Below are 230,686 nucleotides of genomic sequence, written 5' to 3' on the forward strand. Positions count from 1 at the left end.
GTCATCGCCGTCGAATCAGCAGCCGGCAGCATGCGGAAGGATGCCCACCGCTCGCGAAGACGATCCACCGGCAGCAAGCCGTGACTCTGTCGGAAGCAGACCTCCATCCACTCGTCAGAGTCCTTCAGGTTACCGCCACAGCCGGGGCCCGTGACCGGTCGGCCTCTGGAGTCAGCGGCGCGAAGCGACCGGATCAGGGTGACGAGATCGTGGGCGAATCGGCCCGAGTGTGCTGAACTGCCCGGCGTCGCAACGCGACGCACGCGCTCGTCACGCCACTCGGGAACTGATCAAGGATCAACCGGCGAGCAAGGTCTTCGTCGATATGCAATTCATCGTCGTGCATTGCCATACGGGCGACGTTATCCGACGCAACATTGCATCTCGGGAAAGGACTGCTTCCGAGTGTTCCCGAATTGCTGGAACATGGTCGCGCGGCTGATCTAATGAGTCGATGACGTCGAAGGCCTTTACCGACCTGCCGAAAGCTGTAGCCGGCGATCGGGTCGCGATCCTCTCCCCGGCGTTCGCGGCGCCGGCCATTTCGGAAGCCGTTCACGAGCAGGCAATGAGGCGTCTGACAGAGATCACGGGACTGGTCGCGGTCGAGTACCCCACCACCCGGCAGTTGGGAGCGAGCGCCCGGGCTCGGGCCGCCGACATCACATCCGCCTTCGCCGACCCGACCATCCGAGCAGTGCTTGCGACGATCGGCGGCACTGACCAGATCACAGTCATCCGGCACCTCGACGCCGACGTCATCGCCGGGGATCCCAAGCCGTTCCTGGGGTACAGCGACAACACGAATCTGCACAACTTCCTGTGGGGTCTCGGTGTGCCCAGCTACTACGGGGGCTCCACGCAGGTGCACCTCGGGGCAGGACCGCGCGTCGACGACGTGCACCTGATCTCGCTGCGCGCCGCCCTTCTCGAGGGCGGGACCCTCGACGTGACCGATCCGGGAGAGTCGGAGGACTACGGCATCTCCTGGACAGATCCGCGCGCCCTGACCGAGTTCGGCAGGCGCGAACCGACGGACCCTTGGACGTGGACGGGCCCGCAGAAAATGGTGGAAGGCCGCTCGTGGGGCGGTTCCCTGGAAGTGATCGACCAGATCGCGATGGCCGACAGGATGCCCGCCGTCGCCGACCTCGAGGGAGGGATCCTGCTGTTCGAGACGAGCGAAGACCAGCCGCGCGCGGACGAGGTGGGTGGCTGGGTGCGGGCCCTGGGCGAACGCGGACTCCTCGAAGCCGCCGCCGGGGTGCTCGTTGCTCGACCACCCGTCAGCCGGCTGGGAGAGCCCGCCCCCGAAGCGGATGCGCGCGCCCGGCTCCGCGCGGAGCAAGCCGAGGCGATCATCGGGCAGATCAGCGACTACAACCCGCACGCCGTCGTCTGCGTCGGAGTGCCCTTCGGCCATACCCGGCCACAATGGATCCTCCCGCACGGTGGAATCATCCGCCTCGACGGAACCACCAGAACCGTGAGCGCCGACTACAGCTAGCCGCCCGCGAAGGAGGACATCGTCGGACACCTGTTCTCAGGCGGTCAGGTCCTCCCAGACGAAGGTCGTCGTCTGCCCCGTCTCCCAATCGCGCCGAAGAATGGCGTAGGCGACCGAGGCGACCGGCTCGCCGCCGTGCACGGGCCACCCTTCGCGATAGTGGGCTTCTTTCAGCCAGCCGCAGCGCATGAAGGTCTTACGCATCGCGATGTTGTCCTCCCTCGTCTGCCCTTCGAATCGATGGATGTCCGGTCGTGCCGTGAAGAGGTGATGCGTGGCCGCCTGCAGGACTTCCACGCCCAGGCCTCGTCCCCGGAACCGTCCATCGAGGCGCAGGTCGAACATCGGCGTGGGATCGCGGAAATCCTCGAAGCGAAGGAACCCGATGCGACCGTGCTCGGTGTGGTGAATCCAGAAGGAGTCGTTGTCCTCGTCCCTGTACGCGCCCTTCGCGATAGCAGCTTCGACGGCTTTGCGCGCAGGGTGGGGGTTCGCGTGAAAGGGGAACTCGTTGCGCGTCATGAAATCGACCAGAGCGTCCTGATCGTCCTCGACCGGATCCAGGCGTACAAGAGTGATGGGCATGGTGGTTCACCTTACTGGGTCCCCTGACAGGGCTCGAGGATTTGGAAGGCAACAAGTTCTGCATTCTAGGAGACTGAGAAGCCGCTGCTGAGAGTCGAGCTGCCGGCGTCCGGAGTCCCCGCCGTCAGACCGGACGCGAGGCCTCACGGATCGGCGATGATGGCACTGATGGCGGAGGCCAACGCCGATTCCTCGACCGGAATGCCCATGAACACAGTGGCGCTGATCATCCCGTCCACGATCCCGACGATCAGGGCAGACTTTTCTTCCGGCCGGGTGACGCCGATGGATCGCAGAGCGTCCGTACCCCAGATGACCAGTCGTTTCCGCCCCTCCGCGAGGGCTGCTCCGGGTGACGGAGCGTCGGAGGCGTGGACCAGGAGTGCCTGCCTGGCTCGCGCATGCTCCCGGCCCGTGGTTCTCGCTGCCGACGCGAAGCGGGCCAGCGCCGTCGCCAGGTCTTCCGCGGTCGCGGGGCTCTCACCCTGGAGCCGCCCCAATCGCCGATGATCCGCTCGTACCAGGAAGTCGACGACAGCGCTCACGAGAGCCTCCTGTGTCCTGAACAGGTTCGACGTCGAGCCGAGCGGCACGCCCGCAGCGCGGTCCACGCCACGATGTGTGAGGGCGCGCGGCCCCCCTGCGGCGAGCAGGGACACGGCGGCCGTGCACAGCAGTTCCCGGCGTTCCACCCGATGAAGCTACACCCATGGCGGGGTAACTACAAATGTAGTACGTTCGCGGCATGACAACGGCGATAGTTGTAGGCGCAGGCATTGCAGGACTCACCGCCGCGGTCGGTCTGCGCCGTGCGGGGTGGTCGGTCCGGGTCCTGGAGCAGGAACCGGAGGTGCGCACCTCCGGAACGGCGGTCCTGTTGCAACGGGCTACCGTCAGCGGACTCGCATCTCTGGGGCTCGGCCCTGGTATCGATGCTCGGGCGATCCCCCTCACCGGTCTTCAGCTCCGCACGCGACGAGCCCTGCCGATCACGCCTCGTCGGGCCCCCTCCGGCGCCGTACTGATCGAACGGTCGGACCTCGTCGGTCTCCTTCGGGAGTCCCTGCCGGAGCCGGCGCTCGTCCTCGACCACCCTCTGGCGGGAGCGGACCTCGCCGGCGCGCGCGGGGAGGCTGCTCTGGTCGTCGGAGCCGACGGCGTACACAGCACCCTGCGCGACGCAATGTTCGGTCATGCGTACCGCGCGACAGCGACCGGCACCACCGTGTGGCGGGGAACGGCCGAGGTGGAGACCTCGGGCCTGACCGAATACTGGGGCCAGCGACGCCGCTTCGGCATCAGTAGCAGGCCGAGCGGGGGAACGAACTGGTATGCGACGGCATTACTGCCACCAGCCCGGCGCCCGTCAGCTCAGCTGGAGCGCGAGGAGCTTCGGAGGCTGTTCGGGCATTGGAACGCGGCGGTGGCCGCGACAGTCGCAAGCATCGGCGAGGAAGGTATCCTGCGCCACGACATCCATCACCTGACGCGTCGGTTGCCGCGGTACTACCTGGGGAACGTGGCCCTGATCGGTGATGCAGCGCATGCCATGACACCGGACCTCGGGCGCGGCGCGAATGAGGCGATCGTCGACGCATTGTCCCTGGTGAACACCCTCGAGGCGCACGACCGCGTGGACCGCGCCCTGGTCGCCTACGACAGGTCCCGGCGCCGGGTCACCCAGCTGACGGCGACCGCATCCGGCGCCCTGCACACCCTCATTCATCGCTCGCCGTGGCAGCCGATCTCGAATGCACACGGTGATGACGCCCGGTCAGGATCCGATGCACGGTGAGATCGTCCCCTTTCGACCAGCAACCGTATAGAGCGCCATTGCGACGTGTCGAGCAGCATGGAATAGACGCACCTGCGGCAGAAGTCGGCATTCTGCTCGGCAGCCTCGGTCAGGATCGACGGCCCGTAGGATGTGGGCCATGACATCCGATGACGATAAGGACCCTCCCGTTCCCGCGCACCTCGAGGGCATCTCGCTGAAGCGGGTCCACGACGGTCAGGTCCTGGGAGAGCCCGACCCCGACGACACCACGTCCCCGCAGACGCAGGGTCGGAACAGCTAGCCGTCCTCAGCCGGCAGGACGCCCGCGCCGGGACCGCTGCCGGCCCCGCTACGCCCGCCGCGAAGTGCTTTGACACCGTGCATCGCCCGGCGGATCGTGTGAGCATGCAGCCCACCGCCCCGCGCGCCACGCTTCGGGAATTCTTCCCCTACCTGCGGGGGCACGTGCGTGTCCTCGTCCTGGTCGCCGTCGTATCCCTGATCTCGACGGGCCTCTCGATCGCCCAGCCGCTCATGGTCCAGCAGCTCGTGAACGCCGTGTCCGCGAACCGCCCGGCCACCGTCTTCGTCTGGCTCCTCGTGGTCATCACCCTGGGTGGGGCCGTCTTCGGAGCGGCCCAGTCCTACCTCCTCCAGCGGACCGCGGAATCCGTGGTCCTCGGGGTACGCCGGTCCCTGGTGGGGCAACTGCTCGCGTTGCCCGTGCGCGAGTTCGACCGCCGACGCGTCGGCGACCTCATGTCGAGGGTCGGGTCCGACACCACCCTCATGCGCAGCGTGATCACCTCCGGCCTGTTCGAGATCGTCTCGTCCGTCCTCATGTTCTGCGCGGCCGTCGTCCTCATGGTCCTCATCGACCCCCTGCTGTTCGGCATCACGCTGACCGCCGTCCTGGCGGGCGCGGGCGGCGTCGTGTTCCTCGGGCGCCTCATCCGCAAGCGCAGCCGCGACGTCCAGGACGCCGTGGGCTCCATGACCGCCGCGGTCGAGCGGGGTCTGTCCGGCATCCGCACCATCAAGGCGTCCGTCGCCGAGGAGCGCGAGGCCGCGGTGATCGACGTCGAGGCGACCACGGCCTACAACGCCGGCGTCGCCATGGCGCGCCTGCAGGCAGCCGTCCAGCCCATCATGTCGATCTGCATCCAGGGCGCGTTCATCGTGGTCCTGACCGTCGGCGGGATCCGCGTGGCCGCGGGCGAACTGCTGCTCGGTGACCTGATCGCCTTCATCCTGTACCTGTTCCTGCTCGTGATGCCCATCGGGTCCGCCATGAGCGCGTTCGTGCAGATCCAGTCCGGCCTCGCGGCGCTGGACCGCATCCAGGAGATCGCCCGGCTGGAGCCGGAGCGGGCGGACGAGGAGCGCCCCGCACCGACCGCATCCGGAGCGACGACGCCGTCCCAGGGCGCGCCGCCCGTCCACGGCAGCAGCATCGAATTCCGCGATGTCAGCTTCCGCTACGGCGACGACGGCGGCGCGGACGGCGCGGACGCTACGGGCGTCGCGGACGAGCCACCGACGTCGGCCGGTGAACCGGCGGCCCCGGCGTCACCGGTGTCACCGGTAGCGGCGGGCTCCGCCGGACAGCCGGTCCTCGACGGGGTCAGCTTCACCGTCCCCGCGGGCAGCAGGACGGCCCTCGTGGGCCCCTCGGGTGCCGGCAAGTCCACGGTGCTGGCCCTGCTGGAACGGTTCTACGAACCGACTGCGGGCAGCATCCTGGTCGACGGCGTCGCCCTGCCCGGGATCCCGCGCTCCGATTTGCGCTCGCGCATCGGCCTTGTGGAGCAGGAGGCCCCCGTCCTCAGCGGGACCCTGGCGGACAATCTCCGGCTGGCCGCCCCGGACGCCACGGACGACCAGCTCCGCGGCGTCCTCGCGGCTGTCGGCCTCGACGCGTTGGGGGACCGCTCGGACGACGGCCTGGACCTCAACCTGGGGGAGGACGGGATCCGGCTCTCGGGTGGCCAGCGGCAGCGTCTGGCGTGGGCCCGCGTGATCCTCGCCGACCGTCCCGTCCTGCTGATGGACGAACCGACGTCGGCCGTCGATTCGCGGACCGAGCAACTGCTCCAGCAGACGCTGGGGGAGGCCTCGCGGGACCGCACCGTCGTCGTCGTCGCCCACCGCCTGTCCACCGTGGCGGACTTCGACCAGATCGTGGTACTCGACCACGGGCGGGTCGCCGCTGTCGGCACCCATGACGAGCTCCTCGAGAGCAGCGACCTCTATCGCGACATGGCGGCCCGGCAGCGGCTGGTCGCCCACGCCTGAGCGGTTCAGGCCACCGACGTGCGGCCGGCTTCCCGGTCGAGGAGCCGCTGCTTGACCTGCAGGCCCCAGCGGAAGCCGCCCAGTGAGCCGTCGGTCCTGATCACCCTGTGGCAGGGCACGAAGAGCGCCGCAGCGTTCTTCGCACATGCTCCCGCCGCCGCGCGTACCGCGGCCGGGTTGCCCGCCCGGGCGGCGTACTCGAGGTAGGTGACCGGAGCGCCCGGGGCGATCGTGCGCAGGACGTCCCAGGCGTGGGCGCGGAACGGTCCGGAGGCCTGGCGCACCCGCACCGCCGTGATGGCGTCGACGTCGCCGTCGTAGTAGCGGGCCACGGCGTCGAGAACGGGCCGCATGGCGGACGCCGCAGGGTCGAAGCGGGCGGTCATGAGGCTCGGGTGGATCTGTCCGGTCAGCTCCTCACGGAGGGAGGTCCAGCCGGACGAGAGCACCGCCCCCTCCGCCTCGATGACGGTGAAGGGGCCGTCGGGCGTGTCGATGGTCTCGGTGGTGGTGCCCCGGAGGACGGCGGGTGGGGCGAGGGTCGCGCTCATGGAAGGGGTATCCGTTCGGTCGGTCGGGCGAGGAGACGGCGAGAGGTGGTCAGGCGGCGTCATCGACGGATCCTCCGGCTACTCCCGGGGTGGGCGGCGCGGCGGTTCGCCACAGGTGCAGGGTGGCGTACGAGCGCCAAGGCCGGACGCCGGCCATCGCGGCATCGAGGGACACGGCGGGATCGATGGTCGGATCCCGCGACAGCCGGGCCCAGCCCGCCCGGACCGAGGCGTCGCCCGGGAGGTGGATGTCGGGGTGGCCGAGCACGCGCATGACGACGTAGTCCGCTGTCCAGAGTCCCACGCCGTCCAGCCGCAGCAGGTCCCCGCGCAGCTCGGCGGGGTCGGAGCCGATCCCGATCCCGAAGGACCCGGAGGCGAGCCTCCCGGCCGCCGCACGCAGCGCAGCGTCACGGCGGCGCGGTCCGCGCAGGAGGGTCCCGGGTGCCGCGGCGAGGTCCTCGGCGGAGGGGAAGAACCGGTCCAGCCGAGTGCCCGGCACATCGACCGCGGGCCCCGCTGCAGCGAGCCGGCCGAGGGCCGTCGTCGACGCGCCCACCGTGACCTGTTGGCCCGCGATCGCGCGGATCAGGGTCTCGTGGGGATCCAGCGATCCCGGAAGGCGCAGCCCCGGTGCATCCACGACCAGTGCCGCGAAGCGGGCGTCACGCGACAGTGCGGCGTCGACGGCCACGGGGTCGGCGTCGAGGTCGAAGAGCCGACGGATGCGGCTGAGCAGCGGCGGGAGGTCCGCCAGCCCCGCCACCGAAACCGTGACGGGCAGGGCGGCCCGCCCGTCCCCCTGCGGCTCGACGGCCTCCGCCCTGAACCAGGCGGGCCCGGCCGGCAGACGGAGCAGGCGCTCGTAGCTCGTCGTCGTGCCGATCTCCACACCGGCGACGGCGCGGGCGGCGAGGAAGCGGAAGATGGCGTTGTCGTACGGCGGCCGCGTGGGCAGGGACAGGGAGAGCCGGAGCGGCCCACCGGGCTCCGCGGTGGGCGAGCCGTCCGTTCCGGTCCGCTGCCGCGACGCCTCCCGCAGCCGGCCAGGGGTGAGGTCGAAGACCTGCTGGACGGTGTCGTTGAACTGGCGGATGCTCCCGAAGCCGGCGGCGAACGCGATGTCCGCGAAGCGCAGCGTCGTCGCGGTGAGGAGTGTCCGCGCGGTCTGGGCGCGGTGCGCGCGAGCCAGTGCGAGCGCCCCGGCGCCGAGTTCCTCCCTGAGGATGCGGTTGAGCTGTCGGGGGGAGTAGCCGAGCCGCGCCGCCAGGCCGGGAACGCCGGCGCGGTCCACTTCGCCGTCGGCGATGAGCCGCATGGCTCGGGCCGCCGCGTCGCTCCGCAGATGCCATTCGGGGTCCCCCGGGACGGCTTCCGGCAGGCACCGCTTGCACGCGCGGTACCCTGCCTCGTGCGCGGCCGCCGAGGTGCGGAAGAAGGTGACGTTGGCGGGCTTCGGAGTCCGGGCGGGGCAGGAGGGCCGACAGTAGATGCCCGTGCTGGAGACAGCGGTGATGAACTGCCCGTCGAAGCGGGCGTCCCGGGCGTCGATCGCCCTGTACTGCTGCCAGAAGTCCATGCCGTCATCCTGCCACCCGGCCGGGCACCCTACTAGCGGGATTCGGACATGACGGTCCGAGCAGCGGGGAGGGCTTTGCTACGGTCGATGCGTGATCGATGAAAGCAGGACGGCCCCCGACCTCCGCGTACGGCTGGGCGGCAGCGCCCTGGAGGTCGCGCCCTCGCTCCTCGGCGCGCATCTCACCCACAGCAGCGACGACGGTGACGTCACCGTCCGCATCACGGAGGTCGAGGCCTACCTCGGCCCGGACGATCCGGGCTCCCATGCGTTCCGTGGCAGGACCGCGCGGAACGCGACCATGTTCGGGCCCGCCGGGCACCTCTACGTCTACTTCACCTACGGCATGCACTACTGCGCCAACATCGTCTGCGGAGACGAGGGGTGGGCCACAGGCCTGCTGCTGCGGGCGGGGGAGATCGTCGACGGCACGGGCCTCGCCCGTGATCGGCGCTCGCAGCCGGCGACCGACCTCGACCTCGCCCGGGGGCCGGCACGCCTCGCACAGGCGCTCGGCCTCGACCGCCGGAACGACGGCGCCGACGTGCTCGCGCACCCGTTCCGGCTGGTCCTGCCGGAGGCGCCCGCGACGGCGGTCCTCACCGGACCGCGCGTGGGCGTCAGCGGTGTCGCCGGGACGGCGGAGTATCCGTGGCGCTTCTGGCTGCCGGAGGAGCCCACCGTCTCCCGCTACCGTCCGGGGAAGCCCCCGGCACCCCGTAAGGTTGATCCGTGATTATCAGCGACATGGATCTCGGCCCGGCGACGGTACCCAGCACGTCCGGACTGGCCGCGCAGGCGCGGGAGGCCGTCGACCGCCTGTGTGCCGTGGTTCCCGACTTCCCGTCGCCCGGCATCATGTTCAGGGACCTGACGCCGGTGTTCTCCGACGCGGAGGGCTTCCGTGCGGTCGTCGACGCGCTCGCCGAAGCCTTCGCGGGCCAGTTCGACGCCGTCGCCGGGGTGGAGGCCCGCGGCTTCCTCCTCGCCGCCGCCGTCGGCTACGCGACCGGCACCGGCGTCGTCACCATCCGCAAGGCGGGCAAACTGCCCCGCGCCGTGTACCGGGAGTCCTACGACCTCGAATACGGTCAGGCGTCCCTCGAGATCCACCGGTCGGACCTGCCCGCCGGGACGCGCGTGCTCCTGCTCGACGACGTCCTCGCCACGGGGGGAACGCTCGTCGCCGCGGGAGCGTTGCTCGAACAGGCCGGCGCCGTCGTCGTCGGGTGCGGCGTGGTCCTGGAACTCGCGGACCTCCCCGGACGCGATGCCCTGGCGGGCCGACGGGTGCACGCGATCGAAACCGTGTAGCGTCCACCACGCTAGAATTGACGGTCAGCCTTTGATGGAAGGAAATGTCCGATGCACGAGACGTCCCAGGCCAAGGCCGAGCTGGAGCACGAGCGCGGCTACGTCGATGGTCTGTACCACCGTCTCGATGAACTCCGTGCGGAGAAGGCCCTGCAGCTCGCCGAGGTCCGGCGCACGCAGGCGGCCGGATCCCACCAGAACAGGTCGGAGCGGGACGCCTTCGCGACGATGTACGAGGACCGCCTCGCGCAGCTCAACGCCGTCGACGACCGCCTCGTGTTCGGTCGCCTCGACCTGGACGACGGCGAAAAGCGCTATATCGGGCGCATCGGCCTGTCCGACGAGGACCTCCGGCAGCTCATGGTCGACTGGCGGGCCCCCGAAGCCGGCACGTTCTACCAGGCGACAGCCTTCGAGCGCATGGGCGTCCGCCGCCGCCGCCACCTGATCCTCGCGCGACGCGACGTCGTCGCCATCGAGGACGACGTCCTGGACGCGGACCTCCTCGGCGACGACGACTCGCTGCAGGGCGAGGGTGCCCTGCTCGCGGCACTCAACACGCGGCGCACCGGCCAGATGTCCGACATCGTGGGCACCATCCAGGCGGAGCAGGACCGCATCATCCGGGCGCCGCTGCCCGGGGTGACCGTGGTCCAGGGCGGCCCGGGCACCGGCAAGACGGCGGTCGCGCTCCACCGTGCCGCCTATCTCCTCTACACGCACCGCGACCGGCTGAAGTCCGCCGGCGTACTGCTCGTGGGTCCCACCGACGCCTTCATGAAGTACATCGAGCGCGTCCTGCCGTCCCTCGGCGAGACCGGCGTCGTCATGGCGGGTATCGGCACACTGATGCCCGGTGTCACCACCGTGCTGGAGACGGACGAGACCGCGGCGGCCCTCAAGGGCCGGCTGGAGATGGCCGAGGTCATCCGCACTGCCGTCGCGAACCGGGAGCGCGTGCCGTCGGAGAACAAGCGCCTCAATGTCGAGGGCACCATGCTGACCCTCACCCCCCGTCAGGTCTCCCGTGCGCGTGAGCGGGCCCGGGCCACCGGGAAGCCCCACAACGAAGCACGGGTCACCTTCGTCAAGATCCTCCTCCGCGAGCTCACCGAGCAGCTGCTGGACAAGCTGGAGGAGTCCTCGGGCGGCGGCAACAACGCCGACCGCTCGTACCTCGCCGAGGACGTCCGCAGCTCCCGCGACGTGCGGATCGCCCTCAACCTCGCGTGGATGCCGCTCACACCGCAGAAGCTGGTGTCCGAGCTGTTCGCACGCCCGGAGCTGCTGCGCGCAGCGGCCCCCCACCTGGACGAGGACGAACTCGCGGTCCTCGCCCGGCCCGCCGACGCCCCCTGGACCGAGGCGGATGTGCCCCTGCTGGACGAGGCCGCCGAGCTGCTCGGCGACCTCGACCCGTCGGCCGGACGCGACACCGCCGCCCGCGAGCAGGAGCAGAAGCGCGACCTCGCCAACGCGGAGCGGGCCCTGGAGAACGTCAACGCCTCGCTGGAGGACTCCGGGGTGGACGGGGTGCTGACCGCCGAGGATCTCGCGCAGCACAACGCGGTGACCGCCACCCGGCTCTCGGCCGCGGAGCGCGCCTCCGGCGACCGCACCTGGGCGTACGGGCACATCGTGGTCGACGAGGCCCAGGAACTCTCCCCGATGCAGTGGCGCCTGCTGATGCGGCGCTGCCCGCTGAAGTCCTTCACCATCGTCGGGGACATCGCGCAGACCAGCTCGGCCGCCGGCTCGAGGTCCTGGCAGCAGGCCCTCGAGCCCTTCGTGCGGGATCGCTGGCAGCTCGAGGAGCTGACGGTCAACTACCGCACCCCCGCACAGATCGCCGAGGCCGCGGTGCGCATGGCGAACGCCGCGGGTCTCGTCGTGTCCGCTCCGAAGGCGGTACGGGAGGGACGGTTCCCCCCGATCCTGGATACGGTGGACGACGCCGTGACCGCCCTGGTGCAGGCCATGCCCGAGGAACTGACGGCCATCGACGGCGGCCTGCTCGCCGTCATCGCGCCCGACCACCTGCTGCCCGCCGTCCGGCAGGCCCTGGCACCCGCCTACGGGGACCGCGTGGGCTCCGGCGCGGGCGGGCCGGGCCAGGACATCGTGGTGATCAGCCCGCGCGAGTCGAAGGGCCTGGAATTCGACGGCGTCGTGATCCTCGAGCCGCAGGAGATGCTCGACTCCGCGACGGCCAGGGTCGGTGACCTCTACGTGGCGATGACCCGCCCCACGCAGCGACTCCGCGTCATCTCGAGCGGCCGGATTCCTGCTGGTATCGCCGACTGATAATTTGGACTCGTGTCCCAGCAAACAGATATCCCGGTCAGTGGCCTCGCAGGCCAGCGCAACGATCCATCCTTCGACGGCGTCTACGACGAGCTCGTGTGGCGTGGTCTGATCCATGTCTCCACCGATGAGGGGGAGCTGAAGGAACTGCTGGGCGGCCCGTCGATCACCTTCTACTGCGGGTTCGACCCCACGGCTCCGAGCCTCCACCTCGGCAACCTGGTGCAGCTGCTGACGATGCGCCGCCTGCAGCTCGCCGGCCACCGTCCGCTCGGCCTGGTGGGCGGGTCCACAGGCCTCGTCGGCGACCCGCGGCCCACGGCGGAGCGCACCATGAACACGAAGGAGACCGTCGCCGAGTGGGTCGGCTCCCTCGAAGCCCAGGTGCGCCGCTTCCTCGACTTCGAGGGACCCAGCCCGGCGCGGATCGTGAACAACCTCGACTGGACCGGCCCGATGAGCGTCATCGACTTCCTGCGCGACGTCGGGAAGTACTTCCGGGTGGGCACCATGATCAAGAAGGAGACGGTCGCCAAGCGGCTCAACTCCGACGAGGGCATCAGCTACGCCGAGTTCAGCTACCAGATCCTGCAGGGGATGGACTTCCTGCAGCTGTTCCGCGACTACGACTGCGTGCTGCAGACCGGCGGGTCCGACCAGTGGGGCAACCTCACCAGCGGGACCGACCTGGTCCGCAAGGTCGAGGGCAGGAGTGTCCACGCCATCGGTACGCCCCTGATCACCAATGCGGACGGCACGAAGTTCGGCAAGAGCGAGGGCAACGCCATCTGGCTCGACGCCGCCATGACCAGCCCCTACGCGATGTTCCAGTTCTGGCTGAACACCTCCGACGCCGACGTGGCCCAGCGCCTGCGCATCTTCACCTTCCGCAACCGCGCGGACATCGAGGCACTCGAGCAGGCGACTGCCGAGCGACCTCATGAGCGGGCGGCGCAGCGTGCACTCGCCTACGACGTGACCGCCCTGGTGCACGGCGTCGACGCGACCGAGAAGGTCATCGCAGCGTCCGCAGCCCTCTTCGGCCAGGGTGACCTCGCCTCCCTCGACCGCGCCACCCTCGAGGCGGCGACGGCAGAACTCGATTCCGTCGCGGTCCCGCGGGACGGACTGGGGATCATCGAGCTGCTGGTGGCCTCCGGGCTGTCCGCCAGCAATTCCTCGGCCCGCCGAACCATCGGGGAGGGTGGTGCCTACGTGAACAACACGAAGATCACCGACGCCGACCACACCGTCGGCGCGGACGACCTGCTGCACGGCCGCTACCTCCTCGTGCGCCGCGGCAAGCGCAACCTGGCCATGGTCGATGTGACCTGACCCCACGCGCCTCCCGACCGACGAGCCGGCACACCCCGCGGGGGTGTGCCGGCTCTTCCCATGGCCGGGTGCTGCGACGTGCAGGTGGACACCAGGTGGATTTGGCACGGGGGCGGAGCGGCCGTATAGTTATGGAGTTGCCCCGGTGAGGGCGACCATCCCCTACAAATTCCTGTGGTTGGTTCGTGCGCTGTGAGGCGTGGTCGAATTCGACTTCTATCTGTGGTGGGTTTGTTCTTTGTCGTATTTCTTTTGCTGGTGGTTCAGGTCACGGTGAATGGATTTGACAGGGGAAAAGAAAGTGAAATAAGCTGTGAACATAACGGCGAGGGAAAGCGGGGCCGAGCGGCGTGTGAGCGTCGGGTTTCCGTGAGTAATCGGTTGTTCCTGTTGTTTGAGAACTCAATAGTGTGCCAAGTTTGTTGATACCGATTGTTTTTTGATTGGTTGAATTGGCTGGTTGTCGCGCATTTTTGTGTGTGGTGGCTGGTTTTTTTGGCTGGTTTCGAATTTTGTGCAGTGGTGTCGCCCGTTTTCCCGGGTGTCATTGTTGTGTCTGTAATGCATTTACGGAGAGTTTGATCCTGGCTCAGGATGAACGCTGGCGGCGTGCTTAACACATGCAAGTCGAACGATGAACCTCACTTGTGGGGGGATTAGTGGCGAACGGGTGAGTAACACGTGAGTAACCTGCCCTTGACTCTGGGATAAGCCTGGGAAACCGGGTCTAATACTGGATACGACCTTCTGGCGCATGCCATGTTGGTGGAAAGCTTTTGTGGTTTTGGATGGACTCGCGGCCTATCAGCTTGTTGGTGGGGTAATGGCCTACCAAGGCGACGACGGGTAGCCGGCCTGAGAGGGTGACCGGCCACACTGGGACTGAGACACGGCCCAGACTCCTACGGGAGGCAGCAGTGGGGAATATTGCACAATGGGCGCAAGCCTGATGCAGCGACGCCGCGTGAGGGATGAAGGCCTTCGGGTTGTAAACCTCTTTCAGTAGGGAAGAAGCCGGCCTTTTGGGTTGGTGACGGTACCTGCAGAAGAAGCGCCGGCTAACTACGTGCCAGCAGCCGCGGTAATACGTAGGGCGCAAGCGTTATCCGGAATTATTGGGCGTAAAGAGCTCGTAGGCGGTTTGTCGCGTCTGCCGTGAAAGTCCGGGGCTTAACTCCGGATCTGCGGTGGGTACGGGCAGACTAGAGTGCAGTAGGGGAGACTGGAATTCCTGGTGTAGCGGTGAAATGCGCAGATATCAGGAGGAACACCGATGGCGAAGGCAGGTCTCTGGGCTGTAACTGACGCTGAGGAGCGAAAGCATGGGGAGCGAACAGGATTAGATACCCTGGTAGTCCATGCCGTAAACGTTGGGCACTAGGTGTGGGGGACATTCCACGTTTTCCGCGCCGTAGCTAACGCATTAAGTGCCCCGCCTGGGGAGTACGGCCGCAAGGCTAAAACTCAAAGGAATTGACGGGGGCCCGCACAAGCGGCGGAGCATGCGGATTAATTCGATGCAACGCGAAGAACCTTACCAAGGCTTGACATGAACCGGAATGATGCAGAGATGTGTCAGCCACTTGTGGCCGGTTTACAGGTGGTGCATGGTTGTCGTCAGCTCGTGTCGTGAGATGTTGGGTTAAGTCCCGCAACGAGCGCAACCCTCGTTCCATGTTGCCAGCGGGTTATGCCGGGGACTCATGGGAGACTGCCGGGGTCAACTCGGAGGAAGGTGGGGACGACGTCAAATCATCATGCCCCTTATGTCTTGGGCTTCACGCATGCTACAATGGCCGGTACAAAGGGTTGCGATACTGTGAGGTGGAGCTAATCCCAAAAAGCCGGTCTCAGTTCGGATTGAGGTCTGCAACTCGACCTCATGAAGTTGGAGTCGCTAGTAATCGCAGATCAGCAACGCTGCGGTGAATACGTTCCCGGGCCTTGTACACACCGCCCGTCAAGTCACGAAAGTTGGTAACACCCGAAGCCGGTGGCCTAACCCCTTGTGGGAGGGAGCCGTCGAAGGTGGGACCGGCGATTGGGACTAAGTCGTAACAAGGTAGCCGTACCGGAAGGTGCGGCTGGATCACCTCCTTTCTAAGGAGCGCCTCGGATTCATGGGCCCATCCTGTGTGGTGGGTGTGTGGTTCGCAGGAGTTAGCCCATAGCGCGGGCGTTTGTTCCGCGGTGGGTGCTCATGGGTGGAATATCAATGGATAGGTGCCTGGTGGTGCCTGCTGGCTGGTGAGTACGTTCCCTTCGGGGTTCTGGAAAGCGTGGGTTGGTGGGGGTTACCGGGTTTTACTGTTTGGCACACTGTTGGGTCCTGAGATAACAGGGCCTCATGTTCTGTGTTGGTTGTGCTGTTGTCCTCGTGTCCGGGGGTGCCTGTTGTGGGTGCTGTTCGGGTGTGGGGGGGTGGTGTGGCCGGTGTGGGGGTGGGGTTCGTTGTTTCTGGTTTTCCTGCGCATGCTCTGCCTGGTCCCGGTTTCGGGGTGGGTGGGGGTGTGTTGGGGTTGTTGGTTGAGAACTGCATAGTGGACGCGAGCATCTTAAAAAGAAGCAATTTCTAAGAATAATCTGGTTCCGATCTTCGGGTCGGGCCTGGTTTTCTCGATATGTTTTTGATCTTAGTGGTCAAGTTTTTAAGGGCACACGGTGGATGCCTTGGCATCAGGAGCCGAAGAAGGACGTGGGAATCTGCGATAAGCCTGGGGGAGTTGATAACCGAACTTTGATCCCAGGATGTCCGAATGGGGAAACCCCGCCCGGCGCGCGAGTGACCGGGTGACCCGTATCTGAACACATAGGGTACGTGGAGGGAACGTGGGGAAGTGAAACATCTCAGTACCCACAGGAAGAGAAAACAATAGTGATTCCGTCAGTAGTGGCGAGCGAACGCGGATCAGGCTAAACCAGTGGTGTGTGATAGCCGGCGGGCGTTGCATCACTGGGGTTGTGGGACTTTCCGTTCCAGTTCTGCCGGACTGGTGAAATGAGTGCGTGCGTATAGGTGAACGGGTTTGAAAGCCCGGCCGGAGAGGGTGTAAGTCCCGTAACCGTAATGCGTGACGCCGTTTGGAGAGGATCCCAAGTAGCACGGGGCCCGAGAAATCCCGTGCGAATCTGCCAGGACCACCTGGTAAGCCTAAATACTCCCTGATGACCGATAGCGGACCAGTACCGTGAGGGAAAGGTGAAAAGTACCCCGGGAGGGGAGTGAAATAGTACCTGAAACCGTGTGCCTACAAACCGTCGGAGCAGACCTAGTTTCTGTGACGGCGTGCCTTTTGAAGAATGAGCCTGCGAGTTAGTGTTACGTCGCGAGGTTAACCCGTGTGGGGAAGCCGTAGCGAAAGCGAGTCTGAATAGGGCGTTGCAGTGGCGTGATCTAGACCCGAAGCGAAGTGATCTACCCATGGCCAGGTTGAAGCGACGGTAAGACGTCGTGGAGGACCGAACCCACTTCAGTTGAAAATGGAGGGGATGAGCTGTGGGTAGGGGTGAAAGGCCAATCAAACTTCGTGATAGCTGGTTCTCCCCGAAATGCATTTAGGTGCAGCGTTGCGTGTTTCTTACCGGAGGTAGAGCTACTGGATGGCTAATGGGCCCTACAAGGTTACTGACGTCAGCCAAACTCCGAATGCCGGTAAGTGAGAGCGCAGCAGTGAGACTGTGGGGGATAAGCTTCATAGTCGAGAGGGAAACAGCCCAGACCACCAACTAAGGCCCCTAAGCGTGTGCTAAGTGGGAAAGGATGTGGAGTTGCCCAGACAACCAGGAGGTTGGCTTAGAAGCAGCCACCCTTGAAAGAGTGCGTAATAGCTCACTGGTCAAGTGATTCCGCGCCGACAATGTAGCGGGGCTCAAGTACACCGCCGAAGTTGTGGCATTCACATAGATCCCAAGCCGGAGACTTGTTCTCCTGAGTTCAGGGGTGTGGATGGGTAGGGGAGCGTCGTGTGGGCAGTGAAGTCGCGGTGTAAACCAGCGGTGGAGCCCACACGAGTGAGAATGCAGGCATGAGTAGCGAAAGACGGGTGAGAAACCCGTCCGCCGAATGATCAAGGGTTCCAGGGTCAAGCTAATCTGCCCTGGGTAAGTCGGGACCTAAGGCGAGGCCGACAGGCGTAGTCGATGGACAACGGGTTGATATTCCCGTACCGGCGAAAAACCGCCAATACTGATCGAGGGATACTAACCGCCAGAAGCATGACCGCCCACCCTTGTGGTGACGTGGTTTTTTGTGGATCGCGGGACCTGATCTCGGGAGGTAAGCGTATTAACAGGTGTGACGCAGGAAGGTAGCCAAGCCGGGCGATGGTTGTCCCGGTCTAAGGATGTAGGGCAGGACGTAGGCAAATCCGCGTCCTTGTGTTCGATCACGAGTCTGAGATCTGATGGGACCCCCGTATGGGGGAATTTGGTGATCCTATGCTGCCGAGAAAAGCATCGGCGCGAGGTTTTAGCCGCCCGTACCCCAAACCGACACAGGTGATCAGGTAGAGAATACTAAGGCGATCGAGAGAATTATGGTTAAGGAACTCGGCAAAATGCCCCCGTAACTTCGGGAGAAGGGGGGCCCCAACCGTGATGGCGACTAGCTTGCCGGAGCGGATCAGGGCCGCAGAGACCAGGGGGAAGCGACTGTTTACTAAAAACACAGGTCCGTGCGAAGTCGCAAGACGATGTATACGGACTGACTCCTGCCCGGTGCTGGAAGGTTAAGAGGACCGGTTAGTTTCACGCTTGCGTGGGACGAAGCTGGGAATTTAAGCCCCAGTAAACGGCGGTGGTAACTATAACCATCCTAAGGTAGCGAAATTCCTTGTCGGGTAAGTTCCGACCTGCACGAATGGAGTAACGACTTCCCCGCTGTCTCAACCATAAACTCGGCGAAATTGCAGTACGAGTAAAGATGCTCGTTACGCGCAGCAGGACGGAAAGACCCCGAGACCTTCACTATAGTTTGGTATTGGTGTTCGGTGTGGCTTGTGTAGGATAGGTGGGAGACTGTGAAGCGTGGACGCCAGTTCACGTGGAGTCATCGTTGAAATACCACTCTGGTCACTCTGGATATCTAACTTCGGCCCGTAATCCGGGTCAGGGACAGTGCCTGATGGGTAGTTTAACTGGGGCGGTTGCCTCCTAAAAAGTAACGGAGGCGCCCAAAGGTTCCCTCAGCCTGGTTGGCAATCAGGTGGCGAGTGTAAGTGCACAAGGGAGCTTGACTGTGAGAGAGACATCTCAAGCAGGGACGAAAGTCGGGACTAGTGATCCGGCGGCACATTGTGGAATGGCCGTCGCTCAACGGATAAAAGGTACCTCGGGGATAACAGGCTGATCTTGCCCAAGAGTCCATATCGACGGCATGGTTTGGCACCTCGATGTCGGCTCGTCGCATCCTGGGGCTGGAGTAGGTCCCAAGGGTTGGGCTGTTCGCCCATTAAAGCGGTACGCGAGCTGGGTTTAGAACGTCGTGAGACAGTTCGGTCCCTATCCGCTGCGCGCGCAGGAAATTTGAGAAGGGCTGTCCTTAGTACGAGAGGACCGGGACGGACGAACCTCTGGTGTGTCAGTTGTACTGCCAAGTGCACCGCTGATTAGCTACGTTCGGATGGGATAACCGCTGAAAGCATCTAAGCGGGAAGCCTGCTTCAAGATGAGATTTCCATACACCTAGAGTGTGAGAGGCCCCCAGCCAGACCACTGGGTTGATAGGCCGGATGTGGAAGCAGGGACGAAAGACCTGCGAAGCTGACCGGTACTAATAAGCCGATAACTTACACCACACACCCACCCCCACCAGAAAACACGGGTGTTCCCGGGCAACCAGGAACCCCCCGACCCCCACGGTGACCCATGGGGAGGGTGAAGATCATATGCTACGCGTCCACTATGCGGTTCCCAACCAACAACAGGAACCACCCATAAACACCAGGAAACCCCCACCACGGGTCTCTTTCCCGGTCACACCGTTACATCCAGCACGACACGATGTAACCCACAAATTTACCGGCACCCACCACCCCCGCCCACAAGGCACCAGGGGAACACGGCACGGGTGCGCCAGGTAGCAAGGGTTACGGCGGTCATAGCGTGGGGGAAACGCCCGGTCCCATTCCGAACCCGGAAGCTAAGACCCACAGCGCCGATGGTACTGCACCCGAGAGAGTGTGGGAGAGTAGGACACCGCCGGACAACCATTACAGGAAGGCCCCACCACGGTGGGGCCTTCCCACGTTAACCACCCCCACCCCACCAAGCACCAGACACCAGGTAGCCCCGAGCACCCAACGGGGTGGAGCGTCCACTCGTTACGACTGCATCCTCCACCCAACCGCCCCGCCCCTCAGGCCCCCGCCGCCGGCACCCTCACCGACCGCGTCCCTGGCCCGCCCACCAGGCCTCCTGCACGGTGTTTCCGATCCTGTCATCGAGTCCCATGATGCTCCCCTAGGGTGTGCGTCAGTGGTAGTGCAGTCGAGGCGGTGGCCGATGGCCGAGGGCAGGCAGTCCCGCAGGGCCACGACACGTCGACGCGGCCGGTGCGACGGAGCTGCAGCTGCAGCCGGAACTGACCTGCGCTGTCGGTGTATGGCGAATCAGGTCGTGATCCCGTGAGAACGGGTCCGTCCAGATTGATCCCCACCGTCGGCACGGGCAGGTTCGTTGCCTCCGACTCCGCCCCGGTGGACCTGGACCGCCGTGGAGCTCTCGCCACCGTGTTCTCCTCGACAGCAGGCAGGCTGGTGCCGGCGAATGCGGCCCTGGTCCTTGCCCGCCAGGCCGAGAATGTCGGCACCGCGCCCGATGGAGAGGAGACCACCCGGGGTGCACGAGGACGGACACGACCGCGTCGTAGTCCTGCGCACCAAGAAGTCCCTCACCTTCGATGCGTTGCTGGCCCCGATGAACTCAGGGAACGCACCGGCATCGAGGTGCCGAAGGCAAGGGCTGTGACACCCTCGCCGGATAGATCACCGATGAACTCGACCGATCCCTGAACCCGGCGACAAGGTTGCCCTCAGCGACGGCGTCCTCCGCGTGCACGCGGAGAATTCTGGTGGCCGAAGGTTCACTCGGCCCTCCGCCCGCACGATCGCCTTCACATCCACTCGCGGCGCCGCAATGGGGAATGCTCTCCTCCCGGACGCTGCACCAGTACCTGATTCACGCCGTTCAGCCCCCGCTCGAACCCGAGCGCGCTCGACGCCATATACAGCCGCCATACCCGGGCCCGTCCCTCGCTCGTGAGACGCACCGCCTCGTCCCAGTTCTCCTCGAGGTTGCGTACCCAGGCCCGAAGCGTCAGCGCGTAGTGCCGGCGCAGCGCTTCGACGTCGAGCACTTCCAGTCCCGACGCTTCGAGCGCCCCGATCATGACGGTCAGGCTGAGCATCTCTCCGTCGGGAAAGACGTAGCGGGGGATGAAGGAGTCCGGATCCGGGGGCATCTCACCCGCGTTCCAGGAAATCGCGTGATTGAGGAGGCGCCCGCCGGGAGGCAGCAGGCTGTACAGCTTGGACGCGTAGTCGTTGATCTGGCTTTCGCCGACGTGTTCGGCCATGCCGATCGAGCTGATCGCGTCGAACGGGCCGTCGTGGACATCGCGGTAGTCCTGAACCCGGATCTCGATACGGTCGGCAAGACCGGCGTCGCACACTCGCTTACGGGCGAAGTCCGCCTGCTCTTTCGAGAGGGTGACACCGACGACGTCGACTCCGTAGTTCTGCGCTGCGTGCAGCGCAAAGCTGCCCCAGCCGCAGCCCACATCCAGCACCCGCAGACCGGGCCGAAGGCCGAGCTTGCGGCAGACCAGGTCGAGTTTCGTTTCCTGGGCCGCGTCCAAGCCGATGGTCTCGTCCTCCCAGACAGCGCAGGAGTACACCATCGACCGTCCGAGCACGAGCGCATAGAACTCGTTGCCCACGTCGTAATGGTGCGAGATCGCCGCAGCGTCCCGCTCCTTGGAATGCTTCCGCCCCCATCGGGTCACGTTCATCTCCTCGGGCGGCGGCGCGGGCGGAAGCCCCAGCGCTCCCACGAGAACGGCCGTCCGGACCAGCCTCATGCGTTCACCGAGGGTCGGTGGGCGGAAAGCCTTCAGCTCGGCGAACTTGCCCACCGAGCTGAGCGCCGAGAAGCCTTCGAAGAGGTTGCCGCCCCCGTCGATATCCCCTGCAACGTACGCACGGCTCAACCCGAGCTGATTCGGGGACCACAGCATTCGCCGTAATCCCCGCCGGGAGCGGAACTCGATCACAGGGGCATCGACCGGGCCTGCTTCCGACCCGTCCCACGCCCGGAGCCTCAGCGGGATCTCCTCGGTGCCCAGAACGATCCCCAAGGCTTCGGCCAACCGCGGCGCCACTCCTATGTTCCTGACCATGCACCCTGTCTACTACGACTCGGTCATGCGGACCAGAGCCCGTACGGCGTCGGATGATTCGCGGGCGGCCGCCGTCGTCCTGAGGTCGGCCCCTCCCCGGGTGGTCGCAGGCGGCCACTGTCCGTGGCGCGAGGGCCGGGCATCGGCGCCGGCGCTGCGGGTGCTTCAGGCGAGGGCAGGGGTGGGTTTGTGATGGGGGCGGGAGGGTTGTATAGTTATGGAGTTGCCCCGGTGAGGGCGACAAACCCCCCAACTGAATGAAGCGGTTCGGACACGTGTTCCATGTGCCAGATCCCGCTTCACTTGGTGTCCTCGGAAAACATTTCCATTCGAGGTCGCGGTGCTGGTCTAACAGCCAGCCGGGACCGAGCGGATTTGCGGTTACGGGGTGGGTGCGGGTAAGCTTTGAAAGTTGCTCCGGAGCGAGGACATGATGGTTTGGTCGTGTTTGGTGCCGGTTGTTCCTGTTGTTTGAGAACTCAATAGTGTGCCAAGTTTGTTGATACCGATTGTTTTTTGATTGGTTGAATTGGCTGGTCGTCGTGCACGGTTGTGTGTGGTGGCTGGTTTTTTTGGCTGGTTTCGAATTTTGTGCAGTGGTGTCGCCCGTTTTCCCGGGTGTCATTGTTGTGTCTGTAATGCATTTACGGAGAGTTTGATCCTGGCTCAGGATGAACGCTGGCGGCGTGCTTAACACATGCAAGTCGAACGATGAACCTCACTTGTGGGGGGATTAGTGGCGAACGGGTGAGTAACACGTGAGTAACCTGCCCTTGACTCTGGGATAAGCCTGGGAAACCGGGTCTAATACTGGATACGACCTTCTGGCGCATGCCATGTTGGTGGAAAGCTTTTGTGGTTTTGGATGGACTCGCGGCCTATCAGCTTGTTGGTGGGGTAATGGCCTACCAAGGCGACGACGGGTAGCCGGCCTGAGAGGGTGACCGGCCACACTGGGACTGAGACACGGCCCAGACTCCTACGGGAGGCAGCAGTGGGGAATATTGCACAATGGGCGCAAGCCTGATGCAGCGACGCCGCGTGAGGGATGAAGGCCTTCGGGTTGTAAACCTCTTTCAGTAGGGAAGAAGCCGGCCTTTTGGGTTGGTGACGGTACCTGCAGAAGAAGCGCCGGCTAACTACGTGCCAGCAGCCGCGGTAATACGTAGGGCGCAAGCGTTATCCGGAATTATTGGGCGTAAAGAGCTCGTAGGCGGTTTGTCGCGTCTGCCGTGAAAGTCCGGGGCTTAACTCCGGATCTGCGGTGGGTACGGGCAGACTAGAGTGCAGTAGGGGAGACTGGAATTCCTGGTGTAGCGGTGAAATGCGCAGATATCAGGAGGAACACCGATGGCGAAGGCAGGTCTCTGGGCTGTAACTGACGCTGAGGAGCGAAAGCATGGGGAGCGAACAGGATTAGATACCCTGGTAGTCCATGCCGTAAACGTTGGGCACTAGGTGTGGGGGACATTCCACGTTTTCCGCGCCGTAGCTAACGCATTAAGTGCCCCGCCTGGGGAGTACGGCCGCAAGGCTAAAACTCAAAGGAATTGACGGGGGCCCGCACAAGCGGCGGAGCATGCGGATTAATTCGATGCAACGCGAAGAACCTTACCAAGGCTTGACATGAACCGGAATGATGCAGAGATGTGTCAGCCACTTGTGGCCGGTTTACAGGTGGTGCATGGTTGTCGTCAGCTCGTGTCGTGAGATGTTGGGTTAAGTCCCGCAACGAGCGCAACCCTCGTTCCATGTTGCCAGCGGGTTATGCCGGGGACTCATGGGAGACTGCCGGGGTCAACTCGGAGGAAGGTGGGGACGACGTCAAATCATCATGCCCCTTATGTCTTGGGCTTCACGCATGCTACAATGGCCGGTACAAAGGGTTGCGATACTGTGAGGTGGAGCTAATCCCAAAAAGCCGGTCTCAGTTCGGATTGAGGTCTGCAACTCGACCTCATGAAGTTGGAGTCGCTAGTAATCGCAGATCAGCAACGCTGCGGTGAATACGTTCCCGGGCCTTGTACACACCGCCCGTCAAGTCACGAAAGTTGGTAACACCCGAAGCCGGTGGCCTAACCCCTTGTGGGAGGGAGCCGTCGAAGGTGGGACCGGCGATTGGGACTAAGTCGTAACAAGGTAGCCGTACCGGAAGGTGCGGCTGGATCACCTCCTTTCTAAGGAGCGCCTCGGATTCATGGGCCCATCCTGTGTGGTGGGTGTGTGGTTCGCAGGAGTTAGCCCATAGCGCGGGCGTTTGTTCCGCGGTGGGTGCTCATGGGTGGAATATCAATGGATAGGTGCCTGGTGGTGCCTGCTGGCTGGTGAGTACGTTCCCTTCGGGGTTCTGGAAAGCGTGGGTTGGTGGGGGTTACCGGGTTTTACTGTTTGGCACACTGTTGGGTCCTGAGATAACAGGGCCTCATGTTCTGTGTTGGTTGTGCTGTTGTCCTCGTGTCCGGGGGTGCCTGTTGTGGGTGCTGTTCGGGTGTGGGGGGGTGGTGTGGCCGGTGTGGGGGTGGGGTTCGTTGTTTCTGGTTTTCCTGCGCATGCTCTGCCTGGTCCCGGTTTCGGGGTGGGTGGGGGTGTGTTGGGGTTGTTGGTTGAGAACTGCATAGTGGACGCGAGCATCTTAAAAAGAAGCAATTTCTAAGAATAATCTGGTTCCGATCTTCGGGTCGGGCCTGGTTTTCTCGATATGTTTTTGATCTTAGTGGTCAAGTTTTTAAGGGCACACGGTGGATGCCTTGGCATCAGGAGCCGAAGAAGGACGTGGGAATCTGCGATAAGCCTGGGGGAGTTGATAACCGAACTTTGATCCCAGGATGTCCGAATGGGGAAACCCCGCCCGGCGCGCGAGTGACCGGGTGACCCGTATCTGAACACATAGGGTACGTGGAGGGAACGTGGGGAAGTGAAACATCTCAGTACCCACAGGAAGAGAAAACAATAGTGATTCCGTCAGTAGTGGCGAGCGAACGCGGATCAGGCTAAACCAGTGGTGTGTGATAGCCGGCGGGCGTTGCATCACTGGGGTTGTGGGACTTTCCGTTCCAGTTCTGCCGGACTGGTGAAATGAGTGCGTGCGTATAGGTGAACGGGTTTGAAAGCCCGGCCGGAGAGGGTGTAAGTCCCGTAACCGTAATGCGTGACGCCGTTTGGAGAGGATCCCAAGTAGCACGGGGCCCGAGAAATCCCGTGCGAATCTGCCAGGACCACCTGGTAAGCCTAAATACTCCCTGATGACCGATAGCGGACCAGTACCGTGAGGGAAAGGTGAAAAGTACCCCGGGAGGGGAGTGAAATAGTACCTGAAACCGTGTGCCTACAAACCGTCGGAGCAGACCTAGTTTCTGTGACGGCGTGCCTTTTGAAGAATGAGCCTGCGAGTTAGTGTTACGTCGCGAGGTTAACCCGTGTGGGGAAGCCGTAGCGAAAGCGAGTCTGAATAGGGCGTTGCAGTGGCGTGATCTAGACCCGAAGCGAAGTGATCTACCCATGGCCAGGTTGAAGCGACGGTAAGACGTCGTGGAGGACCGAACCCACTTCAGTTGAAAATGGAGGGGATGAGCTGTGGGTAGGGGTGAAAGGCCAATCAAACTTCGTGATAGCTGGTTCTCCCCGAAATGCATTTAGGTGCAGCGTTGCGTGTTTCTTACCGGAGGTAGAGCTACTGGATGGCTAATGGGCCCTACAAGGTTACTGACGTCAGCCAAACTCCGAATGCCGGTAAGTGAGAGCGCAGCAGTGAGACTGTGGGGGATAAGCTTCATAGTCGAGAGGGAAACAGCCCAGACCACCAACTAAGGCCCCTAAGCGTGTGCTAAGTGGGAAAGGATGTGGAGTTGCCCAGACAACCAGGAGGTTGGCTTAGAAGCAGCCACCCTTGAAAGAGTGCGTAATAGCTCACTGGTCAAGTGATTCCGCGCCGACAATGTAGCGGGGCTCAAGTACACCGCCGAAGTTGTGGCATTCACATAGATCCCAAGCCGGAGACTTGTTCTCCTGAGTTCAGGGGTGTGGATGGGTAGGGGAGCGTCGTGTGGGCAGTGAAGTCGCGGTGTAAACCAGCGGTGGAGCCCACACGAGTGAGAATGCAGGCATGAGTAGCGAAAGACGGGTGAGAAACCCGTCCGCCGAATGATCAAGGGTTCCAGGGTCAAGCTAATCTGCCCTGGGTAAGTCGGGACCTAAGGCGAGGCCGACAGGCGTAGTCGATGGACAACGGGTTGATATTCCCGTACCGGCGAAAAACCGCCAATACTGATCGAGGGATACTAACCGCCAGAAGCATGACCGCCCACCCTTGTGGTGACGTGGTTTTTTGTGGATCGCGGGACCTGATCTCGGGAGGTAAGCGTATTAACAGGTGTGACGCAGGAAGGTAGCCAAGCCGGGCGATGGTTGTCCCGGTCTAAGGATGTAGGGCAGGACGTAGGCAAATCCGCGTCCTTGTGTTCGATCACGAGTCTGAGATCTGATGGGACCCCCGTATGGGGGAATTTGGTGATCCTATGCTGCCGAGAAAAGCATCGGCGCGAGGTTTTAGCCGCCCGTACCCCAAACCGACACAGGTGATCAGGTAGAGAATACTAAGGCGATCGAGAGAATTATGGTTAAGGAACTCGGCAAAATGCCCCCGTAACTTCGGGAGAAGGGGGGCCCCAACCGTGATGGCGACTAGCTTGCCGGAGCGGATCAGGGCCGCAGAGACCAGGGGGAAGCGACTGTTTACTAAAAACACAGGTCCGTGCGAAGTCGCAAGACGATGTATACGGACTGACTCCTGCCCGGTGCTGGAAGGTTAAGAGGACCGGTTAGTTTCACGCTTGCGTGGGACGAAGCTGGGAATTTAAGCCCCAGTAAACGGCGGTGGTAACTATAACCATCCTAAGGTAGCGAAATTCCTTGTCGGGTAAGTTCCGACCTGCACGAATGGAGTAACGACTTCCCCGCTGTCTCAACCATAAACTCGGCGAAATTGCAGTACGAGTAAAGATGCTCGTTACGCGCAGCAGGACGGAAAGACCCCGAGACCTTCACTATAGTTTGGTATTGGTGTTCGGTGTGGCTTGTGTAGGATAGGTGGGAGACTGTGAAGCGTGGACGCCAGTTCACGTGGAGTCATCGTTGAAATACCACTCTGGTCACTCTGGATATCTAACTTCGGCCCGTAATCCGGGTCAGGGACAGTGCCTGATGGGTAGTTTAACTGGGGCGGTTGCCTCCTAAAAAGTAACGGAGGCGCCCAAAGGTTCCCTCAGCCTGGTTGGCAATCAGGTGGCGAGTGTAAGTGCACAAGGGAGCTTGACTGTGAGAGAGACATCTCAAGCAGGGACGAAAGTCGGGACTAGTGATCCGGCGGCACATTGTGGAATGGCCGTCGCTCAACGGATAAAAGGTACCTCGGGGATAACAGGCTGATCTTGCCCAAGAGTCCATATCGACGGCATGGTTTGGCACCTCGATGTCGGCTCGTCGCATCCTGGGGCTGGAGTAGGTCCCAAGGGTTGGGCTGTTCGCCCATTAAAGCGGTACGCGAGCTGGGTTTAGAACGTCGTGAGACAGTTCGGTCCCTATCCGCTGCGCGCGCAGGAAATTTGAGAAGGGCTGTCCTTAGTACGAGAGGACCGGGACGGACGAACCTCTGGTGTGTCAGTTGTACTGCCAAGTGCACCGCTGATTAGCTACGTTCGGATGGGATAACCGCTGAAAGCATCTAAGCGGGAAGCCTGCTTCAAGATGAGATTTCCATACACCTAGAGTGTGAGAGGCCCCCAGCCAGACCACTGGGTTGATAGGCCGGATGTGGAAGCAGGGACGAAAGACCTGCGAAGCTGACCGGTACTAATAAGCCGATAACTTACACCACACACCCACCCCCACCAGAAAACACGGGTGTTCCCGGGCAACCAGGAACCCCCCGACCCCCACGGTGACCCATGGGGAGGGTGAAGATCATATGCTACGCGTCCACTATGCGGTTCCCAACCAACAACAGGAACCACCCATAAACACCAGGAAACCCCCACCACGGGTCTCTTTCCCGGTCACACCGTTACATCCAGCACGACACGATGTAACCCACAAATTTACCGGCACCCACCACCCCCGCCCACAAGGCACCAGGGGAACACGGCACGGGTGCGCCAGGTAGCAAGGGTTACGGCGGTCATAGCGTGGGGGAAACGCCCGGTCCCATTCCGAACCCGGAAGCTAAGACCCACAGCGCCGATGGTACTGCACCCGAGAGAGTGTGGGAGAGTAGGACACCGCCGGACAACCATTACAGGAAGGCCCCACCACGGTGGGGCCTTCCCACGTTAACCACCCCCACCCCACCCCGACCAGCGTGCAATTGCCCGAGCGCCCGCACGAGCTGGGGCTCGAGGCTTCCCGGAGGACGGAAGTTCACACACTGACCATCCCGGCCCAAGGAAGCTCGACATGCTCGAGCTTCCTTGGGCGGCTTCTGATCCGACGACGTCCTGCCGGCTGTACGAGCTCGGTCTGGGAGCTGTTGGCACCACCCTGACTGGAAGGGCGCGGTGCTGGAATGCTGTGTCCCCAGCTGAGGGGTGGCCTTCAGGGTTCATCGGGTCCAGGACCGCCGTGTCCCAGGCGCTTCCGGGCGCGGCTCCGGTCGTGGACCGGTTCCCTGGTGTCGGGCTCGCCCGCGACGGGCTGGATAGGTGCCGGCAGCGCATCCGTCAGGGGCAGAATCGGCCGGGGCTCGAACAAGGCGCCGGCGTCGTCCTCGCATTCCTCGACCGCCCCGGCGTCGGCAACAGTCCCACGACAGCGATCGACGGGAGCCTCGAGCACCTCGGCGTTCTGCCCTCGGCTCGCAGGACCTCATCCACGACGTCGCCCCGATCGCTGCTGGAATCAGGCGGCTCCTGACCCCACCTGAGGTAGTGCTACCGCTGCTGACGCAAACTCGGGTTTTGATGAACATTGAGGGATGCGGGCTACATGGCCTTCCCTCTGACTGCATTCCCGGTGCACGAGGGGCGCGGTTCAAAGGTTGCCGGGGAACGGGTTTTCAACTGGACTTCGACGAGAAGGTGTCCGATCAGTTCATCGCCGCGTGCGATGAGGCGGCCGCAGTGCTGAGCGAGCAGCACGGATCGCGAGCGTCGGTTGCGGGGGAGGCGCGGGACGCGTTGCGTCTTCTGCCTGACAGCACCCCGATTGAGGACCACCCTCTGCTTGCGACCGACAGCCAGGACGATAGGAAGCTGCTTGAAGATGCACTTCGAGAGGCCATGAACTGATTCGAGCACGATGTGCTGTTGCAGTTCTGGTACTGCTGAGCCTCGCCGGGTGCGCACGCGATTCGTCGGCGGTGCCGACGCTCACGAGTTCAACGGAAGGGGACACGTCCGCGGCGAAAGAGTTGACCTGGCAGCAAGCCAAGGCACGAACACAGGCTATTGAACTGGAAATCACCACCTCGATCCCCACGGGCAAAGTGGCCGAGGTCGATCAGATGACGACCGGTATTCTGCTCGATTGTGTCGATCCCTTGGTCAATTGGAACGGGGCGACCACTGTCCCTTCGAGTGTGGGGACGGAGCCGGAGCCTCTCGTCAGGGCGCTTGAAGCGACGTACCAGGACAACCCGGTTCGACATCAGGACGCGTACCGCTGCGGCGGGACACTACGAAGTCCAGTCGCGTTCTCCGGACAGTGCAGAGATCCACCTCATCGGAGCGGGATGGGATCCCGATACGATTCGTATTGCTTCCGGTTCTGAATGCTTCACGTTGCCTGAGGGCGAGTTCATCGGTGGGGATCTCTAGGAATCCCGAAGGGGCCGGCCGGCCTGGCGGAGCTGGTGCAGCAGGACATTGACGGCCGGTCCGGGAAAGCCTGGGCCGCGGCTCCTGGCCGTTGGCATGCACGGCCGGCCTACACGTCGACCCCCACGCCGGTCCTGCCCACATCTTCAAGGAGGAAGGGCCCGTCAACCACCCACGAGCACCCACCCACTGCGGCCACGAACGGCATCCACAACGCCCGGCACCGCGCGGCGGCACAGGCGTTCCCCCGGCGCAGAGGTGTGCATCACAAGGGGCTGATCCAGGCATCACGATGACGTGGGGGCGGCCGCTTCGTGGTTCCATAGATGGGTAGTACCCACAGCAAAATAGAGACCCGCCGGTAGAGATGCCGGACCCTGATGAGAGGACCGCACTGCCATGACTGAGCAGGAGCACACCGCCGGACAAGACGGAAACCCCCGCCGGTCGGATGGGCCGGCGGACGGTAATCAGGGAGGGTCCGAGCGGCCTGAACGCCGTCACTCCTGGGGCTCGAAGTCGGCCGCCCAGGGAACTCGTCCATCGACGCCCCGCGCCGGAGATGACGCTCGCGCCGACGACAATTCCCGCCCCGGATCCGCCGATCGCAGCCCGAGCGGTGACAGCAACCGGACCGGCGAGGGCTCGCAGGCATCGGGCAGCGCAGGGCGTCCCCCGGGTGATCGGCCTGCCTGGAAAGGGCAGTCCGACGCACGCACCGGAGGAAGCCGGGGCGGGCGACCGGAGCGAGCCGGCCAGGACGACCGTCGGGACCGTCCGGACCGACCACGCGAGGGTCGGGCGGGTCAGGCCAGGGACGGTGGCGGTAGTCAGCAATGGAGCGACCGCAGAGGCCAGAACCCCGACCGCTCAGCATCCCGTTCGACGGAGCGACCGGCAAGAGGGCCCGAGGAGGGGCGGGGTGCCCAGTTGCGCGGGGCAGCCTCCCGCGGTGGGTCGTCGTCGGGCTCCGCTGCCGATCGGCAGCCGCGGTCCGCCAGTCGAGGCCAGGCGCCGACGCGCCGGTCCGACGAGGGACGCGATCGTCCCTGGCAGTCGCGTTCCGCGTCCGGAGAGGGACAGTCCGCCGGGCAGCGACGTTCGCCCGAACGGGGCAACTCCTACCGGCGACCATCGGATCGCCAGGAGAGGGGTTCCGGCTCCGAGCGCCGTGACAGTGATCGGCACCAGGGCTACGGGTCGGAAGAGTCCGCCGCCCCTCGTCCCCACAACGCACGGGATCTCCGGAGCGCCAACCGGCCGGACCGGGAGCGTTCCCCGGAGATCGACGAGGACGTCAAGGGCGACGAGCTCGACCGGGTGACGCGGGCCCAGATCCGCAACCTCGAGGAACGAAGCGCCCTGTGGGTCGCGAAGCACCTCGTGATGGCGGGTCGACTCCTGGACCTCGACCCGGAGCTGGCTTTCCAGCATGCCCTCGCCGCGAGCCGCCGCGGCGGACGCCTTGCTGCGGTCCGGGAAGCCGTCGGGTTGACCGCATACGGTGCAGGACACTACGGCGAGGCCCTGCGCGAGTTCCGGACGTTCCGCAGGATCAGCGGATCCAACGTCCATCTCCCGGTCATGGCTGACTGTGAGCGCGGCCTGGGGCGTCCCGACAGGGCGCTCGACCTCGCCCGCAGCGAGGAAGCCGAGTCCCTCGATGCCGCCGGCAAGGCCGAACTCGCCATGGTCGTGTCCGGTGCACGTTCGGATCTGGGCCAGCTCGATGCCGCCGTCGCTGCCCTGGAGATCCCTCAGCTGGACCTGCACCGCGCGTTCTCCTTCACTCCCCGCCTGTTCCGTGCGTATGCGGCAGCGCTCGATGCTGCCGGCCGGTCCGGCGAGTCGGAGAAGTGGCGGCGCCAGGCCCGGGTCGCGGAGAGGGCCCTCGGTCTGGACGAGGACCTCGAGCCCGACATCATCGACCTCGGCGAGGACGACGAACCCGCTCCCACCCCGGTGCCGAAGGTGGCGGACGTCCTCGGCGCACCAGCACAAGCACCCGCAGGTGCCAGTGCCGATGAGCCTGAGCGCGAGGCGTCAGCAGACACCGCCGGGCACGCAGACGAAGCCGCTTCGCTCTTCGACGTGACCGACGTGACCGACGTGACCGACGTGGCGATCGATGGGGACACGGAGGACGCTGCGGGCGCCGCGGGCGCTGCGGACGGCGCGGAGGCCGACGCCGGCGCGACGGCGGCAGCAGTCGGAGTGCCCACGGGGAGTGAGCAGCCCTCCGCCGGTGCGTCCGAGGACGCGGGGGCGGTCAAGGCCGAGCACGAGGCCGAGCACGAGGCCGAGGACGAGCACCAGGCTGAGCACGAGGTCGAGGCCGACCACGAGACCGCGGGGGAGGCTGATGCGGCTCCGACAGGGACGGACGAGCCGTCGGGTGCTGCGGTGCAGGACGCTCAAGCGACTCTCGTCGATCCGGTGGAGGACCAGTCAGCAGCGGAGGACGCTGTGGATGACTCGGGCAACGCAACGGAGGACGTGTCCGCCGTGGTTCCGGGGTCGGAGGATGCCTCGGTGGAGGAGGAACCGGCAGTGAATACCGACCCGGTGCCTGTCGAGGCCATCCCTGTCGGCGAGTCGGCTTCTTCGGTGCAGCCGCTGCAGACCGAGGTGCTGTTCAGCATGGATGACGGAGGGGGCGCGGACTCAGCGCCGTCGGACACGAAGGACAGCAAGGCGACGAAGGCAACGAAAGACGGCAAGGACGGCAAGGTCAGCAAGGACGGTAAGGCGACCAAGGCCGTCAAGGACAGCAAGGACGGCAAGGCGACGAAGGTCAGCAAGGACGGCAAGGTCAGCAAGGACGGTAAGGCGACCAAGGCCGTCAAGGACAGCAAGGCGAGCAAGGACACCAAGCCGGCCAAGGGTGCGAAGAATGCCGATCGCGCCGGTGCGGCAGGGACCCCGACGATGCCGGTCGAATTCTCTGCAGCGCCGGACGCGACGCGGCCGGAGGACGGCGTCGATGACTGATCGGTTGATCGACGGCTACGACGGGATCCTCGCGGACCTCGACGGCGTCGTGTACGCCGGACCGCACGCCATCCCGGGGGCCACCGCCGCCCTGGAGCGGCTCGCCGACGAGGGCAAGAGCCTCGCCTACGTGACGAACAATGCGTCGCGATCCTCCGAGCAGGTGGCCGCCCACCTGCGGGAGCTCGGAGCGCCGGCCCGTGCCGAGCAGGTCTTCGGATCCGCATTGGCGGGCGCCGAACTGCTGGCCGGCCTGGTGCCCGCCGGTGCCTCGGTGCTCGTGGTCGGCAGCGAGTCCCTCGCGGATTGCATCCGGCAGCAGGGGTTCGCCGTCGTCGGATCAGCGGCCGACGGGCCGGACGCCGTCATCCAGGGATTCTCGCCGGCCCTCGGGTGGAAGGACCTCGCGGAGGCGGCCTACGCCGTGGCTGCGGGCGCCGTATGGGTCGCGACCAACACGGACCTGTCCATCCCGCAGGAGCGCGGTATCGCTCCCGGCAACGGGACCTTGGTTGCCGCGGTCGCCGCCGCGACCGGGCAGTCACCCTCCGTGGCCGGCAAGCCGGAGGCGGCCCTCTTCCGGACGGCCGCACGCCATTCGGGCGCAGAGCGAGCCCTCGTGGTGGGCGACCGCCTCGACACGGACATCCTGGGCGGCAATCGGGCGGGCATGTCCACGGCCCTCGTCCTCACCGGCGTGGACTCGGTCAGGACCGCCCTGGCGGCACGCGTCGACGAGCGCCCGGACTACCTCCTCGGCTCCCTCGCGGAACTGTACGAGGAGTACCCCGCGGTCACCGGCGACGCCGGCGCCTCCACGTGCGGCGACGCGACGGCCCGCGTCGCGGGCTCGACGGTGACCGTCACCGGCCGCGAGGACGACGTCGACAGCTGGCGTGCGGCCTGCGCCGCCTGGTGGGCAGCCCACCCGACAGCGACGACGGCGACCGCTCCCGAGGTGAGCTTCGAAGCTGCTGGCTAGGCTGGACACGGTACGGACCGGGCACGCAGGCCCGTCCGCTCCGGGCAGGGCAGGGCAGAGAGGCAAGGCTCCAGTCAGTGTTCGAGGCAGTGTTCGAGGCAGTGCCCCAGGCAGCGCAACAGGAAGGGACAAGATGGACGAGGCACAGACCTCCGCCCCGGAAGGCGGCATGCCGTCGTCGAGGGGTGGGACGCCGGTCGATCGGATCCTCGACCTCCTCGACGGGCTGCAGGACGTCCCGGTCGCGGAGCACGCCGACGTGTACATGGACGTCCACGACCGGCTGGCCCGGGAGCTGGACCCGGAGCGGACACTCCGTCAGGCGGGAGCCCATGGCTCGCCTTGACCAGGAACTCGTGGCCCGGGGGCTTGCGCGTTCCCGCTCCCACGCGGCCCAGCTGATCGCCGCGGGCAGGGTACTCCGCGGGGGTGTCGTGGCCCGGAAGCCCTCGATCGCGGTCCCGCCCGAGGACGTCCTGTCCGTCGAGGGGCAGGGCGAGGACTACGTGAGCCGGGCGGGAACCAAGCTCGACGGCGCCCTGCGCGCCTTCCCGGGCATCGACCCGGCCGGCCGGCGATGCCTCGACGCCGGGGCCTCCACCGGCGGGTTCACGGACGTCCTGCTCCGGCGCGGTGCCCGCGAGGTCGCGGCGGTCGACGTGGGACACGGTCAACTCGTGCAGCAGCTGCGCGACGACCCGCGGGTGCAGGTGTTCGAAGGCATGAACGTCCGCCACCTCGAGGCCGGGGACATCGGCGGACCGGTGGAGCTGACCGTCGCCGATCTCTCGTTCATCTCCCTCCGGCTCGTGATGGCGGCACTAGCGGGCGCCACGCACCCCGGCGGGGACCTGCTCCTCATGGTGAAACCCCAGTTCGAGGTGGGGCGCAGCGGCCTCAACCGCCTCGGCGTCGTCACGTCGCCGCAGGCACGCCGCCGCGCGGTGGCCGGTGTGTTGCACAGCGCCCTCGGGTGCGGGCTCGACATCGGCGGCGTCGCGCAGAGCGATTTGCCCGGACAGGATGGCAACCTGGAGTACTTCGTGTGGATAAAGATGCCGAGCCGGGCGATGGTGCCTAGGATCGAGGGGGAGCTCGACCGGTTGACGGACCAGGCGCTCGCCCAGGCAGCACTCTTCCCCGCCGCCCCGACCGACCAATCAGACGGAGCTTGATGAGTAGACGAATTCTGGTGCTCGCGCACACCGGCCGCAGGAACGCGATGATCGCGGCGCAGGAAGCGTGCACGCGCCTCCACGACCTCGGGCTCAAGCCCGTCATGCGCAAGGAGGAACTCGCCGATCTGCAGGGCGAGTACGGCGCCCTCGCCGCACCCGCCGAGGAGCTGGGCGACGGCGTCGACTTCGGCGACGTCGAACTCGTCATGGTCCTCGGCGGCGACGGCACCATCCTGCGCGCCGCGGAGCTCGTGCGGGAGGCCGACATCCCCCTGCTCGGCGTCAACCTGGGGCATGTGGGCTTCCTTGCGGAGAGCGAGCGGGCCGATCTCGCCGAGACGGTGCGGTGGATCGCCGACCGCAGCTACACCGTCGAGGAGAGGACCACCATCGAGGTCCTCGTCTGGCAGGGCGACACCCTGCTCGGGCAGAGCTGGGCCTTGAACGAGGCCGCCATCGAGAAGGCGAGCCGCGAACGCATGATCGAGGTGGTCATGGAGGTCGACGGGCGCCCGGTGAGCTCCTTCGGCTGCGACGGCGTGGTCCTCGCCACCCCGACCGGATCGACCGCGTACGCGTTCTCCGCCGGTGGACCCATCGTGTGGCCGGAGGTCGAGGCACTGCTCATGGTGCCCATCAGCGCCCACGCCCTGTTCGCGAAGCCGCTCGTCGTCGCGCCCACCTCCGTGCTCGCCGTCGAACTGCTGACCCGCACCGACGCATCAGGCGTGCTGTGGTGCGACGGACGGCGGAGCATCGACCTGCCGCCCGGCGCGCGCGTCGAGGTGCGGCGCTCCGACAACCCGGTGCGCCTCGCCCGCACCCGGCAGACGCCGTTCTCCGAGCGCCTCGTCCGCAAGTTCGAACTGCCCACCCAGGGGTGGCGGGGCCCCGTGCAGCACCAGGACGGACCCACACGATGATCGAGGAAATGCGTATCCGCGACCTCGGCGTCATCACCGACGCCACCCTCCGCCTCGGGCCCGGCCTGACGGTCGTCACCGGCGAGACCGGCGCAGGCAAGACGATGGTCATCACGGCCCTCGGACTGCTGCGCGGTGCCCGGTCCGACGCCGGCGCCGTCCGGCTCGGCGCCGGATCCGCGTCCGCCGAGGCCGTGCTGAGGCTCGCACCGACGAGCCCCGCCGCGCTGCGGGCCGCGGAGGCGGGAGCAGCCCTGGAGGAGTACGACGGCGTCGCCGAACTGATCCTCGCCCGCACCGTGACCAGCGAGGGCCGCAGCCGCGCGTACGTGGGCGGCCGCGCCGCGCCCGTCGGGGTCCTCGCCGAGCTGGGCGACGAACTCGTCGTCGTGCACGGGCAGTCGGACCAGCTGCGGCTGAAGGGGGCCGCTGCGCAGCGGCAGGCGCTCGACAAGTTCGGCGGCAAGCCCGTCGACGAGGCGCTCCGCGCGTACGGCGAGGCGTTCCGCCAGTGGCGCGACGCCCTCACCGAACGCGACCGGCTGAGGAGCGAGGCCCGGGAACGCCTGCGGGAAGCCGAGGGCCTCGAAGCGGCGCTGACGGAGATCGGCGACCTCGACCCGCAGCCGGGCGAGGACGCCGCGCTGAAAGCCGAGTCGATGCGCCTCGGCAACCTCGAGGAGCTCCGCACCGCCGCGCTCGTGGCCCATCAGGCCCTCGTGTCCGAGGAGATCGGGGCCAGCGCGGACGCCGTTTCCCTGGTCGACGAGGCGAAACGCCAGCTCGAGGCCGTCGCCGAGCACGACGCCGACCTGGGCCGGCTCGCCGAACGGCTCGCGGAGGTCGGCTACCTCCTCGCGGACATCTCCGCGGAGCTGGCTGGCTACGGGACGGCGCTCGACAGCGAGGGCGCCGGCCGGCTCGAGGAGGTCGAGTCGCGGCGGGCCGCACTGTCCGTCCTCGTCCGGAAGTACGCCCCCACCATCGACGAGGTGCTCGCGTGGCAGGAGGACGCCGTCAAACGGCTGCTCGAACTCAGCGGCGACTCCTCCCGCGTGGAGGAGCTCGACGACGTCATCGCGGACCTGGACCGGCAGGTCCACGGGCTCGCCGACACGCTGTCCACCCTGCGCCGCACGGCCGCCGAGAGCCTCGCGCGGAAGGTGAGCGACGAGCTGACGGCGCTGGCCATGCCGGACGCCGAACTGCTCATCGAGGTCACGCCGGGCGAGTCGCTCTCCGTCCACGGCGCGGACGACATCGCCTTCAACCTGCAGCCGCATCCCGGCTCCGCGCCGCGCGCCCTGGGCAAGGGGGCATCGGGCGGAGAGCTCTCCCGCGTCATGCTCGCCATCGAGGTGGTCCTCGCCGCCGTCGACCCGGTGCCCACCTTCGTGTTCGACGAGGTGGACGCAGGCGTGGGAGGCAAGGCCGCCGTCGAGATCGGGCGACGGCTGGCCATGCTGGCCGAGCACGTGCAGGTCATCGTGGTGACCCACCTGCCACAGGTCGCCGCATTCGCCGCCCGGCACATCCGGGTCACGAAGAACGTCTCCCGGGACGGAGAGGGCGGGGGAGTGACGGCCAGCGACGTGGAGGTGCTGTCCGACGACGAACGCGTCCGCGAGCTCGCGAGGATGCTCGCCGGCCAGGAGGACTCGGCATCGGCTCGGGCCCACGCCGAGGAACTGCTCGCCGATGCTGCCCGGACCGCCGCTCGGTGATAGTCTCGAATTCCGTGGCGCAGCAACTAAACTCCCGGTTCCTTAAATCCGCAACGACCAAGCACATCTTCGTGACTGGCGGCGTGGCCTCCTCACTCGGCAAGGGACTGACGGCCTCCAGCCTGGGTCACCTCCTGAGGGCGCGCGGCCTCTCCGTGACGATGCAGAAGCTTGATCCCTACCTCAACGTCGACCCCGGCACGATGAACCCGTTCCAGCACGGTGAAGTCTTCGTGACGGACGACGGCGCAGAGACCGACCTCGACATCGGGCACTACGAGCGGTTCCTCGACGAGAACCTCGACGGGTCGGCGAACGTCACGACCGGCCAGGTGTACTCGACGGTCATCGCGAAGGAACGCCGCGGCGAGTACCTCGGCGACACCGTGCAGGTCATCCCGCACATCACGGACGAGATCAAGCGCCGCATGCGCCTGCCGGCGGAGCACACCCCGGGCAGGAAGGCGCCGGACGTCATCATCACCGAGATCGGCGGGACGGTCGGCGACATCGAGTCGCAGCCCTTCCTCGAATCGGCCCGCCAGGTCCGCCAGGACATCGGCCGCAACAACGTCTTCTTCCTGCACGTCTCCCTGGTCCCGTACATCGGACCCTCGCAGGAGCTCAAGACCAAGCCCACCCAGCACTCCGTGGCGATGCTGCGCTCCATCGGCATCCAGCCCGACGCCATCGTGATCCGCTCGGACCGCGAGGTGCCCATGGCGATGCGCGAGAAGATCGGCCGCATGTGCGACGTCGACATCGACGCCGTCGTCAACGCGGCCGACGCGCCGAGCATCTACGACATCCCGAAGACGCTCCACGCCCAGGGCCTCGACGCGTACATCGTCCAGGCGCTCGACCTGAAGTTCAAGGACGTCAACTGGACCCGGTGGAACAAGCTCCTCGACGTCGTCCACAACCCGAAGCACCACGTGGAGGTGGCGCTCGTCGGCAAGTACATCGACCTGCCCGACGCCTACCTCTCCGTCACCGAGGCCCTGCGGGCCGGCGGGTTCGCGAACAAGACGAAGGTCACCGTCAAATGGGTGCCCTCGGACGAGTGCCAGACCCCGGAAGGCGCCAAGCAGGCCCTCGACGGCGTCGACGCCATCTGCATCCCGGGCGGCTTCGGCATCCGCGGCCTGGAAGGCAAGCTCGGTGCGCTGACCTACGCCCGCGAGAACAGGATCCCCACCCTCGGCCTCTGCCTCGGACTGCAGTGCATGGTCATCGAGTACGCCCGGAACGTCGTGGGCCTCGAAGGCGCGTCGTCGAGCGAGTTCGAGCCGGACACGAAGTACCCCGTCATCGCGACCATGGCCGAGCAGCTGCACATCGTCAGCGGTGAGGGCGACATGGGCGGCACCATGCGCCTCGGACGCTGGGAGGCCAAGCTCCAGGAAGGCTCCGTGGTCGCCGGGACCTACGGCAAGACGACGGTCTTCGAACGCCACCGCCACCGCTACGAGGTGAACAACGAGTACCGCGAGCAGATCGCCGCCGCCGGCCTCGTGTTCTCCGGCACCACGACGGACGGCAAGCTGGTGGAATTCGCCGAACTGCCGAAGGACGTGCACCCGTACTACGTCTCGACGCAGGCCCACCCCGAACTGAGCTCGCGCCCCACGCGGCCGCACCCGCTGTTCGCCGGCCTGGTCAAGGCGGCCCTCGAACGCCGCGGCGCGAAGGTCTGACGATGCAGCGCTCGGGGGACAGCGACGCCGGCTTCGGCGACGAGCAGAGCCCGCGCCGGCTCCTCGGGACCACCACGGTCTACGAGGGGCGGGTGTGGGACGTCGTCAGCGAGCAGTTCACGCTGACCGGCGACGGTGAGACCATCACCCGGGACTTCATCCAGCACCCGGGTGCCGTCGCGGTGCTCGTGCTGAACGACGCCGGCCAGGTCCTCCTGCTGCGCCAGTACCGTCACCCGGTGCGCATGGCGCTGTGGGAGATCCCTGCCGGCCTGCTCGACGAGGACGGTGAGGACTTCGTCGACGCCGCCGCCCGTGAGCTCGCGGAGGAGGCCGACCTCACGGCCGGGCGTTGGCACGTCCTCGTGGACCTCTTCCTCTCGCCGGGGTCCTCCTCGGAGGCGCTGCGCGTCTACCTGGCGCGCGACATCGGGGACGTCCCCGAGGCCGACCGGCACACGCGCACCCACGAGGAAGCCGAGATCGAACTGAAGTGGGTGGACCTCGACGCCGCCGTGGACGCGGTCCTCGAGGGGCGCATCCACAGCCCGTCCGCGGCCGCCGCGATCCTCGCCGCCCGGGTGGCACGCGAGGACGGGTTCGCCGGCCTGCGCCCCGCGTCGACCCCCTGGCCCGAGCACCCCAGCCAGCACTCCGCCTGGCCGCGCGGTGCGGTGCTCGGGGACTGACGATCATGCCGGGAACGGCACCCGCGGGCGACGACGGACCGCTGACCGTGCTCGTCCGCGACTACCTGCAGCACATGTCCGTGGAACGGGGCCTGTCCGCCAACACGCTCGCGGCCTACCGGCGCGACCTGCGGCGGTACGAGGCGTTCCTCGGCTCCCGGGGGGTGGAGGACGCCGCCCGCATCACGCGCCACGACGTCTCCGCCTTCGCGCAGGCCGTCGTCTCGGGGGAGGACGGACAGTCGCCGCTGAGTCCGCGGTCCGCGGCACGGACGGTCGTCGCGGTGCGGGGCCTGCACCGGTTCTGGGCCCTGGAAGGCATCACCGAGGGGGACCCCGCCCGCGACGTGCACCCGCCCATGGCGGGGCGCCGCCTGCCGAAGGCCATCCCCGTCCCGGAGGTGGTGCGGATCCTCGAGGCCGTGGACACGGGCTCGCCGTCGGGCCAGCGGGACCGCGCCCTGCTCGAGTTCCTGTACTCGACCGGGGCCAGGATCAGCGAGGCGGTCGGCCTCGACGTCGACGACGTCTCCGTCCATGACACCGCCGACGGTCCCGCCGTCGTCCGGCTCACCGGCAAGGGATCGAAGGAGCGTCTCGTCCCCGTCGGGTCCTACGCCGCCCGGGCCGTCGACGCGTACCTCGTGCAGGGCCGCCCGGGCCTGGCCGCGAAGGGCACCGGCAGCCCCGCCCTGTTCCTCAACATGAGGGGAGGGCGCCTGAGCCGGCAGAGCGCGTGGACCATCCTGAAGAGCGCGGCCGAGCGCGCCGGGGTCACCCGTGAGGTCTCACCCCACACCCTGCGGCACTCCTTCGCCACCCACCTGCTCGAGGGCGGGGCGGACGTGCGCGTGGTGCAGGAGCTCCTCGGCCATGCGTCCGTCACCACCACGCAGGTCTACACCCTGGTCACCGCCGACACGCTGCGGGAGGTGTATGCGGCGGCCCACCCGCGGGCCCTTGCCTGAGGCCGGCGTGCCGGGACCGGACGCCGGTCTCACGCCCCCCGAGTGGGTGGGCATCGACGGCGTCGACTACCGGCGGGTCGTCCTGTGCTTCCTCTTCCGGGGCAGTGACAGTGACAGTGACAGTGACAGGGACGGGCACGGAGGCAGGCAGGTGCTGCTCGGCCTCAAGCGCACCGGGTTCGGCGCCGGCCGGGTCGTGGCCCTCGGCGGGAAGATCGACGGTCGGGAGACAGCCCGGGAGGCGGCCGTACGCGAGGTCGAGGAGGAGAGCGGCATCGCGCTCGTGCCGACGGAGGTGCATGCGGCCGGGACGATCACCTGGCGGTTCCCCGCGCAGCCCGCCTGGAACATGGCGGCGTCCCTGTTCACGGCCGAGGCCGGGCGCGCCGTAGCCGTATCGTGCGAGGAGATCGAACCGCGCTGGTACGGGGTCGGTGCCATCCCCTGGCAGGACATGTGGCAGGACGCTCCCCACTGGGTCCCGACGGTCCTCGCGGGGCGGCCGGTCCACGCCCGGTTCGTCATAGCCGCTGACAACGAGAGCGTTGCCGGCGCCGTCGTCGACTGAGCACGACGGCGCCGGCAACGCGTGGGTCAGCCTTCGACGTGCCGCTCGTCCGGCCCGTTGTAGAGGCTCAGGGGGCGGATGAGCGAGTTGGCGGCCGTCTGCTCCATGATGTGCGCGGTCCAGCCGGTGATGCGCGCGGCGATGAAGAGAGGCGTGAACATCTCGGTGTCGAACCCCATCAGGTGATAGGTGGGTCCGGCGGGGTAGTCCAGGTTCGGCTTGATGCCCTTGGCCTCGTCCATGGCCGTCTCGAGCCCCGAGTACAGCCCCAGGATCTCGCTGCGGCCGTAGTACCCGATCATGGCGTCGAGTGCGGACTTCATGGTGGGGACGCGGGAATCGCCGTTCTTGTAGACCCTGTGGCCGAAGCCCATGACCTTCTTCTTCGACGCCAGCGCTTCCTCCATCCACGCCTTCGCGCGGGCGGCGGCCTCCTCGGAGGATTCGTCCTCGCGGATGCCGATCTCCTCGAAGGTGTGCATGACGGCCTCGTTCGCCCCGCCGTGCAGGGCTCCCTTGAGGGCGCCGATGGCGCCGGTCACGGCGGAGTGCAGGTCCGAGAGGGTGGAGGTGATGACCCGCGCGGTGAAGGTCGACGCATTGAAGGAGTGCTCCGCGTACAGGACCATCGAGACGTCGAACGCGTGCACCACCTCGGCGGGCGCCTCCTCGCCGAAGGTCATCCATAGGAAGTTCGCGGAGTAGCCGAGGTCGTCGCGGGGCTCCACGCGGGCCTGCCCGCGCCGGCGGCGCTGGTCGTAGGCAACGACGGCGGGGAACACCGCGAACAGCGTGGCAGCCTTCTCCATGTTCGCCTCGACCGAGTTGTCGTTCGCCAGCGGGTGGCAGGCCCCCAGCACGGAGACGGCCGTCCGCGCCACGTCCATGGGGTGTGCCGTCAGCGGCAGCAGGTCGATCGCCGCGACCACCTGCTCCGGGAGGGCCCGGTGCGCGCGCTCGAAGGCATCGAACCGCGCCCGCTCCTCGGGGTCCGGCAGTTCGCCGTTCCACAGCAGATAGGCGACGTCCTCGACGTCGCGGTGACCTGCGAGCTCCTGCACGGGGTATCCCCGGTACAGGAGCGAGTTGGTCTCCGGATTGACCTTCGAGACCGCGGTGTAGTCCACCACGACTCCCGCGAGCCCCTTGTGGATCTGTGGTTCTGTCACGCCTGGTCCTCCTGTGCAGTCGGTCGTGCGGATCCGGCGCCGCCCGGCGGGCGGCCGTCGGGAATCTCGAAGTCGAACACGGAGGAGTCGAAGCGGTTGTAGCCCTCGTAGTCCACCAGCTCGTAGAGCCGGCTCCGTGGCTGCATGTCCGCCACGGCCGCCTCCTGCGTCCCCTGGGTCCTGATCGAGTCCAGCGTACGCTCGGCGGCGCCCATCGCACTGCGCAGCAGCGTGACGGGGTAGATCACCATGGTGACGCCCACCTCCTGCAGCTGCTCCACGGTGAAGAGCTCGCTCTTGCCGAACTCGGTCATGTTGGCCAGGATCGGCACGTCCACGGCGTCACGGATGGCGCGGAACTCCTCGAGGCTCCGCAGGGCCTCGGGGAAGATGGCGTCGGCGCCCGCCTCGACGAGTGCCCGCGACCGCTCGCAGGCGGCCTCCAGCGTGTCCGTGCCCCGGATGTCGGTGCGTGCCATGATCAGGAAGTTCGGGTCGCGGCGGGCGTCGGCGGCGGCCCGGATGCGCTTCACGGCCGTGTCGAGGTCCACGACGTTCTTGCCGTCGAGGTGGCCGCAGCGCTTCGGGTTGAACTGGTCCTCGATGTGGCAGCCCGCGAGCCCCGCGTTCTCGAGCTCCTGCACGCTGCGGGCCACGTTCATGGGCTCGCCGAAGCCCGTGTCGGCGTCGACGATGCACGGCAGGTCGGTCATGCGGGCGATCTGCCCGGCACGGTGCGCGACCTCCGTCAGCGTCGTCAGGCCGATGTCCGGCAGGCCGAGGTCGGCGGCGATGACCGCCCCGGAGATGTAGACGCCGTCGAAGCCCTTGTCGGCGATGAGGCGGGCCGAGAGCGGGTTGAAGGCGCCCGGGAACTGCTGGACGCGCCCGGAGGCGAGCCCGTCCCTGAGGGCCCGGCGCTTCTGGTCGGGGGTGACGCTCGAGTACAGCACGGCCGCCTCCTAGAGGAGTCCCTGCGGCGCGGCGGCCGCATCGATGACGCCGGGGCGCGCGACGAGGTTGAGCTGCCCCAGCGAGCCGGCCGGGAGGTCGGGCAACTGCTCGACGGCGGCGAGGAAGCGGTCCAGCTCGGCGTCGTCGACGACGCCCGCGGCGAGCATGCGCAGCTTGGCGATGTAGTCGGCGCGGGCGAAGGGCCGGGCACCGAGGGGGTGCGCGTCCGCCACGGCGATCTCGTCGGTGATGACGGTGCCGTCCGTGAGGGTGATCTCGACCCGCCCGCCGAAGGCCTTCTCCGCGATGTCGAGGGAGTGGTAGCGGCGCGTCCACTCGGGGTCCTCGACCGTGGTGACCTTGTGCCAGAGCGCGACCGTGTCCGGTCGTGCGGCCCGCTCGGGGGCGTAGGAGTCCTCGTGGTGCCAGCGGCCGTCCTGCAGCGCGACGGTGAAGATGTAGGGGATCGAGTGGTCGAGCGTCTCCCGGGAGGCGGTGGGATCGTACTTCTGCGGATCGTTGGCGCCGGAGCCGATCACGTAGTGGGTGTGGTGGGAGGTGTGGATGACCACGGAGGCGACGTTCGACGGGTCCGTGGCCTCGGGGTGCGAGCCGTGGAGGCGCCGGGCGAGGTCGATCCAGGCCTGGGCCTGGTACTCGGCGGAGTGCTCCTTGGTGTAGGTGTCGAGGATGGCGCGCTTCGGCTCGCCCTGCGCGGGCAGGGGCACCTCGTAGGCGGCCCCGGGCCCGTCGAGGAGCCAGGCGATCACGCCGTCCTCGCCCTCGTAGATGGGGGTGGGCGAGGTCTGCCCGCGCATGGCGCGGTCGACGGCCTCGACAGCCATCTTCCCGGCGAAGGCCGGCGCGTGCGCCTTCCACGTGGAGATCTCGCCCTTACGGGACTGCCGGGTCGCCGTCGTCGTGTGCAGGGCCTGTCCGACGGCGTGGAAGATGACGTCCGCGTCGAGGCCGAGCAGCGTGCCGATGCCCGCTGCGGCGGACGGGCCGAGATGCGCGACGTGGTCGATCTTGTGCTCGTGCAGGCAGATGGCCTTCACGAGGTCCACCTGGATCTCGTACCCCGTGGCGATCGCGCGGACCAGGTCACGGCCCGAGGCACCGGTGTGCTGCGCCGCGGCGAGGATGGGCGGGATGTTGTCGCCCGGGTGCGAGTAGTCCGCGGCGAGGAAGGTGTCGTGGTAGTCGAGCTCGCGCACGGCGACGCCGTTGGCCCATGCGGCCCATTCCGCGGAGACGGGGGAGTCGACGCCGAAGACGGCGGCCCCCGAGCCGTGGACGGAGACCGGGTGGCTCAGCGCCTGGGCGCGGGCCGCGACGACGGGCGCGCGGTTCAGCGATGCGAGGGCCACGGAGGCGTTGTCGATGATCCGGTTGATCACCATGTCGGTGACGTCCGCCGTGACCTCGACGGGATCCGTGGCGACCTCGGCGATCTTCCAGGCGAGCTGGCCCTCCCGGGGGAGGTTCTCCTCACTGCGGTGGACGCGGACGGGGTGGAGTTCGACCATGGTGTTCCTCTCGGTGCTGCGGGGCTGGTTCGGGGTTGTTCAGGGTGGGTTGCAGGGTGGGGTCAGGGTCGGGTGGGGTTCGGGGCGAGCAGGTGCTGCAGGCTGGTGTGCAGGTGCACGCGCATCGAGGCCTCGGCGAGATCGGCATTGCCGGCGCCCAGGGCGAGCGCGATCTGCTCGTGCTCGCGGGCCGAGGCCAGGAGGCGGGGCGGGTGGTCCCGGGCCAGCCGCCGGACCCGGGCCAGATGGGTGCGGATCGGCTTCTGGGCCTGCAGCAGGTAGGGGTTCCCGGCCGCCTCGTCGATCTGTGCGTCGAGCCGCGCCACGAGGGCGTAGTACGCGTCCTGGCCGCCGTCGTCGTCCCCGATGAGCTGCCCGGCGCGGGCGAACTCCCCGGCGAGCGCCGCGAAGACGGGGCCGTCGCCGCGCACGGCGGCGAGCCGGACGGCGGCGCATTCGAGGGGCAGGCGGACGTCGAAGAGATCGGCGACGGCAGCGAGGGAGATCGCGGAGACGACGACGCCGCGCCCCGCGTGCGGGCTGGCGAGGCCTTCGGCGACGAGCCGGGAGAGCGCTTCGCGCAGGGGGGTCCTCGAGACGCCGAGCCGCGCCGATTGCTCCACCTCGGCCAGCACGTCCCCCGGGGCCAGCCGCCATTCGACGATGTCCGCACGCAGGAGGGCGTAGGCGCGATCACTGGCCCGCATCCTCGCCTCCTCCGGCTTGTCCTGGTGGTGCCGATCAGCCCGCTGTCACGAGGCTGCACCGGCTCCAATGTATGCAAAGGAGTGCGCAAGTACAAGAATTCACGGATCCCAGCCGGAAGTTATGACCCCTATGTATACAGAAGGTGATGGTGGATACTGGTCCTCACCATCCACGCGCGACGAGGGGCGACCATGGCTGCCGAACACGATGCAGGACCCGGGGTTCTCCCCGGACAGGACTACCGACGACTGCACGCGGAGAGCCTCGCGGACCCGGAGCGGTTCTGGCTGCAGGCCGCGGATGCGATCGACTGGGTGCGCCCACCCTCGGCCGCCGTGGACACCGCGGACGCGCCGCTGTACCGCTGGTTCCCCGGGGCGTCCCTCAACACGAGCTACAACGCGCTCGACCGCCACGTCGAGGCGGGACGCGGCGACCAGGCGGCCCTGATCCACGACTCCGCGATGCTCGGCACGGTCCGCACCATCACGTACGCCGAGCTCCGCGACGAGGTGGCCGTCTTCGCGGGCGTGCTCGCGCGCCTCGGCGTCGGCAAGGGCGACAGGGTGCTGGTCTACCTGCCGATGATCCCCGAGGCCGCCGTCGCCATGCTCGCCTGCGCCCGGATCGGCGCCGTCCACTCCGTGGTCTTCGGAGGCTTCGCCGCCGCCGAGCTGGCGGCCCGTATCAGGGACGCCAGGCCGTCGGCGGTCGTGACGGCGGACGGCGGCATCGAACCCGCCCGGCGCGTCGAGTACCTCCCCGCGGTCCAGGAGGCGCTCGCGCTCGCCGACAGCGCCGGGACGCCCGTCGTCGTCAAGGCGCGCGCCGGGTTCGGCCACGGCGTCGCCGAGTACCGGGAGCCCGGGACGCGGTGGCTGGACTGGGACGAGGCCGCCGCCGCCGCGGAGGCGGTCCCGCCCGTGGAGGTCGCCGCGACGGACCCGCTCTACATCCTCTACACCTCCGGCACCACGGGTTCCCCGAAAGGTGTGGTGCGGGACAACGGCGGGCACGCCGTGGCGCTGACGTGGTCCATGCAGGCGATCTTCGGCGTGGGCCCGGGCGACACGATGCTGACGGCGTCCGACGTCGGCTGGGTGGTGGGCCACTCCTACATCGTCTACGGGCCGCTCCTGGCCGGTGCCACGACGGTCCTGTACGAGGGGAAGCCCGTGGGCACCCCCGACGCCGGGGCCTTCGGGCGGCTCATCGAACAGCACCGCGTGAAGGTGCTGTTCACCGCGCCCACCGCGCTCCGGTCCGTCCGGCGCGCCGACCCCGACGCCGCGGCCGTCCGCTCCCACGACCTCTCCTCGCTGGAGACGCTCTTCTCGGCCGGTGAGCGGCTCGACACGGGGACCTCCGAGTGGATCGGGGAGGTCCTCGGCGTGCCCGTCGTCGACAACTGGTGGCAGACGGAGACCGGGTGGCCCATCTGCGGGAACCCGCGCGGGCTGGGCGGAGTGCCGCTGAAGGCCGGATCGCCGTCCCTGCCCTCGCCCGGGTTCGACGTCGTGATCCTCGACCCCGGCGGGTCCCCGGTGGCGACCGGGACCGAGGGGAGCATCGCCCTGCGCCTCCCGCTCCCGCCCGGCACGCTGACCACCCTGTGGGGCAGCGACGACCGCTACCGGGACGCCTACCTCAGCGACTTCGCGGGCTTCTACACGAGCGGCGACTCCGGCTACCTGGACGAGGACGGCTACCTGTTCGTGATGGGCCGCACGGACGACGTCATCAACGTCGCCGGGCACCGGCTCTCGACCGGCGCGATCGAGCAGGTGATCGCCCAGCACCCCGCCGTCGCCGAGTGCGCCGTGCTCGGGCTGCAGGACCCGGTCAAGGGACAGCGAGCGAGCGGCTACGTGGTCCTCAAGGCGGGCGTCACCCTCGACCCGGCCGCGCTCGAGGCCGAGCTCGTGGCGATGGTCCGCCGCACGATCGGCCCCGTGGCGGACTTCCGGTCCGCCGTCGTCGTCGAGGCGCTGCCGAAGACACGGTCCGGCAAGATCCTGCGGAAGACGATGCGGCAGATGGCGGCGGGGGCCGCGTACGCCGTCCCGTCCACGATCGAGGACCCCTCGGTGCTCGACGCGCTGGAGCCCCTGCTCCGCCCGTCGCCGGCCGGGTGACCGGACGGGCGCGGTCTGGCGCTACCGCTCCGGCGGGGTCCGGGCCCAGGTGTACTCGAACTCGGGACGCCCCCGCGTGCCGTAGCGCGGCGTCCGGAGGACCGACCTCCGGTCGGCGAGGTACTCGAGGTACCGCCGTGCCGTGACGCGGGACATGGACAGGGCCTCCGACACCTCGACCGCCGAGGTGGGCTCGTGCAGCTCCTTCAGGACCCCCGAGACGGCACGCAGCGTCTCCGCCGAGAGGCCCTTGGGGAGTGCCGCCACGGTGGCGGGCCGGAGGGAGGCGAAGGCCTGGTCCACCTCCTCCTGCGTGGTGGCCGAGGCCTGCTCCACGAGGTTCCGGTGGAAGTCCCGGTAGGCGTCGAGCTTCTCCCGGAACGCCGAGAAGGTGAACGGTTTGATGAGGTACTGGACGATGCCGGAGGAGATCGCCGAGCGCACCACCTGCAGGTCCCGCACGGCGGTGATCGCGATGATGTCCACCGGGAGGCCGAGACCGCGGAGGCGGCGGATGATGTCCAGCCCGTGAGCGTCCGGCAGGTTCATGTCGAGCAGGATGAGGTCGACGGCGGCCCCGCCGCGCCCCGGCTTCTCGCCCGCCAGCCGGAGGAACGCCGCGAGCTCCGCGCCGCTCCGGGCGACTCCCGCGAGCTCGAACCCCTCGAGCCGCCGGACGTACTCGGCGTGCGCGTCCGCGGCGACCGGATCGTCCTCGACGACGAGGACGCGGATGGCACTCATGCGCCGACCCGGCCGGCGACGGGCGCGACGGGCAGCCGGACGGTGAACCGCGCCCCGCCGTCGTCCGTGTCCGTCACCGCGATCGAGCCCGCGAAGCGTCGTACCGCCTGGCGGACGAGGGCGAGGCCGATGCCGCGTCCGGCCGGCGTCCCGCCCTCCGCCTCGCACGCCGGCTTCGTGCTGTAGCCGAAGTCGAAGATCCTCGCCTTCTCGGAGTCGGGCAGGCCGTTGCCGCTGTCCTCGACGACGATCTCCAGGACCTGTGCGCCATCGCCGTCCATCGCGCGTCGTACCGTGAGCCGGACACGGGGTTCCTCGGATCGGGCGGCCTCGTCGAACGCGTTGTCGAGGAGGTTCCCGATGACCGTCACGAGGTCCACGGGATGGAGCGAACCGGCCTGGGCATCGGGGGCGATGTCCGAGGTGAGCTCGATGCCGCGTTCGTTCGCCTGGGCGGCCTTGCCGACCAGGAGCGCAGCGATGAACGGCTCGTCGACCGCCTGGACCACCTCGTCCGTGAGCCGCTGCGACTGCTGCAGGTCCCGGGTGGCGAAATCCACGGCCTCGGCGTCCCTGCCGAGTTCCACCAGCGAGACGATGGTGTGCAGGCGGTTGGCGTGCTCGTGCGTCTGCGAGCGCAGCGCGTCCGTCAGGGTCCGCATGGTCTCCACCTGCCCGGTCAGGGCCTCGATCTCGGTGTGGTCGCGCAGGGTCGTGACGGTCCCCAGGGCGCCCGGGGCCGGGGCGGTGCGGCCCGGCGGCGTGGGCGGGACGGCGGGCTCCTGGTTGACCACCAGGACCCGGGACTCGGTGACGTGCACCTCGTCCAGGGCCCGCCGGCCCGAGGAGAGCAGCTCGCGCAGCGACGGCGGCACCGCCAGGTGCGACGCCGGAACGGGCTCCTGCGACCCGTCGAGCCCGAGGAGCCGGGCCGCCTGGTCGTTGTAGAGCACCAGGCGCCCCGCCGCGTCGGTCAGGAGCAGCCCCTCCCTCACGGAGTGGAGCACCGAGTCGTAGAACACGAACGTGCGGGAGAGCTCGGCCGGTCCCATGCCCAGCGTCGCGTCCCGGAGGCGCCGGCTGAGCAGGAACGAGGCGAGGGCCCCGAGCGCCAGCGCGCCCAGGGCGATGACCGCGACGAGCGGGAGCTGCGCGTTCCGCGCGATGGCGGCACGGTCCACGGTGATGCCCGAGGCGACCATGGCCTGCACCGTCCCGGTGTCGTCCACGACGGGGACGATCGCGCGGATGGACGGACCGAGGGTCCCGGCGTAGGTCTCCGAGTGCGTGGTCCCGGTCAGCGCCTCGGCCACGGACCCGATGTAGGGCCTGCCGATCTCCTCCGGGTTGCGGTGCGTGAAGCGCGTACGGTCGGTCGCCATGATGGTGATGAAGTCCACGCCCAGGCGGTCCATCACCTCCACCGCGTAGGGCTGCAGGGACGCCGAGGGGTCGGGGCCTCGGACGGCGTCCAGGACGGCGGGTTCGAGGGCGATCGACGTGGAGACGGCGACCATCCGCTCGGCCGCGGCGTCGTTCACGCCCCGGGCGGCGTCGAGGTACAGGATCACCGACAGGGAGGCCGAGAGGACCACGATGAAGACGAGCTGGGCCAGGAAGAACTGGCGGGCGAGGCTCCATCGACTCACGCGGTTCCCCGCTCCTTCCGAATTGGCCCCCACGCCCGTACGACCACGAACAGTATGAACGCAATCGTGATCCGGGTCACTCGCGCAGGCACGATGGGGAGGAACGACTCAACACTACGCTTCCTGGCCAGACCCCCGCGGACGGAGAACGACCTCCCCGCCGGCGCCGCCGGGCGGCCGACACCAAGGGAGAACAGCATGGCCATGGCGCCAGCGCGGTCCGACAGCGGACCAGCACAACCCCGCAAGCGGGTCGACAAGACCCACTTCCTCTACATCGCCGTCATCGCGGCCGTGATCCTCGGAGCGGTCCTCGGCCTCGTCGCCCCCGAGTTCGCGAAGGCCCTCAAGCCCCTCGGCACCGGGTTCATCAACCTCATCAAGATGATGATCGCCCCGATCATCTTCTGCACCATCGTGCTCGGGGTCGGTTCGATCGCCAAGGCCGCGACCGTCGGCAAGGTGGGCGGACTGGCGCTCGGCTACTTCATGCTCATGTCCACCTTCGCGCTCGCGATCGGGCTCGTCGTCGGCAACCTCATCCAGCCCGGTGAGGGCCTGGACATCTCGTCCTCCACCTACACGGTGCCCGAGTCCGCCGAGGGCGGCGACGGCGGGACGATCGGGTTCCTGCTCGGGATCATCCCCACCACGCTGCTGTCCGCACTGACCGGTCCCAGCATCCTGCAGACGCTGTTCGTCGCACTGCTCGTCGGCTTCGCGCTGCAGAAGATGGGCTCGGCCGGGAAGCCGATCCTCCGGGGCATCGGCCACATCCAGGCCCTGGTCTTCCGCATCCTCGTCATGATCATGTGGCTCGCACCGATCGGTGCCTTCGGCGCCATCGCCGCCGTCGTCGGCGAGACCGGCGTGCAGGCGATCATCAGCATGGCCACGCTCATGGTCGCGTTCTACATCACCTGCATCCTGTTCATCGTGGTCATCCTGGGCGGACTGCTGCGGCTCGTCACCGGCGTCAGCATCTTCAAGCTGATGAAGTACCTCGGCCGCGAATACCTGCTGATCTTCAGCACCTCCTCGTCCGAGGCGGCCCTGCCGCGCCTGATCGCGAAGATGGAGCACCTCGGTGTCTCCAAGCCCGTGGTCGGCGTCACCGTGCCCACCGGGTACTCCTTCAACCTCGACGGCACCGCCATCTACCTCACGATGGCCTCCCTGTTCGTCGCCGAGGCCATGGGGACGCCGCTGGCCCTCGGCGAGCAGATCTCGCTGCTCGTCTTCATGATCATCGCCTCCAAGGGCGCGGCGGGCGTCACCGGCGCCGGCCTGGCCACCCTCGCCGGCGGCCTGCAGTCGCACCGCCCCGACCTGGTGGACGGCGTCGGCCTCATCGTCGGTATCGACCGCTTCATGTCGGAAGCCCGCGCACTGACCAACTTCACCGGCAACGCCGTCGCGACAGTCCTCATCGGCACGTGGACCAAGGAGATCGACCGCGCCCGCGTGGACGAGGTCCTCGAGGGCCGCGAGCCCTTCGACGAGGCGACCATGAGCACCGACCACCGCTTCGACACCGACGACACCGACGACGGCATCGAGGAGAGCGCGGCCGTCAGGACCGACGCCGCGGTCGTCACACCCGCCGCGCGCTGACAGGGCGCCGGCGGGAGCCGCCCGCCGCGCAGGAACCGCACGAGCAGAACCGACGGCGACGGACCGGGCACCCCCGGCCGTCGCCGTCGTCGTTCCCGGCCGGGGAAAGCCGTCCCGCGGGAAGCTTCGACCTCAGGTCGAGGATCAAGGCTCGCCACCTCCCGACGTCGATCTTCACGGCGGCCGCCCTCGGCGTTGTACCGTTGACCTAGAGAAAAGCGGCCGTGGGCGATCACGGGCCGGCCTGCACCGACACTGATGGAAGCGTGGAGACATACGTGAGTAGCGAACAGGGTTCAGCGACCCTGCCCAGCGCGGCGGACACGGAACTGGGCCCGACCGGCCGCCCCGTGACGGAATTCCCGGAGCCGAGGGTCCTGGAGTCGCACGGCCCGGCGAGGATCATCGCGATGGTGAACCAGAAGGGCGGTGTCGGCAAGACGACGTCCACCATCAACCTCGGCGCCGCGCTCGCCGAGGCAGGCCGCAGGGTCCTGCTGGTCGACTTCGACCCGCAGGGCGCGCTCTCCGCCGGCCTCGGTACCAACCCGCACGAACTCGACGTCACCGTCTACAACGTCCTCATGGACCGCAAGGTCTCCATCCAGGACGCCATCCAGCACACCGCGATCGAGAACATCGACCTGCTGCCGGCCAACATCGACCTCTCCGCCGCCGAGGTGCAGCTGGTCAACGAGGTGGCGCGCGAGCAGGTCCTCGACCGCGCGCTGCGCAAGGTCTCGGACGACTACGACGTCATCCTGATCGACTGCCAGCCGTCGCTGGGGCTGCTCACCGTGAACGCGCTCACCGCGGCGCACGGCGTCATCATCCCGCTGATCTGCGAGTTCTTCGCGCTGCGCGCCGTGGCCCTGCTGGTCGAGACCATCGAGAAGGTGCAGGACCGCCTGAACCCGCGGCTGCAGATCGACGGCGTGCTCGCCACCATGTACGACGCCCGGACGCTCCACAGCCGCGAGGTCATCGCGCGCCTCGTCGAAGCCTTCGGCGACAAGGTCTTCGAGACCGTCATCAAGCGCACCATCAAGTTCGCCGACGCGACCGTGGCGGCGGAGCCCATCACGTCCTATGCGGCCAACCACTCCGGCGCGGACGCCTACCGCCGCCTGGCCAAGGAACTGATCAGCAGGGGCGGAGCGCCCTAGTGCAGGTCTCCTCCGGGTCCTCCCGGTCCCGCTAGGTGCGCGTGGCGGACGCCCCGGCAGTCGGGAAGCCGGCGGGAGCCGGCGCGCGCCAGGTCTTCGAGGTGCAGCTGACCAACTTCAGCGGGCCCTTCGACCTGCTGCTGAACCTCATCTCCCGGCGCGAGCTCGATATCACCGAGATCGCCCTGGCACAGGTCACGGACGAGTTCATCGCCCACATCCGCCGCATCCAGGCCGCCGAGGGGGAGTGGAAGCTCGACGAGGCGAGTGAGTTCCTGGTGGTCGCGGCGACCCTCCTGGACCTGAAGGCGGCACGCCTGCTGCCGGCCGGCGCCGTCGAGGACGCGGAGGACGTCGCACTCCTGGAGGCCCGCGACCTGCTGTTCGCCAGGCTCCTGCAGTACCGGGCCTTCAAGGAGATGGCCCGGCACCTCGCCGCCCGCCTCGAGGAGGAGGACGCACGCCACCCGCGCGACGCGCCGCTCGAGCCGCACTTCACCCGGCTCCTCCCGGAACTCCTCTGGCGGCACTCTCCCGAGGAGTTCGCGGCCATCGCCGCCCGGGTGCTCGCGCCGCGGGAGGAACGGCCCGCCGAGGTGGGCATCGGACACCTGCACGCACCCGCGGTCAGCGTGCGCGAGCAGGCCCTGGCCCTGCGGGACCTCCTGCAGGGCAGGGGCGCGCTGTCCTTCCGCCACCTGACGGAGGACGCCGCGTCCCGGCTGGTGCTCGTGGTGCGATTCCTCGCCCTGCTGGAGCTGTTCCGGGACGGCGCCGTCTCCTTCGAGCAGGCGGCCCCCCTGTCCGAGCTCCTGGTGCGGTGGAGCACGGAGGACGGGCCATGGGCGGCCGACGCGATGACGAGCGATGACGAGGGCGCGGCGGACATGCGCGATGACGAGAGGGGTGCGGCATGAGCGAGGGGGCAGCCCCCGACGGGCAGGACGTCCCCGTCGAGGAACTGCCCGGCGGGCTGCGGGCGGCGGTGGAGGCGATCCTCATGGTCGCGGACCGGCCCGTCACCGACGAGCAGGTCGCCGCGGCGCTCGACCGGTCGGCCGCACAGGTGGGTGCCGTGCTCGTGGACCTGCAGCGGGAGTATGACGGCTATACTGGATCAGGCTCCCAGGGCGCCGAACATCCCATGCCGCGTGGTTTCGAACTCAGGAACATCGCCGGCGGGTGGCGCATCTTCTCGCGGCAGCACTTCGCATCCGTCGTCGCAGACTTCGTGCTCGACGGCCAATCAGCCCGGTTGTCACAGGCAGCGCTCGAGACCCTGGCGGTCATCGCGTACCGCCAGCCGGTGTCCCGTGCCCGGGTTTCCGCGATTCGGGGCGTCAATGTCGATTCCGTGGTCCGCACGCTGCTGCAGCGCGGGCTGGTTGTCGAGCTCGAGACCGATCCGGAGACCGGTGCCGTCCTTTATGGGACCACCACCCTCTTTCTGGAAAGATTGGGGCTGGGCAGCGTCGACGAACTGCCCCGGATCGCTCCCCACCTGCCGGGCCTCGAGAGCCTTGGGGAGTATGACGAAACGACGTACTGAGCATGACCGACGAGAAGGACATTTCTACATGACACAGCAGCCAGGATCCGGTTCCGGACGCAATACGCCGCGCCGCGGCGGGTCGGCCGGGCGCCCATCCGACGCTGCCCGCACCAGGAAGTCCGCTCCCCGTACCGGTTCGGGGCAGGGTGGCGGGCGTTCCGGTGAGGGTCGTCCCTTCCAGGAGCGCTCGGCGCAGGGTGGCCGTCAGGGTGAGTCCCGCCCCGCACGGGACGACACCCGTTCCTCGGGGGGCCGCCCCTCCCGGGACGACACCCGCTCCTCCGGGGGCCGCCCTTCGAGGGACGACACCCGCTCCTCGGGCGGCCGACCCTCCGGCGCAGGCGATCGTCGCGACGCAGGCGATCGTCGCGAATCCGCCGAGGGACGCGCGCGGTCCGCCGCGGGGAGACCCTCCGCAGGCACCCCCTCGAGCCGCTTCGGGACGAAGGCGGGAGGGCGTGCGACCGGCAAGCCCGGCCGTCCCGGCGGCGCGACCGGTGGACGCACGGGTGAGCAGAAGAGTGCGGCGCGCCAGAAGCCTGCCGGCGCCAAGCCCTTCGGGCGTGAACGCTTCGGGCAGAACCTCGGGCCGGTGCGCGTCGCCAGGCCCAAGCGTTCCAGCCGCCCCGCCGACGAGATCGACGTCCACAACCCGGAGGGCGTCCGCCTGCAGAAGGTCATGGCCCTCGCCGGCGTCGCCTCGCGCCGTGTGTGCGAGGAGATGATCCTCGACGGCCGCGTGGAGGTGGACGGCACCGTCGTCACCGAACTCGGCGTGCGCGTCGCCCCCGAGCAGGTCGCCATCCACGTGGACGGCATCCGTCTCCAGCTCGACGAGAACCTCAAGTACTACGTCTTCAACAAGCCACGCGGGGTCGTCTCCACCATGGAGGACCCCGAGGGCCGCCCGTGCATCAGCGACTTCCTGAAGAACAAGAACAAGAACGAGCGCCTGTTCCATGTGGGTCGCCTGGACGCCGAGACCGAGGGCCTGCTCCTGCTCACCAACGACGGCGAACTCACCAACCGCCTGACCCACCCCTCCTACGAGGTCCCGAAGACCTACCTCGTGCAGGTCCGCGGGCCGATGGGCCAGGGCATCGGGGCCCAGATGAAGGCCGGTATCGAACTGGAGGACGGCACCGCGAAGGTCGACTCCTTCAAGCTCGTCGACTCGACGCCCGGCCACATCCTCGTCGAGGTCGTGCTGCACTCGGGCCGCAACCGCGTGGTCCGCCGGCTCTTCGACGCCGTCGGGCATCCCGTGGAACGCCTCGTCCGCACCCAGCTCGGCCCCATCCGCGTGGGCGACCAGCGTCAGGGCAGTATCCGCGTGCTCGGACGCCAGGAGGTCGGGCACCTGCTGGCATCGGTGGGCCTCTAGACCATGACCACGCGCACGGAGCAGGGCACGCACCTCGCAGGACCGGTCCTCGTCATCGGGGCCGGGCTGCTGGGTGCCAGCATCGGGCTGGGGCTGCGCGCCCGCGGGCTCGACGTCGTCCTGTCCGACAGCTCGCCCTCCACCGAGGCCGTCGCCCGCGACATCGGAGCCGGCCGGCTCCTCGCGGAGGTGCTGGCCGCGGGGGAGCGGGCGGCGCCGGAACTCGTCGTCGTCGCGACCCCTCCCGACGTCACCGCGCAGGTCGTGGCGGCCGCGCTCCGGGACTACCCGGACGCCGTCGTCATGGACATCTGCAGCGTGAAGGAAGCGATCCTGCGCGACCTCGAAGCGACGCCGGGAGTTGCGGCGCACCTGTCGCGGTACGTCGGGACGCATCCGATGGCCGGCCGCGAGACGTCCGGGCCCGTCGCGGCCCGCGCGGAGCTGTTCACCGGTGCGCCCTGGGTGCTCTGCGGCGCCCACAGTTCCGCCGAGGCCGTCCTGTGCGCCGAACGGCTCGCCGTCGACCTCGGGGCCGTGCCCGCGCGCATGTCCGCCGAGGAGCACGACCAGGCCGTGGCGCTCATCTCCCACCTGCCGCAGGTGGTGTCCTCGCTCGTGGCGAGCAGGCTGCAGGACTCGCCCGTGCAGGCGCTCTCGCTCGCGGGCAACGGACTGCGGGACGTGACGCGCATCGCGGCGAGCGACCCCCGCCTCTGGGTGCAGATCCTCTCCGCCAACGCCGGCCGACTCGTCGAGATCCTGTACGGCGTCCGCGAGGACCTGAACCGGCTGATCAGCACCCTCGAGGACCCGACGGGCGGCGGATCCCGCCTCGACATGGCCCAGCTGATGTCCGAGGGGAACGCAGGCCAGGCGCGCGTGCCCGGCAAGCACGGGACGCCGCCGAACTCCTTTGCCCGCCTGACCGTGCTCGTCGACGACGTGCCCGGGCAGATCGCGAAACTCCTGACGGAGATCGGGCACACCGGGATCAACGTCGAGGATTTCCGCCTCGAACACTCTCCCGGGCGCCAGGTGGGCCTCGCCGAACTGTCGGTCATCCCGGGCAAACGACAAGAACTCACGGAGTCCCTGACGCAGCGGGGCTGGAAGGTAGTGCAGTGACGCAGGTTTCAGCAATGCAGACGCCCATCATCCCGGACGCCGCCGGCAAGTCCGCGCCATCCAGCCCGCACTCGGGCTTCCGTCTGGGCAAGTCCCTCGTCGTGGCGATCGACGGGCCCTCCGGTTCCGGGAAGTCGAGTGTCAGCCGGGAAGTGGCCCGGCGGCTCCGCGCCGCGTATCTCGACACCGGGGCGATGTACCGCGCCGTCACGCTCCACTGCGTCTCGCAGGGGATCGACCTCGAGGACAGCGCCGCCGTCGAGGCGGCGGCGCGGGAGGTCGAGCTGTTCATCAGCACCAGCCCGGACCACGAATCCGTGACCATCGGGGGCGACGACGTCACCGCCGCCATCCGCGAGCCCGCGGTGTCGTCCGCGGTGAGCGCCGTCGCGACCACCATGGGTGCCAGGGCCGAGCTGATCCGGCGCCAGCGCGCGCTGATCGCCGGCGCCGGACACCGCATCGTCGCCGAGGGACGCGACATCACCACCGTCGTCGCCCCCGACGCCGAGGTGCGCATCCTCCTCACCGCGAGCGAGGAGGCGCGCCTGCGCCGCCGCGGGGACCAGCTCGGCGGCACGCAGACCGACGCCCAGCTGAAGCGGCAGGTCACCGAACGGGACGCCCGGGACTCGACCGTCGTCGAGTTCCACCAGGCCGCGGACGGAGTGGTCGCACTCGACTCCTCGGACCTCGACTTCGAGCAGACCGTGGCTGCCGTCCTCGGCATCGTGCGCACGGTGGCGCACTAACCGTCCCGCGACGGTCCACCGCAAGACCCCGGGCGCGAGCCCACCCAGGATTGCCGTCGGGAGACGGTGAACATCAACCGAAGGAATACCAGATGAGCGAGAACCTTTCGCCGGACGCGACGGAGCAGAGCCCCGGAGCCGACGAGGACTACGAGCCGAGCGGCGAGGACCAGGTCGGTGCGCTGCTCGACAGCCTCGACGACGCCGAGGCGGAGCAGCGCGCCGCCTCCCTCCGCGCGGGCCTCGAGGACTACGAGCTCGACGACGAGGACGCCGCGCTCCTGGACCGCCGGCACGAGGACTTCGACGACGAGGCGGAAGGCCGGCTCAACCCCGTGCTCGCCATCGTCGGCCGCCCGAACGTCGGCAAGTCCACGCTCGTCAACCGCATCCTCGGCCGCCGCGAGGCCGTCGTCGAGGACACCCCCGGCGTGACCCGCGACCGCGTCTCCTACCCGGCCCAGTGGTCCGGGCGGAACTTCACCCTCGTCGACACGGGCGGATGGGAGCAGGACGCCAGGGGCATCGCCGCGCGCGTCGCCGACCAGGCGGAGATCGCCGTCGACATGGCGGACGCCGTCCTGTTCGTCGTCGACGCCACCGTCGGTGCCACCGCGACGGACGAGGCCGTGGTGCGCATGCTGCGCCGCAAGAACAGGCCCGTCATCCTCGTGGCCAACAAGGTGGACGACATCCAGAACGAGGCCGACGCCTCCGTGCTCTGGGGCCTCGGCTTCGGGCAGCCCTGGCCGGTGTCCGCGCTGCACGGCCGCGGTACCGCCGACATGCTCGACCACATCAACACGATCCTCCCCGAGTTCTCCGAGCACGGCGGTATCGAGCGCTCCGGCGGCCCCCGCCGCATCGCGCTGATCGGCCGACCCAACGTGGGCAAGTCCTCGCTGCTGAACAAGCTCGCGGGCTCCGACCGCGTCGTCGTCGACCCGCTGGCCGGGACCACGCGCGACCCCGTGGACGAGATGATCGAGCTCGGCGGGCGCACCTGGCGCTTCGTGGACACCGCAGGCATCCGCCGCCGCGTCCACATGCAGCAGGGCGCCGACTTCTACGCCTCCCTGCGTACCCAGTCCGCCCTGGAGAAGGCCGAGGTCGCCGTGGTGCTCCTCGCCGTCGACGAGGTGCTCAGCGAGCAGGACATCCGCATCCTGAACCTGGCCATCGAGTCCGGCCGCGCGATCGTGCTGGCCTTCAACAAGTGGGACCTGCTCGACGACGAACGCCGCCGCTACCTCGAGCGCGAGATCGACCAGGACCTGGCCCACGTGGACTGGGCCCCGCGCGTGAACATCTCGGCGCTCACCGGCTGGCACAAGGACCGTCTCGTCCCCGCGCTCGACGTCGCCCTCGAGTCCTGGGACCGCCGCATCCCGACGGGCCGGCTCAACGCGTTCCTCGGCGAACTCGTGGCCGCCCACCCGCACCCCGTGCGCGGCGGGAAGCAGCCCCGCATCCTGTTCGGGACCCAGGCCTCCAGCCGGCCGCCGAGGTTCGTGCTGTTCACCACGGGGTTCCTGGACCCCGGCTACCGCCGCTTCATCACGCGCCGCCTGCGGGAGACGTTCGGCTTCGAGGGCACGCCCATCGAGGTCAGCATGCGCGTCCGCGAGAAGCGCAGCCGCAAGCGCTGACCCCCTTCTCCGGTGTGCGGTTCCGCCGCTGGATGCTGTAGTGTTATCCGAGTGGTTTGGCCTGCTGGACAGGCCGTTCGGGATGTGGCGCAGCTTGGTAGCGCACTTGACTGGGGGTCAAGGGGTCGCAGGTTCAAATCCTGTCATCCCGACCATGCGATGTCCTCGGACATCGACCACGGAACGCCTTCCTTCGGGAGGGCGTTCCGTGTTTCCGGGCCTCTTCGAGAAGGACTCTCGGCCCTAGGCGGGTCCCGCGGCGCGGACGAGGATCGACGGATGAAGAGCGACCAGCCACCCGCCGTCGCCGGAGGAGCGCGCCCGGACGAGGTCCCGGTCCGCGCCGTCGCCACGCCGTCCGGTCGGCGGCCGGGCCAGGGACTCCTGCAGGCAAGCGCGACGACCACGGCCCTGATGCGTCCGGGCGCGGCATACGGCCTGTCCGCCGCCCTGGGGATGGTGACGCTGCTCGCCGCCTCCGCCTCCTTCTTCCTCCCCGACGTGCTGGGCGGGCCCGCCGTGACGCGGGGGAGCCTCCGCGGGACGGCGCTCGTGCTGATGGTCCTCGCCGTCCCGCTCCTGTTCGCCTCGATGTCCTTCGCGGGGAGGAACTCCGCCCGGGCCCTCGTGGTGTGGCTCGGAGCGGTGGCGTACATCATCTACCAGGCGGTGCTGTTCCTGTTCGGCACGCCGTTCAACAGTCTCTTCCTCGCCTATGTGGCGATGCTCTCGCTCGCGCTGTGGTCCGCGGCGGCGCTGCTGCGGCAGATCGATCTGGCGGAGTTCAGCGCCCGCTTCGACGACCGCCTCCCCGCACGGGGCATCGCGGCGTACGCGGTCGTCATCGCCGCCCTCAATGCGCTGGTCTGGTTGCGGACGATCCTGCCCGCGATGCTCAGCGACGACCCGCCCGCCTTCCTGGCGGGATCGGGCATGACGACCAATCCCGTCTTCGTCCAGGATCTCGCCGTCTGGCTTCCGCTGCTGGCGGTCGCCTCGTGGTGGCTGTGGACGTCCCGCCCGCTCGGCCGGCTCGTGGTCGGTGCACTGCTCGTCCTGCTGGTGGTCGAGGGTATCGGCGTGGCCACCGACCAGTGGTTCGGTGCTGTCGCGGACCAGGGGACGCCGTTCGCGTCTCTGGCGGCCGTTCCTCTCTTCGCGGCCCTCGCCGCGATCGGGATGGTGCCGCTCCTCGTGTTCCTCCGCCATCTGGGTGCGGGTCGGGTGGAGGCGTCCGGGCCCGTGCGATGACCCCGATCCCGGCCGGAGAGCGGCTGGCCCCGGTCGACGAGGCCAACCTCGTGCTGGACCACGCCGGGCAGGTGAACGTGTTCCTCGTCGCGGGCGTGCTCGCGGCGGGCGGGTTCGTGGGGCCCGACGGCGTCCCCGACCTGACCGTGGTGCGCGCCGTCGTGGGCGAGCGGATCGCCGCGCTGCCGCGGCTGCGCCTGCTGGCGGTCCGGGACGGCCGCCGGCACCGGTGGGCGGAGGTGTCGCCGGATCTCCGCCATCACATCCGCCTCGTGGCCGCCGTGCCGGGACCGGCCGGGCTCGAACGCCTGTGCGGCGAGCTGATGAGTGTGCCCCTGCCACGGTACCGCCCGCTGTGGGAACTGTTGCTGGTGCCGGGGGCGAACGCCGTCGGGGTGGGGATGGTGCTGCGCGTCCACCACGCGCTGGCCGACGGTCTGGGGGCGGTGTCGATCGTGCAGCAGCTCTTCGACCCGGGCGGAGCGTCCCCGCCGGACACGGCACCACCGCCGCCGGCCACCGCTGCCGGCGGTCGGCGGGATCTGCGCCGTGTCCTCCGCCGGGCCGTCGTCCGCGGGCGCCGCATCGGCCTGACCCTCACGGGGCGGGAGGTGGGGCCCACCCCGTTCCTGGGCGAGCGCAGCGCACACCGTGGTGTCGCCTTCCTCGACGCCGACCTCGCCGCCGTCGGAGCCCACGCGCGAGCCGTCGGTGCCACGGTGAACGACGCCCTGCTCTCCGCGGTGGCGTCGGGCTACCGGGCAGCCCTCCCGACGGCCGGCGAGGGCGTCCCGGCAGACCTGCCCGTGTCGGTCCCGGTGGCGCTGCAGCGTCGGGGGTCATCGGGCAACCACGTCGGGGTCATGCTCGTGCATCTGCCGCTCGGCGAGCCCGATCCGGCGCGGCGCCTGCGCCTCATCGCCGCCCGCACCCGCTCCGAGAAGGTGGAGGCGCGGCAGCAGGGCACGCTGGAGTTCATGCGCGGCCCCCTCGGTGCCCGGATCCTGGACCGGGTTGCGCACCGCCAGCACCTGGTGGCCGGGTTCGTGACCGATGTCCCCGGTCCGGGCCGGGCCCTCCAGCTCGCCGGCGCCCCCGTGACGGACATCTGGCCCGTCGCGGTACTCGCCGCGAACGTCCGGCTGGGCGTCGCCGCGGTCTCCTACGACGGCCGCCTGCGCTGCAGCGTCCACTTCGACGCGGCGAGCGTGCCCGGGGCGGTGTTCGCGCGGGGCATGGCGGAGGAGTTCGTCCGCCTGAGCGGACGCCCCGCGGCCGACCGGCCCGTCTGATCTTCCCGGCGGACCACCGCCGCCGGACCGCCACCGCGGAATTGCTGCAGGACCACCGCCGCGGGTTCACTCCCGGCGGGACGTCACCGGGACGAGCGTCAGGGCCCAGTCGCGGGCGCGTTGCTGCTCTCCCCGGAGGAGGTGGCTGTCGTGGTCCACGAGGAAGTCCTCGTGCGCGTCGAGGGCGAGGTCCCTCCGGTGGAGCCTGCGCCGGATCACGGCCGTGGCATCGCCGGCGAAGATGCGCGGGATGTCCGCCCGGGTGGAGAACGCCGCGAAGCGGGGCTCCGCTGCGGACAGGGTCATGAGGTCCAGCCACTCCCGGATGCCGGGCTCCATGGCATCCGCCTCGAGCGTGAGGTCCCGGTCCGGGTCGTCGGCCCAGGCGGCGGCCTCCTGCCGTGAGGACGGTTGCGGGAGGGTGTGCGCGTGCGTGGGCGCACCGACGACGACGAGGCCGTACCCGGACAGCTGCACCGGGGCCTCGGCCGCGGTCGCCACCGTGACGTCGCCGGTGGACCGGAGGGCGTCGGCGACGGCCTCGGCGATCATCCGGGTGTTGCCGAACATCGATTCGTATACGACCAGTGTGTCCATCTCCCGCACCTTTCGTCGGTCTGCGCAGAGAAGTCTCCACCGGTGGCCGGGACTCCAGAAGGGCCGAACGTCCCGTCGCAGCGCCGATCGGGCGACCGGCTGCACTGCCCGTGGGTTGCCGTCCACAGACGATGAGAGGCGCGTCACGGTGTTGCGCGTTATGCCTATACTCGACCAGTACTTGTACCGGGTGGCACCTCCCGCCGCCGCTGCCGCACCCCGCGTCCGAAAGGCAACCATGAGCAACATCCCAGACGGCCTCTACTACACCGCGGAGCACGAGTGGGTCAGTGAGCCGGCCGTCGACGGCACGGTCCGCGTCGGCATCACCGACTTCGCGCAGGACGCCCTCGGGGATGTGGTCTACGTCCAGATGCCCGAGGCCGGGACCGGTGTCACCGGCGCGGACGTCGTGGGCGAGGTCGAGTCGACCAAGAGCGTGAGCGACATCTACGCCCCGGTGACCGGTGAGATCGTGGCGCGCAACGAGGCGCTCGACGACGACCCCTCCCTGATCAACTCCGACCCGTACGGCGAGGGCTGGCTGCTGGAGATCAGGGTCGCGGACCCCGCGGTGGTCCAGGGTCTGCTGAGTTCAGCCGACTACTCGCAGCAGGTAGGCTAGATCCACCTCGCAAAGGCAGGGACGGTATGGCCGGCGTCACGCCGGTCCATCGTGCAGTAGGTGGAGGAAAGACCATGGTGCCCCACGTGAATCCAGCCGGAAACGGAGAAGAGCCGAACATGACGTCTCCCGAGACAACGACCATCGGTCTGCCCCCGCAGGTCGCGGTGACCGAGCTGGAACGGCATCTGACGGGGGAGGAGCAGTCGTCCGTCGCGGCCCTGCCCGCAGGCTCGGCGCTGCTGATCGCCCACTCCGGCCCCAACGCCGGTGCGCGGTTCCTTCTCGACGAGGACGTCACGAAGGCCGGTCGCCACCCGAACGCCGACATCTTCCTCGACGACGTGACGGTCTCACGCCAGCACGCCGAGTTCCGCCGTACCGAGAACGGGTTCATGGTCGTCGACACGCGCAGCCTCAACGGCACCTACGTCAACAACGACCGCGTGGACAGCGTGGCCCTCCGCAACGGCAACGAGGTGCAGATCGGCAAGTTCCGCCTCACCTTCTACGCGGCGCGCACCGTCCCGGGCCAGGGCGGCCGGCACACGACAGCGCAGGCGTAGTCCGCTTCATGCCTGTCTCCCAACCCGCCCGGCATCCGGCCGGCGTCGTCCCCGGTTCGTCCGGCACCGGTGTCCTCAACATCGGTGAGGTCCTGCGTGAGCTCGCCGAGGAGTTCCCCCGGGTCACGGCGTCGAAGATCCGGTTCCTCGAGGAGAAGGGCCTGATCTCGCCGCAGCGCACGCGGGCCGGGTACCGGAAGTACGCATCGCACGACGTCGAGCGCCTCCGGTTCGTGCTCGCCCTCCAGCGCGACCAGTACCTGCCCCTCAAGGTGATCAAGGATTACGTCGACGCGATCGATCGCGGTGAGCGTCCGGAGTCGCTGCCCGGCGGGCTGACCCTGTCGCCGCGCGTCGTCTCCGACCAGCTGTCCCGCGAACTGCAGGGGCATGCGCGGCGGCTCACCGCGGAGACGCTCGCCGCGGAGGCCGGGGCGCCGCGCAGGCTGGTCGACGACCTCGTGAGCTTCGGACTGATCACGGCCGTCGACAACCGTTTCGACGAGCACGCCCTGAAGATCACCAAGGCCTGCGTGCAGCTCGAGGGTCACGGCATCGAGCCCCGCCACCTGCGGCCGTTCCGCGCCGCCGCGGATCGCGAACTGGGGCTCGTGGAGAGCGTCGTCGCTCCCGTGGCCTCGCGCAGGGACGTGGCCTCGAAGGCCCGCGCCGCGGAGACCGCGCGCGAGATCAGCGAACTCTGCCTCGGCCTCCACAGCGCCCTGGTGCACAGCCACATAGCCCGGATGGACAGTTAGGCGGCGTTCCGTGATCGAAGTAGAAGTGGTGGGCGTGCGGATCGAACTGCCGTCCAACCAGCCCCTGGTCCTCCTGCGCGAGACCGCGGGGGAGCGGCACCTGCCCATCTGGATCGGCGCCCCCGAGGCCAGTGCCATCGCCTTCGTGCAGCAGGGGATCGTCCCGCCCCGGCCCATGACGCACGACCTCCTGGTCGACGTCGTCGCCGCCGCGGGGAAGCAGATCACCGAAGTGCGCATCACCTCGGTGGAGGACACGGTCTACCATGCGGAACTCGTCTTCGATGACGGCGTGACGGTCGGTTCGCGCGCCTCGGACGCGCTGGCCATCGCGCTCCGTGTGCCCTGCCCCATCTTCTGCGCGGACGAGGTGCTGGCCGTGGCCGGCGTCGAGATCGCGGAGGCGGACGCCGAGGAACCGGGGGACGGCGGGACGGAGGAGACCGCCGAGAAGGAGGTCCTCCAGTTCCGGGAGTTCCTCGCCGACGTGGAGCCCGAGGACTTCGAACGGTGAGGTTGCCCACCACGGGACCCCTGCTCCGGTGGCTTCCCGCGGTCCGCCGACGACACGGCACCGCTTGAGGGGCATCGTCTTTGACCTTGTCCCTCCCGCGATCTAACGTCGAAGAATACAGTTCCCATTGTGCGCGTGGTGGGCCCGGGGCACACTTGAGTGCACACCCTGGGGCCCCGCCTGATCAGCAGACGTCCCGGGGACCCGACGAGGAGGCAGCACGTGAGTCCGAAGGGTGACGCCGGCAAGGCAGCCAGCCCATCAGGCACCGGTGTCCCGGCGAGCGCCCAGGGCCTGCTCTTCACGGAAGACCTCCCCGTCCTCGACGAGGACGCCGGGTACCGCGGCCCCACCGCCTGCAAGGCGGCCGGCATCACCTACCGTCAGCTCGACTACTGGGCGCGCACCGGTCTCGTGGAACCCGCTGTCCGCGGTGCCTCCGGCTCAGGCACGCAGCGCCTCTACGGCTTCCGCGACATCCTCGTCCTCAAGGTGGTCAAGCGCCTGCTGGACACCGGGGTGTCCCTCCAGCAGATCCGTACCGCCGTCGAGCACCTCCGCGAACGCGGGGTCGAGGACCTCGCCCAGATCACCCTCATGAGCGACGGCGCGAGCGTCTACGAATGCACCTCCGCCGACGAGGTCATCGACCTCGTGCAGGGCGGACAGGGAGTCTTCGGCATCGCCGTCGGTCGTGTATGGCGCGAGGTCGAGGGAAGCCTCGCGGCCCTGCCGAGCGAACATGCCGCGGACCAGGATTTCCCCGGCGACGAACTCAGCAAGCGCCGCGCCACCCGCAGGATCAGCTGACGCCTCGCCGGTGTGCCGACGGCTCCGTGCCGGGCGCCTACCGCCGAGCGGTCCGGCTGCGCATCCTGGCCGGGTCCACCACGTTCAGGAGCAGCTCGTCGAAGCGGCTCGCCGCCAGCTGCGCGGAATCGCCGGGCCAGTGGTGCACGGAGTGGGCTGCGCCCTGGATCTGCTGCCAGTTGGCCTGCTCCGGCATGGTGGGGCTCAGTACCAGGTCGCCGAACATCCGCCGCATCTCGCCGAGGCGGAACGCATGCTCGTGGGAGGTCTCGCGCACCCGGTTCGCGAGGATGCCCGCGGTCTGCAGCTTCGGCGCGAATTCGCGGCGGAACAGCTCGAGGGCGCGCATCGTGCGTTCCGTGCCCGCCACGGAGAAGAGGGCGGGTTCCGCGACGAGGAGCACCCTGTCGCTCGCGGTCCACGCCATGCGGGTCAGGCCGTTCAGCGACGGTGGGCAGTCGATCAGGACGAGGCTGTATCCCTCGACCCGGGACAGGAGGGTGGACAGGCGCCGCTGGTCGCGGCGTCCGAGGTCCGGCCGGTCGTAGATGCCCGAATGGGCCGACCCCATCGCGACGTCGAGCGTGGACGCCCGGGCCCCCGGCTGCCGCGCGGCGGTCGCCACCCAGCCACTGGGGACGGTGTGGGCGCCGAGGTCGCCGCGCCGGGCGTTCTTCAGCAGGCGCCCGATGTCGGTCTGGCCGGAGGGCCTGACGCCGAGGCCGGTGGTCGCATCAGCGTGCGGGTCGAGATCGACGACGAGCGTCGGGATGCCGGCCGCCAGCGCGGCCGAGGCCAGCCCCAGGGTCATCGACGTCTTGCCCACGCCGCCTTTGAGGCTGCTGATACTCACTACCTGCACGTCACCCATACCTATCCCCGGCCGCGACGAGCGGCCCGATGTCCTTGTGATCCCGTCCATCATAGGGTGGCGCGGCCCGCCGCCCGGACGGCGCCCGAGGGCCGCCCGTCCACATGGCGGCACCGTCATGGACCGGCGCGGCGCCACGGGTAGGATCGAGCCTGCGTGAAGAACCCGACCCGCAAGGATGCAGGAGTGCCATGTTCTCGAAGATTCTGGTAGCCAACCGTGGCGAGATCGCCATCCGCGCTTTTCGGGCCGGGCACGAGGTGGGAGCGAAGACCGTCGCGGTCTTCCCCCAGGAGGACAGGAACTCGATCCACCGCCAGAAGGCCGACGAGGCGTACCTCATCGGCGAGGAGGGCCACCCGGTCCGGGCCTACCTGGACATCGACGAGATCATCCGCGTGGCCCGCGAGTCCGGCTGCGACGCCATCTACCCCGGGTACGGTTTCCTGTCCGAGAATCCCGGCCTCGCCCGGGCCGCGGCGGCGGCGGGCATCACGTTCGTGGGGCCGCCGGCCGACGTGCTGGAGCTCGCCGGGAACAAGGTCAAGGCCCTCGACGCCGCCCGCGCGGCCGGCATCCCGGTCCTCGCATCGTCCCGCCCGAGTGCCGACGTCGCCGAACTGATCGCCGCGGCGGAGGAGATCGGGTTCCCCGTCTTCGCGAAGGCCGTGGCCGGCGGCGGTGGCCGCGGGATGCGCCGGGTGGACACGCGCGAGGCACTGCCGGAGGCACTCGAGGCCGCGATGCGGGAAGCCGAATCCGCGTTCGGGGACCCCACCATGTTCCTGGAGCAGGCGGTCCTCCGCCCGCGCCACATCGAGGTGCAGATCCTCGCGGACGCAACAGGCAACGTGATGCACCTCTTCGAGCGTGACTGCTCCCTGCAGCGGCGCCACCAGAAGGTCATCGAGATCGCGCCCGCACCGAACCTCGACGAGTCCATCCGCCAGGCGCTGCACCGCGACGCCGTGAAGTTCGCGACCGCCCTGGGCTACGTGAACGCCGGGACGGTCGAGTTCCTCGTGGACACGGTCGGGGAGCGGGCGGGCCAGCACGTGTTCATCGAGATGAACCCGCGCATCCAGGTCGAACACACGGTCACGGAAGAGGTGACCGACGTCGACCTCGTCCAGTCCCAGCTGCGGATCGCCGCGGGGGAGACGCTCGCCGACCTCGGCCTGAGCCAGGACACGGTGACCCTGCGCGGCGCGGCCCTGCAGAGCCGCATCACCACGGAGGATCCCGCGAACGGGTTCCGCCCCGACGTCGGCAGGATCTCCGCCTACCGGTCCGCAGGCGGCGCCGGGGTGAGGCTCGACGGCGGCACCGTCTACGCGGGTGCCGAGATCAGCCCGCACTTCGACTCGATGCTCGTCAAGCTCACCTGCCGGGGCCGGGACTACCCCTCGGCCGTCACGCGGGCGCGGCGGGCGCTGGCGGAGTTCCGCGTGCGTGGCGTGTCGACGAACATCTCCTTCCTGCAGGCGGTCCTCGACGACCCGGACTTCATCGCGGGCAACGTGGCGACGTCCTTCATCGACGAACGCCCCGAACTGCTGACGGCGCGCGTGCCCGCCGACCGCGGCACCAAGCTCCTCACCTGGCTCGCCGACGTGACGGTCAACCAGCCCAACGGCGCCCGGCCGGCGCACCTCGACCCCCGGGAGAAGCTGCCGCGGCTCCCCGAGGACCGGCGGGCGACCGAGGCCGACGACCCGCCGGCCGGGAGCCGGCAGCGGCTGCTCGAGCTCGGTCCCGAGGGCTTCGCGAGGGCGCTGCGTGAGCAGACCGCCGTCGCGGTCACGGACACCACGTTCCGCGACGCCCACCAGTCCCTGCTCGCCACGCGTGTCCGGACCCGCGATCTCGTCGCCGCCGGCGCGAGCGTGTCCCGGCTGACCCCCGGGCTGCTGTCCGTGGAGGCCTGGGGCGGGGCCACCTACGACGTCGCGCTCCGCTTCCTGGGCGAGGACCCGTGGGAGCGCCTGGACGCGCTGCGCCGCGAGGTCCCGAACATCTGCCTGCAGATGCTGCTGCGCGGGCGCAACACCGTCGGCTACACGCCGTACCCCGAGGCGGTGACGACGGCCTTCGTGCAGGAGGCTGCCGCGTCCGGCATCGACATCTTCCGCATCTTCGACGCCCTGAACGACGTCACGCAGATGGAGCCCGCCATCCGGGCGGTCCGGGAGACCGGGACGGCGATCGCAGAAGTGGCCCTCTGCTACACCGCCGACATGCTCGACCCGGCGGAGACGCTATACACGCTCGAGTACTACCTCGACCTCGCGCAGAAGATGGTCGACGCCGGCGCGCACATCCTGGCCATCAAGGACATGGCGGGGCTGCTCCGCCCGGCCGCCGCGACCCGTCTCGTGACAGCCCTGCGGGACCGCTTCGACCTGCCCGTCCACCTGCACACCCACGACACCGCCGGTGGCCAGCTCGCCACGCTCCTCGCGGCCGTGGACGCGGGGGTCGACGCCGTCGACGTCGCCAGCGCCGCCCTGGCCGGCACCACCAGCCAGCCGTCCGCGTCCGCCCTCGTGGCGGCCCTGGCGCACACGCCCCGGGACACGGGCCTGGACCTCGACGCGGTCTGCTCCCTGGAACCGTACTGGGAGGCCGTGCGACGCATGTACGCGCCGTTCGAGTCCGGGCTGCCCGGGCCCACGGGGCGCGTCTACCGCCACGAGATCCCCGGCGGGCAGCTGTCCAACCTGAAGCAGCAGGCCATCGCGCTCGGCCTGGGCGAGAGGTTCGAGGCGATCGAGGACATGTACACCGCGGCGGACCGCATCCTCGGCCGGCTCGTGAAGGTGACGCCGTCCTCCAAGGTGGTGGGGGACCTCGCCCTGGCCCTGGTGGGCCGGGACGCCGACCCCGCCGAGTTCGAGGAGAACCCGCAGGCCTTCGACATCCCGGACTCCGTCATCGGGTTCCTCAACGGGGAGCTCGGCAACCCGCCCGGCGGCTGGCCGGAACCCTTCCGCACCAAGGCCCTGCAGGGCCGCGAGTTCAAGCCACGGGACGTCGAGCTCACCGCCGACGACGAGGCGAAGCTCGCCGGCTCGTCGTCGGAGCGCCGGTCCGCGCTCAACACGCTCCTGTTCGCCGGGCCTGCGAAGGACTTCCGGGCCACGCGCGACACCTACGGCGACGTGTCGCTGCTCGGCACGGCCGACTACCTCTACGGACTCCAGCCCGGCACCGAGCACATCATCGAGCTCGAGAAGGGCGTCCGGCTCATCGCCACCCTCGAGGCGGTCTCGGAGCCCGACGAGAAGGGCATGCGGACGGTTATGTGCACGCTCAACGGCCAGATGAGGCCGGTCAGCGTGCGCGACAGGAGCGTCCACAGCGACGTCGTGACGGCCGAGAAGGCGGACCCGGGAACCCCGGGCCAGATCGCCGCTCCGTTCGCCGGGTCCGTGACTGTCACCCGTGCCGAGGGCGACACCGTCGAGGCCGGGGACACCGTCGCCACCATCGAGGCCATGAAGATGGAGGCCAGCATCACGACCCCCGTGGCCGGTACGGTCCAGCGCGTCGCGTTCACCGGGGCCGCGCCCGCGCAGGGCGGCGACCTCCTGCTCGTGGTCTCGACCTCCTGAGCGGGGGTCGCGGGCCGTGGGGAGGACCCGCGGCCCGCGACCGGCCGGCGCGCCGACCGCCGCTAGACTGCGGGTGTGACCCACTACGACCTCGCGATCATCGGCTCCGGCTCGGGCAACACGCTCATCTCCCCGGAATGGGACGACCGCAAGGTGGTGCTCGTCGAGGGCGGGACCTTCGGCGGCACCTGCCTCAACGTGGGCTGCATCCCCACGAAGATGTTCGTGTACCCTGCCGGGCTGGCCACCGCCCCGGCCGAGTCCGCGCGACTCGGCGTGGACCTCTCCCTGGACGGGGTGCGCTGGCGGGACATCCGGGACCGCATCTTCACCCGCATCGACGCGATCTCGCGGGGCGGGAGGACATACCGCGCGGAGGAACTCGCGAACGTCACCCTCATCGAGGAGTACGTCCGGCTGACGGGGGAGAAGTCCTTCGAGACGCCGGCCGGGGACGTCGTCACGGCCGACCAGCTGGTCCTGGCCACCGGCTCGCGCGCCACGCTCCCGGACATCCCGGGCATCACCCTGCCCCAGGTGCACACCTCGGACTCCATCATGCGGATGGAGGAGCAGCCGCAGCGCCTCCTCATCATCGGCGGAGGCTATATCGCGGCGGAGTTCGCGCACGTGTTCGGCTCGTTCGGCACGCGCGTGACGCTCGCCGTCCGCTCCGCCGGCATGCTGCGCCACCTGGACGAGACCGTGTCCGAGTCCTTCACCGAGCAGGCCGCCCAGCAGTGGGACCTCCGGGTGGACACGGACGTCACGGGCCTCCGCGCCAATGACGACGGCAGCGTCACCGCCCGGCTCAGCGGCCCGGCCGGGGTCGCCGAACTCGAGGTCGACGCCGTGCTCGTGGCCATCGGCCGCACGCCGAACACTGACCGCCTGGGGGCCTCCGAGGTGGGGCTCGACCTACACGACGACGGCCGACTCGCCGTGGACGAGTTCCAGCGGGTCCTGCGCAACGGGACGCCCGTGGACGGACTGTGGTCCCTCGGGGACGTGAGCAGCCCCTACCAGCTCAAGCACGTCGCGAACCACGAGGCGAAGGTGGTGGCCCATAACCTGCTCCATCCCGACGCGCTGCGGACGAGCGACCACCGCTTCGTGCCCGCCGCGGTGTTCTCCCACCCGCAGGCGGCCTCCGTCGGCATGACGGAGGAACAGGCCCTCGCGTACGCCGAGGCCGAAGGCACGGCCGTCGTGACGGCCGTGCAGCACTACGGCTCCACCGCGTACGGGTGGGCGATGGAGGATTCACTCGGCTTCGCGAAGATCATCGCCGAGCAGCACACCGGCCGGATCCTGGGCGCCCACATCCTCGGCCACGAGGCGTCGATGATCATCCAGCCCCTCGTCCAGGCCATGTCCTTTGGACTGGACGCGCACACGATGGCGCGGGGTCAGTACTGGATCCATCCGGCCCTCACCGAAGTGGTCGAGAACGCCCTGCTGAATCTCGCGATCGACTGACCCGGGGTCCCGGCCACGAAGGGCCGGGACCCCGTCAGCTCAGACGGCGGCCTTGCTGTAGATGGACTCCACGACGTCCGAGTAGTCCTTGAGGACCTGGGCCCGCTTGATCTTCAGGGACGGCGTCAGGTGGCCCGTGCTCTCGGTGAAGTCGGTCGTGACGATCCGGAACTCCTTGATCGCCTCCGCCCGCGAGACCGTCGAGTTCGCGTGGTCCACCAGGACCTGGATCTCCGCCAGGACCGCCGGGTGCTCGGCGGCCTCGGCGATCGTGGTGCCGGCCGGCAGCTGGTGCCGGTCGAGCCAGCCCGGGAGGGCCTCCTCGTCGATCGTGACGAGGGCGGAGATGAAGGGCCTGCCGTCGCCGACGACGACGCACTGGGAGACCAGGGCGTTGGCGCGGATCGCGTCCTCGAGCATCGCCGGGATCACGTTCTTCCCGCTGGCCGTCACGATGATCTCCTTCTTCCGGCCGGTGATGCGCAGGAAGCCGTCGTCGTCGAGCTCGCCGATGTCACCGGTGCGGAACCACCCGTCGAGGAAGGCCTCGGCGGTCAGGTCCGGGCGGTTGTAGTAGCCCTTCATGACGCAGACGCCCCTGGCGAGGATCTCGCCGTCGTCGGCGATCTTCACCGCGTTGCCGGGGAGGGGCGCGCCCACGGTCCCGATCTTGATGCGCTTCGGCGTGTTCACCGTGATGGGCGCGGTGGTCTCCGTCAGGCCGTAGCCCTCGAGCACCATGAGTCCGATGCCGTGGAAGAAGTGCCCGAGCCGGTCCCCGAGGGGGGCCCCGCCGGACACCGCGTGCTCCACGCGGCCGCCCATGGCCGTGCGAATCTTGCCGTACAGCAGCCGGTCGAAGACCGCGTGCTTGACCTTCAGGGTCAGGGGGATCTTCCCGGCCTGCTCGGCCTTCGACCACGCGATCGCCACATCGGCGCCCGCGTGGAAGATCTTGCCCTTGCCGCCGTCCTCGGCCTTGAGCATCGAGTTGTTGTACACCTTCTCGAAGACGCGCGGTACGGCCAGGATGAACGTGGGCCGGTAGCTCTGCAGGTCGGGGAGCAGGTTCTTGACGTCGGGTGTGTGCGCCACGGTGGCCCCGGCTGCGACGCACAGCACCGAGATGAAGCGGGCGAAGACGTGGGCGAGGGGGAGGAACATGATGGTCTGGCCGCCCTCGCGGGCCACCTCCGGGAGGGCGGCGGCGGCGTTCTCCGACAGTTCGACGAAATTGCCGTGCGTCAGTTCGCACCCCTTGGGCCGGCCCGTGGTGCCCGAGGTGTAGATGATCGTGGCGACGTCGTCGAGCCCGGCATGCGCCCGGCGGTCCGCCAGCATCTGCTCGTCCGTCCCCACCCCGGCCGTCCGCAGCGTGTCCAGCCCGTCACCGTCGAACTGCCAGACGTGCTGCAGGGATGCGATGTCCTCCAGTGCGACGGCGTCACGGACCACGCCCTCGTGGCGTGCCGACTCGACGAAGGCTCCGACCGCACCCGAGTCGCTGAGGATCCAGGCGACCTGGGCGGGGGAGGAGGTCTCGTAGACGGGGACGGAGACCGCGCCGGCGAACCAGATCGCGAAGTCGGCCAGCGACCACTCGTACCGCGTGCGGGCCATGATGGCCACGCGGTCCCCGGGCTGGACGCCCGAGGCGATCAGGCCCTTCGCGACGTCCTCGACCTGGCGGCGGAACTCGGTGGCCGAGATGTTCTCCCATTCGCCCGAGGTCCCCTTGACGGCGAAGAGGGCCGGGTTCGAGGGCTTGGAGGCCTGCCTGATCACGAGGTCCGTGGTGTTCGTCCGGCGGGGGACGTCGACGAGGACGGGGACGCTGATGTCGCGCACGATAGCTCCTTTGATATCTCCTCACAGCGAGGTGGTTCAACCCTATAGTGTGCCTGCCCGAAACGCTCTCCAGTAAGGTACGAATCGGTGACGGGTCCGCGCGCGTCCCGCCAGGAGGAGGACCGCATGTCGATCATGTCCGAGCCGGGCATCCCCCGGACCCGGCGGCAGCGCCGCGACACGGGCCTGGCGTGGCGGGGCCACGGGCCGATGGCCGCGCGTCCGGCCCGCACCGCACTCCCCAATCCGGCGCGCCGTGGCCTGTCGGTCGGCGTGGACATCGGCGGCACCAAGATCGCCGCCGGCGTGGTGGACGTCCACGGGCGGATCCTCGCCGAGGCCCGCCGGCCGACGCCGGGCCAGGACGCGCGCGCCGTCGAGGCCGCCGTCACCGATCTCGTCCGGGAACTGTCGCGGGAATACCGTGTCCGGTCGGTCGGCATCGGGGCAGCGGGCTGGATGGACCTGTCGAACAGCACCGTGCTGTTCAGCCCGCATCTGGCCTGGCGCAACGAGCCGGTGCGGCGCAACCTCGAGAAGCTGCTCCGCCGCCGCGTGACGGTGGTGAACGACGCCGACGCAGCCGCCTGGGCCGAGTGGCGGTTCGGCGCGGGCCGCGGGGAGTCCCGCCTGGTCTGCGTGACCCTGGGGACCGGGATCGGTGGGGCCATGATCATGGGAGGACGCGTGGAGCGTGGCCGGTACGGCGTCGCGGGCGAGTTCGGCCACCAGATCATCGTCCCGCAGGGTCAGCGCTGCGAATGCGGGAACCGGGGGTGCTGGGAACAGTACGCCTCGGGCAACGCCCTGGGACGCGAGGCACGCGAGCTGGCGGCTGCGCAGTCGCCCGTGGCGCAGGCCGTCATCGACGCCGCGGCGGCCGACGGCGGCGCGATCACCGGGGCCCTCGTCACCCGGCTCGCCATGGAGGGGGACCCGACGTCGCGGGAACTCGTCGACGACGTCGGCCAGTGGCTGGGACTGGGGCTGGCCAACCTGGCGGCGGCCCTCGACCCTGGCACGTTCGTCATCGGCGGCGGGCTGAGCGCGGCGGGCGATCTCCTGCTCGAGCCGGCCCGGCGCGCCTTCGGAAGGAACCTGACCGGTCGGGGCTTCCGCCCCGTGGCGCGGATCGAGCGGGCGGCCCTGGGGCCCGCCGCGGGGCTCATCGGAGCTGCGGACCTGTCCCGACTGCTCTCACGCAGCGGCACCTGAGCGCTGCTGCCCGCGTCAGACCTCGGCGCCGTCGTCGCCCATGTCCCGATGCTTGGGCAACTTGGTGACCAGGTAGCCGGCGCCGGCCAGGAAGACCGCGAGCAGGCCCAGCGTCGCGGCCATGGGCGCCGTCCGCCAGAACATGGCGATGAGGAACAGCAGGATCGGTCCGCCGGCCGCGCCGATCCAGGCGAGGACTGTGAGCGGGTCACCCGATCCGAGCGGCGGCGGGTCCTCCGGGGTGAACCCCTCGTCCTCGTCCGGGTCATCCGGCGCAGCGTAGTCGCGCGGCCCGGAAGGAAGGAGGGGCTGGTTGCGGAAGACGGCCTCCGCCCGCTCGCGGCTGGTGGCCCCCGAGGCGTCGCCCGGGGCGTCGTCCGCGCCGCGGACGGCATCGTGGGCGCCGTCGCCGGGACCGCGGGTGGAGGGTGGCCCCTGGCCGTCGGGACCGCCCGGTCGGGGGGCAGGCACTCCGTCGATCCGCGCGCGGAACGGCGCGGCGGGGGACTCGGGATCGGCGGACGTCCCTTCCAGCCGCGCCACGAGGTCCTGCCATACGGCGTCGTCCGTGGATTCGTTCGGTTCCTGACCTCGGGGGCCCATACTTTGCTACCTGCCGTCGCGTGCTGCGGCCAGGGTTCGGAGGATCTCCACCCGGCAATTTCGGACATCAGTGGGCGTGCTCGTTCAATCGTGGACACAGCACGGCGCTACGTCAACCGATATCCAGCGTGTCGGTCTTTCCCCGCCCAGGTGGCAGTGGTGCCCCCGTCCGTCACGCCGACACCCTTAGAGTAGGCTTCCAGAGGAAAAAGCGGGCGGCATTGCCGAGTGCCGCACCGTCCATCAGGGAGGCTGGCAGCGTGTTCTATTGGGTGATGAAGCGGATCATCGTCGGTCCGATCCTCAACCTCCTCTTCCGGCCGTGGGTGAAGGGACTCGACAACGTCCCGGCGTCGGGTCCCGCCGTGATCGTCAGCAACCACCTGTCCTTCTCCGACTCGATCTTCCTGCCGATCGTGGTTCCCCGGAAGGTCGTGTTCCTCGCGAAGTCCGAGTACTTCACGGGCAAGAGCCTCAAGGGCCGACTGACGGCGCTCTTCTTCCGGCTGTCCAACCAGTTGCCCATGGACCGCTCGGGCGGGGCGGCGTCGTCCTCCTCGCTGAGCGCCGGGATGGACATCCTGAACGACGGCGGCGTCCTCGGCATCTACCCCGAGGGGACCCGCAGCCCGGACGGGCGCCTCTACCGCGGCAAGACCGGCGTCGCGAAGCTGGTCCTCGCCACCGGCGTACCGGTGATCCCCGTGGCGATGATCGGCACGGACAAGGTGCAGCCCATCGGCCGCCGCATCCCCAACATCCGCCGCGTCGGCATCATCATCGGCGAGCCCCTCGACTTCACCCGGTACGAGGGGCTCGAGGACGACCGCTTCGTCCAGCGCTCCGTCACCGACGAGATCATGTACGAACTGATGCGCCTCTCCGGGCAGGAGTACGTCGACGCGTACGCCAGTACGGTCAAGGAGCGCCTCGCCGCGGAGAAGGCCGCGGGCCGGAAGGCGCCGAGGCCCGGGGCCGACACGCGGAGGGCCGCCGTCAGGATCTCCACCGACGCCGCCACCCCGGCACCGGGGGCCGTCACCGAGATCGGCCGCACACCCTCGGACGAGCCGCCGACGTCCGACGAGGGGCGCGACGCCCCGCGCGACGGGACGACCGGCCCCGCCTGATCCTCCTGCCCCGGGAGGGCAGGCCGCACAGCGGGCCCCGGCGCACCGGTGGCTCCGCGTGACCGGCGCGAGGTGTCGCTGTATGACACCGCCCCGGGCGGCCATGACGGGCCGAATCGGGACGTCTCCGCCCAGCCAGTAGAATTCGGGTGTGACTGACTCACTAGCTCCCGTCCTCCCGCGCGCCGCGGATTCCGCTTCGTCCACCCTCGCCGGCCTCGATGCCTGGCGTTCGATGACCGCAGCGCAGCAGCCCTCGTGGCAGGATCCCGGAGTCTATTCGGCGTCGGTCAAGGAACTCTCGACCCTTCCGCCCCTCGTCTTCGCCGGGGAGGTGGATGTGCTGCGCGAGCGGCTCGCCGCGGCAGCCCAGGGCAAGGCGTTCCTGCTCCAGGGCGGCGACTGCGCGGAGACGTTCGACGGTGCGACGGCCGACAAGATCAGTGCCCGTGTCCGCACGATCCTCCAGATGGCCGTCGTCCTGACCTACGGCGCCTCCCTGCCGGTCATCAAGATGGGGCGCATGGCCGGCCAGTTCGCCAAGCCGCGGTCCTCCAACGACGAGACGCGCGACGGCATCACGCTGCCGGCCTACCGCGGGGACATGGTCAACGGGTACGACTTCACCCCGGAGAGCCGTGGGCACGACGCCTCCCGGATGGTGAAGGCCTACCACACGTCGGCCTCGACCCTGAACCTGATCCGGGCCTTCACGCAGGGCGGATTCGCGGACCTCCGGCTGGTCCACCACTGGAACAAGGGCTTCATGGCCAACCCGGCGCACTCCCGCTACGAGTCGCTCGCCCGGGAGATCGACCGCGCCGTGCGTTTCATGGACGCCTGCGGCACGGACTTCGAAGCCCTCAAGCGCGTGGAGTTCTTCGCCAGCCACGAAGCCCTGCTCCTGGACTACGAGCGTGCGCTGACGCGGATCGACTCCCGCACCTCCCTCCCGTACGACACCTCCGCGCACTTCCTGTGGATCGGGGAGCGCACCCGCGAGATCGACGGCGCCCACGTGGACTTCCTGTCCCGGGTGCGGAACCCGATCGGCGTCAAGCTCGGTCCGTCGACGTCGGGGGACGACGCCCTCGCGCTCATCGACAAGCTCGACCCGAACCGCGAGCCGGGCAGGCTCACGTTCATCACGCGCATGGGCGCGAAGAACATCCGCGAGAAGCTGCCGCAGCTCGTGGAACGCGTCACGGCTTCGGGGGCGCAGGTCCTCTGGGTGACGGATCCCATGCACGGCAACACGGTGACCTCACCCAACGGCTACAAGACGCGCAACTTCGACGACGTCATCGACGAGGTGCGCGGGTTCTTCGAGGTGCACAACTCCCTCGGCACGTTCCCGGGCGGGCTGCACGTCGAGATGACCGGCGACGATGTGGCAGAGTGCCTGGGCGGCGCCGACCCGATCGACCAGGACGCCTTCCTGGAGCGGTACGAGTCCGTGTGCGACCCGCGCCTCAACCACATGCAGTCCCTCGAGATGGCGTTCCTCGTCGCCGGAGCGCTCTCGAAGAGCTGAACCTCCGAGGACACCCCTCGATCAGGAGCATCCCGAAGGCGGCCACCGCGGTGGCCGCCTTCGGCGTTCCGGGGGACCGCGCCTCAGGTGACCGTGATGCGGATGACGCTTCCTTCGGGCTGTTCGCCCGACGGGCTCTGCCCGGCGACGAGTCCCAGGACCGCGCTGCCGAAGGTGTAGTCGACCTGCACCTCGAAACCGGCGGCTTCCAGGACGTCCACGGCACGCTCCTCCGACAGCGAGAAGACGCTCGGCACCTGCACCAGGCGCGGGCCGCGGGAGAGCGTCAGCGTGACGCCGGTCCCGCGCTGGACCTCGGTGCCGGAAGGGCTCTGGCCCGCGACGGCGCCGGCCGGCACCGTCCGGCTGTACTCGCGGGCCTCGCCCACGACCGGCACGAGCCCCGCCTCCTCGAGCGCGTCCACGGCGTCCTGCTCGGCGAGCCCGACGACGTCGGGGACGGCGATCGGCGCGGGGCCGAGGGACACCACGAGATCCACCACGGAACCGCGCCGGAGCTCGGCGCCCTGCGCCGGGTCCTGCCGCAGGATCCCGCCGGCCGGCACGCTCTCGCTGTACTCCTCGTCCAGCGCGCCGACGGCCAGGCCCGCGGCCTCGAGCTCCGCGGTGGCCTCGGCCTGCGACCGGCCGCCGAGCTCCGGGACGGCGAACAGCTCGGGCCCTCTCGAGACGAGCAGGTCCACGCGCTGGAAGCGCCGGACCTCGGTGTTCGCGGCCGGGTCAGTGCCGATCACGAGGCCGGCGAGGACCTCCTCGTCGAAGGCCTCCTCCGTGGACACGGAGACGAGCCCCTGGTCCTCGAGGACGGCGCGCGCCTCCCCGAGCGGGACGTTCGCGACGTCGGGAAGGGTGACCACCCCGGCCGGTCCTGCCCCGAAGATCCAGCCGAGCCCGGCGACCAGGCCGGCGAGGAGGATCAGCAGGGCCACGAGCAGCCGGACGGACCGACGCCCGGTCCGCCCGCGCAGCGTCTTCTGCGGGCGCTGCGCCTGGCGTGCCTGCTGCCGTTTCGACAGCTGACGGGCCGTGCTTCCTCCTGGACCGCCGGCCGCGGTCGCCGTGCTGCCCGGCCGTCCCTGGTCCCCGGACGGTGCCGACGGGCCCGACGCCGGCGGGACGGCTGGCATCGCCCCGATGACGCGGGTCGCGTTGCGGTCCCTGCTGATGACGCTGGTGCGGTGGTCCTCGTATGCCGTGCGCGGCAGGACCTCCGTCCTGCCGGGGATCCCGTCGGTGTCTTCGGGACCCGCCGCCACGGTCCGGGTGTCGTCGTCCGTGAGTTGCGGCACGACGGCGACGGTGAGCTGATCCTGTTCCGGGACGACGTCGGGCGCGTCCTCGGGTGCGAAGTCGAGCTCCTCGTCGGTGAGCGTCCGGCGGATGTGCCGGAGTTCGCCGAGCAGCGCGGCGCCGTCCACCGGGCGGGCCTCGGGATCCCTGGAGGTGCACCACTGCACCAGTTCGTCGATGTCCGGCGCGAGGCCGGGAAGGAGCACGGAGGGCGCGGGCACATCCGCATGCGCATGCTGGATGGCCACCTGGATGGGCGTCTCGCCCGTGAAGGGCTGCTGCCCGGTGAGGAGTTCGAAGAGCATGACGCCCGTCGAGTAGATGTCGCTCTGCGCTTCGGCGGGCCGGCCGAGGACGAGCTCGGGGGAAAGATAGGCGACGGTCCCCACGAGGGTCGCGGTGCCCGTGGTCGCCGACACGGCGCGGGCCAGCCCGAAGTCGGCGATCTTCACCCGGCCCGTGTCGGAGAGGAGGACGTTCTCCGGCTTCACGTCGCGGTGGATCAGGCCTGCATCATGGGCGGCCGCCAGCCCCTCCACCACCGCGTCGAGCAGGTCGAGGGCACGGCGGGGCGTGAGCCTGCCGTGCTCGCGCAGGACATCGCGCAGGGTCCGGCCCTCGACGAACTCCATGACGAGGTAGGCGATGTTCTGCCCCCCGACGTCGTCCACGCCCTGGTCGAGGACGCCGACGACGTGCGGGTGGGACAGCCGGGCGGCGGACTTCGCCTCCTGCTCGAAGCGGTCGATGAAGCCGGGCTCCTCGGCCAGGTGGGGATACAGGACCTTGAGCGCCACGCGCCGGTCCAGCCGGCGGTCGGTGGCGAGGTAGACGGTGGACATGCCCCCGCGGGCCAACCGCGAGTGGACGACATAGCGCCCGTCGACAGTTGCCCCCTCGAGGGGGTCCTTCCGTTGCTGGTGCACCCTTCGATACTAAACGGGAGCAGCGAAAAGGGGGTGGGGCCACACGCGGCCCCACCCCCCCTCACCGGTACAGGACCGGAGCGGACCTACCGGAAATTCTTCTGGTGGGCCTTGATCGACGCGACGTACTGCTTGGTGTCCGAGAACATGCCGCGGGTCTGCACCGAGTACTGGCCCTGGTAGTAGGACGCGATCGCGATGTCCAGCGACGGGCTGGTGCGAGTGAGTGCGCGGATGATCGCGACGCCGGCCGTGGCGTTGTCGTACGGGTCCAGGAGGTTGAGCTTGCGACCCACGAGGTCGCTGGCCCACCGACCGGACGAGGGGATGACCTGCATGGTGCCGATGGCGTTCGCCGGCGAGACCGCACGCTGGTTGAAGCCTGATTCCTGGTGGGCGAACGCCATCGCGAGGCTCGGATCGACACCCATGGAGCGTGCGGTGTCGGCGACGATCTTCTTCATGTCGGCCTGCGACGGCGCGGGAAGCGAGTTGAGCAGCGCCTTGTTGGCGTTCGCGTCCGCCACCACCTTGTCCGGGTACGTGAAGCCGAGGAAGGTCGAGGGCACGAGGCCGGTCGGCGCGGGGGCGGGTGCGGGCGTGGTGCCCGGGCCCGGGATGGTGAGCTTCTGGCCCGGGTAGATGACGGTCGTCATGCTCATGCGGTTGGCGGTGAGCAGGCTGGAGAGGCCCACTCCGTTGCGGGAGGCGATGGCGCCCAGCGTGTCGCCGGCCTTCACGACGTACGAGCCGGCTGCGGGCGCGGGCGCGGGGGCAGGGGCCGGTGCCTTCGGGGGAGTCGCCTGCGGCGTGACGGAACCGGTGAGCTTGAGCTTCTGGCCGGGGTAGATGATCGACGACCTCGAGAGGCCGTTGGCGGTCAGCAGCGCATCGAGGCCGATGCCGTTGCGGGAGGCGATGGCGCCCAGCGTGTCGCCGGATTTCACGACATACGTGCCGCCGGCCGGTGCCGGTGCGGGCGTCGACTTGGTGGGCGCCGGCGCCGGGGCGGGAGCAGGTGCCTTGCCGCCGAGGCTGAGCTTCTGGCCCGGGTAGATGATCGAGGTCATCGACAGCTTGTTGGCCGTGAGGACGCTCTGGAGGCTCACGCCGTGGCGGGAAGCGATGGCGCCCAGGGTGTCGCCGGGCTTGACCACGTAGGTGGATCCGGCCGTCGGTACCGCCGGTGCCGCGGGGGCGGGCTTCGCCACGGGGGAGGACTTCCCGGTCAGCAGGATCTTCTGTCCGGGGTAGATGATGGTGCGCGCGGTCATGCCGTTGCGCGTCAGGACGGCGTCGGTGGACAGCCCGTACCGCTTGGCGATCGCGCCGATGGTGTCACCGGACTTGACGACGTAGGTGCTGGGCACCGTCTGCGTGACGACGGCGATCTTCTGCGCGGGGACCTGGGCGGCGACGAGGGCGGCCGGGACGACGGCCCGCGGGGGAAGGGCGGTTGCTGTTGCTCCGAGGTGCCGGGTGACCGGAGCCTGAACGGCAGGTGCTGCCGTGGCCGGCTGGGCGAGAGCCACGGAGGAGAGAAGCACCGCGGGCAGGGCGGCGGTGGTCACGGCGACATTCAGGCGGCGTCGGCTCGCGCCGTCGACCTTCCTGCGGGTGCCGTTCAGCGGTGCGTTCGATCGCTGGGCAGTCATGTTTGGTTCCTCGTCTGTTGGCGGCTGAGTCCGCGCGGACGCATGCCCCGGGGTGACTCTTCCTGTCCGGGATCATGCTGTGCTGATGATGCTGGTGTTACACGTGTTGATAGTGTGACTTGTGCGACTCAAGTGAATCTACACGATGGGTTCGTTAGCACAAGGGCATGAAAATGCAGCGAATCGTCAAGATCGGCGTGTCCTACCCCCCGGTTCTTGAGGAGTCCTTGCCGGAGGGCGGCCGAGTGGAGTTGGGTGCGGGAGCATGGCACCCTTGGACGGTGACTGAACTCGAACAACTCGTCCCGGCCTGGCTCAATCTCCCCGAGGTGGCCGAGGCGCTCGATCTGCCCATCACCCGCGTGCACTCGCTCGTCAGCGAGCGATCCCTCGTGAGCGTGCGGATCGGAGAGCGCAACATCCGCAGCGTCCCGGCGGATTTCCTCGTCGACGGAGGCGTCCTCGACAGCCTCAAGGGCACCGTGGTGGTGCTGGCGGACAGCGGCTACGGCGACGAGGACATCATCCGGTGGCTGTACACCGAGGACGAGTCGCTGCCGGGCCGGCCCATCGACGCGCTGCGGGAGGGCCGCAAGACCGAGATCCGCCGCCGCGCCCAGGCCGCCGCCTGGTAGAGGCCCCCGTCCCGCCCGGGACGAGCCGGGCGGGACCCCGGGACGAGCCGGGCGGGTGACTTCCGGTGACCGCCTCGTCAGGCGGTCCTGGTCACCGCCGCCTCCGCGAGCAGTCGCAGCGCGCGCAGCGAGACGGGGTCCACGGTGAGGTCCTCGAGTGCCGCGAACGCCTCTTCCGATTTCTGCCCGATGAGCTGCTCCGTGTGCGCCAGCGCTCCGCTGTCCACGATGAGCGCCCGCAGGTCATCCACGGCGTCCGAGTCGAGGGAGGTGTCGCCGAGCATCGCGTTGATCCGGGCACGCCCGGTCTCACTGCTGGATCCGAGGGCACGCGCGATCAGGAAGGTCCGCTTGCCCTCGCGCAGATCGTCTCCGGCGGGCTTGCCCGTGACCGACGGGTCACCGAAGACGCCCAGGACGTCGTCGCGCAACTGGAACGCCTCACCCAGCGGTAGGGAGAACGCCGAGTAGGCGGCGAGCAGCGCGTCGTCGGCGCCGGCGAGCGCCCCGCCGAGCATGAGGGGCCGTTCCATCGAGTACTTGGCCGACTTGAAGCGGAGGATGTTGAGGGCCCGGTCCTCGGCCACCGCGGGGGTCTGGTCCGGGCCGACGGCTTCTTCCAGCAGGTCCAGGTACTGGCCGGCCATCACCTCCGTGCGCATGCGGTTGAAGATCGCGCGCGCCGCGGACCCGGCGTCGCCCGTGACGCCGGAGCAGCAACCCGTGAAGAGCTCCTCGCTGAAGGCGAGGCACAGATCGCCTGCCAGGATGGCGGAGGAGACCCCGAACCGCTCCGCGTCGAGATGCCACCCCGCGTCCGCATGCCGGGCCGTGAACTGCCGGTGGACGCTCGGGCGCCCGCGCCGGGTGTCGGACCGGTCGATGATGTCGTCGTGGATCAGGGCCGCGGCCTGGAAGAACTCGAGGGCCGTGCCTGCCGTCACCGGAGCGGACGCCAGGGCTGATCCGCCCGCCGCCCGCCAGCCCCAGTAGCACAGCAGCGCCCGCATCCTCTTCCCCCCGCTCGTCAGGGTGGCGATGCTCGAGATGAGGGGGAGTGCCTCGTCGGAGATGGAGGCCAGCACGGAGCGCTGCTCGCCGAGGAAGTCCTCGATGGTCCGGGTGAGGGAGGACCTGAACCGTTCCTGCTCCACGGTGATGGCATCGGGAGCGGGGCCGCCCTGGTCGGGGATGGCGGGTGCGGACAGCATGAATCTCCCGTGCAGTTCGTCTTTCGGTGGTGTCCCCACTCTAACCGGCGCCCCGGCCGGTTCTCCCGGGGTGCGCCTGCGGCAGGCGCTCGAGGGCTGCGCCGGGAGCCCGAGGGGCTGCCGATGCCGTGTAGGTCCGGTGTGGGTCCGGTGTAGGTCGGGTGTGGGTCCGGTGTGGGTGCGGGTGCGTACGATGAAGGCGTGCCAAAGGATGCGGGGCAGGAACCTGTCGAGTACGCGGAGTGCCACATCCTGCACATCGACATGGATGCCTTCTACGTCTCCGTGGAACTGCTCGACCACCCGCACCTACGTGGCGTGCCGGTGGTCGTGGGGTCCCCGTCCGGACGGTCGGTGGTGCTGTCGGCCTCCTACGAAGCCCGCCGCTTCGGCGTGCGGTCCGCGATGCCGATGGCGGTCGCGATGCGGCAATGCCCCACCGCCGTCATCCTCCCCCCGCACCACGACCGGTACGCGGAGGTCTCCGGGCAGGTGATGGGGATCTTCCGATCGGTCACGCCGGAGGTCGAGCAGTTGAGCGTGGACGAGGCCTTCCTCGACGTCGCCGGTTCCCTCCGGCGGCTGGGCAGCCCGCGGGAGATCGGCGAGCAGGTCCGTGCGGAGATCCACTCGACGCTGGGTATCACGGCGAGCGTCGGGGCCGCGACGACGAAGTTCGTGGCGAAGATCGCCTCGACGAGGGCCAAACCGGACGGCCTCCTGCTCATCCCGGGCGACCGGACGGTCGCCTACCTCCACACGCTCCCCGTCTCCGCCCTCTGGGGCGTGGGCGCGAAGACGCAGGAGGTCCTGGCGCGTATCGGCATCCGCACCGTGGAGGACGTCGCGCTCACCCCGGTACCCACCCTCCGCAGGCTGCTGGGTGCTGCCGGCGAGCACGTGCATCATCTGGCCTGGGGCCGTGACCCGAGGCGGGTCGTGGTCTCGCGCCCGGAGAAGAGCATCGGCGCGGAGGAGACGTTCTCCCGCGACGTCGAGGACTCCGACGTCCTCCGCCGGGAGCTGCTGAGGCTCGCCCACCGGACGGCGGCGAGGCTGCGGGCGTCCGGTCACCGTGCCGGGACGGTGGCGCTCAAGCTCCGCTACGAGGACTTCTCGACCCTCACCCGATCGAAGAAGCTCGACGAACCCGTGGACAACGCGAATGCCCTCTACCGGGCGGCAACGGCGCTGCTCGCCGGCCTGGGCGACAGGCCCATGGCGGTGCGGCTGATCGGCCTCCGCGCCGAGTCGCTCGAGACCGGCGGCGACGGCTCCACGCAGCTGACGATCGACCGGCAGGACGACAACTGGAGGCTGGCCGAACGGGTCCTCGACGACGTCAACCGGAAGTTCGGGGACGCCGGCGTCATGCCGGCGGGCCTGCTCGCCCGAGCGCGTCCGCAGGCGTCTCCGAGCGGGCCCGGCGGCGGGCAGCCGGCGGCCGACGACGACGAGCGGACGCGCACTCCGCACGGGGCCCGCGCCGGTGATCGGCCACAACGGTCCGGACCTCCCGGAGCATCGCCGCGAGGCCCGGTGCAGGGCGATCACGATCCTCGCCGTTGAGCGCCGGGACGGGTCTATATCATCCAGAAGAGGTGGCTCCCAACACCGCATTGTGACTTTGCTCCCACGCGGTAGCACACTAGTCTTTAACCCGGTAGTCCAACTGCCGGTCGTGACGCAAATCCACCACCCGGAACCCGGGGTCCCGGAGCCTCCCATCGGGAACCGGGGCAGCGTCAGGAGCGTTGGTTGGGTGAAGGAACGTTGGTACCCATATCAAGGAGGCGGTCATGGCACTCTCGGAACACGAGCAGAGGTTGCTTGATCAGCTTGAACAGCAGTTACACGCCGACGATCCCAAGTTCGCGCACTCCATGGCCTCGGACAGTCGCAAGTCGATGTCGACCAGGCGTCTTGTCATCGGTTCACTCATCACGATCGCCGGCATCCTCGTCCTCCTGGCGGGTATCGTCTGGCAGAACATCTTCATCGGCGTCGCCGGCTTCCTGATCATGGGAGCCGGCGTGTACTTCGCCACGACGAAGTCGAAGCAGGTCGACACCGGCCAGCCGATCGGCAAACCGTCCAAGGCGGCCACCGGAGGCAAGAGCGGTTTCATGTCCAGCCTCGAGGACAAATGGGACGAACGGAAGCGCGACCAGTCATAGGAGCCTGAGCACTCCACCGCACTGCAGAAGGATCCGCCTCGGCGGGTCCTTCTTCGTTTAAGTCCTCCACTTCGCTCCCCACGGGATCGGGGGGCGCCAGTACGCCGTCACCAGCCGCCCGACCGCGACACGCGCCGACGAAAAGCGGCGCGGCGCGCCCCCATGAACGTTGACCGGGGAGAGTTGTGGAGTAAAGTGGGGAATATAAGAGCGAAGCGGCACCACGCCGGGCTTGGTGGACTCAGAACAGGCGGTCATGGATGTTCCTCGGAACTCATAACCCCCGCCTGGATGAAAAAGGCAGGCTCATTCTCCCTGCGAAGTTCCGTGAGGAACTGAGCGAGGGGCTGGTCCTCACGAGGGGCCAGGAGCGGTGCATCTACGTCTTCAGCATGAGTGAGTTCGAGAGGGTTCACGAACAGATGCGCACGGCTCCCATCTCGTCACGCCAGGCGAGGGACTACAACCGCATCTTCCTCTCGGGAGCCTCGGACGAGGTACCCGACAAGCAGGGCAGGATCACCATCCCGCCCGCACTGAGGACCTACGCGGGACTCGACCGGGACCTGGCGGTGATCGGGGCGGGAAGCCGCGCGGAGATCTGGGCGGCGGACGCCTGGGACTCCTACCTGACGGAGAAGGAGACGGCGTTCTCCGAGACGGACGAGGACGCCTTCCCGGGCATCATCTGAACGACAGCACGACAGCACGACGGCGCAGGTGGGAACGTCCCTTGGATGAGATCTCCAGCCGCCGGATCCGGTACGCCTCCTGGCTTCACTTCCCCGAAGCCAGGCGACGACCTTCCGGCCGGATGGGGGTCTGATCCAAGAAGGCCGACCTCCCTTCCTGCCTGCAGTGAAACCCGAGACGAGTACCGACTGCAGGAAGAAGAGGACGCATGAGCGGTGACCGGCCGACGGGGGAGCGTCACGTCCCCGTCCTCCGCGACCGCTGCGTCTCCCTCCTCGCGCCTGCCGTCGCTGCAGCGGAAGCCGCCGGTCGGCGCGCGGTCGTCGTCGATGCCACGCTCGGCATGGGGGGCCACTCCGAGAGCATGCTCCAGCGTTTCCCCGATGCACACCTCGTCGGCATCGACCGCGACACCGAGGCGCTCGTGCTCGCCGGCGAACGGCTCGCCCCGTACGCGGCACGCACCGACCTGGTCCACGCCGTGTACGACGAACTGCCAGAGGTGCTCGAGGACCTCGGGATCGACGGCGTGGACGGCGTCCTCTTCGATCTCGGCGTCTCCTCCCTGCAGCTCGACGAACGCGAGCGGGGGTTCGCCTACTCCTACGACGCGCCGCTCGACATGCGCATGGACACGAGCCGGGGCATCACGGCGGCCGAGGTGGTCAACACCTACCGCGAGGACGAACTCCTCCGCATCATCCGCACCTGGGGCGAGGAGAAGTTCGCCGGGAGGATCGCATCGGCGATCGTGCGGGCGAGGGAGACCGAGCCGTTCCGGACCACGTCCCAGCTCGTGGACGTCATCCGCGGCGTCGTGCCTGCTGCCGCGGCCCGCACCGGTGGCCACCCCGCCAAGCGCACGTTCCAGGCGTTGCGGATCGAGGTCAACGAGGAACTCACCGTCCTCGAACGGGCCATCCCCGCAGCCATCGGCTCCATCCTGACCGGCGGCCGCGTCGTCGCGATGTCCTACCACTCCCTGGAGGACCGCATCGTGAAGAGCGCGTTCACCGCCGGAACGAAGTCCTCTGCGCCCGTCGGATTCCCGGTGGAACTCGAGGAGCACAAGCCCTACCTCCGATCCCTGACCCGCGGCACAGAAGCGCCCACCGCGGCGGAGATCGAGGAGAACCCGCGTGCGGCATCGGCCAAGCTGCGGGCAGTTGAACGAATCAAAGCCGGACCCGTCGACAGGAAGACCACATGAGCCAGGCACTGACCGTGGAGAAGCGACACAGCGCCGCGGCCTTCTCCGGGAACGGCGCTCTCGCGCTGGCTCCGGGACGGCTGACCGGGCCGGCCACCGAGGCCCCCGCCACCACGAGGACCCGCACGCCACTGTCCGTGGTCCCGGCACGCCCTGCGCGGCGCAAGGTGCCCTTCGCCGTCTTCAGTCTGCTCGTGCTCGCCGCGGCACTCGCCACGGTGCTCATGCTCAACATCTCCGTCTCCGGCACGCAGTACGAACTCGTGCAGCTCCGGAACCAGCAGACGGCCCTGAGCCAGGAGAACGAGGCGCTCGTGCTCGCCATCGAGGCGAAGGAGGCACCCCAGAACCTGGCCGCGGCTGCGACGAAACTCGGCATGGTGTCCTCCCCGACCTTCGGGACCATTGAGCTAGATTCGAAGAAGGTGACCGGTACGCCGGAACCCGCGACGGAGGGCCCCAAGCCCGAGGTCCTCATCGCTGCGCCGGACCTCGGCGCGAACCCGACCTCTCCCGTAGCCGGAGAACCCGCGGCGGACGCGGCGTCGAGCGCCGAGTCGGGGACGATCCCGGGTCCCGAGCAGCTCGGCTCCGGCCAGTAGCAGGAACGGCTCCAGAGCACCGCACCGGATGTACTGATCGACAAGGATTCTTCGTGACCCCTGCACGCCTCGGCAGCCCCGACAGCCTCCGTCTGACCCTGGGCTCCACCCGGCTCCGCGTGGGGCTCGCGTTCGTCCTCGTCCTCCTGATGGTCCTCGGCGTGCGCCTCTTCCAGCTGCAGGCCCTCGATCTCAACGGCATGGCGCAGGCAGGTCTGTCCAAGCGGCTCACGACCACCGCCGTGCAGCCCGTCCGGGGTTCGATCGTCGACATGAACGGCAAGTACTTCGCACGGAGCGTCGAACGCTACGACCTCGTGGTCGACCAGCGCCTGAGCGACGTCGAGGAGTTCCGCCGGTACAACGAGGACCTCGAGGAGTGGGAGGTCATCCCGATGGACCAGGCACTCGGGGAGCTCTCCGCCGTCATCGGCATCGACGGGGAGACGCTGAGGGGTGCCGTCCTCGGTGACAGGAGCTTCAACTACATCCTCAAATCGGTGACGCCCGAGGTCAAGAACCGGGCTCTCGCCGTCAAGATCCCCGGCGTCTACGCCGACGAGACCAGTGTGCGGACCTACCCCGCGGGCGCGGTCGGGGGGTCGATCATCGGCTTCGTATCCGAGAACGGCAAGCCGCAGGAGGGCCTCGAGTACTCGCTCAACGACGCGCTCGAGGGCACCGCCGGCAGCAGGACCTTCGAAATCGGCGGGGACGGCATCCGCATCCCGTACGCCACGAACGAGGACGTACCGGCGGTCGACGGCCAGAACGTACGGCTCACGATCGACCAGGACCTGCAGTGGTTCGCGCAGCAGACGATCGCGTCGCAGGTCGAGGAGTACGACGCCGAATGGGGGAACATCGTCGTCGTCGAGGCGGACACCGGCGCCATCCGCGCGATGGCCGAGTCCACGACGCCGGATCCCAACGACCCGACGGCGACGCCGGCCGAGCAGCGCCGCCCCAACTCCGTCAGCGCGTCCTTCGAGCCGGGCTCCACGACCAAGGTCATCACGATGGCCGCCGCACTGGAGCAGGGACTCATCGAGCCGACCTCCAGGTTCACCCTCGACAACCGCTACACCATCGACGGACAGACGTTCAAGGACGCCTTCGAGCACAAGACGGAGAAGCGCACGGCCGCGGGCATCCTGGCGAAGTCGATGAACACCGGGACCGTGCAGGTGGGCCAGCAGCTGACCAAGCAGGAGCGGTACGACTGGCTGAAGAAGTTCGGCATCGGCGAGCCGCTCGGAACCGGGCTCAACGAGGAGAACCAGGGTCTGCTGACGACGCCGGACAACTGGGACGAGCGCCAGCAGTACACCGTCCTGTTCGGTCAGGGCCTCGCGCAGACCGCGCTGCACACCGCCATGGTGTACCAGACGATCGCCAACGACGGGGTGCGGCTGCAGCCGCGGCTGATCGACGCCTACATCGACCCGGACGGCACCGAACACCCGGTCCCCCAGGCGGAGGGCACGAAGGTGGTGTCGCCGGAGACCGCCGCCAAGACGCTGAAGATGCTCGAGACGGTGACCCAGGAAGGCTCGGGCAAGACGGGGCAGCTCGAGCAGTACCGCGTGGGATCGAAGACCGGCACCGCCGAGGCTCCCAGCCCCGCCGGCGGCTACGATGGCTACACCCTCTCCTATGCCGGGATCGCGCCGATCGAGGACCCCGAATACGTGGTCGTGGTCACCCTCCAGCGCCCGCAGGGCGACCTGTACTACCTCATCCCGGGCCTGTCGTTCCAGAAGGTCATGAAGCAGGTCCTCAATTCCAACAACGTCCCGGCCTCGACGACGAAGCCGGACATCTATCCGGTCGAGTTCTGATCCCGGAGGCCGGAGCATCGTGCAATCCAACAACTCGCAGGGGGGCGGCGCCTCCCTGATGCGACCGCGCACTCCGCATCCGGTCGCCCTCTCCGAGGCCCTCGCGGCGATCGGGCCCCTGGCCGGACCGGCCGGGCCGGCGGAACTCCCCGTGGTCACGGGCCTCACCCTCGATTCGCGGTCGGTGCTCCCCGGCGACGTGTACGCGGCCGTACCCGGAGCCGCCCGCCACGGCGCGGACTTCGCCGAACAGGCCGTACGGGCGGGGGCCGTGGCCGTCCTGACGGACGAGGCAGGCGCGGCGATCCTGGCCCGCGCCGCGGCGGCGGGCGGCTTCGAGGCGCCACCCGTCGTCGTCGTCCCCGACCCCCGCCGGGCGGCCGGCCCGCTCGCGGGCGTGATCTTCGACAGCCAGTCGGACGCCGCCCCGACCCTCTACGGGATCACGGGGACCAACGGGAAGACGACGTCGACCTACTTCCTCACTGCGCTCCTCGGCGCACTGGGCCGGACCACGGGGCTCATCGGCACGATCGAGATCCGCGCCGGCGCGGACGCCATCCCCAGTGCGCTCACCACGCCCGAGTCCCCGCAGGTCCACTCCCTGCTCGCCCTCATGCGGGAACGGGGACTCGACGCGGCGTCCATGGAGGTCTCCTCGCACGCCCTCGAGTTCGGGCGGGTCGACGGCGTCCGGTTCGACGTCGCGGGTTTCACCAACCTGACCCAGGACCACCTCGACCTGCACGGGACCATGGAGGACTACTTCGCCGTGAAGGCCGCGCTCTTCACGCCGGCCCGCTGCCATCGCGCCGTCGTCCTCGTCGACGACGCCTGGGGGCGCCGCCTCGCAGCGACGGCCGACGTGCCCGTCCTCTCACTGCGCACCGGGCGGGCCGCCGGCACCGACCCGGTGGCCGACTGGACCGTGGTCGACGTCGAGCCCAGCGGCCTGGGGCATGCCTTCACCCTCGAGGGACGCGCGGGGGAGCGGCTGCGGGTCCGCACCGGCCTCCCCGGGACCTTCAACGTCTCCAACGCCGCCCTGGCCACGGTCATGGTCCTCGCGTCCGGCGTGCCCGTCGAGGACGTCCAGCGCGCCCTGGACGCTCACGACCCGTTCACCACCGAGGTCCCGGGACGCATGCAGCTCATCGGCGAGGAGCCCGCGGCGATCGTCGACTTCGCGCACAACCCCGACGCGCTCGAACGGACCCTGGCCTCGGTCCGGCGTCCCGGCGGCCGGGTCATCTCCGTGTTCGGTGCCACCGGGCAGCGCGACGAGTCCAAGCGGCCCGTCATGGGCGCCGTCGGAGCCCGGCTGTCCGACATCCTCATCGTCACCGACGACGATCCGCACGACGAGGACGAAGCGGCCATCCGGCAGGCGGTCCGATCGGGTGCCGACGCGGCGGTCCGCAGGGAGGGGCTCGCGTGCGAGGTGCTGGAGGTCTTCCCCCGGGCGGAGGCGATCGAGCGCGCCGTGGCCCTGGCCCGCGCGTCCGACACCATCATCGTCGCGGGCCGCGGCCACGAGGTCTGGCAGGAGGTCAAGGGCGTCAACCTGTCACTCGACGATCGGGAGGAACTGCGTTCCGCGTTGACAAGGCACGGATTCTCTGGGCTTTCCCGCCCCGGGATAGAGTCCTGAACCGTCATGATTGAATTCAGCGCAGCCGAGATCGCGGCACTCACGGGCGGACGACTGGTCGGGGTCGATCCTGCCGGCCCCGCCATCACCGTCACCTCCGCCGCCACCGATTCGCGCGAGTGCGTCCCGGGGTCGCTCTTCGTCGCCAAGCCCGGCGAGGCCTCCGACGGGCACCTCCACATCGGATCGGCCTTCGGGTGCGGCGCCGTCCTCGCACTGGCCGAGCGGGAGGTCGCGGGACCGGACGGCGTCCCCCACCCCTCCGTCGTCGTCCCCGACGCGGTCCTCGCCATGGGCGAACTCGCCGCGGAGACGGTCCGCCGGCTGCGGGCCGCGGGCGACCTCACCGTCATCGGCATCACGGGCTCGGCAGGGAAGACCACCACCAAGGACCTCCTCGCAGGCATCCTCGCCGCGGCGGGTCCCACGGTCGCGCCGCGCGGCTCCTACAACGGCGAGGTCGGCGTGCCGCTGACCGTCTTCCAGGCCACCTGGGACACGCGCTACCTCGTGATCGAGATGGGCGCCACCAAGCCCGGGCACATCGCCTACCTCGCCTCGCTGGTCCAGCCCGACGTCGGCGTGGTCCTCGGGGTCGGCTCGGCCCACGCCGGTGAGTTCGGCGGCGTCGAGAACATCGCCCGGGCGAAGGGGGAGCTCTTCGAGGCCCTCGCCCCGACGGGCACGGCCGTCATCAACGCCGACGACGAGCGTGTCCTCGCGATGCGGTCCCGGACCGGTGCCCGCACCGCGTTCTTCACCTCCTCGGACGACTTCGCGGCGGAGGGCGGCGTGGTGCGGGCGAGGAACAGCACGACGACACCCGAGGGGCATCCCTCGTTCACCCTCACCTTCCCGGACGGCGGCGAGCACGAGGTCGTGTCCCCGCTCCTCGGGCTGCACCACACCACGAACCTGCTGGCCGCGGCGACCGCCGCCTACGAGGTCGGGTGCCCGCCCGCGCGGATCGCGGAGGGCCTGCGCAGCCTGACGGCCGCGAGCCGCTGGCGCATGGAGCGCTCCGAGCGTGCCGACGGCGTGACCGTCATCAACGACGCCTACAACGCCAACCCCGAGTCGATGCGTGCGGCCCTGCGGACCCTCGCCGAACTCGGCCGCGGGCGCCGGCGGACCTGGGCGGTGCTGGGGGAGATGCTCGAGCTGGGCGGGAGCACCATCGAGGAGCACGACCTCCTGGGACGCGTGGTCGTGCGGCTCAACATCTCGAAGCTCGTCTGCGTGGGGCCCAACACCCGAGCGCTCTTCAACGGCGCCGTGCTCGAGGGGTCGTGGGGCAGCGAAGCCGTGCACGTCGACGACGTCGGGGCGGCGGAGCAGCTGCTCGCGGCGGAGCTCGAACCCGGGGACATCGTCCTGTTCAAGTCCTCGAACGGGGCCGGCCTCCGGTTCCTCGGGGACCGGATCGCGCAGCAGGCCGGCCCGGACGGCAGCCCGGAGCACCGCACCGACCACAGTTCGAACCACCCAGCAGCAGACTCTGAAGCGGTCAGTGGACCTGACGCTTCCGGAAAGGCCACCCAGCCGTGATCGCAATCCTCATCGGCTCGGCCGCCGCCCTGATCTTCGCCTTCGTCGGGACGCCCCTGTTCATCAGGCTCCTCGTGAAGAAGAGCTACGGCCAGTTCATCCGCGACGACGGGCCGACCGCGCACCACACCAAGCGCGGGACGCCGACCATGGGTGGCGCCGTGATCGTCGGGTCCGTGCTGCTGGCCTACTTCCTCACGCACCTGCTGATGATGGCGATCGGGGCCCCGGCCTCCGGACCCAGCGCCTCGGGGCTGCTGCTGCTCTTCCTCGCCGGCGGCATGGGCCTCGTGGGCTTCGCCGACGACTACATCAAGATCTCCAAGCAACGCAGCCTCGGGCTGTCCGCCCCGGCGAAGATCGCCGGCCAGACCGCCGTCGGCGTCGCCTTCGCCGTCATGGCCCTGATGTTCCCCAACGAGGAAGGGCGCACCCCGGCCTCGACCGCGATCTCGTTCATCCGCGACACCCCGATCGACCTCGCGTTCGCCGGGACGGTCCTCGGCGCCATCCTCTTCGTCATCTGGTCCAACCTCATCATCACCGGCGCCAGCAACGGCGTGAACCTCGCGGACGGCCTGGACGGACTCGCGGCGGGTGCCTCGATCCTCGTCTTCGGCGCCTACATGCTGATCGGTATCTGGCAGAGCAACCAGAGCTGCGGCTCGCCGGGCGCGGGCAGCGTCTGCTACGAGGTGCGCGACCCCCTGGACCTGGCCCTGATCGCCGGGTCGATGTGCGGCGCGCTCGTCGGCTTCCTGTGGTGGAACACCTCGCCCGCCAGGATCTTCATGGGCGACACCGGGTCCCTCGCGATCGGCGGCGCGATCGCCGGCTTCGCGATCCTCTCCCGCACCGAGCTGCTCCTAGTGATCCTGGCCGGCCTGTTCGTCATGATCACGCTGTCCGTCATCATCCAGGTGGGCTACTTCAAACTCTCGGGCGGCAAGCGCGTCTTCAAGATGGCACCGCTCCAGCACCACTTCGAGCTCAAGGGCTGGCAGGAGGTCACCGTGGTGGTCCGGTTCTGGATCCTGGCGGGCCTCTTCGTGGCCGCGGCGCTCGGCATCTTCTACGCGGAATGGGTCGTCGGATGAGCGGATCGCACGGGGAGACCGTCCCCAACACCTGGGAGACCCCGCGCCTCGCGAACCTCACGTCGTGGGACGCCGACTGGGCCGGACTGCGGGTCGTCGTCGCCGGCCTCGGGGCCTCCGGCTTCTCCGCCGCGGACACGCTCATCGAGCTCGGCGCCGTGGTCGTGGTCGTCGACGCCGGCGTGACGCCCGCGAACGAGGCGAAGGCCGACACCCTGCGGATCGTCGGTGCCCGCGACGTCCTGCTCGGCGCCGGCCACGCGGCCGCCCTGCCCCTGGTCGACGGCGGGCAGCCCGACCTCGTGGTCACCTCGCCCGGGTGGCCGCCCACCCAGCCGCTGCTCGCCGAGGCAGCTGCGGCCGGGATCCCCATCTGGGGCGACGTCGAGCTGGCGTGGCGCGTCCGGATCCGCGAGGGCCGCCGCACCGCGGAGTGGCTCACGATCACCGGGACCAACGGGAAGACGACGACGGTGGGACTGGCCGAGTCCATGCTGATCGCGGCCGGCAAGCGCGCGGTCGCCGCAGGCAACGTCGGCACCCCGATCCTCGACGTCATCCGCGACCCGCAGGGCTACGACGTGCTCGCCGTCGAACTGTCCAGCTTCCAGCTGCACTGGGCCCATTCGATCGAGCCCCTGGCAAGCGTGTGCCTCAACATCGCCGAGGACCACGTCGACTGGCACGGCAGCTACGAGGCCTACCTCGCGGCCAAGGCCTCGGTCTACGAGCGGACGAAGATCGCCTGCATCTACAACGTGGAGCAGCGCGAGACGGAGACCATGGTCGAGGACGCCGAGGTCATGGACGGCTGCCGCGCCGTGGGGTTCACCACCGGCATGCCGTCGATCAGCATGATGGGCGTCGTGGAGGACCTGCTGGTGGACCGCGCCTTCATCGAGCAGCGCAAGGACTCCGCCGCGGAACTGGCGTCGATCCGTGAGCTCGGCGACGTGGTGCCCCGCCACCTCGTCGCCAACGCACTGGCCGCCGCCGCGCTCGTCCGGGCCGCCGGCGTCCCCGCCGCAGCGGTGCGCGACGGGATCCGCGCCTTCCAGCCGGGCGACCACCGCATCCAGGTGGTCGCCAACGAGGACGGCGTGCTCTGGATCAACGATTCGAAGGCCACCAACCCGCACGCCGCCTCCGCGTCCCTCGCCTCCTTCCAGTCCGTCGTCTGGATCGCCGGCGGCCTGTCCAAGGGGGTCTCCTACGAGGACCTCGTGCGGGACCACGCCGGGCGGCTCCGCGCCGTCGTCCTGCTCGGCGAGGATCCTGCCCCCCTCCAGGGGGCGCTCTCCCGACACGCACCCGATGTTCCTGTCTCGCTCCCGCCGAGCCATCACACTGGACGGGGGCACGACGCCGGCGGGTCACCCGACCCGGCCGCCGCGGACGCCCTGATGCAATGGGCCGTGGCGGAAGCCGCGCGGCTCGCCCAGGACGGCGACACGGTGCTCATGGCGCCTGCCGCCGCGTCGATGGACCAGTTCTCCTCCTACGCGCACCGGGGGGCGGCCTTCACGGCCGCCGTCCACGCCCGCGGCGGACAGGGGACAACCGCTAAGGAGTCGTAATGGCCACGCCAACCCGTCCGGGAGGACGCAAGCCCTCCGTCCGGTCCGCCCGGACCACGGGGGCGGGGCGGTCGGCCCTGTCCGGGGGCACACCCGTCTCGCCGTCGACGCCCCGCCCGCCGGTCGCGGGGAGGACCGTCCGCGGCGGCGCCACCACGGCGGCGCCGGGCGGGAGCGCAGGTGCACCCGCGCGCAGGCCGGCGAAGGGCCTGCGCGCCCGGGTCCGGCGCGGCTGGGAGATCCTCGAGGGCTCGGACCACTCGCCCACCGGATCCAGCTACTACCTGATCCTGGGCGCCGCCCTGGCACTCACGGCCATCGGCCTCATGATGGTGCTCTCGGCATCCTCCGTCGAGGCGATCTCCGAAGGCAAGGACACGTTCGACCTCTTCCTCAAGCAGGCCGTCTGGGCCGGTGCCGGCTTGATCCTGATGCTGGTGCTGTCGCGGCTCGGCCCCCGTGCCTACAAGGCCCTGGCCTGGCCGAGCCTCGGGATCGCCATCGTGCTGCTCGTCCTCGTGCTGGTCATCGGCGTCGAGATCAACGGCAACAAGAACTGGATCCGGATCGGCTCGCAGACGCTCCAGCCCTCCGAACCGGCGAAGCTCGCGCTGGCCCTCTGGTTCGCGTCGGTGCTCGAGCGCAAGAAGGCCCTGATCCGCGACTGGAAGCACGCACTGATCCCCGCCGTGCCGTTGGGCGGCCTGCCCATCGGCCTCGTCCTGATCGGCGGGGACCTCGGGACCGGGCTCGTCCTCATGATGATCGCCGCCGCGGCCCTGTTCTTCGCGGGCGCGCCGCTGAAGATGTTCTCCCTGGTGGGGATCGTCGCCGCCGTCGGCGCCCTCCTGATGGTCGCGACCAGCTCGAACCGTGGCGGGCGCATCGCCGCCTGGCTCCGGCTCAACTGCGACGACGGGACGGACCTGTGCATGCAGTCCGACAACGGGCTGTTCGCCATGGCCTCCGGCAGCTGGTTCGGGGTGGGGATCGGCCAGAGCCGGCAGAAGTGGAACTGGATCCCCGAGGCCCACAACGACTTCATCTTCGCCATCATCGGCGAGGAGTTCGGGCTGCTCGGCACCTTCGTGGTGGTGCTGCTCTTCGGCATCCTCGCCGTGGCGACCATCCGGGTGGCGATGCGCTACACCGACCCCTTCGTACGGATCCTCATGGGATCCATCCTCGTCTGGCTCATCGGCCAGGCGTTCGTCAACATCGGCATGGTGACGGGCCTGCTGCCCGTCATCGGCGTGCCGCTGCCCTTCATCTCCTACGGCGGGTCAGCGCTGACCTTCACCCTCGCCGCCGTCGGCGTCCTGCTCTCCTTCGCGCGGAAGACCCCGCACTCCGCCGTCACGGCGCCGGACCGGTCCGCGTCCTAACCTCCGGAAGAGGCCCCGCACTCCCATGACACACCCCACCACCGACGACCGCGCGGTGTCCGTCGTCCTCGCCGGCGGCGGGACGGCCGGCCACATCAGCCCGCTGCTCGCCATCGCGGGGGCCATCCTCGACGAGGTGCCCGGCACGCGCATCACGGCGGTCGGCACGGAAGCGGGCATGGAGACCCGCCTCGTCCCGGCGGCCGGGTTCGAGCTGCGGACCATCGACCGGGTGCCGATGCCACGACGACCGTCGACGGACCTCCTCAAGCTCCCGGTGCGCCTCCTCCGGGCCGTCCGCCAGGCGCGGGCCATCGTGGTGGACGCCGGTGCCGACGTCGTCGTCGGGGTGGGCGGCTACGTGTCGACGCCCGTGTACCTCGCCGCGTGGACGCGCCGCATCCCCGTGGTGATCCACGAAGCGAACGCCCGCCCCGGGATCGCCAACCGGGTGGGCGCGCGGATCGCGGCGCGCGTCGCCGTCGCGTTCGACGGTACGGGCCTCGCCGACGCCGTGCTGGTGGGCATGCCGATGCGCCGCAGCATCGCCGACCTCGACCGCTCCGGCGGGCGCGCCGACGCCCGTGCCTCCCTCGGGCTCCACCCGGACCGGCCCACGCTCATCGTCACGGGAGGCTCCTCCGGCGCGGCGAGCCTGAACCGCGCCGTGGCCGCCGCGGTGCCCGCACTCATCGCCGCCGGCATCCAGATCCTGCACATCACCGGCCGGGGCAAGCAGATCCCCGACGACGACGGCACGCCGCTGTCGGTGCCCGGGTACCATCAGGTCGAGTTCGTGGACGGGATGGAGCGCGTGTACGCGGCGGCCGATCTGCTGGTCGCCCGCGCCGGTGCCGCCACCGTGAGCGAGGTCGGCGCCGTGGGGCTGCCCGCCGTCCTGGTCCCGCTGCCCCACGGCAACGGCGAGCAGCGGCTCAACGCGGCAGGACTCGTGGACCGCGGCGGGGCGATCCTCGTCGACGACGCCGCGTTCACCGCCGACTGGATCCGCCAGAACGTCCTGCCGCTGGTCACCGACGCACCACGGCTCGCCGCGATGTCGACGGCATCCTACGCGCAGGGCGTCCGGGACGCGGACCGGCGCATGGCGGAACTCGTCCTGGCCGTCGCGGAGGCCCGCCGATGAGCGCCGGACACCACAGGGGCGCCGGCGACGCGACCATGACGCCCGCAGGCGGCACGACGGAAGGCACGAGCATCACCACCACGAGCAGCACCGCAGCACCCGACGCGGTCCTGACCGAACCCGTCCACTTCATCGGGCTGGGGGGCGCCGGCATGTCCGCCGTCGCCCGCGTGCTCCTCGGCCGGGGCCTGCGCGTCTCGGGGTCCGACGCCGCGGAATCCAGGGGGCTGCGGGCCCTCGCCGCCCTCGGCGCCGAGGTGCACGTGGGCCACTCCGTGGCCGCGGTCCCCGAAAGCGGAACCGTCGTCGTCTCCTCCGCGATCCGCGAGAGCAACCCGGAACTCGCCGAGGCGCGGCGCCGGGGCCTGCCCGTGCTCCACCGGTCGGAAGCACTCGCCGCGGCGATGAGCGGCCGGCTCGCCGTCGCCGTCGCGGGCACCCACGGCAAGACGACGACGACGGCCATGATCACGGTCCTGCTGCGGCAGGCGGGGCTCGACCCGTCGTTCGCGATCGGGGGAGACGTGGCCGCCCTCGGCGTCAACGCGGAGTGGACCGGCGGGGAGGTCTTCGTCGCCGAGGCCGACGAGTCCGACGGCTCCTTCCTGAACTACTCGCCGCGCATCAGCGTCGTGACCAACGCCGAAGCGGACCACCTGGACCACTACGGCACCGCCGAGGCCGTGCATGCCGCGTTCCGGCGGTTCGCGGACCGGCTGCCCGAGGACGGCCTCCTGGTCGCGTGCGCCGACGATCCGGGGGCTGCCGCGCTGGCCGCGGCCATCCCCGGGACGCGCCGTGTGCGGACCTACGGCTACGCCGAGACGGCCGACATCCGGATCGGCGCCACGCGGGCGGTCGGCAGCACCACGAGCAGCGTCCTGTCCTTCGCCGTCGACGGCCTGGACGCCGAACAGGACCTGCAGCTGAGCGTCCCGGGGCGGCACAACATCCTGAACGCCGCGGCGGCCTTCGCGGTCGCACTGGAACTCGGCGTCGACCCGGCTGTCGCAGCGACAGGGCTGTCCCTGTTCTCGGGCGCCGCACGCCGGTTCGAGGCGCGCGGCGAGGGCGACGGCGTACGGGTCTTCGACGACTACGCGCACCACCCGACCGAGGTGCAGGCGGCGCTCACCGCGGCGCGCACCGTGGCGGGGGAGCACCGCGTCCACGTCCTGTTCCAGCCGCACCTCTTCTCCCGGACGCGCGAGTTCGCCGCCGGGTTCGCCGAGGCGCTCTCCCTCGCCGACACGGCCGTCGTCCTGCCGGTCTACGCGGCGCGGGAGGACCCGGTGGACGACGTGGGGGGCTGGACGATCACCGACCTCATGCGCGGCGCCGCGTACGTCGCGGACCCGGACGAGGCCCTGCAGGCCGTGATCGACAGCGCCCGGTCCGGCGACATCGTCCTCACGATCGGCGCGGGGGACGTCACGCAGTACGGGACACGGCTCGTCGGCCTGCTGGCGGAGCGGGCTGCGGGCGCGGGCCCGGGGGCCGCCGGATGACGCCGAGGAAGCCTCCCGCGACGCGGGCGACCGGGGCACCGGGTACGAGAGGCACGCGGGCTCCGGGCACCGGCGGCGCGACCGGCACCCGCGGCAGCACCGCCACGCTCACAGGATCTCCGGGGCGGGGCGCCTCCGGGACGGTCCTCGACTTCCCGGCCCCTCGGCGCTCCCGCCGCCTCAGGAACACCGTCATCGCCGTCGCGGCCGTGGTGCTCGTCCTCGGAGGCCTCGTGGCGTACGTGGTCTTCTCGCCGGCCCTCGCCCTGCGCACGGTCTCCGTGCAGGGCAACGCACTGGTCCCCACGTCGGAAGTCGAAGCGGCCCTCGCGCCCCTGACCGGGACCCCGCTCACCAGGATCTCGCGCGAGCAGGTCGCGGACCTGCTCGCCGACAAGGCACCCATCGAGGACGTCAGGATCGCTGCGGAACCGCCCTCGACGCTCGTCGTCACCGTGGAGGAGCGCGTGCCCGTCGCCGTCCTGCAGACCGGCCGGGAGTTCATGCTCATCGACGCGGAGGGTCGGCAGCTCATGCAGGTCGCCCAGCGGGGCGATGCCAAGCTGCCCCTGATCGACGGCGGCGCCAACGCGGTCAACTCCGAGGTGTTCTCCTCGATCACCGCGGTCCTGGCAGAACTGCCGGTCAGCATCCTGTCGCGCCTCAACAGCGCATCGGCGTCGAGCGTCGATTCCATCCAGCTGTCCCTGTCGGGAGAGCAGAGGATCTTCTGGGGCAGCGCCGAGCGCAGCGCGGAGAAGGCGGGGGTCCTCGAGGCCATGCTGTCACTGCCGACGGCGGACCCGCCCGTCGAGGTGTTCGACGTCAGCACACCGGATCGGCCGGTGACACGATGACGCCGCAGAGCCCCGCGACACGGAGGATCGGGGGCCGACACGCCGACACACGGCGCGCGGTCTTTGCAACGGGATGCGTATGCACCTAGCGTCGAACATAGAAGTTACTTGACATAACGTTAACCCTCAACCTGAACGTTAACGTTATCTCGGGTGAAGGTCGACGCCGGAGCACCGGCGGGCCCCCGTACAGCACACAGATTCGAACAAGGGACACAGGACGTGGCAGCACCTCAGAATTACTTGGCCGTCATCAAGGTCGTCGGCATCGGCGGCGGCGGCGTCAATGCCGTCAACCGGATGATCGAGGTCGGACTCCGTGGCGTGGAGTTCATTGCCATCAACACCGACGCCCAGGCCCTGCTCATGAGCGACGCCGACGTCAAGCTCGACGTCGGCCGCGAGCTCACGCGCGGCCTCGGTGCCGGGGCGGATCCCGAGGTCGGCCGCCGGGCCGCCGAGGACCACTCCGAGGAGATCGAGGAGGTCCTGCGCGGGGCCGACATGGTCTTCGTCACCGCGGGTGAGGGTGGCGGAACCGGCACCGGTGGCGCCCCCGTCGTCGCCCGGATCGCCCGGTCCCTCGGCGCCCTCACGATCGGCGTGGTCACGCGTCCGTTCACCTTCGAGGGACGCCGCCGGTCCAACCAGGCGGAGAGCGGGATCGACACGCTCCGCGAAGAGGTCGACACGCTCATCGTGATCCCGAACGACCGCCTGCTGTCCATCAGCGACCGCAACGTCTCGATGCTCGACGCGTTCCGGTCCGCGGACCAGGTCCTGCTCTCCGGTGTCCAGGGCATCACCGACCTCATCACCACGCCGGGCCTGATCAACCTCGACTTCGCCGACGTGAAGTCCGTGATGCAGGGCGCGGGCTCCGCGCTCATGGGCATCGGCTCCGCCCGCGGCGAGGACCGTGCCGTCAAGGCGGCGGAACTCGCCATCGCGTCGCCGCTGCTCGAGGCCTCCATCGACGGCGCCCACGGTGTCCTGCTGTCCATCCAGGGCGGTTCGGACCTCGGCCTCTTCGAGATCAACGAGGCCGCGCGCCTCGTCCAGGAGGTCGCGCACCCCGAGGCGAACATCATCTTCGGCGCCGTCATCGACGACGCCCTCGGCGACGAGGCCCGGGTCACGGTGATCGCGGCCGGCTTCGACCAGGTGGACGCAACGTCCCAGCCCGCCGCTGCAGCGGCACCGGCGGCCCGGCCGGCCGTCGCACCCCGCGTGGGCGGCGACCAGCAGCGCATGGCCGGTGCGGCGACCGCGGGCCTCGGTGCCTGGTCGCAGCAGCGTGCACAGAACGTGCAGGCCGTCCCCGCCGACTCGGGCTTCGACGTCGACCTGCCGGCGATCGTCGAGCCCGACCTGTCGGCCGGTCGCTCGGACGACCTCGACGTGCCCGACTTCCTCAAGTAGTCGGTGGACACAGGCGGCGTGCCCGGGCGGACCTCCGCGTTCCACTGGAACGCGGAGGTCCGCCCGGGGCTCAGGGTCGCGTTCACGGCGGTGGGTGCGGGCAACCTCGCCCTCCACGTGGGTGCCGAGCCCGACGCCGTCCGCGGCAACCGCCGTCGGCTGGAGTCGGCGATGGGCGTGCCCGGCGGAACCCTGCGGTTCATGAGCCAGACCCATTCGGACCGCGTGGCCGTCGTCGACCGGACCGCGCAGGACGCGCCCGACGCCGACGGCATGGTGTCGCCGGACGGCAGCGAGCCGCTCGCCGTCCTCGTCGCCGACTGCGTCCCGATCGTCCTGGCGGACGCCCCGGTCGCTGACGGCGGGACCGGGGCCACGGCCGTCGTGCACGCCGGGCGTGCGGGCGTGGGCAACGGGATCGTCGAGCACGCGGTCAGGACGCTCCGCGGCCACGGCGCGCGTGACGTCGCGGCGTGGATCGGCCCGTCCGTCTGCGGGTCCTGCTACGAGGTGCCCGGGGACATGATGGAGACGATGGCCCGCGTCCTCCCCGAAGCCGCCTCCCGGACGCGTCGGGGGACGCCGGCGCTCGACCTGCCGGCGGCCGTGCAGGTGCAGCTCGTGCGGGCCGGCGCCAGGGTGGAGCCCCTGGTGGGCAGCGGCATCTGCTGCACCGTCGAGAGCCCGGACCTGTACTCCCACCGGCGGGAGCCCGGCGCGGGGCGGATCGCGGGCCTCGTGTGGCGGACGTGAGCCCGGATCCGGCCCGTGCGCGCGAGCTCGAGGAACGCCTGCGGGCCGTCCGGACGCGTATCTCGTCCGCCGCGCTGTCGGCCGGACGCGACGAACCGGCGCTGGTCGTCGTCACCAAGTACTTCCCGGCCTCCGATGTGCGGATCCTCGCCGCGCTGGGCGTCACCGACGTCGGCGAGAACCGCGACCAGGAGGCGGCGGCGAAGGCGGCCGAGCTCCAGGACCTGGACCTGGCCTGGCACTTCATCGGGCAGCTGCAGACCAACAAGGCCAGATCGGTGGTCCGCTACGCCCACAGCGTGCATTCCGTGGACCGCCTGCCGCTCATCACGGCCCTCGGCAAAGCGGTCACGGCGGAGCAGGAGCGGCGGGCTGCGGCGGGGATGGGGGCCCGCGGGGACCTCCACTGCTTCCTCCAGTTCACGCTCGACGCCGGAGCCGACCCTGCGTCGGCGGGCAGGGGAGGGGCCCTTCCCGGAGATGCGGCACACCTGGCCGAGGCCTGCGCCGCGACGGAGGGTCTGCGGCTCGCGGGTGTGATGGCCGTGGCGCCCCTGGGTGCCGACCCGGCCGGGGCCTTCGAACGGCTCCTGAGCATCTCCGCCGAGGTCCGCGCCGTCGACCCGGCCGCCTCGGCCGTCTCGGCGGGGATGAGCGCGGACCTCGAGGAAGCCGTCGCCGCCGGGGCGACACACCTCAGGATCGGATCTGATGTCCTCGGTCCGCGTCCGGCCGTGAGGTAGCGTCGTGCTAGAACGGCGGTACGACGGGCACCGTGTTGGTGGCCTGTGGCACGACCCCGAACCCACCGATCCACTTTCAGGACAGGAGTCACCATGGCTGGCGCACTGCGCAAGACGATGATCTACCTTGGGCTCGCCGATGGTGATGAGCACTACGAGCCCGAAACGAAAAGCGCGCAGAGCAGGAACGAGGACTACACGGTGGATTACGATCGCGACGAGCGTCACCTCGAGCCGGCCCCGGCCGCGGTCCGCGTGGCCCCCGCCGAGGAATACCGGGCCCCGGTCACGCCGATCAAGCGTGCGCCGTCGTCCCGCGAGGATTCCGGTGCCCTGCGCCAGATCACCACGATCCACCCGCGTTCGTACAACGACGCGAAGCTCATCGGCGAGAGCTTCCGCGACGGCATCCCCGTGATCATGAACGTCACCGACATGGGCGAGGCCGACGCCAAGCGCCTCGTCGACTTCTCGGCGGGCCTCGTCTTCGGCCTCCACGGCAGCATCGAGAGGGTCACCAATAAGGTGTTCCTGCTCTCGCCGTCGTATATTGAAGTACTCGGCGAGGACCTGAAGGCAAGCGAAGGACAAACCAGCTTCTTCAACCAGAGCTGAGCTGCGGCCCTCCGGTCGCGCAAGACCCTCCAAGGCCCGAAGGACTGAAACTGCTCTGTGAGTCTGGTATTCGCCCTGATCTACCTGGTACTGATGCTGTTCCAGCTCGCCCTGATCCTGCGCATCATCTATGACGCCGTCCAGGGATTCGCCCGGGACTGGCGTCCGCAGAAATCGGCGCTGGTGCTGGCGTCGGGCATCTACTCCGTGACGGATCCGCCCATCAAGGCCCTGCGCCGCCTCATCCCGCCCCTCCGCCTCGGTGGGGTCCAGCTGGATCTCGCGTTCCTCGCCCTGTTCGTCCTGGTGCTGATCCTGATGTCCGTGTCCGCAGGCCTCGCGCGCTAGCGTCCGGGTCCGTTTCGGCAATGACGCCGGGGACGATATACGCTGAAGCACAGATCGACGTGAGTCCAGCGGTTCATGTCCACAATCCGGTACCGCAGCCACGACCGCCAGCCGGCGGGCCGGCTTCTATCAGTATGAGGTGACCACATGGCCTTGACGCCAGAAGACGTTCTTAACAAGAGGTTCCAGCCGACGAAGTTCCGTGAGGGCTACGACCAGGACGAGGTGGACGACTTCCTCGACGAGGTCGTCGTCGAACTCCGCCGCCTGGCCTCCGAGAACGACGAACTGCGCCGCAGGCTCGGGGAGGATTCCCCGGAGGCCTCGAAGACCACCGCGATCCCGGCGCCGGTCGCGGCGAGCCCGCAGGCCGCGACGGCGACCGACGGGAAGGCCGAGTCCCAGCTCACGCAGGCCGACGACGAGACCGGTCCCGCCGGGATCCCGGCCGAAGCGGCTCCCGCGGCTTCCGTCACCTCGACCGACGCCGCCGCCGGTGTCCTCGCCATGGCCCAGCGCCTGCACGACGAGTACGTCACCGCGGGCGTCGAGCAGCGCGACAGGATCATCGCCGAAGCGCAGCTCGAGGCCACCGGGCTCGTCGACGACGCCGAGGAGAAGAGCCGCAAGACCCTTGGCGACCTCGAGGAGCAGAAGACGGTGCTCGAGAGCACGGTCGAGCAGCTCCGCGGCTTCGAGCGCGACTACCGCGCACGCCTGAAGGCCTACATCGAGGGACAGCTCCGCGACCTCGATGCCCGCGACTCCCTCGCGACCGAGTCCACCTCCTAGCAGGACGTCCTGGCCCGACCCGCGTCGGGCAGCAGCGGAAGGGCCGGTTGCCGGGGCACGACCCCGGGGACCGGCCCTTCCCGCGTCAGGGCCGCCGGGACCCGACCCGCGGCCCCGCCGACGGCTCCGGGCGCACGACGACAGACCATGCAGCGCCGACCCCTTGGATGGACCGTGAACGAGCACCAGCCCGCCGACACCACCCCCGATCCCGACGGCGACCCGTCGGCAGCAGCGGACAGCACCTCGGCGGACGGGCCGGGACGCGCGCGTCGCAGCCCGGCGCGCTACGGGCTCCTGATGCTCGCGTGCTCCCTGGTCGTCTATGTGGCGGACCAGCTCACCAAGTGGTGGGTCGTGTCCACGATGACCGAGGGGCAGATCACGCCGGTCCTCCCGCCCCTGCTCAGCTGGCGCTTCTTCCGCAACCCGGGCGCCGCGTTCTCGATCGGCACGGACTACACGTGGGTCTTCACGATCATCATGGTCGTCGTCTCCACCGCCCTCATCCTGCAGGTGACGAAGGTCGCCTCCCGCGGGTGGTCCGTGGCGCTCGGGCTCGTCCTCGGGGGTGCCCTCGGCAACCTGACGGACCGCCTCCTGCGGGAACCCTCGTTCGGCCAGGGCCATGTGGTGGACTTCATCGCCCTGCCGAACTTCGCCATCTTCAACATCGCCGATTCGGCGGTCGTCAGCGGCGTGGTGCTCATCTGCATCCTGACCCTGCGGGGCATCGGCCTGGACGGTCGCCGCGACAACGAGCCGACCGGCCCGACGCCGGACCGTGACGATCATGGCCGGTGACCGCCGGGAGCTCACCGTTCCCGAGGCCGAGGCCGGGAACCGGGCCGATGCCGCCCTCGCCCGCCTGCTGGACGCCTCCCGTTCCGCCGTCGCGCAGTGGTGCGCGGACGGGCGCGTCCTCCGCGGGGGTGCTCCGGTGGCGAAGTCGGACCGCGTCCACGCCGGCGAGCGCATCGACGTCGACCTGCCGGATCCCGAGGACCGGTACCGCGTCGTCCCCGAGGCGGTGGACGGCATGGGCATCCTGCTCGACGACGAGGACTTCGTGGTCGTGGACAAGCCCGTCGGCGTCGCCGCCCACCCGTCGCCGGGCTGGGTGGGCCCCACCGTCGTCGGGGCACTCGCCGCGGCCGGCTACCGCATCTCCACGTCTGGCGCCCCGGAGCGCGTCGGGATCGTCCACCGGCTCGACGTCGGGACCTCGGGTGCGATGGTCGTCGCCAAGACCGAACCCGCCTACACGGCACTGAAGCGCGCCTTCAAGGAGCGCACGGTGGACAAGGTGTACCACGCCGTCGTGCAGGGGCTGCCGGAGCCGCTCAAGGGCACCATCGACGCGCCGATCGGGCGCCACCCGCACCACGAGTGGCGTTTCGCGGTCATGGAGGGCGGCCGCGACTCCGTGACGCACTACGAGGTGCTCGAGGCCTTCGGCCGGGCGAGCCTCGTCGAGGTGCACCTCGAGACCGGCCGGACCCACCAGATCCGCGTCCACTTCTCCGCCCTCCGCCATCCCTGCGCGGGAGACCTCACGTACGGCGCTGACCCCCGGCTCGCGGCCGAACTCGGCCTCACCCGGCAGTGGCTCCACGCCCACCGCCTGGGCTTCGCGCATCCGCGCACGGGCGAGCCGGTCACGGCGACCAGCCCGTACCCGGTGGATCTGGCGTACGCCCTGATGGCACTGTCCGACGGCCTGGTCTGACACGCCCGGGCGGTCCCGGGCGACACGCCCCGGGGCCCGTCACGGGGCCGGGGAGCACTAGACTCGGGGGGTGGCTACTCCTGCATCAACAGATTCGTTCGTCCACCTCCACAACCACACCGAGTACTCGATGCTCGACGGCGCGGCCCGGCTGACGGACCTCTTCGCCCATACCGAGGAACTCGGGATGAAGGCCCTCGCGACCACCGACCACGGGTTCGTGTTCGGTGCCTTCGACTTCTGGAGCAAGGCCACCAGCGCGGGCATCAAGCCCATCATCGGCGTGGAGGCCTACCTCACCCCGGGGACCGCCCGGAACGACCGCACCCGCGTGCAGTGGGGCGGCGGCGGGCGCGACGACGTCTCCGGTGCCGGCGCGTACACCCACATGACCCTGTGGTCCGAGACCACCCAGGGCATGCACAACCTCTTCCGGATGTCCTCGCTCGCCTCCCTCGAGGGCTATCTCTACAAGCCCCGCATGGACCGCGACCTGCTGCAGACGTACGGGGAGGGCCTGATCGCGACGACGGGCTGCCCGTCCGGCGAGGTCCAGACCAAGCTCCGGCTCGGCCTGTACGACGAGGCGCGGCAGGCGGCGTCGGACTTCCGGGACATCTTCGGGGCGGAGAACTACTTCTGCGAGCTGATGGACCACGGGCTCGACATCGAGCGGAACGTCAAGGCGGACCTGATCCGGCTCGCGAAGGACCTGGGGCTGCCGCTCGTGGCCACCAACGACCTGCACTACACGCACGCGGAGGACTCCAAGGCCCACGCGGCCCTGCTGTGCGTCCAGTCGGGGTCCACCCTCGCGGACCCCAAGCGCTTCAAGTTCGACGCCGACGAGTTCTACCTGAAGTCGCCCGCAGAGATGCGCGCGATCTTCCGCGACTACCCGGAGGCCTGCGACAACACCCTGCTCATCGCCGAGCGGTGCGACGTCGAGTTCAACACCAAGGCCAACTACATGCCCCGGTTCCCCGTACCGGAGGGCGAGAACGAGCAGTCCTGGTTCGTCAAGGAGGTCGAGACCGGCCTGCAGTACCGCTACCCGGCGGGCGTGCCCGACGACGTCCGCAAGCAGGCGGAGTTCGAGGTCGGCGTCATCACGCAGATGGGCTTCCCCGGCTACTTCCTCGTGGTCGCGGACTTCATCAACTGGGCGAAGAACAACGGGATCCGGGTGGGGCCCGGCCGCGGCTCGGGTGCAGGGTCCATGGTGGCGTACGCGATGCGCATCACCGACCTCGACCCCCTGAAGCACGGCCTGATCTTCGAGCGCTTCCTCAACCCCGAGCGCGTCTCCATGCCCGACTTCGACGTCGACTTCGATGACCGGCGCCGTGCCGAGGTCATCCGGTACGTGACCGAGAAGTACGGCGACGAGCGCGTGGCCATGATCGTCACCTACGGCACCATCAAGGCCAAGCAGGCGCTCAAGGACTCCTCCCGCGTGATGGGATACCCGTTCTCCACGGGGGAGCGGCTCACCAAGGCCATGCCGCCGGACGTCATGGGCAAGGGCCTCGCCCTGGCCGACGTGCACAACAAGCAGGCCAAGCGCTACTCCGAGGCGGAGGAGCTGCGCGAGCTCCTGAAGACCGACGCCGACTCCGAGAAGGTGTTCGAGACGGCCCTCGGCCTCGAGGGGCTGAAGCGCCAGTGGGGCGTGCACGCCGCCGGCGTCATCATGTCCTCCGACCCGCTGATCGACATCATCCCGATCATGCGCCGTGAGCAGGACGGCCAGATCATCACGCAGTTCGACTACCCCACGTGCGAGGGCCTCGGGCTGATCAAGATGGACTTCCTCGGCCTGAGGAACCTGACGATCATCACGGACGCCGTCGAGAACATCAAGGCCAACAAGGGCGCGGACCTCGTCCTCGAGGACCTCGAGCTCGACGACAAGGAGTCCTACGAACTCCTGGCCCGCGGCGACACGCTGGGCGTCTTCCAGCTCGACGGCGGTCCCATGCGGTCGCTGCTGAAGCTCATGCGTCCCGACAACTTCGAGGACATCTCCGCCGTCCTGGCGCTGTACCGGCCGGGTCCGATGGGCGTGAACTCGCACACGAACTACGCCCTGCGCAAGAACGGCCTGCAGGACATCGAGCCGATCCACCCCGAGCTCGAGGGTCCGCTCGAGGAGATCCTCGGCGGCACGTACGGCCTCATCGTGTACCAGGAGCAGGTGATGAGCGCCGCCCAGAAGCTGGCGAACTTCACGCTCGGCCAGGCGGACATGCTCCGCCGCGCGATGGGCAAGAAGAAGAAGTCGGAGCTGGACAAGCAGCAGGCCGACTTCTTCGCCGGCATGAAGGCCAACGGCTACTCGCAGGCCGCGATGGACAAGCTGTGGATCGTCCTCGAATCCTTCTCCGACTACGCGTTCAACAAGGCGCACACCGCGGCGTACGGCCTCGTGTCCTACTGGACGGCGTACCTGAAGGCGCACTTCCCCGCCGAGTACATGGCGGCCCTGCTCACGAGCGTCGGCGACGACAAGGACAAGCTGGCGATCTACCTCAACGAGTGCCGCCGCATGGGCATCACCGTCCTGCCGCCGGACGTCAACGAGTCCAGCGTGAATTTCACCCCGGTCGGGAAGGACATCCGCTTCGGCATGGGCGCCATCCGCAACGTCGGCGCGAACGTCGTCGGCGCGATGGTGGGGGCGCGGGAGGAGAAGGGGGCGTTCACCTCGTTCAGCGACTTCCTGCAGAAGGTGCCCGCCGTCGTGTGCAACAAGCGCACCATCGAATCGCTCATCAAGGCCGGCGCCTTCGACTCGCTCCGGCATCCGCGGCGGGCCCTGGCGATGATCCACGAGGAGGCCGTGGACTCGGTGATCGTCCTCAAGCGCAACGAGGCGGCCAACCAGTTCGATCTCTTCAGCGCGTTCGACGACGCCGGGGGCGCCGTGGGGGGCCTGTCCGTCGAGGTGCCGGACCTGCCCGAGTGGGACAAGAAGGACAAGCTGTCCTTCGAACGCGACATGCTCGGCCTGTACGTCTCGGACCACCCCCTCCAGGGACTGGAGGGAATCCTCAGCCAGCACGCCGACTCCTCCATCCCGTCCATCATCAGCGAGGAGGGCCCGGCGGACGGTGCGATCGTCACCATCGCCGGCATGATCACCTCGCTCCAGCGCCGGATCGCCAAGAACAGCGGCAACGCCTACGCGCGGGCCGAGGTGGAGGACCTGGCCGGGTCCATGGAGGTCATGTTCTTCGGACAGGTCTACGGGCCCATCTCGGCGGTCCTCGCGGAGGACCTGATCGTCGTCGTGCGGGGGCGCCTGCAGCGTCGCGACGACGGCGCGGTGATGCTCAACGCGCAGGAGCTCACGGTGCCGGACCTCAGCGAGGGGCATTCCGGGCCCGTGGTGATCTCCATGCTGCAGCACAAGGCGACGGAGACCGCGGTCACGGCGCTCGGCGACGTGCTCAGGACGCACCCGGGGACCAGCGAGGTGCTGATCCGGCTCAACGGCTCACGCAAGGTCGAGGTCATGAAGCTGGGCGTGGACCTGCGCGTCAACCCGACGCCGGGCCTCTTCGGGGACCTCAAGATCCTGTTCGGGCCGGCCTGCCTCGACGCCTGACCGGCAGGTCCGGGGCGGGCCCGACCGGCAGGCCCGGCCCGCGGACGTGCGTCAGATGACGTAGTCGGTGGCCGTCGGCGTGCCGTAGCTGCCGCCGTGGTACAGCAGGGGAGCGCCGTCGGAGCCGATGGTCCCGGCGACCACCTCCGCGACGACCACGGCGTTGTTCTCGAAGGACAGGCGCATGCTGATGCGTCCCACGAGCCAGCCGGCGACGTCCCGGAGGATCGGGACGCCCTCCGGTCCCGGCTCCCAGTGGTCGCCCGTGAACCGGTCCTTCGTGCGCGCGAAGCGGTTCGCCAGGCCCTCGTTCTCGGTGCTGAGCATGTGGACGCCCACGAAGTTCGTGTTCGCGACCGCCGGCCACGAGGAGGAGGACCGTGCCATGTTGAACGTGAAGCGTGGCGGTTCGGCGGACAGCGACGCCACGGACGTCGCCGTGAAGCCGTAGGGGACACCGTCGTAGGTGGCGGTGATGATGGCCACGCCGGCGGCGTGGCGCCGGAAGACCTCGCGGAAGGACTCCGCGTGCGCGCCGGGCATCGAGGTCACGACCGGCGCTGTGGTACCTGGGTTGCTCATTGGTTCCTCCGAAGGCTCTGGACGTGGGACACCCCAACCCTAGGCGCGCACCCCGGACGCGGAGCGGTTTGTTAATGTAGAAGTCATGCGCGCCAGCCAGGAGTCGGACACCGGACCCAGCAACTACCCGCCTCCCGTGTACTCCGTGGCCGAGGACCGGCGAACAGTGCCGCCGGCGGGTGTGTACTGGTGGCTCGGGTCCACGATCCTCCTGGGTGCCGTCCTGGGGGTCGCCTGGTGGCTGCTCGCTCCCACCGGACGCCTGTTCGGCGACCCGTCCTCCGCCGACCAGTGGCTGCTCCGGGACCTCACCCTCGCGGGCCTCGGACTCGCCGCCGGGATCGCCGTCGGTACCGTGGTGGCCGTGCGGCTCACGCTGCCCGCCCCGGTGTCGCGCATCCTGGCCGCCGTCGGCGGGTCGGTCCTCGGCTCCCTCCTCGCCCTCGGCGTCGGGGAGGGCCTCGCCTACCTGTTCGGCCCCCACGGGCAGGACGGGCGGCCCGGCTCCGACTTCCTGCTGCATTCCTACGGCGCCCTGGCCATCTGGCCTGCCGTCGCCGCCGTCATCATCTTCGTCACGGCCCTCGTCGGCCTCGCACGCCGCCGGACCTGACGGCGGGCCCGCCGTCGGCGCACCGGCAGCCGTCCTCGGGTGAACCCGCGGGCGGCGCTCCCGATAGACTCTCAGGGTGAATCCACCGTCCAGCACCTCCCCGACCGTCGGCTTCCGCACCATCGACCTGCGGGGCCGTACCCTGTCGCCCGGCGACCTGAAGCGCGCCATGCCCCGTGCCGCCGCGGACGCCCGGTCCTCGGAAGCCGCCGTGCAGGCCATCATCGACGACGTCCGCGCCCGCGGCGTCGAGACCCTCCGCGACCTCGCCCTGCGCTTCGACGGCGTCGAGCAGGACCACCCCCGGGTGCCGGCCGACATCATCGACGCCGCCCTCGCGGGCCTGGACGACGGCGTCCGGGCCGCGCTCGAGGAGGCCATCCGGCGGGCGCGCCTCTTCGCCCGGGCCCAGGTGCCGGACGACGTGGAGGTGCAGGTCGCTCCCGGGGCCCACCTGACGCACCGGTGGATCCCGGTGGACCGCGTGGGCCTCTACGTGCCCGGCGGGCTCGCCGTCTACCCGTCCTCCGTGGTCATGAACGTGGTGCCCGCCCAGGCGGCCGGCGTCGGGTCCATCGCCCTCGCCTCGCCCCCGCAGAAGGAGTTCGGCGGCTGGCCGCACCCCGTGATCCTCGCCGCCGCCGCCATGCTCGGCGTCACCGAGGTGTACGCGATGGGCGGCGCCCAGGCCGTCGCCGCCCTCGCCTACGGGATCCGCGACGACGCCGGGACCGGCCGGGACATCGATCCCGTGGATGTCATCACGGGGCCCGGCAACGTGTTCGTGGCCACGGCCAAACGGCTGGTCCGCGGGCAGGTGGGCATCGACTCGGAAGCCGGCACCACCGAGATCGCCGTCCTCGCCGACGCGACGGCCGACCCCGGCCTCGTCGCCGCGGACCTGGTGAGCCAGGCGGAACACGACCCGCAGGCCGCGTCCGTCCTGGTGACGGACTCGGAGGAGCTCGCGGCCGCCGTCGTCGGTGCGCTCGAGGTGCGTGCCGCCCGGACGCGGCACGCCGACCGGGTCCGCACCGCCCTGTCCGGGCCGCAGTCCGGGGTGATCCTGGTCGACGACGTCGAGCACGGCATCGCCGTGTGTGACGCCTACGCGGCCGAGCACCTCGAGATCCAGACCGCGGACGCGGCAGCCGTGGCCGGACGCATCCGCAACGCCGGGGCCGTCTTCATCGGCGCCTACAGCCCGGTCAGCCTCGGGGACTACTGTGCGGGGTCCAACCACGTGCTGCCCACCGGCGGGACGGCCGCGTTCGCCTCCGGACTCAACGTGACGACGTTCCTGCGGGCCGTCCAGCTCGTCCACTACGACCGCGAGGCGCTGCGCGGGGTCGCCTCCTCGATCCTCGCCCTGTCCGAGGCGGAGAACCTCCCCGCGCACGGGGAGGCCGTCGCGGCCCGTTTCGAGGCCGACGCGACCTGACCCGCCGACACACCGGTTCCGGCGGATGGCCACTACATCTGGTAATTACAGTGTTGTTGTTTCACTACATGTAGTCCTAAACTGGTCACGGCACGTTGTTCGGACGGGCCACGGAGCGGGAGGGGAGCCATGTACTGTCCGTACTGCCGCAATGCCGACTCCCGCGTCGTCGACAGCCGTCTCGCGGATGACGGATCGGCGATCCGACGCCGGCGCCAGTGCCCCCAGTGCGGCCGCCGCTTCAGCACCGTGGAGACCACGACCCTCAGCGTCATCAAGCGCTCCGGGGCGGGCGAGGCGTTCAGCCGGTCCAAGATCATCAACGGTGTCCGCAAGGCCTGCCAGGGCCGCCCGGTGACGGAGGACGACCTCGCCCTCCTGGCGCAGGAGGTCGAGGAGAACGTCCGGGCCAGCGGCGTCGCGGAGATCGACGCGCACGAGGTGGGGCTCGCCATCCTCGAGCCGCTGCGCAAGCTCGACCAGATCGCCTACCTGCGGTTCGCCAGCGTGTACCAGGGCTTCGAGTCCCTCGAGGATTTCGAGGAGGCCATCGGGACCCTGCGACGACAGAACGAGGACAACGGGCAGCGCGTCCCCACCGGGATGCAGCGGCCGTTGACGGCGCACTAGCGCCCTACAAGACCCCGGTGGTGGCTGCGGAGGGGAAGCCGACGCCACCACCGGTTCCACCTCCCGTCGCCGAGGCGTACGAGCAGCGGTCTCCGAAGGACAGAAGCCCGGTGCGGATGCGATCCGTACCGGGCTTCTGCGTACCGTGGTTCCCGCGGTGGTCAGGCCTTCGTGCCGGAGAGCAGGGCGGCCTGCAGCGCTCCGCCGACGATCCCGGCCTGGTTCTTCAGCTGCGCCGGGATGATCGGGGTGCGCAGGTCCAGCGACGGCAGGTACTCGCTGCTCCGCTTCGAGATCCCACCCCCCACGATGAACAGCTCGGGGGAGAAGAGGAACTCCACGTGCGAGAAGTAGCGCTGGAGGCGGACGGCGTACTCGTCCCAGCCGATGCCCTCCCGCTCGCGGGCGACGGCGGACGCCTTCGTCTCCGCGTCGTGCCCGTCGATCTCGAGGTGGCCGAGCTCGGCGTTCGGCACCAGCTTGCCGTCGAAGATGAACGCCGAGCCGATGCCCGTGCCCAGGGTGATCACGAGGACCGTGCCCATCCTGCCCTTGCCGGCTCCGTAGCGGACCTCGGCGAGTCCGGCGGCATCGGCGTCGTTGATCACGTGGACGTCCCGCCCGAGGACCTTGCTGAACAGGCCGTCGACGTCGGTGTCGACCCAGCTCTTGTCCACGTTCGCCGCGGACCGGGCGATGCCGTGCTGGATGATGGCCGGGAAGGTGACCCCGACCGGGACGTCGGCCGCCGGGCCTTCGGGCCGTGAGGAGAGCTCCGCGACGATCTGGGCGACCACCTCGGCGACGGCCTCCGGCGTCGAGGGCTTCGGCGTCGGGATCCGGTAGCGTTCGCCGACGATCACTCCCTTCTCGAGGTCGACGATGCCGCCCTTGATGCCCGTGCCGCCGATGTCCACGCCGATGACCGTGGCGGGGAGCTTCTTCGATTTCTTCTTGTCGGTGTCCTTGGCCATGGCTCTCTCTCGGCGGGTGGGGTGGGGCGTCGTCCGGCGGGCCGGACATGGTCGTGGTGCGGCGTCCGGGGTGGACTGCCGGGTGTGGTGCTACGGGAGGGTCAGGATCTCCGCGCCGCGGTCCGTGACCAGGAGAGTGTGCTCGAACTGCGCGGTCCTCTTCCGGTCCTTCGTGACGACGGTCCAGTCGTCCGCCCACATGGTCCACTCGACGGTCCCGAGCGTGAGCATCGGCTCGATCGTGAAGACCATCCCCGGCTCGATCACGCGGTTGTACGCCGGGGCGGCGTCGTAGTGCGGGATGATCAGGCCGGTGTGGAACGCCTCGCCGACGCCGTGCCCGGTGAAGTCACGGACAACACCATAACCGAAGCGCTTCGCGTAGGACTCGATGGTGCGGCCGATGACGTTGATCTCGCGGCCCGGGGCCACCGCGCGGATGGCGCGGTTGAGGGATTCCTGCGTGCGCTCGACGAGCAGGCGGGACTCGACGTCGACGTCGCCGATGCAGAAGGTGTAGTTCGTGTCGCCGTGCACGCCGTCCTTGTAGGCCGTGATGTCGATGTTCAGGATGTCCCCGTCCTCGATCACCGTGGAGTCCGGGATGCCGTGGCAGATGACCTCGTTGAGCGACGAGCACAGCGACTTCGGGAACCCCCGGTACCCGAGCGTCGAGGGGTAGGCGCCGTGGTCGAGCAGGAACTCGTGCCCGATCCGGTCGAGGTGGTCGGTGGTGACGCCGGGTTTCGCATGGTTGCCGACCTCGACGATGGCCTGGGCGGCGATCCTGGCGGCCACGCGGATCTTCTCGATCGTCTCCGGCGTCTTCACCTCGGACCCGGTGAAGGGTGCGGGCGCCGTGCGGCCCACGTACTCCGGGCGTGCGATGCCCCGGGGAACGGGGCGCTGGGGCGAGAGGGTGCCTGGTGTCAGGGTCCCAAGGGGCGCGGCGGCGGAAGTCTGGGGCATACCCTGATTCTATAGTGGGCGCTGGTCGGTGGCCGAAAGGCGCCACCGGACCGCCCGGCGGATGACACGGTCCGCGCCCGGATCGAGGAGGTCGGCATGACGGAGTACTGGTTCAACGTGCGCACGCACGAGATCGAGGAGGACCGGCTGTCGGACTGGTCGCAGCTCATTGGCCCGTACGCGACGAGGGCCGAGGCCGAGAAGGCCCTCGAAAAGGTCCAGCAGCGCAACGATGCCTGGGACCGGGACGACGACGCCTAGGCACCGTCCCGTCCATCGGCTAGAACGTGTGCTCGGGCCCGGGGAACGTGCCCGCCCGCACCTCGTCCGCGTAGGCGCGGGCGGCGTCCGTGAGGACCGTCCGGACGTCCGCGTACTGCTTGACGAACCTCGCCTGCCTGCCGCCGCGCAGCCCCGCCATGTCCTGCCACACCAGCACCTGCCCCGTGGTGCCCGGGCCGGCGCCGATGCCGATCGTCGGCACACGCACCGCGGCCTCGACGGCGTCCGCCGTCGCGGTGGGCACCATCTCCATGAGGACGCAGAACGCGCCGGCGTCGGCGAGGGCGACGGCGTCGTCGATGATGCGCTGCGACGCGTCCCCGCGCCCCTGGACCCGGTACCCGCCGAGGGCGTGTTCGCTCTGCGGCGTGAAGCCGATGTGCGCCATGACCGGGATGCCGGCGCGTACGAGCGCCCGCACCGTCCCGGCGTACTCGGCGCCGCCCTCCATCTTCACGGCGTGCACCAGGCCCTCCTTCAGGAGGCGGACCGAGGACTCGACGGCCTGCTGGGGTGAGACCTCGTAGCTGCCGAAGGGCAGGTCGGCGACGACGAGGGCCCGCCGTGCCGCCGTGCTCACCGCCCGGCTGAAGAGGATCATCTCGTCCAGCGTGATGGGCAGCGTCGTGGCATGGCCGAGGACGTTGTTGGCCGCCGAATCGCCGACCAGGAGCACCTCGATGCCGGCCTCGTCGAACACCTGCGCCGCGTACTGGTCGTACGCCGTCAGCATCGCGAAGCGCGTGCCGTTGTCCTTCGCCTGCTGCAGGTGGTGGATGCGGATGCGACCGGTCGGGGCGCCGGTCGGCGGGGTCGGCGTCGTGCCTGCGCCCGCTCCGTAGGGGGCGGGCAATTCGGCGGAAGTCATGACACGAGACTATCGGACGGTGCTGCGCCGTCCCGCGGCCCGCTGCCCCGCCGCAACCCACCGCAAGCCGTAACCACCCGTAGGCCGTAACCGCCCGTTAACACGGACGCGCGAGAATGGCGAGGCGCGGCCGCGCCTGTTCTGCGCCTGCGGATCAGTAGAGTGATGACGGCGCCGCACGCGTGCTCGAGGCGGCCCGTGGGCCCTGCGGGTCCCCGCGGCGCCGGAGCAGGACGTATAGGACGCCGGACAGGGATTGCCGGCCGCCCCGACCGAGCGGTCCGGGCGTCGATTCGAGGAATGAGGTTGTCATGGACCGCCAGCAGGAGTTCGTACTGCGCACCATCGAGGAGCGGGACGTGCGCTACGTACGGCTGTGGTTCACCGACGTCGTCGGCTCCCTGAAGTCGGTGGCGCTCGCACCGGCCGAGGTCGAGGGGGCGTTCGAGGAGGGCCTCGGGTTCGACGGGTCCTCCATCGAGGGGCTCGCCCGGGTGTACGAGTCGGACATGCTGGCCCAGCCGGACCCCTCGACGTTCCAGATCCTGCCCTGGCGCGGGGAGAAGGAGCAGACGTCCCGGATGTTCTGCGACATCCTCACCCCGGACGGCCAGCCGTCCACCGCCGACCCGCGCGGGGTCCTCAAGAAGACCCTCGCGAAGGCCGCCGACATGGGCTTCACCTGCTACACGCACCCGGAGATCGAGTTCTACCTGCTGAAGTCCGCGGAACCGGGCGCGGACGGCCAGCCCGTGCCGGTGGACCAGGCGGGCTACTTCGACCACGTGCCGGGCGGCGTGGCCCAGGACTTCCGGCGCACGGCGGTGGCGATGCTGGAGTCCGTGGGCATCTCCGTCGAGTTCAGCCACCACGAGGCGGGCCCGGGGCAGAACGAGATCGACCTGCGGTACGCCGACGCGCTGCAGACCGCCGACAACATCATGACGTTCCGCACCATCATCAAGGAGGTCGCGCTGACCTCCGGCAGCTACGCGACCTTCATGCCCAAGCCCTTCTCGGATCACCCCGGGTCGGGGATGCACACCCACTTCTCGCTGTTCGAGGGTGACACGAACGCGTTCTACGAGGCCGGGGCCGAGTTCCAGCTGTCGAAGACCGCGCGCCAGTTCATCGCGGGCATCCTCCGGCACGCCCCCGAGTTCACCGCCGTGACCAACCAGTTCGTGAACTCCTTCAAGCGGCTCTGGGGCGGCGGGGAGGCGCCGAGCTACCTGTCCTGGGGCCACAACAACCGCTCCGCCCTGGTCCGCGTGCCCCTGTACAAGCCCAACAAGGGCCAGTCCGCGCGCATCGAGTACCGTGGCATCGACTCCGCGAGCAACCCCTACCTCGCGTACTCGGTGCTCCTCGGGGCGGGGCTGAAGGGCATCGAGGAGGGCTACGACCTGCCGCCGGCCGCCGAGGACGACGTCTGGAGCCTGACCGCCGCCGAGCGCCGCGCCATGGGACACGACCCGCTGCCCGCCAGCCTGCACGACGCCATCCGCGTCATGGAGGAGTCCGAGCTCGTCGCGGACATCCTGGGGGAGCAGGTCTTCGAGAACTTCCTGCGGAACAAGCGGGCGGAGTGGCACGACTACCGCATCCAGGTGACCCCCTACGAGCTGCGCCGGAACCTCAACATCCTGTAAGGCCCTTCCGGGGACATGGCTAGGGTTGGACCATGAGCCTTAACCGCAAGCTGATCAGTTACGGCTTCACGGACCTCGAGAAGAGCCGGCGTTTCCTCGACGCCCCGGAGCTGCGGGGTCTCAACGACGACGACCTCTTCGCCGGCCTCGCCCTGGCCGCCAACCCGGACATGGCGCTGCAGTCCTTCGTGCGCCTCCTCGCGGTGGAGCGCACGGCGGTCGCGGCGGCCTTCGCCGACGTCGGCCGGCGCGGTCTCCTGTTCCGGCTGCTGGGCGCCACCGAGGCGCTCGGGGAGTTCCTCATGCGGCGCCCCGAGCACTTGGACGTCGTGAGGACCCGGCCGGCGACCCCTCCGGTCGTCGCTCCGGAGGACCTGCGCGCGGAGCTGCTCCGCTCCGTCGACGCAGACCCGGCCGCGGCCAACCCCGTCGCGGGCGTCGTCGGCGTCGACGCGTACTGCCGGCTCCGGGTGGCCTACCGGAGGCTCCTCACGGACCTCGCCGTCCGCGACCTCGGCCACTGCATCCCCGTCGACTACCTGCCCGTCGTCGGGCGTGAACTCGCGGACCTCGCCGCCGCCGCCCTGGAGGCCTCCCTCGCCGTCGCACGCGCGGAACTGGGCGAGGTGTACGGACCGGACGTCGTCGCCCGGGTGAGGCTCGCCGTGATCGCGATGGGCAAGTGCGGAGCCCGCGAACTGAACTACATCTCCGACGTCGACGTCGTCTACGTGGTGGAGGGCGAGGACCTCGACGACACGACGCTCACCCGGATCGGGACGGGGCTCGCGTCGGGGATGACCCGCGGCGTCTACTCGCCCGGACCGGAGCCCGCCCTGTGGGAGGTGGACGCGAACCTCCGGCCCGAGGGCAAGGACGGCCAGCTCGTCCGGACGCTGCAGTCCCACGTGTCCTACTACGAGCGGTGGGCGAAGACCTGGGAGTTCCAGGCCCTCCTCAAGGCCCGGGCCGCGGCAGGGGACCCCGACCTCGGCCTGCGGTACGAGGAAGCCGTCGCCCCGCTCATCTGGGCGTCGTCGCAGCGGGAGGGCTTCGTGGAGGGCGTCCGTGCCATGCGCCGCCGGGTCACGGACAACATCGCCCGCGACGAGGAGGCCCGCCAGCTGAAGCTCGGGCCGGGCGGCCTCCGCGACGTCGAGTTCACCGTGCAGCTGCTGCAGCTCGTGCACGGACGGCTGGACGACTCGCTGCGGGTGCGTGACACCGTCTCCGCCATCGCCGCCCTGAGCGCCGCCGGGTACGTGGGACGCTCCGACGCGCTGGACCTCGACGACGCCTACCGGTACCTGCGGGTCCTCGAGCACAGGATCCAGCTCATGCAGATGCGCCGCACCCACCTGATGCCCGAGGACGAGGCGTCGCTGCGCGCCCTTGCGCGGTCCTCGGAGGGGTGCATGGTGAGGGTGCGACCGAGCGCCCAGAGCCTCCACGACAAGTGGCAGTCCACGCGGCGGCTCGTCAAGCGCCTCCACGAGTCGATCTTCTACCGGCCGCTGCTCAACAACGCGGCGACGCTCCGGCCCGAGGACGTGCAGCTCACGGCGGAGGCGGCGCAGGCGCGCCTCGCGGCCCTGGGCTACCAGGATCCGCGCGGGGCGATGCGCCACATCGAGGCGCTCACGGGCGGGCTGCGGCGCCGGGCGCTGCTGCAGCGGCAGCTCCTGCCCATCCTGCTGGGCTGGTTCGCCGACGGCGTGGATCCCGACGCCGGACTCCTCGGGTTCCGCCGCCTCAGCGAGTCGCTCGGCGAGAGCCACTGGTACCTGGGCATGCTGCGCGATTCGAACGCCGCGGCGGAGCGGCTCTGCGCCGTCCTGTCCAGCAGCCGGTTCATCACCGACCTGCTGGAGGTGTCGCCGGAGTCGACGCAGTGGCTCGGCTCCGACGCCGAGCTCGTCCCCGAGACCTTCGAGGCCCAGTGGCACGAGATCCGGTCCAAGATGTCGCGGCACCCCGAACCGGAGGAGGCCATGCGCCTGATCCGGCTCATCCGGCGTCGGGAGCTGCTGCGGATCGCCATCGCGGACAGCTCGGGCCTGCTCTCCCAGGCGGAGGTGGGGGAGGCGCTGTCCGACACCGACCGGGCGGCGGTCCTCGGTGCCCTGCACGTGGCGGAGAACCAGGTGTTGGCCGGTGAGGAGCAGCTCACCGACGTCGTCGTGATGGCGATGGGACGCCAGGGCGGCCGCGAGATCACGTACGGGTCCGACGCCGACGTCATCTACGTGCACCGGCCGCGACCCGGGGTGGACGAGTCCGCGGCGCAGAAGCAGGCGGAGGCGATCGTCGCCCGGCTGGTCGCGCTGCTCACGCAGCCCTGCAAGCCGGCCGTGCTCGCCGAACGCGTGCTGGAGATCGACGCAGCCCTCCGCCCGGAGGGCAAGCAGGGGCCCATGGTGCGCTCCATCGCCTCCTTCCGCGAGTACTACCGCCGCTGGTCGCTCGTGTGGGAGGCGCAGGCGCTCCTGAGGGCCCGGCCCCTGGCGGGTGACGACAGCCTGGCCGCCGAGTTCCTCGAGCTCATCGACCCGGTGCGGTATCCCCGGGAGCTGGCCGAGACCGACGTCCGTGAGATCCGGCGCATCAAGGCGCGCGTGGAAGCGGAACGGCTGCCGCGCGGGGCGGACCCGTCACGGCACCTGAAGCTGGGCCGCGGCGCGCTCAGCGACGTCGAGTGGCTGGTGCAGCTCCTCCAACTGCAGCACGCGCACGCGATCCCGGCCCTGCGGGTGCAGTCCACGCTCGCGGCGCTGCAGGTGATCGAGGCCGAGGGGCTGGTCCCGGCGGAGGATGTGGCCATGCTGCGCGGCAGCTGGACCCTGGCCACCCGGATCCGCGGGGCGAACGTCATCTGGAGCGGCCGGGGGTCCGATCTGCTGCCCTCCTCGCGCCGCGACCTCGAGGCGGTGGCGCGGTGGTGCGGCTACGGTCCGGACAGCGGCTCCCACCTGGAGGAGGACTACCTCCGGATGACCAGGCGCAGCCGGAGCATCTTCGAGCGGCATTTCTACGGGTACTAGCGGTCCCGTTCCCCGTGCGGGAACGGCGACGGCGGCCGCCCCCGCCAGGGGAGCGGCCGCCGTCGTCGGTGCCTGTGGTGCCGGGTGCTGCTAGACGCCGTAGTAGAGCTCGAACTCGTAGGGGTTCGGGCGCAGGGAGAGCGGCTTGATCTCCATCTCGCGCTTGTACTCGATCCACGTGTCGATCAGGTCCTGCGTGAAGACGTCGCCCGCCTGCAGGAACTCGTTGTCCGCCTCGAGGGCCAGCAGGGCCTCCTCGAGCGAGCCGGGGGCCTTCTGGATGTCCTTGGCCTCCTCGGCGGGGAGCTCGTAGAGGTCCTTGTCGATGGGATCCGCGGGCTCGATGCGGTTCTTGATCCCGTCGAGGCCGGCCATGAGCTGCGCGGCGAAGGCCAGGTACGGGTTCGACGACGGGTCCGGCGCGCGGAACTCGATGCGCTTGGCCTTCGGGTTGGACCCGGTGATCGGGATGCGGATGCCGGCGGAGCGGTTGCCCTGCGAGTAGACCATGTTGACCGGGGCTTCGAAGCCCTTGACCAGGCGGCGGTAGGAGTTGACCGTCGGGTTGGTGAAGGCCAGGACGGCGGACGCGTGCTTGAGCAGGCCGCCGATGTACCAGCGGGCCATGTCGGAGAGACCGGCGTAGCCGCGCTCGTCGTAGAACAGCGGCACGCCGTTGCTCCACAGGGACTGGTGGCAGTGCATGCCGGAGCCGTTGTCGCCGAAGACGGGCTTCGGCATGAAGGTGGCGGACTTGCCCCAGGCGTTCGAGACGTTCTTGACGATGTACTTGAACTTCTGCAGGTCATCCGCAGCGTGCGTCATGGTCGTGAACTTGTAGTTGATCTCGGCCTGGCCGGCGCCGCCGACCTCGTGGTGGGACCGCTCGACCTCGAGGCCCGCCTTGTCCAGCTCGACGCAGATCGCGTCGCGCAGGTCCGCCTGCTTGTCGACGGGGGACACCGGGAAGTAGCCGCCCTTGAACGGCGTCTTGTTGCCGAGGTTGCCGCCGACTTCCTCGCGGCCGCTGTTCCAGGGCGCCTCGATGGAGTCCACCTTGTAGAAGCTGCCCTGCGGGGAGGATTCGTACTGCACGTTGTCGAAGATGAAGAACTCGGCCTCGGGGGCGAAGAACGCCGTGTCCGCGATGCCGGTCGAGGAGAGGTACGCCTCCGCACGCTCGGCGACGCTGCGGGGATCGCGGTGGTAGGGGTCGCCGGTGCGCGGGTTGACGATGGAGAAGTTCAGCGCGAGGGTCTTCTCGGCGCGGAACGTGTCGATGAACGCCGTCGTCACGTCCGGGATCAGCTGCATGTCCGACTCGGCGATGCCCTGGAAGCCGCGGATGGAGGAGCCGTCGAAGAGCTGCCCGTGGATGAAGAAGTCCGCGTCGACCGTCTTGGCGGGGACGTTGAAGTGCTGCTGCACGCCGGGCAGGTCGGTGAATCGGACATCGACAAACCTGATGTCTTCGTCGGCGATGAACTTGAGGACCTCGTCCGCATTCTTAAACATCGATTCGTGCTCCTATCGCATGGCTGGGGGGAAACTGGACGCCAGCGCGTGCCCCTGCATCGCGCGGGAAGTCACGAGCTCTGGCGGAGTGGGACACTGCCGCCGTCTCGCTCCCACTGTAGGAGCGGGCAGTTTCTCGCTGGTGTCGCCGTTGTTTCCGGGACGTTACATGAGGGGAAGTGCGCTTCCTACCCTAGCGCGTTCGCGAGGTCGGGGGCATAATGCGGCCGCTTGCCGCCGGGTAGGCTGGAGGCGTGGTAAGTAGACATGACATCGGCTCGTGGATGGAAGGCCCCTCGCCGTCGGGCAACCAGCAGTGGCCCGGCCAGCGGCTCGGACGGCCCGCATCGGGTCCCGGGTCGATCGCCCGGTTCCCGCCGAGGGCCGCGGCGCTCCTGATCGACTGGGTCCTCTGTTCGCTGCTGTCCGCAGCGTTCTTCGACTACGACTCCTTCGCCACGCTGTACATCTTCCTCATCGAACAGATCCTGTTCGTCGGCTTCTTCGGCTACAGCATCGGGCATCGCCTGCTGCGCATGCAGGTGCAGACTCTGGACGGCCGGCCTGCGGGCTACCTCACCGCGATCATCCGGAGCGTGCTCCTGTGCCTCGTGATCCCGGCACTGATCATCGACGCGGACCAGCGCGGGATCCACGACCGGGCGCGAGGCACCGGACTCTTCCGCATCTAGGCGGAAGCGGCGGGCCGGACGCAGAAGAGCCCCTCCCATCGGGAGGGGCTCTTCGTCCGTCGAGGGTCAGCGTCCGCGCATCGCCTTGCGGTCAGGACGGGCCTTGAACGGATCCACGCCCTTGGGGATCGGCAGCTTCGTCCCGAGGGCACTCAGTCGCTTGTCGACGGCCGACACCTCCTGCTTGGTGAGGGTCTTCTTGAGTTTCTGCACGGTCTTCGGGAGCTTGGACAGGGGGACCTGGCGCTCGTCGCGACCGGTCTCGATGACGTGGATGGGCACGTTCGGGATGATGCGGGCCATCTTGCGCTTCTCGCCGTCCACGAGCTGCTTGACCCGGGTGGACGGGCCCTCCGAGACGAGGATGACTCCCGGGCGGCCGATGACGCGGAACACGGCGTCCTGGGTGCGCGGGTTGACTGCGACGGGCTGCTCCTGGAGGATCCAGCCGCGCCGCAGGACGCTCAGGGCAGCACCGGCCGCGCCCGGCTTCCCCTCGATCTGGGAGAACGCCGCGCGTTCGGCCCGACGGGACAGGATGAAGATCGCCGCGAGGAACGCGAGCGGGATGGCGATGATCATCAGGGTGATGACGTTGTCGATCAGCAGCCCGATCAGCAGCCCCAGCGCGATGATGCCCACGAACGCCAGCAGCATGAACCAGACGACGCTCGGATCGTTGCGCCGCGTCATCTTGAAGACCTCGGAGACCTGCTTCATGCGGCCGGTCTTCTTGGGGCCCTTCGCGGCCTTCGGCTTGCGCGAGAAGAGACGGCGTTTGGGCGTGGGGGAACCGGAAGGATCGATCGTGTGCGACATAGTTCTTCGATTCTACGGGATGGCGGAGGAGCGGCGGCCGGACTGCCCGCCGTCGTGGACGGCGGGCGACGTCAGCCGGCGAGGAGCGAGGACGCTTCCTGCAGGGCGGATCCGGACTCGTCCAGGTGCGCGAGTTCCGGGGGGAGCTCGAGGCCCTTCTTGCGCATGGCGCGTGCCCAGAGGCGGCCCGCGCGGTACGACGAGCGCACGAGGGGGCCGCTCATCACGCCGAGGAAACCGATCGCCTCGGCCTCCTCGCTCAGTTCGACGAACTCGGCGGGCTTCACCCAGCGGTCCACGGGGAGGTGGCGCTCGCTCGGGCGCAGGTACTGCGTGATCGTGATGAGGTCGCAGCCGGCGTCGTGGAGGTCGCGGAGGGCCTCGGAGATCTCCTCCCTGGTCTCGCCCATCCCCAGGATGAGGTTCGACTTCGTGACCATGCCGCGGTCGCGCCCCTGGGTGATGACGTCGAGGGAACGCTCGTACCGGAACGCCGGGCGGATCCGCTTGAAGATGCGGGGGACGGTCTCGACGTTGTGCGCGAAGACCTCCGGGGCGGCATCGCAGATCGCCGCGATGTGCTCGGGGCGACCGGAGAAATCGGGGATCAGGATCTCGACGCCGGTGCCCGGGTTCATGCTGTGGATCTGCCGGATGGTCTCGGCGTAGAGCCAGACACCCTCGTCGGGCAGGTCGTCCCGCGCGACGCCCGTGACCGTCGCGTAGCGCAGGTTCATCGACTGCACCGACTGGGCGACCTTGAAGGGCTCACTGCGGTCCAGGGGCTGCGGCTTGCCGGTGTCGATCTGGCAGAAGTCGCACCGCCGGGTGCACTCGGAGCCGCCGATGAGGAACGTGGCCTCCCGGTCCTCCCAGCACTCGAAGATGTTGGGGCAGCCTGCCTCCTCGCAGACGGTGTGCAGGCCCTCCTTCTTCACCAGGTTCTTCATGGCCACGAATTCCGGGCCGATGTTGACCTTGGCCTTGATCCAGTCGGGCTTTCGCTCCACCGGTGTCTCGGCGTTGCGCGCCTCGACGCGCAGCAGCCGGCGGCCCTCGGGTGCAAGACTCACAGGGAAGCTCCTTCTGGCTGGTTCTGGACGGGGCCGGGCGTACCGCCGGCTCCGGCAGGGTCGTGGTCGGGTGCTTCGGCGTCATCCTTGCCCACCAGCACCGCCTCATTCTTGCGCAGTTCGGCCTCGATCGACGAAACGAGATCGGCCGGTGTGACCGTGCGGCCGCATTCGGCGGAGATGGTGGTGACTCCGGCGTCCGCGATGCCGCAGGGGACGATCTGCTGGAAGGGCGCCAGATCGTTGCTGCAGTTGATGGCGAAGCCGTGCATGGTGACGCGGTTCCTCACGCGGATCCCGATGGCCGCGATCTTGCGGGCGGGCTGCGTGTCGGTCTCCGCGAGCCAGACCCCGGACCGCCCGTCGATCCTGATGCCGTCGATCCCGAGGGGGCGCAGGGAGGCGATGATGACCTCCTCCAGGGTGTGGACGTAGTCGGCGACACGCGCCGGATCCCGCAGCGCGAGGATGGGGTAGCCGACCAGTTGTCCCGGGCCGTGCCAGGTGAGTTTCCCGCCGCGGTCGACGGCCACGACGGGAGTGCCGTCGAAGGGCCTCTCGTGATCCTCGGTGCGTTTGCCCGCCGTGTACACGGCGGCGTGCTCGAGGAGGAGGACGGTGCTCGGTGCGGCGCCCCCCACCACCCGGGCGTGGAGTGCCTGCTGCATCTCCCACCCCTGCGTGTACTCGATGTAGTCCGGAGCGAGGCCGACGCGCGACAGCACAAGAGTCATGGGACAAGCCTAGTCCTGCGCGGTGACACCTTCCTGCCGCAGGCCTCCTGGTCCCGGCCGCTCGGCCTGCAGGGTCAGCACAGGGTGCCGTGCGGGTGGCCTTACGGGTGGCCGTGCTGGTGTTCGGGCCGGCCGGGGAGGTCGAAGGTCGCGCCGAGGCGGACCAGCCGCCAGTCCGTCCCGGCACGGCGCACCTCGAAGTGGAGGATCGGGGACACGGGGCCGGTCTGGGCCTCGAATCTCCAGAAATCGGCCCGCCACGGGTGGATGGGCCGCACGTCCTCCGATCCTGCCGGCGTCGAGGGCAGTGCCCGCCACGTGGACCAGTGGCGGCGCGGGCCCACCACCTGCCACAGGGAGCCGCGCCAGCGCAGCCGGCAGGGCTGCGGGACGCCGTCGACGTCCTCGAAGGCGAGCCCGACGGTCTCGTCCACCGGACGCCAGGCCTCGGTCGTGTCATCGGGAGTGCGTTCCATGATCACCTGTCTCCTCCGGAACCGTTCGTTAAAAATAGAACAAATGTTCTAGTGATGCAATCGATTCCGGGGGTCAGTCGTCCCGGGCTGTGGATAACGCCGAGGGCAGCGTCACGGTGGCCTAGAACTGAACCATGGACGAAGACACCCGATCCACGCCGACGGGATCATCAGCGGACGTCACGGCGGGCACCCCGGCGGGCGCTGCGGTGAGGGCCGCCGCATCGTCGTCGGGCATGCCGGACGACGCCTGGAACACCGATCCCGACGGCGCGGAGCGGCCCGCTGTCCCGGGGCTGCGGGTCGGACGCCTCCTGGGCCGGGGCGGTTCCTCCGCGGTGTGGCTGGTGACGGACGACGGCGGACGGCGCTTCGCGCTCAAGGTGATCACGCCGGTTCCGCCGGGTCCCGCGGAGGGACGTGGCGGGCAGCGCGCTGCGGCGCCGACACGTCGCGGGAGACGCGCTGCCACCGGGGCCGCGCCGTTCGTCGCGGCAGCGCCCGCGCCCTCGTCGGGCACCGGCCGCCGCGCGGGCACGGGCGCGCGGACAGGCGGCGACGGGGCGGACGTGCTCGCGCGCGAACTGACGCTCCTCCAGCGCTTCACCCATGACCACCTCGTCAGGGTGCACCGCCTCGTCGGGACGGACCAGGGCCCCGGGCTGCTGATGGACCTCGCCCCGGGCGGTTCGTTGCTCGGCCTCGTGACGAGTCGCGGCCCCCTGCCGGTCCCCGAGGTCGTGACGGCCCTGGTCCCGGTGGCGCAGGTGCTCGGCTACCTGCACGGCGCCGGAGCCCTGCACGGCGACGTGACACCGGGGAACATCCTGTTCACGGCCGAGGGCAAGCCGCTCCTCGGCGATCTCGGGACGGGGCGCCTCCTGGGGGCCGAGCGTGATGGCCACGCGGGGACACCCGGCTTCCTCGATCCGCTCCACGACGGGTCGTTCGACGCCGGCGCCGACGTCTTCGCCCTGGCGGCCGTGGCCTGGTTCGCGCTGACCGGCCGGGTCCCCGGACCCGCCGAGCAGCGGCCGCCCCTCGCACTGATCGTCCCGGAGATACCGCGGGAGCTCATGCAGCTCATCGAGGATGCGCTGAGCTCCAGCCGGGACCGGCGCCCCACCGCGGACGACTTCGCCCGCGGCCTGCTGGCCGGCGCCACGCCGGTCCCCGTCGACCTCGTTCCGGCCGTGCATACGAGCGTCCTGCCGGAACTGCTGACCCGGCGCGCGGACCCTCCGCCCAGCGCTCCGCCGTCCCGATGGACGCGGCTGGCCGGCATCCGCCCGCGCTCCGACGGGGGAGTACCCGGAGCGCCCGGAGCCGGGCGGGGACGACGCCCCGCAGGGGGGCGCCCGCGGGAAGCACTCCTGTGGGCACCCGGGCCGGGAGCACGCCCGTTTGAAGGACGCTCGCGAGAACCGCTCCGGGGCGCAGGGCAGGCCTCCGCCCCCCGACGGGCGGCGCGCCAGCAGGAGTCGGGCCGTACAGGGCGGGAGCGACGCACCCGGGGCGTGCTGGCGATCCTGGCGGGAGTGGCGGCGGTCGTGCTGCTCATCGCGGGGATGGCCCTGACCGTCGACGTCGTCCGTTCCGCGGAGCCCGCGGCCGACAGTGCACCCGGTGCCGTGCCCGGTGCCGTTCCCGACGCTGCTCCCGGCGCCGCCACCGATGCGTCGCCGTCCGGTGCCGGGTCCGACCGTGCGGATCCCGTCCCGACGGACCGGACCGAGGCAGGCGGCGGGGACGACCCGCCGGGAGCGGACCCGGGCCGGGCCGCGCCGGCCGCCGATCCCGCCGCAGCGCTGGACGGCCTGGCCGCCGTGCGCGCGCGGGCCTTCGCCGAGGCCGATCCGGACCTGCTCGCGATGGTCGACGTCGAGGGGTCCCCTGCGATGGCGGTGGACCGTGAAGCGGTCGGGGCGCTCGCGGAGACGGGCAGGACCCTCCGTGACCTGTCGATCGACATCCGGGACGCGGCCGCCCTGACGGACGCGGAGCTGGCGGGCCTCCCGGCGCTCGCGAGCCTGGCGGCGGTCACCGACCCGCCCCCGACCATCGAGGTGTCCGTGGTCCGGGCGACGGCGGCGCTCTCCTCCTACACCGAGACGGCGGCGGGGACGGGGCCGCCGCGGTCCGGGCCGAGCCCGCTCACGGCGGCCGGTCGGCAGGAGCTGATCTTCGTCCTCTGGAGTTCCGCCGACGGCTGGCGGATCCACTCCGTCGTCGCGCCGCCCGCCTGAGGCGTGGTGCCCGCAGGGTTCAGGACGTCACGGTGCGGTGCACCCAGGCGGCGAGGGCCTCCGGTGTGGGCTCGCCGAAGGTGAAGCCGGCCCGGGTCAGCGCGCGAGGCTCCATCCGGGAGCTGACCAGCAGGAGTTCGTAGGCGAGCTGCCCGATGACGGTGGTCAGGATCGGGCCGGGGACGCGGAACCACACCGGCCGGTGAAGTGCCTCGCCGAGGTGCAGGGTGATCGCATCCAGGGTCGCGGGCGCAGGAGCGCTCAGGTTGACCGGCCCCGACAGCGGTGCCGTGAGGAGGAACTCGAGCGCCCTGACCTCGTCGTCGAGGCTGATCCATGGCCACCACTGGCGGCCGGAACCGAGCGAGGTCCCGGCGAAGAATCGGATTGGGGTCAGCAGTTTGGGCAGCGCGCCGCCCTTTTCCGACATGACGATCCCGGTGCGGGCGAGCACGACACGGACGGTGTCGGGAGCGCGGAGCGCTTCGGCCTCCCACCGGCGGCAGATGTCGGCGAGCAGCGTCCCGCCGGAGGACGAACCCTCGGTCAGCACCTCGTCACCGCGGTCCCCGTAGTAGCCCGACGCGGACTGGCTGATGAAGACAGCGGGCGGGTTCGCGGCCTTCCGCATCGCGTCGACGAGCGTGCGGGTGGGCAGGATACGCGAGGAGTAGAGCGTCTCCCTGTAGCTCCTCGTCCAGAGTCCGCCCGCGATGCCCGCCCCGGAGAGGTTGATGACGGCGTCCGCCCAGTCGACGGCGTCGACGTCGAGCTCCCCGGCGGAGGGGTGCCACCGGACCTCCTGCGGACCCTTTGGAGCCCTGCGCACCAGGCGTCGGACCTCATGGTTCGTCTCGAGCTGGCGGATGAGGGCAGTACCGATGGTCCCGGACGCGCCGGCGAGGAGGATGCGCATGGTCCCATCGAACCACTTGTCACGGGGGATCGGTACCGGAGCCGACTGCGGGGGTGGCCGCGAGGCGGGGCCGAGGGAAGGCCGGTCGCGACGAAGGACCCCGGACGGCGTCCGGGGTCCTTCGCATCACGGGGCGGGAGGGCTCAGCCCTGCAGCGTGGCGGTCAGGGAGATGTCCTTGACCGCGGCCAGCGCCTGCGACACCGGGCAGCCCACCTTGGCGGCCTGGGCCACGCGCTGGAAGTCCTCCTCGGACAGTCCGGGCACGGTGGCGTCCAGCGTGAGGCGGATGGCGGTGATCCCGGTCCCCGGCTGGAAGTCCACCTCCGCCTTCGTCTCGACGCGCTCCGGGGTCTTCCCCTCCTCGCCGAGGGCGTTGCTGAAGGCCATCGAGAAGCAGGCGGAGTGCGCGGCGGCAATGAGCTCCTCGGGGCTCGTCTTGCCTCCGGACTGCTCGGCGCGTGCCTTCCAGGTGACGTCGTAGGTGCCGAGGCCTGAGGAGTCGAGCGAGACCTGCCCCGAGCCCGAGGCGAGGTCCCCGCTCCAGACGGTATGGGCTGTGCGAACGGTAGCCATGGTTCTCCTTGCTGTCGAACGGGCGCGGGGGTCGCGTCCGGTGCTTCGGTCCCATCCTAGGGAGCGGGAGGGAACGGGAGAAGCCGCCCCCTCACGGGAAGCGGCTTCTCCTGCGTTCAGGGTGGGCGTTACAGTCCGAGCTCGGCCTCGAACGCGCCGCCTTCCAGGCGTGCCTTGAGCGTCTGCAGGAAGCGGCCCGCGTCCGCGCCGTCCACCAGACGGTGGTCGTACGTCAGGCTCAGGTACATCATGGAGCGGATCGCGATCGTGTCGTCGCCGTCCGGGCCGGTGATGACCACGGGACGCTTGACGATGATGCCCGTCCCGAGGATGCCTACCTGCGGCTGGTTGATGATCGGCGTGTCGAACAGGGCTCCGGCGGACCCGATGTTCGTGATCGTGAACGTGCCGCCCGAGAGCTCGTCCGGGCCGATCTGACCGTTGCGGGTGCGTGCGCCGACGTCGGCGATCTTCTTGGCCAGGCCGCCGAGGTTGAGGTTGCCGGCGTCCCTGATGACCGGGACGAGCAGGCCCTTCTCGGTGTCGACCGCGATCGCCAGGTGCTCGGCGTCGTGGTACGTCACTTCCTTCTTCTCCTCGTCGAAGGAGGCGTTCAGCTTGGGGTGCTGCTTGAGCGCCTCGGTGACGGCCTTGGAGAGGAACGGCAGGAAGGTGAGCTTCGCGCCGTTCTGCGCCTGGAAGGAGTCCTTCGACGCGGTGCGCAGCTTCGCGATGCGGGTCATGTCGACCTCGATCACCTGGGTGAGCTGGGCGGACACCTCGAGCGACTCGCGCATGCGCTTGGCGATGGTCTGGCGGATGCGCGGGGCCTTCTCGACGGTGCCGCGCAGCTTCGAGGGCTCGACGGCGGGTGCCGCGGGCTTCGACGGTGCGGCGGCGGCGGGTGCCGGCGCGGCGTCGGCGGCTGCGGGCTCGGCCTGCGGGGCCTTCTTCGCCTCCGCTGCCTCGAGGACGTCCTGCTTGCGGATGCGCCCTCCCACGCCGGTGCCCTTGACGGTCGAGAGGTCGACGTCGTTCTGGTTGGCCAGGCGGCGGACGAGGGGCGTCACGTAGGCTGCGGCGTCCGAGCCTCCGGACACCTCCGCCGGTGCGGCTTCGGCAGCCGGCTCCGGGGCAGTCTTCCCGGCGGGCTTGTCCTCGGCCGCGGCGGGCTTCGGGGCGGGGGCGTCGTCGGGCGTGGAGGCCTGCGGGGCCTCCTTCGCGGGGGCGTCGTCGCGTTCCTCGGCGGGTGCTGCGGCCAGCGGTTCGCCCGCTGCGGCCTCGGTCTTCCTGGGCGCGGCAGCCCCCGACCCGATCACGGCGAGGACGGCGCCGACCTCGGCGGTCTCGTCCTCGTTCACGCGGATCTCCTGGAGCTTGCCGGCGACGGGGGAGGGGATCTCGGTGTCGACCTTGTCGGTCGAGACCTCGAGGAGGGGCTCGTCGACCTCGACGTCGTCGCCGACGGCCTTGAGCCAGCGGGTGACGGTGCCCTCGGTGACGCTCTCGCCGAGCGCGGGGAGGGTGACCTCGGTGCCTTCGGACGAGTCCGCGGAGGGCTCGTCATCGGAGGACTCCGCTGCCGCAGGAGCGGCTTCGGGCTCTGCGTCGGGCTCTGCGTCGGGCTCGGCGGGAGCCTCCTCGGCGGCCGGAGCGGCGCTCGCATCGGCACTGCCCGTATCGGTGCTGCCCCCATCGGCGCTGCCGGAGCCGTCGCCGATCCGCACGAGCGGGGCGCCGACCTCGGCGGTCTCGTCCTCGGCGACGAGGATCTCCTCGATCACGCCCGCGATCGGTGACGGGATCTCGGTGTCGACCTTGTCGGTGGAGACCTCGAGGAGGGGCTCGTCGACCTCGACACGGTCACCGACCTGCTTCAGCCAGCGGGTCACGGTGCCTTCGGTGACGCTTTCACCGAGAGCGGGCAAGTTCACGGATTCAGACATAATGCGCCCGTTTCTCCTTCGTAGATCGTTCCTTGGCAGCTGGTCGACGCGCGTGGCGTGCTCAGCTGGACGTGCTCGGGTTTCCTGGTTCCGAGCTTAGTCCACGCCCTCGGGGCGTGGACCAAGCCGGGGTGGTGCCTGAGGTGTTGCGCGTCAGCCGTGCAGCGGCTTGCCGGCGAGGGCGAGGTGGGCCTCGCCGAGGGCCTCGTTCTGCGTGGGGTGCGCGTGGATGAGCGGGGCCACGTCCTCGGGGTACGCCTCCCAGTTGACGATGAGCTGCGCCTCGCCGATCTGCTCGCCCATGCGGCTGCCGAGCATGTGGACGCCCACGATCGGGCCGTCCTTCTCGCGGACGAGCTTCACGAGGCCGCCGGTGCCGATGATCGAGCTCTTGCCGTTGCCGGCGAGGTTGTACTCGTGCGTCTCGACGCGGTCGTCGCCGAACTTCTCGCGTGCGGCCTTCTCGGTGTAGCCCACGGATGCGATCTCGGGATCGCTGTAGGTGACCTTGGGGATGTTCAGGTCGGCAACGACGACGGGCTTCAGGCCGCCGATCTCCTCCGCCACGAAGATGCCCTGCTGGAAGCCGCGGTGGGCCAGCTGCAGGCCGGGGACGATGTCGCCGATCGCGTAGATGTTCCCGACGCCGGTGTGGAGGCGCTCGTCGGTGATGACGAAGCCGCGGTCCAGGGTGAGGCCGGCCTCCTCGTAGCCGAGGTCCCGGGTGACGGGTCCGCGCCCGACGGCGACGAGCATGAGGTCCGCCTCGAAGGTCTTGCCGTCCTCGAGGGACACCACGACGCCGTCGTCGTTCTGCTCGACGGACTTGAACCGGGTGCCGGTGTTGAACTTGATGCCGCGCTTCTTGAACGCCCGTTCGAAGTTCTTGACGATCGAGGCGTCCTCGTTCGGGACGAGGGAGGGGAGGGCCTCGATGATGGTGACGTCCACGCCGAAGGACTTCCAGACGGACGCGAACTCGCAGCCGATGACGCCGCCGCCGAGGATGATCGCCGTCTTCGGCACGAAGTCCATGGTGAGGGCCTGGTCCGAGGTGATGACCTTGCCGCCGATCTCGAGGCCGGGGAGGCTGCGCGAGAAGGAGCCGGTGGCCAGGACGATGTGCTTGCCGGTGTAGACCGTGCCGTCGACGTCGATGGTGTTCTCCGACGCGAGCTTGCCCGAGCCCTCGATGACCGTGATGCCCTTGGACTTGATGAGTCCCTGCAGGCCGCGGTACTTGCCGGCGATGATGCCGTCCTTGTATGCGTTGACGGCGTTCATGTCGATCGACTCGAACGTGGCCTTGACGCCGTACTTCTCGGCGTCGCGGGCGCCGTCGGCGATCTCTGCCGAGTGCAGGAGCGCCTTCGTGGGGATGCAGCCGTTGTGGAGGCAGGTGCCGCCCAGCTTGCCCTTCTCGATGAGCCCCACGGTGAAGCCCAGCTGCACCGCGCGGAGAGCCGCAGCGTAGCCGCCGCTGCCTCCACCCAGTACCAGGATGTCGAATTCTTGCGCAGTTGCCGATGCGGCCACTTGGACGCTCCCTCGCGTGGTCTGTTGACGCGCAGGGCGCGTCGGTTGATAGATCGGTTGATGAATCGAGAACTGGTGCGGTCGCGGTGCGGTCGCAGGTGCTTCGTACCCTCGTTTTTCACCCTATCCCCAGATGTCATCGGCATCCACTTGAAGCGCGGGCGCTACGCACCGCAGTTCGCGGATGTGCCCATTCTCACCCGGGCCGTGGAGGGCCGGTGGAGAGGACGGAGAAGGGGTCGAGGGGCGCCGGGCCTGCGGCTCGGCGCCCCTCGCAGGCTACGCGGTGCGGGCGAGCACGTCCTCGACGTACGCCAGCAGGGTGCGGACCCCGACGCCGGTGCCCGCCTTCGGGGTGTAGCCGTACGGCGCACCCTCGTTGAAGGCCGGCCCGGCGATGTCCAGGTGCGCCCAGGGGATCTTCTCGCCGTCGACCTGGCCGACGAATTCGCGGAGGAACACCGCGGCGGTCATCATGCCGCCGTTCCGCTCGCCGATATTGGCGATGTCCGCGACCTGCGAGTCGAGGCTGGGCCGCAGCTCCTCGGGCAGGGGCATGGGCCAGAACTGCTCGCCCGCGCGGTCCGCCGCGGCCTTCACAGCGTCGCGGACGCCGTCGTCGCCCATGACACCGGAGACACGCGTCCCGAGGGCGATCATCTGCGCGCCCGTCAGCGTCGCGATGTCGATGATGGCATCGGGTGCCTCCTCGCTCGCGGCCGCGAGGCCGTCGGCGAGGACCAGGCGGCCCTCGGCGTCGGTGTTGAGGACCTCGACGGTCCGCCCGCCGTAGATCGACAGGACGTCCTCGGGGCGCTGCGCGGTCCCGGAGGGCATGTTCTCGGCCAGGCACAGCCAGGCCGTGACCTTGGCGGGCAGGCCCAGTTCGGCGACGGCGATAAGCGTGGTCAGGACGACGGCGGCGCCCGCCATGTCCAGCTTCATGGTCTGCATGCCCGCGGCGGGCTTGAGCGAGAGTCCGCCGGAATCGAAGGTGATGCCCTTGCCCACGAGGGCGAGGTGCACGGCGGACCGGGCGGGGGAGTACTCCACCTTGACCATGCGCGGGGGCCGCGAGGATCCCTTGCCGACGCCGAGGATGCCGCCGTAGCCGTCACGCTCGAGGCGCTTCTCGTCCATGACGGTGACCTTCACGGGGAGGCCGCGGGTGAGCTCCTTCGCGGCCTGCGCGAACGTCTCCGGGTAGAGGTGGCTCGGCGGCTGGTTCACGAGCGTGCGTGTGGCGTTGACGTTCTTGCCGAGGATCACGGCGCGCCGCAGCGCGGGGGCCAGGTCGGCGTCGTCCGCGACCGGCGTGTACACGACGACGCTGCGGACGGCCTCCCTGTCCTTCGGCGGGGCGACCGTGCCGTCGGGCTTGATCCCGGACTTGTGCCCCTCGTAGCTGTAGGCGCCGAACGCGGCGCCCTCCGCGACGGCGGTCGCGGCCGCCACGGTCTCGGCCGGCAGGGCGAGGACGACGGTCTCCAGCCCGGTCAGCTGGCGGATCGCGGCGCCCGCGGCGCGGCGCAGGGTCTCGGGTGCGAGGACCTCGCCGGCGGCCACGGGTCCCACGCCGGAGAGCACGAGCGAATCGGCGCCGGTCTCGGGGAGGCCGGGGAAGCGGCGCACCTCGTCCGCGGCACCCGTGATGCCGAGGACCTGGAGGGAGTCACCGAGGGCGCGCGCGGCTTTGGCGGGCAGGGGACTGTCGAGCAGGACGGGCCCGTCGGTCCCCTTGGCGACCGCGATCACGAGCGCGTCGCTCGGGATCTTCCTGAGGTCCTTCGCGGAGGCGGTCAGGTGTAGTTCGGTGGTTCTGATCACGGAATCTGTCTCCTCGTGTCCGGCTGGGTGGTCCGGATCGGCGTTGCGGGTGCTCCCGGTATCCGGTGGTCCGGGAACCGTCCTGACGATCGTAGTCTCTACCCCGCGACGGCCCGGAATGAAGCCGGCGCGGGTGGTGTTGAGGAGAGCAGGACCTGACCGGAGGAGAGAGCCATGCTGGATCCACGAACCCTGTACACCACCGACACCGACGTCTTCGACGACCCCGGGAGCAGGGGGCTGCCCCTGCTGGTGAGCCTGACCGGCTTCATGGACGCCGGGCAGGTCGTCTCGCAGGTCAGCGAGGAACTCCTCGAGGTGCTCGAGCACGAGCCCGTCGCCGAGTTCGACGCCGACCAGCTCATGGACTACCGCGGCCGCCGCCCGAAGATCACCTTCGCCGAGGACCACCTGACGGACTACCGGCCGCACCGGCTCGAACTGCACCGCCTGTACGACGGCCTCGGCGAGCCCTTCCTGCTGCTCACCGGCGCCGAGCCGGACCTGCAGTGGGAGCGTTTCGCGAGCGCCGTCGTCGGACTCGTCGAGGAACTGGACGTGCCGATGACCTCGTGGATCCACGCGATCCCGATGCCCGTCCCCCACACGCGGCCCATCGGCGTGACGCTGCACGGCAACCGGTCCGACCTCATCGACGGCATGAACGCCTGGCGGCCCACGGCCGAGCTGCAGGCCTCCATCGGACATGTGCTGGAGCTGCGCCTGATCGAGGCCGGGCACGACGTCGTGGGGCACGTCATCCACGTACCGCACTACCTCGCCGAGGCCGAGTACCCTCCCGCCGCCGTGGCGGGCCTCGAATACCTGGGCGCGACCGCCCGGCTCGTCCTTCCCACCGACCGCCTGCGGGAGACCGGGCGCGACGTCGAACGGCAGATCGCCCGGCAGGTCGGGAACTCCACCGAGGTGCAGTCCGTGGTCGCCTCCCTCGAGAAGCGCTACGACGAGTACGCCGACGGCGTCGCCCGGAAGTCGCTGCTGGTCAAGGACAACAGCGAGCTCGCCAGCGCGGAGGAGCTCGGCGCCGCGGTCGAGGCCTACCTGGCGAGCCCGCAGGCGGAGGAGGAGTCCACGCTGCTCTGGGACACGGAGTTCCTGGGGACCACGCCCATCGACTACGACCGCTCCAGCACCGACGACGACGGCTCCGGCAGCGCGGATGCCTCCCCCGGGACCGGGGCGGCGTCGAAGCCCGGCGCCTCCGACGGACACGACGACGGACCGGGCGGCGCGTCCGCCACGGGATAATGGGCGGGTGAATTCTTCGCGGGCACTCCTGGTCTGGGCGGCGGGGGTCGTGGCCTACCTGGTCGCCGTCACGCAGCGCACCACCTTCGGCGTCGCCGGCCTCGAGGCCACGGACCGCTTCAGTGCCTCGGCCTCGCAGCTGTCGATCTTCACCGTCGTCCAGCTGCTCGTCTACGCCGGACTGCAGGTGCCGGTCGGTGTCCTCGTCGACCGCTGGGGTCCCCGGACGCTGATCGTCGCCGGCGGCGTGCTCATGGCGCTGGGGCAGGCGCAGCTGGCCTTCGCGGATTCCGTGGGAGCCGGCATCGTGGGCCGCCTGCTCGTGGGGGCGGGGGACGCCATGACGTTCATCAGCGTGCTCCGGCTGCTCCCCGCGTGGTTCGAGCCGCTCCGCATCCCCGTCCTGACGCAGTGGACGGGGATCATCGGCCAGCTCGGGCAGGTGGTCTCGGTCATCCCGTTCGTGGCCGTGCTGTCCGTCTTCGGCTGGCAGTCCGCCTTCCTCTCGGCCGCCGCCCTCTCGGTCCTCGCCGTCGTGCTCTCGGTGAGCCTGATCCGGGACTCGCCCGTCGCCGGCACGCGGAGCGCCCAGACCATCCGGGAGACCGGCACGTCCCTCGCCGCCGCCTGGAAGCAGCCCGGCACGCGGCTCGGCCTGTGGACGCACTTCACCATCCAGTTCCCCGGCACCGTCTTCGTCCTCATGTGGGGCTACCCCTACCTGGTGCGGGCCGAGAAGGTGGGTGAAGGCGCGGCGTCAGCCCTGATGACCCTGTTCGTCGCGGTCGGGATCGTCTGCGGTCCGCTCCTCGGCCGCTACGTGGGCCGGCATCCCCTCCGGCGGTCCACCATGGTGCTCGCGATCGCCGCCCTGATGGCCGTGGCCTGGCTCGCGGTCCTCGTCTACCCGGGACCCGCACCCCTGCCGCTCCTGACCCTGCTGGTGGTGGCGCTCGCCGTGGGAGGGCCGGGGTCCATGATCGCGTTCGATTTCGCCCGCACGTTCAACCCCGCAGCACGCATGGGGACCGCCACCGGGATCGTCAACATCGGCGGCTTCATGGCGTCCCTGCTCACGATGTTCGCCATCGGGACCGTCCTCGACCTCCTGCTCGGCAACGGCTTCTCGCAGGGGGACCTGTACGCGCTGCCGTCCTTCCGCCTCGCGATGTCCGTGCAGCTCCTCGTCCTCGCGGTCGGCGCCACCGCCGTCGTCGTCGCACGGCGGAGGGTCCGCCGGAGGATGGCGGAGCAGGGGGTCGTCGTCCCACCGCTCCGTGACGCCCTCGCCCGGGAACGCCGGCGCCGCCGGGAGCGGAGAGCAGCCCGGAACCGCTAGGGCGGCCTCCGCGCCCTCGCCGCGGCCGCGGTTGTCCACATAGGCCGGAATCCCGGTGCGTTCCACCGGCGACGCGAGGACGCTGGCGGCATGTCATCTCCCGCGAGCCCCGCACCGGGCACCCCAGCGTCACCGTCCTTCGTCGTCACCTCACCGGCCGACATCCTCTCCTACATCCCCCATGCCCTCGGATTCATGCCCCGCGAGAGCCTGGTGGTCCTGACCACCACCGGCAGGAGGCTCGGAGCCACGCTGCGGGTGGACCTCCCCGAGGCCGGGGCGGATCCGTTCGGGTTCGCCGACGGCGTGCTCTCGTTCCTGCAGGGTGACGCCGACGCGGATGGCACGCTCGTCGTGGTGTACACCGAGGAACGCTGGGAGAGACGCACCCTGGCCCCGCGCAGCGGGCTGGTGCGGACCGTCGAGACGGTCCTCGATGCCGCGGGCCTCCCCGTCCGCGGGGGCTGGCTCGTCTCGCGGTCCGGGTGGCGCGACGTGTTCTGCACGGAGGAGGAGTGCTGCCCCTGGCCCGGGCAGCCCCTCGACACCGTGACGCTCAGCGCACTGAACGCCGAGCTGATCTTCGGCGGAAGCGCCTTCGACGCATCCGCGCCCGACGCCGTCCTCCGGGCCGCACCCTCCGTCGCCGCGCAGGACGGAGGATCGGGGGCGTCGGCCGCGACGATACGGGCCGTCGAAGGCGCGCAGGCGCACTATGCCGCGTGCTGCGCGGGCCGGTGGACGGCGCCCGACCAGTTCCGCGCGACGTCCGCGCTGTGGGACGCCGTCCTGCCCTGCGCAGGGGAGTTCGGCGTGGAGGCCGAGCCCGACGTCGCGGGCTTCCTCCTCGCGAGCGTCGAGTCCCGTGCGGTCCGCGACTTCCTCCTCGCCAGTGCGTGCCTCGGCTCCGCGGCAGCCCTCGATGGGGCGACCGGCTGCGGGTTGCTCGAGCCCGGCCCGCCAGCCGGCACCCCGTCGACGGCGGAGGGGTCCCCGATCGCCGCCGCGCGGGTCCTGCCGGACGTGCGGAGCGGCGGCCCGCTCCAGGATGCCGTCGCCGCACTCCGGGCCGCCGGGGTCGTCATCGGTCCCGAAACCTGTCCCGGAACCGGTCCCGACGCCGAGCCGGCCGGGTCGCCGTCGGCAGGGCCTGCATCCTGCGGGGCCGAGGCCCTGCTCTATGCGGATGTGCTGGCCGGCAGGCACTCCGGCGCGATCGCCTGGGACCGCGTCGATGCGATGAGCATCCTCCTCGCGCGGCTCGCGGCGGTATCGGACGGCGAGTCGCGTGCCGCAGCCCTGACCATGAGCGCCTGGTTCGAATACGCGAGGGGCCGGGGGTCACGCGCGGCCGTCTTCCTCGACGCGGCGGAGCGGGCGGTGCCCGGCTACCGCCTCGCGCGCCTGCTGCACGAGCTCCTGCGCCGCGGAGGGCTGCCGGCCTGGGCCCGGAGCCGCGCGACCGCCTGGACCACGGGGGCAGCGGCCGCCCTCCATGACGCGGCCTGAGTCCGGAGGGCCGGCAGGACCGGCGGAGCCACGGGCCGGCAGCCGACCGCCGGGTGATTTCCGGCGCGGTGGCGACCCGTGAGACAATCGGAGTTGAGACCCGGTTGGGTCCGTGCACCAGAACTTCACCGAGCGTTTCCACGCGGGTCCTTGCCGAGAGGCGAGTCCGAGGGAATAGCGAGGGCTGCAGGACCGTTCCCTTGGGAACTGACCCGGCAGTGTTCATCTGGTATCGAGCGCGGACTTGACAGGGTCATAGTGGTGTTGTCCCTCTGACGATGCCACACACCGCCGTACGAAAGGTTCTCTGTGTCGGTCAAGAAGACAGCAGCACCGGCGTCGTCAGACGCTGGTACCACCACTACCAAGCGACGGGTCGCGGCCAAGAAGCCCGCCACCAAGGCCGCTTCGGCCGCTGCAGCGAAGGCCTCCGCAGCGGACGCCCAGGGTTCCGTGGACACCGTCGACACAACGGATCCCGCCGTCGAGGTCGACGTCGATGCCGAGGACGCGAAGCCCGAGACCCCCGAGGTCGGGACGAGCACCGGCTTCGTCTACTCCGACGCCGACGACGACGACGCACCCGCGCAGCAGGTCGTGTCCGCCGGTGCCACCGCGGACCCCGTCAAGGACTACCTGAAGCAGATCGGCAAGGTCGCCCTGCTGAACGCGGAGCAGGAAGTGGACCTGGCCCTGCGCATCGAGGCGGGCCTCTTCGCCGAGGAGAAGATCGCCGCGGATCCGGACATGGATCCGAAGCTGAAGCGCGAACTCGAGTTCGTGATCCACGACGGCAAGCGGGCGAAGAACCACCTCCTCGAGGCCAACCTCCGCCTCGTCGTGTCGCTGGCCAAGCGGTACACCGGGCGCGGCATGCTCTTCCTGGACCTGATCCAGGAAGGCAACCTCGGCCTGATCCGTGCGGTCGAGAAGTTCGACTACACCAAGGGCTTCAAGTTCTCCACCTACGCGACCTGGTGGATCCGCCAGGCCATCACCCGCGCCATGGCGGACCAGGCCCGCACCATCCGCATCCCGGTGCACATGGTGGAGGTCATCAACAAGCTGGCCCGTGTCCAGCGGCAGATGCTGCAGGACCTCGGGCGCGAACCGACCCCGGAGGAACTCGCTCTCGAACTCGACATGACGCCGGAGAAGGTCGTCGAGGTCCAGAAGTACGGCCGCGAGCCCATCTCCCTGCACACGCCGCTCGGCGAGGACGGCGACTCGGAGTTCGGTGACCTGATCGAGGACTCCGAGGCCGTGGTACCGGCGGACGCCGTGAGCTTCACCCTCCTGCAGGAGCAGCTCCACTCGGTGCTGGACACCCTCTCGGAGCGGGAGGCGGGCGTCGTGGCCATGCGCTTCGGCCTGACCGACGGACAGCCGAAGACGCTGGACGAGATCGGCAAGGTCTACGGCGTCACGCGCGAGCGCATCCGCCAGATCGAGTCGAAGACGATGTCGAAGCTGCGCCACCCCTCCCGGTCCCAGGTCCTCCGGGACTACCTCGACTGACCGTCCGGGCATTTTCGACGAAGGGTTCCTCCCGCCGGGAGGGGCCCTTCGTCATGGGAGCAGGAGTCCGGACAAGCCCCGGCACGAGGAAAGGCCCGCTCCATCGGAGCGGGCCTTTCCTTGTCCGTCAGCGCCTGTACACGGGGCGCCTCATGGTGTTCGTGGTCGGTGGTCCCTGGGGCGATCAGTCGCCTGCGAGGGCCGGCTTCGCGTGAAGCCGCTGGGTCTCGTCCTGCCACTCAGAGGTGAGCGGCTTGAGGTTAGCTTCGACGGCGCGCGCATGGTGGCCGCAGAACAGAAGCTCTCCACCGGAGGACTGAAGGACTGCCCGAACATAGGCCTGGGCGCCGCAGCGGTCGCAGCGGTCCAGGGCAGTGAGCTCGCGAGTGGCTACTGCAGTGGTCATGAATGCCTCCTCATGTGGATCGTGTATTCATATAACCACTATTCGTGGCCGCACCTTCGCAGGCTTGGCCCCCTTTCGCTGGCGGCGTATCAGGGGTATGGGTCACATCGTCGGCGATGGAGGCGCGGGGGCGGGTGCTCTCGGTGCGGCCCCTGCCGGTCACTGTCGGCGGGAGGTAATAAACTGGAGCGACCCATCCCGGCAACCACCCTCCTGACGCCTGTCCTGGATCGTGCCCGTTCCGCCAAGGAGACTGACTCACCGTGACCCCCACCTCGGACTACACCGCCCGGCACCTCTCGGTCCTCGAGGGACTCGAGGCGGTGCGCAAGCGCCCCGGGATGTACATCGGGTCCACGGACTCCCGCGGCATCATGCACTGCCTGTGGGAGATCATCGACAACTCGGTCGACGAGGCGCTGGCCGGCCACGGCCAAAGCATCACGGTCATCCTGCACGCCGACGGCTCGGTGGAGATCCACGACGACGGCCGTGGCATCCCCGTGGACATCGAACCCAAGACCGGCCTGACCGGCGTCGAGGTGGTGTTCACCAAGCTGCACGCCGGCGGCAAGTTCGGCGGCGGCTCCTACACGGCCTCCGGTGGCCTCCACGGTGTCGGCGCCAGCGTGGTCAATGCGCTGTCCTCCCGTCTGGACGTCTTCGTCGATCGCGGCAGCAAGACCTACGCCATGTCCTTCCGCCGCGGCGAGCCCGGCCTCTTCAAGGACGGCAGGACGCCCTCGCCCACCGCACCGTTCGAACCCTTCCTCGACGGTTCGCGCCTCGAGGTCGTCGGGACGGCCAAGCGCGGTGTGACGGGAACCCGCATCAGGTACTGGGCCGACCGCCAGATCTTCACGCCGGACGCGACGTTCTCCTACGAAGAACTGCAGACCCGAGCCCGCCAGACGTCCTTCCTGGTGCCGGGCCTCCGCATCACCCTCCGGGACGAGCGGAAGCTCCCGGGCACGCCGGCGGAGGCCGGCCCCGTTGAGGAGGTCTTCCAGCACGACGGCGGCATCTCCGAATACGCCGAGTTCCTCGCCCTCGACACCGCGGTCACCGATGTGTGGCGCTTCCACGGGTCGGGCCGCTTCAAGGAGTCCGTGCCCGTCCTCGACGACCGCGGGCACAGCCAGATGGCGGAGGTGGAGCGCGACTGCGAGGTGGACATCGCGCTGCGCTGGGGTATCGGCTACGAGACGACGGTCCGCAGCTACGTCAACATCATCGCGACCCCCAAGGGCGGCACGCACCAGAGCGGCTTCGAGCAGGCGCTCCTGAAGACCTTCCGCAAGGTCATCGAGGCCAACGCGCGCAAGCTCAAGGCCGGCACCGACAAGATCGAGAAGGACGACGTCTTCGCCGGGCTGACGGCCGTGCTCACCGTGCGCCTCGCCGAGCCCCAGTTCGAGGGCCAGACCAAGGAGATCCTCGGGACCTCCGCCGTCCGGGCGATCGTCGCGAAGGTGGTGGAGAAGGAGCTGCAGGCGCGGCTGTCCTCCTCGGCGCGGAACGACAAGGCTCAGTCGGCGCTGCTGCTCGAGAAGGTCGTCGCGGAGATGAAGTCCCGTATCTCGGCGCGGGTCCACAAGGAGACGCAGCGGCGCAAGAACGCCCTCGAGACCTCCTCCATGCCCGCCAAGCTCGCGGACTGCCGGATCGACGACGCCGAGCGGTCGGAACTCTTCATCGTCGAGGGCGACAGCGCGCTCGGTACCGCGAAGAACGCCCGCTCCTCCGACTACCAGGCGCTGCTGCCCATCCGGGGCAAGATCCTCAACGTGCAGAAGGCGTCGGTGGGGGACATGCTCTCCAACGCCGAGTGCGCCGCCCTCATCCAGGTCATCGGGGCGGGCTCGGGGCGGAGCTTCCAGCTGGACGCGCGGCGCTACGGCAAGGTCATCCTGATGACCGATGCCGACGTGGACGGCGCCCATATCCGGACGCTGCTCCTGACCCTCTTCTTCCGGTACATGCGCCCGCTGGTGGAGGCCGGCCGGGTGTACGCCGCCGTCCCACCGCTGCACCGGGTCGAGGTCATCAACGGAGGCTCGAAGGCCAACGAGATGATCTACACCTACTCGGAGGCGGAACTCACGCGGCTCCTCGCGGCCATGGAGAAGCAGGGGAAGCGCTACAAGTCGCCGATCCAGCGCTACAAGGGGCTCGGGGAGATGGACGCGGACCAGCTCGCGGAGACCACCATGGATCCGCGGCATCGGACCCTGCGGCGCGTGCGCATCCAGGAGGCAGAATCCGCGGAGCGCGTCTTCAACCTGCTGATGGGCAGCGACGTCGCCCCCCGCAAGGACTTCATCGTCGCGGGCGCGGCATCCCTCGACCGGGACCGCATCGACGCCTGACGGGTGCTCAGCCGAGCAGTTCGGGGGCCACCAGGAGCAGCGGAGGCACCACCAGCAGCAGTCCGGCGGATGACAGGGCCAACCCCTGCTGCATCCGGCTGAGGGGCGGTAGGGGAGTGAGCAGCCGGCGCAGGCGCGGTACCGTCGACGCCCCGTCGGCGGTCCCGCCGGACACCGCCCTCGCGGTGGTCAGGGGGATCCCGCTCTCGTCGCCCAGTGAGTCATCGAGTGCATCCGGAGCCGACGGCGCCGCCCCCGCGCCCACGATGGCGATCGCGCGCACGAGCGTCGGCTCGTCCACGTGGCGCAGGGCCTCGTCATCGGCGAGCATCTCGATCAGTTCGCTCACGGCCTGCTGGGCGAGCCGGGACGTGGGCAGCCACGGCAGTGCAGACCGCCAGGCGGCGAAGGCCCACAGCAGCAGATGGTGCCGCTGGTGCAGGTGCGCATGCTCGTGCGTGAGGACGGCGTCGAGCTCCGCCTGGCTGAGCAGGTCCATCAGCCCGTCCGACATCACCGTGACGGAGCGTGCCCCGCCCGGCAGGCAGTAGGCCACCGGCGTGGGGTGCCTGATGACGAGCGTCGCGGGCTGGCCGACCGCGGGGGAGCTGAGGAGGGTGAGCATGTCCCGGTGTCGCCGCCGCTGCCGGTGGATGCGCACGAAGGTCAGGGCCAGCGTGAAGACGAGGTGCCCGAAGAGGAGGATCGCGGCGCTGATCGCGAAGACGTGGATGACGCCGAGGGATTCGGCCGACCTGTCATCGAGCAGGATGTCCAGGAAGGCCGCCGACGCCTGGACGAGGTTGTCGCCGAGCGGCTCCAGGCCCCAGACCAGCATGGCGCCAATCATCGACAGACCGCCGGCCAGGGCTATCGACTGCCACAGCAGCATGGCCGTGAACGGCGCCCTCGCCGGCCAGTCGGCCCGGGAGAGTGCGATGGGTGCAGGCCACGCGAGGATGATCGCGAGTGCCGCGAGCAGGTAGGAGGCCCAGAACACGGGGCGGGTCAGCTGCCGCCGAGCAGCTTGCGCAGGGTCTGGGCTTCGGCTTCCGACACGCTGCCGATGAAGCGGGCGAGGACGGCTTCACGGTCCGGCGCGGTCACGAGTACCTCATGCATGAGTTCCGCCGTGTGGTCCTCGCGGCTGGTGACGGACATGTACCGGTGCGGGCGGCTGTCCCGTTCCCGCGTGACGAGGCCCTTCTTCTCGAGCCGCGACAGGACGGTGAGGACCGTCGTGACGGCCAGTTCCCGTCCCGCTTCGCCGAACGGCGCCTCCGCGATGGCGTCCCGCAGCTCGTTGGCGGTCATCGCCTCCGGTGTCGTCCACAGCAGGTCCATCACCGTGCGTTCCAGGTCTCCGAGCGTTGCCATGGTCTTTCCTTCAATCGATCGCGATCCGCGCCCCTCGGGGGGCGGGGATGCACTCCCGGGAGGGAATGCTCACGCGTGGTACCTCTAACGTACAACGTCCCGGCCCACAATTCTACTCTGTGTAGAAGAGTCTCCGACTTGTTCTACGATATGTAGAACAACGAGTTCTACATCCCGTAGAAGTCCCGTCGACATCGACGCGATGCACTGCTGAAAGGGCCCGATGGAAGCCTTGGAGATTGCCCGCTGGCAATTCGGAATCACGACCGTCTACCACTTCATCATGGTCCCCCTGACCATCGGACTGGGGCTGCTCGTGGCGGTCATGCAGACCCTCTGGTACCGCACCGGCCGGGAGCACTACCTCCGGATGACGAAGTTCTGGGGGAAGCTCTTCCTCATCAACTTCATCGTCGGCGTCGCGACGGGCCTGGTGCAGGAGTTCCAGTTCGGCATGGCGTGGAGCGAGTACAGCCGCTTCGTCGGCGACGTGTTCGGAGCGCCGCTCGCCATGGAGGCGCTCCTGGCCTTCTTCGTCGAGTCCACCTTCCTCGGCCTCTGGATCTTCGGCTGGGGGCGGCTTCCGCGCCTGATCCACCTGCTCTCGCTCTGGACGGCGGTGCTCGCGTCCGTCTTCTCCGCGTACTTCATCCTCGTCGCGAACTCGTGGATGCAGCATCCCGTGGGCGTGGAGATGGTCGATGGCAGGCCCGTCATGGTCGATGCCTGGGCGGTCTTCACCAACAACACGGCCCTGGTCGCCTTCCCGCACACCCTCTTCGGCTGCCTCGCCGTCGCCGGGGCCTTCCTCCTCGGCATCAGCTGGTACCACCTGTGGAAGAGGCGCCACGACGGGCTGGACGCGCTCGGCCCCGACGGGAAGGTCGTCGTCGGTGACGGCGGCGGTGCGCGGGATGCGGCGGATCACACCGTGTGGCTCCGCTCGGCACGGGCCGGCGCCGTCGTGGCCATGATCGCGTTCGCCGGCACGGGCATCACCGGCGACCTGCAGGGCAAGCTCATGTTCGAGCAGCAGCCCATGAAGATGGCGGCCGCCGAGGCGGCGTGCCACGACGGCACGGGGTTCTCCCTCCTGTCCGTCGGCAACCTCGGATCGCAGAGCTGCGACGACATCGTCGCGGTCGTCGAGGTCCCCGGAGTGCTGTCCTTCCTCGCCAACGGTGATTTCACCACCGAGGTCAAGGGCGTCAACACCCTCCTGCCCGAGTACCAGGAGCAGTACGGCACCCACCTGCCGGACGATCCGATGTACGGGGACCTGGCGGGCTCGGAGATCGACTACCTGCCGGTCATGGAGGTCACCTACTGGGGCTTCCGCATCATGATCGGGTTCGGGGCGATCGCCGCGGCGGCGGCCGCGGCCGCCCTGTGGGTCCTGCGGAGGGGCACCGTCCCGGAATCGCGGTGGCTCATGCGCCTGGCGGTCTTCGGGATCCTCGCGCCGTTCGGGGCGAACATCGCGGGCTGGGTCTTCACGGAGATGGGCCGGCAACCGTTCGTCGTCGCGCCCAATCCTGACGCGTCCGGCATCGACGGCGTCTTCATGTTCACCGCGGCAGCGGTCTCGCCCGGCGTGTCCCTCCCCGAGCTGGTCACCTCGCTCGTCCTGCTGACCCTCGTGTACGCCGTCCTCCTCGTGGTCGAGGTGAAGCTGCTCTTCACCTACGTCCGCGGCGGCACCGCCTCCGCGATGCCCGAGCTGACCCACTCCGATGACACCGAGGGGTCCGACGGCGGCAGGAAGGACGACGGCGATGTCCTCGCATTCGCGTACTGACCGGTCCCGCACCGGTTCCCCCTCCACGTCCCGCTCGATGTCCCGCTCCATGTCCCCCTCGTTTGCCCGGAAGGATCCCCGATGACCGAGGCCCTGCCCACCATCTGGTTCGTACTGATCGCCGTGCTGTGGTCCGGGTACCTCTTCCTCGAGGGCTTCGACCTCGGGGTGGGGATGCTGATGAAGCTCATGGCCCGCAACGACACCCAGCGGCGCGTGCTGCTGAACACCGTGGGGCCGGTGTGGGACGGGAACGAGGTCTGGCTCGTGACGGCGGTGGGCGCCACGTTCGCGGCCTTCCCCTACTGGTACGCCTCCCTGCTGTCCGCGCTCTACCTCCCGTTCCTGCTGGTCCTGCTCGGCCTGATCTTCCGCGCCGTGGGGTTCGAGTGGCGGGGCAAGCGGCACAGCGACACCTGGCGCAACGGCTGGGACTGGGCCATCGCGCTCGGTTCGTTCGCTGCGGCAGCCGGGATCGGCGCGGCGCTCGCGCTGACCACCACGGGCCTGCCGCTCGACGCGAACGGCGACCGCGTGGGCGGTGCCTTCGCCTGGGCCACCCTGCCGGCGCTCCTGGGTGCCGCCGCCGTCGTACTGTTCTGCCTCGTCCACGCCGCCGCGTTCATCGCCCTCAAGACCGACGGCGGGGTGCGCACGCTGGCCGACCGCCTGTTCCGCCGCCTCCTGCCGGTCGCGATGCTCCCGTTCCTCGCCTGGGCGCTCCTGGTCCAGCTGGACACCGGGTCGGTGCTCACCTGGCTCGCCGTCGTCGGCGCCGTCGGCGCGCTGACCGCCTCCTACCGCTTCTCCTCGGTGGGCCGTGACGGCCGCGCCTTCGCGGCGCTGGGCCTCGGGATGCTGGCGCTCGTCGGGTCGATCTTCGGCGCCGTGTTCCCCGTGGTCCTGCCGTCCACCCTCGATCCCGCCTTCGATCTGACCGTGCAGAACGCGTCGTCCTCGCCCTACACGCTCGGCCTGATGAGCATCGTCGCCTGCTTCGGGGTGCCGCTCGTCCTCGCCTACCAGGCCTGGACCTACTGGGTCTTCCGGCAGCGGGTCTCGGAGTCCAGCATCCCGGCGGCCCACGCCGTCACCGCACTGTGAGCGGCGCCGTCGGGACCGCCGTCCCGAAACGGGACGCCGGACACGCCACCACGCCACAGGAGTCCGACGCCGCGCCGGCCGGTCGGCGCGTCTCGCCGCTGGCGACGCTGAGCGCAGGAGGGCCCGCGGGCGCCGCGGGGTCGACGACGGCGCTGTACCTCCTCGGCGTGCTCGCCGCCGTCCGGGCGGCAGGGCTGGTACTCCTGGCGCAGGCCCTCGCCCTCGGCATCGGATCCCTCGCCGCCGGTTCGCTCGACGTCCGCGGCGTGCTGCTGCAGGGCATCCTCGGTGCCGGGCTCCGCACCATCGCGGCGTGGGGGCAGGACGCGACCGCCGCGCGCCTCGCCCTCGGGACCAGGGAGCGGATGCGCGAGGCGGCGCTCCTGCGCCTGCTCGACGACGGCGGCACCACGCGTGCCGCCGCCGGCAGCGGCACGGGCTCGCTCGCCGTACTGCTCACGCGCGGACTCGACGGGCTCGACAAGTACTACACGCAGTACCTGCCCGCGCTCATCACGTGCGCCGTGGTCCCGCTGCTCATCGGCGCGCGGATCCTTGCCTCGGACTGGGTCAGCGCGCTCATCATCCTCCTCACGGTGCCGCTCGTGCCCGTGTTCATGGTGCTGATCGGCCTCCACACGCAGGAGCACACGCAGCAGGCCACCACCGCTCTGGGCCGCCTGTCGGACCACCTGCTCGAACTCGCGCGGGGCCTCCCCGTCCTCGTGGGGCTCGGCCGCGCCGCCGAACAGACCCGCGCCCTCCGGGAGATCGCCGACACCTACACCTCACGCACCATGACGACCCTCCGCACGGTCTTCCTGTCCTCCCTCGCCCTCGAGCTCATCAGCACCATCTCGGTCGCCGTCGTCGCCGTCTTCGCGGGTGTGCGCCTGATCCACGGGGACCTGGGGCTCGAGACCGCGCTGATCGCCCTCATCCTCGCGCCCGAATGCTACGGACCCCTGCGCGACGTCGGGGCGGCCCACCACGCCAGCGAGGACGGCGAGGAGGCCGGGGCCCGCGTCCGTGCGGTCCTCGACGCCCCCGCGGCCCCGCCGGAGGACCTGCCGGTACGCGTCCCGACGGCCGACGGAAGGGCCGGCCGGCCGGCCGGGATCCGCGTGGAGGGCCTCACCGCCCGGTACGACGGCGTCCTCGAGCCGGTCTTCGCCGGCGTCCGCTTCGTGCTCGAGCCCGGCACCGTCACCGCGCTCCGGGGTCCGAGCGGATCCGGGAAGTCCACCCTGATGCGCGCACTGGCCGGGGGAGCGGCCGTCCCACCCGGTCTCCGCCTCGAAGGCCGGGTGGCGGGGCTCCGGATCGGTGCGGTCGCCTGGGTCCCGCAGCACCCCGAGCTCCTGATGGAGACCGTCCGCGCCGAACTCGCCCTCTACGCCGGGCTTCCCGCGGAGTCACCCATCCTCGACGCCCAGCTCGCCGCCGTCGGCGCCGCCGGACTCGCGGACCGCCGCAGCACGGAGCTGAGCCCGGGAGAACTGCGGCGCGTCGCCGTCGCACGCGCCCTGCTGCGCGCACAGGACCCGTCGGTCGCCCTCCTGCTCCTCGACGAGCCGACCGCCCACGTGGACGACGACGCGTCCCGCGCCATCCGGGCCGCCGTGACGGCACGCCGCACCGGACTGACCGTCCTCCTGATCGCGCACGACGACGAGACGGCGCGCCTCGCGTCGGCCGAGGTGCGCCTGGGCGGGCTGTCCGCAGCCGGGCGCGCGCCGGCGCCGACCGTCGCCTTCCGGCCGACGGCCTTCCCGACGGACCTCCCGACGGCGGGGAGGCCCGCCGGCCGAGTGCAGCACGCGCTCGCGGACCCCGACGCGGCAGGCCGTCCCGCGGGATCCGGGCCCACCGAGCGCAGGGGCACGGAACGCAGGCCCATGGCACCGACCGGCACCCTTCCCGACCCGGTGGACCGCGTTCCCGGGCCCGCCGGCGCGGACCGTGCGGGAGGGCGCCGGCCGCACGCCCCGAGCACGTCGTGGTTCCGCTCCGCCCGCGACGTGCTCGGACTGGTGCGGCCCTGGGACCGGCGCTTCCTCGCCGCCGCCGCCCTCGGGCTCGGCGCGTCGGTCTTCGCCGTCGCCCTGACCGCGCTCAGCGGCTGGCTGATCGTCCGCGCCGCCGAGCAGCCGCCCATCCTCTACCTGCTCACCGCGATCGTCGGCGTCCGCTTCTTCGGCATCGGCCGCTCCGTCCTGCGCTACGCGGAACGCCTCCGGCTGCACGCCGCCGTGTTCCACCGGGCGGACGACACACGGCTGCGGCTGTGGACCGGGCTGCTCGGCACCGGCCGTTCGTGGCGCACGATCGCCCGGGGGTCCGGGGGCATCGAACGGCTGGTCGGGGACATCGACGAGCTCCGGGACCTGTCCTCACGCGCCCTGCTGCCCTTCGTGGTCTCGGTGCTGACGGGCGTCGCCGCGCTCGCCACCACGGCCGCGCTGCACCCCGCCTCCCTCGGGTGGCAGGTCCTGGCCGTCGTCGCGGCCCTCGTCGTCGCACCCGCCGTCGCCGTCCTCCGTGAGCAGGCCGCGGGCGCAGCGGCCGTGCGGCTCCGTGCGCAGGGTCTCGAGCGCGTCACGGGCCTGCTGCGGGCCGCCCCCGATCTCCGGGTGAACGGCGTCCACCGGCCCGCGCTCGCCGGGACCCGTGCACTGGGGGCAGCGGTCGCGGCGACGGCGCGGCGTTCGGCGTCGGCGGCGGGTGCGTCGACGGCCGTGATCGTGGCCGCCTGCTGCACCGCCTCGCTCGGCATCCTCGTCGGCGCGGGCGATCTGCCGGCGGACCTCACGGCCGTCCTCGTCCTCATGCAGCTCGCGCTGATCGAGCCGTTCGTCGCCGGCACGTCCGCCGTGCAGCACTGGGGTCCGCTGGCGGCCGTGACACGCCGGATCGTCCCGCACCTCGGCCCCGCCGCCGGCTGGGAGGAGGACCTGCGGCGCGCGGGCGCCGGGCAGGGCGGCCGGCCCGCGCAGTCCGCCGCGCTCCGCCGCGCGAGCATCGGCTACGAGCCCGGCCACCCCGTGGTCGACGGCCTGGACCTCGAGCTGGTACCGGCACGCTGGACCGGGCTGACCGGTCCCTCCGGCAGCGGCAAGTCCACGGTGATCGGCGCCCTCCTCGGTTTCCTGCCCCTCGAGCGGGGGACGCTCGTCGTGAACGGGGAGCCCGCGGACGACGCCGTCACGCCGCGCATCGCCTGGTGCCCCCAGGAGAGCCACCTCTTCGACTCCAGCCTGCGCTCCAACCTGCAGCTCGCCCGGCCGCCCGGCGACCCGGCCACCGACGCCGAGCTGGACGCCGTCCTCGGCGCCGTGGGACTGACCGGGCTGGTCGAAGGGGTCGACGACGGGCTGGATGCACCCGCCGGGGCGGGAGGGTCCCGGCTCTCCGGCGGGCAGCGGCAGCGGCTCGCCGTGGCGCGCGCCCTGCTCACGCGGTCCGGCGTCGTCCTCCTCGACGAGCCCACCGCCCATCTCGACGCCGACGGTGCCCGGTCCCTGCTCGGGGACCTGCGGCGGGGCCTGCCGGACACCGCCGTCCTCCTCGTCACACACGATCCCGCGGAGGCCGCACTGTGCGACGACGTCGTGGCGCTGGGCCCTCCCCTCCACGACGCACCGCCTCGAGGGGCTGTGGGGGCCTGACCGACGGGTACCCGGACTGCTCCGTCCTGCGGTGATGCGCCCCGTCCTGGAATACGCTGGGGCCATGACCACGCCCCACACGCCCGGACCCGACGCCGGACCGGCCACCCCGGCGCCGGGCGCTCCGCCGCTGCCCGACGCACTGCTGTGGCGGGCGCTGACCTACGCCGACATCCCCCGCTGGCATGCGCTCGTCCAGCGCATCGCGGAGGAGGACCAGCCCGACTGGGTGGAACAGCGCGCCGACCTCGAGCAGGCGCTGCGAGCCTCGAAGAACGATCCCCGCAAGGACACCGTCGCCGGGTTCGACGCGGACGGCGAGCCGCGGGCCTTCGGACGTCTGTCCCGTAATCCCGGCTCGACGCTGATCCACGGCGCCGGCGGAGTCGATCACGCGTGGCGCGGTCGCGGCATCGGCCGGGCCGTCCTCGCCTGGCAGGCCTGGCGTGCGGAGATGCGCCTCCGGGAGACGGGGCACACGGAGGGGATCTTCCGGAACTACGTCGAGGAACGCAACCCCTCGCACCTGGCGCTGCTCACCGCGAGCGGCAGCAGGATCGTCCGCTACTTCACCGAGATGACGCGGCCGCTGGACCAGCCGATCCCCGACCTCGCCTTCCCCGAGGGGCTGGAGCTCCTCACCTTCGCGGAGGGCACGGACCGGGACATCTCCGAGCTGGTCCGCCTCGCTCACAACGACGCCTTCCAGGACCACTGGGGGAGCGAGCCCCGCGATCAGGAATCGTGGCAGTTCACGGTCAGCCACCCGGAGTTCCGGGCCGACTGGAGCCTCGCACTCGTCGACCCGTCGACGGGGGAGGTGGCCGCCTACCAGCTGGCCAGCTACGACCCCGATTCCCAGCAACTCCTGGGCCGCACGGAGGGCTACACCGACCTGCTCGGTGTCCGACGGACCTGGCGGGGTCGCGGCCTCGCCCCGGCCCTGCTCGCCGAGGCGATGCGGCGGTACCGGGCGGCGGGCATGCAGAACGCCGGGCTCGGCGTGGACACCGAGAACCCCTCCGGGGCGCTCGGTCTCTACGAGCGCATGGGCTACGTCCCGACCCAGCGGTCCATCGTGTTCGACCTGCCGCTGCGCGTGAACCCCGCCTGACCCTTCCCTCCCTCTTTCCCCCGGCGGGTGGACTGTGGTTCACTCGTAGGCACGGAGGGGAGTATCCCCACATCCGGTTCGTCGTCACTACGAGGGTCCCGGCATCCTCCGGCGGACAGGGCCGATTTTTCTCGGCCGGGAGAGACCTCCAGTTGGTATTCACTGACTGGAAGTAGGTACCCCTTGAACATCCCTCTCTGGGTCTGGTCCGCCGTCATCGGCTTCATCCTCCTCATGCTCGTCGTCGACCTCGTCGCGCACCGGCACGCCCAGGTCATCAGCGTCCGTGAGGCCGCCGCCTGGTCGGGCGTCTGGGTCTTCTGCGGCGTCGGCTTCGGGGTCATCGTGTGGCGCGTCTGGGGGGCGGAGTTCGGGCAGCAGTACTTCGCCGGTTACCTCATCGAGAAATCCCTCGCCGTGGACAACGTCTTCGTCTGGGCCATCATCTTCACGTTCTTCGCGGTCCCCCGCGAGTACCAGCACCGCGTCCTGTTCTTCGGGGTCCTCGGCGCCCTGGTCTTCCGGGGGATCTTCATCGCCTCCGGGTCGGTCCTGATCCAGAACTTCTCCTGGGTCCTCTACGTCTTCGCGGCATTCCTGCTCTTCACCGGGTACCGGATGCTCGTCCAGCGCAACGAGCACATCGACCCGTCGAGGTCGCGGGCCCTGAAGCTCTTCCGCCGGTACGTGCCCATGACGGACGCCTTCCACGGCCAGCGGTTCCTCGTCCGGAAGAACGGGGTCCTGCTCGCCACACCCCTGCTCGCGGTCCTCGTCCTGGTGGAAGTGACGGACATCGTCTTCGCCGTGGATTCCATCCCCGCGATCTTCGCCGTGACCGACGAGGTGTTCCTCGTTTTCACCGCCAACGCGTTCGCGATCCTGGGCCTGCGCGCCATGTACTTCCTCCTGGCCGACCTCATCCACCGCTTCGTGTACCTGAAGGTCGGACTCGCCCTGGTCCTGGTGTGGGTGGGCATCAAGATGGCCCTGAAGATCGACGTCTACTACATCCCCACGCCGATCTCCCTCGCGGTGATCACCACCATCCTCACCGTCGCCGTCGTCGCGAGTCTCATCAGGACGCGCGGCCAGGAACGCCACGAGCCGCCGGGACCCGCCGTCGCTCCCTTCCGCACCGCCGGCGAGGAGGAGATCGCCGCCCTCCAGCCCCTCCGGCCCGGGCGCCGCGGGACGAGCGGCGTGGACCGCCGGTCATGACGCCGGAACGGAGGTCCGTCGAGCGGGTGCGGATCAGCCCGCCGCGCGGCCGCGTCACGGCCGGCACCAGCAGGGAGCTCATGGCCTAGCTGTTCATGCGGTCGGTAGGCGCCGCGGCGTCGTCCCTGCCCTCGTTCTGCGCGACGGGCACCGGGACGGCGCACTCACCCTGACCTCCCGTCCTGTGGGACGCCAGACGGCTATTCGTGGACGGGCTCGCCGGTCACGCGGTGGTCGGCGTGGTTCATGCCCTCGAGGATCAGCCGGGACAGGTGTCCGTCCACGATGCTGTAGATGACGTTGCGCGCATCCCTCCGCGTGGACACCAGGCCTGAGAGCCTGAGTTTGGCCAGATGCTGGCTCACGGCGGTCCGGCTCGCCCCGGTGGCCGCGACGAGGCTTCCGACGTCAGCGGGCCCGCGGGTAAGGATCCACAGGAGGTGCAGGCGGGTGGGATCGGAGAGCATGCGGAAGGTCGCAGCGCCGGCCTCGAGACGCTCGGCGTCCGGCTCCACCGGGTGGACGAGGCTCGGTCGGCCGGGTGGGCGCCTGCCCGGGATGGCAGGCTCCAGGGGGTCGGGGGAGTGTCCGTTCATGCCGACCACGTCCCTTTCGTCCCCTGCCCGTACGGCGATGCACCTAACCTACCGTCCGTTGCCCGCGCGCCGGGCCGCTCGTGGACCCGCCCGGCGTCGTGGCGTTGCTGTCTCCCGCCCCGGCCGACGGCCACACCAGGACGCCGACGACGGTGCCGGCGAGCGCGAGTCCCGCGAGGGCGAGGGCGGCCGCCGTCTGGCCCGCGGCCGCGCCCACCCAGCCGGCGACGGGGTAGGTGAGCATGAAGCAGGCGTGGGACAGGGAGAACTGGGCGGTGAAGAGGGAGCTCCGGGTGCTGTCGGTGGCCACGCGGCGCAGCAGCCGTGAGGACGGGGTGCTGATCATGGAGGTGCCGATGCCGAGGGCGGCCCACAGGCCGAGCATGACCGCCCATGGACTGCCCGTGAGGGGCACAGTGCCCTGCTGGGTGAGGGCGAGGAAGGCTGCGGCCGGCAGTCCCACCGTCAGGACCGCCGCGCCGATGAGCATGAACGTCCGGTCGGGCGTGCGCTCCAGGGCCCGGGGTGCGATGAACGCGACGAGCATGGAGCCCGCACCGTAGGACGCGAGGGCGATCGCGACGTCGGTATTGGAGCCGCCGAACAGCTCCCGCACGTAGACGACGGTGTTGACCAGCACGAGGGCCGTGGCGGCCGCGACGACGAGGTCCAGGGCCAGAAGCCCGCGCAGGGTGGGCTCCCGCAGGAAGATCCGGGTGCCCAGGGTGGTGCGGTGCAGCAGCGACCCCTCCTGCTCCGCCGGCGGGATCACCGACAGCCGGGTCGCGAGGACCATGCCCGCGGACACCAGGAAGCCGAGCATCGTTCCCACGAACAGGGTGTGGAAGCTCATCACCGTCAGGAGGGCGGCAGCGAGCAGCGGGCTGACCAGGGACTCGAGGTCGTAGGCGAGTCGGGAGAGGGACAGCGCCTTCGTGTAGTCCCTCTCCCCGGGCAGCACCACGGGGATGAGCGCCTGGAAGGCCGGGGTGAAGGTCGCCGAGGCGGACTGCAGGACGAACACCAGGACGTAGATCTGCCACACCTGGTCGATGAACGGCAGGCTCAACGCGATCGCGGCGCGCACCAGATCCGCGCCCACCAGGACGCCCTTGCGGGGCAGGCGCTCGACCAGCGCCGCCATGACGGGTGCCACGAACACGTAGGCCACCATCTTGATCGTCAGGGCCGTGCCCAGGACGGCGCCCGCCCGACCGCCCGCGAGATCGAAGGCCAGCAGGCCCAGCGCCACGGTGAGCAGTCCCGTCCCCAGCAGGGCGACGACCTGGGCGGTGAACAGCTTCCGGTACGCGGGACGGCGTAGGACAGACAGCATGGGGAGGACCCGTCTCGAGCAGGAACACGTCCGCCCAGTGTAAGTGCACCAGTACGCACTCATTCACATGTATTGCAGCACCGTCGATCCGCTCAACCCGCCGGGGCCAGGTCCCGGCGGCGCATGAGACCCAGCGCCAGCGCGCCACCCGCCGCCACGGCCGCGATCAGCCACCACAGGCCCTTCACGTCGATGCCGTCGCTCGTGACCGTCGGAGTGACGCCCATCGGCGACAACTCGACGACCCAGTCCGGGAAGCCGAACAGCGGCCCGAACAGGCCGAGCATCATGCTGACCAGCACGAGCGCCCAGCCGAGCGGGATGGTCAGCCGCGGTGCGACGACGAAGATCACCGCCGTGACGACGATGAACACGGAGGCCGCCGCGATCTGCCCTGCGCCGGTGATGACCACATCACCCAGGAGCGCCCAGTCGCCCTCCCGTGACGCGAGGCCCGCGGCGGCGCCCACCAGTGCCGCCGCGATCACCACGAGGACGCCGACGAAGGCGACGACGACGAAACCCGCGAGCCACCGGACGCGGTCCACCGGGGTGCTCAGCACCAGCTCCGCCGTACCGTGTGTCTCCTCCTGGCGTGCCCTGCACACGGTCTGCACCGCGCAGCACGCGGCGAGGATGCCCAGCATCGTGAAGAAGGCGACGACCGTGCCCTGCTCCATGTCCGTGCCGCCGGAGATCGCGCGGATGATCTGCTCGAGGGCAGGGTTGTCCACCCCGATGTCACGGATCACCCCCGACAGGGTGGTCGCCAGGATCCCCGTGACCAGGCCTCCGAAACCCCACCCGATGATCGACGGGCGGGCCAGACGAGCGACGAGACCGAGCGGGGTCGACAGCGACGCGGGAGCACCGGGTCTGCCACGCCGTTCGGGGACGAAGCTCCCGCCGAGGTCGCGCACCGCCTGCAGCGCGACCGCGACACCCGCCAGGACCATCCCGAGTGCTGTGCACAGCACGATCGGCCCGACGGCGTCGTCGGCGAACGGCCGTGTCTGCTCGCCCCAGCCGAACGGAGACAGCCAGGTGAGCCACGAGCTCTCCATGCGCTGCAGGTCGTTGCTGGGTGTGCCGATGGCATTGCCGATGCCGGCTGCCAGGAAGGAGAGCATCAGGGCCCAGACGGCAAGGGAGTTGGCGCCCGACGAGGTCCTCATGAGCTGGGCGGAGACGAGGCCCACCCCGAGGAAGGTCAGCCCCACGGCGCCGGCGCCGAGACCGGACACGACCGACCCCCGGATGTCGAGTCCGGTGGCCGTCAGCGCGACGGCGCAGAGGGTCGCGAGCACCGCATTGGCGAGGATGCCGTGCGTCAGCGTGGCCAGGAGGGGCGCCTGGCGGCCGGCCCGGGTGGATGCCACCAGTTCGGCGCGGCCGATCTCCTCGTCGCCGCGCGTGTGCCGCACGGCGAGGAACGAACTCATGAGGGCCGCGAGGAGCGCCAGGAACGGGAAGATCAGGAAGAGCATGAAGGCGCCCTCGCCGGCGCCTGACGGCAAGCCGCGGAAGAGCAGGATCACGGGATTGGCCATGACCACCGCCAGGATCGAGGCGCGGGCCTCCTCGGTGCCGTACGCCTGCGCGACGCTCACCTTCGTCAGGTAGGCCAGCAGCGCGGTGCCGGTCGTCCACAGCAGCAGCTGCACCCCGTCGCGCCGCAACCGTTGGCCGAGGAGCGCCAGCAAGATCGTCATCGGACCGCTGTCCGGTGCCGCTCGTGAACGGTCCCGTCCTGACCGGTCCCGGCGAGGTCGTCACCGTAGTGCCGGAGGAACATCTCCTCCAGCGACGGGGGGTCGATGCGGAGCCCCTCGACGTGCAGCGCGGCCAGCGCCGGCAGCACCGAGGAGACGCGGTCGCTGTCGACGGTGAACCGGGCCCGTCCGTGCTCCAGCCGCACATCGTGGGCGTCAGGGATGGACCCGAGCGGTGCCGCGTCCGCCGCCGCGAACGAGACCTCGGTCCGGGTGAGGTGGCGCAGATCCGCGAGCGTGCCGGACTCCACGACCTTCCCGGCACGCACGATGCTCACGACGTCGCAGAGCTGCTCGACCTCGGAGAGGATATGGCTCGAGAGCAGCACGGTGGCGCCACCGTCCCGCACCCGGGTGATCTCGTGCTGGAACACCATCGCCATCAGGGGGTCGAGGCCGCTGGTCGGCTCGTCGAGGATGTAGAGCTCGGCGGGCACGGCGAAGGCCGCGATCAGCGCCAGCTTCTGGCGGTTGCCCTTGGAATAGGCCCGGCCCTTCTTGCGCGGGTCGAAGAGGAAGGCGTCCATCAGCCGCTCCCGCTCGAGCCGGTAGCCGCGCTCGTGGCGCCGGCCGCCCCGCAGGCGGGAGATGAAGTCGATGGTCTCCCCGCCGGAGAGGTTCGGCCAGACATCGACGTCGCCGGGGACGGACGCGATTCGCCGGTGGAGGGCGGCGGCCTCACGCCAGGGGTCGGCTCCGAACACCTCCACGGTGCCCGAGGTCGCGCGGGCCAGACCGAGCAGGACGCGGATCGTCGTGGACTTCCCGGCACCGTTGGGACCGAGGAATCCGTGGATCTGGCCCTCTCCGACGTCAAGGTCGAGCCCGTCGAGCGCATGCACCCGACCGTAGTGCTTGGCGAGGTCGCGGGCCGCGATGACGCTGGCCATGCAGGGGAGCATACGCCCGCTCCTGGCCCTTGTGAACGGTCCTCGGGCCCCCCTCGCCTGTCCTAGAGCAGCGTGCCCTGGGCGTCGTCGTCCGGCTGTGCGTCGCGGGCGGGACCGCCCGACGGCGACCCCTCCGGGGCGCCCACCTCCGGCACCGCCGGTCGCGTCGCCTCGACGAGTCCCACGAGGTTGGGTCCGATGGCGTCGATCTGCTGGGTGAGGGGGACCCCCGAGCCGTCGCGCCGGCCGTGTTCGGTGGGCAGTGCGCGGGCCACGCCGTTGGCGGACGCGGCACGCGCGGGGCCGTGACCGGCCCAGGCCAGGGAGAGCGTTTCCTCGCCGCGGAGGAAGCGGTGCGCGCGCACGCCGGCGGTGGCACGGCCCTTCACCGGATACTCGGAGAACTCGGTGACCTTCGCCGATCCCGCGGCCGTCCCGGGCAGCGCGTCGCCCGCCGCGGCGACCGTCACCACCACACCCTGGCCGTCCCCGTGGGACACCGTCCCGAAGTGCAGGACGGCGTCGCCGGGCGAGAGCTTGATGCCGGCCATCCCGCCGGCCGTCCGGCCTTGGGGCCGCACCACCGAGGCGGGGAACCGCAGGAGCTGGGCCAGGCGGGTGATGAACACGAGGTCGTCGGCGTCGGACGCAGCAGCGATCCCCACGACCCTGTCCTTCGGCTTGAGCGAGATGACCTCCCAGTCGTCACGGTTCAGCGGGTAGTCGGGCTGCACCCGCTTCACCACGCCCTGCGCCGTGCCGAGGGCGACCACCGCTCCCAGCGGGGCGAGCCCCACGAGGCTCTCGCCGCGCTCGAGCGTGATGAACTCCGACGACGGCACCCCGCCCGCCAGGTTCGGGACGCCCGCCGTGGGCGGCAGCGCGGGCATGTCCATGACCTGGAGGCGGATCATCCGTCCCGCCGAGGTCACGGCACCCACCTCGCCGCGCGCCGTGGAGGCGAGGACGGACCGGAAGGCGTCGTGCTTGATCCGCTGCCCGTCCCCGAAGGGCTGCCGGTCGGAGGTGCGGGCGAGCTGGCCGGACGCCGAGAGCAGCACCCAGCAGGGATCGTCCGAGATCTCGAGCGGGAGCATCGCCTTCGCACCCTTGGCGGCGGGCGCCGGCAGGGTGGAGCCCTTCAGCGGGGCGGCCGACTCGGACTCCAGCAGCACGGTGCGCCGGGGGGTGGCGAACTGCTCCGACAGCGCGGCGAGCTCGTCGGACACCAGCGTGCGGAGCCGTTCCTCCGACCCGAGGATGGCCTCCAGCTCCGCGATCTCGAGGCGGAGCTGGTCCTGCTCCTTCTCGAGCTCGATGCGCGAGTACTTGGTGAGCTGGCGCAGCCGCAGCTCGAGGATGTAGTTCGCCTGGATCTCGGTCAGGTCGTAGATGGCCATCAGGCGCGTCCGGGCCGCGGAGGACTCGTCCGAGGCACGGATGATCTGGATGACCTCGTCGATGTCCACGATCGCGACGAGCAGGCCCTCCACGAGGTGCAGGCGGTCGCGCTTGCGCTGGAGGCGGTAGGAGGTGCGACGGCGGACCACGAGGACCCGGTGGGTGATGTAGACCTGCAGGAGCTCCAGCAGTCCGAGGGTGCGCGGCTGCCCGTCGACGAGGGCCACGTTGTTGATGCCGAAGGAGTCCTCCATCGGCGTGAAGCGGTACAGCTGCGCGAGGACGGCGTTCGGGTTGAAGCCGTTCTTCAGTTCGATCACGAGGCGCAGGCCGTGCTTGCGGTCCGTGAGGTCCACGATGTCCGAGATGCCCTGCAGCTTCTTGGCGGTGACGGCGTCCTTGATCTTCTCGATCACCTTCTCCGGGCCCACGGTGTAGGGGAGCTCGGTGACCACGAGGCCGGTCCGGCGGGCGGAGAGCTGCTCCACCTTGACCGTGGCGCGGGTCTTGAACGAGCCGCGCCCCGTGGCGTAGGCGTCCCGCACGCCGTCGAGCCCCACGATCTTCCCGCCGCTCGGGAGATCCGGTCCGGGCACGAAGCGCATCAGGTCCTCGAGGGAGGCCTCGGGGTGCGCGATGAGGTGGCGTGCCGCCGCGACGACCTCGCCGAGGTTGTGCGGCGGCATGTTCGTCGCCATGCCGACGGCGATGCCGCTGGCGCCGTTGACCAGAAGGTTCGGGAAGGCGGCGGGGAGCACCTCCGGCTGGGTGAGCTGGTTGTCGTAGTTCGGGACGAAGTCGACGACGTCCTCGTCGAGGTGGTCCGTCATCGTCAGGGCGGGGGCCGCCAGGCGCGCCTCCGTGTACCGGGCGGCCGCCGGACCGTCGTCGAGCGAGCCGAAGTTGCCGTGCCCGTCGATCAGCGGCAGGCGGAGGGAGAAGTCCTGGGCCATGCGCACCATGGCGTCGTAGATGGCGCTGTCACCGTGGGGGTGGAGCTTGCCCATCACCTCGCCCACCACGCGGGCGGACTTCACGTGGCCGCGGTCCGGGCGCAGGCCCATGTCGGTCATCATGTAGAGGATGCGCCGCTGGACGGGCTTCAGGCCGTCGCGGGCGTCGGGGAGTGCTCGCGAGTAGATCACGGAGTACGCGTACTCCAGGAAGGACTCCTCCATCTCGGTTTCGACGTCGATGTCGATGATCTTCTCGGTGAAATCCTCCGGCGGTGCGGAGTTCTGGCGCCTGGCCATGTGCGTGGCGGTTCCTCAACAACTCAGGGGTACGGTTCGGGGTTCTCTGGCGGCATCCGCGACCCGGGGACGGTTCCGACCGCGGTCCCGGCCCGGCCGGGGGGATGCCGACTACCCTGAGTCTATGGTGGCAGACGGACAATACCCCGAATACTGGGAAGCTGATGTCGTCCTGCGCGACGGCGGGACGGCCCACCTGCGGCCCATCTCACCCTCCGACGCCGACGCCGTCCAGGCGTTCCACGTCCGCCAGTCGCAGAACTCGATCTACCTGCGGTTCTTCACCTACAAGGCCAGGCTCAGCACCAAGGAGCTCCGGCGCTTCACCGAGGTGGACCACCGCGACCGCGTCGCGTTCGTGATCACGCGGGGCGGCGACATCATCGGGATCGGCCGCTACGACCGCCTCGACGACCCGCTCGAGGCCGAGGTGGCCTTCAACGTCTCCGACTACCACCAGGGGCGCGGCGTCGGCTCCATCCTGCTCGAGCACCTCGCCGCCGCCGCCCGCGAGAACGGTATCCGCCGGTTCTCCGCGGAGGTCCTCCCCGAGAACCGGAAGATGATCACGGTCTTCGCCGAGGCCGGCTACGAGGTGGAGCGGCATTTCGACGACGGCGTGGTGATGCTCAGCTTCGACATCGACCCCACCCGGCGGTCCCAGGCGGTGATGGAGTCGCGGGAGCACCGCGCGGAGGCGAGGAGCATGGCGGAACTCCTGACGCCGTCGTCCGTGGCCGTGATCGGTGCCAGCCGCGAATGGGGGACCGTGGGCTACGCGCTGCTCGACCACCTGGTGGACGGCGGGTTCACCGGGCGCGTGTACGCCGTCAACCCCGAGGCCTTCGAGCTGCACGGCATGATCTCCCACGCCTCGCTCGCCGAGATCCCGGAACCCGTGGACCTCGCGGTCATCGCCGTGCCCCAGGACCAGGTGGAGGCCGTCGTCGACGAGTGCGGCCGTGCCGGGGTCAAGGGCCTGCTCGTCGCCACCGCCGGCTACGGGGACGACGACGGCGACGGCCTCGCACGGCAGCGCGCCCTCGTGCACAAGGCCAGGGCGCAGGGCATGCGCGTGGTCGGGCCGGCGTCGCTCGGCCTCGTGAACACCGACCCCGCGATCCGGCTCAACGCCTCGATGGCGCCCGGACTGCCGATGCGCGGGGCGCTGTCCCTCTTCAGCCAGTCCGCGGGCCTCGGCGTGCTCCTCTACGCCAGCGCGCACCGGCGCGGACTCGGCGTCTCCTCGGTGATCTCCGCCGGGAACCGGGCCGACGTCTCGGGCAACGACGCCATGCAGTTCTGGGAGGACGACCCGACCACGCGCGCCGTCGGCCTGTACTTCGAATCGATCGGCAACCCGAGGAAGTTCTCGCGGATCGCCCGCCGCCTGGCCCGGACCAAACCCGTGATCGTCGCGAAGTCCGACGTCACCGGCCTGCAGCTCCCGCCGGGCCACGCCGTCCGCACCAGCCAGGCACCCCCCGGCGCACTCGACTCCATGCTCCGGCAGTCCGGGGTGATGCGCGTCGAGACCACGGAGCAGCTGATGGACATCGCGCAGATCGTGGCGAGCCAGCCCCTGCCCCAGGGCCCGGGCGTGGCGGTGTTCAGCAACTCGTCCGCCCTCGGCAAGGTGGTGGCCGACGGCGTCGTGTCGCAGGGCATGACGGTCGCGCGGCTGGAGACCGGGCTGCTGCTCGACACGGGGCAGTCCGTCGCCCTGCCCGCCCTCGCCTCGGCCGTGGCGGACGCACTGCGCGACGACGCCGTGCACACCGCGATCGTCACCACGCTGCCGGCCCGCGGGCTCACCGCGGAGGCCATGGCCGCATGCCTGCAGCGGTGCGCCGAGACGGCAGGCAAGCCCGTCATCGCGTCCTTCACCGGCATCCTCGACGCCCGGGTCCAGCTCGACGGGCTCGTGGCCGCGCCGTCGTCCGGCGACGAGCCCGCAACCCCCACCACTCCCGCTGCGCCCGCCGCACCTCCCGAGGCCGATCCCGTCCGGGTGCCCGTCGCCGCCACCCCCGCCGGCGTCCCGGGCCGGTCCGATGGCGCCGCGGAGTCCGCGGCGGACACCGAGCGCGTGCTGCCCCTGCAGCGCGGGCTGCCCTGCTTCCCCAGCCCCGGGGCAGCCCTCGCCGCGCTCGGCGCCGTCGTCCGGTACGCGCACTGGCGCTCCCGCGACCACGGGGAGTTCGTGGACCCCGACGGCGTCGACGTCGACGCCGCGACGCGGATCCTGGCGGGCGTACGGGCCAGGGTGGCCGACGTCGAACTGACACGGCTCACCGCGGAGGAGAGCGCCGCGCTGATGGGCTGCTACGGCCTGCACCTCCAGCCGTCCGCCCGCTTCTCCTCCGCAGACGAGGCGGTCGAGGAGGCAGGCCGCCTCGGCTGGCCGGTGGCGCTGAAGACCATGGACGAGAACCTGCGCCACCGCCTCGACCTCGGCGGCGTCAGGCTGAACATCGGCGAGGCCGAGTCGCTGCGGCGGAACATCACCCTGATGGAGAAGGTGCTCGCCCCGTTCGGCAGCTTCGGCATGGAGGTGCAGTCCATGGCTCCCTCGGGCCAGGCATGCAGCCTCCGCGCCATCGAGGATCCGCTCATGGGCCCGGTCATCTCCTTCGGCCTGGCGGGCGACGCCGTCAACCTGCTCGACGACTGGGCCCACGCCGTCCCGCCCCTCAGCACGGGCGACATCGCGGACCTCGTCCGCGCGCCGCGCGCGTCCCGCAAGCTCTTCGGCTACCAGGGCCTGCCTCCCGCCGACGTCGCGGCCATCGAGGACCTCGTGGCGCGCGTGGCCCTGCTGAAGGACAACCACCCGGAGATCGCCCGGCTCGAGTTCAATCCCGTGCTCGTCGCCGCGTCCGGGCTCTCGGTGCTCAGCGCCGCGATCGACGTCGGCAATCCGCAGCGCCGCACCGACAGCGCACGGCGGGCGATGCGCGACTGACGGCACCCGCGTCCGCGGGTTGGTTAGGCGGGAGGCGGGCCGGTGGGGGAAACTGGGCATATGACCCCATCGCTTTCGGCACAGTGGCGCGACCTCGATGCATCGCTCGAGCGGGCAGGCTTCTACCCCCGGCTCGTGGCCGACGTGGTCCATGACGCCCTCGACGGCCGGGAGCCGCTCTCCCACGTCGCACACCTCGAGACGCACTTCGAGCGCACCGAGGTGCACCGCCACATCACGGTCCTGGTCCTCACCGAGGACATGCTGGTCATCACGCACGTGGACGACCAGCAGCTCGACGACGCCGGCGAGCAGGTCATGGCGCAAATCTCCACAGAGTCCGTCCCCGTGAGCCAGATCCGCTCCGTGGTCCTGAGCTACCTCTACGCGCAGCCGCAGGACTACAAGCCCACGGACCAGGTCCGCGAGATGACGCTCGCCATCGCCTGGTCCGGCGGGCAGCGCCTGGACATCGGCCCCGCCAGCTGCGGGGACCCGCAGTGCGACGCCGACCACGGCCTCACCGGGACGATGGCCCAGGAGGACATCGTGCTGCGGGTCAGCGCGGAGGCGGACGGCGCGCAGGCGGTGCAGAACGCCAAGGGATTCGCCAGGGCCCTGCGCAAGGTCAACACGGCGAGCCCCGTCGCCGGCGGGTACGTCGCGGCGCCGGACGTGACGCCGCGCCGGCAGCCCGGCTTCGGCGCGCGGTTCAACAGGCCGCACCACCAGCGGTAGCGGCGGTGCCTTTCCTCCACAAGGAGCCCCTGCCCGCTCCGCCCGCCTATGGCGTGTCCACCGTGGCCGAGGTGATGACCAGCTCGGCCGCAGTGCTCGGCGTGGACGGCTTCACCAACGCGCTCGGCCTGCCCGCCGCACGGCGCATCGCCGTCGTCATGGTGGACGGCCTCGGCATGGCGCTGCTGCGGAAGTACGCGGCGCACGCCCCGTACCTGCGGGAGAGCCTCCCGTCCGCGCGGATCCTCTCCTCCGCCTTCCCCTCGACGACGGCGGCGTCACTGGCCAGCCTGGGCACGGGCCTCGCCCCCGGGCAGCACGGCCTGGTGGGCTACGACGTCCTCGACCCCGCGCAGGATGCCGTGGTGAACATGCTCGGCCGGTGGGACGCCGCGGTGGATCCGCTCGCCTGGCAGCCGCACCCGACGGTCTTCGAGAGGGTGTCCGGGCACCTGCCCGTCGTCACCGTGAGCCACCCCCGCTTCGAGGACTCATCCATGACCCGCGCGGCGCTGCGCGGCGGGGCCTTCGCCGGGGCGGGCATCATCCACGCGCAGATCGACGCGGCCGCCGAGCAGCTGGCCGCGGCGCCGTCCATGCTCATGTACTTCTACGTCAACGACCTCGACAAGGCCGGCCACCGGTGGGGCGTCGACTCCCCGCAGTGGCTGCGCGCACTCGAGGACCTGGACGCCGCCCTGAAGCTCCTGGCCCGCCGGGTCCCCTCGGACACGCTCCTGCTCCTGACGGCAGACCACGGCATGGTGGACATCGCGGCACCGCAGCGGATCGACTATTCCGAGCACCCCGACCTCCTCGAGGGCGTCGCCCACACGGGCGGCGAGCCGCGCATGCTCCACCTCTACCTCGCGCCGGACCTCTCCGCCGGGGAGAGGGACGCCCTGGCGCTGCGCTGGCATGAGGCCTTCGGGTCCCGGGCGTGGGTCCTGACGCGGGACGAGGCCGTCGCGGGAGGCTACTTCGGGTCCGTGCGCGACGACGTCCTGCCGCGCATCGGTGACCTGCTCGTGCTGGCACGGGAGGGCATAGCCCTCATCGACGGGCGGCGCGTGCAGCCGACAGCGTTCGAGATGGTGGGGCAGCACGGCTCCCTGACGCGGGCCGAGCGCGACGTCCCCCTCATCACCCTGGCGAGACCCGCCGCGACCGGCCGCCCCGCGACCGGCCGCCCCGCGGGCAGCCGCAGCAGGAGCAGCAGGGGGGCGCGCCGTGGCTGAGCTCCTGTTCTTCTCGGGCACCATGGACTGCGGGAAGTCCACCCTCGCACTGCAGATGGACCACAACCACAAGGCCCGCGGCCGCCGGGGCGTGCTCTTCAGCTCCCACGACCGGGCGGGGGAGTCCATGATCTCCAGCCGCCTCGGGCTCCAGGTGCCGGCCGTCGAGGTCTTCCCGGACACCGACTTCTGGACCGAGCTCACGCTGCGGCAGACCATGGGCGCGCGGATCGACTACGTGATCTGCGACGAGGCACAGTTCTACACGGTCGACCAGATCGACCAGCTGGCGCGCGTCGTGGACGAGATGGACATCGACGTCTTCGGCTTCGGGATCACCTCGGACTTCCGTACCCGGCTCTTCCCCGGGTCGCAGCGCCTGATCGAACTCGCCGACCGCGTGCAGGTGCTGCAGGTCGAGGCGCTGTGCTGGTGCGGCAAGAGGGCCACCCACAACGCCCGCACCGTGGACGGCGTGATGGTCGTCGAGGGGGACCAGATGGTGGTCGGCGATGTGGACCAGCCCATCGACGACGACGCCCCGGCGACCGTGAGGCGTCCCGCGCACGATCCGCTGTCCGGAGGACGCGACCGTGAGCCCGTGGTCGGGTACGAGACGCTGTGCCGACGGCACCACATGCGCCGCCAGACGTCCCGGACGTCGCCGTCGCTCTACGCCAACGAGGCGCCGCTGCCCTTCGAGGAGCGGCTCCATGAGGCCGACCTGACCTGACCCGCGGTTTACGCGCCGGACGACGCGGTCGGTGCGCTGGTCGGTGCGGTGGGGCGATGCCGCCGGTCAGGGCGGCGGGCGGTCAGTCGCCCTTCCGCCCGAAGACGATGTCGTCCCAGCTCGGAACGCTCGAGCGCTTGGGCTTGACCCGGCGCTCGGCCGCGACGTCCGCTCCGTCCTTGCCGGGTTCCCTTGAAGCGTCCTTGCCGGTGTCCTTGCCGGTTTCCCTGCCGGTGTCCCTGCCGGACCCCTTGCCGGTGCCCCTCGGCGCATCCCGGCCGGTGGTGCGGGCAGCCTGGCCGCCGCCGTCGCGTCCCGTCCCCGCTGCCGGCGGCTGGAGCCGGCGTGAGGGCTGGGCGAAGATGCTGATCTCGCGGGTGTCCGTGCTGACCCCGTCGTGGAGCCTCGGTGACCCGTCCTCGTGCCGGGCCGCTTCGTCCCCGGTCCCGGCATCGCCGGCGGGTACGTCGTCGTCCCCGATCCGCGGCGCGAGCGAGAGACCCTGGACCGCGGTCTCCCGTCCGGTCGGCGCGTCCTCGTCGGCGTCGCCCGGATCCCCGTCCGTCCCGGACCCGCCGTCCCGGGTCTCGCCGTGCTCGGTTCCGGTGTCCCGATTCCCGCTGTCCGCGGTGCCGTCGTCGGCCCTCGGATGGGCGGCCGGGATGCCGCCGCGCGTGAGGAGTTCCGCGAGGGCGTCGTCGCCGTCCTCGTCGGCGCCGAGGCGCTGGCCGCGGCGTGAGCGCAGGACGTCCAGCAGGCCGTCCTGGTCGGCCGGGGGTGCCTCGTCGGCCTTCTCCGCCTCGAAGTCGAAGACACGATCCGCCACGGCGCTGAGCCTGCGGGCGGGGAGCGGGCCGTCGAGGGGTTCGAGCTCGCTGAGCACCTGCGCCCACCGGTTGCCGTTCACGACCGTCTTGCGGGTGGGGTTGTACGTCCACTGCGCGGGCGGCTGCTCGCCCAGGTCCACCGTGGAGCCCTCGGGGAGTTCGAACGAGGCCTCCACGTGCCAGGACCCGTCCTGGCGCCGCCACGAGTCCCATTCGAGGGACGCCGGGTCAACCCCGTAGCTCTGCACGCGGTAGGCGACCATGTCGCCGAGGAGGGCGGGGTCGTCGCCGAAGGCGGACCGGTAGCCGTCATGGCTCGGAAGCGGTGTGGCGACCTCGACGCGCTGCGCGAGGTAGGCCAGGTAGTCGCGCTCGGCGCGCACCGGACCCTCGTAGCGCTCCACGTGGGCGAGGTCGAGGCCCGATTCGGCGGCGACCTGCTCCGCCGTCGCGCCCGTCCGGATGCGGGCCTGGATGTCGCGGGGGGTCAGGTGGACCGGGGGCTTCGCCGGCTTCGCCCGGGGCTCCTGCGGCGGCACGGCCCGGGGCGCGGTCGGAACGTCGGCGGGCGTGCTCGCACGGCGCAGCGCGTCGTCGATGGGCAGCCGGTAGGACACCCCATCCTCGCCGCTCAACAGCAGATGTCCGCCATCCTCATGGACACCCACCAGGCGTAGCTCGTGCATCGATTCCTCCAGCCGACAATGATTCCTAGATGAAACTGTGCCACTGAATGGCGGCCATTCCTACTACGTGATCAGGCGTGGCGGGCTGCGGCGCTGCACCGGGCACAAATCGGGAGGCCGTAGCGTTATGGCAGCCGTGGGTAGACGACCCGCGGATGGTCGGACAGAATCCGGACGGTATGGAGCGTGGGAAGGCAGATATGGCGACAGACTACGATGCGCCGCGAACGACGGTCGACGACGACGGTGACACCCGCAGCGACGAACTCAAGGCATTCGGTGCCGGGGCCGCGCTGCAGACGGCGGTGATCGACGACGACGAGCTCGAGGCCGCGGACTCCTTCGACCTGCCCGGCGCGGACCTCTCCAGTGAGGAGATCTCGGTGCAGATCCTCGCGGCGCAGGCCGACGAGTTCACCTGCGCCTCCTGCTTCCTCGTCCGGCACCGGTCGCAGATCGCGCGCGACCGCGACGGGCAGCTGTACTGCGTGGACTGCGAGGGCTGAGGCTCAGCCGGCCAGCGCGGCGACGAGGCGTTCCGGGGTGCGGGAGGACGCGAGCCAGTAGGGCGTGCGGTCCTCGGGATCCGTGACCTCGATCCTCACGACCGGCGAGATCCAGCCCCTGATGCACAGGTAGGCGAGGCCGTGCAGGCCCGGGCCGCGCTGGTAGGTCGCATCCTCGCCGCCGAACCAGTCCACCGCCCCGAGGTACTCGCGCTCGATGGTCGCGCGGCCCACGGTCAGGGTGGTCGGGGTGACCGTGATCCGTGGCGTGGACAGGATGAGCATGGTGAACACGATGACCGCGACGACGACGGCCACCGCGTAGCCGACGAACATCGAGATGGGCGCGAACATGATGATCGTCGCCGCGGAGAACCCCGCCGCGATCAGCCAGATCCAGGGCGAGGGCCACAGTCGCTCGTCGTAGAGGACGGTCTGGTCGGGTGTGTTCTGGGGGGCTTCCCCGGGCGCGCTGGACATGACACCAGCATTCCACCCTTTCGCCCCGGCCTCATCCCCGCCTCCCGGCCGCCTGACAGCCGCGCCCGCCAAAGGGTCCCGCGACTGTCAGGTGGGGCTCCGGCAAAGGCGCTAAAGTGGGGTGCTGGTCACCGGATAGCTCGCCTTGGAGATGCAGTTCATGGGTACACAGCAGGACCTCCCGGTCCAGATCTTGATGCTCGACGACGGCCTCGAGCCCCCCGCGTACGCCACCGACGGCGACGCGGGCGCGGACCTGCGCACCGCCGTCGATCTCGTCCTCGAACCGGGCGAACGCGCGCTCGTGCCCACGGGGGTGGCGATGGCGCTCCCGCCGGGCTACGTGGGCCTCGTGCACCCGAGGTCCGGGCTCGCCGCCCGGCACGGCCTGACGATCGTCAATGCTCCGGGAACCGTCGACGCCGGCTACCGCGGGGAGATCAAGGTCTGCCTCCTCAACACCGACCGGCATCAACCGGTCCGCCTCTCGCGCGGCGACAGGATCGCCCAGCTGGTCATCCAGCGCGTGGAGCGTGCCGCGTTCACCGTCGTCGACCGGTTGCCCGACAGCGCCCGCGGCACCGGTGGCTTCGGGTCGACCGGCGGCTTCGGGAGCCCCGCCCCGGCGTCCGCCGGCGCAGCCCCCGCGGGCGGCTGACGCCCCACCCCGTGTCGCAGCAGCGACCATCGAAGATCCCACCACTCGACCACGCCACAGGAAAGGACCCCGGACATGGCTTTTGGGCGCCCCAGGAAGAAGAAGCAGGACGACGTCTCCGACGCGTCGGAGCAGCAGGACCACGACGCCACGGCGGCGCCGGGCGGAATGGTGGACGAGGCTGCGACGGCCGGGACCGCCGATGCGCCCGCCGATGCCGCCGCGCCCGCTGATGCCGCCGTGCCTGCCACTGCCGATGCCGGTGCCACCGCATCCGGCGTCCCGCAGGCCGCCGCCCTCGTGTCCAGCGCGGACTACGATCGCGCCACCCACGGTCCGTTCGACCTCTCCGAGCAGGACACCGCGAGCGGCTACATCGACCTCGGTGCCGTGCGGATCAACGCGGCCGACGGGCTGCAGCTGCGCCTCGAGGTCGAGGAGCGCAGCAAGCGCGTCATCGCCGTGACGCTGGATCTCGGCGGGTCGACCCTCCAGCTGCAGGCCTTCGCCGCGCCGAAGACGGAGGGTCTGTGGGACGAGATCCGGGAGCAGATCGGCACCTCGGTGGGCGCTCAGGGCGGCACGGTCGAGGAGCGGCCGGGCAGGCTCGGTACCGAACTCTTCGCCAAGCTGCCCGCTCAGACGCCCGACGGCCAGGCCGGGTACCGCGTGGCGCGCTTCGTGGGCATCAACGGCCCGCGCTGGTTCCTGCGGGGAGTCTTCGGAGGCCCCGCGGCCCTGGAGCCGACCGCAGCAGCACCCATGGAGCGGCTGTTCCGCAGCGTCGTCGTGGTCCGTGGCGACCACCCCCTCCCGCCGCGCGAGCTGCTGCAGCTCAAGCTGCCCAAGGAGGCCGCGGCAGGAGCCCCGGCCGCTCCCGCTCCCGCGCCCGCGCGCCCGGACCTGAACCCGCTCGAGCGCGGTCCCGAGATCACCGAGACCCGCTGACCGCCGTGCCCGCCCTGCCGTCCGGCGCGGTTCCCGGCGGCCCGGGGCCCGGTCCCGTCCCCGCACCGGCCGCGCTGCCGCAGCGTGGCAGGATCAAGGCCCAGGGGGTCGTGACCAGCCTCACCATCGCGCCCGTCCTGGCCCCGCCGTCCTTCAGCGTCCTCGTCCGGATCGACCGGAACGGCGCGCGGACGACCGTCCGGATCATCTGGATGGGCCAGCGGCGCGTGCCCGGGATCGAGGCAGGAGTCGCGCTGCGGTTCGAGGGAATGCTCACCACGGTGGACGGCACGCCCACCGTGTACAACCCGCGCTACGAGATCATCGGCCGCCCGGACGAGAACGGATGAGGTACCAGACATGAGCCACCCGATCGAGGATCCCGACGCCCACCGGCGGCACGCCGATGACGGCGGCCGCCCGGCGGAGGACCGGCCGACCGACCCGCAGGCTGGGCCGCAGACCGATCCGCAGGCCGGGCCGACGGCCGCGGACCTCGCCATGCAGTACGCCGCGAAGTCCGGGGTGAAGCGCAGCGACTCCGGCCAGATCGACGTCCTGTCCTCGGTGGGAGGTGTCCAGGGTCTCGCCGAGAGCATCGCCCCCGGGCTGGTCTTCACCGTCCTCTTCACGGTCACGAGGGACCTCACGGTCTCGCTCGTCGCGGCGCTGGCGGTCTCCGCCGTCTTCACCGTCCTCCGGCTCGTCTCGAGGACACCGGTCACGCAGGCCCTCGCGGGGCTCGTCGGCGTGGCGTTCTGCGCCATCGTGGCCCAGCGCACCGGCAACGCGGAGGACTTCTTCCTCCCGGGCTTCTTCATCAACGGCGGGTACATCATCGCGATGGCCGCCTCGGTGGTGTTCCGGTGGCCCTTCGCCGGGCTGCTCTTCGGCTTCATCCGCAACGAGGGCATCGAATGGCGGAAGGACCCCGCGCGCGTCCGCGCCTACGCGACCGCCACCTGGATCATCGTGGCGGTGCTGGCACTGCGCCTGGCCGTCCAGGTGCCGCTCTACCTCGCCGGGAACGTCGCGGCGCTGGGATCCACGCGCGTGGCCATGGGACTGCCGCTGTACGCGCTCGGCCTCTGGCTCGCGTGGATCATCTCGCGCCCCCGCCCGGTCACGGCCGGCGGACCGCCCGCGGACAGCTAGTCGTCGTCGTCGTTCCGGGCGGAGAGCGCCACCCGGAGCTCGTCCTCGGCAGCGATGGCCGCGAGGAAGAACAGCTCGTCGCCGCCCTCCACGAGGTCGTCCGGGCTGGGGGTGATGGGGGAGTCGTCGCGCAGGATGGCGACGGCGGCGCAGTCCTCCGGAAGGCTGAGGGAGCCGATCGTCTGGCCGATGAGGGGGGAGTCCTGGGGGACGGTGAACTCCACGATCGAGGACACCCCGGTCTGCAGCGTCAGCAGGCGCACGAGGTCGCCGATCTCCACGGCCTCCTCCACGAGGGCCGTCATGAGCCGGGGCGTGTTGACCGCCACGTCCACACCCCAGGAGTCGTCGAACATCCAGTCGTTCTTCGGGTTGTTCACCCGACCGACCGTGCGCCCCACACCGAATTCGCTCTTCGCGAGGAGCGACACCACGAGGTTCACCTTGTCGTCGCCGGTCGCGGACACCACCACGTCGGCCTCGTCGAGCCGGGCGTCCTTGAGCGTCGTGAGCTCGCAGGCGTCCCCGATCAGCCACTTGGCCCCCTTGAGCCCGCTGCGGCCGATCACCTCGGGCTTCTCGTCGATGAGCAGGATCTCGTGCTTGTTGCCCAGCAGCTCCCGTGCGATCGACGAGCCGACGCTCCCGGCTCCGGCGATGACGACCCTCATTGGTTCTCCTCCTTCGGCGCCGCGGCGAGGATGCGACCGATCTCGCTCGTCGCGGTCGTCTTCATCATGGCGTGCAGGATGTCACCCTGCTGGTAGCTCGTGTCATGGGCGGGCAGGATGCCCTCGCCGAAGCGCGTGAGGTACGCGATGCGCACGCCGCTCGCGGCCTCGATGCTCTTCAGCGACCGTCCCAGCCATGCGTCGCTCGGCGCGAGTTCGGCGAGGATCAGCCGTCCGGAGGTCTCACGGAAGTCCCCGTTGATGGTCTGTTCGGGCAGGATCCGGCGGAGCACCTGGTCGGCGCTCCAGCGCACGGCGGCGACGGTGGGAATGCCGAGGCGCTGGTAGATCTCCGCGCGTCCCGGGTCGTAGATGCGCGCCACCACGTGCGGCACGTGGAACGTCTCGCGCGCCACGCGGGTGGCGAGGATGTTCGAGTTGTCGCCGCTGGACACGGCCGCGAAGGCGTAGGCGTCCTGGATCTCGGCGTGCTTCAGGGTCTCCCGGTCGAAGCCGACGCCCGTGACCTTGCGGCCGCCGAAGGAGGACCGGAGGCGGCGGAACGCGCGGTCGTCCTGGTCGATGATCGCTACCGAGTGGCCCGATTCGTCGAGTGTGTGGGCGAGGCTGACGCCCACCCTGCCACAACCCATGATCACAAAATGAGCCACCGAGGGCACCCCTGATTCTTGGTGTAGATCCTGCCGTTCCCTGCCGTACCAGCTCCAAGCCTAGTGGCTGGCCGGACGGCCGGACGCGCTAGTGTTTGGGCTGTGCTGACTTTTCTCGAGGCCGTCAAGCGGGTGCTGGTGGGCAAGCCCTTCGCCAGCGACCGGCTGAGGAACAGGAGCCTGCCGAAGCGCCTCGCGCTGCCCGCCTTCTCGGCCAGCGCGCTGTCGTCGGTGGCCTACGCGCCGGACGAGATCCTCCTGACGCTCGCCCTCGCCGGGGTGGCCTCCGTGGCCATCTCGCCCTGGGTGGGCCTCGCCGTGATCGCCGTCCTGCTCGTCGTCGTCGCCTCCTACCGCCAGGCGGTCCACGCCTACCCCTCCGGCGGCGGCGACTACGAGATCGCGAAGCGGAACCTCGGACCCCGGGCGGGCACCACCGTGGCCTCGGCGCTGATGATCGACTACCTGCTCACCGTCGCCGTGTCCGTCTCGGCGGCGGCCCAGTACGTCGTCTCGCTCGCTCCCGCGCTGGAGGACGTCCGTGTGACCCTCGCCGTCGTGGGCGTGGCGGTGCTCGTACTGCTGAACCTGCGCGGCGTGACGCAGGGCGTCCGCGCCCGCGCCGTCGTCACGTACGGCTTCCTGGCGGGAATCCTCGCCCTGTGCGTCACGGGCACGGTCCAGGCCCTCACCGGGACCCTGGCCGACGCCCCGAGCGCTCGCTTCGAGATCGTCCCCGACACCGCGCTCGACGCCGGCCTGGTGGGGCTCGCGGGTGGCCTCCTGATCCTCCGGGCGTTCTCCGCGGGTGCAGCCGCCCTCACCGGGCTCGAGGGCCCGGGCTCCAACGTGCCGCGCTTCGAGAAGCCGCGCTCACGCAACGCCGCGACGACACTCCTGATCCTCGGCCTGGTGTCCTCCGCAATGCTCGCGGGCGTCATCTACCTCGCCAATGCCGCACGCGTCCACGTGGTGCAGGACCCCGGGGCGCAGCTGCTGCTCGACGGCGCGCCGGTCCCCGAGGACTACATCCAGGCGCCCGTGGTCAGCCAGCTCGCCCGCACCGTCTTCGACGCCGGCTCCCCGGTCTTCTACCTGGTGGTCGCCGCGACGGCGCTCATGCTGATGCTCGCGGGCCACGCGGCCTTCAACGCCTTCCCCGTCCTGGCCTCCATCCTCGCCACGGACGGCTACCTCCCGCGGCAGCTGCGGACCAGGGGGGACCGCCTGACCTTCAGCAACGGCATCATCGCGCTCGGGCTCGGCGCCGTCGTCCTCATCCTCGTGTTCCGGGCGGATGTCACCGCGCTGGTGCAGCTGTACATCGTCGGCGTGTTCGTCTCCTTCACGGCCGGCCAGCTGGGGCTCATCATGCACTGGAACAGGGTGCTCCGCAGCACCGTCGGCAAGCAGAACCGGTGGACCATCCACAAGTCGCGCGCCATCAACACCCTCGGCTTCGGCCTCACGGCGGCGGTCCTCGTGGTCGTCCTCGTCACGAAGTTCGAATACGGCGCCTGGATCGCGGTGCTCGCCATGGCGGTCCTGTTCGTCCTCATGCGCGCCATCAAGAAGCACTACGACACCGTGGCGGCGGAACTCGCGATCGACGACGCCGTCCGCCTGCGCGCCCTGCCCTCGCGGGTCCACGCCGTGATCCTCGTCTCCCACGTGCGGAAGCCGGTCCTGCGTGCCCTGGCCTTCGCCCGTGCCTCGCGGCCCTCCCGGCTCGACGCCATCACGGTCGACGTCGACGCCGACCAGACGCGCCGTACCCTCGCCGACTGGGACAAGTACGAGATCCCGGTGCCGATCACCGTGCTCGCCTCGCCCTATCGCGACACCATCACGCCGATCCTCGAGTACATCCGGTCGATCCGCAGGGACTCGCCCCGCGACCTGATCGTGGTCTACATCCCCGAGTACGTGGTGGGAAAGTGGTGGGAGCAGCTGGTGCACAACCAGACCGCCCTGCGCATCAAGGCGCGGCTGCACTTCGTGCCCGGGGTGATGGTCGCCAGCGTGCCGTGGCAGCTCGCGTCCTCCGACGCGGCCCAGATCTATCAGGACATGAAGTAGGAAGAAGCCCCATGAGCGACGCCGTCCGAGCCTCCGATCCCTCGACCCCGGGAGAGCGGCCCGATCCCGCAGCGGCGCCCGCCCGGTCCGGCACGCCCGAACCCACCGCCGGAGCTACTGCCGAACCGACCGCCGAACTGACCGTCGGGAAGGCCGCGCACGGCGGCCACTTCGTGGCCCGGCACGAGGGCCGCGTGGTCTTCGTCCGGCACGCCCTGCCGGGGGAGCGCGTGCGCGTCCGGTTCACCGGGACGGACGACGCCGCCAGTTTCTGGCGCGCCGACGTCGTCGAGGTGCTCGAGGCCTCGCCTGCCCGGGTTCCCCACCCGTGGCCCCTCGCCGACGCCCTGAAGGCCGCCGCCCGGGGACGCGCGGCCGTGGGCGGGGCCGAGTTCGGGCACATCGCCCTCGCCGAGCAGCGCCTGCTCAAGGCCGCCGTCTTCGAGGAGCAGCTCTCGCGCCTGGCGTCGGTCGACCGACCGGTGACCGTGGAGGCCGCTCCGGGGGAGGCCGCCGACGGGCTCGGCTGGCGCACCCGCGCGGCGTTCGCCGTGGACCACGCCGGGCGGCTCGCCATGCACCTGCACCGCTCGCACGCCGTCGTCCCGGTCCGCGAGATGCCGCTCGCGGTCGCGGCCGTCAACGACCTCCGCCTGTGGACGCTGGACCTCACCGGCATCGAGCGGGTCGACGTCGCCGTGCCGTCCGGCGGGGGCGAGCCGCTCGTGCTGCTCGTGCCGGCCGCCGCGACCTCCCCGCGGCGCGTCGCTGCCGTCGCGTCCTCCATCCACGGCGCCTCCGTGGGCGTCCTCGACCCCGAGTCCGGGCAGGTGCAGCGGATGACGGGCCGCACGTGGCTCCAGGAGAGCGTGCTCGGCCTCGACTACCGCGTCACGGGGGCGGGCTTCTGGCAGATCCACCGGGGCGCGCCCGAGGCCCTGGTCACCGCGGTCCTCGACGGGCTCCAGCCGGCCGCGGGCGAACGCCTCGCCGACCTCTACGCCGGCGCCGGGCTGTTCACCGTGCCGCTCGCCCGCGCCGTCGGACCGGACGGCTCGGTGCTGTCCGTCGAGGGATCGCCCGGCACGAGCCGCGACGCGAAACGCAACCTCCACGGCCAGGACCACGTCTCGATCGTCCAGGGCCGGGTGGACGCCGTGCTCGGGCGCCGGAACGAACCACTCGACGGCGTCCTGCTCGACCCGCCGCGCGCCGGCGCGGGCAGGAAGGTGGTCCGGCAGATCGTCCAGGCCCGCCCGAGGGTGGTCGGGTACGTCTCCTGCGACCCGGCGTCCTTCGCCCGCGACCTCGGCTACTTCCTCGCCGCCGGCTGGTCGCTCGACGCCCTGCGGGTCTTCGACCTGTACCCGCACACGCACCACATGGAGTCCTTCGCGCGCCTCCTGCCTCCCGCCTGACGCGGCGTGCGCCCCCGACGGAGGGGGGTCCCACCTTCGCCTGAGGCGGGAGGGGAGGCACCCCGCCGCTGCGCGGACGCCTGTCAATGGCACCCCGCCCGGACCCCGAACGTTAGAGTTAAGGATCATCCGGGGCGGCCACGCCGCCCCTCCGAACGAATCAAGGAGGCGCGGATGGGACTCTTGGAGACGATCCACGGCCCACAGGACCTGAGCAAGCTCAGCGAAGCGCAACTGAAGGCACTCGCGCAGGAGATCCGCACCTTTTTGGTGAGCAACGTCTCGCGCACCGGCGGCCATCTGGGCCCCAACCTCGGGGTCGTCGAACTCACCCTCGGCATCCACCGCATCTTCGACTCGCCGCGCGACAGCATCATCTTCGACACCGGCCACCAGTCCTACGTGCACAAGCTCGTGACCGGTCGCCAGGACTTCAGCACGCTCCGGCAGGAGGGCGGGATGTCCGGGTACCCCTCGCGGGCGGAGTCGGTGCACGACATCGTGGAGAGCTCGCACGCCTCGTCCTCGCTCTCCTGGGCGGACGGCATCTCCCGGGCCCGGGTCCTCGGCGGTGAGGGCGACCGCTACACCGTGGTCCTCGTGGGCGACGGCGCCCTCACCGGGGGCATGGCATGGGAGGCGATCAACAACATCGCCGCGGACAAGCGGCGCCGCGTCGTGATCGTGGTCAACGACAACGGACGCTCCTACGCCCCGACCATCGGCGGCGTCGCCGACTACCTGGCGTCCCTGCGGCCCACCCTCGACTCGGTGCGGACGCACCGCGTCTACGAACGCACGCTGGACCGGGTGAAGAACCGCATGCAGAACGGCGGGCCGGTCGGCGAATTCAGCTACAAGAGCCTCCACGCCCTGAAGAAGGGCGTCAAGGACTGGTGGGCGCCCCAGGGCCTCTTCGAGGACCTCGGCATGAAGTACGTGGGGCCCGTGGACGGCCACGACCAGTCAGCCGTCGAGCAGGCCCTGCAGCTCGCCAGGAACTACGAGGGCCCGGTGATCGTGCATGCGATCACGGAGAAGGGCCACGGCTACGCGCCGGCCCGCGCCCACGAGGCCGACCAGTTCCACGCCGTCGGCATCATCGACCCCGAGACCGGCGAACCCGTGGACGGCGCAGGGTCGCAGTCCTGGACCTCCGTCTTCGCGAACGAGATCGCCGACATCGCCGACGAGCGCCCCGACATCGTGGGCATCACCGGGGCCATGCTGATCCCCGTGGGACTGCACCGCTTCGCGGCCCGGCACCCCGACCGCGTGTTCGACGTCGGCATCGCCGAGCAGCACGCCGTCACCAGTGCGGCCGGCATGGCCTACGGCGGGCTCCACCCGGTCATCGCCCTCTACGCCACCTTCCTCAACCGGGCCTTCGACCAGCTCCTCATGGACGTGGCCCTGCACAAGGCGGGCGTGACGGTGGTCCTCGACCGGTCCGGCGTCACCGGGCCCGACGGCGCGAGCCACCACGGCATGTGGGACATGGCCCTCCTGCAGGCCATCCCCGGCCTTCATCTCGCCGCACCCCGGGACGCGTCCCGGCTGCGCGAGGAACTGCGCGAGGCGGTCTCCGTCTCCGACGCCCCCACCGTGGTGCGGTACTCCAAGGGATCCGTGGGCGCCGAGGTGGAGGCTGTCGAGCGCCTCGACGACGGCGTCGACGTCCTGTCCCGCCGGCCGTCGGGGTCGCGCACCAACGACGTCCTGATCGTCAGCGTGGGCGCCATGAGCGAACTGGCGCTCGACGTGTCGAACAGGCTCGGGGCGCAGGGCATCAGCTCCACCGTCATCGACCCCCGCTGGCTCCTCCCGGTCCGCCGCTCGGTCATCGACCTGGCAGCGGAGCACCGGATCGTGATCGTCATCGAGGACGGCGTCCGCGCCGGCGGCGTGGGGTCCAGGATCCGCCAGGAGATGCGCTCGGCGGGCGTGGACACCGCGCTCAACGAGGTGGGCCTGCCGGTCGAGTTCCTCGACCATGGATCGCGCAGCCAGGTCCTCGAGCGCGTGGGGCTGACCGCGCAGCAGATCACACACGACGTCGTCGCGCAGGTCCTCGGCACGAAGGTGCCCGTGGCCCGTCCGCTCGCCGGCGACCACGCGCCCGCCACGGATCAGTTCCCGCGGAGCTGACAGGCCGGACGGCCCCACCGAACGGGGCGTCCCGCGCGCGTGGGACGCCCCATTCGAAGGGTGGTGTGAGACAATGACGAAGGCTGGCGAGGGAACCACATTCCCCCGCCGGTCCAGTGACAGGCTTCCGTTCCGCAAGCGATGCTCCCGTCCTACCGAGTCCGCCCCGTCGGCGGAAGTAGGCGGAATCCGCCGGCGGGACCCACCGTCCACCACGGCGGCTGAGTTGGAAAAGCGCCACTGGTCGTCGAGTGATTCAGCACCCCCATGACGGTGCGACCTCGGACGACATGACATCGACTTCCGGTCAGCCGCCGGGCGAAAGGCCCGCGGCCGGCCGACATACCGCCCCCGAGGGCGCTGGAATGTGGCCGGTGCCGCAGGGGCTTGGAGCGAGCACCTCATGGATCAGTCAGAACAGCAGGAGAACGGCCAGACCGCAGCGGAAGCACTCGTGGAGGCCCAGGCAGCACCGGCGAGGACGCCGAGGAAGCGCCGCACGGCCAGTGCGCCGGCCGGGGCGCCCCCCTCGGTGCTGAAGGCGGCACCCGATGCAGGGACCGCCGGCGAGGCCACAGGGACTGTCGCCGACGCCCCCACCGGAACCGCCACCGACACACCCGCCGAGACCGCTGCGCCGGTCCGCAAGCGGGCCCCGCGCGTCCGGAAGCCGGTCGTGGTGACGGATCAGACCCCCACCCCGGAGAGCGCGGCGGACGCCGCGGACGGAACGCCGGCAGCAGCCGACGACGCCCCGGCTGCCCCCGTGCGGGCACCCCGCGCCCGCCGTCGTGCCGCCAGCGCCGAGGCCGGGCCCGCCACCGCTGCACCCGCCGCCGTCGAGCCGGCAGCGCCCGCCGCAGCACGGACCGCAGAGCCGGTCGCCGTCGACGCGGCCGCTTCGGCAGGCACCCACCCCGCGAGCACCGTGACCGCTGCGTCGCCCGTCGCCGACGGTTCCGCCGAGGCTCCCGCCCCCGCGCGGGCACCCCGCACGCGTCGTCGTGCGGCCGGCGCCGACGCCGGACCCGCCAAGGCGATCGATGGCGCCGGCGAGAGCGCCGTCGACCAGGCAGCCCCCGTGGACGCCGACGTACCGGCCGCCGAGACGGACGCCGCCGAAGCCGTTTCGGAGGAGAAACCGAGCCGTGCACGCCGGACCTCCTCCCGGACCCGCAGCCGCCGGGCGTCGGAGCCCCTGCAGCAGGACGGGCCGGAGGAGAACGCGCCCGCCGCAGCCGAGCCCTCCACCCCGGACGCCGCAGCCGCCGGGAACACCACCGAAGAGGGCGCCGACGCCACCGAGCCCGGCGAGACCGCGGACGGCGGCCGCCTCGATCCGTTCGCCATCCCCGAATCGCCGCTGTCCCTCCTGTTCCACGCGCCGGACCTCACCACGGTCTCCGTGCCGTCCGTGAAGGTCGCGCCCCCGCTCGAGGAGGAGGCGGGGGAGGACGAGTCCGAGGAGTCCGGCCGCCGCTCGCGCCGCAGCCGCCGCAGCAGGGGCCGCAGCCGGTCCGACGCGGGCCAGGCCGAGGCCGGCACCGAGGACGCCGGAGGCGAGGACCAGGAGGACCGCCCGAACGGCAACGGACCCGAGGAGGGCACCAGTGTGACCTCACGCCGCCGCCGCCGTCGCCGTCGTGGCGACCAGGACCTCGAACTGACCGGCGGCGAGGACGACGATCCGCCCAACACGGTCACCCGCGTCCGCGCGCCGCGGCAGTCCAGCGAGCCGGTCTCCGACCGCGTGACCAGCGTGCGCGGATCCACGCGCCTCGAGGCGAAGAAGCAGCGCCGCCGCGAATCGCGCGACACCGGTCGCCGCCGCACCGTCATCACCGAGGCCGAGTTCCTGGCCCGCCGCGAGTCCGTCGACCGCCAGATGATCGTGCGCCAGTCGGACGACAGGATCCAGATCGGCGTGCTCGAGGACGGCATGCTCGCGGAGCACTTCGTCTCCAGGACCCAGCAGGATTCGCTGATCGGCAACGTGTACGTCGGCAAGGTCCAGAACGTGCTGCCGAGCATGGAGGCGGCCTTCGTCGACATCGGACGCGGACGCAACGCCGTGCTCTACGCCGGTGAGGTCAACTGGGACGCGGCGGGCCTCGACGGCCAGCCGCGCCGCATCGAGCTCGCCCTGAAGTCCGGGGACCCCGTCCTCGTGCAGGTCACCAAGGACCCGGTGGGGCACAAGGGTGCCCGGCTGACGAGCCAGATCTCCCTGCCCGGCCGCTACCTCGTGTACGTCCCGGGCGGGTCCATGACGGGCATCTCCCGCAAGCTGCCCGACGTCGAGCGGAACCGGCTCAAGCGCATCCTCAAGGACCGCCTCCCCGAGAGCGCCGGCGTGATCGTCCGCACCGCGGCCGAGGGCGCCAGCGAGGAGGAGCTGACCCACGACATCAACCGCCTCCGCGCCCAGTGGGAGGAGATCGAGCGCAAGGCCGGCTCGACCAAGACCCTTGCCCCCGAACTGCTGTACGGCGAGCCGGACCTGACCATCAAGGTGGTCCGTGACGTCTTCAACGAGGACTTCTCCAAGCTCGTCGTCTCGGGCGAGGACGCGTGGGACACCATCGAGGCCTACGTCATGTACGTGGCGCCGGATCTCGTGGGCAGGCTGGAGAAGTGGACCAGCGAGGAGGACATCTTCGCGGCGTCCCGCATCGACGAGCAGATCACGAAGGCCCTCGAGCGCAAGGTCTACCTGCCCTCCGGCGGGTCCCTCGTGATCGACCGCACCGAGGCCATGACCGTCGTCGACGTCAACACCGGGAAGTTCACGGGCAGCGGCGGCAACCTCGAGGAGACCGTCACCAAGAACAACCTCGAGGCCGCTGAAGAGGTGGTGCGCCAGCTGCGCCTGCGGGACATCGGCGGCATCATCGTCATCGACTTCATCGACATGGTGCTCGAGGCGAACCGCGACCTCGTCCTCCGTCGTCTCGTGGAATGCCTCGGACGGGACCGGACCAAGCACCAGGTCGCCGAGGTCACCTCGCTGGGCCTCGTCCAGATGACGCGCAAGCGCATGGGCACGGGCCTGCTCGAGGTCTTCGGCGAGGATTGCGAGCACTGTGCGGGACGCGGCGTCGTCACCTACATGGAGCCCGTGGAGCACCGCCGGTCCACGACCGGAGAGAGCCAGCAGCAGCAGCAGCCGCGCCAGGACAAGCCGTCCAGGAGCGAGCGCAAGCGCAACCGCGGCCGCGGGGGCCAGCAGGACGAGGTCACGGCACAGGCACCGGTGGCCGTCGTCGAGAGCCCCGACCGCGCCGCGAAAGCCGAGGCCGCCCGCGCAGCCCTGGCCAGCATCGCCGCTGCGACCCACCACGCCCATGAGGAGGCGGCCGAGCAGGAGGCCCCCGCAGCGGACGTCCAGGTCACGGAGGCCGTCCTGACGATCAACGGCGAGACGGTCACCCTGCCCCGGGCGGACGGCCGCCGGCCGGCCGTCCAGGAGACGGTCGAGGCTCCGGCCACACGCCTGACCCTCGACAGCCTGAGCGAGGCCTTCAATCGGAAGCCCGCCGCGGCAGGAGCCGTCGACGGCGTGGAGCCGTCCGGGCAGGTGCCGGCGGAGGAACCCCGCACCGGACCGGTGACGATCTCCGGACCGACGGCTTCCGGGCCGACGTCGGGCGGTACCGCCCGAGCGTCGCGTCCGCGCCGTCGTGTGGCCCGCAGCGCGCAGGGAGCGGCCGACACGGCCATCGAGACGCAGGGCGGGGAGGCCGTCGTCGAGCCGGCCGGGACCCGGCACGTGGCGAAGGCCGCGGCGCCCGTGACGAAGCCCGAGGCATCCGCCGTCGAGCCCCTGATCTTCGGCGTCGGGGTGCCCGCTTCCGAGCTGTAGGGACCACGGGAACGGCGCGACCGTTTCCCTCCAGGAGGGCCGGAGTCCGCAAGGGCTCCGGCCCTCCTGCGTTCCCGCCCGGGTGGCGGGGGCCGGGGTGGGGGCTGCTACACGCCGGGTCGTGACACGGGGGTGCCCTGCCGGATGCCGGGCTGAGATCAAACCCGTCGAACCTGATCCAGCGGGCGGCCGGCGCCCGGGACCTGGCGGAGGGATGTCACCCTGATCAGCGAGCGTCCGGCGACCACGCCCCGGCCCCTCCCGAACATCCTGAGCATCGCGGGCCCGGACCCCGGCGGCGGGCCGGCGTCCAGGCGGACATCACGAGCATCAGTGCCAACGGTGGCTATGCGATGGCCGTGCTGGCGGCGCTGACGGCGCAGAACACGCGCGGTGTCAGCGCCATGCACACCCCTCCCGCCCCTTTCCTCCGCCGGCAGCTCGACTCGGCGTCCTGGTGGGTGCCGACCCGGCACCGACCTGGGCTGTCGCCCTCGAGCAGGGCGCCACCCTTGCCGCGCGGCTCGGCACGTCCGTCCTGGTCGAGGGCGGGCACATCCCGGGGGAGTGCTGCCCGGACGCCCTCGTTCCACCCTCCGGTGCCCCCGAGGACCGCCTGGTCGTCGACGGCAGGCGCGTGGAGACAGCAAACACGCACGGCACGGGATGCTCCCTCTCGTCGGCCCTGGCCACCCGGTTCGCCATCACCGGGGACTGGCCCACGGCGCTCCGCGAGGCGAAGTCCCGGCTCGAGGGTGCGCTCCTTCCCGCCCACCTGCTGGACGTCGGGACGGGCAACGGCCCCGTGCACCACTTCCATGCGCTGGGCGACCTGTCCGGTCCCGGGCGGTTCACGGACCTCGCCTGGCGGGACACGGCGGGCATCCGCGGGGATATCCTCGCGCTGCCCTTCGTCGTCGGACTGGCCGACGGAAGCCTGCCCGCCGACCACTTCTCCTATTGCCTGCAGCAGGACGCCCTCTCCCTCAGGGAGTATGCGGGCGTCCTCGCGCGCACGGCCGCACGGGCGCCGTCCGAGGCGGAGCAGCGCTTCTGGCTCGCGGCGGCGGCCTCCTGCCTCGGGAACGAGGCCGACCTGCACCGCGACTGGCTCCTCCGGGAGACCGGGAGACCGGGTGCGGGAGGGGACGTACGACGGCGGGCCGGCCCGCGCCCACCCCTACGGCGCGTGCGCGCCATGCTCGCCGCCTTCCGGTAGTCCGCGGTCCGCGAGCTGCACTTCTTCGACGCCGCCCGCGTCCACGGCCCGGGAAGTGCGCCGCGGGGTGCCGCTGATTTGCGGGAAGAGGCGGTACTGCCGTAGCCTTGACCCTCGGTGCATCCGCCTGTTAACCGGCATGTCCGTGGGTATCCGTCAGGGCTTCTGACCCGTGCAGAAGAACCTGACGACACCAGCAGCCCCAGGGTTCGGTGTCATGGACACACGGAGCGGGGCAGGCGCGAAGAGCAACCTCAGGATTGCTGCCGAGGCGCACCCTAGTTTTTTCATCAGAAGTCAAGATTGTCGAGAGAAGTGAGTTCCCAAGTGGTGTACGCGATTGTCCGCGCAGGCGGCCGCCAAGAAAAGGTTTCTGTAGGAGACCTCGTTACCCTTGACCGCGTCACCGGTCAGGCTGGAAGCACGTTCAAGCTTCCTGCCCTCCTTCTGGTAGACGGCGCCAAGATCACCTCCGCAGCGGAGGACCTCGCGAAGGTCTCCGTCACTGCCGAGATCGTCGAGAATCTTCGTGGACCGAAGATTGTCATCCAGAAGTTCAAGAACAAGACCGGCTACAAGAAGCGCCAGGGTCACCGTTCGGAACTGACCCGCGTCAAGATCACAGGTATCGCGTAGTCCCTTCGGGCTACCGATCTCCTCACGTAGAACATTCCAGCGAAGGCAGGCATAACCCATGGCACATAAAAAGGGCGCAAGCTCCACGCGCAACGGCCGCGACTCGAACGCGCAGTACCTCGGCGTCAAGCGCTTCGGTGGCCAGGTCGTCAAGGCCGGCGAGATCATCGTCCGCCAGCGCGGCACCCACTTCCACCCGGGCGCCAACGTCGGCCGCGGCGGGGACGACACCCTCTTCGCACTCGAGGCAGGTGCCGTGGAGTTCGGCACACGCCGCGGACGCAAGGTCGTCAACATCGTGGGCGCTGCAGCAGAGTAATTCTGCGCACGGTACACCAGGCATTTCGGGTGGGGTGAGCCTCTACGGCTCGCCCCACCTTTCTTTTAAGCCGATCAGACTCGGCACAGTGAAGCATTTGTAGAAGGAGATCAACGTGGCGAGCTTCGTTGACCGCGTAGTCCTGCACGTATCCGGCGGCACCGGCGGCCACGGCTGCGTTTCCGTCCACCGCGAGAAGTTCAAGCCCCTCGGCGGGCCCGACGGCGGCAACGGCGGCGACGGCGGCGATGTCATCCTCCGCGTGGACCACCAGACCACGACCCTCCTGGACTTCCACCACGCACCCCACCGGCACGCCACGAACGGCGGCAACGGCATGGGCGACTGGCGCGGCGGCAAGAGCGGCGAGACCCTGATCCTGTCCGTCCCGGACGGCACCGTCGTCAAGACGAAGGACGGCGAAGTGCTCGCCGACCTCGTGGGCGAGGGCACGGAGTTCATCGCCGCGGCCGGCGGACAGGGTGGGCTCGGCAACGCCGCCCTGTCCTCCCAGAAGCGCAAGGCACCCGGCTTCGCGCTGCTCGGCATCCCCGGCGACGAGCGCGACGTCGTCCTGGAACTGAAGTCCATCGCGGACATCGCCCTCGTCGGCTTCCCCTCCGCCGGGAAGTCCAGCCTCATCGCCGCCATGTCGGCCGCCCGCCCGAAGATCGCCGATTACCCGTTCACCACCCTCGTGCCGAACCTCGGCGTCGTCGAAGCGGGTTCCACGCGCTTCACCATCGCGGACGTCCCCGGCCTCATCGAGGGTGCGAGCGAGGGCAAGGGCCTCGGCCACCACTTCCTCCGCCACGTGGAGCGCTGTGCCGCCCTCGTGCACGTGCTCGACTGCGCCGCGCTCGAGACGGACCGCGACCCCCTGAACGACCTCGCGATCATCGAAGCGGAACTGGACAAGTACGCCGTCGACATGAGCTTCGCCGGACCCGACGGCGACGTCGTGCCGCTGAACGAGCGCCCGCGCCTGGTCGCGCTCAACAAGGTGGACGTCCCCGACGGCAAGGACATGGCCGGCTTCGTGCGCCCCGAGCTCGAGGCGCGCGGCTACCGCGTCTTCGAGGTGTCCGCGTCCAGCCACGAGGGCCTGCGCCAGCTCGGCTTCGCCATGGCGGAGATCGTCGAGAACGCACGCAAGGCCGTGGCGACCGCCCCGCCGAGGATCGAGCCCCCGGTGCTCCGGCCCCGCGGCGTCAATGCCGCCTCGTTCAGGATCCGCCACGAGGAGAAGGACGCCCTGCCGCTGTTCCGCGTTCTCGGCGAGAAGCCCGAGCGCTGGGTCAAGCAGACGGACTTCACGAACGACGAAGCGGTCGGCTACCTCGCGGACCGCCTCGCCAAGCTCGGCGTGGAGGAGCAGCTCTTCAAGACCGGCGCGAAGCCCGGCGACACCGTGGTGATCGGCGAGGGCGACGGCGTCGTCTTCGACTGGGAGCCCACCATGATGGGTGGCGCCGAACTGCTCGCCGGCCCCCGCGGCTCCGACCTGCGCCTCGCCGAGTACGTGCGGCCCACGCGCGAGCAGAAGCGCGAGGAGTACCAGGAGCGTAAGGACGCCAAGGCCGCTGCCCGCGCCGAGCTCGAGGCCGACCGCAAGGCGGGCGTCTGGACCGAGTCCGTGCAGAACCGCAAGCAGGCCTCCTCCGCCCAGAAGGGCGCAGACACCGAGTCCGAGGACTAGGCCCCCGTGGCTGCGGACCACTCCCGGCACCCCCTCGCGTCCCGCGCGGGGCTTGCCGCGGCGGGCCGGATCGTCGTCAAGGTCGGCTCGTCGTCACTGACCTCGGTCTCCGGCGGCATCTCGGGTGAGGCCCTCGTCCGGCTCGCCGACGTCCTCGCGGAGCGGCGCACGGCCGGGACCGAGGTCATCCTCGTGTCCTCCGGCGCGATCGCCGCGGGCCTCGCGCCCCTGGGACTGGCACGCCGTCCGTCCCAGCTGTCCGCGCAGCAGGCGGCGGCGAGCGTGGGGCAGGGCCTCCTGATGGCCCAGTACTCCCAGGCGTTCGCGGCGCACGGCGTCACCGTCAGCCAGATCCTGCTCACGGCGGACGACCTCATCCGGCGGTCCCACTACGCCAACGCGCACCGCGCGATGGAGCGGCTGCTGAACTTCGGCGTGGTGCCCATCGTGAACGAGAACGACACCGTCGCGAGCCACGAGATCCGGTTCGGCGACAACGACCGCCTCGCGGCGCTCGTCGCGCACCTCGTGAAGGCGGAGGCGCTCATCCTGCTCTCCGACGTCGACGCCCTCTACGACGGGCCGCCCGGGGCCGGTGCCAGCCGCATCCCGCACGTCGGTTCGCCCGCCGACCTCGAGGGCGTCACCATCGGGCGCGCCGGCAGGGCCGGCGTGGGCACCGGCGGCATGGTCACCAAGGTGGAAGCCGCGACGATCGCCGCGTCCTCGGGCATCCCCGCGCTGGTCACGTCCACCGCGAACGCCGCTGCCGCGCTGCGCGGCGACGACGTCGGGACCTGGTTCACGGCCACCGGCAAGCGCCAGCCCATCAGGCTGCTCTGGTTGGCCCACCTCGCCCGGGTGCTGGGCACGCTCGTGCTCGACGACGGCGCGGTGCGCGCGGTAGGGGAGCGACGGCGGTCCCTCCTGCCCGCCGGTGTCGTGGACGTGGACGGCGTGTTCGAGGCGGGGGACCCCGTCCAGCTCGTGAGCGGTGACGGGACCGTGGTGGCCCGGGGCCTCGTGAACTACAGCTCGGCCGAGCTCCCCCGCATGCTGGGCCGGTCCACGCACGATCTCGCGGAGGAACTCGGCGCCGAGTACGAGCGCTCCGTGGTGCACGTGAATGACCTCGTGGTGCTCCAGGCGGCGCCCGCGTCATGAAGGACCGGTCCCCGGAGACCGGGGCGGCTCCTCGCTAGACTGGAGGGATGACCGACCTGCAGGCAGAGCCCACCGATCGGAACGACACCGCTGAGGAGCTGTCCCCGGACCAGCTCACCGACGCCGTCCACGCCATCGCCGACCGCTCCCGTGAGGCGTCGCGCATCCTGGCCCGCGCCACCCGGGCCCGCAAGGACCGCGTGCTCCTGGCGATCGCCGACGCCCTCGTCAGCAGGCGCGACAGCGTGCTCGCCGCGAACCGGACCGACGTCGACCGCGGCCGCGCCGCCGGGACCTCCGCGTACCTCCTGGACCGCCTGAGCCTCGACGCCGAGCGCGTGGGGAAACTCGCCGACGCGCTGGCGCAGCTCGCCGCCCTGCCGGACCCCGTGGGCACCGCCGTCCGTGCGGAGACCCTGCCCAACGGGCTCCGGATGAGCCAGGTCCGCGTTCCCCTCGGCGTGGTCGCCGCGATCTACGAGGCACGCCCCAACGTGACAGTGGACATCGCCGGGCTGGCGCTGAAGAGCGGCAACGCCGTGATCCTGCGCGGCGGCAGTGCCGCCGCGGCCACCAACGCGGCGCTCGTCGGGATCATCCGCGACACCCTCGAGGACCACGGGCTGCCCGACGACGCCGTCCTCACCATCGACGAGTTCGGCCGGGACGGCGCCCAGGTCCTCATGAAGGCCCGCGGCCGGGTGGACGTCCTGATCCCGCGCGGCGGGCGGGAGCTCATCCAGTCCGTCGTGACGACGGCGCGCGTCCCCGTGATCGAGACGGGGGAGGGCAACGTGCACATCCTGCTCGACGAGAGCGCCGACGAGACGATGGCAGTGGACATCCTGCTCAACGCCAAGACGCAGCGCCCCAGCGTCTGCAACACGGTCGAGACGCTCCTCGTCCACGCGCGGTCGACGGCCGCCCCGGCGGTCCTCGCGGCGCTCGTCCGCGCCGGCGTCACCCTGCACGTGGACGAGCGGTCGCGGGGTCTCCTGCCGGCCGGCACGGACGCACCGACGGCGACGGACGACGACTGGGGGCGCGAGTACATGCAGCTCGACCTCGCGGTGAAGACCGTGGACAGCGTCGACGACGCCCTGCGGCACATCCGCCGGTGGAGCACGGGCCACAGCGAGGCGATCATCACGAACAACCTGGCCTCCTCCGAGGAGTTCGTGGCCGGCGTCGATTCCGCCGCCGTCCTCGTCAACGCGTCCACGCGCTTCGTGGACGGCGGGGAGCTGGGCCTCGGCGCCGAGGTGGGCATCTCCACCCAGAAGATGCACGCCCGCGGACCGATGGGCCTGGCCGAGCTCACGACCACCAAGTGGATCGTCCAGGGCGCAGGGCACGTCCGTCGCTGACGCCCCGGCGCGTAGGGGGCAGGCCTTCCTTTACGCGTACCATGGGACCTGATGACCGCGCCGGTCCGTAGCGGACCGGCGGACCCTGAACCGACAGAGGAATGACGATGCTCTACTCCCTCGGCAGCATGCTGCTGGCCACCGAAGCCATGGAACACCACACCGAACTGCCGATGCCCGCCGTCGCGTACGGGCTGATCGTCATGGGCATCCTGCTTACCCTGATGCTCGTCACCGTGTCCTTCTCGAACGTCCGGAACCGCCACCAGGCCGTCGAGGAGCACATCGACCCCCACAAGCAGCACACCAACAAGCACGACCACGGCGAAGCGAACCGGCACTAGCGGTCCAGGTGGCAGCAGACACTACCGAGCGGGACGTCATGGGCGGCCTCAGGCAGCGGCACCATGACGGATCGCCCTGGCGCCTCGGGGTCATGGGCGGCACGTTCGACCCCATCCACCACGGGCACCTGGTCGCCGCGAGCGAGGTCGCCTCGGTGTTCGACCTCGACGAGGTGGTCTTCGTCCCGACCGGTCAGCCCTGGCAGAAGGTGGACAAGGACGTGACGGCGGCCGAGCACCGCTATCTGATGACGGTCATCGCGACGGCGTCGAACCCGAGCTTCACCGTGAGCCGCGTGGACATCGAACGTCCCGGTCTCACCTTCACGATCGACACCCTGCGCGACCTGAAGGCGGAGCGGCCGGACGCGCAGCTGTTCTTCATCACCGGCGCCGATGCCATGGCCCAGATCCTCACCTGGAAGGACGCGGAGGAGCTCTGGTCCCTCGCCCACTTCATCGGGGTGACGCGTCCCGGGCACGAACTCGACGGGCGGGGCCGCGACGTCAGCCTGCTGGAGGTGCCCGCCATGGCGATCTCCAGCACCGACTGCAGGCACCGCGTCGGCGAGGGGAAGCCGGTCTGGTACCTGGTGCCCGACGGCGTGGTGCAGTACATCGCCAAGCACCGCCTCTATCGGCGCGTGGACCCGTCGGGGACGGGACCGGCGTCGCAGCAGGGGGATGAACACGCCCCGCCGACAGAACGGCAGCACCGGGACAGTCCGAGCTCCGTACAACAACCCACTGGATGAATCACCGATGAGCAAGGCGAACGACACACGGGCCACCGGGTCTCCCGTGGCGGACCATGCCGGGTCAGGGGAGCCGGACATGGCAGCGAGGAACAGCTCCACGGACGTCAGCCTGCAGGACGCCCCCGCGGACGACGGCGGCGCTGTGCGGGTGGAGCTCCCCACACGACGTCAGCTGCGGCTGCAGCAGGTCGACGGGCGGGCGGTGGCGCCCGATCCGGCGACCGACCAGCGGGTGGACGTCGTCAGGGCTCCATTACCCGGCGGGCGTCGGGACCGTCGTCGGCGGTCCGACGCCCGGGTGGCGTCCGATCCCACGGCACCCGGGATCGCCGGATCCGGCGTGCCTGCGCCCGGGGTGACCGCGGATGGGACGGCTGTGCCGCCGTCGAGCCCCCGGCGTGCGGAGGACATGAGCGTCGAGGAGGCCCTCGCCGCCCGGCAGTCGATCGGCGAGGACGCGAGCGAGCACCTTGCCGGCCTGCGGGCGGCCGGGGCGGAGGACCCCTTCGTCGTCGACCCCGGGGTGCTGGCGCAGCAGAAGGCTCTGGCCGACCGCGCCGCGGCCCTGAATTCGCGTGCGCGCCGACCGCAGGAGCCGTCGGTGCAGAACCAGCAGCGCACGCCCCCGCCGATCGACCCGACCGCGGCCCACAACCTCTCGATCATCGCCCCACCCGCGCTCGTGCGGGTGCCCGGCAGTGCGCAGTCCGTCCTGCGGGCGCCTGCGACCACGCACATCCCGATCGTCCTACCGCGCCCCGAGCCCTCCGCCGCCCTGCCGGTCCGGACCGGGGAAAGTGACAGCGGAGGTGTGGAGGGGCCGGATCCGAGAGCGAGCACCCAGCCCATCGGGGCGCGGGACGCCTTCGGCCTGGACCCCCTCGATGCGATGACTGCGGGCCTCGGACGGCTGCGGCGCGTGCGGTATCTGCAGTACTCGTTGCTCGTCGTGGGCGCGACCGCCCTCGCGACCGGGATAATAATGACAGTCAGCTCCCTCAATGGGTGAAATTGCTGGCCACACACAAGGAGATCAGTGAGCGCTACCGAACAGTCCATTGGCATAGCCCGCACCGCGGCGCATGCCGCAGCGGACAAGATCGCCCAGGATATCGTCGCCATCGACGTCAGTGACAGGCTCGCGATCACGGACATCTTCGTGATCGCCTCCGCACCGAGCGAGCGGCAGGTCAACGCCATCGTGGACGGCATCGAGGAGGAGCTGTCCAAGCAGGGCCTGAAGCCCGTGCGCCGTGAAGGTCGCAGCGAGGGCCGCTGGGTGCTCCTCGACTACGCGCAGGTCATCGTCCACGTGCAGCACGAGGAGGACCGCGTGTTCTACGCCCTCGACCGGCTGTGGAAGGACTGCCCGTCCGTGGACCTCCAGCTCGAGGAGGCACTGCAGAGCTCGCCGCAGGTCGCAGCGTCCGACGTCGTCCCGGAGTGACGCGGTACCCCCACGCCCATCCTGCGGCCCGGCGCATCGTCTTCTGGCGCCATGGCCGCACGGAATGGAACCACTCGGGCCGTTTCCAGGGCCAGGAGGACATCGACCTGGACGAGACCGGGCGTGAGCAGGCCGTGCGGGCGGCCGAGGTGCTGATGCTGCGGGAACCGTCGCTGATCGTGTCCTCGGACCTGCGCCGTGCGGCCGACACGGCCCGGACGCTGGGGGAGCTCACGGGGCTGCCGGTCCTCTACGATCCGCGCCTCCGCGAGACGCATGCCGGCTCGTGGCAGGGCTTGTCCTTCGCCGAGATCGACGAACAGTTCCCGGATGACAACGCCGCATGGCGGGGTGGAGACCCCGAGGTGCGCGCCGGGGGTGCCGAGAACCGCATCGAGGTCGGCGATCGCATGCTCGGCGCGGTCACGGAGGCCGTGGAGCGGATCGGCCCGGCCGAGACGCTCGTGGTCGTCAGCCACGGTGGATCCATCAGGGCGGCCCTCGCGGCCCTGATGGGATTGCCGCCGGAGCGCTGGGGTGCCCTCGCGGGGCTGTCCAACTGCCACTGGTCCGAGGTGCACGAGGTGGTGAACAGGGCCGAGGCTCTGTTCTCGTGGCAACTGACCGAGCACAACGTGGGGCTCGGGTCCCTGCCCGAGGAGCCACTGGAGGGATGAGTGGGCGCGGGAAGCCGATTTGTCGAAGCCGCCAGAATTTACTAGACTGATCGAGTTGCTTCGGCCGGTTCGCCCGGACGATGCAGCGCAGATTCGGGGCTATGGCGCAGCTGGTAGCGCACCTGCATGGCATGCAGGGGGTCAGGGGTTCGAATCCCCTTAGCTCCACAACGAACCGCCGGAATCCAAGGTAAGAGCTTGGGTCCGGCGGTTTTTTGTTGCCCTGGGGGAGTCGATCGCGGATCGCCCGGCCCGTCAGTGCAGATGCTTCGCGGCCAGCGCCCCGCATCGACCTGGGGTTCACGGCTTGACGAGTGGAAGACGTTCTAGGCGGCCGTTGCATCCGGCTTCCGGCGGTGTCTGTGGTGTGTTTCGTAGCTTTCGAATACCGCTGAGGTGGTTTTCCCTGAGTGACCAAATCTTCCACGCAGGACATCTGCCAGGTCATCAAGGGCTGCGTGCATCATCCGTCCGGCAAAACGCAGGTCGGGGTCAGTGCTTGCCTGCGCTTCGGAGGCTAGCAGTTGTGCATAGGTGATGGTGGCCGGCAGTGATCCTCTCCTCTGTGCTTCGTGAAAGTAGTACGTTTCGTTGAAGGCCAGCAGATCGATGCTGACCGTGGCTACACTCCTGGCGAACGATTCAAGCAATGCAGCGGCATGTCCGGGTTCCAGCGCGGATAGGCCCTGCTGGCCGGCGGCCTCTCGGAACAGGTTCAGATCGTGGGCAAGAGCGCGGCGACGGCTCAGTGCTGGATAGGTTTGCAGAATCCAGGAGACCGTGGCGGTGAGCAACCCGAAGCCGGTGACGGCCTGCGCTGCAGTGACGAATCGAAGCAAGGGCGTCGCCGGAACTATTTCTCCGTAACCGACCGTGGATAGGCTGACCATCGAGAAGTACAGGGCTTCGGTGAGGTCGCCGCGGTGGGGAACGCCGTCTGCGTAGACGAACCCCTCCGGTAGGTGCGGAAGGTACAACAGAGCCCATCCCATGATGGCCAACGACGCCCAGGCGCCGATCACGGCTGCCATTGCAACGGGGGCGGCGACGGCGACGGCACGGCCGGCGAACCGTCGGGACAGCAACCACAACGCGCGCATGATCATCCTGCAAACAGGTCCCGCACCATGGGGGTAGAGGAGTGTGTGAAAGACGTCGGTGGCCATCAAGAGAATCAGTCCCGCCCCGATAACAGTCAGCACAATGTCTCGGAAGTCCATGGTTCACCTTACGGTCAGGGCAGTGTCGGCACCGATTGACCGATACCGCTTCCGCCCTGAGTGGGTGTGAAGGTGTTGCGTCGAGTACACCCCGACGCCGCACTCGACGGACCGCCGAAGCCACCGCAGTCGTGCCCGCAAGCCACTGGATCTGGTCCTGACGACCGTGATCCTGCGGCCCGTCAGTGGTGGACTTACGGTCGGAGACCTGCTCGACGCGGCAGGTCCACGCCGCCGGGCCGGCGCATCCGGGACGATCCTCGACTGGGCCACGAATCCTGGGGTCGGGCCATTGATCTGCGCTCCGCCCAGGAATAGGCTCTGCCGTCCCAGCATGATCGATACGGCAGACGGAGAGGATTCTGACATGGGAGCTGCAGAAGACGGTGAAGTGGTTCGGCGGGGATATGAGGCATTCATCGCAGGGGATCTGGCGACTCTGGGCGAACTGTTCGCGGACGACGCGGTGTGGTCCGTCCCTGGAACCGGAGTGCTGTCCGGCATGAAGCGGGGACGCGACGCTGTCTTGGCTTACTTCGGCGAACTGGGATCCCGTTCCCGGGGCTCACTCCGAGTAACCGTCCAGGACATCGTCGGCGGGGAGAAGCACACCGTGGGAATCCATCACAGCCACGCCGACATCGACGGAAGGACCTACGACCAGGTCACGGTCGTCGTGTTCGCACTCCGGGACGGAAAGGTGATCGAGGCCAAGGAGTTCTTCGAGGACCAGACCAAGTCGGACGAGTTCTGGGGCTGAGTTCGCTTTAGTGCAGCGTCCTCCGCCTCGGTCGCAGCCTGCTCGGCCGCCACTGCGGCCACCGCCTCGGCACCCGTGCCACCGGGACCGGAGACCTCCGGCTATATCGGGGGAAGGGTGACGGCACGGTGTGGAGCGGTGAGCGCATCGGAGTGCGCTGGACTTCGATGAACGTGCGAGGGAGACCAGGGGACCTCTTTCGAGCTTCAATCCCCCCATTGATCGGTCGCTCCGCCCTCAGTCCCCACCGCCGCCAGGGCGTCCCGCACCGCGTCGACGGCGACGGCCGTGTCGGCGTCGTCGGTGCTCCAATTGCTCACCGAGATCCGCAGGATGTCCCGGCCCTGCCAGCGCGAACCGGACATCCACACCCGGCCGTCGGCCATGATCCGGGCCGTCACCGCCCTCGTGGTGGCGTCGTCGCCGAACGCCAGTGAGACCTGGGTGTAGACGACGTCGTTGAGTACCTCCACGCCCTCCAGGGCGGCCAATCGCTCCGCGAGGTGCCGGGCGTGCCGCACCAGCCCGCGGACCTGGTCGGTGACGCCGTCCCGGCCCAGCGACTTCAGGGCCGCCCACACCGGGACGCCACGGGCACGCCGGGACAGCTCGGGGACGGTCTCCAAGGGGTCCGCGGGGCCGTCCGTGGCCTGGACGAGGTAGCTGGCGTGCACGCCCATCGCGGCACGCAGCGCGGTGGCATCGCGGACCACCGCGATGCCGCAGTCGTACGGCACGTTGAGTGTCTTGTGTGCGTCGGTGCCCCAGGAGTCGGCGCCCTCCACTCCCGCGGTCAGGGCCGCCAGCTCCGGCACGGCGGCGGCCCACAGTCCGAAGGCGCCGTCCACGTGGACCCAGGCTCCGTGGGCGTCGGCGACGGCGATCGCCTCCGTGAACGGGTCGAAGGCCCCGGAGTGCAGGTTCCCGGCCTGCAGGCAGACCAACAGCGGGGTGCGGCCCGACCCGCTCGACCGTCCGCGCCCGGCGTCTGCCGAGGCGAGGGTCAGGACACGGTCCAGTTCCGCCGGGTCGAGGCGGCCCTGCCGGTCGACCGGCACCACCGTGGGCCGGCCCAGCCCCAGGTAGCGGAGCCCCAGGTCGATCGTGTCGTGCCGTTCCCTGCCCACGAAACACTGGATCCGTGGTGCACCGGTGAGGCCCTCGGCGTCCAGGTCCCAACCGGCGTCGGTCATCAGCCGCCACCGGGCCGCGGCCAGTCCTGCGAAGTTGGCCATCGTGGCGCCCGTGGTGAAGCCGACATCCGCTGTCTGCGGCAGGTTCAGGAGGTCGAGCAGCCAGGTGCCGGCGGCTTCCTCGATGGCGGCAGTAGCAGGGGTCGCGTAGCGGAGCCCGGTGTTCTGGTCCCAGGCGCTGACGAGCCAGTCCGCAGCCAGCGCCGCGGGAAGCGTGCCGCCCATGACCCAGCCGAAGAACCGCCCGGAGGGGATGGCCATCAGCCCGGGTTCCGCCTTCGCGGCCAGATAGTCCACCACGTCGGCCGCCGGGGACCCGGCACGGGGGAGGGGGCCGCCGAAATCTGCTGCGAGATCGGCGGCGGTCCTGCTCGGGCCGACGCGCCGTCGGGTTTGGCTCTGGAGCCACTGGCGTACGTGCCCGGACGCCGCAGCGAGGGCGTCTTCGTAGCGTTCCTCGGGTGCCGACATGGCGGCATGCTACGCCCGCGCATCAGGAAGCGGCAGTGCCTTCCGGACGGTCATCCACGGGATCCGTGACCTGGCGGAAGCTTCCGCTACTCGGTGGAAGGGGGCCGCCCGGGGGAGTCGGTGTAGTACGACCGCAGCCCGTGCTTCACTCCGAGCCGGACGATCCAGTACAGGATGAAGCCGGTGATCGCAGGCACGATGAGCCAGACGACGAGAATGACGAAGAACCCGATTCCATCCAGACGCACAGCTACCCCCATTGACGAACGATCAGATGGCCCGAGCGTAGCGCGCGTTCCGCGCGAGGCGCGCCACGCGCCGCCGGCGCGGGGTCTTCCATTCCGTGCCACGTCGCCCTAGAGTGTTTATTGTCAGATTGACAATAAACAAGGAGCGCGAGATGACCGCGGTACTGGACTGGATGAACTCACCGGCAGCAACCCTGCTCGGAGCACCTGTCAGCTGGATCGAGGTCATCGGTTTCATCACGGGCGCGGCCTGCGTCTACGGCGTCGCCCGGCAACGGGCCTGGAACTGGCCGGTGGGCATCGTCAACAACATCGCCTTCATGGTCCTGTTCTTCGGCGCCGGGCTCTACGGGGAGACCCTGCTGCAGGCCGTCTTCGCCGCCGTCGCCGTCTATGGCTGGTACAACTGGGTCCGTGGCGCCAGGGACACCGACGCAACAGGCGACCTGCCCATCCGCGACGCCGGCCGCGCCGAGGCCCTCGCCGGTCTCGGCATCGTCATCGCGGCGACCGTGGGGATCGCCATGATCCTCACCCACGGGACGGACTCCCAGGTGCCCTGGCCGGATGCCTTCGTCCTCGCGGCCTCGCTGCTGGCGACCTACGGGCAGGCGAAGAAGATCTTCCAGCACTGGTACGTCTGGATCGCCATCGACCTCGTGTCCATCCCGCTCTACTTCTCGCGGGGCCTGAACCTCACTGCCATCCTCTACATAGGGTTCACAGCACTGTGCGTCTACGGCCTGATGGACTGGAAGCGCACCCGCACCGACGCTGCCCCTGTCGCCGCCACCGCACCCGAGGGGGTGTCAGCATGACCCGCTTCGCCCAGGGCGTCGTCATCGGAAAGTTCTACCCGCCCCACGCCGGCCACCGTCACCTCATCAGCACGGCCGCGGAGCACTCCGACGAGCTCGCCGTCGTCGTGCTCGGCAACCGCTTCGAGAACATCGAGCTGGCAGACCGCGTGAAGTGGCTCGCCGCCGAGTTCGAGGAGACGAACGTGACCGTCCTCGGGATGCCGAACGACTGCCCCGAGGACTACCAGTCACCGGCCATCTGGAAGGCCCACGACGAGGCGCTGCGCATCGCCCTCAGGATGAGGGGCGTCACGAGCATCGACGCCGTCTTCAGCTCCGAGGAGTACGGACAGCAACTGGCCGAGCACTTCGGCGCCGCCCATGTCCTGGTGGACGCAGCGCGCACCGCCTACCCGGTCAGCGGGACCCTGTGCCGGGACGACCTCACCGCGGCCTGGCGGACCATCCTCAAGCCCGCCCGGCAGGACATGGCCGTCCGCATCATCCTCGTCGGCGCCGAGTCCACCGGTACCAGCACCCTGACGAGGGCCCTCACCGCGCACTACCGGAAGCGGTACCCCGAGCTCGTCGACGTCCCCGAGTTCGGCCGCCACTACACCTACGACAAGTTCGCCGCCGCACAGGCCGAGAATCCCGACGCCGTCCTTGCCGACCTCGTCTGGACCGCCGAGGACTTCGCCGTGATCGGTGAACGGCAGAACGAGCTGGAGAACGAGGCCGCCGCGCGGTGCCCGCTGGTCATCGCCGACACCGACAGTCTCGCGACCACCCTGTGGGAGCGGTACTACCTCGGCGAAGGCAGCCACGGCTCCTACCGGGCCATGACGCAGCTGCCACGCCGGGACCTCTACCTGATCACCGACCACGAGGGCGTCGCCTTCGAGGACGACGGCTGGCGCGAAGGGGAGCACCGCCGGGCGGAGATGACCGAATGGTTCAAGGAGGAGTTGACCCGCGAGGGTCACTCCTGGATCCTCGTCTCCGGCGACCACGACCGGCGCAGGGCCACGGCGACGGAGGTCGTCGACCTGATCATCGCCCAGCGGAACCGCTTCACCTCCCCGCCCTGGGCCACCCGCACGGTACTGGCAGGACAGCCGTGAGCCTCGACGAAGAGCGGTTCCTCGAGAACTACGAGCCGAAGGACTATCCCTCGGTCGCCCTGGCCGTGGACCTCGTCGTCGTCGCCGTCCTCGGGAACACCCTGCACGCTGCCCTCGTCCGGCGCGGTGGACATCCCTTCAAGGGGCAGCTCGCCCTGCCCGGCGGCTTCGTCGGGCCGGGCGAGGACGCGCTGCAGGCCGCCTGGCGGGAGCTCGAGGAGGAGACCGGACTGGACCTCGGGGCACACCGCGCCCACGTCGAGCAGCTCGCCACCTACAGCTCACCCAGGCGCGACCCGCGCATGCGCGTCGTCTCCATCGCCCACCTGGTGCTGCTCGCGACCGACGGCCGGTCGCTGCCCGAGCTCGACCCGGGCAGCGACGCCGCGGCCGCCCGATGGCATCCCGTCCACGAGGTCCTTGCCACCGAGACCCTGGCCTTCGACCACCGGGAGATCCTCGCCGCCGCCCTCGAGCGCCTCGCCGGCAAGATCGAATACACGCTCACCGCGGCGAAGCTCCTGCCCGAGGAATTCGCCCTCTACCAGCTGCGCCATGTCTACGAGGCCGTCTGGAACACCGAGAAGCTCGATGCCGGCAACTTCACCCGCAAGATGACCGGTGCCCTGACCGACACCGGACGGAAGGCGCTCCGCTCCAGGGGAGCTCCGGCGGCGCTCTTCATCGTGAAGGACGACTACCTCAGCCCGCCCATGATGCGCCCCACCGCCGGACCGGCGCGCTCCGTCGACGGTCCTGCCTAGGCCCTCCGGCATCCATCGAGCCGGGGTCCGCCCGGGTCACCCCACGACGATCGAAAGAGAGACACCGTGTCCGACACCATGCCGGTTGCCGTCCGGGCGATCAGGGTCACCAAGCCGCACCGGACCCTGATCCTGCGGAGGACGAAGCTCCGCTCGTTCATCACCTTCGACGTCCGGTATGCGGACGGAACGGTCCAGCCCGACGTCGACCTCGACGCGGTGCTCAAGGGGGGCAGCTACCCCGCTGATTACTGGACCACGCGGCATGGTGCCCGGGCGGCGGTCGGCGAGTGGGTGGACTATCCCTACGGGCGACCGCTTCGCGCGTGATCCCCCAAACGGGGAGCGGGGAGGAGGCCGGCGCGGTCACGACCTGTTGGACTCCACGGCAGGATCCTAGATCCGGCGCTTGTAATGGTCGTGGGTCAGCTTCAGCTGCTCGGCCCAGAACGCGTACTTCCGTTCCCGGGAGGCACCGAACTCGAGATGGCCGAGGTTCTCCGCGAGCATATAGAACTCACTCCCGGGCTCCCGTTCAACTTCCGAGAGCGTCGCGACCGACGAGAGCATGAACCGGCTGTGCAGGAGGTCCTCCTTCACGACGTCGGCGAGGAGCGCACCGAGGGCATCGCGGTCGGCATCCTGCGAGAGATCGAACGGTTCCGTATCGGTGTCCTTGCTCATCTGCTGATTGAGGTCCGCGTAGGTGATCAGTTCCTGCCGGCGGGCAGTGTGGACCATGATGCTGCGGGCAGCCTCCATGACTATGGCCCGGTCCTCGTCAGTGCGTGCGTGCGGCATGCTGCCCCTTCCGTCGGCTTCGGAAAGCCTATCCGTCCCAGCTCCCATGATCTTCCTGTACTCCGGGAGGGCTCGACCGTGCGCTCCCGGAGCGGAGCCTCCTTCCCCGGGAGAACGAGGCGGGTCCTGCCTTTACACGGTGGTGCGGGGCGGTATATGGCTTGGCCTATGCGAAGTCATCACGTGAGCAGGATCATCACGGCATCCCAGGAGGCTGTCTACGAGTTCGCGTCCGACATCGGCAATCTCCCGAAGTGGGCGGCCGGTCTCGCGCAGTCGGAGGTGGTGCAGGAGGGGCGGAATCTGTTCGTCGAGTCCCCGATGGGGCGTGTCCGGATCCAGTTCGTGGAACGGAACCGGTTCGGGGTGCTCGATCACGACGTCGTCCTGCCGTCCGGGACCATCGTCACCAATCCGATGCGGGTGCTCGCTCACCCGGATGGAGCCGAAGTGATCTTCACCGTTCGCCAGATCGAGCTCAGCGATGTGGAGTTCGCCCGGGATATCAGGATGGTCGAAGCCGACCTGGCTCGTCTCGCAGTCCTGGTGAGCAATCCTCCGGGCGTCGAATAGGCGATCTGCGCGCGGGCCGGGAACGGGCGTACGGGAGAGATGAATCGATGGACGCCCGCAATTCTTTCGGGCACGCTGATCGGGAAGGGCGAAAGAAGGGTATCCGTGATGAGTACGATTCTGGGTCCTATGGACCTCCGGTTCACTGCTCCGATCGGGGTGGAGGTCAAGGGTGACCTGTGGGCGTGTGTCGAGGTTCCCGACTCGAAGGGACTGTTCGGCACCGGCAAGGCGGTAAGGGTAGCTGGGAGCGTCGACGGTGAACCTTTTGCTGTTGCCCTGATGCCCACAGGGAAGGGCGGGCACATGCTGTCGATCAGCGCGAGACTGCGGAAGAAGATCGGCAAAGGGCTCGGGGACGACGTCGTGATCCACATTTCTGAGCGCCTGACCTGAAGGCCACTGACGGCGGCGCATCGGTGTGCTCTCCACTTCCCGAAGAGCTAGAGGTGTCGGAGGTACCGCTCGGGTGCGGTGAGGAAGGCTTGCCAGGCGGTGACGAGATTCAGGTCTTCCCAAGGTCGGGGACGCAGGCCCCAGCTGCCGACTTCGAGGATCTGCGCCTGAGGTAGTGCTGCCAGGAGAGGTGAGTGCGTGGACATGATCACCTGCGACTTCCCTGAGGCGACAAGTTCTTTGAGGACACCGAGCAGGGCCAGGCATCCTGAGAAGGAGAGGGCCGATTCAGGTTCGTCGAGGACCCACAGGCCGGGGCCGCGGAAGCGGTCGACGACCAGCTCGAGGAAGGACTCGCCGTGGGACATCTCGTGGAACGGAACATTCGGCCCCGTGGTGCTCGGATTCGATTCGAGGTAGGTGAAGAAACCATGCATGGTCTCGGCGCGCAGGAAGTACCCGCGGCGGGTGGCGCCGGCGTTCCGGACCAGCTGGAGGTGGTCTGCGAGCACAGACTCGGTGGAGCGTGTCGAGTGCCGGGCGCCGGTGGATCCGCCCTCGGGGGAGAGCCCGTAGGCCAGGGCGATGGCCTCGACGATGGTGGACTTCCCCGACCCGTTCTCACCGACCAGGACGGTGGCGGGACCGAGATCGAGCCCCTCATCGAGGATGGTGGTGACAGGGGCCAGCGTGGCCGGCCATATCCGCCGGTCGAGCGTGTTCTTCGGGTGCTCGGTGAGTCTCCGGAGGGGGAATCTTTCGAAGGCCATGCGCTCAGTGTGCCAGCCTCCACCAATGCGGCTCCCGGATTCCACCGGGTATCCGGCTCGATCACCACCCGGCACGGAATTCGCAATCCTGCAGCGCAGATGCAGGTGCAGGATCTTGTCCGGTCTGTCGCACAGAAAAGGACACACGTGGATGTGAGCCGTGAGAGGGGAGCAATCCGGTTCCGAGGAATAGGCTGGTTCTTGCCGTGGCAGATTGCCCGCGAGTCCTACCACCGAGGATGGAGATCGACCCGATGCGGAGTGCGCACCGTGCTGAAGAAAGCACCGACAATTATGCGGTGTTCATGGATCGCCTCGAAAACGCAGTCGTCACCCTTCGGGAGAAGCGTGCATTGGTGGATCTGGCCGCACCGCTGGTCGCTGAACTGTACAGGGAGAACCAGGTTGGGCATCAGGGCTGGGTCGATCGACGACGGGAAGTCGAGGCGGCTATCGATGAGTATCGTGGCGACACAACCGGCTACGAACTGCTTGCCGACCTTCTGCGGGATGCGACCACCCTCGAGCGGACATTCGAAGAGCGAACACGGCGCCTCGAGGGTAAGCGCCGGATGATCGAGGACAGGCACAAGGATCTTGACGCGTCCCTCATGGAGCTGGAACAGAGCAAGGCGAAACTGGATCTTTCTCGGATGCTCACCCAGGACAGAAGTGCACTGAGTCGGACAATGTCTCAGGATCGAAGCGTTATGGGAACGGCCGTCACCGGGGGAATCGACGCTGAGCTCGAGTCGGCCCGAGAAGCAGTGTTCCTCGCCGAAGCACTAGTGGAAGTCAAGGGTCACCATGCGCAATGACTGAAGACAAAGAAATCATCATGGCGAAGTTCGACGACAAGGACTGGAAGGACTATGCTTCCTTCTCCTTCTTCTACTTCGTCGGGACCTTTCTGGTTTATGCCTTCCTATGGGCGCTGGTTCCGTTGGCCGCACTTCTCTTCGTGCCGGAATTGAGAAGTCCGACCTATGTCATCGTATTTTCCTGCACCCTCGGCCTTGCGTGGACCATCAAGTTCTGGAGATCGACTTCCATGAAGGTCAAAGCACGTCTCTCCACCTGTAGTGATCGAATCAACGTGGTGTTGACGGAACTCTCCGGAAATCCGGCACAGAACATGACGCCCGAACAACTTGAGCAGTTGATCGTCTCGGGCGCGAGGCACGAGTTCGATGTGAACGGGGTCCCGGGAGCCTATCTTTTGGTCCGCAAGGAACAGGAACCCGAGGTGGAGAAGAATGCGGGCGGGAGAACCGGCAAGAAAGACGCCAGTAAGGTGAACAAGTGCTGGCAGGTAGCGATTGGCGTCGAGGCGCCGCCGCACGGTACCGAGAGCTTCGATCGTTTGTTCCATGCAGCGACAAGTGGCAGCCGGTAGAGCGTCCCTCCATCGTCTCCTCATCCCGCGCCATCGCCGCACCCGGCGACGACCTCGGCTGGAGCGTCCCGAGCGGTGAGCTGTTCCAGTGGTGGTCCGACCGGGTGGGCGCGACCGGTCTGGCACTATGCGGGCGCCGACTGAGGGAGACCGGCCTAGCGAGTGGAGTTTGCCAACTCGTAGAAGCGGAAAAAGCCGAAATCCTGGATGGGAAGAATCTTGAACTCGTCGAAACCGGCGGCCGAGGCATAGCGACGCAACGTCTCAGGGCGCATGACCGTGCCAGTTCCCGCGCTGTTCGGGTGCGACATCCCATCCGGCAGGCAGATCAGTAGGCTGAATCCGTACATGAGTCGCTCGACCTCGGTACCGGGAGGATTGAAAATCTCGGCGACGGCTTCATCCACGACAACCGCTGTTCCACCCTGTTTCAATGACCGTCGTACACCAGAGAGCACGTCCTGGGGATAGGGCATGTCGTGTAGGCATTCGAAGGCAAATACTGCGTCGAATTGGTCAGCCGGCAATCCGGAGGCGTCCAGGTGATGAAATTCAACGGCGCTACCGGCGTCCGCCGCATTGGTGCGCGCAAGATCCACCGATGCCGCGTCGATATCGAAGCCGGTGACCCGCGCGGACGGAAAGACCTCCGCGAGGGCGATGGTCGACCATCCGCCGCCGCTGCCGATGTCTGCTATCTCAACACCGGGCTCCTGCAGCCGGGCAACCAGCTCGGGAACCTGGTTCAAAGCAGTCCCGAGTTCCTGTTCGAACCACGGGCGGTTCATGTCGGCCTGTGATTCCCGGACCTCATCGCCGAAGTCCTCCCAGCTGACGCCGGCGCCGGCCCTGTAAGCGTCCTGTAGCCCTGGTAGCTGCACCGCAGCACCTGCAAGCATCCGGGCGAGGGGTGCAAGGTAGTTCAGGCTATTCGCGTTCGTGAGTACCTCAGCGGCAGCTGGTGGCAGGCGAAAGCGGGGAGCTTCGCCGTCGTCGTCCGCAGCGACAAGACCGGTGGTTGCCTGCTGGTGAAGCCATTCACGGGCATAGCGCTCCGACGTTCCTGTGCGTGCCGCGAGCTCGGACGGCGTCGCCGGCCCTTCGGCCGCAAGGCTCCTGTACCAGCCGAGGCGGTCCCCGAGATGTATGGAGAGCACGTCCATCATGCCCAGTGCCGCGGCAAGAACGCGCTCAGCGATGGCTTCAGCGTCTGGCTCCTCATCCATCTTTCCTCCCACAAGCATTTCAACACTGGACGCGTGCAGCCAAGGATGAACCTGCTGTCCATGCTTTGCAAGAGGCTCTTGAAGCCCCCACGCCTTGCGGACGTCAGGGCTATCTCCAATCTGAGGCATCGGTGAGAACACGCAGCGGTTCATGAGACCGTGGTCTGCGGGCATGTGGTGGTCGGACCTACCCGTGTGCCCTGCGCTCAGTGCCGTTCGGGCCGTCAGGTGTTCCGTTCGTGGCCAGGGCTTCCGGCCAGTGCAGTGCACTGCCGCGTAGACGGCAGGGAAAGGTGAGCATGTCCCGGTCGGAGTGGATCCAGGTCCCGCTTGCGGACGCGGTGGTGGAGGCCCAGGTGCGTGGGAGGGGCGAGCCCGTCGTACTGATTCAGACCGCCGTTACCGCTGACGAATTCCTGCCCCTCGCGGTCCAGGGTGAATTGGCTGACGCTTATCAGGTCATTGTCTATCACCGCCGTGGCTACGGGGGCAGCAGTCCTGTCGACGGACGCGGTTCGGTGGAGCGGGACGCGAGGGACTGCGAACAGCTACTGGACGCGCTCGGCGTTGAGAAGGCACACCTATTCGGGGGGTCCTACAGCGGGGCCGTGGCCCTGCAACTGGCCGCATCCGCTCCGAATCGGGTCCACACACTGTGCCTGGCCGAACCACCACCGGTACACACCCCGACGGCTGACAAATTTCGCAGCGCAAACGCTCGACTCACGGCTTACTACCGGCAACACGGATCAGCGGCGGCGATGGACTACTTCATGACACGCCTTACGGGATCCGGGTGGCGAACAGAACTCGAAGCAATGCTCCCTGGCGGAACCGCGCAGGTTGAACGTGACGCCGACACGTTCTTCGCCACCGATATACCGTCGCTCCTTGCGTGGCGCTTCGGCGCGGAGGATGCGGCAAGGATCACCCAGCCTGTCCTCTATGTGGGCGGAACCGAGAGTGGACCGTGGTTCGCCGAAGTAGGAGAACTCATGCTCCGTTGGCTCCCGCAGGCCGAGGAAGCAATGTTGAGCGGAGCGGATCATTCCCTGGCACTCACCCACGCTCCGCAGCTGGCGAGAGCCCTTGCGGGTTTTCTCCGCAAACACCCCATGGAGCGGCAGTAGCGCCTTAGGAGGGCCGGAACGTATCGGGTGGATCGAATGAACCCGGAATCCTCGGTGATTCCTGCTCAGCGCCCGTATCCCAGCAATGTCTCAGGGCGTTCATTATCGGTGCAGGTATGGCAGCGGCGGTGCGCATAACGGTTCAGGCACTTTGCCTGCGGGCTATATCCGGACGTCGAATTCGGAGGTAATGTCCGCCAGGGGGGAGAAGCAGTGCAGTGTTCTTGCCAGGTCATTCCTCGCCATTCATGCCACTTCTTCCTCAGGAAACTCTGACCATGTCCAAGCTGCCGTCCCTCTTTGCCCTCGCATCTGTCGCCGCACTCCTCGCTGGTTGCGCCGGCGCCCCGGCCGATGACCCTGCCGCCGCTCCAACGCCTGCCACCACCACGTCGTCACCCAGCGCAGCGTCGGAACCGTCGGCGACGCCGTCGGCAACCCCGTCGGCAACCCCGTCGGCAACCCCGTCGGCAACACCGTCCGTCGAGCCGGCGCCGCCCGCTGAACCAGTAGTGCCCGCCGTTCCGGCCCCGACGCCCACCAGCGCCCCCGAGCCCGAGGTGGCCGAGAGCATCGCTGTCACGCCACATCCCGAGTGGAACGCCGTGAGGGTGACTGTCCCGCAGGGCGCCTCCGTCACGCTCAATGGCAGCGGATACCAGCCCGGGCAGCAGATCTTCATCGGCCTCGGGATCGACAGGACGGACGGCTGGGTGATGGACGAGCAATCGGCAATCGCCGACGCCGGAGGGAACTACAGCTTCACCATCACGATCGCTGCGGATCTTCCGCCCCGGGCCTACGGCGTCCTGACCTTCGTCGAGGATCACGGGAGGGGCGGGCCGGACTTCGAGGCGACGAAGCGCTACGCCGGCATCGACGTCGTCGCATCCTAGGAGGAGCGAGACCTCGTGTCATCGGCGCGACACCCCGCCTTGGCAGCCCGAGAGCCCTAAGGGGCATCCGGGCCCGACGACGCGTCGAGGATGCGCGCAGCACCCGCCTCCGCGGCCAGCTGTTCGTCGGTCAGCGCCGATCCGCGGAGGAAGCCGCTCCGGGCGAGCATCGCCCGGAGCTCTCCGACGCCATAGGGGCGGGGCCACCGGCTGTGGGCGACCACGTGGCAGCTGGGACACAGCGGCACGAGGTCGACGAGCGGATCGACGACGTAGTCGGCGTCGACGTACTCCGGCGGGGTGATGTGGTGCATCTGGATCAGGTCGCCGCCGTCGAGGCCGTACCTCTGCTCGAAGTCGAGGCCGCACGCATGGCAGGAGGCACCCCGGTGGGCGACGACCGTCCTCCGCACTTCCGGGTCGCGTTCGAACCGGTTGGCCTGCACGCGCTTGCGGGCGGCCGGAGGCAGGGACCCCGGGGCGGGCTCGAGGGACCCGGCGTCGGCGGTGAAGGCCTCCCGCCATACCGCACGCATCGCGTCCTCATCCGTCCCCTCGATCACGACCGGCCGACCGTCGGCGGCCAGCACGCCGGGCACGCGGTCCACGAGCCGCGGCAAGGCCAGCTGATCGCCGTAGGCGAGGAGGGCGTCGAAGTCGATCTCCACCGACGTCGTCGGCTCATCCTCCGGCGTAGGGCTGCCGACGACGGCGAGGGTGCCGTGGCCGATCAGGCCCTGCGCGGCCGGGGGACCCGTGAGGATCACCAGCCACACGTCCATGCCGCGCGAGGCGGCAAAGCGCGGGCCGGCGAAGCGCGATCCGGCACCGTGCGACGCGTGACCATGGGAGGCGGCGGCGTGCGATGAGGCGAGGTGCGCGGGGAGGGTCCAGCGCTGCCGGACCAGGCCGTCCCGGCGCACGGCGTCGACGTCGGCTCCGTACGGGCCGTCCCACTGCGGTCCGGCCGGGTTCCAGGGAATGATCACTGCCGCCATGGCACGAGTGTGACAGATCACCGTCCGCGGAGGGTCAGCCCCGCAGCAACCATGTCTCCGCTTCGTCCCGCTCGGTGAAGAACCGCACCTCGGCGCGGGCCCTCACCAGGAACGCGGTGAGCACGAGGTCGACGGCGTCCTCCCCGAGAACGGCCACCCTGGCGGGGAGGTCATGGGCGAGGATCGCGGCCCTCGCCTCCCACGAGATCTCCTCGAGCTTCGTCACCTCCACCAGCAGCGGCAGCGTCGTCGAGCCGGCCGCGGCGAGAGCTGATCCGACGCGCGCGATGTCGTCGCGGTCGATGGCGATGCGCGGTCCCCAGCGCAGGCGGATCAGCGGAGGCAGGGCGGCGAGGGAGAATCGGCCCGTCCGGCGGTCCGCCAGCCCCCGGGCGTGACACCGCTGCACCACATTCGTATCCACTTGAGAGACCCCCCGAAATCACACACGTCACCGCCGGTCGCGCAGGAGCACGGACCGGAGAGTGTTCGATGCCGCCCGGGGTGCGGATGGGTGAACGATCGACGAACTTCTCGTCCCCCGCGACAGGGGGAGCGGGTGGTTACAGGTGCCAGGGCGGCTGATCGCGCCAGAGCAGCAGGCCGTCGAAGGTGCCGATCACCTCGCGCACGCCCGGTGCGAGGACGGGGAGCCCACCGTCGACGGCGATCAGCGGTCCGTAGTGCCGCAGTTCCGCCATCTCGTTGGCGAAGTGCAGTGCACGGGCGTGGTCCGCCGTGAGCCACAGGCCACCCGCTGCGACGGCCTCGAGGGCTGCCTGGGCCCGGCCGAAGAGGATGGCATGGGCGAGGTCGATGGCCGTTGTCTCGGGGTCGCGTTCGGCTTCGACGGCCCAGCTCCGCAGTACAGGGTCCTCCTTGAAGCGCACGCTCGTCTGTTCCCATTCCACTGCCATGACGTCCCCGCTGATCGTTGGCTGTATCGAAGTTAAAGCGTCCCAGCAGGCGCCCCCACCGACAAGACCGGCTGGTCCGGAACGCGAAGTTGTTAGCCGCCCGTGACCTGTGTTTAATCCGCTCGTCCACTGCGGCGGGCCATGCCAGACTGGGACCATGCGCCCACATTCCCTGAAACCGCACGCGCGCTCCGCCAGCCCGAGCCGTGCCACCACCCCCGCCGGTGAGGAGCGTCATGTCGCAATGCGCCTCGACGACGCCTGGCTCCGCTTCCAGACCCGGCTGTCCGTCCGCCGCGGACGGGTGGAGACCGTCATCCCCTACACGGGCTACGGTTCGACGTCGTGGGTGCGTGTCCTGGCACGCGTGGTCCTCAGTGACCCGCGGGACGCCGTCCCGGGGTCGGAGGAAGGCCGCCTGAAGCCGTTGCAGGAAGGCATGCGCGGCTGGCGCAACTTCACGAGCGCGCCGGTGGCCCACGCCGTCGTGCACGTCACCATCGGTGACACGGTGCACGACGTCGAGGCGGACCGCGGCGGCGTGGTGGACGCCCGGATCCCGGTGAACCTCGCCGCGGGATGGCACAACATCTCCCTCCAGGCAGGCGGGTCCCGGACGGTGGAGGCACCCGTGCGGATCGTCGCGGACGGCACGGAGTTCGGCGTCGTGTCAGACATCGACGACACCGTCATGGTGACGGCGCTGCCCCGACCGTTCCTCGCCGCCTGGAACACCTTCGTGCTGGACGAGCACGCGCGGACGCCCACCCCCGGCATGGCCGTGCTCTACGAGCGGATCGTGCGCACCCTCCCGTCGGCCCCCGTGCTGTACCTCTCCACCGGGGCCTGGAACGTGGCGCCGACGCTGTCGCGCTTCCTGTCCCGGAACCTCTACCCGGCGGGACCCAAACTGCTGACCGACTGGGGTCCGACGCGCGACCGGTGGTTCCGCAGCGGCCAGGAGCACAAGCGGCTCTCCCTGGAGCGGCTGGCCGAGGAGTTCCCCGGCATGAAGTGGCTGCTGGTGGGTGACGACGGACAGCACGACGAGGCGATCTACGCGGAATTCGCCCGCCGTCATCCGGAGAACGTGCGGGCGATCGCGATCCGCCAGCTGTCCGTGAGCGAGGCGGTGCTCGCAGGCGGCCGTTCGAAGACCGGCATCCAGCCGACGCCGGGCATCCCGTGGATCTACGCCCCCGACGGCGCCGGGATGTCCACCCGGCTCGAGGAGATGGGGATCATCGGGGACTCGGTGCGCACGGCGGACGTGCCCGAGGAGGGGGAGATCGCGGGCGAGTCGGACTGACCGACCGCCGCGGTTCGTCATGAACACCGGAAGTCTTGATGGGGCCCACGAACTGTCGTAGCGTGGGCCCCTAGCTACTGCACGTAGCGGGTCAGCGACTTCCGCCAGGAAGTGTGGGTGCCCCCATGTGGGCCTGACATTCGTACGCAGCATCGCGGTGAACCGTCGCCGTCATCATCCTGCACATTCTCCTGCCCGTCCGCCCTCGCAGGCGGCAGGGCGGCACGTACGAAGAGGACCCCATGCCGCCACCCGCCCATCCCGCTCTCTCCTACGAGCTCTACCCGCCGCGGAACGCCGCGGCGGAGGACTCCCTCTGGACCACCATCCGGCGGCTCGAGGACACCCGACCCGACTTCGTCTCCGTGACCTACGGCGCGGCGGGCCACAACAGGGATGCCGCGTTCACCCTCCTGCGGCGCCTGCTCACGGAGACCGCACTGAAGCCGCTGGCCCACCTCACCTGCGTCGGTACCAGCCGGGCGGAGCTCACGGAGATCGTCGACCGGATGATCGGCGGCGGAGTGCGCGGCATCCTCGCGCTGCGCGGGGACACGCCGGAGGGCCACGCACCCGATCCGGACGAGGTGGAGCACGCCGACGGGCTCGTCCGGCTCATCCGTGACGTCGAAGCCGGGCGGACCGCGCAGCTTGCGGCCGGCCGCATCTCGGTGGGCGTCGCGGCGTACGCGACCCGCCACCCCGATTCGCCGAACCCGGAGCAGGACATCGAGGTGCTCCTGGCGAAGGAGGCCGCCGGCGCCGACTTCGCGATCACCCAGGTGTTCTTCCGGCCCTCCGACTACTCACGGCTCGTCACCCGTGCGCGGCGTGCCGGGGTGACGATCCCGATCATCCCCGGCGTCATGCCGCTGACGAGCACCCGCCGGCTGGAGAAGCTGAGCAGCCTCGCGGGCATCGACGTCGACGACGCCCTGTGGTCCCGGCTCGAGGGTGCCCGCACCGACGGCGAACGCCGTCGCGTGGGCGTCGCGGCCACCGTCGAACTCGCCCGGGCGGCGCTGGACGACGGCGCCCCCGGCCTGCACCTCTACACCTTCAACGAGCATGCGGCCGCCCTCGACGTGCTCGACGCGCTCGAGCTGGAGCGGCCGCCCCAGGCCGGCCTGGCCGCTTCCCTCTGACCCGACTGCCACCACCAGGAGACCGACGTGTCCATACCGTTCCCGCACAGCACGATCATCGGCTACCCGCGCATCGGACCGCGCCGCGAGTTGAAGAAAGCCCTGGAGGCTTACTGGTCCGGGCAGGCAGACCGGGCAGCCCTGGAGGATGAGGCGCGGCGCATCCGCGAGTCCACCTACGCGCGCCTGACGGAGCTCGGGCTCAACCCGCACGACAGCTCCATCCCGGCGTCGTTCTCCCTCTACGACCAGGTGCTGGACACCGCCGTCGTGCTCGGTGCCGTGCCGGAGCGCTTCGCGGACCTGCCGGACGACGACGGCGTCCTGGATCTCGACGCCTACTTCACCCTCGCGCGGGGCGACGCCACGCGGCCTCCGCTCGAGATGACGAAGTGGTTCGACACCAACTACCACTACCTGGTGCCGGAGATCGGCGCGGCGACACCCTTCGCGCTGTCCCCGGACTCCGTGCTGCGGGAGGTCGACGAAGCGGCCGAGGCCGGCTACCGGGTGCGGCCCACGCTGATCGGCCCGGTGACGTTCCTGCTCCTGAGCAAGGCCGACGACGGCACGGACCCGGCCTTCGTGCCGCTGGACAGGCTCCACGACGTGCTGCCCCTGTACCGGGACCTCCTGCGCCTGCTCGCGGACCGCGGCGTGCGCTGGGTGCAGTTCGACGAGCCCGGCCTCGTCGCGGACACGGAGATGCCCGAGGAGCGGATCGAGGCGGCGGTCCGGGAGGCGTACGGGCACCTCGCGGAGGGCGCGGACCGGCCCGCCCTGTTCGTCGCCACGCCCTACGGCACCCTCGGGACCCGGCTCGCGGGCCTGGCCGCCACCGGCGTCGACGCCGTGCACCTCGACCTCGTCAAGGGTGCCGTCCCCACGGCCGCGGAGATCGGCGTGCTGCGCGGCAAGACGCTCGTGGCGGGCATCGTCGACGGCCACAACGTCTGGAAGGCCGACCTCGCCGCGGCGAGCGGCGTGCTCGACACCCTGAGGGCCGACGACGTCGCCCTGTCCGTGGCGACCTCCACCTCCCTCCAGCACGTCCCGTACGACGCAGGCATCGAACAGGCGCTCGACCCGCTGCTGCGCTCCTGGCTGTCCTTCGCCGACCAGAAGGTCCAGGAGGTGGCCGTCCTCGCGCGGCACGTCGCGCACCCGGGCGTCGTCGACGGCGAGATCGCTGCCGCCGCGCGGATCCTCGCCGGACGCCGGGCGTCGCCCGGCGTCGAGGTCCCGGCCGTCCGCGCGCGGACCGCGGATCTGACGCCGTCGGACTTCGTCCGGGGCGACTACGGAGAACGGCGCGCGGCGCAGCAGGCGGCGCTGGAGCTGCCGGTCCTGCCGACGACGACGATCGGCTCCTTCCCGCAGACCGCGGAGATCCGCTCCGCGCGGGCCCGGGCGGCACGGGGCGCACTGACCGCGGAGCAGTACGAGGCCGCGCTGCAGGACGAGATCCGGCGCGTGGTCCGGCTGCAGGAGGACCTGGGCTTCGACGTGCTGGTGCACGGGGAGGCCGAGCGCAACGACATGGTGCAGTACTTCGCCGAGCACCTGAACGGCTTCGACGTGACCCGGCACGGGTGGGTGCAGTCCTACGGCTCACGGTGCACGCGCCCGTCGCTCCTCTGGGGCGACGTCAGCCGGCCCGCTCCCATCACGGTGCCGTGGACGTCCTTCGCGCAGTCCCTCACCGACCGGCCGGTCAAGGGCATGCTGACCGGGCCGGTGACCATCCTCGCGTGGTCCTTCGTCCGCACCGATCAGCCGCTCGCCGACACGGCCAACCAGGTGGCGCTCGCGCTCCGGGACGAGGTGGAGGACCTCGAGCGGGCGGGGACCCGCATCATCCAGGTGGACGAGCCCGCGCTGCGGGAACTGCTGCCCCTCCGGCGGGCCGACCAGGCCGCGTACCTCGCGTGGTCGGTGCGGGCCTTCACCCTGGCGACGGCGTCCGCGGCGCCGGCCACGCAGATCCACACCCACCTCTGCTATTCGGAGTTCGGCAGCGTCCTCGCGGCCATCGACGGGCTCGACGCCGACGTCACCTCCCTCGAGGCCGCGCGCTCGCGGATGGAGGTGGTGCACGATCTCGGGGAGCACGGGTTCGGGCGGGGTGTGGGGCCCGGGGTGTACGACATCCACTCGCCGCGCGTGCCGTCCGTCGAGGAGATCCAGGCACTCCTGGAACGCGCCGTCCGCCACGTACCGGCCGAGCAGCTCTGGGTGAATCCGGACTGCGGACTCAAGACGCGCGGCTACCGGGAGACGGAGGAGTCGCTGAGGAACCTGGTCGGGGCCGCCCGCGCGGTGCGGGCCGCCGTGGAGGCTCCGGCCGGACTCGGCTAGGCCGTCACCGCAACGGATGGTGCGCCGATGTCTCTCACATCGCGCGGCCCCGGTGCACCGTGGTGCGCTTCACCGTTCCGTCCGGGTGGAAGTAGGTCCACGGGCCGGTCTTGCTGCCATGGTCGAACTCGCCCTCGTCGATGATCGTCCCCGCAGCATTCCACCGCTGCCAGAACCCGTGTTTCTCCCCGTCGACGAAGCCGCCTTTCTGGAGCAGCCCGCCGGACGCGCGATACCAGGTCACCGGTCCGGTGAGGCTTCCCTCGACGTAGTGGCTCACCGACCGCACCCGCCCGTCCGCGAAGTAGTGCGTCCACTCGCCGGCTCGCTCGCCCGCGACGTAAGTGCCCACGATCATGCCACCGTGAGGATCACGCTCCTCCCAGCGGCCTGTGCGGCGCCCCGAGGCATCCTCCTCGTTCGGCGCCTCGTCGTTGCTCACGTGGTGCTCGCCGGCTGGACGGGATTGCCGGCGGTGTCATCGAGGGTCGCGCCCACCAGCCCCTCCAGCCAGTTCTCCCAGGCCGGTTCCTCGCGCCGGACATAGTCCGCCGCGTCGGCGGAGAACAGGTAGGCCCGTACGCCCGCCGTCGCCGTCCCGGCGCTCTCGCCGTAGGCGAAGACAGTGAGCATCCCGGGCACCGGTGCCGTGAGCCGGACCAGCGCCTGGCGCTCGCCGACACGCTCGACCCTGCCGGTGGCGCCGCGGATCTCGACTGCCGCACCCTCCTCGCCCAGCCCGAGCGCCTCGTTCAGGGCCGACCAGAGCCCCTGCGCGTCGCCGGGGTGGGAGGCGGTGGCCTCGAGCTGCGCAGCCTCCTGGCCGGGGAAGTGCGCCAGGTACAGGCGCAGGTTGTCGAAGAACGGCATCCAGTTGGCGCCCATGTCCTCCCAGAACTCCGACTCCCAGTCGGCGCCGGTCCCGAAGCCGCTGCTGGTGACGCGCACAACGCAGGTACCGCCGGACCGGGCTTCGACGAGGAACTCCGACGTCAGCGGGCTGAGCGCATCCGGGTCCTTGCCCATGAGGGCAGCCCAGTCCTCCTCATAGGCGATGCGGCGCGGTGGGTCCCAGCCGGTGACGTGGCCGTCCGAACCCATCTCGGGGCCCATGCTGAAGTGCAGTGAGCCGCCCTCGCGCTCCTCCATCTCGGTCGGCAGGAACCAGGCGCTCATCCCCTTGGCGGTGGCGATGGCCTGCCAGACCTGCTCCGGGGTCCCCGGGACCTCGACGCTGAATTCCAGGCGGTACGGGACGTTCGGGATCGTGTTCATCGGTTCTCCTCAGGACGTGGGTGTGCGGCGACGACGAGCCGGTGCGGGCGCCCGTCGTCATGGTGGTAGCGAGCGGTCAGTTCGAGCACCGCAGCGGTCAGATCGTCGGCGAAGGCAGCCCGGTCGGCGGCCGACCGGAAGCCGATCTGTGTGTCGATGGTCAGCGTCGGCAGGGTCTTGCCGTGTGCATCCGCCCGACGCGCCAGCGCACCGACCTCGCGCACCAGACGGCCGGCCAGCGCGACGAGGTAGCCCGCCGACAGGTGGTCGTCGTTGGCGTCCGGATTGGCCGCGGATGCGCTGACGGCTGCCGGCGATACGACATAGGACACTGCCGATGCGCGCAGGACCCGCTCGGTGATCCCCCCGTGCCGGCGCTCCTCGACCAGCTCCACCAGGCCATGCGCCTCGAGCGCCTTGAGATGGTAGTTGATCTTCTGGCGCGTGAGACCGACACGGAGGGAGAGCTCGGCGGCGGAGGCCGGAACGGCCAGCTCGCCCAGCAGCCTGGCGCGGACCGGATCCAGGACGGCAGCGGCCGCCCCGGTGTCTTCGATGATTTCGACGTCGTGCATGCCACCACTCTGGACCTTGACAATAATAGTTGTCAAGGGCCCGTCCGCCCTGAACCGCTCGCCGATCGGCGAGCCGGCGCGGGTGCGTGCCGCGGGATCACCGGCCGCTAGGCAGCGGGCGTGCGACCCCTCCTCGTGGCAGCGATGATCCGGGCCAGCGCCCACCCGGCAACCGTCACCAGCGGCACACTCGCGACGATCAGGGCAACCGGGTTCGGCTGGAACGTCGGCCCGCCGGGGCCGGCCACATACGCGCCGAGGGGCAGCACGAAGCCGCCGCCACCACCGCCCGAGCCCTCGCCCTCCGGGGCTGCTCCGCCCTGCGGCGACGTGCTCGAGCCGCCGCCGCCGCCGAAGCCGAAGATGACCAGGGCGGCCGGGACGACGTCCCGTCCGCCCACGGTGCTGGTCTCGCCGAACGCTATCCTCGTGCCCCACGAGGGTATCGACTTCGTCAGACTCTCGATCGGATCTTCCATCAGCCCACGGCCTCCGCTCCTGCCCGATAGCGACCGCCCCCGGATCGGAGGGCGCAGGTCAGCCGAACACTCACGCCCGCGCCGGGGATCCCGGGGCCGGACTCGGCACGGCCCAGAGTAGAACGTCCCGGTCCGGGCCACCAGAGGCCTTGTCGGGTTGCTGTCATCGGCACCAAGGAGGCGCGCCCTAGGCGCGGTCCGCCGCCGTGTGCCGGGGTGCGATGCTCTGGCTGCGGAGGATCTCGGCCAGGTGGTCGAGGAAGAGACGCACCCGGGCGTCGTCGGCGTCGCCGGTGCGCAGCGCAAAGATGCTGCGGGCGAGCCTGATCTCGGGCACGTCGAGCGCCACGATGCCCTCGGGCCGGTTGACCATCGCGAGCTCGGGCACGAGGGCGGCCCCCAGACCGGCGGCGGTGAGTTCGAGGCTCGCGTTGAAGTCGTCGCAGTAGGCGCTGATACGGGGGTGGAGGTTGCAGCTCGCGAAGAGCCGCTCGATCACGGTGGCGTCCGCCGTGCCGGGGTGGTGCATGATCCAGGGCATGTCGGCCAGCTGGTCGGCGCTGACCCGGGCACCGCTGCGGATGCCCCAGCTCGCGGGCAGGATGACGCGGAAGTCGTCGTCGCCGATCCACTGGCGGCTGAGGGTGGACGGCCACGCGAGCCCGGCCTGCCCTACTTGGTAGACGAGCGCGAGGTCGAGATCCCCTCCCGTGCGCAACCCCTGGATGGTGTGGGCGGGCTCGCCGACGAACACGCGCAGCGAGACCCCGAGGCGCTTCCACTCGGGCATGCGGAGCAGCCGGGGCAGGGCGAACGTAGCGAGGCTGGGGAAGAGGCCGAGCCGGAGCTCGTGGGCGGGGCCCGACCCGGCGCGGGCGGTGGAGGCGAGCAGCGCATCGATGTCCGTGAGGACCTTCGCGGCGTGCCGGGACATGGCGACGGCGGCGTCCGTGGGGACGGCACTGCGCGCCGAGCGCGTGAACAGGACGGCGCCCGTGTCGCGCTCCAGCGCGGACATCTGCTGCGACACCGCCGACGCCGTGTAGCCGAGGCTGGTGGCCGCGCCGCTGAATGACCCGTGGCGGATCACCTCGAGCAGCGTCCGCAGGTGGATCGGGTTGACCATCTAGCACTCTCCATCCGCGTGGTCCGGACCGGGCCGCTGCCGGCAGGGTCCCGTCGAGCGTACCGGGGACTACGTGGGGGTGGGGGAGACGTGGCGGCGGCAGCCCCACCGTTCGTTGCGCACGTGGGGAGGGTGGACGACGGCGACACCCGCCACACGTGCGCGCTCACCCGGGCGCCGGGGGTCAGGAGGGCGCGTCCTTCCAGCCGCCCCGGTGGGTCATCGACGGGGCAGCGGGCTGCGGCGCCGGCCAGACGACGATCAGCGCCGTCGCGAGCGGCCCGAGGAGGAAGGAGACGAGGAACCAGATCCACCTCGATCTGTTCTTCTGCTCCGCGAGGCCGGCGTTGATCAGGGCCAGGGTGAGCATGAAGAAGCCTGAGCTGACGTAGTCGTCCATGCCCCCACCCCATCACGCGGGGCGCTGCACACAGGGGATGTTCCGGCGGTGTGCCGCACGCCCTTCGCCGTGCCCCGGCCGGCGGTCGACCCACCGGACACGACACGCCGTGAGGAACGCGACACGAAGAATTTCTGCCTGTGCGGAAGTACTCCACAGAGCTGTGGACGACGCCCCCGCGAGGCCACGGATCGGCTGATTTCCGGGGTTCCGCCGAGCGCTGATCTGTGGACATCGTGTGGACTACGACCCCTCCGAATGACATACTTGTAATACATCATCTAGGGGTTGGCACCACGGGCCTGCACTAGATGTAGTATCGAAGGACAGAAACAGCCGCTGGACGGCATGGGTTTGCCAGACGCGGGAATCCCCGGATCTCTTCCCCTTCCGGGGTCGCGCGCCGCTCATGACGCAGCAGCTGTTTCATCGATAAATCTCGTATGAGTAGTAGAGGAAAAGGGGACCAGGACATGACCGTCACGGTGTACACGAAGCCGGCTTGCGTACAGTGCAACGCCACCTACCGCGCTCTGGACAAGAAGGGCATCGCCTACCAGAGCGTCGACATCTCGCAGGACCCGGCCGCTCTCGAGCGCGTGCGCTCCATGGGGTACATGCAGGCCCCCGTGGTCATCACGGACAACGACCACTGGTCCGGCTTCCGCCCTGACAAGATCAACACGCTGGCCGACGCCGTCAGTTCGGTAGCCTGACCGATCCCTTCGGGGATCGCCGGCGAGGCATCCGGACATGGCCACCATCGTGGACAACCGAGCCGCCCCCGCTGAACCGGCTGCTGCCGGAGACGCCGAGGGACCGCTCACGGACGCCCCGCTGATCTACTTCTCGTCCGTCTCGGACAACACCCACCGCTTCGTCACGAAGCTGGGGGTCCGGGCCGCCCGCATGCCGCTGCTCACCAAGGAGCCCACGCTGCGGGCAGCCCGGCCGTACGTCCTGGTTCTTCCCACCTACGGCGGGGCCACCGGCAACGGGGCGGTGCCCCGCCAGGTGGTGAAGTTCCTGAACAACCAGCAGAACCGCAGCCTCCTGAGGGGGGTGATCGGGGCGGGTAACACCAACTTCGGTGAGACCTACTGCCTTGCGGCCGACATCGTCGCCGCCAAGTGCAACGTCCCCGTTCTCTACAGATTTGAAGTCATGGGCACGTCCGAGGACGTGGACCGGGTAACCAAAGGATTGGAAGAGTTTTGGACATGAGTGTTGCAGAGACAGAGACGGGTGCTCCCGCAGCCGCAGTGGACCGTTTCAAGGACATGGGCTATCACGAGCTGAACGCCATGCTCAACCTGTACGGCCCGAACGGCGAGATCCAATTCGACGCCGATCGCGAGGCTGCGCACCAGTACTTCCTGCAGCACGTGAACAACAACACGGTGTTCTTCCACGACCTCGAGGAGAAGCTCGACTACCTCGTGAAGAACGAGTACTACGAGCGCGAGACGCTCCACCAGTACACGATGAACTTCATCCGTGACCTCTTCAAGCGCGCGTACGCCAAGAAGTTCCGCTTCGAGACCTTCCTCGGCGCCTTCAAGTACTACACCTCGTACACGCTGAAGACGTTCGACGGCAAGCGCTACCTCGAGCGCTACGAGGACCGCGTGTGCATGGTCGCCCTGCACCTGGCCCGCGGCAACGAGGCCCTCGCCGAGCAGATGGTCGACGAGATCATCGACGGCCGCTTCCAGCCCGCCACCCCCACGTTCCTCAACGCCGGCAAGCGCCAGCGCGGCGAGCTCGTCTCCTGCTTCCTGCTCCGCATCGAGGACAACATGGAGTCGATCGGCCGGTCCATCAACTCGGCCCTGCAGCTCTCCAAGCGCGGCGGCGGCGTCGCGTTCGCCCTCACCAACATCCGCGAGGTCGGCGCGCCGATCAAGCAGATCGAGAACCAGTCCTCCGGCGTCATCCCCGTGATGAAGCTCCTCGAGGACAGCTTCTCCTACGCCAACCAGCTCGGCGCCCGTCAGGGCGCCGGCGCGGTGTACCTGCACGCGCACCACCCGGACATCAACCGCTTCCTCGACACCAAGCGCGAGAACGCGGACGAGAAGATCCGCATCAAGACGCTGTCCCTCGGCGTCGTCGTCCCCGACATCACCTTCGAGCTCGCCAAGCGCGACGAGGACATGTACCTGTTCTCGCCGTACGACGTCGAGAAGGTCTACGGCATGCCGTTCTCCGACATCTCGGTCACCGAGAAGTACTACGAGATGGTGGACGACGCCCGGATCAAGAAGACCAAGATCAAGGCCCGCGAGTTCTTCCAGACCCTCGCGGAGATCCAGTTCGAGTCCGGCTACCCGTACATCATGTTCGAGGACACCGTGAACCGGGCCAACCCGATCGACGGCAAGATCATCATGTCCAACCTGTGCTCCGAGATCCTCCAGGTCTCCGAGCCCACCACGTACAACGAGGACCTGTCCTACGACCAGGTGGGCAAGGACATCTCCTGCAACCTGGGGTCGCTGAACATCGCGAAGACCATGGACTCGCCCGACTTCGGGCGGACCATCGAGACCGCGATCCGCACCCTCTCGGCCGTCTCGGACATGAGCCACATCGGCTCGGTGCCCTCGATCGCCAAGGGCAACGACGCCTCGCACGCCATCGGCCTCGGCCAGATGAACCTGCACGGCTACCTGGCCCGTGAGCGCGTCCACTACGGCTCGGACGAGGGCCTGGACTTCACGAACATCTACTTCTACTCCGTGGTGTACCACTGCCTCCGGGCGTCGAACCTGATGGCCATCGAGACCGGACGCACGTTCGCCGGCTTCGAGAAGTCCCAGTACGCCAGCGGCGAGTTCTTCGACAAGTACACCGACCAGGTGTGGGAGCCGGCGACGCCGCGCGTGCGTGAGCTGTTCGCCGACGTGCGGATCCCCACGCAGGAGGACTGGCGTGCCCTGAAGGCCTCGGTCATGGAGCACGGCATCTACAACCAGAACCTGCAGGCCGTCCCGCCGACCGGCTCCATCTCGTACATCAACAACTCGACGTCCTCCATCCACCCGGTGGCGTCGAAGATCGAGATCCGCAAGGAAGGCAAGCTGGGCCGCGTGTACTACCCGGCGCCGTACCTCACCAACGACAACCTGGAGTACTACCAGGACGCGTACGAGATCGGCTACGAGAAGATCATCGACACCTACGCCGCTGCCACGCAGCACGTGGACCAGGGTCTGTCCCTGACGCTGTTCTTCAAGGACACCGCCACCACGCGTGAGATCAACAAGTCGCAGATCTACGCCTGGCGCAAGGGCATCAAGACCGTCTACTACATCCGTCTCCGCCAGCTCGCCCTGGAGGGGACCGAGGTAGAGGGCTGCGTCAGTTGCATGCTCTAGGCAACTAAATTGGCCAGGCCGGGCGGTATGCCCGGCCTGGCTTCCGGCACACCAGGCAGTACCCACGCAGACAAGGAACACACCATGAGCGAGAAGCTGAAGCTCGTAGACCAGGTCCAGGCCATCAACTGGAACCGTATCCAGGACGACAAGGACGTGGATGTCTGGAACCGCCTGGTGAACAACTTCTGGCTGCCCGAGAAGGTGCCGCTGTCCAATGACGTGCAGTCGTGGGCCACCCTGACGCCGGAGGAGCAGCAGCTCACCATGCGCGTCTTCACGGGCCTCACCCTGCTCGACACCGTCCAGGCGACGGTCGGCGCGGTCAGCCTCATCCCCGACGCCCTGACCCCGCACGAGGAGGCCGTCCTCACGAACATCGCGTTCATGGAGTCGGTGCACGCCAAGAGCTACTCGTCGATCTTCTCCACGCTGGCCTCCACCAAGGAGATCGACGAGGCGTTCCGCTGGTCCACGGAGAACGTGAACCTGCAGCGCAAGGCGCATATCGTCACGGACTACTATCGCGGTGACGACCCACTGAAGCGCAAGGTGGCCTCGACGCTGCTCGAGTCCTTCCTGTTCTACTCCGGCTTCTACCTGCCGATGTACTGGTCCTCGCGCGCCAAGCTCACGAACACGGCAGACCTCATCCGCCTCATCATCCGTGATGAGGCCGTGCACGGGTACTACATCGGGTACAAGTTCCAGCGTGGGCTCGAAAGTGCGACGCCGGAGCGCCGCCAGGAGCTCAAGGACTACACGTTCGAGCTGCTCTTCGAGCTCTACGAGAACGAGGTCCAGTACACCCACGATCTGTACGACTCCGTGGGCCTGGCCGAGGACGTCAAGAAGTTCCTGCACTACAACGCCAACAAGGCGCTGATGAACCTGGGCTACGAGGCGATGTTCCCGTCCTCCGTGACCGACGTGAACCCGGCGATCCTCTCCGCGCTGTCCCCGAACGCCGACGAGAACCACGACTTCTTCTCCGGCTCGGGTTCCTCGTACGTGATCGGCAAGGCAGTCAACACCGAGGACGAGGACTGGGACTTCTAGGAGGCGGCTGAGTCCTCCGCCGACGAGGAGCGTCTGCAGGCGGTAGTCATCGCGGAAGCCGGTGCGGGCTATCGCGGGAACGAAGTCGGTGTGGTCTTCGAGTGTGGCAGCTGGTGCTTGAATTCGTGGATTACCGGGTGGGCATCCCGCTGACGACCCGGGCGAAATGATCTGACGCCTCAGCAGACCCCTGGGCAGGCTCCGTGCTGACCCGATGCGGGCGCCGTCGGAACGCCGGGACGACGTGACGACGGCCCCGTGAGTTCGCTTGTGCCGATCGTGTCCGAGGATCAGTGCCTGTGGGAGCTTTGGCGAGTCCCCCCTGAGAAATCTCTGCCCGGACCCGGATCGGGGTGGGCCGCGGTCATGCTGCGCTCGGTACGCTCGACGAAGGACGTGAACGAGGGGGCAACGTATGACTGACGCGGTTATGAGCTCATTCCTTCCGGCTCAACCCGACCACAGGCGGACGAGCTGTTCCTTGGGCTCAGGGCGTACTGGGGCCGCCGTCGTGCCGGGACGTTGCGTGCGTGGCTCCAGGGTTGTCGGGTAATGGGTGTTGAGCGGGATCGGCCCCGCGGGGGTCTGGCCGCCATGTGTGTCGCCCAGACCACGAGCTGGGGTCTGCTCTATTACTCGCTGCCGGTGGCCCTTGTCCCGATCAGCCGAGACACCGGGTGGTCCGTGCCGGCAATGACAGCGGCGTTCTCGGCCGGACTGGTCATCTCCGCGTTCCTCGGGGTGCGGGTGGGGCGCACGCTCGACCGGACCGGGCCGAGGCTTCTGATGAGTATTGGCAGTGTCATCGGCGTTGTAGCGCTGCTCCTGGTGGGTACTGCACCGAACTTCGCGGTCTTCGCCGGCGCCTGGCTGATCGCAGGATTCGCGCAGGCTGCGGTGCTCTATCAGCCGGCGTTCGTGGTGCTCACCCGCTGGTACGGGCCGAACCGAGTGCGGGCCCTGACGATCCTGACCCTGGTAGCGGGGTTCGCGTCCACGGTTTTCGCGCCCGTCACCGCGGCGCTGATCGATGCTCTCGGGTGGCGGTCCGCATACCTCGTCCTCGCAGGGATTCTGGCGTTGGTGACGATCCCGCTGCACTGGTTCTTCCTCAACGCACACTGGACAGCGGCCGTCGGCGCTCCCCTCCATGCCGAGGCGCTGCAGGATGCCCGGGCAGTCACGCGGAGCGGGCCGTTTCGTCTGCTGCAGGTCACGATGGCCCTCTCGACGCTCGCTCTCTTCGCGGTGACCTTCAACCTGATCGCCCTGTTCCTCGAGCGCGGCATGAGCTACCAGAGTGCGGCGGTGTCCTTCGGCTTGATCGGGGTGGGGCAGGTGATCGGCCGGGTCGCCTACTCGGCCCTACCCTCGCGCACGTCCGCCGTGACACGGACCGTGGTGCTCGCCGCCGCCGGGGCGGCATGTGTCTGGGCCCTTGCCCTGGTGCCGGGCCCGCCAGAAATGTTGGTTGTCGTCGCCGTGGCCGCCGGGATGGTGCGAGGCTGTAACACGCTCCTGATGGCCACAGCCGTATCGGACCGGTGGGGGGTGCGGAATTTCGGTACCCTGCAGGGCGTGTTCGCGGCGCCCGTGACCATGGTGGGAGCAGTGGCTCCCGCCGCGGGCTCGGCCCTGGCCTTCGTGTTCGAAGGCTATCCCGCCATGGCGCTGGTCATGGCCGTGCTGGCGACGATCGGCGTCGTCACCGCTTCCCGTACCCGTACATCCGACCACCCGCCCCTTGCAGTCGTGGATGGTCAGGAGGACCTGCGGTAGTCGAGCCCGCGAACCGTTCCGATGAACGGTGGCGCATGAGGCGCTGGCAACACCCTGGCAGCGTGTGGACTTCAGCCGTTCAGGCAGGGTGCTCCATCTGCGGTGCGGCCCCGATCAGAAACCCTGCTGGATGGCCGCCGCCACCGCTCCGACGTCGTCGTTCGCCGTGAATACCCCGTCGATGTCGTCCGCGAACCCCTGGTTCAGGATGATCGTGAACGCGACGTTCCGGCCGCTCTCGGTCTCCATGACACCTCCGAGCGTCTTGGTGCCCAGCCGGAGGCGCCCGTTGAACGAGTCGCCGCCGGCCAGGGTCCCCGTCTTGGCGAACACCTTTCCCGCGGCGGGACTGTCGGCCTGCACGGTCGACAGTGAGCCGTCCACGCCCAGGATCGGGAGGGTATCCCGCCAGCGCTCGGCATCCGCGCGGTCCGCCATGATGGTCTGGATCTGCACGGCGTTCTCGGCCGTGATGTAGTTGCCGTCCAGGCCCGAGCCGTCGATCAGGGACGCTCCGGTGATGTCGAGCCCGGCGTCCTTCCAGATCCGCCCGGCCTCGCTCACACCGGTGCTGCAGTCGTCCTCGCCGGTCTCCACGGCCAGGAGACAGACGAAGGTCTGGGCGCCGCGGTTGTAGCTGATCTTCATGACGTAGGTCGCCTCCTCCTCCAGCGGCAGCGACTCGAGCTCGGCAACGGACGGGAGCGCGTCGATACCGGCCTGCGGTGCGAGAGCCGCCGTGGAGTTCACGGCAATCGGGTCGACGCCCACCGACACGCCGGCGCGCCCGAGCGCCTCGATGAACGCCGTGCGGGCGAACGTCGCAGGATCCTCCAGCGCGAGCACCTTCAACTGCGGGTCGCTGTCGGCGGCGATCGTCCCGCTGATCACGATCTCCCCACCTCCTGCCGACGTCGGATTCGTCACCGCGGCCTGCTCGCCGGCAGCGACGGTCGTGATGTCGCTCACCACGCGCCACGGTTCGACGGCGGGAGTCAGCTCGACCGTCGCCGGTTCTCCGACCTCTCCCGGCGTGATCTGGAGGTCGAGGATGTTCTGGTTGATGATGATCGGGGTGATCGGCTCTCCGGCCAGCTCGCCGGCGAAGAGTCGGTCGTCGACGACGACGTCCCCGCTGACCGCGTCGATCCCGGACACCTTGACCTGCGCGGCGAGATCGTCCAATCCCGTCAGCGGGTCCTCCGGCGTGAGCGTGGCCCCGGGCAGCGGATTGGCATCGTTGTGGTCCAGATTCGTGAAGTCGACCGTGCCGTCGGGCTTCGTGCGCCCGCCCATCGTGAGGTCTCCCTTGCCGACGAGGACGAGATCACCCTGGAGCACCCCGCCGACGACCTCACCGACCCGTTTCACCGGGGTGGTGAGCGTGTGATCCGGTCCCCAGGTCAGCCACGCCGCGCCCACGCTGTAGGTCTTCACGAACGAGCCCGGCTCGGCCATCTTGTCCCCGTCGAGGTCGATCAGCACCTCACCCGTATCGATGTCGGTGGCGGTGATCTGCCAGCGGCCGTTCGCGTACTGCGGCTGATTCATGACCTCCAGCGCGGCATCCGGTACCTGCGACATGGGTCGCGCGTCGCCGGCGGGGGCAGGCGCGGCGGGGTCGGCGTCGGGCGTGCACGCCGTCGCCACACTCGCCGCGACGAGCATCAGCGCAGCCGCCACTGCTGTCCTTCTACGATGGCGTCGGATCATGGCGTTGCTCCACTCTCGATGACCGCCGCGAGGCGACGGAAGAGCTGGTCGGCGGGATGGGCGCCGGATTCCTCGTTGGACAGGTTCATGAAGACCACGATGGACGCACCGGTGTCCGGCTGGTGGAAGAGGGCGGCGGTGAAGCCGAAGCCCTCACCGTTGTGACCCCACCAGCCCCCGGTCTCGCCGACGCCGAGCGCATAGAGATCGTAGGGCGGGCCGGCGTCCAGAGGCGCTCCCACGAGGCGCTCCGCCTGGGTCGACGTCTCGAGCAGGGCGCCGGTGGCGAGCGTCTCCGCCCAGGCGCGCCCGTCGTCGAGGGTCGAGACCATCGATCCTGCCGGACCGAAGACGGACATGTTGGGTGCCTGCGGCTCGGGCCCGCCGGCGCCGGGGGCATAGCCCACCGGGTGGGCGGTGTCCCACGTCGATGCGTCGACGATGTAGTCCGTGTCGGCCTGGTCGAGCGGCTCGAGGATGAGGTCCTCCAGCACGGCATCGAACGGCTGTCCGGTCGCCTGCTCGACGACGGCGCCGAGCAGGTTGGTGTTCGCGTTGGTGTAGACCTTCCCGGCGCCCGGTGCGAACTGGGCGGGCTTGCCGAGCATGAATCCGTTGAGGTCCTCGAGGGTGAAGATCCGCTCCGGATCCTCGGAGAACGCATCGACGAAGTCCTCGTTGGTGTAGTCCGCATTGCCGCTGGTCATGCCGGCGAGCTGACGCAGGGTGATCCGGTCACCATCGGTCACACCCTCGACGTACTCGCCGATGGTGTCGTCGAGAGAGATCACGCCCTCGTCGACGAGCTGCAGGACGAGCGTCACGGTGTAGGACTTGGTGATGCTGCGTAACGGCCACTGCATCGCGGGGTCCACGGCGATGCCCTTCTCGGGATCGGCGCTGCCGGACACCGTGGTCCACGTGCCTTCGTCGGGAATCCAGACGCCCACGGCGGCGCCGGGCACCCCGTATTCGGCCATCGTCCGCTCGACGGTCTCCTGGAGGTCGGCGCGCACTCCACTCGGCAGTTCTCCTTCCGGCGCGACCGGGCGTTCCGTCCCCGTAGAGGACGCTGTGGAGGAAGAATCGGGTGTGGCTGCTGGCGATGCCCCGACGCATCCGGTGAGCAGGATCGCCGCAGTGAGGCTGGTGGCCACACTGGCGCCGGACGCCCGTGCATGACGACCCGACAGTGCGAAGGTTCTCGTCACGAGCAGCTCCCTAGGAGGTCACCACCGCGGAACTGTCCAGAAGCGCGAGAGGATCGCGGCGCGGTGTGATCGGTTCACAAGCAATCCCCGCAACCTAGTCCTCTCCCTGCGGGGCCACCAGTGACCAAAGTCCATGGTTCGTGGCGCCCCGGGGTCGACGGCCCCGCGGCTAGGGCCAGGTCCGCCAGTGCTTCCAGCGGGACGGTTCGGGCTCCACCCGGGGCTGCTGCTCCGGTTCGGGTTCCTCGCCCAGCGCCTGGGCGGCCTCCACGAGGTCGTTACTGGTGAGCGTCATGACGTCGTCGCGATCGAGGGTGTCCAGACTCCGGCCGGCGTCGAGCGACAGCCTCAGCGCCTGGCGGTTGAGCGCCTGCTCGAACAGCGTGCGGGCGAAGCGGGCGTTACCGGAATCCTCGCCCGCGTGGATGTTGGCGAGGATGCGGCGCAGCATCTGATCGGCCCCGGGCTCCAGGGTGTACTCGTGCTGGGTCAGCATCTGCTGGAAGATCGTCTCGAGCGCATCCACGGAGTAGTCGGGGAACGTGATCTCCCGCGCGAACCGGGAGCGCAGGCCGGGGTTGGAGAGCAGGAACGACTCCATCAGTCGCGGATAGCCGGCCACGATCACCACCATGCGGTGGCGGTGGTCCTCCATCCGCTTGAGCAGCACCTCGATGGCCTCGGGACCGAAGTCCATCCGGCCGTCCTCCGGGGTCAACGCATAGGCCTCGTCGATGAACAGGACGCCGTCCAGTGCGCGGCGGATCACCCGGTCCGTCTTCATCGCCGTCGCGCCGACGTACTGCCCCACGAGGGCCGACCGGTCCACTTCCACCAGGTGACCCTTCTGCAGCAGCCCGACCGCGCGGTACATCTCGGCCAGCAGGCGCGCCACGGTGGTCTTGCCGGTGCCGGGATTGCCGAGGAACACCAGGTGCTGGGACGTCGCCACCTCGGGCAGGCCGTGCGCCTTGCGGCGGGCCTGGACCTGGAGCAGCGCGACGAGCGCCCGGACCTGTTCCTTGACGCTTTCCAGCCCGACGAGCGCGTCGAGCTCGGCCTGCACCTCGGCGAGCGGCCGGGCCGGTCCGGGCCGCGCACTGAAGACCTCACCCACGCGGTCGTCGCCTCGATCCGACCCCGGCAGTTTGATCTGATCGGCCAGGTTTCCGAGCGTCTCGCGCAGCTCGTCGAGGGGGTTGCGGCTGGCGGCCATGAATGTCTCCTGGGGCGATATGGAACGCGGGGACAGGATCCGCGGCAGCCGGACCGCGGTGCCGGGCGGCACGGAAGCCTGAAGGTGCCTCTCAACTGTAGTACCGCAGGGAAATCACCGACAGGGCACGGAAATCTCGTGCAAAAAACGTGATCCGCGCTATACTAAGCAGGCTGATGAATTGGCTCAGCCGTAAGTGCAGTGCCAGCTGAAACTTGTCCCAACCCGAAGGAGACGCCATGAGCACGAAGGTCGAAAAGAGCATTCTCGTCAACGTCCCGGTCAGCATCGTGTACAACCAGTGGACCCAGTTCGAAGAATTCCCCCACTTCATGGGTGGCGTCAAGTCCGTCACGCAGCTCGACAACCAGCGCCTCAACTGGGTCGTCGAGATCGGTGGGATCCGCCGTCAGTGGGATGCGACCATCCTGGAGCAGGTCCCCGACAAGAAGGTGTCCTGGGCTGCGACCGAGGGCGCAACGAATGCCGGCTCGGTCTCCTTCGATGACGTCGGAGGCGGACAGACCCAGGTGCACCTCGTCCTCGAATACGAGGCCGAAGGCCTCGTCGAGAAGATCGGCGACAAGCTCAACGTCGTGGAGAACCAGGCCGAGGGAGACCTCAAGCGCTTCAAGGCCTTCATCGAAGACGAGGGCTATGCCACCGGAGCATGGCGTGGGACGGTCGGAAGCGGTGTCCGTACCGGCGAGCCCGGCGTCGAGGATGCTGCCGAGTCCCGCGGCGACAGCGGCAAGGCTGGAGTTTCCGGCAAGGTCGCCGCCGGTATCGGCCTCGCCGCTGCCGCTGCAGCCGTCGGCGTTGCCGCCAGCAAGAAGAAGGACGACGACGACACGACCGTCGTGGAAGAGGACGTCACCCTCACGCCCGTGACCGATGTGGCACCCGAGGTGTACACGACCGACGACGCCGTGCTCTCGCGCAGCACCGAGGACGTCCTCCTGCCCGTCGAGGATGTCGACCCGGCATCGGCCGGAACGCAGAAGGGTACTGCAGCTGATCCGCTGACCGATCCGCTGGCCGACCCGCTGGCCGACCCGCTGAACAAGAACCGCCCCACCGGCGGAGCGCTCTGACCACTGAGTAATGCACGCCCCGCAGGGGGAAGTGCCGCAGGCAGCCACCTACTCCATCAGGAAGTGGGTGGCTGCCTGCATCAGGGTGGTCGGACGCCAGGACAGTCCCGGCCAGGAACAATTTGCGAGGGTGAAGGGAACACCGAGTGCCATTCGTACTGATTCGCCTGATCCGGGGCCTCGGGAGTTCGCGTGTCTGGGTCCTGCCGGGAAGCATCATCCTCGTGGTGTTCCTCACCAGCTGGCCCCTCATGGCGTGGGCGGAGCCGTCCAGCAACACCATCACCTCCGTGGCGAACTACTGGTGGTGGTTCCTGGTCACCGCGGCCACCGTCGGATACGGCGACTTCTTCCCGACCTCGGCCGGCGGTCGCGTGGTCGGGGCCTATGTCATCGTCGGCGGCATCGTCACCCTGACCACCCTGTTCACACGGGTCGCATCGGCGATCGAGAATGCAAAGGGGCATCGCATGAAAGGCCATCTCAGCTCGGACATGTCGGACCACCTCGTGATCGTGGGCTACACGCCGGGACGCACGGAACGGCTGATCCGCGAGATCATCGCTGATGACGATCACCCGATCACCCTCTGCGCCTGGGAGGAGACTCCCGAGAATCCGATGCCCGAGCAACCACATCTCGGGTTCGTCCGCGGAGACCTCGCGGAGGAGAGTGTGCTGCGGCGTGCCGGGGTGCACCAGGCCGCGCGCCTGCTCATCGACGCCCGCGACGACAACGAGGCACTGGCCGTGACGGTAGCCGTCACGCATGTGAATCCCGAGGCACACACGGTCGTCGCGCTGCGCGACATGAGCCGGGCGCATAACTTCTCGTACATCGCCGCCGATGTCCGCTGTGTCCAGTGGCACTCGCCCCGCCTCGCCATCGAAGAGCTGCAGGATCCGGGCATCGCGATCGTCTACGCCGACCTCATGAGCCACGGGGGTCGGAACACCTACAGCACACGCCTGCCCGAAGCGCTCCACCAGATGAACTTCGGGCAGGTCCAGGAAGTCCTGGGCCGACACTTCACCACCACGGTGCTCGCAGTGCAGCACGAGGGGGCCGTCATCA

Annotated in this window: 188 protein-coding genes, 2 tRNA genes, 6 rRNA genes and 3 pseudogenes (2 of these 199 running past the window's edge); 136 read left to right on the plus strand and 63 right to left on the minus strand. The window is 69.6% G+C overall.

Going from position 1 to position 230,686, the window contains the following annotated elements; all coding sequences use genetic code 11:
* A pseudogene (locus MWM45_RS06280) lies at positions 1-269 on the minus strand (phosphotransferase) (its annotated part extends 307 nt beyond the left edge of the window); the annotation flags it as partial.
* Between the two features lie 185 nt (positions 270-454).
* Here MWM45_RS06280 and MWM45_RS06285 point away from each other — a divergent pair.
* Positions 455-1,507, plus strand: a complete 1,053-nt coding sequence (locus tag MWM45_RS06285; protein ID WP_247828704.1) for a S66 family peptidase — start codon at positions 455-457, stop codon at positions 1,505-1,507.
* A 36-nt stretch (positions 1,508-1,543) separates the two neighbouring features.
* Here the strand turns inward: MWM45_RS06285 and MWM45_RS06290 are convergent, their stop codons facing one another.
* On the minus strand, positions 1,544-2,092 hold the full coding sequence (locus tag MWM45_RS06290) for a GNAT family N-acetyltransferase (protein WP_247828705.1): 549 nt from the start codon (positions 2,090-2,092) through the stop codon (positions 1,544-1,546).
* A gap of 143 nt (positions 2,093-2,235) precedes the next feature.
* Positions 2,236-2,784 carry a TetR/AcrR family transcriptional regulator gene (locus MWM45_RS06295; RefSeq protein ID WP_247828706.1) on the minus strand — a complete coding sequence of 183 codons (549 nt, stop codon included), beginning with the start codon at positions 2,782-2,784 and terminating at the stop codon, positions 2,236-2,238.
* Between the two features lie 53 nt (positions 2,785-2,837).
* On the opposite strand from MWM45_RS06295, the gene MWM45_RS06300 reads away from it, so the two are divergent.
* The 3 genes from MWM45_RS06300 to MWM45_RS06310 all read left to right on the plus strand — a co-directional run bounded on the left by MWM45_RS06300 (position 2,838) and on the right by MWM45_RS06310 (position 6,164).
* Positions 2,838-3,887: an FAD-dependent oxidoreductase gene (locus tag MWM45_RS06300; protein WP_247828707.1), complete on the plus strand. Its 1,050-nt coding sequence runs from the start codon at positions 2,838-2,840 to the stop codon at positions 3,885-3,887.
* Between the two features lie 139 nt (positions 3,888-4,026).
* Positions 4,027-4,170, plus strand: a complete 144-nt coding sequence (locus MWM45_RS06305; protein WP_247828708.1) for a hypothetical protein — start codon at positions 4,027-4,029, stop codon at positions 4,168-4,170.
* A 104-nt stretch (positions 4,171-4,274) separates the two neighbouring features.
* Positions 4,275-6,164 (plus strand): ABC transporter ATP-binding protein, encoded by a 1,890-nt coding sequence (locus MWM45_RS06310; RefSeq protein WP_247828709.1) that lies wholly within the window; start codon positions 4,275-4,277, stop codon positions 6,162-6,164.
* A 5-nt stretch (positions 6,165-6,169) separates the two neighbouring features.
* Here MWM45_RS06310 and MWM45_RS06315 read toward each other — a convergent pair whose 3' ends face one another.
* Positions 6,170-6,715 (minus strand): methylated-DNA--[protein]-cysteine S-methyltransferase, encoded by a 546-nt coding sequence (locus MWM45_RS06315; protein ID WP_247828710.1) that lies wholly within the window; start codon positions 6,713-6,715, stop codon positions 6,170-6,172.
* A gap of 49 nt (positions 6,716-6,764) precedes the next feature.
* Positions 6,765-8,294, minus strand: coding sequence for an AlkA N-terminal domain-containing protein (locus MWM45_RS06320; RefSeq protein WP_247828711.1), 1,530 nt, complete (start codon positions 8,292-8,294; stop codon positions 6,765-6,767).
* 94 nt (positions 8,295-8,388) lie between these two features.
* Between MWM45_RS06320 and MWM45_RS06325 the strand changes: the two genes are divergently transcribed.
* From MWM45_RS06325 to rrf (MWM45_RS06355), 7 genes are all read left to right on the plus strand, one after another.
* The gene (locus MWM45_RS06325; protein WP_247829157.1) at positions 8,389-9,030 is read left to right on the plus strand and encodes a DNA-3-methyladenine glycosylase; all 642 of its coding nucleotides are present in this window, start codon (positions 8,389-8,391) and stop codon (positions 9,028-9,030) included.
* Positions 9,031-9,041: 11 nt separating this feature from the next.
* On the plus strand, positions 9,042-9,608 hold the full coding sequence (locus MWM45_RS06330; protein ID WP_247829158.1) for an adenine phosphoribosyltransferase: 567 nt from the start codon (positions 9,042-9,044) through the stop codon (positions 9,606-9,608).
* Positions 9,609-9,659: 51 nt separating this feature from the next.
* Positions 9,660-11,912, plus strand: a complete 2,253-nt coding sequence (locus MWM45_RS06335; protein WP_247828712.1) for a HelD family protein — start codon at positions 9,660-9,662, stop codon at positions 11,910-11,912.
* A 12-nt stretch (positions 11,913-11,924) separates the two neighbouring features.
* Positions 11,925-13,247, plus strand: a complete 1,323-nt coding sequence (gene tyrS / locus MWM45_RS06340; protein WP_418909743.1) for a tyrosine--tRNA ligase — start codon at positions 11,925-11,927, stop codon at positions 13,245-13,247.
* A 566-nt stretch (positions 13,248-13,813) separates the two neighbouring features.
* Positions 13,814-15,347: ribosomal RNA gene (locus tag MWM45_RS06345) — 16S ribosomal RNA — on the plus strand.
* 538 nt (positions 15,348-15,885) lie between these two features.
* Positions 15,886-19,042: ribosomal RNA gene (locus tag MWM45_RS06350) — 23S ribosomal RNA — on the plus strand.
* Positions 19,043-19,334: 292 nt separating this feature from the next.
* A 5S ribosomal RNA gene (gene rrf, locus MWM45_RS06355) occupies positions 19,335-19,451 on the plus strand.
* Together the 16S, 23S and 5S rRNA genes form the textbook arrangement of a ribosomal RNA operon.
* A gap of 907 nt (positions 19,452-20,358) precedes the next feature.
* On the opposite strand, the gene MWM45_RS06360 is transcribed toward rrf (MWM45_RS06355), so the two are convergent.
* The gene (locus MWM45_RS06360; protein WP_247828713.1) at positions 20,359-21,642 is read right to left on the minus strand and encodes an SAM-dependent methyltransferase; all 1,284 of its coding nucleotides are present in this window, start codon (positions 21,640-21,642) and stop codon (positions 20,359-20,361) included.
* A 643-nt stretch (positions 21,643-22,285) separates the two neighbouring features.
* On the opposite strand from MWM45_RS06360, the gene MWM45_RS06365 reads away from it, so the two are divergent.
* The 14 genes from MWM45_RS06365 (at position 22,286) to MWM45_RS06430 (ending at position 41,167) form a co-directional block, all read left to right on the plus strand.
* A 16S ribosomal RNA gene (locus tag MWM45_RS06365) occupies positions 22,286-23,819 on the plus strand.
* Between the two features lie 538 nt (positions 23,820-24,357).
* Positions 24,358-27,514, plus strand: a 23S ribosomal RNA gene (locus MWM45_RS06370).
* Positions 27,515-27,806: 292 nt separating this feature from the next.
* Positions 27,807-27,923: ribosomal RNA gene (rrf, locus tag MWM45_RS06375) — 5S ribosomal RNA — on the plus strand.
* A gap of 666 nt (positions 27,924-28,589) precedes the next feature.
* Positions 28,590-28,919, plus strand: a complete 330-nt coding sequence (locus tag MWM45_RS06380) for a hypothetical protein (protein ID WP_247828714.1) — start codon at positions 28,590-28,592, stop codon at positions 28,917-28,919.
* Between the two features lie 1,848 nt (positions 28,920-30,767).
* A complete protein-coding gene (locus MWM45_RS06385; RefSeq protein ID WP_247828715.1) occupies positions 30,768-32,438 on the plus strand; it encodes a collagen-like domain-containing protein in 1,671 nt (556 codons plus the stop codon).
* A complete protein-coding gene (locus MWM45_RS06390; RefSeq protein ID WP_247828716.1) occupies positions 32,431-33,420 on the plus strand; it encodes an HAD-IIA family hydrolase in 990 nt (329 codons plus the stop codon). Before MWM45_RS06385 ends, MWM45_RS06390 begins: the two co-directional genes overlap by 8 nt.
* A 133-nt stretch (positions 33,421-33,553) precedes the next feature.
* Entirely contained in the window at positions 33,554-33,766 is a 213-nt protein-coding gene (locus tag MWM45_RS06395) for a hypothetical protein (RefSeq protein WP_247828717.1), read from the plus strand.
* Positions 33,753-34,595, plus strand: a complete 843-nt coding sequence (locus MWM45_RS06400) for a TlyA family RNA methyltransferase (RefSeq protein WP_247828718.1) — start codon at positions 33,753-33,755, stop codon at positions 34,593-34,595. The genes MWM45_RS06395 and MWM45_RS06400 overlap by 14 nt, the downstream gene beginning before the upstream one ends.
* Entirely contained in the window at positions 34,595-35,521 is a 927-nt protein-coding gene (locus tag MWM45_RS06405; protein ID WP_247828720.1) for an NAD kinase, read from the plus strand. Before MWM45_RS06400 ends, MWM45_RS06405 begins: the two co-directional genes overlap by 1 nt.
* Complete coding sequence (gene recN, locus MWM45_RS06410) at positions 35,518-37,245, plus strand: DNA repair protein RecN (protein ID WP_247828722.1); 1,728 nt, start codon at positions 35,518-35,520, stop codon at positions 37,243-37,245. The genes MWM45_RS06405 and recN overlap by 4 nt, the downstream gene beginning before the upstream one ends.
* On the plus strand, positions 37,242-38,942 hold the full coding sequence (locus MWM45_RS06415; RefSeq protein ID WP_247828723.1) for a CTP synthase: 1,701 nt from the start codon (positions 37,242-37,244) through the stop codon (positions 38,940-38,942). Before recN ends, MWM45_RS06415 begins: the two co-directional genes overlap by 4 nt.
* 2 nt (positions 38,943-38,944) lie before the next feature.
* A complete protein-coding gene (locus tag MWM45_RS06420; RefSeq protein ID WP_247828725.1) occupies positions 38,945-39,631 on the plus strand; it encodes an NUDIX domain-containing protein in 687 nt (228 codons plus the stop codon).
* A gap of 5 nt (positions 39,632-39,636) precedes the next feature.
* Complete coding sequence (gene xerD, locus MWM45_RS06425) at positions 39,637-40,599, plus strand: site-specific tyrosine recombinase XerD (RefSeq protein ID WP_247828726.1); 963 nt, start codon at positions 39,637-39,639, stop codon at positions 40,597-40,599.
* Positions 40,600-40,606: 7 nt separating this feature from the next.
* Positions 40,607-41,167, plus strand: a complete 561-nt coding sequence (locus MWM45_RS06430; protein ID WP_247828727.1) for an NUDIX domain-containing protein — start codon at positions 40,607-40,609, stop codon at positions 41,165-41,167.
* Positions 41,168-41,193: 26 nt separating this feature from the next.
* Here the strand turns inward: MWM45_RS06430 and MWM45_RS06435 are convergent, their stop codons facing one another.
* The 4 genes from MWM45_RS06435 to MWM45_RS06450 all read right to left on the minus strand — a co-directional run bounded on the left by MWM45_RS06435 (position 41,194) and on the right by MWM45_RS06450 (position 45,526).
* Complete coding sequence (locus tag MWM45_RS06435) at positions 41,194-42,336, minus strand: bifunctional 2-methylcitrate synthase/citrate synthase (protein ID WP_247828728.1); 1,143 nt, start codon at positions 42,334-42,336, stop codon at positions 41,194-41,196.
* Positions 42,333-43,289: a methylisocitrate lyase gene (gene prpB / locus MWM45_RS06440; RefSeq protein WP_247828729.1), complete on the minus strand. Its 957-nt coding sequence runs from the start codon at positions 43,287-43,289 to the stop codon at positions 42,333-42,335. Before prpB ends, MWM45_RS06435 begins: the two co-directional genes overlap by 4 nt.
* Before the next feature lie 9 nt (positions 43,290-43,298).
* The gene (locus MWM45_RS06445) at positions 43,299-44,819 is read right to left on the minus strand and encodes an MmgE/PrpD family protein (RefSeq protein WP_247828730.1); all 1,521 of its coding nucleotides are present in this window, start codon (positions 44,817-44,819) and stop codon (positions 43,299-43,301) included.
* A 62-nt stretch (positions 44,820-44,881) separates the two neighbouring features.
* On the minus strand, positions 44,882-45,526 hold the full coding sequence (locus MWM45_RS06450; RefSeq protein WP_247828731.1) for a GntR family transcriptional regulator: 645 nt from the start codon (positions 45,524-45,526) through the stop codon (positions 44,882-44,884).
* Positions 45,527-45,718: 192 nt separating this feature from the next.
* Here MWM45_RS06450 and MWM45_RS06455 point away from each other — a divergent pair, with 192 nt between their 5' ends.
* The gene (locus tag MWM45_RS06455; RefSeq protein WP_247828732.1) at positions 45,719-47,662 is read left to right on the plus strand and encodes an AMP-binding protein; all 1,944 of its coding nucleotides are present in this window, start codon (positions 45,719-45,721) and stop codon (positions 47,660-47,662) included.
* Between the two features lie 21 nt (positions 47,663-47,683).
* Here MWM45_RS06455 and MWM45_RS06460 read toward each other — a convergent pair whose 3' ends face one another.
* Positions 47,684-48,406, minus strand: a complete 723-nt coding sequence (locus MWM45_RS06460) for a response regulator (RefSeq protein WP_247828733.1) — start codon at positions 48,404-48,406, stop codon at positions 47,684-47,686.
* A complete protein-coding gene (locus MWM45_RS06465) occupies positions 48,403-50,055 on the minus strand; it encodes a sensor histidine kinase (RefSeq protein WP_247828734.1) in 1,653 nt (550 codons plus the stop codon). The genes MWM45_RS06460 and MWM45_RS06465 overlap by 4 nt, the downstream gene beginning before the upstream one ends.
* 204 nt (positions 50,056-50,259) lie before the next feature.
* Between MWM45_RS06465 and MWM45_RS06470 the strand changes: the two genes are divergently transcribed.
* The 11 genes from MWM45_RS06470 (at position 50,260) to MWM45_RS06520 (ending at position 61,843) form a co-directional block, all read left to right on the plus strand.
* The gene (locus MWM45_RS06470) at positions 50,260-51,669 is read left to right on the plus strand and encodes a cation:dicarboxylate symporter family transporter (protein ID WP_247829160.1); all 1,410 of its coding nucleotides are present in this window, start codon (positions 50,260-50,262) and stop codon (positions 51,667-51,669) included.
* Positions 51,670-51,947: 278 nt separating this feature from the next.
* A complete protein-coding gene (locus tag MWM45_RS06475; RefSeq protein WP_043447118.1) occupies positions 51,948-52,835 on the plus strand; it encodes a ParA family protein in 888 nt (295 codons plus the stop codon).
* A 41-nt stretch (positions 52,836-52,876) separates the two neighbouring features.
* Complete coding sequence (locus MWM45_RS06480; RefSeq protein ID WP_247828735.1) at positions 52,877-53,752, plus strand: segregation and condensation protein A; 876 nt, start codon at positions 52,877-52,879, stop codon at positions 53,750-53,752.
* Positions 53,749-54,384 (plus strand): SMC-Scp complex subunit ScpB, encoded by a 636-nt coding sequence (scpB, locus tag MWM45_RS06485; protein WP_247828736.1) that lies wholly within the window; start codon positions 53,749-53,751, stop codon positions 54,382-54,384. Before MWM45_RS06480 ends, scpB begins: the two co-directional genes overlap by 4 nt.
* A gap of 28 nt (positions 54,385-54,412) precedes the next feature.
* The gene (locus MWM45_RS06490; RefSeq protein WP_247828737.1) at positions 54,413-55,771 is read left to right on the plus strand and encodes a pseudouridine synthase; all 1,359 of its coding nucleotides are present in this window, start codon (positions 54,413-54,415) and stop codon (positions 55,769-55,771) included.
* Between the two features lie 3 nt (positions 55,772-55,774).
* Positions 55,775-56,899 carry a prephenate dehydrogenase gene (locus tag MWM45_RS06495; protein ID WP_247828738.1) on the plus strand — a complete coding sequence of 375 codons (1,125 nt, stop codon included), beginning with the start codon at positions 55,775-55,777 and terminating at the stop codon, positions 56,897-56,899.
* A 14-nt stretch (positions 56,900-56,913) separates the two neighbouring features.
* Positions 56,914-57,651: a (d)CMP kinase gene (gene cmk, locus MWM45_RS06500; protein ID WP_247828739.1), complete on the plus strand. Its 738-nt coding sequence runs from the start codon at positions 56,914-56,916 to the stop codon at positions 57,649-57,651.
* A 92-nt stretch (positions 57,652-57,743) separates the two neighbouring features.
* On the plus strand, positions 57,744-59,300 hold the full coding sequence (der, locus tag MWM45_RS06505) for a ribosome biogenesis GTPase Der (protein WP_247828740.1): 1,557 nt from the start codon (positions 57,744-57,746) through the stop codon (positions 59,298-59,300).
* A gap of 78 nt (positions 59,301-59,378) precedes the next feature.
* Positions 59,379-59,455, plus strand: a tRNA-Pro gene (locus MWM45_RS06510).
* Between the two features lie 124 nt (positions 59,456-59,579).
* Complete coding sequence (locus MWM45_RS06515) at positions 59,580-60,551, plus strand: hypothetical protein (protein ID WP_247828741.1); 972 nt, start codon at positions 59,580-59,582, stop codon at positions 60,549-60,551.
* Positions 60,548-61,843, plus strand: a complete 1,296-nt coding sequence (locus MWM45_RS06520) for a wax ester/triacylglycerol synthase domain-containing protein (protein ID WP_247828742.1) — start codon at positions 60,548-60,550, stop codon at positions 61,841-61,843. The genes MWM45_RS06515 and MWM45_RS06520 overlap by 4 nt, the downstream gene beginning before the upstream one ends.
* Positions 61,844-61,909: 66 nt before the next feature.
* On the opposite strand, the gene MWM45_RS06525 is transcribed toward MWM45_RS06520, so the two are convergent.
* Complete coding sequence (locus MWM45_RS06525; protein WP_247828743.1) at positions 61,910-62,440, minus strand: flavodoxin family protein; 531 nt, start codon at positions 62,438-62,440, stop codon at positions 61,910-61,912.
* Between the two features lie 238 nt (positions 62,441-62,678).
* On the opposite strand from MWM45_RS06525, the gene gcvH reads away from it, so the two are divergent.
* The 5 genes from gcvH (at position 62,679) to MWM45_RS06550 (ending at position 65,713) form a co-directional block, all read left to right on the plus strand.
* Complete coding sequence (gene gcvH, locus MWM45_RS06530) at positions 62,679-63,065, plus strand: glycine cleavage system protein GcvH (RefSeq protein ID WP_043447010.1); 387 nt, start codon at positions 62,679-62,681, stop codon at positions 63,063-63,065.
* A 74-nt stretch (positions 63,066-63,139) separates the two neighbouring features.
* On the plus strand, positions 63,140-63,631 hold the full coding sequence (locus MWM45_RS06535) for an FHA domain-containing protein (protein WP_043447009.1): 492 nt from the start codon (positions 63,140-63,142) through the stop codon (positions 63,629-63,631).
* Between the two features lie 8 nt (positions 63,632-63,639).
* Positions 63,640-64,389, plus strand: a complete 750-nt coding sequence (gene ftsR, locus MWM45_RS06540; RefSeq protein WP_247828744.1) for a transcriptional regulator FtsR — start codon at positions 63,640-63,642, stop codon at positions 64,387-64,389.
* A gap of 10 nt (positions 64,390-64,399) precedes the next feature.
* Positions 64,400-64,903 (plus strand): bifunctional nuclease family protein, encoded by a 504-nt coding sequence (locus MWM45_RS06545; RefSeq protein WP_043447003.1) that lies wholly within the window; start codon positions 64,400-64,402, stop codon positions 64,901-64,903.
* A gap of 222 nt (positions 64,904-65,125) precedes the next feature.
* Positions 65,126-65,713, plus strand: coding sequence for a MerR family transcriptional regulator (locus tag MWM45_RS06550; RefSeq protein WP_043447000.1), 588 nt, complete (start codon positions 65,126-65,128; stop codon positions 65,711-65,713).
* A 37-nt stretch (positions 65,714-65,750) separates the two neighbouring features.
* Here MWM45_RS06550 and MWM45_RS06555 read toward each other — a convergent pair whose 3' ends face one another.
* Positions 65,751-66,575 (minus strand): ParA family protein, encoded by an 825-nt coding sequence (locus MWM45_RS06555; protein ID WP_247828745.1) that lies wholly within the window; start codon positions 66,573-66,575, stop codon positions 65,751-65,753.
* Between the two features lie 200 nt (positions 66,576-66,775).
* On the opposite strand from MWM45_RS06555, the gene MWM45_RS06560 reads away from it, so the two are divergent.
* Positions 66,776-70,198 carry a pyruvate carboxylase gene (locus MWM45_RS06560; RefSeq protein WP_247828746.1) on the plus strand — a complete coding sequence of 1,141 codons (3,423 nt, stop codon included), beginning with the start codon at positions 66,776-66,778 and terminating at the stop codon, positions 70,196-70,198.
* Positions 70,199-70,273: 75 nt separating this feature from the next.
* A complete protein-coding gene (locus MWM45_RS06565; RefSeq protein ID WP_247828747.1) occupies positions 70,274-71,677 on the plus strand; it encodes a mycothione reductase in 1,404 nt (467 codons plus the stop codon).
* Positions 71,678-71,716: 39 nt separating this feature from the next.
* Here MWM45_RS06565 and MWM45_RS06570 read toward each other — a convergent pair whose 3' ends face one another.
* Positions 71,717-73,525, minus strand: a complete 1,809-nt coding sequence (locus MWM45_RS06570; RefSeq protein ID WP_247828748.1) for an AMP-dependent synthetase/ligase — start codon at positions 73,523-73,525, stop codon at positions 71,717-71,719.
* Positions 73,526-73,735: 210 nt separating this feature from the next.
* On the opposite strand from MWM45_RS06570, the gene MWM45_RS06575 reads away from it, so the two are divergent.
* On the plus strand, positions 73,736-74,740 hold the full coding sequence (locus tag MWM45_RS06575; protein WP_231554564.1) for an ROK family glucokinase: 1,005 nt from the start codon (positions 73,736-73,738) through the stop codon (positions 74,738-74,740).
* A 15-nt stretch (positions 74,741-74,755) separates the two neighbouring features.
* On the opposite strand, the gene MWM45_RS06580 is transcribed toward MWM45_RS06575, so the two are convergent.
* On the minus strand, positions 74,756-75,343 hold the full coding sequence (locus MWM45_RS06580) for a hypothetical protein (RefSeq protein ID WP_247828749.1): 588 nt from the start codon (positions 75,341-75,343) through the stop codon (positions 74,756-74,758).
* A gap of 260 nt (positions 75,344-75,603) precedes the next feature.
* On the opposite strand from MWM45_RS06580, the gene MWM45_RS06585 reads away from it, so the two are divergent.
* Entirely contained in the window at positions 75,604-76,473 is an 870-nt protein-coding gene (locus MWM45_RS06585) for a lysophospholipid acyltransferase family protein (RefSeq protein ID WP_247828750.1), read from the plus strand.
* A 151-nt stretch (positions 76,474-76,624) separates the two neighbouring features.
* Positions 76,625-78,007: a class II 3-deoxy-7-phosphoheptulonate synthase gene (locus MWM45_RS06590; RefSeq protein WP_247828751.1), complete on the plus strand. Its 1,383-nt coding sequence runs from the start codon at positions 76,625-76,627 to the stop codon at positions 78,005-78,007.
* Between the two features lie 83 nt (positions 78,008-78,090).
* Here the strand turns inward: MWM45_RS06590 and pknB are convergent, their stop codons facing one another.
* A complete protein-coding gene (pknB, locus tag MWM45_RS06595) occupies positions 78,091-80,244 on the minus strand; it encodes a Stk1 family PASTA domain-containing Ser/Thr kinase (protein WP_247828753.1) in 2,154 nt (717 codons plus the stop codon).
* Positions 80,245-80,330: 86 nt separating this feature from the next.
* Positions 80,331-81,899 carry a LysM peptidoglycan-binding domain-containing protein gene (locus MWM45_RS06600; protein WP_247828754.1) on the minus strand — a complete coding sequence of 523 codons (1,569 nt, stop codon included), beginning with the start codon at positions 81,897-81,899 and terminating at the stop codon, positions 80,331-80,333.
* Between the two features lie 281 nt (positions 81,900-82,180).
* Between MWM45_RS06600 and MWM45_RS06605 the strand changes: the two genes are divergently transcribed.
* Positions 82,181-82,534: an Rv2175c family DNA-binding protein gene (locus MWM45_RS06605; RefSeq protein ID WP_043446986.1), complete on the plus strand. Its 354-nt coding sequence runs from the start codon at positions 82,181-82,183 to the stop codon at positions 82,532-82,534.
* Positions 82,535-82,611: 77 nt separating this feature from the next.
* On the opposite strand, the gene MWM45_RS06610 is transcribed toward MWM45_RS06605, so the two are convergent.
* Complete coding sequence (locus MWM45_RS06610) at positions 82,612-83,745, minus strand: polyprenyl synthetase family protein (RefSeq protein ID WP_247828755.1); 1,134 nt, start codon at positions 83,743-83,745, stop codon at positions 82,612-82,614.
* A 201-nt stretch (positions 83,746-83,946) separates the two neighbouring features.
* Between MWM45_RS06610 and dinB the strand changes: the two genes are divergently transcribed.
* The 23 genes from dinB (at position 83,947) to dnaE (ending at position 111,050) form a co-directional block, all read left to right on the plus strand.
* On the plus strand, positions 83,947-85,314 hold the full coding sequence (dinB, locus tag MWM45_RS06615; protein WP_269076576.1) for a DNA polymerase IV: 1,368 nt from the start codon (positions 83,947-83,949) through the stop codon (positions 85,312-85,314).
* A gap of 230 nt (positions 85,315-85,544) precedes the next feature.
* A complete protein-coding gene (locus tag MWM45_RS06620; RefSeq protein WP_247828756.1) occupies positions 85,545-85,922 on the plus strand; it encodes a DUF3040 domain-containing protein in 378 nt (125 codons plus the stop codon).
* 260 nt (positions 85,923-86,182) lie between these two features.
* Positions 86,183-86,614 carry a division/cell wall cluster transcriptional repressor MraZ gene (mraZ, locus tag MWM45_RS06625; RefSeq protein WP_043446982.1) on the plus strand — a complete coding sequence of 144 codons (432 nt, stop codon included), beginning with the start codon at positions 86,183-86,185 and terminating at the stop codon, positions 86,612-86,614.
* 209 nt (positions 86,615-86,823) lie between these two features.
* Positions 86,824-87,825: a 16S rRNA (cytosine(1402)-N(4))-methyltransferase RsmH gene (gene rsmH / locus MWM45_RS06630; RefSeq protein WP_247828757.1), complete on the plus strand. Its 1,002-nt coding sequence runs from the start codon at positions 86,824-86,826 to the stop codon at positions 87,823-87,825.
* Complete coding sequence (ftsL, locus tag MWM45_RS06635; protein WP_247828758.1) at positions 87,822-88,427, plus strand: cell division protein FtsL; 606 nt, start codon at positions 87,822-87,824, stop codon at positions 88,425-88,427. The genes rsmH and ftsL overlap by 4 nt, the downstream gene beginning before the upstream one ends.
* 53 nt (positions 88,428-88,480) lie before the next feature.
* A complete protein-coding gene (locus tag MWM45_RS06640; protein ID WP_336296695.1) occupies positions 88,481-90,268 on the plus strand; it encodes a peptidoglycan D,D-transpeptidase FtsI family protein in 1,788 nt (595 codons plus the stop codon).
* A 58-nt stretch (positions 90,269-90,326) separates the two neighbouring features.
* Complete coding sequence (locus MWM45_RS06645; protein WP_247829163.1) at positions 90,327-91,919, plus strand: UDP-N-acetylmuramoyl-L-alanyl-D-glutamate--2,6-diaminopimelate ligase; 1,593 nt, start codon at positions 90,327-90,329, stop codon at positions 91,917-91,919.
* Positions 91,920-91,925: 6 nt separating this feature from the next.
* Positions 91,926-93,467, plus strand: coding sequence for a UDP-N-acetylmuramoyl-tripeptide--D-alanyl-D-alanine ligase (locus MWM45_RS06650; protein ID WP_247828759.1), 1,542 nt, complete (start codon positions 91,926-91,928; stop codon positions 93,465-93,467).
* Complete coding sequence (gene mraY, locus MWM45_RS06655; RefSeq protein ID WP_247828760.1) at positions 93,464-94,564, plus strand: phospho-N-acetylmuramoyl-pentapeptide-transferase; 1,101 nt, start codon at positions 93,464-93,466, stop codon at positions 94,562-94,564. The genes MWM45_RS06650 and mraY overlap by 4 nt, the downstream gene beginning before the upstream one ends.
* A complete protein-coding gene (gene murD / locus MWM45_RS06660) occupies positions 94,561-96,141 on the plus strand; it encodes a UDP-N-acetylmuramoyl-L-alanine--D-glutamate ligase (protein ID WP_247828761.1) in 1,581 nt (526 codons plus the stop codon). Before mraY ends, murD begins: the two co-directional genes overlap by 4 nt.
* Entirely contained in the window at positions 96,141-97,526 is a 1,386-nt protein-coding gene (gene ftsW / locus MWM45_RS06665; protein ID WP_247828762.1) for a putative lipid II flippase FtsW, read from the plus strand. The genes murD and ftsW overlap by 1 nt, the downstream gene beginning before the upstream one ends.
* Positions 97,527-97,551: 25 nt before the next feature.
* Positions 97,552-98,673 carry an undecaprenyldiphospho-muramoylpentapeptide beta-N-acetylglucosaminyltransferase gene (gene murG, locus MWM45_RS06670; protein ID WP_247828764.1) on the plus strand — a complete coding sequence of 374 codons (1,122 nt, stop codon included), beginning with the start codon at positions 97,552-97,554 and terminating at the stop codon, positions 98,671-98,673.
* Complete coding sequence (murC, locus tag MWM45_RS06675) at positions 98,670-100,181, plus strand: UDP-N-acetylmuramate--L-alanine ligase (protein WP_418909744.1); 1,512 nt, start codon at positions 98,670-98,672, stop codon at positions 100,179-100,181. Before murG ends, murC begins: the two co-directional genes overlap by 4 nt.
* Positions 100,178-101,038 carry a cell division protein FtsQ/DivIB gene (locus MWM45_RS06680; protein WP_247828766.1) on the plus strand — a complete coding sequence of 287 codons (861 nt, stop codon included), beginning with the start codon at positions 100,178-100,180 and terminating at the stop codon, positions 101,036-101,038. Before murC ends, MWM45_RS06680 begins: the two co-directional genes overlap by 4 nt.
* Before the next feature lie 222 nt (positions 101,039-101,260).
* Positions 101,261-102,460 carry a cell division protein FtsZ gene (gene ftsZ / locus MWM45_RS06685; protein ID WP_247828767.1) on the plus strand — a complete coding sequence of 400 codons (1,200 nt, stop codon included), beginning with the start codon at positions 101,261-101,263 and terminating at the stop codon, positions 102,458-102,460.
* Positions 102,461-102,478: 18 nt separating this feature from the next.
* Positions 102,479-103,213 carry a purine nucleoside phosphorylase YfiH/LACC1 family protein gene (locus MWM45_RS06690; protein WP_247828768.1) on the plus strand — a complete coding sequence of 245 codons (735 nt, stop codon included), beginning with the start codon at positions 102,479-102,481 and terminating at the stop codon, positions 103,211-103,213.
* Positions 103,201-103,956: a YggS family pyridoxal phosphate-dependent enzyme gene (locus MWM45_RS06695; RefSeq protein ID WP_418909745.1), complete on the plus strand. Its 756-nt coding sequence runs from the start codon at positions 103,201-103,203 to the stop codon at positions 103,954-103,956. The genes MWM45_RS06690 and MWM45_RS06695 overlap by 13 nt, the downstream gene beginning before the upstream one ends.
* Before the next feature lie 93 nt (positions 103,957-104,049).
* Positions 104,050-104,571 carry a cell division protein SepF gene (locus MWM45_RS06700; RefSeq protein WP_043446971.1) on the plus strand — a complete coding sequence of 174 codons (522 nt, stop codon included), beginning with the start codon at positions 104,050-104,052 and terminating at the stop codon, positions 104,569-104,571.
* 57 nt (positions 104,572-104,628) lie between these two features.
* Positions 104,629-104,919 carry a YggT family protein gene (locus MWM45_RS06705; RefSeq protein ID WP_043446969.1) on the plus strand — a complete coding sequence of 97 codons (291 nt, stop codon included), beginning with the start codon at positions 104,629-104,631 and terminating at the stop codon, positions 104,917-104,919.
* Positions 104,920-105,066: 147 nt separating this feature from the next.
* Positions 105,067-105,711 carry a DivIVA domain-containing protein gene (locus tag MWM45_RS06710; protein ID WP_247828770.1) on the plus strand — a complete coding sequence of 215 codons (645 nt, stop codon included), beginning with the start codon at positions 105,067-105,069 and terminating at the stop codon, positions 105,709-105,711.
* A gap of 174 nt (positions 105,712-105,885) precedes the next feature.
* Positions 105,886-106,515, plus strand: a complete 630-nt coding sequence (lspA, locus tag MWM45_RS06715) for a signal peptidase II (protein ID WP_247828771.1) — start codon at positions 105,886-105,888, stop codon at positions 106,513-106,515.
* Positions 106,505-107,440: an RluA family pseudouridine synthase gene (locus MWM45_RS06720; RefSeq protein ID WP_247828773.1), complete on the plus strand. Its 936-nt coding sequence runs from the start codon at positions 106,505-106,507 to the stop codon at positions 107,438-107,440. The genes lspA and MWM45_RS06720 overlap by 11 nt, the downstream gene beginning before the upstream one ends.
* 70 nt (positions 107,441-107,510) lie before the next feature.
* Positions 107,511-111,050 (plus strand): DNA polymerase III subunit alpha, encoded by a 3,540-nt coding sequence (dnaE, locus tag MWM45_RS06725; RefSeq protein WP_269076577.1) that lies wholly within the window; start codon positions 107,511-107,513, stop codon positions 111,048-111,050.
* A gap of 51 nt (positions 111,051-111,101) precedes the next feature.
* Here dnaE and MWM45_RS06730 read toward each other — a convergent pair whose 3' ends face one another.
* Positions 111,102-111,632, minus strand: coding sequence for a flavin reductase family protein (locus tag MWM45_RS06730; RefSeq protein ID WP_247828774.1), 531 nt, complete (start codon positions 111,630-111,632; stop codon positions 111,102-111,104).
* Positions 111,633-111,717: 85 nt separating this feature from the next.
* Here MWM45_RS06730 and MWM45_RS06735 point away from each other — a divergent pair, with 85 nt between their 5' ends.
* From MWM45_RS06735 to nrdR, 3 genes are all read left to right on the plus strand, one after another.
* A complete protein-coding gene (locus MWM45_RS06735) occupies positions 111,718-112,245 on the plus strand; it encodes a hypothetical protein (protein ID WP_247828776.1) in 528 nt (175 codons plus the stop codon).
* Positions 112,246-112,321: 76 nt separating this feature from the next.
* Positions 112,322-113,686 (plus strand): histidinol dehydrogenase, encoded by a 1,365-nt coding sequence (gene hisD / locus MWM45_RS06740; RefSeq protein WP_247828777.1) that lies wholly within the window; start codon positions 112,322-112,324, stop codon positions 113,684-113,686.
* Positions 113,687-113,815: 129 nt separating this feature from the next.
* Positions 113,816-114,316: a transcriptional regulator NrdR gene (nrdR, locus tag MWM45_RS06745; RefSeq protein ID WP_247828778.1), complete on the plus strand. Its 501-nt coding sequence runs from the start codon at positions 113,816-113,818 to the stop codon at positions 114,314-114,316.
* 161 nt (positions 114,317-114,477) lie between these two features.
* Here nrdR and ppgK read toward each other — a convergent pair whose 3' ends face one another.
* Both ppgK and map read right to left on the minus strand, forming a co-directional pair.
* Positions 114,478-115,290: a polyphosphate--glucose phosphotransferase gene (ppgK, locus tag MWM45_RS06750; RefSeq protein WP_247828783.1), complete on the minus strand. Its 813-nt coding sequence runs from the start codon at positions 115,288-115,290 to the stop codon at positions 114,478-114,480.
* 90 nt (positions 115,291-115,380) lie between these two features.
* Positions 115,381-116,259, minus strand: a complete 879-nt coding sequence (map, locus tag MWM45_RS06755) for a type I methionyl aminopeptidase (RefSeq protein ID WP_247828785.1) — start codon at positions 116,257-116,259, stop codon at positions 115,381-115,383.
* 96 nt (positions 116,260-116,355) lie between these two features.
* Here map and MWM45_RS06760 point away from each other — a divergent pair, with 96 nt between their 5' ends.
* Positions 116,356-116,520, plus strand: coding sequence for an SPOR domain-containing protein (locus MWM45_RS06760; protein ID WP_247828787.1), 165 nt, complete (start codon positions 116,356-116,358; stop codon positions 116,518-116,520).
* Positions 116,521-116,539: 19 nt separating this feature from the next.
* On the opposite strand, the gene panB is transcribed toward MWM45_RS06760, so the two are convergent.
* Positions 116,540-117,409, minus strand: coding sequence for a 3-methyl-2-oxobutanoate hydroxymethyltransferase (gene panB, locus MWM45_RS06765; RefSeq protein ID WP_247828788.1), 870 nt, complete (start codon positions 117,407-117,409; stop codon positions 116,540-116,542).
* Between the two features lie 311 nt (positions 117,410-117,720).
* Here panB and glnA (MWM45_RS06770) point away from each other — a divergent pair, with 311 nt between their 5' ends.
* Together glnA (MWM45_RS06770) and MWM45_RS06775 are read left to right on the plus strand one after the other, a co-directional pair.
* On the plus strand, positions 117,721-119,061 hold the full coding sequence (glnA, locus tag MWM45_RS06770) for a type I glutamate--ammonia ligase (RefSeq protein WP_043446945.1): 1,341 nt from the start codon (positions 117,721-117,723) through the stop codon (positions 119,059-119,061).
* Positions 119,062-119,093: 32 nt separating this feature from the next.
* A complete protein-coding gene (locus MWM45_RS06775; RefSeq protein WP_247828790.1) occupies positions 119,094-122,102 on the plus strand; it encodes a bifunctional [glutamine synthetase] adenylyltransferase/[glutamine synthetase]-adenylyl-L-tyrosine phosphorylase in 3,009 nt (1,002 codons plus the stop codon).
* A 90-nt stretch (positions 122,103-122,192) separates the two neighbouring features.
* Here MWM45_RS06775 and glnA (MWM45_RS06780) read toward each other — a convergent pair whose 3' ends face one another.
* Positions 122,193-123,617, minus strand: coding sequence for a type I glutamate--ammonia ligase (gene glnA / locus MWM45_RS06780; RefSeq protein WP_043446939.1), 1,425 nt, complete (start codon positions 123,615-123,617; stop codon positions 122,193-122,195).
* 254 nt (positions 123,618-123,871) lie between these two features.
* Here glnA (MWM45_RS06780) and MWM45_RS06785 point away from each other — a divergent pair, with 254 nt between their 5' ends.
* On the plus strand, positions 123,872-124,309 hold the full coding sequence (locus tag MWM45_RS06785) for an RDD family protein (RefSeq protein ID WP_247828792.1): 438 nt from the start codon (positions 123,872-123,874) through the stop codon (positions 124,307-124,309).
* A 66-nt stretch (positions 124,310-124,375) separates the two neighbouring features.
* On the opposite strand, the gene MWM45_RS06790 is transcribed toward MWM45_RS06785, so the two are convergent.
* The 4 genes from MWM45_RS06790 to MWM45_RS06805 form a co-directional block, all read right to left on the minus strand.
* Positions 124,376-125,128 carry a DUF4191 domain-containing protein gene (locus MWM45_RS06790; protein WP_247828794.1) on the minus strand — a complete coding sequence of 251 codons (753 nt, stop codon included), beginning with the start codon at positions 125,126-125,128 and terminating at the stop codon, positions 124,376-124,378.
* A gap of 71 nt (positions 125,129-125,199) precedes the next feature.
* The gene (gene lipA / locus MWM45_RS06795) at positions 125,200-126,201 is read right to left on the minus strand and encodes a lipoyl synthase (RefSeq protein WP_043446934.1); all 1,002 of its coding nucleotides are present in this window, start codon (positions 126,199-126,201) and stop codon (positions 125,200-125,202) included.
* Positions 126,198-126,935 carry a lipoyl(octanoyl) transferase LipB gene (gene lipB / locus MWM45_RS06800; RefSeq protein ID WP_247828796.1) on the minus strand — a complete coding sequence of 246 codons (738 nt, stop codon included), beginning with the start codon at positions 126,933-126,935 and terminating at the stop codon, positions 126,198-126,200. The genes lipA and lipB overlap by 4 nt, the downstream gene beginning before the upstream one ends.
* A gap of 101 nt (positions 126,936-127,036) precedes the next feature.
* Complete coding sequence (locus tag MWM45_RS06805) at positions 127,037-127,411, minus strand: hypothetical protein (RefSeq protein ID WP_247828797.1); 375 nt, start codon at positions 127,409-127,411, stop codon at positions 127,037-127,039.
* A gap of 134 nt (positions 127,412-127,545) precedes the next feature.
* Between MWM45_RS06805 and MWM45_RS06810 the strand changes: the two genes are divergently transcribed.
* Positions 127,546-129,657, plus strand: a complete 2,112-nt coding sequence (locus MWM45_RS06810) for a serine/threonine-protein kinase (RefSeq protein WP_247828798.1) — start codon at positions 127,546-127,548, stop codon at positions 129,655-129,657.
* Between the two features lie 19 nt (positions 129,658-129,676).
* Here the strand turns inward: MWM45_RS06810 and MWM45_RS06815 are convergent, their stop codons facing one another.
* The 5 genes from MWM45_RS06815 to MWM45_RS06835 all read right to left on the minus strand — a co-directional run bounded on the left by MWM45_RS06815 (position 129,677) and on the right by MWM45_RS06835 (position 136,457).
* On the minus strand, positions 129,677-130,573 hold the full coding sequence (locus MWM45_RS06815; RefSeq protein WP_247828799.1) for a TIGR01777 family oxidoreductase: 897 nt from the start codon (positions 130,571-130,573) through the stop codon (positions 129,677-129,679).
* Between the two features lie 143 nt (positions 130,574-130,716).
* Positions 130,717-131,148, minus strand: a complete 432-nt coding sequence (locus MWM45_RS06820) for an OsmC family protein (protein ID WP_043444871.1) — start codon at positions 131,146-131,148, stop codon at positions 130,717-130,719.
* Between the two features lie 128 nt (positions 131,149-131,276).
* Positions 131,277-133,094, minus strand: coding sequence for a 2-oxoglutarate dehydrogenase, E2 component, dihydrolipoamide succinyltransferase (gene sucB / locus MWM45_RS06825; protein ID WP_247828800.1), 1,818 nt, complete (start codon positions 133,092-133,094; stop codon positions 131,277-131,279).
* A 153-nt stretch (positions 133,095-133,247) separates the two neighbouring features.
* Positions 133,248-134,630 carry a dihydrolipoyl dehydrogenase gene (gene lpdA / locus MWM45_RS06830; RefSeq protein ID WP_043444875.1) on the minus strand — a complete coding sequence of 461 codons (1,383 nt, stop codon included), beginning with the start codon at positions 134,628-134,630 and terminating at the stop codon, positions 133,248-133,250.
* A gap of 279 nt (positions 134,631-134,909) precedes the next feature.
* A complete protein-coding gene (locus tag MWM45_RS06835) occupies positions 134,910-136,457 on the minus strand; it encodes a leucyl aminopeptidase (RefSeq protein WP_247828801.1) in 1,548 nt (515 codons plus the stop codon).
* Positions 136,458-136,631: 174 nt separating this feature from the next.
* On the opposite strand from MWM45_RS06835, the pseudogene MWM45_RS06840 reads away from it, so the two are divergent.
* The 4 genes and pseudogenes from MWM45_RS06840 to MWM45_RS06855 form a co-directional block, all read left to right on the plus strand.
* Positions 136,632-137,525, plus strand: a pseudogene (locus MWM45_RS06840) (proteasome assembly chaperone family protein); the annotation flags it as partial.
* A gap of 208 nt (positions 137,526-137,733) precedes the next feature.
* Positions 137,734-139,065, plus strand: coding sequence for an MFS transporter (locus MWM45_RS06845; protein WP_247828802.1), 1,332 nt, complete (start codon positions 137,734-137,736; stop codon positions 139,063-139,065).
* Positions 139,066-139,155: 90 nt separating this feature from the next.
* The gene (locus MWM45_RS06850; protein ID WP_247828803.1) at positions 139,156-140,574 is read left to right on the plus strand and encodes a DUF4192 family protein; all 1,419 of its coding nucleotides are present in this window, start codon (positions 139,156-139,158) and stop codon (positions 140,572-140,574) included.
* Between the two features lie 309 nt (positions 140,575-140,883).
* Entirely contained in the window at positions 140,884-142,092 is a 1,209-nt protein-coding gene (locus tag MWM45_RS06855) for an RNA polymerase sigma factor (RefSeq protein ID WP_043444885.1), read from the plus strand.
* 184 nt (positions 142,093-142,276) lie between these two features.
* On the opposite strand, the gene MWM45_RS06860 is transcribed toward MWM45_RS06855, so the two are convergent.
* Positions 142,277-142,498, minus strand: a complete 222-nt coding sequence (locus MWM45_RS06860; protein ID WP_043444887.1) for a DUF7455 domain-containing protein — start codon at positions 142,496-142,498, stop codon at positions 142,277-142,279.
* A 263-nt stretch (positions 142,499-142,761) separates the two neighbouring features.
* On the opposite strand from MWM45_RS06860, the gene MWM45_RS06865 reads away from it, so the two are divergent.
* The gene (locus MWM45_RS06865; protein WP_247828804.1) at positions 142,762-144,867 is read left to right on the plus strand and encodes a DNA gyrase/topoisomerase IV subunit B; all 2,106 of its coding nucleotides are present in this window, start codon (positions 142,762-142,764) and stop codon (positions 144,865-144,867) included.
* 7 nt (positions 144,868-144,874) lie between these two features.
* Here the strand turns inward: MWM45_RS06865 and MWM45_RS06870 are convergent, their stop codons facing one another.
* Both MWM45_RS06870 and MWM45_RS06875 read right to left on the minus strand, forming a co-directional pair.
* On the minus strand, positions 144,875-145,867 hold the full coding sequence (locus MWM45_RS06870; protein WP_247828805.1) for a M56 family metallopeptidase: 993 nt from the start codon (positions 145,865-145,867) through the stop codon (positions 144,875-144,877).
* Positions 145,868-145,875: 8 nt separating this feature from the next.
* Entirely contained in the window at positions 145,876-146,244 is a 369-nt protein-coding gene (locus MWM45_RS06875) for a BlaI/MecI/CopY family transcriptional regulator (protein ID WP_043444893.1), read from the minus strand.
* Positions 146,245-146,467: 223 nt separating this feature from the next.
* Between MWM45_RS06875 and MWM45_RS06880 the strand changes: the two genes are divergently transcribed.
* The 5 genes from MWM45_RS06880 (at position 146,468) to MWM45_RS06900 (ending at position 155,149) form a co-directional block, all read left to right on the plus strand.
* On the plus strand, positions 146,468-148,042 hold the full coding sequence (locus MWM45_RS06880) for a cytochrome ubiquinol oxidase subunit I (protein ID WP_247828806.1): 1,575 nt from the start codon (positions 146,468-146,470) through the stop codon (positions 148,040-148,042).
* A gap of 81 nt (positions 148,043-148,123) precedes the next feature.
* On the plus strand, positions 148,124-149,146 hold the full coding sequence (gene cydB, locus MWM45_RS06885; RefSeq protein WP_247828807.1) for a cytochrome d ubiquinol oxidase subunit II: 1,023 nt from the start codon (positions 148,124-148,126) through the stop codon (positions 149,144-149,146).
* Entirely contained in the window at positions 149,143-152,814 is a 3,672-nt protein-coding gene (gene cydC / locus MWM45_RS06890) for a thiol reductant ABC exporter subunit CydC (protein ID WP_247828808.1), read from the plus strand. The genes cydB and cydC overlap by 4 nt, the downstream gene beginning before the upstream one ends.
* 64 nt (positions 152,815-152,878) lie before the next feature.
* A complete protein-coding gene (locus MWM45_RS06895; RefSeq protein WP_247828809.1) occupies positions 152,879-153,928 on the plus strand; it encodes a GNAT family N-acetyltransferase in 1,050 nt (349 codons plus the stop codon).
* A 183-nt stretch (positions 153,929-154,111) separates the two neighbouring features.
* Complete coding sequence (locus MWM45_RS06900) at positions 154,112-155,149, plus strand: TerC family protein (RefSeq protein ID WP_247828810.1); 1,038 nt, start codon at positions 154,112-154,114, stop codon at positions 155,147-155,149.
* 200 nt (positions 155,150-155,349) lie between these two features.
* Here MWM45_RS06900 and MWM45_RS06905 read toward each other — a convergent pair whose 3' ends face one another.
* From MWM45_RS06905 to MWM45_RS06925, 5 genes are all read right to left on the minus strand, one after another.
* Positions 155,350-155,745, minus strand: a complete 396-nt coding sequence (locus MWM45_RS06905) for an ArsR/SmtB family transcription factor (RefSeq protein WP_247828811.1) — start codon at positions 155,743-155,745, stop codon at positions 155,350-155,352.
* Between the two features lie 43 nt (positions 155,746-155,788).
* Positions 155,789-157,081, minus strand: a complete 1,293-nt coding sequence (locus tag MWM45_RS06910; protein ID WP_247828812.1) for an MFS transporter — start codon at positions 157,079-157,081, stop codon at positions 155,789-155,791.
* A 92-nt stretch (positions 157,082-157,173) separates the two neighbouring features.
* On the minus strand, positions 157,174-158,793 hold the full coding sequence (locus MWM45_RS06915) for an ABC transporter permease (protein ID WP_247828813.1): 1,620 nt from the start codon (positions 158,791-158,793) through the stop codon (positions 157,174-157,176).
* Positions 158,790-159,743: an ABC transporter ATP-binding protein gene (locus MWM45_RS06920; RefSeq protein WP_247828814.1), complete on the minus strand. Its 954-nt coding sequence runs from the start codon at positions 159,741-159,743 to the stop codon at positions 158,790-158,792. Before MWM45_RS06920 ends, MWM45_RS06915 begins: the two co-directional genes overlap by 4 nt.
* A gap of 62 nt (positions 159,744-159,805) precedes the next feature.
* A complete protein-coding gene (locus tag MWM45_RS06925; protein ID WP_247828815.1) occupies positions 159,806-162,397 on the minus strand; it encodes a DNA gyrase/topoisomerase IV subunit A in 2,592 nt (863 codons plus the stop codon).
* A gap of 124 nt (positions 162,398-162,521) precedes the next feature.
* Here MWM45_RS06925 and MWM45_RS06930 point away from each other — a divergent pair, with 124 nt between their 5' ends.
* The 4 genes from MWM45_RS06930 to MWM45_RS06945 all read left to right on the plus strand — a co-directional run bounded on the left by MWM45_RS06930 (position 162,522) and on the right by MWM45_RS06945 (position 168,071).
* Entirely contained in the window at positions 162,522-165,362 is a 2,841-nt protein-coding gene (locus MWM45_RS06930; protein ID WP_247828816.1) for a bifunctional acetate--CoA ligase family protein/GNAT family N-acetyltransferase, read from the plus strand.
* A 60-nt stretch (positions 165,363-165,422) separates the two neighbouring features.
* Complete coding sequence (locus MWM45_RS06935) at positions 165,423-166,100, plus strand: DUF5998 family protein (RefSeq protein ID WP_247828817.1); 678 nt, start codon at positions 165,423-165,425, stop codon at positions 166,098-166,100.
* A gap of 74 nt (positions 166,101-166,174) precedes the next feature.
* The gene (locus tag MWM45_RS06940; RefSeq protein ID WP_247829166.1) at positions 166,175-167,338 is read left to right on the plus strand and encodes an alkaline phosphatase family protein; all 1,164 of its coding nucleotides are present in this window, start codon (positions 166,175-166,177) and stop codon (positions 167,336-167,338) included.
* The gene (locus MWM45_RS06945; RefSeq protein ID WP_247828818.1) at positions 167,331-168,071 is read left to right on the plus strand and encodes a thymidine kinase; all 741 of its coding nucleotides are present in this window, start codon (positions 167,331-167,333) and stop codon (positions 168,069-168,071) included. The genes MWM45_RS06940 and MWM45_RS06945 overlap by 8 nt, the downstream gene beginning before the upstream one ends.
* An 82-nt stretch (positions 168,072-168,153) precedes the next feature.
* On the opposite strand, the gene sepH is transcribed toward MWM45_RS06945, so the two are convergent.
* Positions 168,154-169,584 (minus strand): septation protein SepH, encoded by a 1,431-nt coding sequence (sepH, locus tag MWM45_RS06950; RefSeq protein ID WP_247828819.1) that lies wholly within the window; start codon positions 169,582-169,584, stop codon positions 168,154-168,156.
* A gap of 200 nt (positions 169,585-169,784) precedes the next feature.
* Here sepH and MWM45_RS06955 point away from each other — a divergent pair, with 200 nt between their 5' ends.
* Positions 169,785-170,090 (plus strand): DUF4193 domain-containing protein, encoded by a 306-nt coding sequence (locus MWM45_RS06955; RefSeq protein WP_247828820.1) that lies wholly within the window; start codon positions 169,785-169,787, stop codon positions 170,088-170,090.
* Between the two features lie 3 nt (positions 170,091-170,093).
* On the opposite strand, the gene MWM45_RS06960 is transcribed toward MWM45_RS06955, so the two are convergent.
* Complete coding sequence (locus MWM45_RS06960) at positions 170,094-170,570, minus strand: DUF3093 domain-containing protein (protein WP_043444917.1); 477 nt, start codon at positions 170,568-170,570, stop codon at positions 170,094-170,096.
* A gap of 151 nt (positions 170,571-170,721) precedes the next feature.
* Here MWM45_RS06960 and dut point away from each other — a divergent pair, with 151 nt between their 5' ends.
* The 4 genes from dut to MWM45_RS06980 all read left to right on the plus strand — a co-directional run bounded on the left by dut (position 170,722) and on the right by MWM45_RS06980 (position 173,331).
* Positions 170,722-171,228 carry a dUTP diphosphatase gene (gene dut / locus MWM45_RS06965; RefSeq protein WP_418909758.1) on the plus strand — a complete coding sequence of 169 codons (507 nt, stop codon included), beginning with the start codon at positions 170,722-170,724 and terminating at the stop codon, positions 171,226-171,228.
* Positions 171,229-171,396: 168 nt separating this feature from the next.
* Entirely contained in the window at positions 171,397-172,176 is a 780-nt protein-coding gene (locus MWM45_RS06970; protein ID WP_418909759.1) for a DUF3710 domain-containing protein, read from the plus strand.
* Positions 172,177-172,181: 5 nt separating this feature from the next.
* Entirely contained in the window at positions 172,182-172,526 is a 345-nt protein-coding gene (locus MWM45_RS06975; RefSeq protein ID WP_247828823.1) for a hypothetical protein, read from the plus strand.
* Between the two features lie 10 nt (positions 172,527-172,536).
* On the plus strand, positions 172,537-173,331 hold the full coding sequence (locus MWM45_RS06980) for a DUF3159 domain-containing protein (RefSeq protein WP_418909746.1): 795 nt from the start codon (positions 172,537-172,539) through the stop codon (positions 173,329-173,331).
* Here MWM45_RS06980 and MWM45_RS06985 read toward each other — a convergent pair.
* Together MWM45_RS06985 and MWM45_RS06990 are read right to left on the minus strand one after the other, a co-directional pair.
* Entirely contained in the window at positions 173,328-174,002 is a 675-nt protein-coding gene (locus MWM45_RS06985; RefSeq protein WP_247828824.1) for a potassium channel family protein, read from the minus strand. The genes MWM45_RS06980 and MWM45_RS06985 overlap by 4 nt on opposite strands.
* Positions 173,999-174,673, minus strand: coding sequence for a potassium channel family protein (locus tag MWM45_RS06990; RefSeq protein ID WP_043444927.1), 675 nt, complete (start codon positions 174,671-174,673; stop codon positions 173,999-174,001). The genes MWM45_RS06985 and MWM45_RS06990 overlap by 4 nt, the downstream gene beginning before the upstream one ends.
* A gap of 102 nt (positions 174,674-174,775) precedes the next feature.
* Here MWM45_RS06990 and MWM45_RS06995 point away from each other — a divergent pair, with 102 nt between their 5' ends.
* The 16 genes from MWM45_RS06995 to MWM45_RS07070 all read left to right on the plus strand — a co-directional run bounded on the left by MWM45_RS06995 (position 174,776) and on the right by MWM45_RS07070 (position 193,978).
* Positions 174,776-176,752 carry an APC family permease gene (locus tag MWM45_RS06995; protein ID WP_247828825.1) on the plus strand — a complete coding sequence of 659 codons (1,977 nt, stop codon included), beginning with the start codon at positions 174,776-174,778 and terminating at the stop codon, positions 176,750-176,752.
* An 11-nt stretch (positions 176,753-176,763) separates the two neighbouring features.
* Entirely contained in the window at positions 176,764-178,170 is a 1,407-nt protein-coding gene (locus tag MWM45_RS07000) for a class I SAM-dependent RNA methyltransferase (RefSeq protein WP_247828826.1), read from the plus strand.
* Positions 178,171-178,344: 174 nt separating this feature from the next.
* Entirely contained in the window at positions 178,345-180,318 is a 1,974-nt protein-coding gene (gene dxs, locus MWM45_RS07005; protein ID WP_247828827.1) for a 1-deoxy-D-xylulose-5-phosphate synthase, read from the plus strand.
* 403 nt (positions 180,319-180,721) lie between these two features.
* On the plus strand, positions 180,722-184,180 hold the full coding sequence (locus MWM45_RS07010; RefSeq protein WP_247828828.1) for an Rne/Rng family ribonuclease: 3,459 nt from the start codon (positions 180,722-180,724) through the stop codon (positions 184,178-184,180).
* 457 nt (positions 184,181-184,637) lie between these two features.
* Positions 184,638-185,399, plus strand: a complete 762-nt coding sequence (locus MWM45_RS07015) for a bifunctional hydroxymethylpyrimidine kinase/phosphomethylpyrimidine kinase (protein WP_247828829.1) — start codon at positions 184,638-184,640, stop codon at positions 185,397-185,399.
* 327 nt (positions 185,400-185,726) lie between these two features.
* Positions 185,727-186,035 carry a 50S ribosomal protein L21 gene (gene rplU / locus MWM45_RS07020; protein ID WP_043444935.1) on the plus strand — a complete coding sequence of 103 codons (309 nt, stop codon included), beginning with the start codon at positions 185,727-185,729 and terminating at the stop codon, positions 186,033-186,035.
* A gap of 58 nt (positions 186,036-186,093) precedes the next feature.
* Positions 186,094-186,354, plus strand: coding sequence for a 50S ribosomal protein L27 (rpmA, locus tag MWM45_RS07025; protein ID WP_028280075.1), 261 nt, complete (start codon positions 186,094-186,096; stop codon positions 186,352-186,354).
* Between the two features lie 115 nt (positions 186,355-186,469).
* A complete protein-coding gene (gene obgE / locus MWM45_RS07030) occupies positions 186,470-188,053 on the plus strand; it encodes a GTPase ObgE (protein WP_043444940.1) in 1,584 nt (527 codons plus the stop codon).
* 6 nt (positions 188,054-188,059) lie between these two features.
* Entirely contained in the window at positions 188,060-189,217 is a 1,158-nt protein-coding gene (proB, locus tag MWM45_RS07035) for a glutamate 5-kinase (RefSeq protein WP_247828830.1), read from the plus strand.
* Positions 189,218-189,264: 47 nt separating this feature from the next.
* Positions 189,265-190,584, plus strand: coding sequence for a glutamate-5-semialdehyde dehydrogenase (locus tag MWM45_RS07040; RefSeq protein WP_247828831.1), 1,320 nt, complete (start codon positions 189,265-189,267; stop codon positions 190,582-190,584).
* A gap of 107 nt (positions 190,585-190,691) precedes the next feature.
* On the plus strand, positions 190,692-190,928 hold the full coding sequence (locus MWM45_RS07045) for a hypothetical protein (protein ID WP_247828832.1): 237 nt from the start codon (positions 190,692-190,694) through the stop codon (positions 190,926-190,928).
* A 92-nt stretch (positions 190,929-191,020) separates the two neighbouring features.
* Complete coding sequence (gene nadD / locus MWM45_RS07050; RefSeq protein ID WP_247829168.1) at positions 191,021-191,683, plus strand: nicotinate-nucleotide adenylyltransferase; 663 nt, start codon at positions 191,021-191,023, stop codon at positions 191,681-191,683.
* A 7-nt stretch (positions 191,684-191,690) separates the two neighbouring features.
* Entirely contained in the window at positions 191,691-192,695 is a 1,005-nt protein-coding gene (locus MWM45_RS07055; RefSeq protein WP_247828833.1) for a hypothetical protein, read from the plus strand.
* A gap of 27 nt (positions 192,696-192,722) precedes the next feature.
* Positions 192,723-193,133 carry a ribosome silencing factor gene (rsfS, locus tag MWM45_RS07060; protein WP_043444948.1) on the plus strand — a complete coding sequence of 137 codons (411 nt, stop codon included), beginning with the start codon at positions 192,723-192,725 and terminating at the stop codon, positions 193,131-193,133.
* Positions 193,130-193,810: a histidine phosphatase family protein gene (locus MWM45_RS07065; protein WP_247828834.1), complete on the plus strand. Its 681-nt coding sequence runs from the start codon at positions 193,130-193,132 to the stop codon at positions 193,808-193,810. The genes rsfS and MWM45_RS07065 overlap by 4 nt, the downstream gene beginning before the upstream one ends.
* 95 nt (positions 193,811-193,905) lie before the next feature.
* Positions 193,906-193,978, plus strand: a tRNA-Ala gene (locus MWM45_RS07070).
* A gap of 158 nt (positions 193,979-194,136) precedes the next feature.
* Here the strand turns inward: MWM45_RS07070 and MWM45_RS07075 are convergent.
* Complete coding sequence (locus MWM45_RS07075) at positions 194,137-195,030, minus strand: potassium channel family protein (RefSeq protein WP_247828835.1); 894 nt, start codon at positions 195,028-195,030, stop codon at positions 194,137-194,139.
* Positions 195,031-195,364: 334 nt separating this feature from the next.
* Between MWM45_RS07075 and MWM45_RS07080 the strand changes: the two genes are divergently transcribed.
* Positions 195,365-195,790, plus strand: coding sequence for a nuclear transport factor 2 family protein (locus MWM45_RS07080; RefSeq protein ID WP_247828836.1), 426 nt, complete (start codon positions 195,365-195,367; stop codon positions 195,788-195,790).
* 206 nt (positions 195,791-195,996) lie between these two features.
* On the opposite strand, the gene MWM45_RS07085 is transcribed toward MWM45_RS07080, so the two are convergent.
* Together MWM45_RS07085 and MWM45_RS07090 are read right to left on the minus strand one after the other, a co-directional pair.
* Positions 195,997-197,454: a pyridoxal phosphate-dependent decarboxylase family protein gene (locus tag MWM45_RS07085; protein ID WP_247828837.1), complete on the minus strand. Its 1,458-nt coding sequence runs from the start codon at positions 197,452-197,454 to the stop codon at positions 195,997-195,999.
* Between the two features lie 86 nt (positions 197,455-197,540).
* On the minus strand, positions 197,541-197,702 hold the full coding sequence (locus tag MWM45_RS07090; RefSeq protein ID WP_156135135.1) for a hypothetical protein: 162 nt from the start codon (positions 197,700-197,702) through the stop codon (positions 197,541-197,543).
* Between the two features lie 152 nt (positions 197,703-197,854).
* On the opposite strand from MWM45_RS07090, the gene pnuC reads away from it, so the two are divergent.
* The 4 genes from pnuC to MWM45_RS07110 all read left to right on the plus strand — a co-directional run bounded on the left by pnuC (position 197,855) and on the right by MWM45_RS07110 (position 200,720).
* A complete protein-coding gene (gene pnuC / locus MWM45_RS07095; protein WP_247828838.1) occupies positions 197,855-198,520 on the plus strand; it encodes a nicotinamide riboside transporter PnuC in 666 nt (221 codons plus the stop codon).
* A complete protein-coding gene (locus tag MWM45_RS07100) occupies positions 198,517-199,626 on the plus strand; it encodes an AAA family ATPase (RefSeq protein WP_247828839.1) in 1,110 nt (369 codons plus the stop codon). Before pnuC ends, MWM45_RS07100 begins: the two co-directional genes overlap by 4 nt.
* Positions 199,623-200,390, plus strand: a complete 768-nt coding sequence (locus MWM45_RS07105; RefSeq protein WP_247828840.1) for an NUDIX hydrolase — start codon at positions 199,623-199,625, stop codon at positions 200,388-200,390. The genes MWM45_RS07100 and MWM45_RS07105 overlap by 4 nt, the downstream gene beginning before the upstream one ends.
* Positions 200,391-200,456: 66 nt before the next feature.
* Positions 200,457-200,720, plus strand: a complete 264-nt coding sequence (locus MWM45_RS07110) for a hypothetical protein (RefSeq protein ID WP_247828841.1) — start codon at positions 200,457-200,459, stop codon at positions 200,718-200,720.
* Between the two features lie 66 nt (positions 200,721-200,786).
* Here MWM45_RS07110 and MWM45_RS07115 read toward each other — a convergent pair whose 3' ends face one another.
* Positions 200,787-201,191, minus strand: a complete 405-nt coding sequence (locus tag MWM45_RS07115) for a hypothetical protein (protein WP_247828842.1) — start codon at positions 201,189-201,191, stop codon at positions 200,787-200,789.
* Between the two features lie 183 nt (positions 201,192-201,374).
* On the opposite strand from MWM45_RS07115, the gene MWM45_RS07120 reads away from it, so the two are divergent.
* Both MWM45_RS07120 and MWM45_RS07125 read left to right on the plus strand, forming a co-directional pair.
* A complete protein-coding gene (locus MWM45_RS07120) occupies positions 201,375-201,764 on the plus strand; it encodes an SRPBCC family protein (RefSeq protein ID WP_247828843.1) in 390 nt (129 codons plus the stop codon).
* Positions 201,765-201,872: 108 nt separating this feature from the next.
* The gene (locus tag MWM45_RS07125) at positions 201,873-202,160 is read left to right on the plus strand and encodes a DUF1905 domain-containing protein (protein WP_247828844.1); all 288 of its coding nucleotides are present in this window, start codon (positions 201,873-201,875) and stop codon (positions 202,158-202,160) included.
* 47 nt (positions 202,161-202,207) lie between these two features.
* Here MWM45_RS07125 and MWM45_RS07130 read toward each other — a convergent pair whose 3' ends face one another.
* Positions 202,208-202,930, minus strand: a complete 723-nt coding sequence (locus tag MWM45_RS07130) for an AAA family ATPase (RefSeq protein ID WP_247828845.1) — start codon at positions 202,928-202,930, stop codon at positions 202,208-202,210.
* A 239-nt stretch (positions 202,931-203,169) separates the two neighbouring features.
* On the opposite strand from MWM45_RS07130, the gene MWM45_RS07135 reads away from it, so the two are divergent.
* From MWM45_RS07135 to MWM45_RS07145, 3 genes and pseudogenes are all read left to right on the plus strand, one after another.
* A complete protein-coding gene (locus tag MWM45_RS07135; RefSeq protein ID WP_247828846.1) occupies positions 203,170-203,748 on the plus strand; it encodes a hypothetical protein in 579 nt (192 codons plus the stop codon).
* Complete coding sequence (locus MWM45_RS07140) at positions 203,745-204,326, plus strand: hypothetical protein (RefSeq protein ID WP_247828847.1); 582 nt, start codon at positions 203,745-203,747, stop codon at positions 204,324-204,326. The genes MWM45_RS07135 and MWM45_RS07140 overlap by 4 nt, the downstream gene beginning before the upstream one ends.
* Positions 204,327-204,337: 11 nt before the next feature.
* Positions 204,338-204,478 (plus strand): annotated as a pseudogene (locus tag MWM45_RS07145) (dihydrofolate reductase family protein); the annotation flags it as partial.
* A gap of 3 nt (positions 204,479-204,481) precedes the next feature.
* Here the strand turns inward: MWM45_RS07145 and MWM45_RS07150 are convergent.
* On the minus strand, positions 204,482-205,552 hold the full coding sequence (locus tag MWM45_RS07150; protein WP_247828848.1) for a class I SAM-dependent methyltransferase: 1,071 nt from the start codon (positions 205,550-205,552) through the stop codon (positions 204,482-204,484).
* Between the two features lie 299 nt (positions 205,553-205,851).
* Here MWM45_RS07150 and MWM45_RS07155 point away from each other — a divergent pair, with 299 nt between their 5' ends.
* Positions 205,852-206,682 (plus strand): alpha/beta fold hydrolase, encoded by an 831-nt coding sequence (locus tag MWM45_RS07155; RefSeq protein ID WP_247828849.1) that lies wholly within the window; start codon positions 205,852-205,854, stop codon positions 206,680-206,682.
* Between the two features lie 512 nt (positions 206,683-207,194).
* Positions 207,195-207,578 carry a hypothetical protein gene (locus MWM45_RS07160; protein ID WP_247828850.1) on the plus strand — a complete coding sequence of 128 codons (384 nt, stop codon included), beginning with the start codon at positions 207,195-207,197 and terminating at the stop codon, positions 207,576-207,578.
* A 56-nt stretch (positions 207,579-207,634) separates the two neighbouring features.
* Here the strand turns inward: MWM45_RS07160 and MWM45_RS07165 are convergent, their stop codons facing one another.
* From MWM45_RS07165 to MWM45_RS07175, 3 genes are all read right to left on the minus strand, one after another.
* Positions 207,635-208,576, minus strand: a complete 942-nt coding sequence (locus MWM45_RS07165) for an HNH endonuclease (protein ID WP_247828851.1) — start codon at positions 208,574-208,576, stop codon at positions 207,635-207,637.
* 34 nt (positions 208,577-208,610) lie between these two features.
* Positions 208,611-209,000, minus strand: a complete 390-nt coding sequence (locus MWM45_RS07170) for a hypothetical protein (RefSeq protein ID WP_247828852.1) — start codon at positions 208,998-209,000, stop codon at positions 208,611-208,613.
* Positions 209,001-209,139: 139 nt separating this feature from the next.
* Entirely contained in the window at positions 209,140-209,493 is a 354-nt protein-coding gene (locus tag MWM45_RS07175; protein WP_247828853.1) for a hypothetical protein, read from the minus strand.
* A 157-nt stretch (positions 209,494-209,650) separates the two neighbouring features.
* Between MWM45_RS07175 and MWM45_RS07180 the strand changes: the two genes are divergently transcribed.
* From MWM45_RS07180 to metE, 3 genes are all read left to right on the plus strand, one after another.
* Positions 209,651-210,802 carry an App1 family protein gene (locus tag MWM45_RS07180; protein WP_247828854.1) on the plus strand — a complete coding sequence of 384 codons (1,152 nt, stop codon included), beginning with the start codon at positions 209,651-209,653 and terminating at the stop codon, positions 210,800-210,802.
* A 242-nt stretch (positions 210,803-211,044) separates the two neighbouring features.
* Positions 211,045-211,947 carry a methylenetetrahydrofolate reductase gene (locus tag MWM45_RS07185; RefSeq protein ID WP_247828855.1) on the plus strand — a complete coding sequence of 301 codons (903 nt, stop codon included), beginning with the start codon at positions 211,045-211,047 and terminating at the stop codon, positions 211,945-211,947.
* Positions 211,948-211,974: 27 nt separating this feature from the next.
* Positions 211,975-214,305 carry a 5-methyltetrahydropteroyltriglutamate--homocysteine S-methyltransferase gene (gene metE, locus MWM45_RS07190; protein WP_247828856.1) on the plus strand — a complete coding sequence of 777 codons (2,331 nt, stop codon included), beginning with the start codon at positions 211,975-211,977 and terminating at the stop codon, positions 214,303-214,305.
* Positions 214,306-214,339: 34 nt separating this feature from the next.
* Here the strand turns inward: metE and MWM45_RS07195 are convergent, their stop codons facing one another.
* The 6 genes from MWM45_RS07195 to MWM45_RS07220 all read right to left on the minus strand — a co-directional run bounded on the left by MWM45_RS07195 (position 214,340) and on the right by MWM45_RS07220 (position 218,160).
* Positions 214,340-214,747 carry a toxin-antitoxin system YwqK family antitoxin gene (locus tag MWM45_RS07195; protein WP_247828857.1) on the minus strand — a complete coding sequence of 136 codons (408 nt, stop codon included), beginning with the start codon at positions 214,745-214,747 and terminating at the stop codon, positions 214,340-214,342.
* On the minus strand, positions 214,744-215,580 hold the full coding sequence (locus tag MWM45_RS07200; RefSeq protein WP_247828858.1) for an SRPBCC family protein: 837 nt from the start codon (positions 215,578-215,580) through the stop codon (positions 214,744-214,746). Before MWM45_RS07200 ends, MWM45_RS07195 begins: the two co-directional genes overlap by 4 nt.
* The gene (locus MWM45_RS07205; protein WP_247828859.1) at positions 215,577-216,155 is read right to left on the minus strand and encodes a winged helix-turn-helix domain-containing protein; all 579 of its coding nucleotides are present in this window, start codon (positions 216,153-216,155) and stop codon (positions 215,577-215,579) included. Before MWM45_RS07205 ends, MWM45_RS07200 begins: the two co-directional genes overlap by 4 nt.
* A gap of 107 nt (positions 216,156-216,262) precedes the next feature.
* Positions 216,263-216,634, minus strand: coding sequence for a hypothetical protein (locus MWM45_RS07210; protein ID WP_247828860.1), 372 nt, complete (start codon positions 216,632-216,634; stop codon positions 216,263-216,265).
* Between the two features lie 187 nt (positions 216,635-216,821).
* The gene (locus MWM45_RS07215; protein ID WP_043444996.1) at positions 216,822-217,760 is read right to left on the minus strand and encodes a LysR family transcriptional regulator; all 939 of its coding nucleotides are present in this window, start codon (positions 217,758-217,760) and stop codon (positions 216,822-216,824) included.
* 184 nt (positions 217,761-217,944) lie between these two features.
* Positions 217,945-218,160 (minus strand): hypothetical protein, encoded by a 216-nt coding sequence (locus MWM45_RS07220; protein ID WP_043444998.1) that lies wholly within the window; start codon positions 218,158-218,160, stop codon positions 217,945-217,947.
* Positions 218,161-218,633: 473 nt separating this feature from the next.
* Between MWM45_RS07220 and nrdH the strand changes: the two genes are divergently transcribed.
* The 5 genes from nrdH (at position 218,634) to MWM45_RS07245 (ending at position 224,378) form a co-directional block, all read left to right on the plus strand.
* Positions 218,634-218,876 (plus strand): glutaredoxin-like protein NrdH, encoded by a 243-nt coding sequence (gene nrdH / locus MWM45_RS07225; protein ID WP_247829169.1) that lies wholly within the window; start codon positions 218,634-218,636, stop codon positions 218,874-218,876.
* Positions 218,877-218,913: 37 nt separating this feature from the next.
* Entirely contained in the window at positions 218,914-219,384 is a 471-nt protein-coding gene (gene nrdI, locus MWM45_RS07230) for a class Ib ribonucleoside-diphosphate reductase assembly flavoprotein NrdI (RefSeq protein ID WP_247828861.1), read from the plus strand.
* Positions 219,381-221,540, plus strand: a complete 2,160-nt coding sequence (nrdE, locus tag MWM45_RS07235; protein ID WP_247828862.1) for a class 1b ribonucleoside-diphosphate reductase subunit alpha — start codon at positions 219,381-219,383, stop codon at positions 221,538-221,540. The genes nrdI and nrdE overlap by 4 nt, the downstream gene beginning before the upstream one ends.
* 84 nt (positions 221,541-221,624) lie before the next feature.
* On the plus strand, positions 221,625-222,599 hold the full coding sequence (nrdF, locus tag MWM45_RS07240; RefSeq protein WP_247828863.1) for a class 1b ribonucleoside-diphosphate reductase subunit beta: 975 nt from the start codon (positions 221,625-221,627) through the stop codon (positions 222,597-222,599).
* 594 nt (positions 222,600-223,193) lie between these two features.
* Positions 223,194-224,378 (plus strand): MFS transporter, encoded by a 1,185-nt coding sequence (locus MWM45_RS07245; protein ID WP_247828864.1) that lies wholly within the window; start codon positions 223,194-223,196, stop codon positions 224,376-224,378.
* Positions 224,379-224,492: 114 nt separating this feature from the next.
* Here the strand turns inward: MWM45_RS07245 and dacB are convergent, their stop codons facing one another.
* From dacB to MWM45_RS07260, 3 genes are all read right to left on the minus strand, one after another.
* Positions 224,493-226,061, minus strand: a complete 1,569-nt coding sequence (dacB, locus tag MWM45_RS07250; protein ID WP_247828865.1) for a D-alanyl-D-alanine carboxypeptidase/D-alanyl-D-alanine endopeptidase — start codon at positions 226,059-226,061, stop codon at positions 224,493-224,495.
* A 26-nt stretch (positions 226,062-226,087) separates the two neighbouring features.
* Positions 226,088-227,107 carry a serine hydrolase domain-containing protein gene (locus tag MWM45_RS07255; RefSeq protein ID WP_247828866.1) on the minus strand — a complete coding sequence of 340 codons (1,020 nt, stop codon included), beginning with the start codon at positions 227,105-227,107 and terminating at the stop codon, positions 226,088-226,090.
* A 364-nt stretch (positions 227,108-227,471) separates the two neighbouring features.
* Complete coding sequence (locus tag MWM45_RS07260) at positions 227,472-228,518, minus strand: AAA family ATPase (RefSeq protein ID WP_247828867.1); 1,047 nt, start codon at positions 228,516-228,518, stop codon at positions 227,472-227,474.
* Positions 228,519-228,757: 239 nt separating this feature from the next.
* Between MWM45_RS07260 and MWM45_RS07265 the strand changes: the two genes are divergently transcribed.
* Together MWM45_RS07265 and MWM45_RS07270 are read left to right on the plus strand one after the other, a co-directional pair.
* Positions 228,758-229,612 (plus strand): SRPBCC family protein, encoded by an 855-nt coding sequence (locus MWM45_RS07265; protein ID WP_247828868.1) that lies wholly within the window; start codon positions 228,758-228,760, stop codon positions 229,610-229,612.
* 146 nt (positions 229,613-229,758) lie between these two features.
* Positions 229,759-230,686, plus strand: the 5' portion of a protein-coding gene (locus MWM45_RS07270; RefSeq protein ID WP_247828869.1) for an ion channel. The gene runs 134 nt beyond the window's last position; only the first 928 of its 1,062 coding nucleotides appear in the window; its start codon is at positions 229,759-229,761; its stop codon lies beyond the right edge, outside the window.

The sequence above is a fragment of the Arthrobacter antioxidans genome (assembly GCF_023100725.1).
Classification (GTDB): domain Bacteria; phylum Actinomycetota; class Actinomycetes; order Actinomycetales; family Micrococcaceae; genus Arthrobacter_D; species Arthrobacter_D antioxidans.

Excerpts from the sequence above, each read along its gene's own strand:
- MWM45_RS06285 (WP_247828704.1), top strand. The coding sequence starts at position 455 with ATGACGTCGAAGGCCTTTACCGACCTGCCGAAAGCTGTAGCCGGCGAT.
- MWM45_RS06290 (WP_247828705.1), bottom strand. The coding sequence starts at position 2,092 with ATGCCCATCACTCTTGTACGCCTGGATCCGGTCGAGGACGATCAGGAC.
- MWM45_RS06300 (WP_247828707.1), top strand. The coding sequence starts at position 2,838 with ATGACAACGGCGATAGTTGTAGGCGCAGGCATTGCAGGACTCACCGCC.
- MWM45_RS06305 (WP_247828708.1), top strand. The coding sequence starts at position 4,027 with ATGACATCCGATGACGATAAGGACCCTCCCGTTCCCGCGCACCTCGAG.
- MWM45_RS06310 (WP_247828709.1), top strand. The coding sequence starts at position 4,275 with ATGCAGCCCACCGCCCCGCGCGCCACGCTTCGGGAATTCTTCCCCTAC.
- MWM45_RS06315 (WP_247828710.1), bottom strand. The coding sequence starts at position 6,715 with ATGAGCGCGACCCTCGCCCCACCCGCCGTCCTCCGGGGCACCACCACC.
- MWM45_RS06320 (WP_247828711.1), bottom strand. The coding sequence starts at position 8,294 with ATGGACTTCTGGCAGCAGTACAGGGCGATCGACGCCCGGGACGCCCGC.
- MWM45_RS06330 (WP_247829158.1), top strand. The coding sequence starts at position 9,042 with ATGGATCTCGGCCCGGCGACGGTACCCAGCACGTCCGGACTGGCCGCG.
- MWM45_RS06335 (WP_247828712.1), top strand. The coding sequence starts at position 9,660 with ATGCACGAGACGTCCCAGGCCAAGGCCGAGCTGGAGCACGAGCGCGGC.
- MWM45_RS06360 (WP_247828713.1), bottom strand. The coding sequence starts at position 21,642 with ATGGTCAGGAACATAGGAGTGGCGCCGCGGTTGGCCGAAGCCTTGGGG.
- MWM45_RS06390 (WP_247828716.1), top strand. The coding sequence starts at position 32,431 with ATGACTGATCGGTTGATCGACGGCTACGACGGGATCCTCGCGGACCTC.
- MWM45_RS06395 (WP_247828717.1), top strand. The coding sequence starts at position 33,554 with ATGGACGAGGCACAGACCTCCGCCCCGGAAGGCGGCATGCCGTCGTCG.
- MWM45_RS06400 (WP_247828718.1), top strand. The coding sequence starts at position 33,753 with ATGGCTCGCCTTGACCAGGAACTCGTGGCCCGGGGGCTTGCGCGTTCC.
- MWM45_RS06405 (WP_247828720.1), top strand. The coding sequence starts at position 34,595 with ATGAGTAGACGAATTCTGGTGCTCGCGCACACCGGCCGCAGGAACGCG.
- recN (WP_247828722.1), top strand. The coding sequence starts at position 35,518 with ATGATCGAGGAAATGCGTATCCGCGACCTCGGCGTCATCACCGACGCC.
- MWM45_RS06420 (WP_247828725.1), top strand. The coding sequence starts at position 38,945 with ATGCAGCGCTCGGGGGACAGCGACGCCGGCTTCGGCGACGAGCAGAGC.
- xerD (WP_247828726.1), top strand. The coding sequence starts at position 39,637 with ATGCCGGGAACGGCACCCGCGGGCGACGACGGACCGCTGACCGTGCTC.
- MWM45_RS06445 (WP_247828730.1), bottom strand. The coding sequence starts at position 44,819 with ATGGTCGAACTCCACCCCGTCCGCGTCCACCGCAGTGAGGAGAACCTC.
- MWM45_RS06450 (WP_247828731.1), bottom strand. The coding sequence starts at position 45,526 with ATGCGGGCCAGTGATCGCGCCTACGCCCTCCTGCGTGCGGACATCGTC.
- MWM45_RS06455 (WP_247828732.1), top strand. The coding sequence starts at position 45,719 with ATGGCTGCCGAACACGATGCAGGACCCGGGGTTCTCCCCGGACAGGAC.
- MWM45_RS06460 (WP_247828733.1), bottom strand. The coding sequence starts at position 48,406 with ATGAGTGCCATCCGCGTCCTCGTCGTCGAGGACGATCCGGTCGCCGCG.
- MWM45_RS06470 (WP_247829160.1), top strand. The coding sequence starts at position 50,260 with ATGGCGCCAGCGCGGTCCGACAGCGGACCAGCACAACCCCGCAAGCGG.
- scpB (WP_247828736.1), top strand. The coding sequence starts at position 53,749 with ATGAGCGAGGGGGCAGCCCCCGACGGGCAGGACGTCCCCGTCGAGGAA.
- MWM45_RS06490 (WP_247828737.1), top strand. The coding sequence starts at position 54,413 with ATGACACAGCAGCCAGGATCCGGTTCCGGACGCAATACGCCGCGCCGC.
- MWM45_RS06495 (WP_247828738.1), top strand. The coding sequence starts at position 55,775 with ATGACCACGCGCACGGAGCAGGGCACGCACCTCGCAGGACCGGTCCTC.
- cmk (WP_247828739.1), top strand. The coding sequence starts at position 56,914 with ATGCAGACGCCCATCATCCCGGACGCCGCCGGCAAGTCCGCGCCATCC.
- der (WP_247828740.1), top strand. The coding sequence starts at position 57,744 with ATGAGCGAGAACCTTTCGCCGGACGCGACGGAGCAGAGCCCCGGAGCC.
- MWM45_RS06515 (WP_247828741.1), top strand. The coding sequence starts at position 59,580 with ATGAAGAGCGACCAGCCACCCGCCGTCGCCGGAGGAGCGCGCCCGGAC.
- MWM45_RS06520 (WP_247828742.1), top strand. The coding sequence starts at position 60,548 with ATGACCCCGATCCCGGCCGGAGAGCGGCTGGCCCCGGTCGACGAGGCC.
- MWM45_RS06525 (WP_247828743.1), bottom strand. The coding sequence starts at position 62,440 with ATGGACACACTGGTCGTATACGAATCGATGTTCGGCAACACCCGGATG.
- gcvH (WP_043447010.1), top strand. The coding sequence starts at position 62,679 with ATGAGCAACATCCCAGACGGCCTCTACTACACCGCGGAGCACGAGTGG.
- MWM45_RS06535 (WP_043447009.1), top strand. The coding sequence starts at position 63,140 with ATGGTGCCCCACGTGAATCCAGCCGGAAACGGAGAAGAGCCGAACATG.
- ftsR (WP_247828744.1), top strand. The coding sequence starts at position 63,640 with ATGCCTGTCTCCCAACCCGCCCGGCATCCGGCCGGCGTCGTCCCCGGT.
- MWM45_RS06560 (WP_247828746.1), top strand. The coding sequence starts at position 66,776 with ATGTTCTCGAAGATTCTGGTAGCCAACCGTGGCGAGATCGCCATCCGC.
- MWM45_RS06575 (WP_231554564.1), top strand. The coding sequence starts at position 73,736 with ATGGCCGCGCGTCCGGCCCGCACCGCACTCCCCAATCCGGCGCGCCGT.
- MWM45_RS06580 (WP_247828749.1), bottom strand. The coding sequence starts at position 75,343 with ATGGGCCCCCGAGGTCAGGAACCGAACGAATCCACGGACGACGCCGTA.
- MWM45_RS06600 (WP_247828754.1), bottom strand. The coding sequence starts at position 81,899 with ATGACTGCCCAGCGATCGAACGCACCGCTGAACGGCACCCGCAGGAAG.
- MWM45_RS06610 (WP_247828755.1), bottom strand. The coding sequence starts at position 83,745 with ATGCTGTCCGCACCCGCCATCCCCGACCAGGGCGGCCCCGCTCCCGAT.
- MWM45_RS06620 (WP_247828756.1), top strand. The coding sequence starts at position 85,545 with ATGGCACTCTCGGAACACGAGCAGAGGTTGCTTGATCAGCTTGAACAG.
- mraZ (WP_043446982.1), top strand. The coding sequence starts at position 86,183 with ATGTTCCTCGGAACTCATAACCCCCGCCTGGATGAAAAAGGCAGGCTC.
- rsmH (WP_247828757.1), top strand. The coding sequence starts at position 86,824 with ATGAGCGGTGACCGGCCGACGGGGGAGCGTCACGTCCCCGTCCTCCGC.
- ftsL (WP_247828758.1), top strand. The coding sequence starts at position 87,822 with ATGAGCCAGGCACTGACCGTGGAGAAGCGACACAGCGCCGCGGCCTTC.
- MWM45_RS06645 (WP_247829163.1), top strand. The coding sequence starts at position 90,327 with ATGCGACCGCGCACTCCGCATCCGGTCGCCCTCTCCGAGGCCCTCGCG.
- MWM45_RS06650 (WP_247828759.1), top strand. The coding sequence starts at position 91,926 with ATGATTGAATTCAGCGCAGCCGAGATCGCGGCACTCACGGGCGGACGA.
- murD (WP_247828761.1), top strand. The coding sequence starts at position 94,561 with ATGAGCGGATCGCACGGGGAGACCGTCCCCAACACCTGGGAGACCCCG.
- ftsW (WP_247828762.1), top strand. The coding sequence starts at position 96,141 with ATGGCCACGCCAACCCGTCCGGGAGGACGCAAGCCCTCCGTCCGGTCC.
- murG (WP_247828764.1), top strand. The coding sequence starts at position 97,552 with ATGACACACCCCACCACCGACGACCGCGCGGTGTCCGTCGTCCTCGCC.
- murC (WP_418909744.1), top strand. The coding sequence starts at position 98,670 with ATGAGCGCCGGACACCACAGGGGCGCCGGCGACGCGACCATGACGCCC.
- MWM45_RS06680 (WP_247828766.1), top strand. The coding sequence starts at position 100,178 with ATGACGCCGAGGAAGCCTCCCGCGACGCGGGCGACCGGGGCACCGGGT.
- MWM45_RS06700 (WP_043446971.1), top strand. The coding sequence starts at position 104,050 with ATGGCTGGCGCACTGCGCAAGACGATGATCTACCTTGGGCTCGCCGAT.
- MWM45_RS06710 (WP_247828770.1), top strand. The coding sequence starts at position 105,067 with ATGGCCTTGACGCCAGAAGACGTTCTTAACAAGAGGTTCCAGCCGACG.
- MWM45_RS06720 (WP_247828773.1), top strand. The coding sequence starts at position 106,505 with ATGGCCGGTGACCGCCGGGAGCTCACCGTTCCCGAGGCCGAGGCCGGG.
- MWM45_RS06730 (WP_247828774.1), bottom strand. The coding sequence starts at position 111,632 with ATGAGCAACCCAGGTACCACAGCGCCGGTCGTGACCTCGATGCCCGGC.
- MWM45_RS06735 (WP_247828776.1), top strand. The coding sequence starts at position 111,718 with ATGCGCGCCAGCCAGGAGTCGGACACCGGACCCAGCAACTACCCGCCT.
- nrdR (WP_247828778.1), top strand. The coding sequence starts at position 113,816 with ATGTACTGTCCGTACTGCCGCAATGCCGACTCCCGCGTCGTCGACAGC.
- ppgK (WP_247828783.1), bottom strand. The coding sequence starts at position 115,290 with ATGGCCAAGGACACCGACAAGAAGAAATCGAAGAAGCTCCCCGCCACG.
- map (WP_247828785.1), bottom strand. The coding sequence starts at position 116,259 with ATGCCCCAGACTTCCGCCGCCGCGCCCCTTGGGACCCTGACACCAGGC.
- MWM45_RS06760 (WP_247828787.1), top strand. The coding sequence starts at position 116,356 with ATGACGGAGTACTGGTTCAACGTGCGCACGCACGAGATCGAGGAGGAC.
- panB (WP_247828788.1), bottom strand. The coding sequence starts at position 117,409 with ATGACTTCCGCCGAATTGCCCGCCCCCTACGGAGCGGGCGCAGGCACG.
- glnA (WP_043446945.1), top strand. The coding sequence starts at position 117,721 with ATGGACCGCCAGCAGGAGTTCGTACTGCGCACCATCGAGGAGCGGGAC.
- MWM45_RS06775 (WP_247828790.1), top strand. The coding sequence starts at position 119,094 with ATGAGCCTTAACCGCAAGCTGATCAGTTACGGCTTCACGGACCTCGAG.
- glnA (WP_043446939.1), bottom strand. The coding sequence starts at position 123,617 with ATGTTTAAGAATGCGGACGAGGTCCTCAAGTTCATCGCCGACGAAGAC.
- MWM45_RS06790 (WP_247828794.1), bottom strand. The coding sequence starts at position 125,128 with ATGTCGCACACGATCGATCCTTCCGGTTCCCCCACGCCCAAACGCCGT.
- lipB (WP_247828796.1), bottom strand. The coding sequence starts at position 126,935 with ATGACTCTTGTGCTGTCGCGCGTCGGCCTCGCTCCGGACTACATCGAG.
- MWM45_RS06805 (WP_247828797.1), bottom strand. The coding sequence starts at position 127,411 with ATGGAACGCACTCCCGATGACACGACCGAGGCCTGGCGTCCGGTGGAC.
- MWM45_RS06810 (WP_247828798.1), top strand. The coding sequence starts at position 127,546 with ATGGACGAAGACACCCGATCCACGCCGACGGGATCATCAGCGGACGTC.
- MWM45_RS06815 (WP_247828799.1), bottom strand. The coding sequence starts at position 130,573 with ATGCGCATCCTCCTCGCCGGCGCGTCCGGGACCATCGGTACTGCCCTC.
- MWM45_RS06820 (WP_043444871.1), bottom strand. The coding sequence starts at position 131,148 with ATGGCTACCGTTCGCACAGCCCATACCGTCTGGAGCGGGGACCTCGCC.
- sucB (WP_247828800.1), bottom strand. The coding sequence starts at position 133,094 with ATGTCTGAATCCGTGAACTTGCCCGCTCTCGGTGAAAGCGTCACCGAA.
- MWM45_RS06850 (WP_247828803.1), top strand. The coding sequence starts at position 139,156 with ATGTCATCTCCCGCGAGCCCCGCACCGGGCACCCCAGCGTCACCGTCC.
- MWM45_RS06860 (WP_043444887.1), bottom strand. The coding sequence starts at position 142,498 with ATGACCACTGCAGTAGCCACTCGCGAGCTCACTGCCCTGGACCGCTGC.
- MWM45_RS06875 (WP_043444893.1), bottom strand. The coding sequence starts at position 146,244 with ATGGCAACGCTCGGAGACCTGGAACGCACGGTGATGGACCTGCTGTGG.
- MWM45_RS06880 (WP_247828806.1), top strand. The coding sequence starts at position 146,468 with ATGGAAGCCTTGGAGATTGCCCGCTGGCAATTCGGAATCACGACCGTC.
- cydB (WP_247828807.1), top strand. The coding sequence starts at position 148,124 with ATGACCGAGGCCCTGCCCACCATCTGGTTCGTACTGATCGCCGTGCTG.
- MWM45_RS06895 (WP_247828809.1), top strand. The coding sequence starts at position 152,879 with ATGACCACGCCCCACACGCCCGGACCCGACGCCGGACCGGCCACCCCG.
- MWM45_RS06905 (WP_247828811.1), bottom strand. The coding sequence starts at position 155,745 with ATGAACGGACACTCCCCCGACCCCCTGGAGCCTGCCATCCCGGGCAGG.
- MWM45_RS06910 (WP_247828812.1), bottom strand. The coding sequence starts at position 157,081 with ATGCTGTCTGTCCTACGCCGTCCCGCGTACCGGAAGCTGTTCACCGCC.
- MWM45_RS06915 (WP_247828813.1), bottom strand. The coding sequence starts at position 158,793 with ATGACGATCTTGCTGGCGCTCCTCGGCCAACGGTTGCGGCGCGACGGG.
- MWM45_RS06920 (WP_247828814.1), bottom strand. The coding sequence starts at position 159,743 with ATGGCCAGCGTCATCGCGGCCCGCGACCTCGCCAAGCACTACGGTCGG.
- MWM45_RS06925 (WP_247828815.1), bottom strand. The coding sequence starts at position 162,397 with ATGGCCAGGCGCCAGAACTCCGCACCGCCGGAGGATTTCACCGAGAAG.
- MWM45_RS06930 (WP_247828816.1), top strand. The coding sequence starts at position 162,522 with ATGGTGGCAGACGGACAATACCCCGAATACTGGGAAGCTGATGTCGTC.
- MWM45_RS06935 (WP_247828817.1), top strand. The coding sequence starts at position 165,423 with ATGACCCCATCGCTTTCGGCACAGTGGCGCGACCTCGATGCATCGCTC.
- MWM45_RS06940 (WP_247829166.1), top strand. The coding sequence starts at position 166,175 with ATGACCAGCTCGGCCGCAGTGCTCGGCGTGGACGGCTTCACCAACGCG.
- sepH (WP_247828819.1), bottom strand. The coding sequence starts at position 169,584 with ATGCACGAGCTACGCCTGGTGGGTGTCCATGAGGATGGCGGACATCTG.
- MWM45_RS06955 (WP_247828820.1), top strand. The coding sequence starts at position 169,785 with ATGGCGACAGACTACGATGCGCCGCGAACGACGGTCGACGACGACGGT.
- MWM45_RS06960 (WP_043444917.1), bottom strand. The coding sequence starts at position 170,570 with ATGTCCAGCGCGCCCGGGGAAGCCCCCCAGAACACACCCGACCAGACC.
- dut (WP_418909758.1), top strand. The coding sequence starts at position 170,722 with ATGCAGTTCATGGGTACACAGCAGGACCTCCCGGTCCAGATCTTGATG.
- MWM45_RS06970 (WP_418909759.1), top strand. The coding sequence starts at position 171,397 with ATGGTGGACGAGGCTGCGACGGCCGGGACCGCCGATGCGCCCGCCGAT.
- MWM45_RS06980 (WP_418909746.1), top strand. The coding sequence starts at position 172,537 with ATGAGCCACCCGATCGAGGATCCCGACGCCCACCGGCGGCACGCCGAT.
- MWM45_RS06985 (WP_247828824.1), bottom strand. The coding sequence starts at position 174,002 with ATGAGGGTCGTCATCGCCGGAGCCGGGAGCGTCGGCTCGTCGATCGCA.
- MWM45_RS07000 (WP_247828826.1), top strand. The coding sequence starts at position 176,764 with ATGAGCGACGCCGTCCGAGCCTCCGATCCCTCGACCCCGGGAGAGCGG.
- dxs (WP_247828827.1), top strand. The coding sequence starts at position 178,345 with ATGGGACTCTTGGAGACGATCCACGGCCCACAGGACCTGAGCAAGCTC.
- MWM45_RS07010 (WP_247828828.1), top strand. The coding sequence starts at position 180,722 with ATGGATCAGTCAGAACAGCAGGAGAACGGCCAGACCGCAGCGGAAGCA.
- rpmA (WP_028280075.1), top strand. The coding sequence starts at position 186,094 with ATGGCACATAAAAAGGGCGCAAGCTCCACGCGCAACGGCCGCGACTCG.
- MWM45_RS07040 (WP_247828831.1), top strand. The coding sequence starts at position 189,265 with ATGACCGACCTGCAGGCAGAGCCCACCGATCGGAACGACACCGCTGAG.
- MWM45_RS07045 (WP_247828832.1), top strand. The coding sequence starts at position 190,692 with ATGCTCTACTCCCTCGGCAGCATGCTGCTGGCCACCGAAGCCATGGAA.
- nadD (WP_247829168.1), top strand. The coding sequence starts at position 191,021 with ATGGGCGGCACGTTCGACCCCATCCACCACGGGCACCTGGTCGCCGCG.
- MWM45_RS07055 (WP_247828833.1), top strand. The coding sequence starts at position 191,691 with ATGAGCAAGGCGAACGACACACGGGCCACCGGGTCTCCCGTGGCGGAC.
- MWM45_RS07075 (WP_247828835.1), bottom strand. The coding sequence starts at position 195,030 with ATGGACTTCCGAGACATTGTGCTGACTGTTATCGGGGCGGGACTGATT.
- MWM45_RS07080 (WP_247828836.1), top strand. The coding sequence starts at position 195,365 with ATGATCGATACGGCAGACGGAGAGGATTCTGACATGGGAGCTGCAGAA.
- MWM45_RS07085 (WP_247828837.1), bottom strand. The coding sequence starts at position 197,454 with ATGTCGGCACCCGAGGAACGCTACGAAGACGCCCTCGCTGCGGCGTCC.
- pnuC (WP_247828838.1), top strand. The coding sequence starts at position 197,855 with ATGACCGCGGTACTGGACTGGATGAACTCACCGGCAGCAACCCTGCTC.
- MWM45_RS07100 (WP_247828839.1), top strand. The coding sequence starts at position 198,517 with ATGACCCGCTTCGCCCAGGGCGTCGTCATCGGAAAGTTCTACCCGCCC.
- MWM45_RS07115 (WP_247828842.1), bottom strand. The coding sequence starts at position 201,191 with ATGCCGCACGCACGCACTGACGAGGACCGGGCCATAGTCATGGAGGCT.
- MWM45_RS07125 (WP_247828844.1), top strand. The coding sequence starts at position 201,873 with ATGAGTACGATTCTGGGTCCTATGGACCTCCGGTTCACTGCTCCGATC.
- MWM45_RS07130 (WP_247828845.1), bottom strand. The coding sequence starts at position 202,930 with ATGGCCTTCGAAAGATTCCCCCTCCGGAGACTCACCGAGCACCCGAAG.
- MWM45_RS07135 (WP_247828846.1), top strand. The coding sequence starts at position 203,170 with ATGGAGATCGACCCGATGCGGAGTGCGCACCGTGCTGAAGAAAGCACC.
- MWM45_RS07140 (WP_247828847.1), top strand. The coding sequence starts at position 203,745 with ATGACTGAAGACAAAGAAATCATCATGGCGAAGTTCGACGACAAGGAC.
- MWM45_RS07150 (WP_247828848.1), bottom strand. The coding sequence starts at position 205,552 with ATGGATGAGGAGCCAGACGCTGAAGCCATCGCTGAGCGCGTTCTTGCC.
- MWM45_RS07155 (WP_247828849.1), top strand. The coding sequence starts at position 205,852 with ATGTCCCGGTCGGAGTGGATCCAGGTCCCGCTTGCGGACGCGGTGGTG.
- MWM45_RS07165 (WP_247828851.1), bottom strand. The coding sequence starts at position 208,576 with ATGGCGGCAGTGATCATTCCCTGGAACCCGGCCGGACCGCAGTGGGAC.
- MWM45_RS07175 (WP_247828853.1), bottom strand. The coding sequence starts at position 209,493 with ATGGCAGTGGAATGGGAACAGACGAGCGTGCGCTTCAAGGAGGACCCT.
- MWM45_RS07180 (WP_247828854.1), top strand. The coding sequence starts at position 209,651 with ATGCGCCCACATTCCCTGAAACCGCACGCGCGCTCCGCCAGCCCGAGC.
- MWM45_RS07185 (WP_247828855.1), top strand. The coding sequence starts at position 211,045 with ATGCCGCCACCCGCCCATCCCGCTCTCTCCTACGAGCTCTACCCGCCG.
- MWM45_RS07200 (WP_247828858.1), bottom strand. The coding sequence starts at position 215,580 with ATGAACACGATCCCGAACGTCCCGTACCGCCTGGAATTCAGCGTCGAG.
- MWM45_RS07205 (WP_247828859.1), bottom strand. The coding sequence starts at position 216,155 with ATGCACGACGTCGAAATCATCGAAGACACCGGGGCGGCCGCTGCCGTC.
- MWM45_RS07210 (WP_247828860.1), bottom strand. The coding sequence starts at position 216,634 with ATGGAAGATCCGATCGAGAGTCTGACGAAGTCGATACCCTCGTGGGGC.
- MWM45_RS07215 (WP_043444996.1), bottom strand. The coding sequence starts at position 217,760 with ATGGTCAACCCGATCCACCTGCGGACGCTGCTCGAGGTGATCCGCCAC.
- MWM45_RS07220 (WP_043444998.1), bottom strand. The coding sequence starts at position 218,160 with ATGGACGACTACGTCAGCTCAGGCTTCTTCATGCTCACCCTGGCCCTG.
- nrdH (WP_247829169.1), top strand. The coding sequence starts at position 218,634 with ATGACCGTCACGGTGTACACGAAGCCGGCTTGCGTACAGTGCAACGCC.
- nrdI (WP_247828861.1), top strand. The coding sequence starts at position 218,914 with ATGGCCACCATCGTGGACAACCGAGCCGCCCCCGCTGAACCGGCTGCT.
- nrdE (WP_247828862.1), top strand. The coding sequence starts at position 219,381 with ATGAGTGTTGCAGAGACAGAGACGGGTGCTCCCGCAGCCGCAGTGGAC.
- nrdF (WP_247828863.1), top strand. The coding sequence starts at position 221,625 with ATGAGCGAGAAGCTGAAGCTCGTAGACCAGGTCCAGGCCATCAACTGG.
- MWM45_RS07245 (WP_247828864.1), top strand. The coding sequence starts at position 223,194 with ATGTGTGTCGCCCAGACCACGAGCTGGGGTCTGCTCTATTACTCGCTG.
- MWM45_RS07260 (WP_247828867.1), bottom strand. The coding sequence starts at position 228,518 with ATGGCCGCCAGCCGCAACCCCCTCGACGAGCTGCGCGAGACGCTCGGA.
- MWM45_RS07265 (WP_247828868.1), top strand. The coding sequence starts at position 228,758 with ATGAGCACGAAGGTCGAAAAGAGCATTCTCGTCAACGTCCCGGTCAGC.